Here is a 223,571-nt window from a genome sequence, read left to right on the forward strand (position 1 = left end):
GCGCCGGTCAGCGCGTACTTCAACCGCCAGTACAGGTTGAAGCCAAAGCTGGCCACCGCCAACACAATCGAGGCGTAGCCGATGTTGCGGGCGGCCCGCAGCCACCCGGCGAACCTGTCGTCGCCGGCGACCGCCGGTTGCGCGCTCAGCAGCGAGCCGGCGATCCCCAGCCACGCTCCCGGCCCCACCCCGCCCGGCACGGTCACGCTGCCGCCGAATCGGACGGTCTCGAACGCGTCGAAAACCACGCAGGCCGCCACCACCAGCAGGTAGGGGACGTTGAGCCACAGCCGAATCCGTTTGGCGGGCGCGGCCAGCGAGATCAGTGACAGCAGCGTCACCGCGAACAGCACGGCGAGCACGACGCCGTTGCTGCCCGCAATGGTCAGGCCGGAATACAGGTTCCACGGCAGCACCAGCGCGACGACGAGCAGGGTGGCGGCGGTCAGGTCGACGGCGACGTTGCGGTGCCGCGCCGGTCGCTGCGGCCGGCCGTTGATGGGGCCGGTAGGCGCCTCGTCGCTGCTCTGGCTCACGGTTCCCCCCGGTATCGAGGACGGTTGCTGGCGGTGCCGCTTCGGTTGGGTGGCTAGGGAACCACCGGGCCGGTCGCTTGCGTTGCTCTATTTGGAAACATAATCCATTCGGACAACGCGGCAGCGGCTGCGACGTGAACGTGCGAATCCGGGAAGTTGTTCCGCGCAGAGGGAACCCGGTTACGCTGCGCTCAGAGGCCGACGCTGTCGCCCGAATGACTATCGCTGCCGTCGGTATCGCAGTGTAATGCTGCGGGGACATGCTGGTTGCGGGGTGGCCAGCCGAAGGAGAGTCGGGATGGACGTCGTTTTGGGGGTCGCGGTCACCGGCCCCGTTGCCCGCTTGGCGCTCGTCGGGCCGGGCGCACAGGGTGCTGACGTGATCGACCAGTACGAAGTCGAGCTCGCCGACGACCCGATCGGGACGCTGACCGACACGGTGGCCGGCACGAACCGGCTGTTGGCCGGCGAAAACCACCGGCTGGCCGCGACCCGTGTTTGCTGGACGGACGATTCCCAGGCCGACCGGCTGCGCCAGGCGCTGGAACACTCCGGCGTGATGAACGTCGCGGTGCTGCCGGAGTCGCAGGCGGTCACCGCGCTGATGCGCGCGGCGGGGCGGCCCGGCGCCGCGCTGGTGTTCGGCGACCAGACGGCGACCCTGTCGGTCCCTTCGGTCGAGGGCGGCGCGGATGCGCCGCCGACGCTGCTGGCCAGCGCGCCGCTGCCGGGCGGCTCGGCCGATCAGGCCACCGCCACGTTCGACACGTTGATGGCCCGGCTGGGCGACCAGCCGAACGCCCCGGGCGACATCTACCTGATGGGCGCGTCCCCCGACCTGGACAGCGTCGCCGACCGGATCCGCGAGGCGTCGACCATGCGGGTGCAGGTTCCCGACGACCCCACATTCGCCGTCGCCCGCGGCGCGGCCCTGGCCGCCGTGCCCCCGGCGCTGTTGGCGGCCGGCGACGCGACCGCGATGGCCCCGGCGGTGGGGCTCACGGGCGATGCGACCGCGATGGCCCCCGCGGCCGGGCTCACCGGGGACGAGACCGCCTTCGCGCCCGCCGCAGAACCGCCCGCCGCGGACCAACAGCTGGCGTACTCGATGGCCGACGAGGGCGAGCCGTACGGCGCTGGCGAGTTCGGCGACGAGTACGAGGACTTCGCCGGCGACGAGGCCGAGACCGGGCACCTGCCGCTGAGCCGACGGTCGGTGCTGCTGGGCAACGCGGTCATCGCGTTCGCCGTGATCGGACTCTCGACGCTGGCGGTCGCGGTGGCCGTTGCCGTGCAGCCGACGGCCAGCCAACAGCCCGTGATCGGACACCAGAACGCCGCCCCCGGCAAGTTCATGCCGCTGCTGCCGACGCAGCAGCAGGCGCCGGTGCCGCCGCCCCCGCCCGACCAGCCCAACGCCGGATTCCAGGGCGGCGTCATCCCTGACTCCAACGGCTACATCCCGCCGCAGCTGATGGCACCGGCTGCACCGCCGGCCGCCCCCGCGCCGGTGGCCCCGGCTCCCGGTTACGTGCCGGTCCCGGTCCCGATCGTTCCGTACCCGGGCTGGCAGCCGCCGTACACGCCGCCGACGGCGCCGACGCTGCCGACGACGCCGACGCTGCCGACGACACCGACGCTGCCGACGACACCGACGCTGCCGACGACACCGACGCAGACCCCGTACACGCCGCCGACCACGACATACACCACGCCGACCACGACGTACAGCCCGCCGACGACCACGTACTCGCCGCCGACCACCACGCAGCAGGCGCCGACCACGACGCAGCAGGCGCCGACGACCACGCAGCAGGCGCCCACCACCACCTACTCGCCGCCGTCGACGCAGCAGACCCAGACGCAGCAGACCCAGACGCAGCAGACCCAGACGCAGCAGACCCAGACGCAGCAGACGCAGACCCAGCAGACGGTGGTTCCCACGCAGCCGCACACCCAGCAGCAGATTCCGCAGCAGACAGTTCCGCAGCAGCCGCACGGCGGCGTCCCCCGTCACGGGTTCTGAGCGCGCCCTAGGGTCGAATGCCATGCCCGACGACGCGGTCACGGTGGTGCTGCCCTGTCTCAACGAGGAGGAGTCGCTGCCGGGGGTGCTGGCGGCGATCCCCGCCGGTTACCGGGCGCTGGTGGTCGACAACAACAGCACCGACGCCACCGCCACGGTCGCGGGCCGGCACGGCGCCGACGTGGTCGCCGAGCCGCGGGCCGGCTACGGCTCGGCGGTGCACGCGGGCGTCGTCGCGGCGACGACACCGATCGTGGCGGTCATCGACGCCGACGGCTCGATGGACCCCGGGGAGCTGCCCCGGCTGGTCGCCGCGCTCGAGCGGGCCGACCTGGTGATCGGCCGGCGCCGCCCGGTGCCGGGGCTGCACTGGCCGTGGGTCGCCCGGCTGGGCACCGTGGTGATGAGCTGGCGGCTGCGCACCCGCCACGGGCTGCCGGTGCACGACATCGCGCCGATGCGGGTGGCCCGACGCGAGGCGCTACTGGAGCTGGGGGTCGCCGACCGGCGGTCCGGGTACCCGCTGGAACTGCTGGTGCGGGCCGCGACCGCCGGCTGGCGCGTGGTGGAGCTCGACGTCAGCTACGGCCCGCGAACCGGCGGCAAGTCGAAGGTCAGCGGCTCGCTGCGGGGCAGCATCACCGCGATCGTGGACTTCTGGAAGGTGATCTCGTGAGCGGCCTGCCGGTGACCCTGCTGGTGGTCGCCAAGGCGCCGGAGCCGGGCCGCGCCAAGACCCGGCTCGCCGCGACGGTCGGCGACCGGGTCGCCGCCGACATCGCCGCCGCCGCGCTGCTGGACACGCTGGACGCGGTGGCCGCCGCGCCGGTGGTGGCGCGGGTGGTGGCGCTCACCGGCGATGTGGGCGCCGCGGTCGGCGCCGTCGAGCTCCGCCGACGGCTCGGGGCGTTCACGGTGATCGAGCAGCGCGGCGACGGCTTCGCCGATCGGCTCGCCAACGCGCACGCCGACGCGGGCCTGGGCGGACACCCGGTGCTGCAGATCGGCATGGACACCCCGCAGGTGACCGCGGGCCTGCTGGGCGGTTGCGCGCGTCGGTTGCTCGGCACGCAGGCCGTGCTCGGGCCCGCGCGCGACGGCGGCTGGTGGGCGCTGGGCGTGCGCGCACCAGCGATGGCCGAATGCCTGCGAAATGTGCCGATGTCGCAACCCAACACCGGAGAGCTCACGCTGAAGGCGTTGCGCGACAACGGCATTGACGTGAGCCCGCTGGAACCCCTGGCCGACTTCGACGTCGTCGACGACGTCGCCGTGGTGCGCGATGCCTGCGGTCCGGCCAGTCGCTTCGCCCGCGTCACCCGCGCCGCCGGGCTCTGACCGCCGCGCGCCCGGCGATCCCGGCGGCGAAGACGGCCAGGCCGGCGACCACGGCCTGCCACGGCAACGTGGCGACCAGCAGCAGGCAGCCCGCAGCGCCGCAGACGTTCAGCACGCGGCGGCGCCGCGTCTCGGCGGCCGACAGCGTGAAGGCGGAGGCGTTGGCGATCGCGTAGTAGATCAGCACCCCGAACGACGAGAACCCGATCACGCCGCGCAGGTCGACGGTGGCCACCAGCACGCAGACGACCACCCCGAGCGCGATCTCGGCGTGGTGCGGCACCCGGTAGCGCGGGTGCACGGCCGCGAGCCAGCCGGGCAGATCCCCGTGCCGGGCCATCGCCAGCACGGTGCGCCCGAGCCCGGCGACCAGCGCCAGCAGCGTGCCCAGGCTCGCCAGCGCGGCCCCGACCGTGATCACCGGCACCAGCGCCGGCACCCCGGCGGCCCGCACCGCCTCCGCCAGCGGCGCGGCGGCGCACGCCAGCCGATCCGGGCCCGCGGCCAGCAGGGCCGCCACGCCGACAAGGAAGTAGATCGCGACGGCGATCGCCAGCGCCAGGGTTATCGCCCGGGGGATGACGCGGGCCGGATCGCGGACCTCCTCGCCCATCGTCGCGATCCGCGCGTAACCGGCGAAGGCGAAGAACAGCAACCCGGCCGACTGCAGAACGCCATAAACCGTGCCCATGGGCCAATGCATGAGCTGCGACGGCCCAGGCCTGGTGACCGCGATCCCGATGACGACCGCGGCAAGCGCAATCACCGTGCAGGCCAACAATATTCGGGCCAGCATCGCGGTCTTGGTGACCCCGCGGTAGTTCAGCGCGACCAGCAGGACCACGGCGGCCACGCCGATGACGCGTTGCGCCCAAAGGGATCCGGGAACCGCGTAGCTCGCGACGGTCAGCGCCATGGCCGCGCAGGACGCGGTCTTGCCGATCACAAATCCCCACCCCGCGACGAAGCCCCACCACGGACCCAGGCGTTCGCGCCCGTAGATGTACGTCCCGCCCGACGTCGGATAGACCGCGGCCAGCTGCGCCGACGCGGTGGCGTTGCAGTACGCGATCGCCGCGGCCACCCCCAGCCCGATCAGCAGGCCGGCGCCCGCCGCCCGCGCGGCCGGGCCGAACGCCGAGAACACGCCGGCCCCGACCATCGAGCCGAGCCCGATCACCACCGCGTCGGCCGTGCCGAGTCGACGGGCCAGCCCCGGCTGTTCCATCATGTCCACCTACCAGTTCGTGAAGATCACGGTGTTGATGGCCAGGGCGCCGACGACGTTGAGCGCCAGCCACATTCGATGCGATCGCACCGGCAGCAGCGCCGGCGCCGCGGTCAGCCACACGGTGAACGGCAACCAGATCCGCTCCACCTCGGCCTTGCTCAGCATGCTCAGGTCGGCGACGGCGATGGCGGCCAGCATCGCCAGCAGCAGCAGGTGAAAACCGGAGCGACGGCGCACCGCGGCCGCGTCGAACACCCGGGCGAGGCCGGCGACGCTGCCCAGCCCGATCGCGCACACCACGCACGCCAGGTTGGCCCAGCTCCAGTACGCGAACGGCCGGTCCTTCGCGATTCCCTGCCAATACCGTTGCTGCACAAGATCATAGCCTTCGAACCAGTAGAACCCGGCGACGGCGAAGGTCACCGCCACCGCCAGCGCGGCCAGGAAAGCCGGACCGAGCGCCCGCAGCACCGCCCGCCAATCCGACGCCGACACCAACACCGCCAAAGCCGGAATGCCCATCAGCGCAAGGCCGTAACTGACGAACACCCCCCAGCCCAGCAGCAGGCCCGCCGCGGCCGCGACGAACGCGGGGAACCGGACCGAGCGGTGCACCGCCACGGCCAGCAGCGCGATGCCCCAGGCCGCCACCCCGGCGAAGTACCCGTCGGCGGAGACCGCCACCCAGATCGCCGCCGGCGCCACCGCGACGAATGGCGCGGCCCGGCGCGCGGTCTGCTCGTCGGCCAGCGCGCGGACGCCGATCAGCACCGCCGCGGCGGCGCTGGAGCCGGCCAGCAGGCACAGCAGCCCGGCCCAGGCGCCGCCGTGCAGGCCGATCCGGTCCAGCCACACGAACGTCAGCAGCGCGCCCGGCGGATGTCCCGAGACGTGGGTGACCCACGAGTCCGGCTGGAAGTCGAGAATGCGGCTGGAGAAGGTGCGCAGCGTGGCCGCGATGTCGGTGATGCCCCCCACCGCGGACAGGTACTCGTCGCGGGTGGTCAGCCGTCCGGCGAAGCCGCGCCGCCAGCCGTCGATCATCGCCAGCGCAAACGCCCACCCGCACGCGGTGGCCCAGGCGCCCAGCGTCAGCCACCGCCACGAAAGGCGCTGTGCCACAGCCGGTCCCCACGCAACGGCGGCGACCGCGATGAGGATCGCCGGCCCGGTTCCCCAGCCGACGTGGACGTCCCAGTAGCCGAAGATCGGTGCGGCCCCCGCCCGCATGGCGAAATGCTCCAGCCCGGTGCTTTGCCGGGGTTTGACGCCCCAGTTCAGCCGGGGCAACACGAACGCCGCCGTCAGCAGGGCGACACCGAACGCGACGGCAAACCACTCCCGGCGAGCGACTCTCACGAGGAGCAGCCTAGGAACCGCCGCACCAGCGCCGCCCGGTCCACCTTGCCGATGCCGCGTCGCGGCAGCGCGTCGACGATGTGCAGCTCGCGCGGCGCCGCGGTGGCGTCCAGCGTGCGCGACACGTGGGCGCGCAGGTCATCCAGCGTCGGGGGCTCGCAACCGTCGCGCACCACGACCGCCGCGACCACCCGCTGGCCCAGCGTTCCGTCGGGCAGCCCGAAGACCGCGCAGTCGCCGACGGCGGGATGGCCGCACACCGCGGCTTCCACCGGCTGCGGCAGCACGGTCAGCCCGCCGGTGCTGATCGCGTCGTCGGCGCGGCCCAGCACCGTCAGCACGCCCGCGTCGTCGATCGCCCCGAGGTCGTCGGTGCGGAACCAGCCCGGCTCGGCGAACGGATCGGGGTCGATCGGGTTGCGGTAGCCCCGGGCCAGCGTCGCCCCGCCGATCGCGATGCGCCCGTCGTCCAGCCGCACCCGCACCCCGTTCAGCGGGATGCCGTCGTAGACGCAGCCGCCGGCGGTCTCGCTCATCCCGTAGGTGCGCACCACCGCGATGCCCGCCGCCGCGGCCGCCTCGAGCACGGGTCGCGGCGCCGGTCCGCCGCCGATCAGCACGGCGTCCAGGCCGGCCAGCGCGTTCGTCGCCGCCGGATCGGTCAGCGCCTTGGCCAGCTGCGCCGCCACCAGCGACGTGTACCGCCGGCCGGAGCCCAATCGGCTTACGGCACTGGGCAATTGGGTCGCGTCGAAGCCGGCGGACACGTCGAGCTCGACGGGCGCGGAACCGGCGAGCACGCTGCGCACCAGCACCTGCACCCCGGCGATGTGATACGGCGGCAACGCCAGCAGCCAGCTTCCCGGGCCACCGAGCCGGTCGTGGGTCGCCGACGCGCTAGCGGCCAGGGCGGACGCGGTCAGCAGGGCGCCCTTGGGCGCGCCGGTGGTTCCCGACGTCGTCGCGACCAGGGCGATGTCGTCGTCGATGGCCTCGCCGACGCGCAGGGCTCGCAGCTCGGATTCGCGACCCGCCGGGATCACGACCAGGGCGGGATCGCGGCCCTCCAGCACGCGGGCCAGGGCGGGCAACAGCGACGCGGCGGCGGAGCCCGGGGTGACGCGCAGCGCACGCAGGACGGCTATGCCGGGGCTCCATCGTCGTGCTCGCCGTCGAGCGGCCAGCCTTTGGCGGCCAGGCGGGTGCGCACTCGCTCGATGTCGTCGGCCGACGGCAGTTCGTCGGTGAGCTTGCTGATCGCCACCCCGATGTCGATCTTGTCGAACTCGCCGCGCGCCATCAGCTCGGAGGCGACGGCCTTGACTTCGTCGTTGGTGAGCCGCCGGGACAGCAGCGCGAGCACCGCGAACGTGTCGGTAGCCGGAACGCCTTCGGGATATCCCGCGCGCAACCACGAGACAACCGAACTGAGGAATCGGTTCACTTCGCTATCTCTCCGCGCGATGGGATAGGCAGTGCTGTGGACAACGATTCAATGCTACTTAGGCTTGGCCCCCAGAAAGGCCTGACCCGTCTGATGCGCGATGAAATCGCGCGAGATGTACAGCAGGGCCAGGGCGATCACCCCAATCACCACCGCGTAGATCGCCCACGCGAGCGCCAGCAGCAGCGGATTGCGGTGTGGTGCAGCGCCGTGGGGGCCGACCCGCCCGGCGCCGACGGCGTGGAACCGCAGGCCGAGCGCGAACAGCCCCGGCAGCGCGGCCCCGGCCAGCATCGCGAACAGCAGGATCTTCAGCGAGGCCTGGTAGTTGAACCAGTCGCCGACATGGCTCATGAGGCGTTCCCCGCGGCCACCGCGTCGCGGTTCGACTCCGGCTCGCCGGGCCCGGTGTCCGATGGCGGCGTGTGATCGCCCGAACCCTCGAGACCGGCGGTGAGGCTGCCCTCCCACTCGGCGTTGACGTTGTTGTGGTCGACCTTGACCTTGCGCGAGCGCGCGTAGATGGCGGCCGAGACCGCGACCAGCAGCCCGAACCCGATGATCGCACCGGGGAAGCCCCCGATCAGGTGCACGATCCAGTAGGTGACCGCGCCGACCGACCCGGCCAGCGGAAGCGTCACCAGCCACGCGACCGCCATCCGGCCGGCCACCCCCCAGCGCACCTCGCCGCCGGGCTTGCCCAGGCCGCTGCCCAGCACCGATCCGGTGCACACCTGCGTCGTCGACAGCGCGTAGCCGAAGTGCGCGGACAGCAAAATGACTGCGGCGGAAGAGGATTCGGCGGCCATGCCCTGCGGCGACTTGATCTCGACCAGGCCCTTGCCCAGGGTGCGGATGATCCGCCAGCCGCCCAAATAGGTGCCCGACGCCATGGCCACCGCGCACCCGACGATGACCCACAGCGGCGGCGCCGCGGCGGTCTTGCTGATCGACCCGTAGGACATCAGCGCCAGGAAGATGATGCCCATGGTCTTCTGCGCGTCGTTGGTGCCGTGCGCCAGCGAGACCAGCGAGGCCGAGCCCCACTGGCCGTAGCGGAAGCCGGCCTCGGTGCGACCGCTCGGAATCCCCCGGGTGATCCGGTAGACCAGCCAGGTGGCTATCGCCCCGACCGCGATCGCCAGGAACGCCGACACGACGGCCGGAATGATCGCCTTGGACACCACGCCCTTCCAGATCACGCCGTGCCCGCCGACCGCGGCGATGGTGGCCCCGACGATGCCGCCGATCAGCGCGTGCGAGGAGCTGGACGGGATGCCCAGCAGCCAGGTCAGCAGGTTCCAGACGATGCCGCCGACCAGGCCGGCGAACACCAGCTCCAGCGTCACGATGTGGGCGTCGATCAGGCCCTTAGCGATGGTCGCCGCGACCGCGGTGGACATGAACGCGCCGACCAGGTTGAGCACCGCGGACAGCGCGACGGCGGCCTTGGGCGCCAGCGCGCCGCTGGCGATGGAGGTCGCCATCGCGTTGCCGGTGTCGTGGAAGCCGTTGGTGAAATCGAAAGCGAGTGCCGTGATTACGACGATTATGAGGAGGAACAAATCAATGTTCACAGCGCCTGATTCTGGTAGTCGGGGGATTCAATTGTCGAACGCTGAGAAGGCGGAAACGCAGGTGTACCTCGACTCGTCGTTGAATGTTAGCGCTTAGTTAACCTCGCGTTCCCCACGCTCGCCGCGCGTGTCCCGGCGCAGCGGGTGATCGTCCGGGACCTCGACGAATATCAGCGTGATCCCGTCCGGATCGGTCACGTGCATTTCGCGCAGGCCCCACGGCTCGGGGCGCGCCTCGCGGGCGATCGCCACCCCGCGGCCCTCCAGCTCGGCCTGGGTGGCCGCGACGTCGCGGACCTGCAGCCACAGCGCGCCGGGGAAGGGACCCCGGGAGTGGTCGGGGCTGCCGTAACCGGCCAGCTCCAGCAGGGATTGGCCGGCGAAGAAAACCGTGCCGGCGCCGTAGTCGCGGGCTATCGCCAGGCCGATCTTGTCGCGGTAGAAGGTCAACGACTGCTGATAGTCCGCCGGCCGGAGCAGCATCCGGCTGGCCAGGATGTCCATGACCTCGTGTCTATCACGCCCCTAGGGCGCCGGGCGGCGATGGGTTATCGGGGTTCGTCGAGGTGCTCGGCGCGTCGCTGCATCAGCGCGTTGACCCAGCGGGGGCCGACGGTGTTCAGCGCGTTGAGGGCGACGGCGATCCGCGGCGCGATCCGCACGGGCCGGGTGCGGGCGGCGGTGAGCATCCATTCGGCGGCCTCTTCCGGGCTCAGCGCGGGCATCCCCTCGTACGCCTTCGTGGGCTTGATCATAGGAGTCGCGACCAGCGGGTAGTAGAGCGTCGTCGAGTGCACACCCCTGCGGCCCCACTCGGTCTCCACCACCCGGCTGATCGACCCCAGCGCGGCCTTCGACGCGTTGTACACCGAGAACATCGGCGACGCCTCCGACATCACGCCCCAGGTCGAGACGTTGATGATGTGGCCGTTGCGCCGCTCGAGCATGCCGGGCGCCAGCCCGCGGATCAGCCGCAGCGGGCCGTAGTAGTTGAGTTGCATGGTCCGCTCGACGTCGTGCCAGCGTTCCAGCGATTCGGCCAGCCCGCGCCGGATCGACCGGGCCGCGTTGTTGATCAGGATGTCGACCCCGCCGATGCGGTTTTCGACGTCGGACACCAGCGCGTCGATGGCGTCCATGTCCGACAGGTCGCAGGGCATGGCCAGCGCCGTGCCGCCCGCCGCCGTGATCCGGTTTGCCACCGCGTCGAGCAGTTCCTTACGGCGGGCCACGGCGACCACGGTCGCGCCGTGCCGGGCGAACAGCTCGGCCCCGGCCTCGCCGATGCCCGACGACGCCCCGGTGAGCAGGACGCGCTTGCCGTTCATGTCGACCGGCTTGATCGCGGGCCGGAGTATCTGCGGCGAGATCGGCGGCCGCATGGTCGTCAGCACCAGCTCGTCGGTGATGCGGCGGAGGGGGCTTCTGCTCACACGCGGGAGTCTAGGCGGGCCGCCCTTCGCCGAGATCGACGCCACCGTGCGGCCCACTCGAACTTTCTCGCGCTGGCGTCGATCTCGCCGACGACGGGGCGGGCCGCCCGACCGCCCTAGAAGTAGCGCGGGAACGGCGTCCAGTCCGGGGCGCGCTTTTCCAGGAACGCGTCCCGGCCCTCGACGGCCTCGTCGGTCATGTAGGCCAGCCGGGTGGCCTCGCCGGCGAACAGTTGCTGACCCACCAGCCCGTCGTCGAGCAGGTTGAACGCGAACTTCAACATGCGTTGCGCCTGCGGCGATTTGGCGTTGATCTCGGCCGCCCACTGCACCCCGGCCCGCTCCAGCTCGGCGTGCTCGACCACCGCGTTGACCGCGCCCATCTGGTGCATCTGCTCGGCGGTGTAGGTGCGGCCCAGGAAGAAGATCTCGCGGGCGAACTTCTGGCCCACCTGACGGGCCAGGTACGCGCTGCCGTAGCCGCCGTCGAAGCTGCCGACGTCGGCGTCGGTCTGCTTGAAGCGGGCGTGCTCGCGGCTGGCCAGGGTGAGGTCGCAGACCACGTGCAGGCTGTGGCCGCCGCCGGCCGCCCACCCGTTGACCAGGCAGATGACCACCTTCGGCATGAACCGGATCAGCCGCTGCACCTCGAGGATGTGCAGCCGGCCGGCGCGGGCGGCGTCGACGGTGTCGGCGGTCTCGCCGGAGGCGTACTGATAGCCCGAGCGGCCGCGGATGCGCTGATCGCCGCCGGAGCAGAACGCCCAGCCGCCGTCCTTGGGCGACGGCCCGTTGCCGGTCAGCAGCACCACGCCCACGTCGGGGGACATCCGGGCGTGGTCGAGCACCCGGTACAGCTCGTCGACGGTGTGCGGCCGAAACGCGTTGCGCACCTCGGGCCGGTCGAAGGCCACCCGCACCGTCGCGTCGGAGACGTGGCGGTGGTAGGTGATGTCGGTCAGGTCGGCGAACCCAGCCTCGATGTCCGAGACGGGCTTCCAGTCCTCGGCGTGAAAAGGGTTGTCGGTCATCGGATTACACCGGCTCCAGGCGGAACACCGCGCAGCGGCCGGCCAGGGCCTCGAACTCGTCGGGACGCCCCTCGGTGACCAGGCCGGCTCGCTTCATGAAGCCGACGCCGGTGGGCACCTCGGTCGGGAACGCACGCAGAATCGGCCGGGCGTCGTCGGGGGGCAGCTCCACCATCCGCACCCGCTGGACGCGGCGGCCGCGCGCGATCGTCGCCTGTCGTGCCGCGCGCACATTTTCGACCCAGTCCGCGCCGGGGAATCCGGCGACGACGTACTGTTCTCCGTCGACGGTCATCGGCGTCACCGGCGTCGAGCGTTCACGCCCCGACTTGCGGCCTTTCACCGTCAACACGACGGGGCTCTCCCCGCCGAAGCTCATGCCCAGCCGCGACATCCGGACGAAGACCTTGTTCGCCGGCTTCAGCCACCACGGCGGCCGGATTCGCTCAGGCATGACTGCAACCCTAGCCGGGCGACCTAGCCGACCGAGCGGGCGGCGCCCTCCCAGAACTGCGCCCGCACGGCCTTCTTGTCCGGCTTGCCCAGCCCGGTCAACGGCAGCGACTCGACGATCACCACCCGCTTGGGCGACTGCACCGAACCCTTGCGGTCCTTGACCGCGGCCTGGATCTCGGCGGTCATGGCCTCGATCGCGGCGTCGTCGCGGGGCGCGTCGGCGCGCAGCACGACGACGGCGGTGACCGCCTCGCCCCACTTGTCGTCCGGCGCGCCCACGACACAGACCTGCGCGACGGCCGGGTGCTCGGCGACCACGTCCTCGACCTCGCGCGGAAACACGTTGAAGCCGCCGGTGACGATCATGTCCTTGACGCGGTCGACGATGTAGTAGAACCCGTCCTCGTCCTCGCGGGCCATGTCGCCGGTGTGCAGCCAGCCGTCCTTGAACGTCTTGGCCGTCTCGTCGGGCAGATTCCAGTAGCCGCCGGCCAAAAGCGGTCCGCTGACGCAGATTTCGCCCGGCTCACCCTGCGGCACCGGCTTACCGTCCTCGCCCAGCAGCGCGACCCGCGCGAAAAGCGTTGGGCGCCCGCAGGACGTGAGCCGCTTCTCGTCGTGATCGCCCTTGGCCAGGTAGGTGATCACCATCGGCGCCTCGGATTGCCCGTAGTACTGGGCGAAGATCGGGCCGAACCGCCGGATCGCCTCGGCCAGCCGCACCGGGTTGATGGCCGAGGCGCCGTAGTACACGGTCTCCAGCGACGACAGGTCCCGGGTGTGCGAGTCGGGGTGGTCCATCAGCGCGTACAGCATCGACGGCACCAGCATCGTCGCCGTAATGCGTTGCTCCTCAATGACTTTCAACACCTCGGCCGGGTCGAACTTGCCCAGCACATACATCGAGCCGCCCTTGACCACGGTGGGCGTGAAAAACGCCGCGCCCGCGTGCGACAGCGGCGTGCACATCAGGAAGCGCGGGGCCTCCGGCCACTCCCACTCGGCGAGCTGGATCGTCGTCATCGTGGCGATGTTGCCGGTGGTGCCGATCACGCCCTTGGGCTTGCCGGTGGTGCCGCCGGTGTAGGTCAGTCCGCCGATGTGGTCGGGCCGCAGATCCGCTACCACCAGCGGCCGCGGCGGGTACTTGGCCGCCTCGGCGGACAGGTCCACCGCCACGCCGCTCAACGCCTCCGGCACCGGGCCGATGGTGAGGATCTGCTTCAGCGAGTCCACCCGCTCCAGCAGCCCCAGCGCGCGCTCGACGAACATCGGATTGGGGTCGATGATCAGCGCGCTGGCGCCGGCGTCGGAGAGCACGTAGGCGTGGTCGTCCAGCGAGCCCAGCGGATGCAGGGCCGTGCGCCGATACCCCTGGGTCTGGCTGGCGCCGAGGATCATCAGCACCTCGGGTCGGTTGAGCGAAAGCAGCCCCACCGTCACGCCGGTGCCGGCGCCCAGCGCGTCAAACGCCTGGACGTACTGGCTGATCCGCTCGGCCAGCTGACCGCCGGTCAGCGTGGTGTCGCCGAGGAACAGCACCGGCTTGTTCTTGTGGCGCTTGAGCGCGCCCACCAGCAGGTGGCCGTTGTGGGTCGGGTTGCGCAGCAGCTCGTCACCCATGGCGCCGCTCCTCCTCATCGCTTTGCTCTGCATCGCCGCCGGCGCGACTCATGCACGCCAGACTAGAACGTGTTGCAATTCGGGTCGGCCGGACCCTCCGACCACTAGCATCCGTGCTCATGGCTGGGGTTGATTCCAAGGCAGATCTCGTCATCACCGGAACCGTGCTCACCGTCGACGAAAAGCGGCCCACGGTCGAGGCGGTCGCCGTCGCCGACGGCCGGATCACCGCCGTCGGCGCCAGGTCCGACGTCGAGGCGCTAATCGGCCCGGGCACCCAGACCATCGACGTCCGTAATGGCTGCGTCATGCCGGGATTCGTTGAGGCGCACGGCCATCCGTTGATGGAGGCCGTCGCGCTGTCGGACCGCATCGTCGATATCCGCCCGGTCACCATTCGCGACGCGGACGACGTCGTGGCGGCGGTCCGCCGCGAGGCGGCCGCGCGGGGCGCCGACGGCGCCTACCTCAACGGGTGGGATCCGCTGCTGCAGCCCGGGCTGCCGCAGCCGACGCCGGCCTGGCTCGACGAGATCGCACCCGACGGGCCGCTGGTGATCATCCACAACTCCGGGCACAAGGCCTTCTTCAACTCGCAGGCCGCCCGCCTCAACGGCCTGAACCGCGACACCCCCGACCCCAAGGGCGCCAAATACGGCCGGGACGCCGACGGCGAACTCGACGGCACCGCCGAGGAGATCGGCGCGGTGTTCCCGCTGCTGGGCGGCGCCATCCGGGCCGGCGACTACCCGGCGATGCTGCGCGCCGAATGCGCCCGGCTCAACCGCGCCGGGCTGACCACCTGCTCCGAGATGGCGTTCGACCCCGCATTCCGGCCGCTGGTCGAGCAGCTGCACGACGAGCTCACCGTGCGGCTGCGCACCTACGAGATCTCCAACCCGCAGATGTCCACCACCGCCGTCCCCAACCAGGGCGACGACATGCTGCGCCAGGTCGGCATCAAGATCTGGGTGGACGGCTCGCCGTGGATCGGCAACATCGCGCTGTCCTTCCCCTACCTGGACACCGATGCGACCCGCACCATCGGCGTGACGCCCGGCTCCTGCGGATGCGCCAACTACACCGCCGACCAGCTGACCGAAATCGTCGGCGCCTACTTCCCGTTGGGCTGGCAGATGGCCTGCCACGTACACGGCGACGACGGCGTCGACACCATCCTCGACGTGTACGAGGAGGCGCTGCGCCGCCATCCGCGCGACGACCACCGGCTGCGCCTCGAACACGTCGGTGCGATCCGGCCCGATCAACTCGAAAGGGCCGCCGCGCTCGGGGTCACCTGCAGCATCTTCGTCGATCAGATCCACTACTGGGGCGACGTCATCGTCGACGGCCTGTTCGGGCCGGAGCGCGGATCCCGTTGGATGCCAGCGGGATCCGCGGTGGCCACCGGCATGCGCATATCGTTGCACAACGACCCGCCGGTCACGCCCGAGGAGCCGCTGCGCAACATCAGCGTGGCCGCGACCCGCACGGCGCCGAGCGGCCGGGTGCTGGCGCCCGAGGAGCGGCTGACCGTCGAACAGGCCATCCGCGCGCAGACCATCGACGCCGCCTGGCAGCTGTTCGCCGACGACGTCACCGGATCGCTACAGGTCGGCAAGTACGCGGACATGGTGGTGCTGTCGGCCGACCCCCGCGCCGTGCCGCCCGAGCGGATCGCCGACCTGGACGTACGCGCGACGTTTCTGGCGGGCCGCCAGGTCTACGAACGGTGACTCCGCCGCTGCAAGACCTGCTGGACCGCCTGCACGTGGTGGCGCTGCCGATGCGGGTGCGTTTCCGCGGCATCACCACCCGCGAGGTCGCGCTGATCGAGGGCCCCGTGGGCTGGGGCGAGTTCGGGGCGTTCGTCGAATACGGGGCCGCCGAGGCCGCCGCGTGGCTGGCGTCGGGCATCGAGTCCGCCTACCGCCCACCGCCGCCGCCGCGGCGCGACCGGATCCCGATCAACGCCACCGTGCCCGCGGTCGCGGCCGCCACGGTGCCAGAGGTGCTCGGCCGGTTTCCCGGCGCGGCCACCGCCAAGGTGAAGGTCGCCGAACCGGGGCAGACGCTGGCCGACGACGTCGCGCGGGTCAACGCGGTGCGGGAGCTGGTGGAAACCGTGCGGGTGGACGCCAACGGGGGCTGGAGCGTCGAGGAGGCCGTCGCGGCGGCGGCCGCGCTGACCGCCGACGGTCCGCTGGAGTACCTCGAGCAACCCTGCGCCACCGTCGGCGAGCTCGCCGAGCTGCGCCGGCGCATCGACGTGCCGATCGCCGCGGACGAAAGCATCCGCAAGGCCGACGACCCGCTGGCCGTGGTCCGCGCCCGCGCCGCCGACATCGCGGTGCTGAAAGTCGCTCCGCTGGGCGGGATTTCGGCGCTGCTCGACATCGCCGCGCGGATCGACATCCCGGTGGTGGTCTCCAGCGCGCTGGATTCGGCGGTCGGCATCGGCGCCGGGATGGCGGCCGCCGCGGCGCTGCCGCAGCTGCGCCACGCCTGCGGGCTGGGCACCGGCGGGCTGTTCGCCGAGGACGTCGCCGAGGCCGCGGTACCCGTCGACGGGAGCCTGGCCGTCGCGCCGGTGACCCCGGATCCCGCCCGGCTGCGGGCCCTCGAAGCGCCACCGCAGCGGCGGCAGTGGTGGATCGACCGGGTCAAGGCCTGCCACCGGTTGCTTGTAACGTCGTCCGAGTGACCAACCTGGCTTTCGACGACCGCGGTACGGGTGAACCCGTCGTCTTCATCGCAGGCCACGGCGGCGCCGGGCGCACCTGGCTACCGCATCAGGTACCGGCGTTCCTGGCGGCGGGATACCGCTGCATCACCTTCGACAATCGCGGGATCGGCGCCACCGAGAACGCCGAGGGATTCACCACCGAGACCATGGTCGCCGACACCGCGGCCCTGATCGAAAAGCTCGACGCCGCCCCCGCCCGCATAGTCGGGGTGTCGATGGGCTCGTACATCGCCCAGGAACTGATGGTGGCCCGGCCCGAGCTGGTCAGCGCCGCGGTGCTGATGGCCACCCGCGGCCGCCTGGACCGCGCCCGGGAGTTCTTTCAGCAGGCCGAGGCCGAGTTCTACAAGTCCGGCATCCAGCTGCCGGCCGCCTACGAGGCGAAACTGCGCCTGCTGGACAGCTTTTCGCGCAAGACCATCAACGACGACACCGCCGTCGAGGACTGGATCGCCATGTTCAGCACCTGGCCGACCAAGCAGACCCCGGGGACGCGCGCCCAGCTGAACGTGTCGCCGCAGACCAACCGCCTGCCCGCCTACCGGAGCATCACCGCGCCGGTGCTGGTCATCGGCTTCGGCGACGACCTGGTGACCCCGCCGCACCTGAGCCGGGAAGTCGCCGACGCGATGCCCAACGGCCGCTACGTGGAGATACCCGACACCGGTCACCTCGGGTTCTTCGAGCGGCCGGAGGCCGTCAACGACGCGATGCTGAAGTTCTTCGCCGACAACAAGGCCTGAGGCCCCGCCGACAACCCTGTGACACCCTGTAGGGGTGAACCCCTCGACGACACAGGCCCGCGTCGTGGTCGACGAGCTGATCCGCGGCGGCGTCCGCGACGTGGTGCTGTGCCCCGGGTCGCGCAATGCCCCGCTGGCGTTCGCGTTGCAGGACGCCGATCGCTCCGGCCGGCTCCGGCTGCACGTGCGCATCGACGAGCGCACCGCGGGATACCTGGCCATCGGGCTGGCGATCGCCGCCGGCGCGCCGGTGTGCGTCGCGATGACGTCGGGCACCGCGGTGGCCAACCTGGGCCCGGCGGTGGTGGAGGCCAACTACGCGCGGGTGCCGCTGATCGTGCTGTCGGCCAACCGGCCCTACGAATTGCTGGGCACCGGGGCCAACCAGACCATGGAGCAGCTGGGCTACTTCGGCACCCAGGTGCGCGCCACGATCAACCTGGGCCTGGCCGAGGACGCGCCCGAGCGCATGCCCGAGTTCAACGCCACCTGGCGCTCGGCCACCTGCCGAGTGTTGGTGGCCGCCACGGGTTCTCGCACCGCCAACGCCGGCCCGGTGCACTTCGACATCCCGCTGCGCGAACCCCTGGTGCCGGATCCCGAGCCGCAAGCGGCGACGCCGCCGGGCCGGCCCGGGGGCCGGCCGTGGACGTACACGCCGCCGGTCAGCTTCGACCAGCCGCTGGACATCGACCTGACCGCCGACACCGTCGTCATCGCCGGGCACGCCGCCGGCGAGCAACCCAACCTGGCCGAACTGCCCACCGTCGCCGAGCCGACGGCCCCGGCCCCGGCCAACCCGCTGCATCCGCTGGCCCTGCCGCTGCTGCGACCCAAGCAGGTGATCATGCTCGGCCGGCCCACACTGCACCGCCCGGTGTCGGCGCTGCTGGCCGACCCGCAGGTGCCGGTGTACGCCCTCACCACCGGCCCGCGCTGGCCCGACGTCTCGGGTAACTCGCAGGCCACCGGCACCCGGGCGGTCACCACCGGGACACCGGATCCGGCGTGGCTGCACCGCTGCGCGGAGATGAACCGGCACGCGGTCACCGCCGTCCGGGGCCAGCTCGCGGCGCACCCCCTGACGACCGGCCTGCACGTCGCCGCCGCCGTCGCGGACGTGCTGCGGCCGGGCGACCAGCTGGTGCTCGGGGCGTCGAACCCGGTCCGCGACGCGGCGCTGGTCGGCCTGAACACCCACGGCCTCGAGGTCCGGTCCAACCGCGGGGTCGCCGGCATCGACGGCACGGTGTCCACCGCGATCGGGGCGGCCCTGGCCCACGAGAGGGCCCACGACGGGCGCACCGTCGCGCTGATCGGTGACCTGACGTTCGTGCACGACAGCTCCGGGTTGCTGATTGGCCCCACCGAGCCGACGCCGCGGCAGCTGACCATCGTGGTGTCCAACGACAACGGCGGCGGCATCTTCGAACTGCTCGAGCAGGGCGACCCGCGGTTCTCCGACGTGTCGTCGCGGATCTTCGGCACCCCGCACGACGTCGACGTGGGTGCGCTGTGTCGCGCCTACCACGTGGAGAGCCGGCAGATCGAGGTCGAGGAGCTCAACGCCGCCCTCGACGAACCCGGAGCCGGCATGCGGGTGCTGGAAGTCAAGGCGGACCGTTCGTCGCTGCGACAGCTGCACGCCGCCATCAAGGCCGCCCTATGAGCACCCTGTGATATCGCCGAAAACGTTGTTGCACATCCTCATTCACGGCCGCAGCGACGAACCGCCGAGGACCCGAACGAGGATCGTGTTGCGGTGGGTGCGAATCGCGGTGCTGATCCTGACGGGTTTGATCACGCTGCAGTCGGTGCTGCTCGTCGCCGGCGCCTGGCGCAACGACCTTGCCATCCAACACAACATGGGCGTGGCGCAGGCGGAGGTGCTCAGCGCCGGGCCGCGGCGGTCCACCATCGAATTCGTCACACCAGAGCGCGTCACCTACCGGCCCGAGCTGGGCGTGCTGTATCCGTCGGAATTGTCCACCGGCATGCGGATTTACGTCGAATACAACAAGCGGGACCCCAACCTGGTCCGAGTGCAGCACCGCAACGCCGCGCTGGCGATCATCCCGGCGGGCTCCATCGCGGTGGTGGCCTGGCTCGCCGCGGGCGTGCTGCTGGGCGGCCTGGCGCTGCTGGACAGGCGGCTGGATCGGCGCACCGAGGCCGCCAAGGCCGCCAAGGTGTAACGAAGATCACCGCCCTAAGCCTTTGAGCAGCAGATTTCGCGCCCCGTATGCGCGTCGGCAACCTTGCCGACAGGCAGCGCTGCCATCCTGATGGCGTGCGCGTTGCAATCGTCGCCGAATCGTTCCTCCCCAACGTCAACGGTGTCAGCAACTCGGTGCTGCGCATCCTGGAGCATCTGCGCCGAACCGGCCACGAGGCCCTCGTCATCGCGCCGGACAACCCGCCGGGCCAGCCCAGGGCGGAGCGAGTTCACGACGGCGTCCGGGTGCATCGGGTGCCGTCGCGGATGTTCCCCAAGGTGACCACGCTGCCGCTCGGTGTGCCGACGCCCCGGATGCTCAGCGTGCTACGCGGATTCGATCCCGACGTCATGCACCTCGCGTCACCGGCGCTGCTCGGTTACGGCGGGGTGAAGGCGGCCCGCCGACTCGGGGTGCCGACGGTCGCCGTGTACCAGACCGACGTGCCCGGTTTTGCGGCCAGCTATGGCATCCCGATGACCGCGCGGGCGGCGTGGGCGTGGTTCCGCCACCTGCACGGCCTCGCCGACCGCACCCTGGCCCCGTCCAGCGTGACGATGGAAACGCTTGTCGCCCACCGGTTTCCGCGGGTGCACCGGTGGGCGCGCGGAGTCGACGTGCTGCGGTTCGCGCCGTCGGCGCGCAGCGAGGCGCTACGGCGGCGGTGGTCGCCGCACGGCAAGCCGATCGTCGGGTTCGTGGGCCGGCTCGCCCCGGAAAAGCACGCCGAGCGGCTGGCCGCGCTGGCGGCCGACGGGTCGGTGCAGCTTGTCATTGTCGGAGACGGCGTCGACCGGCGCAAGCTCCAATCGGCCATGCCCACAGCGGTTTTCACCGGCGCGCTGTACGGCGAGGAGCTCGCAGCGGCGTATGCCAGCATGGACGTCTTCGTGCACACCGGCGAGCACGAGACGTTTTGCCAGGTCGTGCAGGAAGCGCTGGCGTCGGGGCTGCCGGTGATCGCCCCCGACGCCGGCGGCCCACGCGACCTCGTGGCGCCGTGGCGCACCGGATTGCTGTTGGGAGTCAACGAGTTCGAGGCGCGGCTGCCGACCGCCGTCGCGCACCTGGTGCAGGAACGCCACCGCTATTCTCAGGCGGCCCGGCGCAGCGTCCTCGGCCGCAGCTGGCCGGTCATCTGTGACGAGCTGCTCGGCCATTACCGGGCGGTGCTGGGCACCCGCGGGGCCCGGGCCGCCTGACCAGGTAGCGTCGACGGCGTGAACCGCGCGGCGCTGGACAAGGACCCTCGTGACGTTGCGTCGATGTTCGACGGCGTCGCGCGCCGGTACGACCTGACCAACACCGTGCTGTCGCTGGGCCAGGACCGGTACTGGCGTCGGGCCACCCGGTCGGCGCTGAAGCTGACGCCCGGCCAGAAGGTGCTCGACCTGGCCGCCGGCACCGCGGTGTCCACCGTCGAGCTGGGCAAATCCGGGGCCTGGTGCGTGGCGGCCGATTTCTCGGTCGGGATGCTCGCGGCGGGGGCCACGCGCAAGGTGCCGAAGGTCGCCGGCGACGCCACCCGGCTGCCGTTCGGTGACGGCGTATTCGACGCGGTCACAATCAGTTTCGGGTTGCGCAACGTCGCCGACCCGCAGGCGGCACTGCGTGAGATGGCCCGCGTCACCCGGCCCGGGGGCCGGTTGGTGGTCTGCGAATTCTCCACGCCCACCAACCCGCTGTTCGCCACCGCCTACAAGGAATACCTGATGCAGGCGCTGCCCCGGGTGGCGCGAGCGGTCTCCAGCAACCCGGACGCCTACGTCTATTTGGCGGAGTCGATCCGGGCGTGGCCCGACCAGGCGAAGCTGGCGGGTCAGATTTCCCGCGCGGGCTGGTCAGCGGTGCGCTGGCGCAACCTGACCGGCGGCATCGTGGCGCTGCACGCCGGCTACAAGTCCCTGCGGTGACCGAGGCCTATTCGAAGGCCTAGTTCGCCATCACGCCGCGAGGGTGCGCAGTTGTACGCGATTTACGGCGTGTCGCCGTGCGAACACGCACACTCGCGGCGGTGGGTGGTCGCGCCTAGCGGCCGGCGCTTTGGATGAAGGGGGTCTGGTCGGGGCAGTAGTGGTCGATCGCGGCGCCCAGGAACTGGAACGCCTGGCCCTGGGTCGTGCCCCGCGGCAGGTTGTGCTGAACGAAATCGGCGGACTTGTACGGGTCGCGGTCCACGCCCCTGTTGATCCGTTCACAGCTGATCTTGGCCAGCCAGGCGAGCTGATCCTGCGGCTGGTAGATGCCGAAGCCGTTGACGGTGTTCTTGAACGAGGCGTCGTAGTCGGTGGGCGGCGACGGCGTCCGCGGCGTCGGGTACGGCGGGTTCGTCGGCGGCGGGTCGGCCTGGGCCGGCGCCTGCAGTGCGATGGCCCCCGCCGCCATGGCCGCCGTGGCCGCCATGGCGAGGCTGGTGAGCAGCTTGGTTCCCCTCATTAGCCGGACTATACACCTCGGCGATGTCGCGAGATCAGCGAATCGGAATCGGCGAAATCAGCCCAGATGGGCGGTCAACAGCCAGCCGCCGACCGACTTGAGGCCGTCGGGCTCGTCGCGGACTCCGACGAACGGCATGAGGGGCGAGCTCTCCGGCAGGTTGGCGTACAGGCGGGCCGGCCTGATCTCGTCGACGACCCAGTACCTGGATACCGCTTCGCGCAGCTCGTCGGCGGTGACCGCGTTGATCGGGCCCTCCGGCACGGCCGCCCTGTCGAACACCAGGGCGAAATAGGAGGCGCCGGGCGCGGCGGCGCGGCTGATCGACCGCTGGTAGCCCTCGCGCGCCTCCACCGGGATCGAGTGGAACAGGGTGGAATCGACGATCGTGCCGAACCGGCCGTCGTACCCGGTGAACGAGCTGATGTCGGCCACCTCGAAGGTGACGTTGGTCAGGCCCCGCCGCGCGGCCTCGCGCCGGGCCAGGTCGATCGCGGTGGGCGACAGGTCCAGCCCCACCGTGGTGTGCCCCCGCTCGGCCAGCGCCAGCGAGATGGCCGCCTCGCCGCATCCCACGTCGAGGACGTCGCCGTGGAACCTGCCCTGCTCGATCAGCGCGGCCAGCTCGGGTTGCGGGGCGCCGATGCTCCAGGGCGGGCGCGCACCCTCGCCCAGTTGGGCGGACTCACCGCGGTAGGCCGTTTCGAACTCGAAATCGATTGATTCAGTCATGCGTCCAGGTATATCAACCACCCTGATACATGTCAACCATCCTGATATCGGCGAGCAGACGCAAAGGCACCCATTTCCCGCCGGATTTGGGTGCTTTTGCGTCTGCTGGCGCGGGTTCAGCTGAACGGTGTTCGGCGATCGAGCAGCCGCGACAGCCGGCCGCCGCCGCGCCACGCCCGCGCGACCCAGTCGGCATCGTCGTCGGTGACCAGGTTGGCCATCACCCGCACGGCGATCGTCATCAGCGTCGTGGAGCGCATCGCGACCGGGCCGGTGGCGGGCAGGAACCGCTGGAAGGTGAGCAACAACGCCAGCCGCCGCGCCACCGAGAAGCCGCGGCCGTAGTGGTGGGCCAGCAGCGACGGCCATTCCCGCGACAGGTCGCGGGAGTCCAGGAGCTCGGCGGCCAGGCGCCCGGTCTCCAGGCCGTAGTCGATGCCTTCGCCGTTGAGCGGGTTGACGCAGGCCGCGGCGTCACCGATCAGCATCCAGTTGGGCCCGGCCACCCCCGAGACCGCGCCGCCCATCGGCAGCAGCGCCGACGCCACCGCCCGCGGCGGGCCGGTAAAGCCCCACTCGTCGCGGCGCAGGTCGGTGTAGTACGAGATCAGCGGCCGCAGCGCCAGGTCCGCCGGGCGTTTCGACGTCGACAGCGCCCCGACGCCGATGTTCACCTCGCCGTTGCCCAGCGGGAAGATCCAGCCGTAGCCGGGCAGCACGGCGCCGTCGGGGGAGCGCAGTTCCAGGTGCGACGTCAGCCACGGGTCGTCGCTGCGGGGGGTGGTCAGGTAGCCGCGGGCGGCGACGCCGTACACCGTCTCCTGATGCCAGCGCCGGCCCAGCTTGCGCCCCAGCGACGAGCGGGCGCCGTCGGCGACGATCAGCCGGTCACAGCCCACCTCGGTGCCGTCCGCCAGCACCAGCGACGTCACCCGCCGCGACGAATCATGGTGGGCGGCAACGACTTTCGTGCCGAGCAGCATCCGCGCCCCGGCGTCCTCGGCGACTTTGCGGATCCGGTCGTCCAGCTCGAAGCGGGCCACCGCGCTGCCGGTCGACGGGAACGACGGCCCGGGCCAATCCACTTCCACCTCGCCGCCGAACCCGCTCATCCGCAGCCCCCGGTGCCGGATCCGGGTGTCCAGCCACTCGCCCAGCCCCAGCCGTTCCAGCTCGGCGACCGCGCGCGGGGTCAGCCCGTCGCCGCAGGCCTTGTCGCGGGGGAAGGCGGCCGAGTCGATGACCAGCACGTCGCCGCCTGCGCGTGCGGCCCAGGCCGCAGCCGCCGAACCGGCGGGTCCGGCGCCCACGACCACCAGGTCGGCTTTGGTCTCCACGCTCACCAGTATGTTGGTCGGGTGAGTACTTCGGCGAACAGCGGGTGGGTCGGGTGAGGACTCCCGCAACTGTGGTGGCGGGCGTCGACTTCGGTGACGCCGATTTCGCCGAGAAGGTGCGCGACGGCGTCGCGAAGATCGAGCGGCTCATGGACACCGAGCTGCGCAGCGCCGACGCGATCATGACGGACTCGCTGACGCACCTGTTCAAGGCCGGCGGCAAGCGGTTCCGGCCGCTGTTCACGGTGCTGTCCGCCCAGATCGGGCCCAACCCGGACGCCACCGAGGTGACGATCGCCGGCGCGGTCATCGAACTGGTGCACCTGGCCACGCTGTACCACGACGACGTGATGGACGAGGCGGAGGTCCGCCGCGGAGCCCCGAGCGCCAACGTGCGCTGGGGCAACAACGTCGCCATCCTGGCCGGCGACTATCTGTTCGCCACGGCCTCGCGGCTGGTGTCGCGGCTGGGGCCGGAGGCGGTGCGGCTCATCGGGGAAACGTTCTCTCTGCTGGTGACCGGGCAGATGCGCGAGACCCGCGGGGTCGCCGAGGGGTCGGATTCGATCGAGCACTACCTGAAGGTGGTCTACGAGAAGACGGCCTGCCTGATCTCGGCCGCCGGCGAGTTCGGCGCCATCTACTCCGGCGCGGACGACGACCAGGTCCAGCGGCTGAGCCGGCTCGGCGGCCTGGTGGGCACCGCGTTTCAGATCTCCGACGACATCATCGACATCGACAGCGACCCCCGCGAGTCGGGGAAGCAGCCCGGCACCGATGTGCGCGAGGGCGTGCACACCCTGCCGATGCTCTACGCGCTGGCCGAACCCGGGCCCGAGGCGGCGCGGCTGCGTGAGCTGCTGGCCGGGCCCGTCGCGGACGACGGCGCGGTGGCCGAGGCCCTGACGCTGCTGCGGGCGTCGCCCGGCATGGCCAAGGCCAAGGATTTCCTAGCCCAACACGCCGCAAAAGCGCACCATGAGCTGGCCCTTTTGCCCGACGTGCCCGGTCGGCGGGCGCTGCAGGCGCTGGTCGACTACACCATCAGCCGGCACGGCTAGCGCGTCGCGGAACCCGCGGGGTCGTCTCGGGCGTTCAATTAGCTGTAATGAGCGGCAACGAGCGAGAAAAAGTGTTCCTAGGAGGACACGGATGACCTGGCATCCGCATGCCAACAGCCTGAAGACCTTCGTCCTGTTGGTCGGCATGTCCGCGTTGATCGTGGCCATCGGGGCAATGTTCGGCAGGACGGCGCTGATCTTCGCGGCGCTGTTCGCCGTCGGGATGAACGTCTACGTCTACTTCAACAGCGACAAGCTGGCGTTGCGGGCCATGCACGCGCAGCCCGTGTCGGAGCTGCAGGCGCCGGTGATGTATCGGATCGTGCGGGAGCTGGCCACCAGCGCGCACCAGCCGATGCCGCGGCTGTACATCAGCGACACCAACGCGCCCAACGCCTTCGCCACCGGCCGCAACCCGCGCAATGCCGCCGTGTGCTGCACCACCGGCATCCTGGACATCCTCAACGAGCGCGAGCTGCGCGCCGTGCTGGGACACGAGCTTTCGCACGTCTACAACCGCGACATCCTGATTTCGTGCATCGCCGGGGCGCTGGCGTCGGTGATCACCGCGCTGGCCAACATGGCCATGTTCGCCGGCATGTTCGGCGGTGACCGCGACGACGACAACCCGCTGGGAGCCGTTGGGCTGCTGCTGGTTTCGCTGCTGGGCCCGATCGCCGCGACGGTGGTGCGGCTGGCGGTGTCGCGTTCCCGGGAGTACCAGGCCGACGAGTCGGGCGCCGTGCTCACCGGCGACCCGCTGGCGTTGGCGTCGGCGCTGCGCAAGATCTCCGGCGGCGTGCAGGCCGCCCCGCTGCCGCCCGAGCCGCAGCTGGCCAGCCAGGCGCATTTGATGATCGCCAACCCGTTCCGCGCGGGCGAGCGAATCGGGTCGCTGTTCTCCACGCACCCGCCGATCGAGGACCGCATCCGCCGGCTGGAAGCGATGGCGCGGGGTTAGCCGAAACTGCGTACCATCGGAGTTGTTAATCCGTTGGCTACCTGGGAGCGGTGATTCCTATGCCGGACGTTAACTCGATGGATATTCACGAAGCCGGCCTGTCACTGGACCTGCCCGATTTGATATTCGAGACCCGCGCCGGCGCCGGAATGAACCAGGCCCAGCTGGCCGAGGCGCTCGGCGTCGGCCGGGAAGCCGTCGCCGCATGGGAGAGCGGGAAGGACGTGCCACGCGTCGACGTGCTGGCGCGCCTGGCCCAGGTGTGCGGCAAGCGGCTGCACATCAGGATCGACGTCGACTGACCCAGACGCCGCCAACTAGGCGACGGCTTCTCGGCGACGGCTTCTAGGCGACGGCTTCGGGCTCGGCGGCTTCGTCGGCCTCGATCAGGCTGCGCGGGGGCCGGCGGGTGAGGTGGCCCGTCTCGAACACGCCGTGGATCCGGACCGTGCCGCCGGTTGCCTCGTACTGGTGCTGCCAGTCGGTAATGGCCTGGTGCGCAGCGTGATCCATGTAGTTGACCGAGATGCCGACCGACACCGTGTGGCCGGCCGGGACGGAGGCCAGCACGCGCGTCAGCCGGGGCAGGGCAAGGAAGGTGCACGCGGCGCCCTCGATGCCCACGTGCCATCCGTCGCGCACGGGCCTCGCCTCGACCTTCACCCGGATCACCCGCCATCCGGTCAGCGCGACGGCCAGGGCGAGCCCGATCATCACACCGTGCAGCAGGTTGAGGAATATGACGCTGACCGCGGTCACCACGTAGACGGCGAGATCCCCGTGCTTCATTGCGGTTTCGATGTGCGCGGGCTTGAGCAACTGAATGCCGATGACGATGAGCAGGCCGGCAAGCGCGGCGGTCGGGATCAGCTCGACCAACTCCGCGAAGGGGACCGTGAACAGCAGGATCCACAGACCGTGCAGCATCGCCGAGGCGCGGGATTTCGCCCCGGCGTTGACATTGGTTGAGCTGCGCACGATTACGCCCGTGATCGGCAGCCCGCCGATGGTCCCCGACACGACGTTCGCAACGCCCTGCCCGACCAGCTCGCGGTCGAAGTCCGTGCGCGGCCCGTGGTGCATCCTGTCGACGGACACCGCCGACAGCAGGCTCTCCACGCTGGCGATGAGCGTGACGGTGATGACGCCGATGGCCACGGCGCCCCAGTTGCCGTGCGGAATTTCGGGCAGCTGCAGGGCATTCAGCGGCGACTCGTCGATCTCAATCCGCCGCACGTGGAACGGGAACGCAACCGAGATAACCGTCACGGCGACGATGGCGACCAGCGGGCCCGGAATGAAGCGTAAGCGGGCCGGGACCCAGCGCCAGGCGACCAGGATGGCGATCACCAGTACACCCAGTAGCACCCCCGGCCGGTGCGCGCCGATGATCTGGCCCGGCAGGCCGATCAGGTTGTGCCAGGCCGTGCTTTTGGACTTCCCGCCCAGCAACACGTGCGCCTGCTGCAGCGCGATCGTGATCCCGATGCCGGCCAGCATGGCGTGCACGACGACCGGTGAGATCGCCAGCGCCGCCCGCGCAACGCGGCTGAGCCCCAACAGAACTTGCAGCACACCCGCAGCCGCGGTGATCAAACACGTTACCCCCCAACCGAAGTCGGAGATGAGCTCGGCCACAACAACGGTCAGGCCCGCCGCGGGACCGCTGACCTGCAGCGGTGATCCGCCGATGGCTCCGGCGATGATGCCGCCGACGATCGCGGCGATCAGACCGGCCAGCACCGGCGCGTTCGACGCGATCGCGATCCCCAGCGACAGGGGAAGCGCGACCAGGAAAACCACGATCGACGACGGCAGATCATGCCGGAGGATCGATCGCATCTGCATCGGTGGCTCCCTCGTCAGTACCCTAGCGGGGGACGTTCCGATGTCCCGCCCTTGCGTTCAGTAACGTCGGCGTAACTGATTGGTGCACAGACGATTACACCTTGCGCACGCACGCTGGAACCGCCTGGCTACCTCGTTCGACGGTATTGGGGTCGTTCAGTGGGGGTCAAGCCGACGTGGCGGGCGCATATCGAATGCAAATGTTTGCGTTACGCCCCGTTAAAGAACGCTGCACGGCCGAGTCAGAACCCGGAGCCGTACACCTCGTGCCCCGGCGCCTCGGCGATCAGGCCGTGATAGGCCTGTTCGACGGTCGAGCCGTGGTTGATGACGGCGTCGACTTCGCGGGCGATCGGCATGTTCAGGCCGAATTCGTTGGCGAACTCCATGATCACGCTGGCGGCCTTGACCCCCTCGGCGACCTGGTTCATGGATGCGATGATCTCGTCGATCGCCTTGCCGGCGCCCAGCTGCTCGCCGACGTGCCGGTTGCGGCTGCGCTGGCTGGTGCAGGTGACGATGAGATCGCCGAGGCCGGCCAGCCCGGGGAAGGTGTCGGGCTGCCCGCCCATGGCCACGCCCAGCTTCGTCATCTCGCGCAACGCGCGGGCGATGACCAGGGCGCGGGTGTTTTCCCCGATGCCCAGCGAGTAACCCATGCCGACCGCGATGGCGAAGACGTTCTTCAGCGCCCCGGCCATCTCCGCGCCGACGACGTCGTCGGTGGTGTACACGCGAAAGCGCCGGGTGCGGAACAACGCGGCCAGCCGGGTCGCCAGATGCTGGTCGGGCATCGCCAGCACCGCCGCGGCGGCGTACCCCTCGGCCACCTCGCGGGCGATGTTCGGGCCGGCCAGGATGCCCGCCGGGTGCCCGGGCAACACCTCTTCGACGATCTGCGACATCCGCATGTTGGTGCCCTGCTCGAGGCCCTTGACCAGCGACACCACCGGCACCCACGGGCGCAGTTCCTTCGACAGCTCGGTCAGCACGCCGCGGAAACCGTGCGAGGGCACCCCCATGACGATGACGTCGGCGCAGTTGGCGGCCTCGGCGAAGTCGGTGGTGGCGCGCAGGGTGTCGCTCAGGATGACGTCGTTGCCGAGGTAGCGGTGGTTGCGGTGATCCTCGTTGATGTCCTTGGCGGTCGCCTCGGAGCGCACCCATTGCAGCGTCGGCCCGCGGCGCGCACAGATCGACGCCACCGTGGTTCCCCAGGAACCGCCACCGAGGACAACGACTTTGGGTTCGCGCATCGCAGCTGACATGGCGTTCAGCCTATTGCCGTAACCGCACATTTAGTAGCGGTTCAACTCGAAACCAACGACCCCGGCACATGGGACTTCGGTCCCTACCCCGCGCCGTGCGCCGTGCCGGATCGTCAAGGGCAGGTGCGACACGAGGAGGCATGATGCGCAGACGCGCTCGCTGGGGACGGGCGTTCGCGTCGTTGGCCGCGGCCGGCCTCACGGTGCTGGGCGGCGCGCCGGGCGTCGCGGCCGCCGACGGCGCCCGTCCGCAGGTCAACCCGGAGGAAAGGGCCGCCGCCATGATCCGGCCGGCGGTGATGTACCTGGCCGCCCAGGCTTACGGCCAGGTCCGGCTGCCCGGCGGGCAGACGCTGTCCCAGTTCGGCATGGGTTCGACGTTCCCGTTCGTCGCGACCTGGGGCTGCACCGGCTTCGTCGTCAATCCCGACGGCTGGGTGGCCACCGCAGGCCACTGCGTCGATCCCACGACCGCCAAGGACTTGATACTCAAGAACGCCGCGGGCGCCTACATGGACCAGTTTCCGGACGCGCCCACGGGCCGCGACCTGGTCGCCACGATCGAGTGGCTGCAGAAGAACGCGCGGGTCGAGGGCGACACCCCCGACCGCGGCCCCGAGACCAGCCTCACGGTGCTGTACGGCACCGGAACCAAGGTCGCCGGGAAGCTGACGGCCACCGTCGCGGAGTTCAGGCCGCTCGCCAAAGGCGATGTCGCCCTGCTCAAGGTGGAAAAGCACAACCTGCCGTCGGCCGAGCTGGCCACCGACGCCGATGTCACCATCGGCACACCGGTTCTCGCGGTGGGCTTCCCGCAGGCCACCCAGCGCATCACCGGGCCCTCGCTGGACCCGACGAACAAGAGCGGCACGGTCAGCAAGAAGTCGACCGTGGAATCGATGCCGGAATACGAGATGAACGCTCCGGTCACGGAGGGCATGAGCGGCGGGCCGACGATCAACCTCAACGGCAAGGTGATCGGGGTCAACAGCTTCGCCCCCGCCGACGAACCGCAGCCGTTCAACTTCATCGCACCCGCGGACCGTCTGGCAGTGATGCTGGCGGGCAAGGGTTTCAAGCCGATGCTCGGGCCCGCCGACGTGTACTACCGAAAGGGGCTCGACCATTACTACGCGGGCCGCTACAGCGACGCGATCAAGGATTTCGACCAGACCCTGGCGCTGTCACCCGACTATCCGGGGCTGGCCGACCTCCGGACCAACGCGGCCAATCTGCGTCAGCAGTACGGTGATACGTCGATATTCCACAACTCAAACCTGTTGTGGTACATCGTAAGTGGTGCTTTGGTGCTGCTCGCCGTCGGCGGGCGGGTGGCCTTCGTGGTGCTGAGGGCCCGTCGGCGGCGTCGCGCCGAAACCGGGCCGGCGGCCGAACCCGATGGCGGTGCCGTCAAACCGCTTCGCGCGATCCGCGCGCAACGACCGACGGCCACGGAGCCACACTTCTGCGCGAATTGCGGAACCGAGCACCACCCCGCGGAAAACTTCTGCCCGAACTGCGGCATGCAGATACATACCGGGGAATCCGCCTAGGCGTGCGCCCTGATAGGGGTGCTTCATCCCGCCAGGGGCGCCCGGTCGCCGGCGCGGCCGAACACCATCGCCTCCTCGATGCGGTCGAACTTGTAGTCGATCGCGTCGGCCAGGTAGTTCTGCCGCACGTTCCACGGCCGCTTGGTGCCCGACTTCGGCAGCGCGTGCAGTGCCCGCTTCACGTAGTTGGCCTGAATGTCCCAGGCCGGCTTCTCGGCCATCGGTTGGTCGCCCAGGTGCGGGGCGGCGTGCGTGTAGCCGTGGGAGGCCATGTGCGCCATCAGCTTTGCCGTGGCCCGCGCGGTGATGTCGGCTCGCAGCGTCCACGACGCGTTCGTGTAGCCCACGCACCAGAACAGGTTGGGCACATCTTCGAGCATGTGCGCCTTGTAGACGAAGCGGTCCCGCGGATTGATCTCTACGCCGTCCAGGCTGATCGACGCGCCGCCGAGCGCCTGCAGCTGCAGGCCGGTCGCGGTGACGATGATGTCGGCGTCGAGGTGGCCGCCGGACTTCAGCGTGATGCCGCCCGCGTCGAAATGGTCGATGTGGTCGGTGACCACCTCGGCGCGGCCCGCGGTGATCGCGGCGTACAGGTCGGCGTCGGGGATCAGGCACATCCGCTGGTCCCACGGGTTGTACCGCGGCTTGAAATGGGTGTCGATGTCGTACCCGTCGGGCAGGTTCTTGGTCGCCACGTGGCGCAGCAGCCGCTTGACCAGCCCGGGCGTCTTGCGGGAGAAAAACCAGAACACCGCCTCGGTCAGCGCGGAACAGGTACGGGTCACCAAGTGAGCGGCCCTGCGCGGCAACACTTTACGGGCGACCGCCGCGACCCTGCTGTACTTGGATGCGGCCATCATGTAGGTCGGCGAGCGCTGCAGCATGGTCACCTTCGCCGCGCGCTCGGCCAGCGCCGGGATGAGCGTGACCGCGGTGGCCCCGCTGCCGATCACCACGATCTTCTTGCCGGCGTAGTCCAGGTCTTCCGGCCAGTGCTGGGGATGCACGACGATGCCGCGGAACCGCTCGATGCCGGGGAAGTCGGGGGTGTAGCCCTCGTCGTAGTTGTAGTAGCCGCTGCCGAAGAACACGAACCGGGAGCGGTATTGCTTCTGGGCCCCGCCCTGTTCGACGGTGACCGTCCAGGTGTCGGTGGACGAGTCCCAGTCCGCCGCGCGGACGTAGCTGCCGAACCGGATATGGCGGTCGATGCCGTACTTGTGCGCGGTTGCCTCCAGGTACTCGCGGATGTGGACGCCGTCGGCCACGCCTTCCCTGCGGGTCCAGGGTTCGAACGGGAAACTCAGCGTGAAGATGCTGCTGTCGGAGCGCACGCCGGGGTAGCGGAACAGGTCCCAGGTGCCGCCGATCTGCTCGCGGCGCTCCAGGATGGTGTAGGTCAGCTGCGGGTTGCGCTCGGCGATCCGGTAGGCCGCGCCGATGCCGGAGATGCCGGCGCCGACGATCACGACGTCGAAGTAGGCCACCTCGGCCGCGCTGTCGCCGGGGGCCTGCTGGGGAGCCACGGTCATCGTGAACCTCGCTTGGTGTGTGGGACTCGTCACCAGATTAGGCACCCACCGGTTGGTTGGGCCAGCCCGGCGGATTGGGGAGCGCTACCGGTAGTTGACGAACTGCAGCGCCACGTCGAGGTCGGCCTTCTTCAGCATCGCGATGACAGCCTGCAGGTCGTCGCGCTTCTTGCTGGTGACCCGGATCTCGTCGCCCTGGATCTGGGTCTTGACGTTCTTGGGGCCCTCGTCGCGGATCAGCTTGGTGATCTTCTTGGCGTTCTCGCTGCTGATGCCCTGCTTGAGGGTGCCGGTGATCTTGTAGGTCTTGCCGGAGGCCTGCGGCTCGCCGGCCTCGAAAGCCTTCATCGAGATGTCGCGGCGGATCAGCTTTTCCTTGAAGACGTCGACGGCGGCCTTGACCCGCTCCTCGGTGGACGACGTCAGCTCGACGGCCTCGTCGCCCTTCCAGGCGATTTTGGTGTCGGTGCCGCGGAAGTCGAACCGGGTGGCCAGCTCCTTGGCCGCCTGGTTGAGCGCGTTGTCGACCTCCTGCCGGTCGATCTTGCTGACGATGTCGAACGATGAGTCCGCCATTCGATCCGTCCCTTCATCGGAGGTGATAGCCGTTTGTGCCCTGTCTACTCGTTCGTTGTAACCTGTCTGGCGGCAGGTTGCCCGAGCGGCCAATGGGAGCGGACTGTAAATCCGTCGGCTTACGCCTACACAGGTTCGAATCCTGTACCTGCCACCAGTATCGACGTAGGTGAGTCGGCGTGGCCTGAGCCGGTCGCGTTCCCGCCTGGTAGCGCTTCCGCGTTAGTCTTTGCCGATGATCGCGGGCGAGAAGGCGCCTGACTTCACTCTGCACGATCACACCGGTCGGCCTCGGACACTGTCAGCGCTCCTTTCCGATGGGCCGGTGGTGCTGTTCTTCTTCCCGCTAGCGTCCTCACCGATCTGTACAGCGCAGGCTTGTCATTTTCGGGACCTGAGCAACGAATTCGCCACGATCGGCGCCCAGCGGGTGGGGATCAGCACCGACACCGTCGACAAGCAGGCGCACTTCGCCCAACAGCGCTCGTTCGACTATCCGCTGCTGTCCGACGCGGACGGCGTGGTGTCCGAGCTGTTCGGGGTGCGCCGCGGCCGGCTCGCCAAGCTGCGTAGGTCCGTCGTGACCCGTGAGGCTACCCGGCGTGGCCGGCACGCTCGGCGCCGCGGCCTGCTGTCCCGGCTGCTGCCGGTCAGGCGGACCACTTTCGTCATCGACACCGACCGCACCGTGCTCAAGGTCGTCTCCAGCGAGCTGCGCGCGTCGGTGCATGCCGACCAGGCCCTGTGGTTCCTGGAGAACCACTACGTGCCGCATGGTTCCCCAGACGTCCCGGAGAAGCAGGCCGGCGACTGGACCACTGAACCGGAAACCGTGGACGAGCCGAACCCGGTCCGGCCGTACGCGCTGACGGCCGGCCGTACCGACTCCGATGTCGAGTTGGCACTCGAGGCTCAGGTCGAAGCGCTCAACGCGTCAGCGAAGCCGCCGCGCTGGCCGAGAAACGATGTGCGGGGCCAGATCCTGACGTTGTGCGCGCACAGCCCCTCGGTCGCGGAGATCGCCGTCCGTCTGTCCTTGCCGCTCGGTGCGACGCGGTTCCTGGTCGGCGACCTGGTGACACAGGGGTATTTGCGGGTGCACGCCCCCCTCGCCGACTCGATGACGATCGACGAACGATGCGAACTGATACGACGGACCCTGCGTGGCTTGCGGGCACTCTGAGGGGTGGGGTCTATTTCGAGAGCGGCCGCAAGGCTCAAAACCACGGGCCGGGGTAGTGGCCGTCCTGGTCTTGCACCATCACGATCTCCTTGCACTCGCCGGTGGAGTCGGCCGCGGTCTCGCCGCGGCACACCAGCGTCCAGCCGTTGATCCGCGTGAACGGGCGGACCGCCCAGTTCGAGGCGACCGGATCGGTGCCGGGCAGGGCGATCACCGAGAACGTGTTGCCGACGTTCGTGATGTAGAGGTGATCGCCGAAGAAGGTCAGTTTGGCAATCGGCAGCTTCATGGCCTCGTCGCGGCCTTTCAGCAAATCCCAGTGCTGGGTTCGCAGATTCCACACCCCGAACCCGAACTGCGACGTGTCCGAGACCCGGCCGTCGACGAACAATTTCCCGTCCGACAGCGTTGTCGACAGCCCGCCGCCGGAGATTCTGTCGGAATCGCCGATCTTGACGATTGATTTGGAGTTCAGGTCGAAGAACATGGTCGACACGGCGGTGGGCGAATCCTGATGCGTGATCTTCACGAGTTTGTCTGGGCCATCGGATAATTCGGCATCGACGGCGACCACATTGTTGTCCTGATAGATCGCCTCGCCGTTGGGCCGGCGCAGCTCGGCGTCCGACGGGTGGCCCTCGGTGGTGTTCCGCTGGAACGCGAGGACGTCCTGCCAGGCCCGGGCGGGCTGCGGGTCGCTCCACGCCACCGAAAGGTCTGAGCCGGAAAGGATTACGGTCCGCGGCGGTGACGTGGGGGCGTGGCCGTCGGTGAACGCGTTCACCCACGCCACACCGGATGCGGTTGCGGCGAGCCCCCATTCGCTCGGCGCGGCCAACTTCAGGTCCGGGGCGGGCGGCTGCAGCTCCTTGGCTGCCAGCGGCTGGCCCGACGTCAAATCGAAGGCATAGGCGGTCGTCTTGGTGACCTCGGGGGCCGGCGCCTGGGCCGGCTTGGCGGTCGTCACCAGGTAGACGACCCGCAAGCCATCCGCGGTGCCCGTCAGCGCACACATGCCGCCCGTAAGGTTCTCGCCCGCGGGAACCGTCGGGGCCGCCGGCCCCACGTACTGTCCCGTTTTTGGGTCGAAGACTTTGGGGCGAATGTCCGCGAGCGCCGTCTTGGTCAGTGAGAACCTTTCCGGACACCCGAAGTACGCCGTTCCGCCATAGCTCTTCCAATCCTTTTCCAGGGGGCCGGTTATCGGAGCCGGCGCGGGGGCGGCGGACGTCGCAGCGGAAGCCGTCGTCGAGGTTGTCGGGGTCGTTGTTGGTGTCACCGGCGGCGGCGCCACCGTCGCCGAACACGCGGCGATGACAAGACAGACGCCGGGCGCGACGAGGGCGACCGCGTGCCGGGGCATGACCAACGAGCGTAAAGCCGGCCCGCCGCAACCGCGACTCCGGCGGTCGTGATCACACGTGGTACACCATGAGCCATGGGTGGTCTTGCCGACGAGACGCGATGGATGGACGCCACGGCTCAGGCGGCGCTGGTGGCCAGGGGCGAGATCACACCGGGCGAGCTGTTGGAGGCGGCGATCGAGCGGATCGAGCGGTCCAACCCGTCGCTGAACGCCGTCGTCATCGAGTGGTTCGAGCACGCCCGATCCGTGGCCGCCGACCCCGCCCTGCCGCGCGGGCCGTTCCACGGGGTGCCGTTCCTGCTCAAGGACCTCTACACGAGCTTCGCCGGTCAGACCCTGTCGAACGGCAACATCGCGCTAAAACGAGCGGGCAAGATCGACACCGCCGATACGACGCTGGTGGCCCGCTTCAAGGCGGCCGGGCTGGTGATCGCGGGGCGGACGAACAGCCCCGAGATGGGCAGCCTGCCGACCACGCAGCCGCTGGCCTGGGGGCCGACCCGCAATCCGTGGGCGCTGGATCGCACGCCCGGCGGTTCGAGTGGCGGCGCCGCCGCAGCGGTGGCCGTCGGGATGGTGCCGTTCGCCAACGCCTCCGACGGCGGCGGGAGCATTCGCATCCCGGCTTCGTGCTGTGGGCTGGTCGGCCTCAAGCCGAGCCAGGGCCGGATCACCGTCGGGCCGGTGCGCTCCGAGTCGGGGCTGGGGGTCGAACTGTGCGTCAGCCGCACGGTGCGCGACACCGCGGGACTGCTCGACGCGGTGCGCGGTCCCGGGGTCGGCGACAGCGTGATCGCGCCGGCGCCGCTGCGGCCCTACCTCGAGGAGGTGGGGGCGAATCCCGGTCGCCTGCGCATCGGCCTGCTCGACGTCCATCCGCGCGGCGGCTTCCTGCACCCGGACTGCGTCGAGGCGGTCCGCTCGGCGGCGTCGATGCTGGAGGGCCTCGGCCACATCGTCGAGCCGACGTGGCCGGCCTGCCTGTCCGACAGCACCCTGCAGGCAAAATTCATGGGGCTGTGGGTGACACAGCTGGCGATGACGGCGCGCGGGTTCAGCGCGGCCCTCGGGCGCGAGGTCACCGCCGAGGACATCGAGCCGGTCAACTGGGTGCTGATCGAGCGGGCGCGGCAGCTGAGCGCCGTCGATTACGCCGCGGCGCTGGAAGCGGCATGGGCCTTCCGCCGCACGCTGCAGCAGTGGTGGGCGGACGGCTGGGACCTCCTGCTCACCCCGACGGTGGCCGAACCGCCGCCCCCACTAACGGAATTCGAGAACGATCCCGAGCATCCGACGGCACCGATGCGCCGCGGCGGTGAATTCGCCGCGTTCACACCGCCGTTCAACATGAGCGGGCAGCCGGCGATCAGCCTCCCGCTGCACCGCAACGCCGACGGCCTGCCGATTGGCGTGCAGCTGGCCGCCGCCTACGGGCGGGAAGACGTTCTCATTCGCGTTGCCGCCCAACTGGAATCGGCGCATCCCTGGTCGTCGGTTCACCCGCCGATCCCTGGCGCGGGCTGAGTGTCAAACGGGTTCGTCGTCGTCTTGGCCGCGCAGGAATCGTTCGGGGTGGTGGAAGCTGTTTGTTCTGGGTTGGCCGCGGTCGAGGTGTGGGGGTGGTATCCATTCGGTTTCGCCTCTTGTGTTGGTGCGGGTGGTCCAGCCCTTCTCGACGAGTCTGTTGTCCGGGCCGCAGGCCAGGCCGAGGTCGTCGATGTCGGTGCGCCGCGTGCTGGTCCATCCTGTTACGTGATGGACCTGGCTGTGATAGGCCGGGGCGTCACAACCCGGCCTGCTGCACCCGCGATCCTTGGCGTAGAGCATGATGCGTTGTGCGGGGGAGGCCAGCCGCCTGGTGTGATACAGCGCCAGCGGCTTGGCGCCATCGAACAGCGCCAGGTAATGGTGGGCGTGGCCGGCCCAGCGGATCACATCCGACATGGGCACCAGGGTGCCGCCGGCGGTCAGCGCCTTGCCCGCGGCGGCCTCCAACTCCCGCAGCGTGGCGATCGCGATGATCGACACCGGCAACCCGTTGTGTTGGCCCAACTTTCCGGAGGCGAATAAGCCACGCAGTGCGGCCAAAAACGCGTCGTGGTTGCGCTGGGCTGCGGTGCGGTGATCGCGGCGCACCGCCTCCTCATCGGGGGCCGCATCCACGATCGGGGTTTGGTCGTCGGGGTTGCAGGCGCCGGGGGCGGCCAGCTTGGCCAGCATGGCCTCGATCGCCGCGCGCAGCTCGGGGGTGATCATGCCGCTGATGCGCGACATGCCGTCGTATTCCTGGGCGCCCAAACTGATGCCGCGCTTGCGGGCCCTCTCTTGATCGCTGAAGTCGCCGTCGGGGTGCAGCCAGTCCATGATCCGCTGGGCGTAGCGGGCCAGCTCGTCGGGGCGGTAGTGGGCGGCGTGCTTGGCCAAATCGGCGTCGGCGGCCTCGCGGGTGCACAGGTCGATCTCGGCGGGCAGGTGGGCGAAAAAGCCGCGGATCACCTTGACGTGCCCGTCGCCGATGAGCCCAGCGCGTTGGGCGGTGGCGGTCGCGGCCAACCGCGGCGCCAACAACTCGCCGGTCAGCGCGCGTCGTTCACCGAGGTCGTCGGCGTCGTCGATGCGCCGGGCGGCCTCGGCCCGGGTGATGTGCAACCGGTCGGCCAGCGCGGTGCGCAGGCTGCCGCCCAGCTCTTCGGCGCAGGCGTGGGCGCCGATCTGGTTGATCAAGGTGTGCTGCGGGGCGCGTAGCCGCCGGGCCTCGTGTTCGAGGTGCTCCAGCAACGCCAGCCTCTCGGGAGTCGTCAGTGCGTCATAGGAATGCCCGAGAACGCGCGACACCGCCGCGCGCAGCGCGTCGTAGTCCTCCTGGACCTCCTCACGCGTGCTCGCACCCATGCCCCCACTCTATCGAACATCTGTTCGAATCACACTTCAATCGCGCAATCTGTGGATAAAGCCGCAACTGTGGACTAAATCGCTCAGTCCGATGCGCGCAGCCGCACCATCCGGGTCGTCGAACTCTCGTCCAACTCGACGACGTCGGAGCGCGAACGCAGGAAATCGCTGAAGGACTTGAACCCCAACGACTTCTCGCTGAACGACGGGTCCATCCGCTTCATCTGCGCCTTCACCGCCGAGTTGTGCAGCCAATCGACGTCGTCCTTCTCGAGGCCGATCTGCAGCGCGCGGGTCAGCAGCGCGGTGGCGGCGGCTTGCGGATCCGGTGGCTCCTCGGGCTCCTCGCGCTTGGCCGTCTTGCCTCCGGCGCGCTTCCTCGGCTTGGCCGCCTCACCGTCGGTGGGCGCGGGTTCGGGCTCGAACACCGGCACCCCGGGCAGCGCGTCGTAGATGACGAACTCGTCGCAGGCCGCCGCGAGCGCGCGGCTCGACGCGCCGGCCACCCCGATGCCCACGACATACCGGCCGAGCCTCTTGCAGCGCTGCGCCAGCGGGATGTAGTCGGAGTCGCCCGCGACGATCACCACGTGGGTCAGGTCGGGCAGCCGGAACATGTCCTCGACCGCGTCGACGGCGAGCCGGATGTCGGCGCCGTTCTTGCCGTAGGCCGCGGCCGGGAACAGTTGCACCAGATCGACCGCGCGGGCCACCAGCTGTCCGCGATACCCGGCGTTGACCTCCGCCGACCAGTCCGCGTAGGCGCGGGTGAGCACCAGCGTCCCGAACGACGACGCGAAGTCGATGATCGCGCCGACGTCGACCGTGGCCCGGGCCAGCCGCTCGTGGTACTGCTCGAGCCCACTGGCCTTGTCCCGCTGGAACGAGTTGCGCCCGATCACCTGGTCGTACCGCGAGATCACGATGTTGTCGAAGTCGAAGTAGACCGCCACGCGGGCCGCGCCGGGTTCGGTCATGCCCCTCAATCTATATGCCGTAGTCCGGTAGCTCGAAGTCGTCGCGCACGCCGCCCGCGAAAAGCGTTGCCAGCGGCCCGAAGCCCATGGCGCGCATTGCCACGTTGCGGAACCACACACCGAAGCGAGTCCTCGTCGCGAAGAACGGGATGTAGCGCACAGCACCGGATTGCTTGGCCACGATGAAGGGACGCAGACGCGCCTCGTAAGCCTCGAAGGCGCGACGGTGATCCAGGCCGGCCCGCGCCAGCTCGCCGGCCAGCACGTACGCCTCGGTGATCGCCAGGCCCGTGCCCTCGCCGCCCAGCAGCGAAATGCATCCGGCCGCGTCGCCGAGCAGCAGCACCGGGCCGCGCGACCACCGGTCCATCCGGATCTGGCTGACGACATCGAAGTACAGGTCCTCGACGTCGTCGAGCGCCGCCAGTATCTCCCGAGATTCCCATCCGATGTCACGAAACTCGTTGCGTAGCTGATCTTTTGGGGCCATGCCAGCCGAGTCGTGCGGCGCGCGGAAGGTGAACAAGAACATGGTGCGGTCGCCGCGCAGCGCGAAACGCGCCAGCTGCCGGCCGGGAACGGCGTAGGTGACGTACGCCAGCTCGTCGCGCGGCCGGTAGCCGTCGACCACGCAGGCGGCGACCTTGCAACCGAGGTAGTGCTCGAACCGCCGCTCGGGCCCGAAGACCACACCGCGGACGTTGGAGTGCAGGCCGTCGGCGCCGACGAGGAGGTCGAAATCCCGTGGCGCGCCGCGCGCAAACGTCAGCCGGACACCGTCGTCGCGCGCCTCCACGGTGGCGATGCTGTCACCGAAAGTCGTCTCGACCTTGCCTTCGATGGTGGCGTAGATCGCGGCGGCCAGGTCGCCCCGGGGCAGGCTGGTGAAGTCGTCGCCGATCATGCGGCGGAAGACGTCGACGTCGACGTCGGCCTTGACCTCACCGCGCGGGCCGACCGTGCGGAGGCGTTCGATCCGGTATCCGGCGTCCCGGATCGGGCCCTCGACCCCCATCCGTTTGGCCACCTGGTAGCCGACGCCCCAGAAGTCGATCATGTAGCCGCCGGTGCGGAACTTCGGCGCCTGCTCGATCAGCGTCGGAGTGTGCCCGGTGCGATGCAGCCAGTGGGCGAGCGCCGCCCCGGCCACACCGGCACCGCTGATGGCGATCCGCATGGCCTCAGCGCGGGCAGGTGCCGTAGTCGACCTGCCAGTGCTTGATGCCGTTGATGAACGACGATCGCAGCCGCTCGGGATCTCCCGCCGACGTCAAATCCGGCATGTGGTCGGCGATCGCGTTGAACATCAGGTCGATCGTCATCCGCGCCAGGTTGGCGCCGATGCAGTAATGCGCGCCGGTGCCGCCGAATCCGACGTGCGGGTTGGGGCTGCGCAGGATGTCGAACGTGTAGGGGTCGTCGAAGACGTCCCCGTCGAAGTTGGCCGAGCGATAGAACAGCACCACCCGCTGGCCCTTCTTGATCCGCACGCCACCGAGTTCGGTGTCGCTCAACGCCGTTCGCTGAAACGCCGTGATCGGGGTGGCCCAGCGGATGATCTCGTCGGCCGCGGTTTTGGGGCGCCGGGCCTTGAACAGTTCCCACTGGTCCGGGTAGTCGGTGAAGGCCATCATGCCCTGGGTGATCGAGTTGCGGGTCGTCTCGTTGCCCGCGATGCCCAGCGTGACCACGAACATGCCGAACTCGGCGTCCGAAAGGGATTGGCCGTCGGCGTCGGCCCGGACCAGCGTGGTGACGATGTCGTCGCCCGGTTCCTCGGCCTTGCGGGCCGCCAACTGCATTGCGTACCACATCAATTCGCCCGCCGAGGTCAGCGCATCGTACTCGGCGAACTCGGGGTCGTCGCTGCCGATCATCTTGTTGGACCAGTCGAACAGCTTGCCCCGATCCTCCGGTGGCACGCCGAGCAGGCCGGCGATGGCCTGCAGCGGCAACTCGCAGGCCACCTGGCGGACGAAGTCGCCTCGCCCCTCGGCGGCGGCCTGGTCGGCGATGCGCCGCGCGCGCTCACCGAGCTCGGCGCGCAGCCGCTCGACCGCGCGCGGTGTGAAGGCACGGGACACGATCTTGCGCAGCCGGCTGTGTTCTGGATCGTCCATCATGATCATCGACGTGCGTCCCGCCTCGATCTGACCAGCGGCCAGGTCTTCCCGATAGCGCGGCACAATGGATTTCGCGGCCGACGAGAAGACGTCGCTGCGCAACGAGACCTCGCGGACGTCGCGGTGCTTGGTCACCACCCAGTACCCGCCGTCGCCGAATCCACCCTGCCCGGGCGGCTGTTCGTTCCACCAGATCGGCGCCGTTCGCCGCAGCTCGGCCAGCTCCCGCACGGGGAGCCGGTGGGCGTAGATGTCGGGATCGGTGAAGTCGAACCCCGGCGGCAGGTGCGGGGTGGCGATGGGGCTGCTCCTTGCGAATCCAGGCGGCGCTGCGTGTAGCAGAGATGCTAATGCAAGCTAGTCTTCAACGTCGTGACAGCGCCGACGCGGGCGAAGCTGGCCGATGGCCGTGACCTGCTGTTCTTCTCGCTGCCCGGGCGCCGGCCGGCGCCGGTCGAGGACCGCAGGCCGCTGCCGGCGCGCGACCCCGACCAGTCGCAGCTGCGGCTGGACCGGTCCACCGGGCAGTGGGTGATCGTCGCGGCGCTGCGACAGGACCGCACCTACAAGCCGCCCGCGGACCAGTGCCCGCTGTGTCCGGGACCGACCGGGCTGACCAGCGAGGTGCCCGCCCCCGATTACGACGTCGTGGTCTTCGAGAACCGGTTCCCGAGCCTGTCGGGGGCCCCGGATCCGATGCCGGCGCCGAGCTCCGACGGCTTCGTGTCGGCGCCGGGGCACGGCCGCTGCGAGGTGATCTGCTTTTCGGCCGACCACACCGGGTCGTTCGCGGAGCTGGCGCCGGCGCATGCCCGGCTGGTCGTGGACGCCTGGCGGCACCGCACCGCCGATCTGCTCGCGATGCCGAGTGTCGAGCAGGTTTTCTGTTTCGAAAACCGCGGCGAGGAAATCGGCGTGACGCTGACTCATCCGCACGGCCAGATCTACGGCTACCCCTTCCTGACGCCGCGGACCGCCGCCATGCTGCGGCAGGCGCGCGAGCATCGAATGCGCCACGGCGGCAACCTCTTTGCCGACATGCTGGCGCGGGAGGTCGCCGACGGCGGCCGCGTCATCGCGCGCACCGAGCAGTTCACGGCGTTCGTGCCGTTCGCGGCGCGCTGGCCGGTCGAGGTGCACATCTACCCGAACAGGTTCGTGCGCAACCTAATCGATCTCGACGAGGGGGAGCTGGACGCGTTCGCGCGGGTCTACCTCGACGTGCTGGCGCGGTTCGACCGGATGTATTCGGCTCCGCTGCCCTACATTTCGGCGTTGCACCAGTACACCGACTCCGACGCCCAGGCCGACGGCTACTTTCACGTCGAGCTGATGTCGATCCGGCGCAGCGCCACCAAGCTCAAGTACCTGGCGGCCTCCGAATCGGCGATGGACGCGTTCATCAGCGACGTCACGCCCGAGGCCGTCGCCCAGCGGCTGCGGGACCTCGCATGACAATCCGCTACGCCGCCCCGGGGCGAATCAACCTGATCGGCGAACACACCGACTACAACCTGGGGTTCGCGCTGCCGATCGCGCTGCCGCAACGCACCACGGCCACGTTCGTTCCCGACGGCGGCGACGCGATCACCGTGGCCAGCGACCGGGTGGACGGCTCGGTGCGCATTCCGCTCGACACCTCGCCGGGCGGCGTCACCGGCTGGGCCGGCTACGTCGCCGGGGTGGTGTGGGCGCTGCGGCAGGCCGGCCACCCGGTGCCCGGCGGCGCGATGTCGATCACCAGCGACGTGGAGATGGGGTCGGGCCTGTCCTCCTCGGCGGCACTGGAATGCGCGGCCCTGGGCGCGATCGCGTCGGCCGCCGGCGTGCGCATCGACGCCAAGGACCAGGCGCGGCTGGCCCAGCGCGCCGAAAACGAATACGTCGGCGCCCCAACGGGTTTGCTCGACCAGCTGGCCGCGCTGTTCGGGCAACCGTCGACGGCGCTGCTGATCGACTTTCGCGACGTCACCGTCGCGCCGGTGCCGTTCGACCCGGACGGCGGCGGCGTCGCGCTGCTGCTGATCGACTCCCGGGCCCGCCATCGCCACGCCGGCGGCGACTACGCGGCCCGGCGCGCCTCGTGCGAGCGGGCGGCCGCCGAGCTGGGGGCGTCGTCACTGCGCGACCTGCAGGACCGCGGACCCTCGGTTGTGGCCGCGCTCAGCGACCCCGTCGACGCCAGGCGCGCCCGCCACGTGCTCACCGAGAATCGCCGGGTCCTCGATTTCGTTGCCGCGCTGCGCGATTCGGACTTCGCCGAGGCCGGCCGCATCTGCACCGCTTCGCATCAGTCCATGCGCGACGACTTCGAGATCACCACCGAGCACATCGACCTGATCGCCGACACCGCCGTCGGCGCGGGCGCTTTGGGCGCCCGGATGACCGGCGGCGGCTTCGGGGGCTGCGTGATCGCCCTGGTGCCGGCCGACCGGGTGGATTCGGTGACCGAGGCGGTGCGACGGGCGGTGTGCGACAAGGGTTTTCAGCGGCCGGTGATCACCCGAACCCACGCGGCGGCGGGCGCGGGGCCCGGGTAGGTGGGCGAGCCGGCGGGGGCCGGCTACGTCGAGGTGCGGGCGTACGCCGAGCTCAACGACTTCCTGGCGGCCGAGCTGCGCGGCGCCACCGTGCGCCGCCCGTTCCGGCCGCACCAGACCGTCAAGGACGTGCTGGAGGCGATGGGCATTCCGCACACCGAAATCGACCTCATCCTGGTCAACGGCGACCCCGCGGACTTCGACCACCGGCCCACGTCCGGCGACCGCATCGCCGCCTACCCGATGTTCGAGGCGCTCGACGTCGGTTCGACCGCCAGGCTGCGGCCGGTGCCGCTGCGCGATCCGCGGTTCGTCGTCGACGTGAACCTGGGACGGCTTGCGCGCCTGCTCCGGGTGCTCGGCTTCGACACGTGGTGGTCGAGCGACGCCGACGACGCGGCCCTGGCCCGCATCAGCCTGGACGAACAGCGCATCCTGCTGACCCGCGATCGCGGCCTGTTGAAGCGGCGCGCCATCACGCACGGCCTGTTCGTGCACTCCCAGGATCCGGAGGAACAGGCGCTCGAGGTGATCAGGCGGCTGGACCTGCGCCAGCGCCTGGCGCCCCTCACTCGCTGCCTGCACTGCAACGGCCGATTGGCCGCGGTCGCCAAGGACGACGTGATCGACCAGCTCGAGCCGTTGACCGCCCGCTACTACCAGGAATTCAGCCGCTGCGCCGAATGCGGGCGGATCTACTGGGCGGGGTCGCATCACGCGAAGCTGCTCGGACTCGTCGAAAGGCTCCGCGAGCAACTCTGAATAGCTGTAACGTCACGGCTATGAGTGCGGTGACCTGCGCAATCTGCGGCGGCGGCTTCTCCGCGCGGTCGGACGCGGTCTACTGCTCGTCGGCATGCCGGCAGAAGGCGCACCGCGCCCGAACGGCCCGCCGGATCGCCGACCTGCGCGCGGGCGTCGACGCCGGGCCGCGGACGGGGCCCAGCGCCACCGGGAAGGCGCTGCAGCGCTCTGCCGCCGGCACCATCCAGCGCGCCCGAGACCAAGTGCAGCGATCCCGCGAACTGTGTCGCGTCGCTGCCGAGCGGCTCCAGCAAGCGGCCGCGGTCCAACAACAATTCGGCCGGGGGACGGCGGACGCCCGGTCCCCGGCCGCGCGACCGGGGGATGTGTCATGGCGTGGGAACTTGACGGTCAAGCCGTAGCGGTCGAGCAGGCACTGGCCGGCGGCACACCGCAGCGCGTGGGCTGGTTTCGCTTCTATTTCGAGGACCAGCGCTGGGAATGGTCCGAGCAGGTGCAGCGCATGCACGGCTACGAACCCGGGACCGTGACGCCGACCACCGAGCTGGTGCTGGGTCACAAGCATCCCGACGATCGCCGCCAGGTGGCCGCGACCATCAACGACATGGTCGCCAAGCGTCAGGCGTTCAGCACCCGGCATCGCATCATCGACACCGGCGGCGCCACCCACCAGGTCGTCGTGGTGGGCGATCAGTTCTGCGACGACGGCGGTGAGGTCGTCGGTACGCACGGCTTCTACATCGACGTCACACCCCCGAAGGATTCCGACGCGAGGGATTCTGGGCCAAAGGATTCCGAGGCCGTCATCACCGCGCGGGTGGCCGAAATCGCTGAGCGCCGCGGCGCGATCGACCAGACCAAGGGCATGCTGATGCTGGTCTACGGCATCGACGAGGACGCCGCGTTCAACCTGCTCAAAACGCTGTCACAGGTACACAACATGAAGCTCGCGTTGCTCGCCGAACAGATCGCCGACGACTTCTCGACGTTGGGCCAACACCACATCGGCTCTCGGTCGAAATTCGATCAGGCCTTGCTGACGGCGCACCAGCGCGCGCCCGTGACTAGCCGCTAGGGCCCTCCCCGGAGGCGGGAGTCAACCGCACCGCCGCCAGGTGCATCCGGTCGACGGCTTCGGCGAACTCGTCGAGCGTCGGCATGCGCTGGTCGCGAAATTTCAACCCGATCATCCGCTGCGCGCGCTGCACGCCGTAGGACTGGGCGCAGCGCGAGTAGAGGTCGGCGACGACGGCGCGGTCCCGGATGAGCTCACCGCGCATGGCGGTGGTCTTGCCGTCGTAGAAGACCTCGGCGGGGGCGCCGCCGCGGAAATTCTGCTTCCAGGGGGCGCCGGTCAGCGCGTAGAGGTCGTTGTCAATCACGTGGGCGCTCAACGGAAGTGAGAATCGTCGCCCCGTCTTTCGTCCGGTGAAGCTCAACACCATCAGCTGCTTGCGCGCCGCCCCGGCCGGCGGGGTGCGCAGCAGGGAGCGCAGCATCGGGTTGACGATGCGAAGCAGGCCCGTCGGCGGATGCCCGACGTCTATCGCGTGCGACTGTTGTGCCATCCCAACACCGTAGGGCCAATCGGTGTCCGGGGGAACACGCCGGCGCGCCGCGGGAGCGCGTTGGTCCCGCGGCGCGATCCGGCTGCAGAACTCAGACGGAAATGCTGGTTTGGTCGTCGACGATGTTCATCGCGTCCGTCAACGGGCCCTGGTCGGCGGCGAGCGAATCGGCGTTGAGCTGAAGCACGAAAAGCGCGCCCTGGCCGGGGATCACCACCGTCTTCTGCCCGACGAACCGCGTCTTGCCACCCTTGACGTAGGTGCCACTGATCTGCCAGGCCTGAAAGCCGCTGAGCGTGGACGCCATTCCGTTACCGGAAACCTGGGCGCCGGGCAGGTTCTGCACCTCGCCCGGGGCGTACTGGATGATCTTCGCCGGGTCGGCATTGCCGTCGAGCTTCGCGACGAGCGCCGAGATCGTCGGCGGATCGGAAGGATCCGACGGCGTCGAGTAGGCGATGGTGCCGTACGACGCGCCGCTCTCGTTGGCTACCTGCCAGCCCGGGGGCATGGGCAGGCTGATCGTGGGGGAGCCCGGATCGCCACGATGAACGGGGGTCTGCGTGATGTGGTTCTCGTTGAAGTAGTCGAGGATGCTCTTGTGGGCCTGCCCAGACGGTGTCGCGCTGGTCGTCGTCGTCGAGGTTGACGTCGAGGTCGACGTGCTCGTGGACGTCGACGTCGACGGGGATTTCTTGTTGCTAGATCCGCAACCCACGAGCGCCAGAATCAGCGCCACGGTAATGGTTGCTGTGGTCAAATGTTTCATTTATCAGCACTCCCGGAAATCGGGCCGGTACCAGCGCCGGCCACGCTGATTGAGACTAGCCCAAGTCGGTCCGGAAAGTTGCTGGTTGATTTCGGGGCATTATTCGGCACCGCCGCCTGGGACCGAATCGCCCACGCGAACACCCGTGATGCAGTAAGAGACAGCTATGCGGTCGCGAAGGGCAGTCATCGCGCTCATCGGGGCGACCGCTGTCTTCCTGACGTTCATCGCGGCGGCCCCGCCCATCGCTTACGACGGGGAGCCCGGTCTGGTCACGAACCCGGCCTATCACGTCGACACGCTGATCGGCACCGGGACGGGCGGGGAGACGGTGGGGGAGATCAACAACTTCCCCGGCGCCTCCACGCCTTTCGGGATGGTGCAGTACTCGCCGGACACCCTCGACAACTACGCCGGCTACAACTACGACAACTCGCGCTCGACCGGGTTCAGCATGACCCACGCCTCGGTGGGCTGCGCCGCGTTCGGCGACATCTCGATGCTGCCGACCACCAACCCGACCGGCTCGCAGCCCTGGAACGCGTGGGAACGGATCGCCCACAACGACACTGAGCAGGGCGTGCCGGGCTACTACACGGTGAGATTCCCCGGCACCGGCGTCATCACGGAACTGACCGCCACCACCCGCACCGGCATCGGCCGGTTCAGTTATCCGCACGATGGCCGGCCGGCCCTGCTGCACGTGCGCTCGGGTGTGTCGCTGGCGGGCAACTCCCGCGCGACGATGCAGATCGGCGAGGACAACAGCACCATCACCGGATGGGCGACCAGCGGCGGATTCTGCGGCAAGAACAACACCTACACGGTGTATTTCGCGATGAAGTTCAGCCAGCCCTTCACCTCCTACGGCACGTGGGACGGCTATCGGGTATACCCCGGAATCCGCGGCGCCGCTTCGCCTTACACCGGGGGATACGTCGAGTTTCCCACCGGCTCGGTGCTGGAGGTGCGCACCGCGATCTCCTATCTCAGCATCGACGGCGCGCGGGCCAATCTGGAGGCCGAGGGCGGGGCGAGCTTCGAGGAGGCGCGTGCCGCCGCGTCGTCGCAATGGAACTCCACGCTGTCCCGCATCGCGGTGGCCAGCAGGCGCGCCGACGACCTGGACACCTTTTACACCTGTCTGTACCGATCGCTGCTGCACCCCAACACCTTCAACGACGCGGACGGTCGCTACCTCGGATTCGACGGCTTCGTGCACACCGTCGCCGCGGGGCACACCCACTACGCCAACTTCTCCGATTGGGACACCTACCGCGGCCTGGCGGCGCTACAGGGACTGCTCTTCCCGGAGCAGGCCAGTGACATGGCCCAGTCGCTCGTCGACGACGCCGTGCAGAGCGGATCGTATCCCCGTTGGGCGCTTGCGAATTCAGCGACGGGCGAGATGAGCGGGGACAACGTGGTGCCGCTGATCGCCAACCTCAGCGCCTTCGGCGCCAACGACTTCGACCGCAAGACGGCGCTGCGTTACATGGTGAACGCGGCGACCAAGGGGGGTGTGGGACTGGGCGGCTACGTGGAGCGGCCCGGCATCGACACCTACCTGCGCCTGGGCTACGCCCCGCAGACGGCGGCGTTCGGCGTCGGCGCGTCGATCACGCTGGAGTGGTCGGTCGACGACTTCGCCATCTCCCGATTCGCGGACTCGCTCGATGAGGCCGCGACCGCCGCCGAATTTCAGAAGCGGTCGCAGAACTGGCAGAACCTGTTCAATCCCAGCACCCGATACATCTCGCCGCGCGGGCCGAACGGATTCTTCGCCACCGGACCGGGTTTCGTGGAGTCGCAAACGGGCTTCGGGCAGGAGGGATTCGACGAGGGCAACGCCGAGCAATACGTCTGGTGGGTGCCGCACAACGTCGCCGGGCTGGTGACCGCCCTGGGCGGCCGGAAGGCGGTGGCCGACCGGCTGGACCGCTTCACGAAGAAGCTCAACGTCGGCCCCAACGAGCCCTATCTATGGGCCGGCAACGAACCGGGATTCGGGGTGCCGTGGCTGTACAACTACGTCGGTCAGCCGTGGAAGACCCAGCTCACGGTCGACCGGGTGCGTGGTCTGTTCGGTCCCACGCCCGACGGCGAGCCGGGCAACGACGACCTCGGCGCCCTGTCGAGCTGGTATGTCTGGGCGGCGCTCGGGCTCTACCCCAGCACCCCGGGCACACCCATCCTCACCGTGACCGCGCCGCTTTTCGATCGGGCCGTAATCGCGCTTCCGGGAGGGAAATCCATCCAGATCATCGCTCCGGGTGCGTCCGGGCCACACCACCTGAAGTACATTGACGGCCTGACCGTCGACGGCCGGGCCACCGACCGCACCTGGCTGCCGGAGTCGATCATCCGGACCGGCGGTGACCTGAAGTTCGCGCTCTCGCCCTACCCGAACAAGGTGTGGGGGACCGCGCAGTCGTCCGCGCCACCGTCGTTCGGCACGGGCAGTTCGGCGGTGACCGTCAACGTCTCCCGTCCCGTCGTCGCGATCCCGCCCGGAAAGACCGGGACGGTGGAGGTCGATGCCCAACGGATGATCGATGGCGTCGACGGCTACGTCACCAGTGTGACGTCGTTCGCCGACGGAATCACGGCGGCACCCGTGTCGGGACGGTTCGCGGCCGACGGTTCGGCCTCCATCGCCGTCGCGATCACCGTGGCCCGGTCGATGCCCGCGGGCTACTACTACTACCCCGTCTACTTCACCACCACGGTCGGGGACAGCGTGAGGAGGACGATGGTCTTCGTGGTCACCGCGACCGAGATCGACGAACCCTGACGCCCGTCAGACCATCTCGTTCGCGGTGAGCCACCGCATCACCGGCCAGCCGACGAACACCGGCAGCCAGCAGGTGAGCACCCGGTACAGCAGGACCGACGGCACACCGACGGCCGCGGGTATGCCGAAGGCGGCCAGACCACCGATCAACGCCGCTTCCACGGCGCCGACGCCGCCGGGCGTCGGCGCGGCCGAGGCGAGCGTTCCGCCGACCATCGTCACCACGGTGCAGGTGACGAACGTCGCGCCGCCGCCGAAAGCCTCCACGCTCGCCCACAGCGCCAGCGCCGCACCGAGAGTCGTTCCCGCGCAACCGAGTACGATCAGCGCCAGCCGCTTCGGCTCGCGGGCTAGCTCGACCAGGTCGTCGGTCACCTCCTTCAGCCGCGGGCGCATCGCCGTCGCCAGCCAGTGCCGCAGCTTGGGCACGAACAGAAACGTCCCCAGGATGCCCAGCGCCACACCCCCGATCAGGTACAGCACCGTGGCATCCGGGACGAAATGCTTGAGGTCCATCGAAGCGCCCGCGACGGTGCTGAACAGGATCAGCAACACCAGGTGGGCGATCACCTGCACCGACTGCTGCAGCGCCACCGCCGCGGTGGCCCGCATCGCCGACAGGCCGCCCTTCTGCAGGATCCGGGTGGACAGCGCCAGCCCGCCGACGCCGGCCGGGGTGGTGGTCGCGGCAAAGGTGTTGGCCACCTGCGCAATCGACAGCTTCCAGAAGCTCACCGAGCCGTCGGTGCAGGCCCACAGGGCGGCCGCCGCGCCCACGTAGGTCAGCGCCGAGACGGTCAGGCCCAGCAGCGCCCACCACCAGTTCGCGTTTCGCACCTCGGCGAAGAACGTCGGCACCGTGCTGATGAAGGGGTAGGCGACATAGACCAGCGCGCCCAGCAGCACGAGCTGGATGAACTGGCCGCGGCTGAACCGGGTGATGGTCGCGGCCTGGATTTGATCGGCACCGGTTTGGCGCATGACCTCGGCCCGGGCGGCGGAGATGACGGCGCCGGCGTCGGCAATCGACCGCCGAACACGTTTCGGCACAGCGGCTTTGGTGAGCCGGCGCGATGCCGTCAGGACGGTGTCCTTGCCGAATGCGTCGATCGCGGCGGCCACCGCGGACTTCGGGTCGTACAGCGCCGATGTCGTCACCAGCAGTTGCGCGACGTCGGACTGCATCTGGGCCTCGGTGGCGCCGTATTCGGCGCTGCCGAATCCGCCGAACAGCACCGCGCCGTCGTGCACGGTGATCTCGTCGCCGCGCAGGTCGCCATGCGAGATCTGTTGGTCCTGAAGGGCTTTCAGCGACTCCCACACCCGCGCGACCGGGGTGGCGCCCGCGCATTCGCGCAGGGGAACCCCCCGAACGGGCCGGTGCGCGTACAACATCCAGCCGCGGTCGAGTTCGGCGACCGCAATGGTCGACGTGTTGGCGACGCCGACATCACCGATCGCGATGGCCATCAACGCGCGGTGCTCGACGATGCGGCGCATCGAGGTCTGCAGCGGCGCGGTCTCGGAGCCGCGCAGCCTCAGCTTCCACCACAGTTGGCGCAGCGCGCCGCCGCTGCGCTGATGGGGGCCGTACAGCTCGATGACGGCGGCGTTGGCGGCCGCGTCGGGCGCCGAGTCGGCGTCCTCGCACGCGGCCGAGAGGACCAGCGGACCGGGCCCGGCCGGCCGCATCACATGCAGGGCGGACACCACGCATCCGTGCCTGGCCAGCGCGCGCACGGCGCCGTCCAGCGGCACCTCGAGGGCGGGGGTGCCGACGACCAGCACCACAAGCGCGCCGACGAACCACCCGACCGCCAGGCCCAGCAGGGAGCGGGCGGGGACTATCGCGCTGACGAACAGGTGGATCGGCACGAACGCCAGCAGCAGCGTCCACCACCAATGCCGCCAGCGCGCGGGAAGCCAGGGACCCGACACAGTCAGCACCGCCGCGAGCATGGCGATCCACCGCGGGTCGTCCAGGATCTGGGCCAACACCGTCTGCGGTCGGTCGGTCAGGTCGAAGTGCCACCGGGGCGCCGCGATGCCGTTGCCGCCGATGGACAGCGGAAGAACGGCCAGCAGCCCCGCAGCGGCGTAGGCGCCGAGCAGCTTCCACTGCCGGGCGGCGATCAACCCGGTCAGGATCGCGAACGGCAGCACCAGGATCGCGATGCCGTACGCCAGGTAAACGAGATCGGATTGGGTGGGCGTCAGCACCCCGACGACGTCGGAGATCGACTTTTCCAGCGCCACCCACTGCGGGCGGGTGATCAGCGAACCGGCGATGACGATCCCGAAGAACACGACGGTGGCGCCCAGCCGCAGGATGTCGTTGGTCCGCCGGGTCAGCGGTTGCAGCAAGTCGCCCGAAACGCTGATGTCGCGCCCGTCAACCCGCATGTCCACGATCCTTGTCGCTGGGGCCGCGCTGTAGGTGGCTCGCCGACAACTTAACCGGATACCTCGGGGTCGGTGCGGGGGAACCTGACGGACAGCTCGTTCTCACCTGGCGCGCGTAGGGTCAATACGTAGGCGTGCTAGCGAATTGGAGGGCATAAGCGTGGCGAGAACCGACAACGACACCTGGGAGATCACCGAGAGCGTGGGCGCGACGGCACTGGGCGTCGCGGCGGCCCGCGCGGCCGAAACCGAGAGCGAGAACCCGCTGATCAGCGACCCGTTTGCGCGGGTTTTCCTCGACGCCGCGGGGGACGGCATGTGGAACTGGTTCGCCGCACCCGACCTGCCCGCCGAGATCACCGAGGCCGAGCCCGACCTGAAGCCGCGCATGCTGGGGATGGTCGACTACATGGCCGTGCGGACGTCGTTCTTCGACCAGTTCTTCCTCGACGCGACCCGCTCCGGCGTGCGTCAGGTGGTGATCCTGGCGGCGGGCCTGGACTCGCGGGCGTGGCGGCTGCCGTGGCCGGACGGCGTCACGGTGTACGAGCTCGACCAGCCCAGGGTGCTGGAATTCAAGTCGTCGGCGCTGCGGGAGTGTGGGGCGCAGCCCAAGTGCGAGGCGGTGCACGTTCCGGTGGACCTGCGCCACGACTGGCCGGCGGCGTTGCGGCAGGCCGGTTTTGACGCCTCGGCGCCCAGCGCCTGGTCGGCCGAGGGGCTGTTGCCGTTCTTGCCGGCGGCGGCCCAGGAGCTGTTGTTCGAGCGCGTCCAGGCGCTCGGCGCCGTCGGCAGCCGGGTCGCCGTGGAGGCGCCCGGCCCCGATTTCCTCGACCCGGACGCCATCGCGAAGAGGCGCGAGACGATGCAACGGGTGCGCGGAGTGATGGCCAGGCTCGAGCCGCAACGCGAAATCCCCGAGGTGCAAGACCTGTGGTACCTGGAGCCGCGCGAGGACGTCGACGCCTGGTTGCGCCGCCACGGCTGGGCCGTGGCGGTGACACCGGCCGAGGAGCTGATGGCCCGCCACGACCGCAGGCCACCGCCGGACATCGAGGGCGCGGCCCCCAAGACCCTGTTCGTGACCGCGGAGCGGACGGAGGCGAACTGAGCGTGGCCAGAACCGACAACGACAGCTGGGAGATCACCGAGAGCGTGGGGGCGACGGCGCTGGGCGTCGCGTCGGCCCGCGCCGTGGAGACCGAGAGCGAAAACCCGATGATCCGCGACCCGTTCGCGCGGGTGTTCCTCGACGCCGCCGGGGATGGGCTGTGGAATTGGTACTCCGCGTCGCAGTTGCCCGACGAGATCCTGGAATCCGAACCGGGATTGCGGTTGCAGATGACCGCGATGGTCGGTTACATGGCTTGCCGCACAGCGTTTTTCGACGAGTTCTTCCTCGACGCGACGAATGCCGGCATCCGTCAGGCGGTCATCCTGGCGGCGGGCCTGGACTCCCGCGCGTGGCGGCTGCCCTGGCCGGACGGCGTCACCGTGTACGAGCTCGACCAGCCGCGTGTGCTGGAGTTCAAGTCGTCGACGCTGGACGAGCACGGGGCGCGGCCCACCTGCAACCGGCTCGCCGTCCCGGTGGACCTGCGCCATGACTGGCCAACCGCGTTGCGGCGGGCGGGTTTTGACGCCTCGGCGCCCAGCGCCTGGTCGGCCGAGGGCCTGATGCCGTATCTGCCGGCCGCGGCCCAGGACCTGCTGTTCGACCGCGTCCAGGAGCTCACGGTGGCGGGCAGCCGGGTCGCCGTGGAGGCGCTGGGCCCGAAGTTCATCGACCCAGAGTTCCGCGCGAGGCGTCGCGAACGGATGAGCAGGATCCGCGCCCTGGTGGCCAAGGTGGACCCGCAGCGCGAGATCCCCAACAACGAGGAGCTGTTCTACTTCGAGGAGCGCGAGGACGTCGGTGACTGGTTCCGGCGCCACGGCTGGGACGCGACGGTGACGCCCTCCGACGAGCTGATGGCCGGCTATGGCCGCAGCGCCCCGAAGGAGGTCGCGGACGAGGTCCCGCGGAATCTGTTCGTGGCCGCGCAGCGCGGGTAGCGCGCCTAGGTTTTCTAGGTTTTCAGAGGCAGCGCGAACGCCGAGCGCGCCGCCACCGACGCGACGTGGCGGGTCAGCACGGCCTCGGGGACCAGTGCGGTGGCGCGGCTCGCGGCGGCGCTCAGGAACGCCGGACGCAGGTTGACCACCCGGCCGATCAGCGCGGATTCGCGGACGATGCGCCGGACGCGGCGCCGGCGGAATGCGGCGAACCGGACGAAGGCGGTGGGCAGGTCGTCCGCCTGGTCGACACACGCGCCCAGCACCGCGGCGTCCTCGAGTCCCTGGCAACCGCCCTGTCCCAGGTGCGGGCGCATCGGGTGCGCCGCGTCGCCGACCACCACGACGGGTCCGCGCGTCCAGGTCCGGGCGGGGGTGCGGTCGTAGAGGTCGTTGCGCAACACGTCTTCGGGGGCCGTCGTCGCCAGCATGCTCGGAATCGGTTCGGGCCAGTGCGCGAATCTTGCTTGCAGATAGGGCAATTCGCCGTTGGGCGAGAGCTGTCCTTCAGGTGCGCGCTCCGTGGCGAACCAATACAGCCGATCCGCGCCCATCGGGACATGGCCGGTTTCGACGCCGGGTCCAAGCGTCTCGCCGGCCAACTCCGGGTCCATGGCGCAGCTGGCCACCCCGCGCCACGCGGTGTAGCCGACGTAACGATCGGCGAGCGGGCCGTTGAGGTGGCGGGCCACCACCGAGCGGGTGCCGTCGGCGCCGATCACCCCGTCGGCCACGCGGGCGTCGCCGTCCGACAGCTGGACCCGCACCTCGTCGCCCGCGGGCGCGAGTCCGACCGCGGACAGCCCATATTCGACGGTGCCGGGCGCCAGCGCGTCGGCGAGGATGTCGCGCAGCGCCGAGCGTTGCACCACCACCAACGGTTCGCCGAGCGCCTTGATCAACCGCTCGGGCGCCGGCCGGCGCAGCCACGAGCCGTCGCGCCAACGCAACGCGCCCGCCGTGATGCGGCCACCGGCGTCGCGGACGGCCTGGCCCAACCCGATGCGGTCCAGCGCGGCGAGCGCGTTGGGCCAGATGCTGATGCCGGCGCCCGAGGACGTGTCGGTGCGCTCCTCGACGACGGTGACGGCGTATCCGCGCCGCTGCATCGCCACCGCCGTCGCGAGGCCGGCAATGCCGGCCCCGACCACGACGATCCGCTGCCCCATGCGCTGAACCTAACGTCTCGCCGGGGAAAGATTCGCGACACGCCGGTGGTCTGACCACTTTACTTGCGTCACACCAGCCACACTGGCCGCATGCCGTTACAGCCGGTGCGCCGCTCGGTGCCCGAGAAGGTGTTCGAGCAGATCGCCGCCGACGTACTCAGCGGCGAGATGCGGCCCGGTGAGGCCCTGCCCAGCGAGCGCCGGTTGGCGGAGGCCTTCGGGGCGTCCCGGCCCGCCATCCGCGAGGGGCTCAAGCGACTTTCGGCGGCCAGCCTGGTCGAGGTGCGCCACGGCGGCGTCACCACCGTGCGCGATTTCCGGCGGCACGCCGGCCTGGACCTGCTGCCCCGGTTGCTGTTTCGCGACGGCGAGCTCGACCACGCCGTGTTCCGCAGCATCCTCGAAACCCGGCTGCGCATCGGGCCGAAGGTCGCGGAGCTGGCGGCCGAACGGCACGAACCCGAGCTCGCCGGCTCGCTCGAGGATTCGCTGCTTGCCTTGGACGCCGTAGAGGAGCCTCTCGCGTGGCACCGCGGCACGCTCGCGTTCTGGGATCAAGTGGTCGACGGCACCGGCTCGATCGTATTCCGGTTGATGTACAACGCATTTCGCGCCGCCTACGAGCCGGCGCTGGCCGCCCTGGCCCCCGCGCTGACCGGCGAGGTCAAGGGCCGGGACGCTTACCGGGAAATGGTCGGCGCGATCGGTGCCGGCGACCCCGCCGGGGCGAAGAAGGCCGCCCACGACGCGCTCGAACGCGCGAACACCACGATCATGGCCGCCCTCGACCGCCGGGAGATCCCGCAATGAGCAGCCCCGCCGTGATCACCACCTACCTCCGGGCGCAGATCCAGCCCGGGATCGACGCCGTCGGCGGGTTCTACCGAACCTGCGTGCTGACCGGCAAGGCGCTGTTTCGCCGGCCGTTCCAGTGGCGCGAGACCATCGAGCAGGGCTACTTCATCACCAGCGTCTCGTTATTGCCGACGCTCGCGGTCTCGATTCCGCTGACGGTGCTCATCATCTTCACCCTCAACATCCTGCTCGCCGAGTTCGGCGCCGCCGACATCTCCGGTGCGGGCGCGGCGCTGGGCGCGGTCACCCAGCTGGGCCCGCTGACCACCGTGCTGGTGATCGCCGGGGCCGGCGCCACGGCCATCTGCGCCGACCTGGGTGCGCGCACCATCCGCGAGGAGATCGACGCGATGGAGGTGCTCGGCATCGACCCCATCCACCGGCTGGTGGTGCCCCGCGTCGTCGCCGCGACCATCGTCGCCACGCTGCTCAACGGCGCGGTGATCACCATCGGGCTGGTCGGCGGTTTCGTCTTCGGCGTTTTCATCCAACACATTTCGGCCGGCGCCTACGTCGGCACCCTCACCCTCGTCACCGGCCTGCCCGAGGTGGTCATCTCGGTGATCAAGTCGGCCACGTTCGGAACCATCGCCGGGCTGGTCGGCTGCTATCGCGGGCTCACCACAAAGGGCGGTCCCAAGGGCGTCGGCACCGCCGTCAACGAGACGCTGGTGTTGTGCGTGATCGCGCTGTTCGCGGTCAACGTGGTGCTGACCACGATCGGCGTGCGATTCGGGACGGGGCGCTGACGTGTCGACCCTTACCGTGCTGCGCGCCCGCTATCCGCGGACCGTCGCCAGCCTCGACCGCTACGGCGGCGGCGCGGTCCGAAGGCTCGAGAAGATCGGGATTTTCGCGAGGTTCACCCGGATCAGCGTCATGCAGATCGGGTGGGCGCTGCACCGCTACCGCAGGGAGACGCTGCGGCTCACCGCCGAGATCGGCATGGGGACCGGCGCGATGGCCGTGATCGGCGGCACGGTCGCGATCATCGGGTTTGTGACGCTGTCCGGCAGCTCGCTGATCGCCATCCAGGGCTTCGCGTCGCTGGGCAACATCGGTGTCGAGGCGTTCACCGGATTCTTTGCGGCACTGGCCAATACGCGCGTGGCCGCCCCCATCGTCGCCGGCGTCGCGCTGGCCGCCACGGTGGGCGCCGGCGCCACCGCGCAGTTGGGTGCCATGCGGATCAGCGAGGAGATCGACGCGCTGGAAGTCATGGGCATCAAGTCGATCTCGTTTCTGGTGTCCACCCGGATCCTGGGCGGGCTCGTGGTGATCGTGCCGCTCTACGTGCTGGCCCTCGACATGGCCTTCACCTCCGGCCAGGTCGTCACGACGATCTTCTACGGGCAGTCGAACGGCACCTACGAGCACTACTTCCGCACCTTCCTGCGCCCCGAGGACGTGGGCTGGTCGGTCCTGGAGGTGGTGATCATCGCGGTGGTGGTGATGATCACCCATTGCTACTACGGCTATACCGCCAGCGGCGGCCCGGTCGGCGTCGGCCAGGCCGTCGGGCGGTCGATGCGTTTCTCGCTGGTCTCGGTGGTGGTCGTGGTCCTGCTGGCCGAGTTGGCGCTCTACGGCGTCGACCCGAACTTCAATCTCACGGTGTGACGCCATGACGACGATGCTGACGCCGACGAGACGACGGGTCGTGCTGTACCTGGAGGGCGTGGCGTTGCTGGTGGTCGGCGCGCTGGTTCTGACGTTGGTGTACATGCAGTTTCGCGGCGACTTCACGCCGAAGACCGAGCTGACCATGGTGGCGTCGCGCGCGGGCCTGGTGATGGAGCCGGGTGCGAAGGTCACCTTCAACGGGGTGGCGATCGGCCGGGTGGCCAGCATCTCGGAGACCGAGCGCGACCGCGCCCCGGCGGCGAAGCTGGTGCTGGAGGTCAATCCGAAGTACATCGACCTGATTCCGGCCAACGTGTCGGCCACCATCGAGGCTGCCACCCTGTTCGGCAACAAGTACGTGTCGCTCATATCGCCGGAAAACCCCAAACCCCAACGGATCTCACCGCACGACGTGATCGACGTGCGGTCGGTGACCACCGAGTTCAACACGCTGTTCGAGACGATCACCTCGATCGCCGAGAAGGTGGACCCGATCGAGCTCAACGCCACGCTGTCCGCGCTGGCGCAGGCGCTGGACGGGCTCGGCGGGCGCTTCGGGGAGTCGCTCGTCAACGGCAATCAGATTCTGCAGCAGTTGAACCCGCGGGTGAATCAAATCGGTTACGACGTGCGGCGGTTGGCCGACCTCGCCGAGACCTACACCCGCGCCTCGCCGGACTTGTGGGCCTTTCTGCAGAACGCGCTGACCACCGCCCGCACGCTGACCAGGCAGCAGGGCGACCTGGACGCCGCGCTGCTGGCGGCGGTGGGCGTGGGCAACACCGGCGAGGACATCTTCGCCAGGGGCGGACCGTATCTGGTGCGCGGCGCGGCCGATCTGGTGCCCACGGCCGAGCTGCTCGACACCTACAGCCCGGAGGTGTTCTGCACGATCCGCAATTTTCACGACGCCGCGCCGTTGGTCGCGAACGCGGCTGGGCGCAACGGCTATTCGCTGGCGGCGTTCGGAACGCTGCTGCCGGCGCCCAACCCCTATGTTTACCCGGACAACCTGCCCCGGGTGAACGCCCACGGTGGGCCCGGTGGGCGGCCGGGCTGCTGGCAGACGATCACCCGCGACCTGTGGCCGGCGCCGTACCTGGTGATGGACACCGGCGCCAGCCTCGCGCCGTACAACCACTTCGAACTCGGCCAGCCGCTGTTCGCCGAGTACGTCTGGGGACGCCAATACGGGGAGAACACGATCAACCCATGACGAGGATTCCATGAAAATCGGTGGCACGGCAGTCAAACTCGGCATCCTGTGGCTGGTCCTGTTGATGTTCACCGTGGTGATCGTCGTCGTGTTCGGCCAGGTGCGCTTCGACCGCACCACCGGGTACTCGGCGCTGTTCAGCAACGCCAGCGGGCTGCGGGCCGGGCAGTTCGTGCGGGCCGCGGGGGTGGAGGTCGGCAAGGTCTCCAAGGTGACGCTGATCGACGGAGACAAACGGGTGCTGGTGGACTTCAAAGTGGACAGCTCGCTGCCGCTGGACAAGGCGACCACCGCGTCGATCCGCTACCTCAACCTGATCGGCGACCGCTACCTGGAACTCAAGCGCGGCGACAGCGGTCACCCGCTGGCCCCGGGCGGCACGATCCCGCTCGAGCACACCCAGCCGGCCCTGGACCTCGATGCCCTGATCGGCGGGTTCCGCCCGCTTTTCAAGGCGCTGGACCCGGACAAGGTCAACAGGATCGCCCAGTCGATCATCACCGTGTTCCAGGGGCAGGGCGCCACCATCAACGACATCCTCGACCAAACCGCCTCGCTCACCACAACATTGGCCGACCGCGACCGGGCGATCGGCGAGATCATCAACAACCTGAACACCGTGCTGGCGACCGCCGTCAAGCATCAGAAGGAGTTCGACCGGACGGTCGACAAGCTGGAGGTGCTGATCACCGGCCTGAAGAACAGGGCCGACCCGCTGGCCGCGGCGGTGGCGCACATCAGCGACGCCGCGGGAACCCTGTCCGACCTGCTGGGTGAGGACCGGCCGCTGCTGCACAGCACCGTCGGCCACCTCGAGGACATCTCGCAGGCGCTCATCAACGACCTGCCGAAACTCGACGACGTGTTGGGCAAGCTGCCTGGCGCATACCGGATCATCGGCCGCGCCGGCGGCACCTACGGCGACTTCTTCAACTTCTACCTGTGCGACCTCTCCCTGAAGGTCAACGGGTTACAGCCCGGCGGTCCGGTCCGCACCATCAAGCTCTTCGGGCAGCCCACCGGGAGGTGCACGCCGCAATGAGGACGCTGACGGAATTCAACCGCGGCCGCGTCGGGCTGATGGGCGTGGTGGTCACGCTGCTCGTAGTCGCTGTGGGGCAAACCTTTTCCAGCGTTCCGATGCTGTTCGCCACGCCGACCTACTACGCGGAATTCACCGACACGGGCGGCATCAACACCGGCGACAAGGTGGAAATCGCCGGCGTGGACGTCGGCCTGGTGCGCTCGCTGGCGATCCGCGGCAACAGGGTCGCGATCGGCTTCACGCTGGACGGCCGGACGGTCGGGTCGCAAAGCCGGGTGGCGATCCGCACCGACACCATTCTCGGTCGCAAGAACATGCAGATCGAACCGCGCGGCTCAGAGCCGTTGCGGCCCAACGGTTTGCTGCCGTCGACGCAAACCACCACGCCGTACCAGGTCTACGACGCCTTCGTCGACGCCACGAAGGCGGCGACGGGCTGGGACATCGAGGCCACCAAACGCTCGCTGAAGGTGTTGTCGGAGACCTTCGATCAGACCGCCCCGCACCTGAGCGCCGCCCTCGACGGGGTCCGGGCGTTCTCCGACACCATCGGCCGGCGCGGCGATCAGCTCAAGCAACTGCTGGCGAACACCAGCAAGATCGCGCGCGTGCTCGGCGACCGCGGCGGCCAGTTCAACGGGCTGCTGGTCAACGCCAACACCCTGCTGATCGCGTTCAAGCAACGCAGCCAGGCGCTGAGCATCCTGCTGAGCAATGTGTCGGACGTGTCGAGCCAGGTGTCCGGCCTGATCAAGGAGAACCCCAACCTCAACCACCTGCTGGCGCAGCTGAGCACGGTCAGCGACGAACTGGTCAAGCGCAAGAAGGACCTGGCCGATGTGCTGACGCTGTTTAGCAGGTACACCGCGTCCCTGACCGAGGCCGTCGCCTCCGGGCCGTACTTCAAGGCCATCGTCGCGAATCTGCTTCCCTACCAGATCCTTCAGCCGTGGGTCGACGCGGCCTTCAAGAAGCGGGGCATCGACCCGGAGAACTTCTGGCGCAGCGCCGGGCTGCCCGAGTTCCGGTGGCCCGATCCCAACGGCGCCCGATTGCCCAACGGCGCGCCGCCGCCGGCCCCTCCGGTCCGGGAGGGCACACCGGAGCATCCGGGGCCGGCCGTCCCGCCCGGATCGCCGTGCTCCTACACGCCCGGGCCCGGCGCGTCCCCGCGGCCCGACAACCCGCTGCCCTGCGCCGGCGCCGCCATCGGCCCGTTCGGCGGCCCCGCCTTCCCGGCGCCGCTCGACGTCCAGACGTCACCGCCGCAGCCCGACGCCCCGCCGCCGGCGCCGGGCATCCCGATCGCGGGCCGGCCCGGTGAGCCGGCGCCGGACGTCCCCGGTGTGCCGACGCCGCTGCCCGAGCACGTGCCTCCCGGCGCACGCACCGAACCGCTCGCACCGGCCGGGCCCGCGCCGCCACCGTCGACGTTCGCGCCGGGCCTGCCGCCGGGCCCCGCAGCGCCACCGGGGCCGGGGCCGCAGTTGCCGGCGCCGTTCGTCACGCCCGACGGCACGGGAGGTAGCAGTCAGTGAGCACCATCTTCGACATCCGCAGCCTTCGACTGCCGAAACTGTCGGCCAAGGTGGTGCTGGCCGGGGTGATGGCAATTGTGTTGGCGCTCATCGCGATTGTCGTCGGGGTGCAGCTGTACCGGAAGCTGACCAACAACAGCGTCGTCGCGTACTTTTCCGAGACGCTCGCGCTGTACCCGGGCGACAAGGTGGAGATCATGGGGGTGCGGGTGGGTTCGATCGACGCGATCGAGCCCGCCGGTGACAAGATGCGGGTCACCTTCCACTACAGGAACAAGTACAAGGTGCCGGCCAACGCCACCGCCTCGGTGCTCAACCCCAGCCTGGTCGCCTCGCGCACCATCCAGCTGTCGCCGCCCTACACCGACGGGCCGGTGCTGAAGGACGGCGCGGTGATCCCGATCGAGCGGACCCAGGTGCCCGTCGAGTGGGACCAGCTGCGCGATTCGATCAACGGGATCCTGCGGCAGCTCGGGCCGACACCGCAGCAGCCCGAGGGACCGTTCGGTGAGCTCATCGAATCGGCCGCGGACAACCTGGCCGGCAAGGGCAAGCAGATCCACGACACGCTGTACAGCCTGTCGGAGGCGTTGACCGCGCTGAACGAGGGGCGGGGAGACTTCGTCACGATCACGCGAAGCCTGGCGCAATTCATCGGCGCGCTGTACCGCAACGACCAGCAGTTCGTCGCCCTCAATGGCAACCTGGCCCAGTTCACCGACTGGTTCACCAAGTCCGATCACGATGTGGCCGACACGGTCGCCCGCGTCGACGACGTACTCGCGGATGCCCGAAAGTTCGTGAGCGACAACAGGTCCCTGCTGACTCACGACGTCAACAACCTGGCCGAGGCGACCACGGAGCTGCTGCAACCGGAACCGCGCAACGGCCTGGAAACGGCGTTGCACGTGCTGCCCACCTTCGCGGGCAACTTCAACAACATCTACTATCCGGCGCACAGCTCGCTGGTGGGGACATTCGTGTTTCCCAACTTCGCGAACCCGATTCACTTCATCTGCAGTTCGATTCAGGCCGGCAGCCGGCTGGGCTATCAGGACTCGGCCGAGCTGTGTGCGCAGTATCTGGCGCCGGTCCTGGACTCCATCAAGTTCAACTACCTGCCGTTCGCCGCCAACTTCTTCAGCTCGGCGAACACCTTGCCCAAGGAGGTCGCCTACTCCGAGGACCGGCTCCGCCCGCCGGCGGGGTACAAGGACACCACCGTCCCGGGAATCTTCTCGCCGGACACACCCTTTTCGCACGGCAACCACGAACCGGGCTGGGTCGTCGCGCCCGGGATGCAGGGCACGCAGGTTCAGCCGTTCACCGCGAACATGCTGACCCCGGAATCGCTGGCCGAGCTGATGGGCGGTCCGGACATCGCGCCCCCGCCGCCGGCAACCAACCTGCCCGGACCGCCGAACGCCTACGACGAGTCCAATCCGCCTGCGCCACCGTGGTTTGCGCCGCCGCCGGGGGCGGGCCGGTGAAGCGCCTGATCGTCGGCGCCGGTCGCCGCGCGCTCGTGTTGTTACTGGCCGCCGTGGTGACGTCGTGCAGCTGGCGGGGCATCGCCAACGTGCCGCTGCCGTACGGTCGTGGCACGGGTTCGCATCACATGACGATCTACGTGCAGATGCCCGACACGCTGGCGCTGAACACCAACAGCCGGGTGCGGGTCGCCGACGTGTGGGTCGGCACGGTGCGTGACATCCGGCTGAAGAACTGGGTCGCGATCCTGACGCTGGACCTCGACCCGAGCGTGCAGCTGCCGGCGAACGCGACCGCCAAGATCGGCCAGACCAGCCTGCTGGGCACCCAGCACGTCGAGCTGGCGGCGCCGAAAAACCCGTCGCCGCAGCCGTTGAAGACCGGCGACACCATCGCCCTGGCGAACTCGTCGGCCTACCCCACCATCGAAAGGACGTTGGCCAGCATCGCGGTCATCCTCACCGGCGGCGGCATCGCGAACCTCGACGTGATTCAAACCGAAATACTCAAGGCCCTCGACGGCCACGTCGATCAGGTCCGCGAATTCCTCAGGCGGCTGGACACTTTCACCGCCGAACTGAACCGCCGACGCGACGACCTGACCCGCGCGATCGATTCGACCAACGAGCTGCTGAGCATCATCGCGAGCCACAACGACACGCTGGATCGGTTGCTCACCGACATTCCACCGCTGATCGAGCATTTCTCCGACACGCGCGAATTGTTCGCGAACGCCATCGAATCGCTGGGCCGGTTCAGCGACGTCGCCAACCGGGCGCTGTCGGACTCGCGGCCCGATCTCCACCACAACCTGCAGTCGCTGCAGCGACCGTTCATTCAACTCGGCCGCGCCGCGCCGCTCGTCGTCGACTCGTTGCGCCTGGGCCTCACAGCGCCGTTCAACATCGACGGCGTCCCGAAGGTGATCCGCGGCGACTTCGTCAACGTGTCGGCCGGGATCGACCTGACGCTGTCCGCCCTCGATAACGGGCTGCTGACCGGAACCGGACTGTCGGGCATGTTCCGGGCGCTCGAGCAGGCGTGGGGGCGGGATCCGGCCACCATGGTCCCCGATGTCCGCTACACGCCGAACCCGAACGACGCCCCGGGGGGCCCGCTGGTGGAAAGGGGCGAGTGAGAGATGCTGACCCGCCTCATCAAAACCCAACTGGTGTTGTTGGTGGTGCTGGCGATCGGCGCGGTGGTGGTCCTGGGCTGGTACTTCCTGCGGCTACCCAGCCTCGTCGGCGTCGGGCGCTACACGCTGTACGCCGAACTGCCGCAGTCAGGGGGCCTGTATCGCACCGCCAACGTCACGTATCGGGGCATCACCATCGGAACGGTCACCGCCGTCGAACCAACCCAGCGCGGCGCGCGGGCGACGATGAGCATCGACGACGGCTACCAGATTCCGAACGACGCGTGGGCCAATGTGCATTCGGTGTCTGCGGTGGGCGAGCAGTACATCGATCTGGTGTCGACCCGCACCGGCGGTCCGTACCTGCGGAGCAACCAGACGATCACCAAGAGCACGGTGCCCAGCCAGATCGGCCCGGCGCTGGATGCCGCCAACCGTGGGTTGGCGGTGCTGCCCAAGGACAAGGTGGCGTCGCTGCTGTACGAGGCGTCGCAGGCGCTGGGCGGGCTGGGGCCGTCCCTTCGGCGCCTGGTCGACGCGACCCAGGGCATCAGCCACGACTTCAGGGGCAGCCTCGACGACATCGACGACATCATCGAGCACTCGGCGCCCATCATCGACAGCCAGGTCAATTCCGGTGACGACATCGGGCGTTGGGCCGCCAACCTCAAGACGCTGAGTGCGCAGACGGCACAACAGGATCCGGCGATTCGTCGCATCCTGGCCAACGCGGCGCCGACGGCCGAGCAAGTCAACGCCACGTTCGGCGACGTGCGCGAGTCGCTGCCACAGACCCTTGCCAACCTCGAGGTCGTGCTCGACATGCTGAAGCGCTACCACAACGGCGTCGAGCAGGCGTTGGTGTTCTTGCCGCAGTCCGCCGCGATCGCCCAGTCGGTCACCTCGGAATTTCCCGGCCAGGCCTCGCTCGGCTTCGGCGCCCTGTCCCTCAACCAGCCGCCGCCGTGCCTGACCGGCTTCCTGCCGGCGTCGGAATGGCGGGCGCCGGCCGACACCAGCACCGCGCCGCTGCCCGCCGGCACCTACTGCAAGATCCCCATGGACGCGCAGAACGTGGTTCGCGGGGCACGCAACGACGTATGTGTGGACGTGCCCGGCAAGCGGGCGGCGACCCCGCGCGAGTGCCGCAGCAGCGCGCCGTACGTGCCGTTGGGTTCCAACCCGTGGTACGGCGACCCGAACCAGATCCTCACCTGCCCCGCGCCGGCCGCGCGTTGTGACCAGCCGGTGAAGCCCGGCCTGGTGATCCCGGCGCCGTCGGTCGACAACGGCCTCAACCCGCTGCCCGCCGATCAGCTGCCGGGCACGCCGCCGCCGGTCAGCGATCCGCTGCAGCGACCGGGATCGGGGACCGTCCAGTGCAACGGGCAGCAACCCAACCCCTGCCTCTACACCGCCGGAGCCGTTCCCTCGTCGATCTACGACGTGCAGAGCGGCAAAGTCGTGGGGCCCGATGGAATGGTCTATTCCGTCGCGAACTCGGCCAACATCGGGGATGAGGGGTGGAAGGAGATGCTGACACCGGCGCGCTGAAATCCACTTGCCGAGGGTCCTCAAAATGCCGGCGTCGACGGCGTGTCGGTGTACATATGAGCGCGCTCGCGGGTCTGGAAGACCGGCTACTCCCGCTTGCCATCTATAGGAGCATCAACCGCGGCGCGGCGGCCCTGCCACTCATTCGTTGCCGTCTTCAGTGCTGCCTTCATCGCCGCGGCGGTGGTGCGCGCGCCATTTTCGATATCCCCGCCGCGCGGCGAACGCGCCGACGATGGCGCTCACGCACCACACCGCGATCGCCGCGTATGCCAACGCGGGCGACCGATTCCCGATCGACGCGCCGAGAGCGGTGTAGGCGAATGCGCGCGGTATCGAACCGATCAAAGAGCCAATTGCCATCTGCCACAACGGAACACCGAATGCCCCGAATGTATAGGAGGCAAGCGCGTCCGAGATGCCGGGGACGAAGCGTTGGCCCACAACCGCCCACAGCCCCCGCCGATCGATCAGCGCATCGATGCGGTCGGCGCGTCGGGCGCCCAGGAGCGCCCGGGCGCTGTCGCGGCCGGCCCGGCGGCCGACGAGGCTCGCGACGATCGCGGTGCCCACCGTTGCGCCGAGCGTCACCGCGATGCCCAATCCGGGCCCGAACAGTAGTCCGCTGCCCGCAGCCAGGACCGAGCCCGGAACGAACACCGCGCCCAGAACTGCTGACACCGCGACATAGGTCAGCGGCGCCGCGGGGCCCGTCGCCAGCACGGTCCGCCGCACCGTCTCGACGTCGATCACTCGGGTGACGGCGACCAGAAGGTAGAGCGCGAGCAGGAAGCCGGCGAACACGGCGAGCCGCACGATGTGGCGTCGTCGGGATATCGGTGGGGAGGCGTCGTCGACCATGCTGACCGCGATTGTTCCGCACCGACACCGAAACTTGAGTTCCTAAGCGGAGTCAAGCATGTGCGGTGGCTTTATGCTCGGGTTGGCGGGCCGGAGAACTGGAGCGCTTGGCGACTCCTTTTGTTCCCGGCTCGTCCTGCCTTTGCGGCGTTGTGACTGTCGGGTGTTGGCGGCCTTGATGCGGATCTGCTTGTCGACGGTGTGGTGGGTGCGAACGATGCGGCGTCCTTCCTCGGGGGTGATGCGGCGCCCGTCGGTGTCGCGCAGTACGTAGTGCTTGCCGGTGCGCCAGCAGGTGGCGATCCGGGTGAGCAGGATGGTGGCGATGTGGCAGGTCGCTGAGTCGTGGTGTCGCTGGGTGCCCATGAGCCGCTTGTATTTCGCAGCCAGCTGCGGGTCGGTTTTGCGGGCTTGGTCAGCAGCGGTGAAGAGGGCTTCCCGCAGCAGCGGGTCGCCGGCTTTGGTGAGCCCGTGCTGGTGCTGGGCTTGTCCGGACTGGTTGACCTTGGGGACCAGGCCGGAATAGGCGCGGATGGCGGCCAGGGAGTGGAACCGGTGCGGATCGCCAATGCGGCCGGCGATGACGGCGCAGGTGACCGGCCCGACCCCAGGTGCTGAGGCGATGATTCCGGTGGGATCGGCCTCGGCATAGAGGTTGGCGCAGCGCTCGTCGAGGTCTTCGATCTGCTCGGTTAGCACTTGGGCCTGCTCAGCCTCCACGGCGATATCGGCGGCCAGCTCGGCGAAGTCGATCCTGGCCTCGGCGCCAGAGCCCCACAGCTGCAACGATTCCTGGGCTGCGGCCAACAGCATCGTGGCGTGGTGCTCGCGCCACGCGCCGCGGGAGTGGCGGATCAGGAAACGGGTTAAGCGGGCGTGGCCGAGACGGATGAGACTGTGGGGGTCGGCGTAGCGGGTCAGCAGCGCCAGTGCCGCTTTGCCGTAGTTCGACCCCAGGGCGTCATACCAGCCCGGGCCGAGGAGCTCGAGCTGGGCGTCGAGGCGCTGCAGGACCGCGGTGCGGCGCTTGACGATCGAGGCGTGGATCTTGACGATCCGCCGCAGCGGGTCGGCTGGCCCATCCCCGGTGTGCTCGCGCAGCCCTTCTGGATGCAGCAGTGGCAGCCTGGCCAGCACTTTCGAATCCAAGTGATCGTTTTTGGTGTGCTTGGAGTAGTAGGCGCGCAGGTCCGCAGACTGGGTGGTGGGCACCATCGAGATATGCGCGCCGCGATGGCGAAACCATGATGCGACCGGCGCCCACGCGTTGCGGGTCGGCTCCATCACGACCCGCACCGTGTCCTGCTCGCCAAGGCCGATATCTGCCCACAGTTTCTCGAGCTCAGCGGGTCGGGTGAAGAATTTGCGTCCACTCCACACGAACGTCCCGTCGGGGCGAGCCAGCGATGCTTGGTGAGCAGCCCGACAGGCCAAGTCGATACCCAAAGTCAGCTCCACGCACGTCCTTTCAACGCGATCGGCAGGTCGGTCCCCAGTCCGACGGGCATAGCCCAGACATTCCAAAAGCAGAAGTCCGCCATCAGGCAGCTTCAAGTTCCCAAACAGGGACACCAGCCGACACAGGGCCCATGCTCGCGGACGACCACTCAACACTCAGGAATCCCAAGGTTCCAGTCGGTAGGCGCGGTCGCCCGCGAGCACAGACCAAACCTAAATGTCGGTGGCCCGCGCTACCTTTGGCCCAATCACACGCGACGCCTCCAACCGGACGGCCCGCCAACCCTGCGCTCAGCGGGAGGTATCCATGGCGCATTTTTCGGGCGACTCGCCAACCGGGTCCCGGGTCATTCTGCTCGGGGACCACGACACGGTGCTGAGGCACCGTGAGCACTTGTCGGAGCACGCGACACAGCAGGGATGCCGCATCGCCGAGGTCTTCTCCTTCGAGCCGGGCGAGGCAGCGGCGGCCGGCGAGCTGACCGAGATCGACGCCGTCATGTCGGCGCTGGGCCGCGCGATCACCGACCGCATGGACATCTGGGTGCCGTTCGCGGGCCCGGACCTCGGGCGTGAGCAACACTGGCGGCGCCTGAGCCTGGTGCTGCAGCGGCACGGGCTGAACCTTCGGGTCGGGCGCGAACTCGACCCATGCCCGGTCACCGGCGGGTACAGCGAAATCGACTTCGCCCTCCGGCGCGAAGTCCAGGCCGTCGACGAGCTCGACAAGGCGGTACTCGCGGCACTGGGAGCCGAAAGCCTCAGCCGTGAAATCGAATTGGGCCTGGTTGCCGCCGGCGCCGGTGCGCCCGCCGGGGCGGCGGTGCGACGCGTTCCGACCGGAGTCGGCACCGATGCCGGTGCTTACGCGGAACGTGTTGTGCTGCCGGCCCTTCCGGCACCCGCCGCGCCGTGGGCGCAGCGCCAGCCGGTGCTGAAGCGCTACGTCCGTTGGCTCGTGCACGGCTGTGGCGTCACGCAAGTGGCCACCGCGCGGGTCCTCAACTCGGCCGGACAGCGCACCCAGAAGGGCCATCCGTGGCGACCGACAACCGTGTCCGCGCTGCTCAACGGTCACTACGACAACGGCAAAGGGGCAAGCGGATGAAACGGACCGCCGCATGCGATTTGCTACGGGTCGGCCGTGCTGAATCGGCGTGAGAGCTAAACTCTGGCATGCGCGTCACGATCGATCTTCCCGAGGATCTGCACAGACAGGCGCTGGCGATCGCGCGGGAGACCCACAGCACGCTAAGCGAAACTGTCGCCGCCCTGATGCGACGCGGCCTCAGGGGCGCCGGCAGCGCTGGGATCTCCATAGATCCGGAGACGGGGCTGCCCTTGGTGAGTGTAGGGACCGTCGTGACCTCCGAGGACGTGCGCGCATTGGAGGATTAGCCACCGCCGCGATCAACTAGCCGCGGACTCCCGCAGCCGAAGCGCCAGCCCGCTGGCGCGCATCGCCCGCCGCGCGATCGCGGCGCGCACGGAAGCCTCGGATCCGACCACGCGGACCTTGCCCTTCGCGCGGGTCACCGCGGTATAGAACAACTCCCGCGTCAGCAGCCGTGAGTCCTCGCCCGGCAGCAGCACCGTCACCTCGTCGGCCTGGCTGCCCTGGGACTTGTGGATCGTCATCGCGTGCATGGTCTCGACATCGCTGAGGCGGCTGGTCGCGAAGTCGACGGGCCCGGTCGCGCCGGCGATGACCGCACGCAACCCGTCGGGACCCGCAACCGCGACGCCGGTGTCACCGTTGAACACGCGCAGTGCGTAGTCGTTCGCGGTCACCAGCAGGGGGCGCCCGGCGTACCACTCCGACCACGGCGGCAGGCCCGTTTCCTCCGAAAGCCACTGCTCCACTTGACGATTCCAGCGTCGCACCCCGAACTGGCCCTGCCGGTGCGCGCACAGCAGCCGATGCTCGTCCAGCGTCGCCAGCGCCACATCGGCGGCGCCCAACGCCGCCGCCTCTCGCAGCCGAAGCGCGTGCGGCAGCAGGATCGGCCGCAACCGATCAACGACGTCGTCGTCCTCGATGAACTCGACGTGCTCGTCACCGGATCGCAGCAACGTCAGCGCACCATCCGCGTCGCCAGCCCGGATCGCGTCGGCGAGAAAGCCGATCGACTCGCCGAACCGGTGTGACGTCCGCAGCGCCGCCACCCGCATGTCGCCGCGGCCCGACAATCCGTCCACCAGGTCCGCCAGCACGGCGCCGGCCTCGACCGACGCGAGTTGGTCGGGATCGCCGACCAGAATCAGCCGGGCGTCCGGGCGCACCGCTTCCAGTAGCCGCGCCATCAGGGTCAGTGACACCATCGACGTCTCGTCGACCACGATCACGTCGTGCGGCAACCGGTTTCCGCGATCGTGGCGGAACCGCGAGGACGAGTCCGGCCGGCGGCCCAGCAGCCGATGTACCGTCATCGCCTGCAGCCCGCCCAGCCGCTCGCGGTCGGCCGCATCCAGCCTGGCCACTTCGCGCTGCACCGCTTCGGCCAGCCGGGCCGCGGCCTTGCCCGTCGGCGCCGCCAGCGCGACCCGCGGCGGGGCCGACCCGGCGAGCTCGGCCTGCTCGGCCACCACCGCCAGCAGCCGCGCGACGGTGGTCGTCTTGCCGGTGCCGGGGCCGCCGGTGAGCACTGTCACCCCTTGCGACAGCGCGATTTCCACCGCCTCGCGCTGTTCGGAGTATTCGGGCGGGAAAAGCCGCGAGGAGACGGGCAACTCGCGCGTCGATCCGGACGCCAGCAGCGCGAGCAGGTCGTCGCACACCTGCTTTTCCTCGCGCCAGTACCGGTCGAGGTAGAGCAGCCGGTCGTCATAGAGATGCAGCACCGGCGGGTCACCCACCAACGCGCTCGCCCGCACCGAGGCCAGCCACTCCACCGGCTCCGGCCACGGCACGTCGCCCGAACCCACCGCCGCCGCCACCGTCGGGAGCTCGACGCACACCGATCCGCCCCGCAGCGCGCGCACCGCCAGCGCCACCGCCAGGGCCACCCGTTCGTCGTCTTCCCGGGCCAGCGCGCAGAGTCGTTGCGCCACACGCACATCCGAGAGATCAAGCACACCGGCCGTGTTGAAAGCCCCCAGCAGGCCCTCGACGCCGACGGCGACCTCCACGTCCGCGGTCACGCCGCCCGCCTTCCCTCGTCCAGCAGATCCGACAGCGCCACCACCAACTCGGGCGGCGGCTGCCAGCCGAACACGCCGCACGGGTACCCGTCGACCACGGGCGTGTCGGCACCGCACATGCCCCGCACGAACAGATACAACACCCCGCCCAGGTGTCGCGCCGCGTCGTAGCCGGGCACCCGCCACCGCAGGAAGCGGTGCAGCACAACGGTGTACAGCAGCGCCTGCAGCGGGTAGTCCGAATGCAGCATGGCCTCGGTCAACCGGTCGCGGCCGTAGTCGGCCGCGGTGTCGCCGAGGTGGTTGGTCTTGTAGTCCACCACCAGGTAGCGCTGGCCGGGCAACCGCAGCACCGCGTCGATCGAGCCGGTCAGGTACCCGCGCAGTGATTGACCACCCAGCCCGCCCGACGTCAATCGCTCGGCGTAGGACCCCAGCGGGTCACCGGCGGGAAGGTGGAACCGCAGCAGCTCGCCCACGTCGGACAACGAGACGTCGGGCGCGGCAACGCGCACGTCGCCGCCGGCCAGCGGGATCTCGAAGTCCAACTCCCGCAGGCGGTCTCGCGGGCCGATCTGGCGCAGCGTCAGCCCGCCGGCCAGCGGCCCCAGCGACGTGTCGTGCATCGGCACCAGGGCGGCCGCCAGCGCGGCGGCGTCGACATCGACGGCCCACCACGCCAGGTGCCGCCGCACCTGCTCTTCGAGCCCGGGGGCGAGGTCGGGCACACCCGGGTCCGTGGTCTCGAGCACCGCGTGCACCAGCGACCCGAATGCCGCGCCGGCCGGCATCGCGCTCAGCGGCGACTCGACGTCATGGCCGGCGGCGGGCGCGGTGACCACGACGCCCTCGACCTCGTCGTCGCGCACGCCGACCTCCGGCTCGCTGTCCGTGCCGAGCGCGCGGGCGGTCTCGCCGCCGCGAACCAGCGCCGAATACGAGGTGCGTCGCCATCCGGTGTCGATCGCGCGGTGGAAATGCCGGACCTCGAAGTGGGGGACGGGCGGCGCGGCGGGCCGTGCCGCCAGCGGCGCGATCCGAGACTCCTCCACCGACGGCCCGCCCGCGTCCTGCCACCGCCCGAACAACGCCCACGCGTCGTCGTCGGTGATGGCCGGTTCGTACCTGTCCGGCACCCGCGCCTCGCCGATGCCGCGCCCGCGCAGCAGCCGCGACAGCCCGCCGTTGCGCTCGTCCCGCGTCGGCGCCCACCACGCCACCACCTGCGATTGGGCCCGGGTCAGCGCGACGTAGCTGACCCGGATGTTGTTGCGGGCCTCCTCGCCGCGGTGCAGCTCCTCCACCACGCGGCGGTCGGGGCTGTCCTTGCCGCCGACGTGCAGGCAGCGGGTGTCGTTCTCGTCGTGGTAGAGCAGGATGTCGTTCTTGCGGACGTTGCGGTTGAAGGCGAACGGCAGGTAGACGATCGGGAACTGCAGTCCCTTCGCCACGAACACCGTCATGATCTGCACCGCGGCGGCGTCGCTGTCCAGGCGGCGGTTGCGTTCGGACTCGCCGGTGCGGTCGGCGCACTGCCGGCGCAGCCAATCCCGCAGCGCCGGTAGGCCGTAGCGTTCCCGGTGCGCGGTCTCGTGCAGCAGTTGCGCGATGTGCGCCAGGTCGGTCATGTGCCGCTCGCCGCCCCATTGCGTAAGCACCCGACGGCCCATGCCGCCCAGCTGCGCGGCCTCGAACACGGCGGCGACCCCGCGCTGCCGGGCGTGGGACGCCCACTCCCGCAGCGTGGCCGCGACCCGGTCGGTCAGCGCATCGCCCTCGGCGGCAAGGGTTTCCGCGGTCTCGCCGAAGAACATCGTGCACGCCGCGGCGCGGACCAGCCCGCTGCGGTGCGGCGCGTCGAACGCCTCCAGCAGGCACAGCCAGTCCTTGGCGGCCTGCGACTCGAACACGTCGGTGTCGCCGGTGTAGATCGCGGGAATGCCGGCCGCGGCCAGCGCATCCCGGCACGCCCGCGCGTCCCGGTGCTGCTCGACGATGACCGCGACGTCACCGGCTTCGACGGGCCGGCCGGCATACGTGGCGCCGGAGGCCAGCAGCGCTCCGATGTCGGCGGCCAGGTCGGCGGGAATGTGCCGGCGCAGCACGTCGATCGGGATGTTCTGGGTCTCGTCGTAGCCGAGGGCGGGCCGTTTGACGACGCGCAACCGGAACGGCGCGTTGTGCGGCGCCCCGGCCAGCCGGTGCCCGGCGTGCTGGGCGTGGATCTCGTGCACGACGATATCGGGGTGGCCCAACGCCGCGCCGCGCAACACGGCCTGCAGGCTGTCGACCAGCGCGCGGTCGCTGCGCCAGTTGACGCCCAGCGTGTAGCGAGCCCCGGCCGTGTGGGCGGCCCTCAGATAGGTGTGGATGTCGCCGCCGCGGAAGCCGTAGATGGCCTGCTTCGGGTCGCCGATCAGGATCAGCGTGGAGTGCCCGGCGAACGCGCACTCGAGCACCCGCCATTGGATGGGGTCGGTGTCCTGGAACTCGTCGACCAGTACGATCCGCCAGCGCCCGCGCATCCGGTCGCGGGCCGGGGAGTCCTGCGCTGCAAGGACTTTCGCGAGCCCGGTGAGCAGGTCGTTGAAGCCGGCCACGCCGAGCCGGCGCTTGCGGTGTTCGAGCTCGGCGAGCACGTCGCGGGCGAAACGCAGCCGGGCCGCGGGCGTGCTGCCCGGCTCGGGATCGAGCGGCCGCAGTTCCGCGCACGGGTCGTCGACGACGTCGCGGGCCAGTTCCAGCGCTTCGTCATACGTCAGTGGTGGCTCGTTTTCGCCGGCCCCGAACCGGGCGAGGTAGAGGTCGTCGACGATCTCGGTGACCAGGCCGTCGAGGCTTTCGACCAGCCGAACGCCGGCGGCCGTATCACCGGCCACGCCAAGCGATCTCAGCACCGACCCGCAGAATTCGTGCGTGGTCGCGATGGTGGCGGCGTCGAAGTTCGCCAGCGCGTCGCGCAGCCGGGTCCGCCGCGCGGCGCGCGCGTCGTCGGTGCCGCGCAGCAGGTGCTCGACGAGGTCGCTGGCCGGCGCCGGGCGGCCCTCCAGCGCGGCCACCGCCGCAGAGATCTGATCGCGCACCCGTTCTCGCAGCTCGCGGCTGGCGGCGCGGTTGAACGTGATCAGCAGCATCTCGTCGAGCGTCGCGCCGGCCTCGGCGAGATAGCGGGTGACCAGTCCGGCCAGCGCGAAGGTCTTGCCGGTGCCGGCGCTGGCTTCCAGCACCGTGGTGGAGCCCGCCGTCGGCAGCGGACCCAACAGGTCGAACGGGTCCATCAGGCGGGCCTTCTTTCGGCGGCCAGCAGCGGCACCCACAGCCGGGCGGCCAGCGCACCAAGCCGGGTGTCCTCGCCCGGCATCGCCAGTTCCGGTTCGGGCGCCCCGAGCAACACGTCGAACGGGGCCTTGGGTCCCCACACCCGCACGTGCGCCGGCTCCCCGTCCTCGCCGTCGTGAAAGTTATTGGACTCCCACTTTTTTCGGGCCTCCCGCATCGGGTCCCGCCCGCGGTGGCGGCGTTCGGCCCACGCGTAGGACGTCTTGAGCGGCAGTGGCAGTGGCTCCCGGCGTCCCGCGTCGAAGATCGCGACCAGGTCCCGCAATACGGACACCGGATCGGGCGGCGCGCCCAGCGCGCAGACCTCGACGGCGTCCCTGCCGCCGCGCCCGACGCAGATCGCGGTCCAGTCGCCGCCCGGGTGGCCGGCGGCGAGCGCAACCAGCGAGACCCACGCCTGGAGTTTGTGTTTGGCGGCCAGTCGCGAGTAGCTGACGTCGACGATGCGGTTCTCGAACACCCGGTTGACGGTGCCGGTGACGCGGCGGCCGGGGGCGCCGGGCCCGCCCAGGTCGACGGCGATGTCACGGGCCTGCGCCGGCACCCGTTGGTGGCTTTGCGCGATGCCGGCCAGTTGGGCGGCCGTTTGGCTGATCGCGTCGGCCTTGCGCCAGCCCAGCCGCAGCGGCGGCAGCGTGCCGCGGCGCCATTCGGCGTTCATCGCCACGTTGCGGTCCATGCCCCGCAGGATGTCGTGCAGCATCCGGTCGCCGACGACCCACGCCTGAAGCGGGTCGATGTCGACCGGTATCTCGTCCTCGATCCCGTCGACGTCCCACGGCAGCGTGCAGTCGAGTGCCCGGAAGAACCCCTTGACGGGGTCCTTGAAGAAGTCGAGCAGGTCGGCCAGCGACACGTCGCCGGCCGGCGACACGGGCAGCGGTCCGGCGATGAAAGGCGGTGGCGCGCAACGGTCCCCGGTGGCGGCCCGCGCCGCGGCCAGCGCGGCCGGGTCGAAGGTGAATGCCGAATCGGGCACCAGCGCGCCGGGGGTGACGTTGCGGCGGTCGAACGGCTGCAGCGGGTGGTGGGTCAGAATGTGCCGGCGCACCGGGGTTTCCGTCGTCTGGTCCAGCGCATCCAGCACCTCGGCCAGCGGGACCGCGGGCGGGCGCGGGTGTCCCGTGTGCTCGTCGTTGCCGGTGTAGGTGATCACCAGCGTCTCGGTCGCCGCGCACACCGCGTCGAGAAGCAATTGCCGGTCCTCCGAACGGATGTCGCGCTCTCCGGTCATCGGGTCGCGCGCCAGCGCGTCGTCGCCGTCGGGAACGTCCAGTCGCGGGAAGACTCCGTCGTCGAGCCCGACCAGGCACACCACCCGGTGCGGCACCGAGCGCATCGGGACCATCGTGCACGCGGTCAGCGTCCCGGTGCGGAAGTTGGCCCGGGTCGGGCGTCCGGCCAACTGGGTGGACAGCAGCGCGCGCACGTCGGGCAGCCGCAGCGGCGTCGAGGCCCGGGCGCCGGCCCGCGCGACGACCTCGGCGAACTCCCGTTGCAGCTGCGCCTGTTCCCAGGCGTCGTCCGAGCGAGTGAGCAGGCCGACGCCCGTGGTCAGCGCGTTCACCCAGGCGGCCAATGACTTTGTGCCGCTGAGGGTTTCGACGATGCGTTGCAGGCGCTCCACGTATTCGGTGAGCCGCCCGGCCAGCTCCACCCGATTGCTGCCGACGTCGTCGAGGGGCAGCGCGGTGTCCAGCCAGGCCTGCGAATCGTCCGACATCGCCACCCCCGTCAGGATGCGGTCGAGCCCGAACCGCCACGTGTTGTGGACGACCTTGGCCAGGCCGTACGGCCGGCGATACTCCGGGTCGAAGCCCCAGCGGATGTTCGCCGAACGGACCCATTCGGTGATCGCGTCGAGGTCGTCGTCGGTGAACCCGAACCGGGCCCGCACCGGTTCGGCCTGGGCGAGGTTGAGCACCTGGCTGGCGGTGACCCGCGTTCCCGCGATGGCGAGCAGCTCGGCCGCCACCCCCAGCAGCGGATTGGTCTGCGTGGGGGAGCGGTCGGCGAGCCTGACCCGCAGTTGGTGCGCGGGATGGGTGTCGCCCGCGACATCGCCGAGCCCGAAGCCGGCGACGATCAGCGGCGCGTAGGTGTCGATGTCGGGGCACATCACCACGATGTCGCGGGGTTGCAGCGTCGGGTCGTCGGCCAACAGGCCGAGCAGCACCTCACGCAGCACGTCGACCTGCCGCATGGGGCCGTGGCAGCTGTGCACCTGCACCGAGCGGTCCGCGGCGGCCAGCACCCGGCCGTCGGGCCGGACCGCGTTGGCGGCGATGTCGGCCTGCAGCCAGCCCAGCAACGTGTCGGGTCTGGTTGTGCCGCTTGGCCATTGCAGGTATTCGTCGCCGGCCGGGCAGGCGGGCAGTGCGCGCTGCAACTCGCGCAGGTCGCGGCCCAGCGTCTCCAGCAGCGGATGCCTGGCGGCGGCCCGGCTGGTGTCATCGCGGCGCGGCACGGCGCCGTGCAGCCCCGCCAGCGCCCGCCAAAGCTCGTCGCTGGGGTGCGGCAGCCATAGGTGCAGCTCGTGGTGGGCCGCCACCGCGTCGAGCAGCTCCACCTCGGTGCGCGCCAGGCGGGTGTGCCCGAACAGCGACAGCCGCGGCGGCAGGTCGCCGGACCCCGAGCGCAGCCGCGCGACGGTCTGCTGGTGGCGGACGTGCGGGGGATCGGCTCCGATGCGCGTGACCAGCGCCCGCCACAGTTCGGGCTGCCAGAGCAGATCCTCGTCGAGGCCGCGCGGGTCGCCGTCCAGCCAATCGGCGAGCAGCCGCGGGCGCTGCCGGGCATAGGAGGCGAACAGCCCGGCCAGCCGGCGCGCCACCGCGTAGCGCCGCCCCTTGCGCAGCTCGGCCTCGACGGGGTCGGCGTCGAAGTGGCCCAAATGGGTTGCCAGCGTTCGGCACCACGGCTCGTCGAGGCTGCCGTCGATGGCCTCCAGCAGCGGCCACGTCATCGCCTCCGGCGACCATGGGTCGTCGTCGACCGTGCCGGTGATCTCCGCTATCAACGACGCCGGACTGCGGAACGCCACCCCCGCGCACACACCGTCGCCGGCGCCGGGCGTGCACCCCAGCACGTGCGACAGCCGCTGGCTGAGCCAGCGTTCCACGCCGCGCGCCGGCACCAGGACCAGCTCCTCGGCGAACGGGTCGGGCAACGGGCTGGCCAGCAGGGCGCCGAGAGCGTCGGCAAGCAGGTCGGTGCGCTCGCCGCGGTGGAGATGGAGGGCCATTGCGCTGCCACCATAGAACGCCTCGCCGACAACGGTGGCAGCATGGGCCGAGACGGGAGGAACAACATGGAAGCTTGGGACGCGATCTGCGCCCGGCGCAATGTGCGGGAGTACAAGCCGGACCCGGTGCCGGAAGCCGATCTGAACCGGATCGCCGAGGCGGGGTGGCGTGCGCCGTCGGCGAAAAACCGCCAGCCATGGGACTTCGTGATCGTCACCGACCCGGCTCAGCTGCAGCAGCTGTCGACGGTCTGGCGGGGCGCCGGACATATCGCCAAGGCCGCGGCCGCGATCGTCCTGGTGGTGCCGGTGCCGCCGGACGACCGCAGGCTGGTGACCGACAACTACGACGTCGGTCAGGCCACGATGGCGATGATGATCGCGGCCACCGACCTAGGGATCGGCACGGGGCATTCGTCGGTGGGGGACCAGGAGAGGGCGCGCGCCATCCTGGGGGTTCCCGACGATCACCTGGTGGCCTTCATGCTCGGCCTCGGCTACCCCGCCGACCGGCCGCTCGCCCCGATCCGCAAGCCGAATCGCCGGCCCTTCGACGAGGTGGTCCACCGTGGCCGCTGGTGACGCGGTGAGCACCGCACGCAAGGGCGAATACGGGTACGACGGGTCCTTCCACACCGTCTCGGCCGGAGCCCAGTTGGCCGGCGTCGCAACCACATCCGCGGTTCTGTTCGCGGGCGCCGGCTTCGCGCTGGCCCGGGGCAACCGATTGGCGGCCGGGCTTGCGGCGGCATCGGCCGTCCAGATCCTCGCGACGGCGGCGTCCTACATCTACTCGACGAGATCGGGCAAGTTCCGCGTGTGGGACGACATTCTCGACAACCTGCGACTGCGCGGCGACGAAACGCTGCTCGACCTCGGATGCGGGCGCGGCGCGGTGTTGCTGGCCGCGGCCAAGCGGTTACCGCGGGGCCGCGCGATAGGCGTCGACCTGTGGCGCGCCGACCAGACCGAAAACTCCCGGGACGCAACGCTGTTCAACGCGGCGCTGGAAAATGTCGCGGAGCGCGTCGAGGTGCGCACCGCCGACATGACCGCCCTGCCGTTGGACGCCGAGAGCGTCGACGTGGTCGTCAGCAGCCTTGCGATCCACAACATTCCGACACGTGCGGGCCGGCGCAAGGCTTTGGACGAAGCGGTTCGGGTGTTGCGCCCGGGCGGCCGTCTGGCCATCGCCGACCTGTGGGAGACCCGCCAGCACGCCGCTCGTTTGCGGGAACTGGGCTGGCTCAACGTGCGGCGCCGCAACCTCGGATTTCGCATGTGGTACGGCGGCCCCTGGTTCTCGTCGCGTCTGGTCACCGCCACCAAGCCGGGGTGAGCCCGCGCTGGCGCATGCGCTATCAAGTTTGGGAAGCGTCTAATGGTCCCGACCCGCTGATGCGAATCCACCACGGCGGGTAGCTGATGTCGAGGACTGCCGTCCGGTGATAGCCGGACCAGGTGGGCACCCCGGGTGGCTGGCCTCTATACACCCCGCGGGCGGCCGCGACGACTCGATCGCGCTGGGTCGGCCATTGCAGCTCGGCGGCGATGTCATCGAGTAGCTGCCGGTCGCGTGCGAGGACTTGGTTCACGATGTCGACAGCGGGCAGCTGGTTGCCCTTATCGCCGTTGCAGCGGCTGCACGCCAGGACAAGGTTTGCCAGTCCGTCGATGCCCACCATGGACCAGGGCAGGACGTGATCGATCGGGTTGTCGGTCGGCAAGTGCGCACCGCAGTAGAAGCAATGGGCGCCGAACGCATCCTTGAAGGGTTCGCGGACGGCGGCCAGGGCAACGCGTTCCCGGCCAAAGAGGTGTCCGGCCACGTCGGGGACCTCGGCGTCAAGGAACTTGTTCATCCGCCGCACGTCCTCGACCCACATGATTTCCAGCGCCGGCTTCAGCAGCCCCGCCAACCTCGCCAGCCCGTAGGCAATGCCGGGTTTGAGCTCGATGGCGTCGCCGTGGTCTCGCAGGCCCCTGCGCGAGATCTGATCGTGCAGGAACGAGTCGTCATAAAGAAAGGCCTCGCCCTTGGCAGTGCCGGGTAGCCGTTGAAGCCGTGGCAATGGCTGCTGGGCCAAACACAGGGTGATCTCGTTGATAGCTGCCCGGTACGCCGACGGGGCCCGTAGCATCGCGACGTCGACCGTGGCGCCGCCACCGGCTACGCGGCGAAATTCCCTGGCGGCATGAGGAATTCGTTCTCGACTCTGCGTCGACTGCTTGAGTTCTTGGCCATAGAAGGGCCGGACCTGGCGCCAGTAGATCTCGAGAACGCGGTGCGCCAAATCGGGGATCGGCACTCTCAGCATATCGGCGGGGTCCTCGGGCAGGTGCTCGATGCAGAAATCGAGCAATGCCATCAACGTTGCGAACTTGTACGTAGCCGTCCTGCGGCCGGTTTCCAGAATCGCCACCACACGCTGGCCCAACAGCAGTGGGTCAGCGGGCTCGGCCATAGAAGGGATTATGGCTACCGATGACACCGACGTGCATGCTGGGACCCATGACGAGAAACGAACTCACCGAACAGATCGTCGTCGCGCGGCTGGCGAAGGGGCTGACGTGGCAGGAGCTGGCCGACGCGATCGGCAAGCCGGTGCTGTGGACCACGTCGGCGCTGCTTGGCCAGCACCCCATTCCCGCCGAACTGGGCAAGGTCCTGGCCGAGATGCTGGGTCTCGACGAGTCGGTGGTGCCGGTGCTCGCCGCCCCGCCCATGCGTGGCGGACTGCCCACGGCCGTGCCGACCGACCCCACCATCTACCGCTTCTACGAAGCCCTGCAGGTCTACGGCGGCGCCATCAAGGAGCTGATCCACGAACAGTTCGGCGACGGCATCATGAGCGCGATCAACTTCAGCGTGGACCTGCAGAAGAAGACGCACCCGTCGGGCGACCGCGTTGTCGTGACATTCGACGGCAAATTCCTTCCCTACGACTGGGTTTCGGCGGAGAAGTAGATGGCGGCCAGGGCGGCGCAGCCGAAACCCGTCGATCTGGTGCTCTCCGGCGGCGGCGTCAAGTTCATCGGCCTGGTGGGCGCGGTCGTCGCGCTGATGGACGCCGGATACTCGATCAAGAGGGTCTCGGGCGTTTCGGCCGGCTCGGTGGTCGCGGCGATCTTGGCGGCCGGCACCAAGGACGACCAGCTGAGCGCCGCGGACATGAAGGAACTCGCCTTCTCGGTGCCGCTGAGCAAGTGGCGCGACGCGGGGCCCGTCCCCTATCTCGGTGCCGCGTGGGGACTGATGCGGGAAACGAGCATGTATCGCGGTGACGTCGCCTACGACTGGATTCGCGGTGAGCTGAAGAACCTGGGCGTCAGCACCTTCGGCGATCTCGTCCTCGACGACGAAGACCTGATCAAGGGGTGGCAGTACCGGCTGGTGGTCACCGTCGCCGACCTGACCGCAGCGCAGCTGGTGCGGCTGCCGTGGGACTACCGGCGGCTCTACGGGCTGGACCCCGACGAGCAGCCGATCGCCCAGGCGGTGCGCGCGTCGATGGCGATCCCGTTCTTCTACCGCCCGGTGAAGCTGAGGAGCGTCACCGGGGCGACGTCCACCCTCGTCGACGGCGGTGTGCTGTCGAACTTCCCGATCGACACCTTCGACCGGCCCGACGGCAAGCCGCCGCACTGGCCCACGTTCGGGGTCACCGTTCTGCCGAGGCTCACCGAGGGCCTCGGCACGGTGATGCCCGCGCTGAAGCCCCTGCGCCTCTTGGAACAGACAGCGCTGCTGGAAAGCCTGCTGACCACCATCCTCGCCGGGCATGACCAGACCCACCTGAACCAGCCGTGGGTGTCCTCCCGCGCGATCCCGGTCGAATCGACGGATGTGGGTGTGCTCGACTTCGATATCTCCAGGGGGCGCCTCGAAGAGCTCTACGACAGGGGGTATGCGGCGGCGCAGGAGTTCCTGTCGACGTGGGACTGGGCGGCCTATCTCAAGCGCTTCCGCTGGGCGGTTTGACGAAGGGTGAAGTGACGGCCCGGCGTCGGCGTGTCACACTTCCGAATGGAGGAGGCGACGTGAGGGGAGGCGGTTGCCCGGGCAACCGCATCGCCTTCTCCGCGACAACCGAATCATGGTGGAGCACACCATCTTTCGGCCTGGGCTACAGGCCGAACTCGGCTTCTATGCCGTCGATCCCGGCGCGGATGGCCGCCAGCGCGTCGGCGCGGGTGCGCAACTTGGTTGCGGCGTGGGCGTGCTGGTGCAGGCCGGCGAATTCCTGCGCGGCCTCCTCGGCACGGCGCAGCACCATCTCGGGCAGCACGATCTCGTCGACAAAGCCCGCGGCGAGGGCGGTTTCGCCGAAGAACGTCTTGGCCAGCCCGGTGGCCTGCTGATAGGCCGACCTCGTCAGGCGCAGCTTCATGATCTCCAGGGCGGCGTAGGGGATGATCATGCCGATCGCGACCTCGTTGGCCTGAATGTTGTACGCGTGGGCGGCCACCCGGTGGTCGCCGGACGACAACAGGAACGCCCCCATCGCGATGGCGTGGCCGGTGCAGGCCATCACCACCGGCTTCGGGTAGGACAGCAGCCGATGCGCCAGCTCGAAGCCACCCCTGAGCATGTCGACCGCGGGCTGCACCTCGCCGGAGGTCAAGATCTTCAGGTCGAAGCCGCCGCTGAACACGCGCTCGTTGCCGGCGATCACCAACGCCCCGACGTCGTCGCTGTCGGCCTGGTCGATGGCCTCGTTGAGGGCCTGCTGCATGCTCGGGCCCAGCGCGTTGACTTTGCCGTCGTCCATCCGGATGACCGCGATGGAATCGTGGTGGCTGTAGGTGACCGGGCCGCTCATGGCTCACTCCTTCGATACGGGCAGCCCGTCGATTGAATCAGATCGACGTCCGCTCGACCGGAGACGGCCCGCCGTCACACGTGCTGGCTGTGATGTTTGCCGAGATCGTTTTCCGCATTGCCCCAGCGCAGGCTGACGTCGGTGGGTTCGTCGAGCTGCCGGGTGCGCCACCTGTCCTGGGTCTCCTGGACGGCCGCGTTGATCCGCTCGATCTCGCTGCGGAACACGTCGGGACGCGTTTCCTTGCTGGCGTAGTGGAAGTAGGTGAGCAGCCCGCGCAGCAGTTCCAGCTTCTGCTTTTCCCGCTTCGCCAGGTCGTGCGTCGTCATCAGCTCGATGCGCTGAACCGGTGGCAGGGCGTCCCAGTCCAGCACCACGTTGGTCTCCAGCGGCCGCCGTGCGCGCTGCCAGAACCGCCACCCCCGCGGCCTGTCGGGGCGGTCGTAATAGATCACCTTCCCGGTGAAACGCGACTCGATCCCGCTGCCGATTTCGCCGCGGTCGAGCGCCGAATCCCACACCATCCGCCATTCCTGGCCGGGCGCGAGCACCGGCAACTCGCCGGGTAGCTGCAGTTCGACTACATCGGCGTAGCCGTCGGCCGCATTTTCGTATTCGGCCACCGTCGGGGGATTCGCAAACGAAAACGTGATGTCATAAGCCGCCGTCCGGCCGAAATTGCGGACCACGAGCTCGATCACGTGCCAGTCCGCGGCGTGCGGTTCCATGAGCATGGCGACGTGGGGACGCGTCTGCTCCGCCGCCAACCGGCGATTGCGGCTGAGCTGGCGATTCGTGAACAGCAGCGCGACGACGCCGAGCGCGATCGCCGCCCACGCCGCCCACGCCAACCAGGTGCTGGACCCAACGTTGGTGACCCCGTGCCAGCTGTCCTGGATCCACCCCATTGAATCCACCCTCCGCTTATATCACAGCGATCTTTCGCACGAAATTTCGCTGAACCGATAGTAGAGGCGCCGGGCGAATACCGCAGAACTCAAAATCACGCCGCACTCCGAATCGCCACTCCGAATCGCCACTCCGAATCACAATGAAACGGCGGCCGAGTCACTCAGCCGCCCATCAACATTCGCCACTGATCGAGGTTGGCGGCCCGATACACATAGTTGGAGCGCTTGACTTCCGACAGCGATGCGCTGGAGTCAACCGAATACCAGTGCCCGGGAAACACTATCGGATCACCGGGCAGCGCGGCGAGCTGCTGCAGACTGCGATACATCTCGTCGGAGTCGCCTCCCGGAAAGTCGGTGCGCCCGCAGCCATCCAGGAACAGCGTGTCACCCGCGACCAGCCGGCCGTCGAGCAGGAAACACTGGCTGCCGGGCGTGTGACCCGGTGTGTGCAGCAGCTCGATCTCGATGTCGCCGATGTTGATCTTGTCGCGGTGTTCATGGGTGGTGAGGTCGCCCAGCCCGATCCCGGTTACCCGCGAAACCCAAAGCGCCTCATGGGTATTCACGTGCACCGGCACACTGACCCGCTCCAGCAGCTCCGCCAGCCCCTTGAGCTCGAAGCCCATCATGTTCCCGCCCACGTGGTCGGGGTGGTGGTGGGTCACCAGCACCCCCGACAGGTGCATGCCGTCGGCCTCGAGCGCGTCGAGCAGATCACCCGCGGCATATGCCGGGTCGACCACCACGCAGTCCCCGGTCTGACGATCACCGATCAGGTAGGCGAAATTGCGCATTTGTGTCGCAAACATGTCCCCGGCGGCGAAATCGCGACCGGAAAGCAGTTGGCGGAAGTACAGCCGGTCCTCGGACGAATCTGACACGCCACCAGACTATGACCCGCGGCGACGACGCTGCATGTGGGCGCCGCCGGCCGCGCGACACACTTCGGCGGGCAAGCGACGGCAACCGGGGTTCAACCCGTCTGCGCTGGGTATCGTTAGCCCATGCGGAAGAAGGTCGAGATCGAGATCGACGACGACCTGGTCCAAGAGGCCATCCGTCGGTACCACCTCGCCGACGCGCGCGAGGCCGTCCACCTTGCGCTGCGGACCCTGCTCGGAGAGGCCGGTGACGCGTCCGGTGACCAGCACGACGGCGACTACGACGAGTTCAGCGACCTCAGCGCGTGGGAACCCCGTCGCAGCGACGCCCGGTAGACGCCTTTCACCCGCAACCTCGGGCCGCTGCTGTGGTTTGGTGCCGTTGCGCCCCAGGCTGTACCCTCTTTTAGGCCCGCGGGACGACTGGTCGCTTCGGGCTAAAGGCCCCCTTAGCTCAGTCGGTAGAGCGTTTCCATGGTAAGGAAAAGGTCAACGGTTCGATTCCGTTAGGGGGCTCGGCGGACGCCGAGCAGGCTGGCGGCCCCGACCCCAAAGGGGTGGACAGAGGCGATGTAGCTCAGTCGGTTAGAGCGAACGACTCATAATCGTTAGGTCGCCGGTTCGAGTCCGGCCATCGCTACAACACAACAACGCAGCGCGGCGAAACCGCGAGAAGGAACCGAGAGAGAACCGTCATGGCTTCCAGTACCGACGTGCGGCCGAAGATCACCTTGGCATGCGAGGTGTGCAAGCACCGGAACTACATCACCAAGAAGAACCGGCGCAACGATCCCGACCGGATGGAGTTGAAGAAGTTCTGCCCGAACTGCGGCAAGCATCAGGCGCACCGCGAGACACGCTAGGTTCAAACCAGTGGGGTTGCGCGGAAACATCGTCGGGATGCACTTTCGCTATCCCGACCATTACGAGGTGGAGCGGGAGAAGATCCGCGAGTACGCCGTGGCCGTGCAGAACGACGACACGGCGTTCTTCGACGAGGACGCGGCCGCCGAGCTGGGCTACAAGGGTTTGCTGGCCCCGTTGACGTTCATCTGCGTGTTCGGCTACAAGGCGCAGACGGCGTTTTTCGACTACGCGAACATCGCGGTCGAGGACGCGCAGATCGTCCAGGTCGACCAGGTGCTGAAATACCGGAAACCGATCGTCGACGGCGACAAGCTGTACTGCGACGTGTATGTCGACTCGGTCCGCCAGTCGCATGGCACCCAGATCATCGTGACCAAGAACATCGTCACCGACGACGCCGGTGACGTCGTGCAGGAGACCTACACGACCCTTGCGGGCCGTGCCAACGAGGATGGAGAAGAGGGATTTTCTGATGCCACTGCGTGAGTTCAGCTCGGTGAAGCTGGGTGACCGGCTTCCCGAAAGGACCTACCCGCTGACGCGCCAGGACCTGGTGAACTACGCGGGCGTCTCGGGCGACTTGAATCCGATCCACTGGGACGACGAGATCGCCAAGGTCGTCGGCCTGGACACCGCGATCGCGCACGGCATGCTCACCATGGGTATCGGCGGCGGCTATGTCACCTCGTGGATCGGTGACCCGGGCGCGGTCACCGAGTACAACGTGCGGTTCACCGCGCCGGTGCCGGTGCCCAACGACGGCAAGGGCGCCGAGCTGGTCTTCAACGGCCGGGTGAAGTCCGTCGACCCGGAAACCAAGTCCGTGACCATCGCGCTCACGGCCACCACCGGCGGCAAGAAGATCTTCGGCAGGGCCATCGCGTCCGCGACACTCGCGTAGGCCCATGGCGCTCAAGACCGATATCCGCGGAATGATCTGGCGGTACCCGGACTATTTCGTCGTGGGCCGCGAGCAGGTTCGCCAGTTTGCGCAGTCCATCAAGAACCGCGACCCGGCGCACTTCGACGAGGAGGCGGCAGCCGAACTCGGCTACGACGCGATCCTGGCACCGCCGACCTTCGCGACAATCTTCGCCAAGCTGGTCCAGCTCGATTTCTTCCGGCACGTCGACATCGGCATGGAGACCCTGGTGATCGTCCAAGTCGACCAGCGCTTCGTCTTCCGCCGACCGATCAAGGCCGGCGACAAGCTATGGGCCCGGATGGACATCCAGTCGGTGGACGAGCGGTTCGGCGCCGACATCGTCGTCACCAAGAACGTCTGCACCACCGACGACGGCGAGGTGGTTCTGGAGGCCTACACCACGCTGATGAGCCAGTACAGCGACGGGTCGGCGAACCTGCGATGGGACGCCGAGTCCGGCCAGGTCGTGCGGACGGCGTAATTCCGGATTTCCTGCGCTTATGGGGAATCTAGTACACTCGGGCGTCGGGGTTTTCCCATTACAGCGCGCTGTCCGTCGGTTCGGCGATCACCGAACGGAGAGCGCGCGTGTCATGTGGGCCCGGGTAGGTAAGCGCAGGTTGGCCTGCCAACCGCGAAGGGGCGTAGCTCAAATGGCAGAGCAGCGGTCTCCAAAACCGCAGGTTGCAGGTTCAAGTCCTGTCGCCCCTGCTGACGGCCGACGTCCGACGACGATGCAGGCCGGAACGGCCTGAGGAGGAGTCGGGCGATGGGAATCGTGCCATGCTGGACACTGAAGGCCGACGAACGAAGGAGCATGCGGTGAGCGACGAGGGCATCGAGGCCGCCAACGACGCCGCAAGCGACGGCGGCGAAACCGACGACGGCCGCGCCAGCGGTGGTCGGACGGCCGTGGTGACCAAGCCTGCGCGGCCGCAGCGTCCTACCGGCAAGCGGTCCCGGCAGCGGGTGGCCGACGCCGACGAAGACGTCGACATCGAGTCGCCGGACGAGGCCGAGGTCGCCGCGGAGGACAAGACCAAAAAGGCCCGGACATCCAAGAAGGCCGGCAAGCAGGCCAGAAAACCGAAGAAACCCGCCGACCGTTCGGCCAACCCGTTCGTGTTCGTCTACAACTACCTCAAGCAGGTGGTTGCGGAGATGCGGAAGGTGATCTGGCCCAACCGCAAGCAGATGCTCACCTACACCTCGGTGGTGCTGGCGTTTCTGGCCTTCATGGTGGCGCTGGTGGGTCTCGCCGACTTCGGCCTGACCAAGCTGGTCCTGTTGGTGTTCGGCTGAGTGAGTGACAGGAAGGACTGAGAACCGTGACTGCCTTCGACGGTGACGCGTCCGCGGGTGAAGCGGTCGACGTGGAAGAGCGCACCGAGGTCACCGAGACCCCCGAGGCCGAGGCCCCCGAGGCCGAGGCTCCGGAGGCCGACGCTCCGGAAGCCGAGGCCCGCGAGGTCGAGGCTCCCGAGGAGCCGGCCGAGGAGGTCGACCCGGCCGAAGCGCTCAAGGCGGAACTGCGCAGCAAACCCGGCGACTGGTACGTCGTGCACTCCTACGCGGGGTACGAGAACAAGGTCAAGGCCAACCTCGAAACCCGGGTGCAGAACCTGGACGTCGGTGACTACATCTTCCAGGTGGAAGTGCCCACCGAAGAGGTCACCGAGATCAAGAACGGCCAGCGCAAGCAGGTCAACCGCAAGGTGCTGCCGGGCTACATCCTGGTGCGCATGGATCTGACCGACGATTCCTGGGCCGCGGTGCGTAACACCCCCGGCGTCACCGGGTTCGTCGGAGCGACGTCGCGGCCGTCGGCCCTGTCGCTCGACGACGTGGTGAAGTTCCTGCTGCCGCCGGGGTCGTCGAAGAAGGCCGTTAAGGGCACGGCCGCCACCGCCGCCGCCACCGAGGCGGGCGGCCTGGAACGCCCCGTCGTCGAGGTCGACTACGAGGTGGGCGAGTCGGTGACGGTCATGGACGGGCCGTTCGCCACGTTGCCGGCCACCATCAGCGAGGTCAACGCCGAACAGCAGAAGCTCAAGGTGCTGGTGTCGATCTTCGGCCGTGAAACGCCGGTGGAACTGACCTTCGGCCAAGTCTCCAAGATCTAACCCCAGGCCCCAGAGCCCCAGAAAGGAACACCAACGTCTCATGGCCCCGAAGAAGAAAGTCATCGGGCTGATCAAGCTGCAGATCCAGGCCGGACAGGCCAACCCGGCCCCGCCGGTGGGGCCCGCGCTCGGCCAGCACGGCGTCAACATCATGGAGTTCTGCAAGGCGTACAACGCCGCGACGGAAAACCAGCGCGGCAACGTCATCCCGGTGGAGATCACGGTCTACGAGGACCGCAGCTTCACCTTCACGCTCAAGACGCCGCCCGCCGCCAAGCTGCTGCTCAAGGCGGCCGGCGTGGCCAAGGGCTCGGCGGAGCCGCACAAGGACAAGGTCGCCAAGGTCAGCTGGGATCAGGTGCGCGACATCGCCGAGACCAAGAAGGCCGACCTCAACGCCAACGACATCGACGCCGCCGCCAAGATCATCGCCGGCACCGCCCGGTCGATGGGGATCACCGTCGAGTAGGGTCCCGCATTCGTGGGAGGGCCAGCTTCGGCCCGCTTGATGACCACGACCCAACACCAGATTGGATATCTCAATGAGCAAGAACAGCAAGGCATACCGCGCCGCCGCCGAAAAGGTGGACCGCAACAACCTCTACACCCCGCTGCAGGCGGCCAAGCTCGCCAAGGAAACGTCGTCGGCCAAGCAGGACGCAACGGTCGAGGTGGCGATCCGGCTCGGCGTCGACCCGCGCAAGGCGGACCAGATGGTCCGCGGCACGGTCAACCTGCCGCACGGCACCGGTAAGACCGCCCGCGTCGCGGTGTTCGCGGTGGGCGAGAAGGCCGCCGAAGCCGAGGCCGCCGGCGCCGACATCGTCGGCAGCGACGACCTGATCGAGAAGATCCAGGGCGGCTTTCTGGACTTCGACGCCGCGATCGCCACCCCGGACCAGATGGCCAAGGTCGGGCGCATCGCCCGGATCCTGGGACCCCGTGGCCTGATGCCCAACCCCAAGACCGGCACCGTCACCCCCGACGTCGCCAAGGCCGTGGCCGACATCAAGGGCGGCAAGATCAATTTCCGCATCGACAAGCAGGCCAACCTGCACTTCGTCATCGGCAAGGCCTCGTTCGACGAGAAGAACCTCGCCGAGAACTACGGCGCCGCGATCGACGAGGTGCTGCGGCTCAAGCCGTCTTCGTCGAAGGGCCGGTACCTGAAGAAGATCACCGTGTCGACGACGACGGGCCCGGGCATTCCGGTCGACCCGTCGATCACCCGCAACTTCGCCGACGCCTGAGTCCTCTCGCGAGCAGACGCAAAAGCACCCGTTTCGTGCCGAAATGAGGTGCTTTTGCGTCTGCTCGGCGTGGAGAGGTTACCCGCCGCACTCGGCGATGCGCCGCCGCAGGAATTCGCGGCCCGGCTCAGAACCGTTGGACTCCAACGCCGTTCGGTACCAGGTGAGGGCCTCGGCGGGCCGTCCCGCCCGCCGCAGCAGATCGGCGCGCACGGTCGCGACGAGATTGGAGCGGGCCAGCCGGGGATCGTGCGCCACCTTGTCCAGCGCGGCCAGGCCGGCGGCGGGCCCGTCGCGCAGGCCGATCGCCAGCGCGCGGTTGGCGCCCACCACCGGGGAATCGGTCATCCGCCACAGCCGGTCGTAGGCGGCGCAGATCGCAACCCAGTCGGTCTGTTCCCAGGACGGAGCCGTCGCGTGCAGCGCCGCGATCACGGCCTGCGGCAGGTAGGCGCCCGTCGATCCGTGCGCGGCTCGCAAGCGCTCCAGCCCGCGGGAGATCCGGCCCCGGTCCCACCGGCGACGGTCCTGCTCTTCCAGCGGCACCAGCATGCCGGCGTCGTCCACCCGGGTCGCCCGTCGCGAATCGTGCAGCAGCATCAGGGCGGCCAACGCGTGCGCCTCCAGCTCGTCGGGCATCAGCGCGCACAGCTCCCCGGCCAGCCGGATCCCCTCGTCGCACAGCTCGTCGCGAATCGCCGAGGGCCCCGCCGTCGACCAATAGCCCTCGGTGAACACCGAGTAGATGCAGCCGAGCACGTGCGGGGTGCGCTCGGCCAGCAGCTCGGCCGGCGGCACCCGCAGCGGGATGTTGGCATGCCGAATCTTGTTCTTGGCACGCGTGATTCGCTGGCCGACGGCCGCTTCGGTCTGCAACAGCGCGCGGGCGATCTCGCCGACGGTCAGGCCCGACACCAGCCGCAGCGTCAGCGCCAGTTGTGACTGCCGGTCCAGCGCCGGATGCGCGCAGGTGAACATCATCCGCAACTCGTCGTCGCGAACCGGGTGCGGATCGGTGCGATCGGTGCGCGCCCGAATGTCGTCCAGCACGGCCGCCAATTCCTTTCCGGGGCGCACGGATTCGCGGCGCAACCGATCCCGGGCGCGGTTGCGGGCGACGGTGAGCAGCCACCCGCCCGGGTTGGCGGGCGCGCCGTCGCGGGGCCAGCTGCGCAGCGCCTCGGCGCAGGCCTCCTGGACGGCGTCCTCGGCGACGGTGAGGTCACCCGACCACCGGGCCAGCGCGGCCACGGCCGGGCCCCATTCCCGACGAAAGACGCCGTCCAGGTCGGCCATGCGCTACAGGCCGGAGACCCCCGCCAGCTGGCGCAGCTGCACGGTCGAAGCCGGGATCATCGATGCGATCTTGACGGCCTCGTCGCGATCGGCGGCGCTCAACAGGTAGATGCCGGTGGCGATCTCGGCGCCTTCCACGTACGGCCCGTCGGTGATGAGGACCTCGCCGTCGCGCACCCGCACGGTCGTCGCGGTGGACCGGTCGTGCAGGGCGGCGCCGCCGATCACGTGGTCGCCCGCGGCAGCGTGCAGATCCGCGTGCTTTGCCGCCACCGCGTCCCACTCCGGGGTGCCCGGTGTGTGCGCGGATTCGGGCGGCTCCTGCAGGAGCGCCAGCCAGTCGTTCCCGGTCGGCTTGCGGGAGGGCTCGATCGAATGGACCAGCGGCCACAGTTCCACCGCGCCGAATGCGGCGACCGGCACGTCGCGCGCCAGCGCCAGCGCCTCGTCGAGGTTTTCCGCTTCGAAGACGTAGTAGCCGCACGCCACCTCGGCTGACTCGGCGAAGGGACCGTCGGTGACGGTCGGCGCATCCGGGCCTCCCGTGATGACCGCCGCGGCCGCGGCGGGACGCAGCGCGTCACCGCCCTTGATCGCCGAACCGGCCTTGGCGTGGAAGCGCTCGAACGCCGCCATCGCGGCTGACGCATCGTCGGGCGTGCGGTCCTGCTCCTTGCTGATCAACAGCGCGAAATACTGCATGTTCGTCACCTCCGGTCGTGAGCGAAGCCCTGTGCTCCACTCTCTACCTACTCGACGAACGGCGCAGCCCCGATCCGACACCCGCCCAGAAATTAGGCGGCGGCTCCCGGCTTGAGGTAGGTCACCAGGCTGACGTCGAGCATCTCGTCGGTGAAGTAGTGCTCGCAGCCGCGCAGGTACTTCATATAGCGGTTGTAAACCTCTTCGGAGGTGACCTCGATGGCCTTCTCCCTGTTGGACTCCAGCGTGTCGCCCCAGATGTGCAGCGTCTTGATGTAGTGCGGCCGCAGCGAAAGTGGTTCGGGGACAACGAATCCCGCCTTCTCGCCGTGCTCGACCATCATGGCGGTGGACGGCAGCCGGCCCCCCGGGAAGATCTCGGTGATGATGAACTTGATGAACCGTGCCGTCTCGAAAGTCAGCTTCTTGCCGCGGGCCGCCATCTCGAACGGGTGGTAGCTGACGCTGCTCTGCACGGTCATCCTGCCGTCCTCGGGCATGATGTCGAAGCATCGCTTGAAGAAGTCGTCGTAATTCTCGTGCCCGAAGTGCTCAAAGGCCTCGATGGACACGATCCGGTCGACGGGCTCGTTGAAATCCTCCCAGCCCTGCAGCCGCACCTGGCGGGAACGGGTCGTGTCCAGCGCCCCCAGCACCTGCTCGCAGCGGGCGTGCTGATTCTTGGACAGCGTCAGGCCGATGACGTTGACGTCGAACCGCTCGACGGCGCGCTTCATGGTGGTGCCCCAACCGCAGCCGATGTCGAGCAGGGTCATGCCCGGCTTCAGGTCGAGCTTGTCCAGGTTGAGGTCGATCTTGGCGTACTGGGCCTCTTCGAGGGTGAGGTCCGGCGGCTCGAAGTACGCGCAGCTGTAGGTGCGGGTGGGGTCCTGGAACAGGGCGAAGAAGTCGTCGGAGACGTCGTAGTGCGCCTGAATGTCTTCGAAGCGCGTCCGCGTCTTCGTGGGGCTAGTCGGTTGATCAGCCATTTTCTTCTTGTTCTCCTGGATGATGTTCAGTGCCTGGCCTGTCGAAAGGCACGCATCGTCGGTTGGTGCGAAGTGCAACGATACCTCGCGGCCCCGCGCGTCAGCGGAAGCGGTAATCGGTCAACGGGAATCGTGATCCCTCACGTACCGCGTTGCGGGTCGACGTGGGCCGCAGCAGTGTCGCCTCGCCATCGGGGTTGAAGTAGTAAGAACGCGATGTGGCGCAATTGCCGAGGGCGAACAGGGACTTCCCGACCAGCTTGGTCATCCGATCCTTGAAGGCCGCAGTTGCTTCCTCGGTGACCTCGAATTCGGTCGCGCCCCTGCGCTGCAGCTCTCCGAAAAGCCGGTCCATGTGTCGCATCTGGTATTCGATGGTGTTGAAGAACGACAGGCCGGAAAACGCGTACGGACTGCCCAGGCCCAGGTAGTTGGGAAAGTAGGGGACGGACACGCCCTGGTACGCCTGAAACCTGTTCTCGCGCCACCACTTTCCCAGGTTGCGGCCCCTGCGCCCGATCACCTCGAAGGCGGGGAAGTTGGCCTCCCACAGGTCGAAACCGGTGGCCAGCACCAGCGTGTCGATAACCGTCTTGTGTCCGTCGGCGGTGACGATGCCGTCGGGCTCCATCCGCTCGATGCTGTTGGTCTCCAGATGCACGTGCGGCTTGGTCAGGGTGCGGTAGTAGCTGTTGGAGTAGGTGGGCCGCTTGCAGCCGAAGTCGTAGTCGGGAGTGAGCTTGCGCCGCAACTCCTTGTCGCGGATCCAGATGAACCGGTTGATCTTGGCGACATCCGACGCCCCGATGTCCAGCCGCCGAAGTCCCTTGTGGTGCAGGGCGGTGGCCAGAACCACTTCGAAAAACAAGTCGGTCACCAGGCGTAAGGCTCGTTGTGCCAGGGGCACTCGGGCGAACACCCGTTGCAGCCAGACCGGGATCTTGAAGTCGAGCTTGGGCACCACATGGGTTGGCGTGCGCTGGTACACGGTCAGCTCGCCCGCTTTGGCGGCCAGCTTGGGAATCAACTGCACGGCGGTCGCCCCGGTTCCAATGATTCCGACGCGCCGCCCGCCGAGGTCGTAGCCGTGGTCCCAGGCCGTGGTGTGGATGATCTTGCCCGCGAAGCTCTCGATACCGGGGATTTGCGGCGTGTTGGGCTGCGACAGGAACCCGGTCGCGGAGATCAGGAAGCGTGTGGTCAGGCTTCCGCCGTCCGCCAGCGTCACCTGCCACACACGCTCGTCCTCGTCCCAGCGTGCACACTCGACCGTCGTGTTGAATCGCATGTGGCGGCGCACATCGTACTTGTCGGCGACCTTCTCGGCGTACTGCTGCAGCTCGGCGCCCGGCGGGAACAACCGGGACCAGTACGGATTGGGCTCAAACCAGTACGAATACGTGGTGGCCGGGATGTCGACGGCCAGGCCCGGGTAGGTGTTGACGTGCCAGGTCCCGCCCAGGTCGGCGTCGCGATCGAGAATCGCGATCTTGTCGTATCCGAGCCGCTTGAGCTGGATGGCTGCGCCGATGCCGCCGAAACCCGCGCCTACCACGACGACGTCGAGATTGTCCATGTCCAACGAAGACCGTTCCTTTCGTGGAACCTGGGCAACTGGCACGTCGGCAGATGCCCCCACGGCGTACTTGATCACGTGAAATCTTAGTGGATTGCCAGACTTCTCGCCCACACGCCTTAGACACGGGTTGATTTGAGCCCTGTCACAACTCTGTAAAAGAGCGCTACTTCGCCAGGGTGAACTGGTTGACGTCGATATAGCCGATCCGGAAGGCCTGGGCGCAGCCGGTCAGGTACTTCATGTACCGCTGGTAGACCTCTTCGGACTGGATCGCGACGGCCTCGTCCCGGTGCGCCTCGAGGGCCTCGGCCCACAGGTCGAGCGTCCTCGCGTAATGCGGCTGCAGCGACTGACGGCGGGTCAACTTGAAGCCCGCCTTCGACGAGTGCTCCCCGACCTTCTCGATCGACGGCAGCCGGCCGCCGGGGAAGATCTCGGTCACGATGAACTTGATGAAGCGGGCCATCTCGAACGTCAGGGGTATGCCGCGTTCGATGCACTGTGGTCCCGTCAGCCCGGTGATCGTGTGGAGCAGCATCACGCCGTCGGCGGGCAGGACGGTGCGGGCCATGGTGAAGAAGTCGTCGTAGCGGTCGTGGCCGAAGTGCTCGAACGCGCCGATCGACACGATCCGGTCGACGGGCTCGTCGAACTGTTCCCAGCCGTTCAGCAACACCCGCTTGCTGCGTGGGCTGTCCATCTCGTCGAAGGACTTCTGCACATGGGCGGCCTGGTTCTTCGACAACGTCAGGCCGACGACGTTCACGTCGTACTTCTCGATGGCCCGACGCATGGTGGCCCCCCAGCCGCAGCCGACGTCGAGCAGCGTCATGCCCGGCTGCAGGCCCAGCTTGCCCAGCGCCAGGTCGATCTTGGCGAGCTGGGCCTCTTCCAGCGTCATGTCGTCGCGCTCGAAGTACGCACAGCTGTAGGTCTGGGTGGGGTCCAGGAAGAGGCGGAAGAACTCGTCGGACAGGTCGTAGTGCGCCTGCACGTTGGCGAAGTGCGGCGTCAGCTTGCCGGCCATGACGGTGTTGCCTCGCCCGCTACTTGGTGAGCGTGTACTGCGCCACGTTGGAGATGCCCTTGCGGAAAAGGTCCGCGCAGCCGGTCAGGTAGCGCATGAAGCGGTTGTAGACCTCTTCGGACTGGATGGCGATGGCGCGTTCGCGATTGGCCTCGAGGTTGGCCGCCCACATGTCCAGGGTCCGCGCGTAGTGCGGCTGCAGATATTGGATCTGCTCGATCGAGAAACCGCTGGCCTGTGAATTGTCGACGATGTCGCGTTCGCCGCACATCCCCCCGCCGGGGAAGATCTCCGTGCCGAGAAAGTGGAAGAAACGCAGATCCGACATCGTGATCGGGATGCCGCGCTCTTTCCATTGCGACTGCGGATAGGTGAATATGCTGTGCATCAGCATCCGGCTGTCATCGGGGAGGGCCTTGTACGCCCAATCCCAGAACGCGGGCCAGCGCTCCTTTTTGAACGCATCGAAGGCCTCGAAACTGATGATCCGATCGACGTGCTCGTCGAACTCTTCCCAGCCCTGCAGCCGGGCCTCGGCCCGGCGCGTCGTCGGGATCGCAGCCAGCCTCGCCTTGGTGCGCGCGTAGTGGTTGCGGCTGAGCGTGATGCCGATGACGTTCACGTCGTATTTCTCCAGCGCGCGCACGACGGCGGCGCCCCAGCCGCACCCGACGTCGAGCAGCGTCATTCCCGGCTCGAGGTTCAGTTTGTCCAGCCCCAGATCCAGCTTGGCGAGCTGCGCCTCTTCCAGCGTCATGTCGTCGTTCTTGAAGTAGGCGCAGGTGTACACCATGTTGGGGTCGAGGAACAGCGCGAAGAAGTCGTCTGAAATGTCGTAGGTTGCCTGCGACTCTTCGTAATACGGCTTCAGCTTCGCCATCGTCTAGAAAAACCTCCCAGCGCCAACCGTACAAGCCTGTGAGACTTGTGTGAAATTCAGACCGAAAGCCTAATGGCGGCGACCCCGGCTTCAGCGGGCTTCGGCGAAGTTGCTTGTCAGCACGCTGATCAGCCGATCCCAGAGTTGCTGAGGCAGGTCATGTCCCATGCCTTCGAACAAGACTAGCCGAGCGCCGTCGATGGCTCGCGCAACGGCGCGGCCACCGAAGGGCCGCATCAGCTTGTCGGACCGGCCGTGGATCACCACGGTCGGGGCGACGATGCGGCGGTCGTAGCGCGCCAGGCTGCCGCTGCCCAGGACCGCGGCGAAATGACGGGCGATGCCCTGCGGATAGTAGTTGCGGTCATATCCCTCGGCGGCGTCGGCGCGAAGCTGCTCCTCGGGCGCCCGGTAGCGAGGGCTGCCGATGACATTGCTGACCCGCACCGCGTTGTCGATGATCACCTCGCGCGGCGCATCGGGCCCCGGGCCCTTGAGCAGCGCCAGCAACGCGCGCGGAGCCGGCGGCGGCAGGAACGCTGAGTTGTTGCTGGAGAACAGGATTCCCAGCGTTTTCGTCCGCGCCGGGAAACGCGCCGCGAAAACCTGGGCGATCATGCCGCCCATCGACGCCCCCACGATGTGGGCGCGCTCGATGCCCAGGTGGTCCAGCAGGGCCGCGGCGTCGTCGGCCATGTCCTCCAGCGTGTACGCCGCCCTGCTGCGCAGCCCGAGCCAGGACCGGACCATCCGCGTCATCAGCGGCTGCCCCGAGCTGCGGTGCTCGGTCTTGCTGGACAGGCCGACATCCCGGTTGTCGTAACGGATCACCCGCAGGCCCTGACCAACGAGCTTCTCGCAGAAGGCGGTTCGCCACAGCAGCAGCTGAGCGCCCAGGCCCATGATCAGCAGCACGGGCGGGTCGGCGACGTCGCCCATGTCCTCGTAGTACAGCTTCAGGTCGCCCTCGGGACCCACGACCGTCGCGGCGCCGGCGCGGATCTCCATCACACTTCGACGTCGGTCTGGTGCTCGCGGCTGACCTCGACCATGAAGTTCGCGAAGTACCCCGTCAGTTGCGGGTCCGACATCATCTGCCACCGGGGGGCGAGCAGCTTCATGTACCGCTCGACGTAGAGGAACTGCTTGCCGATCAGCACCAGCTCGCGGGGCAGCTTGACGTCGTAGGCGTCGGCCAGCGCCGAGAGCTGCCGGCCGATGTCGGCGTAGGACATGTCGCCCAGCGTCTGCATGGTCAGCGGGGTGGCGAACTTTTCCAGATCCTTGGCGGCCTGGGCCTCCGGCTTCATGGTGCCCACGGCGCCCATCAGCACGACGATCTTGCCGGCCGCGGCGTGGTCCTTCTTCACCAGCAGGGCGTACACCAATTCCCGCAGCAGCCAGCGGGTGCGCGGATCGATGCGGCCCATGATCCCGAAGTCGAAGAACACGATGCGGCCCTCGTCGTCGACGTACAGGTTGCCCGCGTGCAGGTCGCCGTGGAACAGCCCGTGCCGCAGGCCGCCCTCGAACAGGCTGAACAGCAGCGCCTTGACCAGCTCGGTGCCGTCGAACCCGGCCTTGCGGATGGCCGCGGCGTCGTCGATGCGGATGCCGTGCACCCGCTCCATCGTCAGCACCCGGTCGGTGGTGAAGTTCCAGTGCACCTGCGGCACCCGGATGTTGCGGCCCAGCGGTGAGGCGTGCAGGTGCGACACCCAGGCCTCCATCGACTGCGCCTCGAGCCGGAAGTCCAGCTCCTCGGCCAGGTTGTCGGAGAAGTCGGCGACGACGTCCTGGGCGGACAGCCGGCGGCCCAGCTTGGCCAGCTCCACGGCCTGCGCGAAGCGCTTCAGGATCTGCAGGTCCGCGGCCACCCGCCGGCGGATGCCGGGCCGCTGGATCTTGACGACGACGTCCTCGCCGCTGTGCAGCGTCGCGTAGTGCACCTGGGCGATGGACGCCGACGCGAACGGCTCCTCCTCGAAGCTGGCGAACAGCTCCGACGGCTGGCCGCCGAGCTCCTCGGCGAGCAGGCTGTGCACCTCGTCGGTGTCCGCGGGCGGCACCCGGTCGAGCAGGCCGCGGAATTCGCGGGACAGCGACTCGCCGAACGCCCCGGGGCTGGACGCGATGATCTGCCCGAACTTCACGTAGGTGGGCCCCAGGTCGGCGAAGGTCTGCGGAAGCTGTTTGATCACCTTCTGCTGCCACGGGCCCCTGCCCGGCAGCTTGGTGACGACACGAGCCGCGGTGCGGGTGACCTGCCAACCGGTGGCTGCTACCCGGGCCGCTTCGACCGGCAAGGGCACCCGGTCGAGCCTGGCCACGTCGCGGTGTTTGGTGGAACTCATTCCAGCAGTGTCTCAAATCCGCCAGGTCGTACCGAATCGCGCAGGTTATGACCGTCCACCGAGCGTGCAGCTATTGCGAAAATTCGGGCGAAAATTCGCAACAGTTTCATTTTGGGCGACTCTGTCCGAGCGCGAAGTTCTCGGTGAGCGCCTCGACGATCGGCCGCCACACCGGCGCCGGAAGGTCGTGTCCCATCCCGTCGACCACGACGAAACGCGCGCCCGGGATGGCCGCGGCGACCGCCCGCCCGTTGCGCGGCCGGACCATCGGGTCGGCCGAACCGTGCAACACCACCGTCGGCGCTTTGACCGCCTTGCTGTAACCGAGCAGGCTGCCGGTGCCCAGCATGGCGTCGACCTGGCGCAGCCTGCCCGGTTCGTAGCTGCAGCGCTCCGCGAGCCGCCGGACCCGCTCGCGAAGCTCGGCCTCGGGCGGCAGGAAGTTGGGGCCGTTGAACACGGCGATGTTGCGCGCCTCGTAGGCCAGCTTCTCCTCGCCCGGCGCGTCCTTGGCGGGCGCGTCGAACCTCAGCCGGATGACGCGCCAGGCCGGCAGCGCAGACAGCGGCTTGCCGGTGGACGACATGATGATGCCCAGCGACGCGACCCGGTGCGGCTCGGTGGCGGCCAGGATCTGCGCGATCATGCCGCCCATGGAGGCGCCCACCACGTGGGCGCGGGCGATGCCCAGATGATCGAGCAACGCCGCCACGTCGCCGGTCATGTCGATCAGGGTGTACGGCACGCGACTCGGCCGGCCCAGCACGTAGCGAACGACCCGCCGGTACACGGAGCCGGAGGCCCGCAGCCCGTGCATCTTGGCCGAGAGCCCGATGTCGCGGTGGTCGAACCGGATGACGCGGTAACCGGCGTCGACGAGTTGCGCGCAGAACCCGTCGGGCCACATGGGCAGCTGGGCGCCCAGGCCCATGATCAGCAGCACGGGCGGGTCGGCCGGGTCGCCGAGGTCCTCGTAGTAGAGGTCGACGGTGCCGTGCGGCGTCTGGCGGCTGGCGCGGCCGCTGCGGGTCAGGACTTGCCCCAAGGCGTCACCCAGCCTTCGATCTCCCAGTTCTCCAGCCCGGCGATCAACTCGTACATCGTGGCGCCGTCGATGGATTCCCGGACGATGTCGGCGTGCCCGGCGTGCCGGGCCAGCTCGTTGATCACGTGCAGGATCACCCAGCGCACCGACCATGCGGGCTGGTTCTTGGGAAACCACGGGATGTCCCGCGGAACGGGCACCGCGGCGTCGAGGTCCGCGGTCTCCACCAGCCGCAGCGTGGTCGCGTTCTGCGCCTCGAAGGCCTTCAGCAGCCCGGCCAGGGTCTCGTCGGGGCGCATCACATGCTGGTCGCCGAATTCCTTGGCGATCTCGTCGAACGGGCGCGGGTCTTTCGGCGGCTCACCCGGCGCGGCGGCGACGCGGGCCATCCAGGTGCGTTGCATCGCGGTGACGTGCTTGATCAGCCCGCCGATCGAAAGGGCGCTGACCGACGGTGTCGACCGCGCCTGTTCGTCGGTGAGGCCGTAAGAGACGGCGAAATAAGCGCTTTGGTGGAACGCCATGAACTCGCGCAGGGCGCTGCGTTCGTCGGCGACGGGCGGGGCGAGGGCGGGCATGGCCAGATCCTAAATTCGCGCCGTAAAGTGCGGGCAATGCAGGTGGTTTCGGCGGAGTCGACGGAGCTTTTCGTCGGGCCGCCGGACGCGCCGTCGCAGCTGGCGCGTGTCGCCCTGGCCGGCGTGGCCGGGCCGACGCCGATCCGCATCGACGGCGACGGCCTGGCGGGGGAGGCGGTCGCCGACGCCGGCGCCGAGATCGTCGAGGTCCCCGTCACGGTTGAGCGTCCGGTCGTCGGCCAGCGCCGCGCCGCCCGGGTGCGCGCCGGGCGGGCGGGCACGCCGTTCGAGTTCGTCGTGGCCGAGCCCGGCTGGACGATGTACATGGTCAGCCATTTCCACTACGACCCGGTGTGGTGGAACACCCAGGGCGCCTACACCAGCGAGTGGGCCGCGGACCCGCCCGGCCGCCAGACCAACGGCTTCGAGCTGGTACACGCGCACCTGGAGATGGCTCGCCGCGAGCCCGAATACAAGTTCGTGCTGGCCGAGGTCGACTACCTCAAGCCGTATTGGGACACCCATTCCGAGGACCGCGCCGACCTGCGCCGGTTCCTGGCCGACGGCCGCGTCGAGGTCATGGGCGGCACGTACAACGAGCCCAACACCAACCTCACCGGCCCGGAGACCACGATCCGAAACCTGGTGCACGGCATCGGTTTTCAGCGCGACGTGCTCGGCGCCGACCCGGCCACGGCCTGGCAGCTCGACGTGTTCGGGCACGACCCACAGTTCCCCGGGATGGCCGCCGACGCCGGGCTGACGTCGAGTTCGTGGGCCCGGGGGCCACACCACCAATGGGGCCCGGGCGGCAATGTCGAGGCGATGCAGTTCTGCAGCGAGTTCGAGTGGATCGCGCCGTCGGGCCGCGGCCTGCTGACCCACTACATGCCCGCCCACTACGGGGCCGGGTGGGGGATGGACTCGTCGGCCTCGCTCGCCGACGCCGAGGCCGAGACCTACAGGTTGTTCGGCCAGCTGAAGAAGGTCGCGCTGACGCGCAACGTGCTGCTCCCGGTCGGCACCGACTACACCCCGCCGAACAAGTGGGTCACCGCGATCCACCGCGACTGGGCCCGGCGCTACACCTGGCCGCGGTTCGTGTGCGCGCTGCCGCGGGAGTTCTTCGCGGCGGTGCGCGCCGAACTCGCCGAGCGCGGCCAGGCGCCGTCGCCGCAAACCCGCGACATGAACCCGATCTACACCGGCAAGGACGTCTCCTACATCGACACCAAGCAGGCCAACCGGGCCGCCGAAAACGCCGTCCTGGACGCCGAGCGGTTCGCGGTGTTCGCCGCGCTGACGACCGGCGCCGAGTACCCGCAGGCCGCCCTGGCCAAGGCGTGGGTGCAGCTGGCCTACGGCGCGCACCACGACGCCATCACCGGCTCGGAATCCGACCAGGTGTACCTCGACCTGCTGACCGGCTGGCGCGACGCGTGGGAGCTGGGCCGCGCCGGCCGCGACAACGCGCTGGCGTTGCTGTCTGGTGCCGTGAATCTTCCAGGCGCCCAAGGGCATTCGGTGGTGGTGTGGAATCGGCTGACGCAGCGGCGCACCGATATCGTCACCGCCCGGCTCGACCCGCCGATCGGCGCGGGGGTGCGCGTGCTGGACCCCGACGGCGCCGAACTGCCCGCCCACGTCGAGCACGACGGCCGGTCGGTCACCTGGCTGGCCGGCGACGTGCCCTCGCTGGGGTGGCGGGCCTACCGGCTGGTCCCGGCGGGCGAAGCGGCGGGCTGGGAACCGGCGCCCGGGTTGGAAATCGGCAACGAGCACTACCGGCTGACGGTCGACCCGGCGCGCGGCGGGGCGGTGTCCTCCCTGATTCGGGACGGTCGTCAGCTGATCGCGACCGGCCGGGTCGGCAACGAGCTCGCCGTCTACGAGGAATACCCGGCGCACCCCACGCAGGGCGAGGGCCCGTGGCACCTGCTGCCCAAGGGGCCGGTGGTGTGCTCGTCGGAGGCGGCCGCCCGGGTGCAGGCCTACCGCGGCCCGCTGGGGCAGCGACTCGTGGTGCGCGGCGGCGTCGGCACCCTGCTGCGCTACACCCAGACCATCACCCTGTGGCGCGGCGTGGCGCGGGTGGACTGCCGCACCACCATCGACGAGTTCACCGGGGCGGACCGGTTGGTGCGGCTGCGCTGGCCGTGTCCGGTGCCGGGCGCCATGCCGGTCAGCGAGGTGGGCGACGCCGTCATCGGGCGGGGCTTCGCGCTGCTGCACGACGGGTCGCGATCGGTGGACACCGCGCGGCACCTGTGGACGCTGGACAACCCGGCCTACGGCTGGTTCGGGCTTTCGTCGGCGGCCCGGGTCCGGGTCTCGGACACCGCCGTGCGCGCGGTGTCGGTGGCCGAGGTGGTCTCGCCGGGCGAAACGACATCCGGGCCGCTGGCCCGCGAGCTGATGGTCGCGCTGGTCCGCGCCGGCGTCACGGCCACCTGCAGCGGCGCCGACCAGCCGCGCTACGGCCACCTCGACGTCGACTCCAACCTGCCCGACGCGCGGATCGCGCTGGGCGGGCCCGACCGCAACGCCTTCACCAAGGCCGTGCTGGCCGAGGCGGACCCGGAATACACCGCCGATCTCGAACGGCAGCTGGCCGCGACGGGCCGGGCGCGGGTCTGGGTGCCCGCCGCGGCGCCGTTGGCCGCGGCCTGGGTGCCCGGCGCGGACCTGCGTGGGCTGCGGGCGCTGCCGGTCCTGGTGATCGCGGGCTCCGACGACGACGGTCTGAGCGACGAGATCGCCTCGGTGGCAAGCGATCTCGGGGACGCCGAGATCGTCGTGAACCAGCGGGCCCCGGCGGCGATGGAGCCCTTCGAGCCCCGCACCGTCGCGCTGCTCAACCGCGGCGTGCCGAGCTTCGCCGTCGACACCGAAGGCACGCTGCACACCGCGCTGATGCGGTCCTGCACGGGCTGGCCGTCCGGCGTCTGGATCGACGAACCCCGCCGCACCGCGCCCGACGGCTCGAACTTCCAGCTGCAGCACTGGACCCACACCTTCGACTACGCGCTGGTCTGCGGCGACGGCGACTGGCGGCGCGCCGGGATCGCGGCCCGCAGCGCGCAGTTCTCCCACCCGCTGCTCGCCGTCGTTCCGGGCCGGCGCCGGGGCAAGCTGCCGGCGACCGGGTCCCTGCTGCACCTCGACCCCGCCGGCTCGGTGCACCTGGGTGCGCTCAAGGCGGCCGGCAACCCGCTGACCGCCGGCAGCGCCGCCCCGGTCGACCCCGGCGTGGTGGCCCTGCGGCTGGTCGAAACCGGCGGGGGGACCGCCCGCGTCGGCATCGGTTCGGCGCTGGGCGAGGTCGGCGCGCTCGAGCCTGCCGACCTGCTGGAAGCCCCGCGAGGGCGGCGACGAAAACGATCGATCGAGCTGCGGGGCTATCAGGTCGCCACCGTGCTGGCGCGGCTCGACATGCCGCGGGTGATTTCCGGCGGCCGGGCCGGCCCGCTGGCCCCGCATGCCGAGCCCGCCCAGCCGCTTTACGCGCGCTATTGGCTGCACAATCGCGGGCCCGCGCCGCTCGGCGGGTTGCCGGCGGTCGCGCACCTGCACCCGCGCCTGGTGACCGCGCGCCCGGGCGGCGGGGCGGTGTTTCGGCTCACCGCGTCCAGCGACTGCAGCGATGCCGCGCTGCGGGGCGCGGTGAAGGTGGTGTGCCCGCACGGCTGGTCGGCCACGCCCGCCGAGCAGCCGTTCGCGCTCTGCGCCGGCGAGTATCACGAGATCGACGCCGAGGTGGCGATTCCCGCGGGCGCGGAACCCGGGCTCTACCCGATCCGGGCCCAGCTGCGCCTCACCGGGGATTCGCTGCCGACCGCGTGGCGCCAGGTGGTCGAGGACGTGGGCGTGGTGGCCGTCGGTGAGGACGGGGCCGACCTCGGCGACCTGCTCTACCTGGTCGACGGGCCCGCCGACATCGCGCTGCGCGCCGGCGAGACGGCCCGGCTGGTCGTCACGGTCGGCACCCGCGCCCGCGCCGACCTGGCGCTGGAGGCGCACCTGATCAGCCCGTGGGGCACCTGGGAGTGGATCGGCCCGCCGGCGCTGGGCGCGGTGCTGCCCGCGCGCGGCACGGCCGAGCTCGGCTTCGCCGTCACCCCGCCCGCGTGGCTGGAGCCCGGCCAATGGTGGGCACTGGTCCGGGTCGGCTGCGCCGGCCGGCTGGTCTACTCACCGGCGGTGAGGGTGACCGTGACATGAACGCCCAAGTGGTCGCGACCGTCGCCGGCACCCCGGTCGGCAGCGACGAGGTCGACGCCCGGGAGGCGCGGCTGCGCAGCGGTGCGCGCGCGGCGGCGCTGCCGACCGGCGGCACCAGCGAGGGGCGGCAGCTGCGGCGCTGGCTCACCCAGCTGATCGTGACCGAACGCGTGGTCGCCGTCGAGGTGGCCGCGCGGGGGCTGAACGCGCGGGACGCCCCGACCGAGGCCGAGCTGCTGCCCGACGTCACCACCCGGCTGGAGATCGGCAGCGTGGCCGCGGCCGTGCTGGCCGATCCGGGCGCGCGGGCGCTGTTCGCCGACGTCACCGCGACGGTCCGGGTCACCGACGAAGACGTGGCCGACTACCACGCCCGCAACCCGCTGCGGTTCGCCGCACCGCGCCCGGGCCGTGACGGCTGGCGCGCCCCGTCGCCGGTCGCGCCGCCGCTGGCGGAGGCGCGCACCGCGATCGCCGAGCACCTGCGGGGCGCCGCGCGCCGGCGCGCCTTCCGGGTGTGGCTGGATGCGCGCACCGCGGAGCTGGTCCGGCTGACTCCCGGCTACGAGCATCCCGGCGACCCCCACCAGCCCGACAACACCCACAGGCACTGATGGCCGCGCTCACGCTCTGCCTGGACATCGGCGGCACCAAGATCGCCGCCGCCCTGGCCGACCCCGGCGGCGCGCTGGTGCACACCACCACCCGGCCCACCCCGCCGCGGGCTTCCGCCGAGGACGTCTGGGCCGCCGTCGCCGCGTCGATCGCCGACGCCGTGGGCGCCGCCCCGGGTCCGGTCGCCGCGGTGGGGATCGCCTCGGCCGGCCCCATCGACCTGCGCACCGGCTGCGTCAGCCCGATCAACATCGGGTCCTGGCGCGACTTCCCGCTGCGCGACCGCGTCGCGGCCGCGGTGCCCGGCGTGCCCGTGCGGCTCGGCGGCGACGGCGTGTGCATGGCCCTGGGCGAGCACTGGCGCGGCGCCGGGCGGGACGCCCGCTTCCTGCTGGGCATGGTGGTGTCCACCGGCGTGGGCGGCGGATTGGTGCTCGACGGCGTCCCCTACACCGGGCGCACCGGCAACGCCGGTCACGTCGGTCACGTCGTGGTCGAACGCGACGGCCTGCCGTGCTCGTGTGGCGGGCGCGGCTGCGTCGAGACCGTCGCGGCCGGCCCGTCGCTGGTGCGCTGGGCCCGGGCCAACGGCTGGTCGGCGCCGCCCGACGCCGGCGCCACGCAGCTGGCGGCCGCGGCGGCGCGCGGGGATGCATTGGCGCTGCGGGCGTTTCACCGCGGGGCCAACGCGCTCGCGGCGATGATCGCCTCCGTGGGCGCGGTCTGCGACCTCGACCTCGTCGTCATCGGGGGAGGCGTGGCGAAATCCGGTCCGCTGCTTTTCGACCCCCTGCGCGCCGCGCTGCCCGGCTACGCGGGGCTGGCCTTCCTCGCGGGCCTGCGGGTGGTGCCGGCCGAGCTCGGCGGCGAGGCCGGCCTGGTCGGCGCGGCCCGGCTCGCCGGACTCAGCCAGTTCCCGCCGTGACGCCGATGCCGTTGCACCACAGGTGCTTTCGTCTGTCCCAGCCTCACGGAAGGTCATTGTCATGAACGAGATCACCGATGCAGTCGCCGTTGTGATCGCCGGGCCGATGGTGGGCGTGGAGCTGGCGGTCGCGGTCTTCTTCAACCCGCTGTTCGACCGGCTGCCCGACGATGCCTTCCGCGCGGTCCGCGCCGGGGCCGCCCGGGTCCTGGGCGCGGTGATGCCGTTCTGGTATTCCGCCTCGCTGCTCCTCATCGCGGTGGCCGCCGTCCGCGCGGGCGGTGGCCACCGCACCTGGCTGTGTGGCATCGCAGGGGGCCTGCTGGCCGTCGTGGTGCTGCTGACGGTCACCATGCTGGTGCCGATCAACAACCGCATCGCGAAGTGGCCCGCCACCGGTGAGGTCTCGCGGGAGCTCGCCGCCCGGTGGGACCGCTTGCACCGGGTGCGGGTGGGGTTGCTGGTGGTGCTCTTCGCGGTGCTGGCCGTCGGCGTCACCTGAGGCCGTTTTGGCTGATCGCCGGTGGTCAGGCTATGGTGGTTGCCGATCCACCGAAGACCGTCGGTCACCGAGCAATCGGTTGAAGGTCCGGGCATGTCCCGGCGGCCCACGCAGGAGGACGAGGCATCAGCGCCGGCGCGCGCCGGCGTGTTTCACGCCCCGGCCGCTTCCTGCGCCGGGGCGTTCGTCGTTCCTGGGTGATCGCAGACAACAGACGCCCAATCGAGGAGGCATGCATGGCAAAGGCGGACAAGGCCACCGCCGTTGCAGACATCGCCGAGCAATTCACCGGCTCGACGGCCACCCTGATCACCGAATACCGCGGTTTGACGGTGGCCAACCTGGCCGAGCTGCGGCGGTCGCTGGCGGGATCGGCCACCTACGCGGTGGCCAAGAACACGCTGATCAAGCGCGCCGCCGCGCAAGCCGGGATCGAGGGCCTCGACGAACTGTTCGTCGGCCCGACGGCCATCGCGTTCGTCACCGGTGAGGCGGTCGACGCCGCCAAGGCCATCAAGACCTTCGCCAAGGACAACAAGGCGCTGGTCATCAAGGGCGGCTACATGGACGGCCACCCGTTGACGGTCGCCGAGGTCGAGCGCATCGCCGACCTGGAATCCCGAGAGGTGCTGCTGGCCAAGCTGGCCGGCGCGATGAAGGGCAACCTGGCCAAGGCGGCAGGCCTGTTCAGCGCCCCGGCTTCGCAGGTGGCCCGGCTTGCGGCCGCGCTGCAGGAGAAGAAGGCCGCCGAACCCGGCGCCGCTGCCGCCGAACCGGCCGCCGAAACGCCCGAACCGGCTGCCGAGCCCGTCGCCGAGACACCCGAACCCGCGGCTGAGACACCCACCGAGACACCGGCCGAAGCCGAGTAACCCAAACCCAAACCAGGAAGGACCCACACCATGGCAAAGATGTCCACCGACGACCTGCTCGACGCGTTCAAGGAGATGACCCTGCTGGAGCTCTCCGACTTCGTCAAGAAGTTCGAGGAGACCTTCGAGGTCACCGCGGCCGCCCCGGTCGCGGTCGCCGCGGCGGGCGGTCCCGCCGCCGGTGGCGCGCCGGCCGAGGCCGCCGAGGAGCAGTCCGAGTTCGACGTCATCCTCGAGGCCGCCGGCGACAAGAAGATCGGCGTCATCAAGGTTGTCCGCGAGATCGTCTCCGGTCTGGGCCTCAAGGAGGCCAAGGACCTGGTGGACGGCGCGCCCAAGCCGCTGCTGGAGAAGGTCGCCAAGGAGGCCGCCGACGAGGCCAAGACCAAGCTCGAGGCCGCCGGCGCCACCGTCACCGTCAAGTAATTCCGCCGAGCAGACGTAAAAGCCCCCGACACGCCGAGTGTTCGGGGGCTTTTACGTCTGCTCACCGAACGCCGCGCGGAACGACTGCCGTATCCGCACGGGCGAATCTCCCAGGGCGACAAACAGATTCGTGAACATCGAGCCGAGCACCGGCCCGACCGCCGCGCTCTCGTCGCCGTAGAAGCCGGCCAGTTCGAGCAACACGAAGCCGTGCATCAGCGCCCAGAACTGGGCCGCGATGGCTACCACCGTCTCGTCGTCGCCGGCGTCGATCCGGCCGGCCAGCATCGACCGGCGCACCGCCCGCACCACGTGCGCGAAGCTGGGGATGTCCTGCTCGATCTCGGCAACGGTCAGCTTGAGGATGTTGCCGGCCGGGGCGTTGATGCCGTGGGCGCTGGTGCTGCCGAACATCAGCCGATACATGTGCGGGCGCTCGATCGCGTAGCGCCGGTAGGCCAGTCCGATGGCCGCCAGGTCGGCCACCGGGTCGTCCGTCTGGGGCACCGACAACGCGGCGTCGAACTGCCGCAGGCTCTCCTCGGCGACCGCGGCGATCAGCCCTCGCATCCCACCGAAATGCGTGTAGACGGCCATCGTCGAGGTCCCCGCGGCGCCGGCCACCTTGCGGGTCTGCAGCGCGTCGGGCCCATGCTCGTCGAGCAGGTTCACCGCGGCGTGCAGCATCTCGTCGCGGACGCCGCGAACGCTGGTCTCGGTCTCCGAAGTCATCCTTGCCATCTTCTCATCGGGCGCGTACGGTTCTCATAACACTGAAATATCAATGTTATAGGAGCTTAGCAGTGACGTCTACGCAAACCGCCACAACCGCGAATCCGTATCTCGAGGGCTTCCTGGCGCCCGTAGCCGCCGAGGTGACCGCGACCGACCTCGAGGTCACCGGGCACATCCCCGAGCACCTGGACGGGCGCTATCTGCGCAACGGGCCGAACCCGGCCCAGGAGGTCGACCCGGCCGCCTATCACTGGTTCACCGGCGACGGCATGGTGCACGGGGTGGCGCTGCGCGACGGGAAGGCGTGTTGGTACCGCAACCGCTGGGTGCGCAGCGCGTCGGTGTGCGCCGCTCTCGGCGAGCCGGCGCCAGGCCGGCTCGACCCGCGGGCGGGCATGCAGTCGCTGGGCGCCAACACCAATGTGCTTTGCCACGCCGGAAAAACCCTGGCCCTCGTCGAGGGCGGGGTGGCCAACTACGAGCTGACCGACGAGCTCGACACCGTCGGGACGTGCGACTTCGACGGCACCCTGCCCGGTGGCTACACCGCCCATCCGCACCGCGATCCGCGCAGCGGCGAGCTGCACGCGGTGTCCTACTCGTTCGCCCGCGGGCGAACGGTGCAGTACTCGGTGATCGACACCGCGGGCCGCGCTCGCCGGACGGTCGACATCGAGGTGTCGGGGTCGCCGATGATGCACGACTTCTCGCTGACCGACAAATATGTGGTGATCTACGACCTGCCGGTGACGTTTGACCCGGTGCAGGTGCTGCCCGCGTCGATGCCGCGCTGGCTGTCGCTGCCGGCCCGGCTGGTGCTGCAGTCGCTGATCGGACGCGTCCGGGTGCCCAGCCCGATCGCGGTGATGATGAACCGCAACCCGAAGCATTCCGACGTCCTGCCGTACGCCTGGGACCCGCACTACCCGGCCCGCATCGGCGTCATGCCCCGCGAGGGCGGCAACAACGACGTGCGCTGGTTCGACATCGAACCTTGCTACGTCTACCACCCGCTCAACGCCTACTCCGAAATGCGGGACGGGGCCGAGGTTTTGGCGCTCGACGTGGTGCGCTACTCGCGGATGTTCGACCGCGACCGGCGCGGCCCCGGCGACAGCCAGCCCACACTGGATCGCTGGACCATCAACCTGACGACCGGCGCGGTCGGCACCGAATGCCGCGACGACCGCTCGCAGGAGTTCCCCCGCATCAACGAGACCCTGCTGGGCGGGCGGCACCGGTTCGGCTACGCCGTCGGCATCGAAGGTGGGTTCTTCGCCGCGGGCGGGGCCAAGCTCGAGACGCCGCTGTACAAGCACGACTACGCGACGGGATCCAGCACGGTGGCCGCGCTCGACCCGGCCCTTTTGATCGGTGAGATGTCTTTCGTGCCCAACCCCGAGGGCCAAGCCGAAGACGACGGCATCCTGATGGGATACGGCCATCACCGCGGCCGCGACGAAGGCCAGCTGATCCTGCTGGATGCCCAGACCCTCGAGTCGGTGGCGACCGTGCACCTGCCGCAGCGGGTGCCGATGGGCTTCCACGGCAACTGGGCGCCGGCCGGCTAGCCGCGACCTTAGACACGTGTTGACCAGCGCGGCAGCGCGGCGTCTCGAGTTGGGTAATTTTTTGCGCAGGTGCCGTGCAACCCTGATGCGGCGCCTCGGCGGTGCGCTACAGTGACTCAAGCCACAAGAACGGGCTGGTGGCGGGCACAGCGTCGACGGAAGGATTCCCCATGGGCGTCGCTATCGAGGTGAACGGCCTCACGAAGTCGTTCGGATCCTCGAGGATCTGGGAAGACGTGACGTTGGAAATCCCCGCCGGGGAGGTCAGCGTCCTGCTGGGACCGTCGGGTACCGGCAAATCGGTGTTCCTGAAGTCCCTCATCGGTCTGCTGCGCCCGGAGCGCGGCTCGATCATGATCGACGGCACCGACATCATCGAATGCTCGGCCAAGGAGCTGTACGAGATCCGCACGCTGTTCGGCGTGATGTTCCAGGACGGCGCGCTGTTCGGGTCGATGAACCTTTACGACAACACGGCGTTCCCGCTGCGCGAGCACACCAAGAAGAAGGAAAGCGAGATCCGTGACATCGTCATGGAGAAGCTGGAGATGGTCGGCCTCGGCGGCGACGAGAAGAAGTTCCCCGGCGAGATCTCCGGCGGTATGCGCAAGCGCGCCGGCCTGGCCCGGTCGTTGGTCCTCGACCCGCAGATCATCCTGTGCGACGAGCCCGACTCGGGTCTGGACCCGGTCCGCACCGCCTACCTGAGCCAGCTGATCCTGGACATCAACGCCCAGATCGACGCCACGATCCTGATCGTCACGCACAACATCAACATCGCCCGCACCGTGCCGGACAACATGGGCATGCTGTTCCGCAAGCACCTGGTGATGTTCGGGCCCCGCGAGGTGCTGCTGACCAGCGACGAGCCGGTGGTGCGCCAGTTCCTCAACGGCCGGCGCATCGGGCCGATCGGCATGTCGGAGGAAAAGGACGAGGCCACCATGGCCGAGGAGCAGGCCATGGTCGACGCGGGTCACCACGGCGGCGGCGTCGAGGAGATCGAGGGCGTGCCCCCGCAGATCACCGCGACCCCGGGCATGCCGGAGCGCAAGGCGGTCGCGCGGCGCCAGGCCCGGGTGCGCGAGATCCTGCACACGCTGCCCAAGAACGCCCAGGCGGCGATCCTCGACGATCTCGAGGGCACCCACAAGTACCGGGCGCACGAGTTCGGCGACTAGCCGCCGACCACCACATACGGAGCCGCCTCCGGCCGGCATGGTTGGAGGGCCGCGTCTCCGCGCGCGCTCGAGGGACCCGGACCCGAAATTTTTCCCGTTAACTTCACGCAACTTGCCGCCCTTGCTCTTGACGACGGGGCGCAAACGGGCCAGTCTGTTGGGCAGCATGTGCCCACGGGAACGCAAGATGCCAGCCAGCGCCGATGTTCCCTGGGTGGGTAGTTGATGTATGCGCGCGCCTGCGCTATCGTTGGACGTTGCGCTGGCTACTTCCTGCCCACCTCACCCGCCACTTGACACCGTGGTCTTAGCCTGAGCCCCCTCTGCGGCCCAGCTATTCAGTTGCGCGTGAGATCAGGGCAGATCGTTCGCCGGCCTAACCGACACAATTCGCGGCGAACAGGCCCGGTGGCCCCGGTTCTCGTGAGTCGCACGAGGTGCTGGAAGGATGCATCTTGGCAGATTCCCGCCGAAGCAAGACGGACTCTTCTCGCCCACAAAGCTCCGCCAACAGCTCCGTCCCCGGAGCACCCAACCGAATTTCCTTCGCCAAGCTCCGCGAGCCGCTCGAGGTTCCGGGGCTTCTCGACGTGCAGACCGACTCGTTCGAGTGGTTGATTGGTTCGCCGCGCTGGCGTGAGGCCGCATCCGCGCGCGGAGACGTGAAGCCGGTCGGCGGCCTCGAAGAGGTGCTCTACGAGCTGTCGCCGATCGAGGATTTCTCCGGCTCGATGTCGCTGTCGTTCTCCGACCCCCGGTTCGACGAGGTCAAAGCCCCCGTCGACGAGTGCAAAGACAAGGACATGACGTACGCGGCCCCGCTGTTCGTCACGGCCGAGTTCATCAACAACAACACCGGTGAGATCAAGAGCCAGACGGTGTTCATGGGCGACTTCCCGATGATGACCGAGAAGGGCACGTTCATCATCAACGGCACCGAGCGGGTGGTGGTCAGCCAGCTGGTGCGCTCGCCCGGCGTGTACTTCGACGAGACCATCGACAAGTCCACCGAGAAGACGCTGCACAGCGTCAAGGTGATCCCCAGCCGCGGCGCCTGGCTGGAGTTCGACGTCGACAAGCGCGACACCGTCGGCGTGCGCATCGACCGCAAGCGCCGTCAGCCGGTCACCGTGCTGCTCAAGGCGCTGGGCTGGACCAGCGAGCAGATCACCGAGCGGTTCGGCTTCTCCGAGATCATGATGTCGACGCTGGAGAAGGACAACACCGCCGGCACCGACGAGGCGCTGCTGGACATCTACCGCAAGCTGCGTCCGGGCGAGCCGCCGACCAAGGAGTCCGCGCAGACGCTGCTGGAGAACCTGTTCTTCAAGGAGAAGCGCTACGACCTGGCCCGGGTGGGCCGTTACAAGGTCAACAAGAAGCTCGGGCTGCACGCCGGTGAGCCGATCACGAGCTCGACGCTGACCGAGGAAGACGTCGTCGCCACCATCGAGTACCTGGTGCGCCTGCACGAGGGGCAGTCCACGATGACCGTTCCCGGCGGCGTCGAGGTTCCGGTGGAAACCGACGACATCGACCACTTCGGCAACCGCCGGCTGCGCACCGTCGGCGAGCTGATCCAGAACCAGATCCGGGTCGGCATGTCGCGCATGGAGCGCGTCGTCCGGGAGCGGATGACCACTCAGGACGTCGAGGCGATCACGCCGCAGACCCTGATCAACATCCGGCCCGTCGTCGCCGCGATCAAGGAGTTCTTCGGCACCAGCCAGCTGTCGCAATTCATGGACCAGAACAACCCGCTGTCGGGTCTGACCCACAAGCGCCGGCTGTCGGCGCTGGGGCCGGGCGGTCTGTCGCGCGAGCGCGCCGGGCTGGAGGTCCGCGACGTGCACCCGTCGCACTACGGCCGGATGTGCCCGATCGAGACCCCGGAGGGTCCGAACATCGGTCTGATCGGGTCGCTGTCGGTGTACGCGCGGGTCAATCCGTTCGGCTTCATCGAGACGCCGTACCGCAAGGTGATCGACGGTGTGGTCACCGACGAGATCGAGTACCTGACCGCCGACGAGGAGGACCGCCACGTGGTGGCGCAGGCCAACTCGCCGATCGACGACGACGGCAGGTTCACCGAGGCGCGCGTGCTGGTCCGCCGCAAGGCGGGCGAGGTGGAGTACGTGTCCTCGTCCGAGGTGGACTACATGGACGTCTCGCCGCGCCAGATGGTCTCGGTGGCCACGGCCATGATCCCGTTCCTCGAGCACGACGACGCCAACCGGGCCCTGATGGGCGCCAACATGCAGCGCCAGGCGGTTCCGCTGGTGCGCAGCGAACGGCCGCTGGTGGGCACCGGCATGGAGCTGCGCGCCGCGATCGACGCCGGCGACGTCGTTGTCGCCGAGAAGTCCGGCGTCATCGAGGAAGTCAGCGCCGACTACATCACCGTGATGGCCGACGACGGCAGCCGGCACACCTACCGGATGCGCAAGTTCGCCCGTTCCAACCACGGCACCTGCGCCAACCAGTCGCCGATCGTGGACGCGGGCGACCGCGTCGAGGCCGGCCAGGTGATCGCCGACGGCCCGTGCACCGACCAGGGTGAGATGGCGCTGGGCAAGAACCTGCTGGTGGCGATCATGCCGTGGGAGGGCCACAACTACGAGGACGCGATCATCCTGTCCAACCGCCTCGTCGAGGAGGACATCCTCACCTCGATCCACATCGAGGAGCACGAGATCGACGCCCGTGACACCAAGCTGGGCGCGGAGGAGATCACCCGGGACATCCCGAACGTCTCCGACGAGGTGCTGGCCGACCTCGACGAGCGCGGCATCGTGCGCATCGGCGCCGAGGTTCGCGACGGCGACATCCTGGTCGGCAAGGTCACCCCGAAGGGGGAGACCGAGCTTACGCCGGAGGAGCGGCTGCTGCGCGCGATCTTCGGCGAGAAGGCCCGCGAGGTTCGCGACACCTCGCTGAAGGTGCCGCACGGCGAGTCCGGCAAGGTGATCGGGATCCGGGTGTTCTCCCGCGAGGACGACGACGAGCTGCCGGCCGGCGTCAACGAGCTGGTCCGCGTCTACGTCGCCCAGAAGCGCAAGATCTCCGACGGCGACAAGCTCGCCGGCCGGCACGGCAACAAGGGCGTGATCGGCAAGATCCTGGCGCAGGAGGACATGCCGTTCCTGCCGGACGGCACGCCGGTGGACATCATCCTGAACACCCACGGTGTGCCGCGACGGATGAACATCGGCCAGATCCTGGAGACGCATCTCGGCTGGTGCGCGCACAGCGGGTGGAAGGTCGACGGGCATCCCGACTGGGCGTCCCGGCTGCCCAAGGAGCTGCTGGAGGCCGAGCCGAACGCCATCGTGTCGACGCCGGTGTTCGACGGCGCCCAGGAGGCCGAGCTGCAGGGGCTGTTGTCGGCCACGCTGCCCAACCGGGACGACGACGTGTTGGTGGATGCCGACGGCAAGGCGGTGCTGTTCGACGGCCGCAGCGGTGAGCCGTTCCCGTACCCGGTGACGGTTGGCTACATGTACATCATGAAGCTGCACCACCTGGTGGACGACAAGATCCACGCCCGTTCCACCGGCCCGTACTCGATGATCACCCAGCAGCCGCTCGGTGGTAAGGCACAGTTCGGTGGCCAGCGCTTCGGTGAGATGGAGTGCTGGGCCATGCAGGCCTACGGTGCCGCGTACACGCTGCAGGAGCTGCTGACGATCAAGTCCGACGACACCGTCGGCCGGGTCAAGGTCTACGAGGCGATCGTCAAGGGCGAGAACATCCCGGAGCCGGGTATTCCCGAGTCGTTCAAGGTGCTGCTCAAGGAGCTGCAGTCGCTTTGCCTCAACGTCGAGGTGCTGTCGTCCGACGGCGCGGCGATCGAGCTGCGCGAAGGTGAGGACGAGGACCTCGAGCGGGCCGCGGCGAATCTCGGAATCAACCTGTCCCGCAACGAATCCGCCTCTGTTGAGGATCTGGCTTAATCAGTTACTAAACCCGCAAGGGGAAAGGGAGTTACGTGCTCGACGTCAACTTCTTCGATGAACTCCGTATCGGTCTGGCCACCGCGGAGGACATCAGGCAATGGTCTTACGGCGAGGTCAAGAAGCCGGAGACGATCAACTACCGCACGCTGAAGCCCGAGAAGGACGGCCTGTTCTGCGAGAAGATCTTCGGACCGACTCGCGACTGGGAGTGCTACTGCGGCAAGTACAAGCGGGTGCGCTTCAAGGGCATCATCTGTGAGCGCTGCGGCGTCGAGGTGACCCGCGCCAAGGTGCGCCGCGAGCGGATGGGCCACATCGAGTTGGCCGCGCCGGTCACGCACATCTGGTACTTCAAGGGCGTGCCGTCGCGCCTGGGGTACCTGCTGGACCTGGCGCCGAAGGACCTCGAGAAGATCATCTACTTCGCCGCCTACGTCATCACCTCCGTCGACGAGGAGATGCGGCACAACGAGCTGTCGACGCTCGAGGCCGAAATGGTGGTGGAGCGCAAGGGAGTTGAGGACCAGCGCGACGCCGAGCTGGAGGCCCGTGCGCAGAAGCTGGAGGCCGACCTGGCCGAGCTGGAGGCCGAGGGCGCCAAGGCCGACGCGCGGCGCAAGGTCCGTGACGGCGGCGAGCGGGAGATGCGCCAGATCCGCGACCGGGCCCAGCGTGAGCTGGACCGGCTGGAGGACATCTGGAACACCTTCACCAAGCTGGCCCCCAAGCAGCTGATCGTCGACGAGAACCTCTACCGCGAGCTCGTCGACCGCTACGGCGAGTACTTCACCGGCGCCATGGGCGCGGAGTCGATCCAGAAGCTGATCGAGAACTTCGACATCGACGCCGAGGCCGACTCCCTCCGCGACGTCATCCGAAACGGCAAGGGACAGAAGAAGCTTCGCGCCTTGAAGCGTCTGAAGGTGGTGGCCGCGTTCCAGCAGTCGGGCAACTCGCCGATGGGCATGGTGCTCGACGCCGTCCCGGTGATCCCGCCGGAGCTGCGCCCGATGGTGCAGCTCGACGGTGGCCGGTTCGCCACGTCCGACCTCAACGACCTGTACCGCCGCGTGATCAACCGCAACAACCGGCTCAAGAGGCTGATCGACCTCGGTGCCCCCGAGATCATCGTCAACAACGAGAAGCGGATGCTGCAGGAGTCCGTGGACGCGCTGTTCGACAACGGCCGCCGCGGCCGCCCGGTCACCGGGCCGGGTAACCGTCCGCTGAAGTCTTTGAGCGATCTGCTCAAGGGCAAGCAGGGCCGGTTCCGCCAGAACCTGCTCGGTAAGCGTGTCGACTACTCGGGCCGTTCGGTCATCGTGGTCGGCCCGCAGCTCAAGCTGCACCAGTGCGGTCTGCCCAAGCTGATGGCGCTCGAGCTGTTCAAGCCGTTCGTGATGAAGCGTCTGGTCGACCTCAACCACGCGCAGAACATCAAGAGCGCCAAGCGGATGGTGGAGCGGCAGCGTCCCCAGGTGTGGGACGTCCTCGAAGAGGTCATCGCCGAGCACCCCGTGCTGCTGAACCGCGCGCCCACCCTGCACCGGCTGGGCATCCAGGCGTTCGAGCCAATGCTGGTGGAGGGCAAGGCCATTCAGCTGCACCCGTTGGTGTGTGAGGCGTTCAACGCCGACTTCGACGGCGACCAGATGGCCGTGCACCTGCCGCTCTCCGCCGAGGCGCAGGCCGAGGCCCGCATCCTGATGCTGTCGAGCAACAACATCCTGTCGCCCGCGTCGGGCCGCCCGCTGGCCATGCCGCGACTGGACATGGTGACCGGGCTGTACTACCTGACCACCGAGGTCGAGGGCGACACCGGCGAATACCAGCCGGCCGCAAAGGACAAGCCGGAGATCGGCGTGTACTCCTCACCGGCCGAGGCGATCATGGCGGCCGACCGCGGGGTGCTCTCGGTGCGGGCCAAGATCAAGGTCCGGCTGACCCAGCTGCGCCCGCCGGTCGAGCTCGAGGCCGAGCTGTTCGGCGCCAACGGCTGGCAGCCGGGGGACGCCTGGATGGCCGAGACCACGCTGGGCCGGGTGATGTTCAACGAGCTGCTGCCGCTGGGCTACCCGTTCGTGAACAAGCAGATGCACAAGAAGGTGCAGGCCGCCATCATCAACGACCTGGCCGAGCGCTACCCGATGATCGTGGTCGCGCAGACCGTCGACAAGCTCAAGGACGCCGGTTTCTACTGGGCGACCCGCAGCGGTGTCACGGTCTCGATGGCCGACGTGCTGGTTCCGCCGCGCAAGAAGGAGATCCTCGACCAGTACGAGGAGCGGGCCGACAAGGTCGAAAAGCAGTTCCAGCGTGGCGCTTTGAACCACGACGAGCGCAACGAGGCGCTGGTGGAGATCTGGAAGGAAGCCACCGACGAGGTCGGTCAGGCGCTGCGGGAGCACTACCCCGCCGACAACCCGATCATCACCATCGTCGACTCGGGTGCCACGGGTAACTTCACCCAGACCCGGACGCTGGCCGGCATGAAGGGTCTGGTGACCAACCCGAAGGGTGAGTTCATCCCGCGTCCGGTCAAGTCGTCGTTCCGCGAGGGCCTGACCGTGCTGGAGTACTTCATCAACACCCACGGCGCCCGAAAGGGCTTGGCGGACACCGCGTTGCGGACCGCCGACTCCGGGTACCTGACCCGTCGCCTGGTGGACGTGAGCCAGGACGTCATCGTCCGCGAGCACGACTGCCAGACCGAGCGCGGCATCGTCGTCGAGCTGGCCGAGCGCCAGCCCGACGGCACGCTGATCCGTGACCCGTACATCGAAACCTCGGCGTACGCACGGACTCTGGGCACCGACGCGGTCGACGAGAAGGGCAACGTCGTCGTCGCGCGCGGCGAGGACCTGGGCGACCCGGAGATCGACGCCCTGCTGGCGGCGGGCATCACGCAGGTCAAGGTGCGCTCGGTGCTGACGTGCACCACCGGCACCGGCGTCTGCGCGACCTGCTACGGGCGGTCCATGGCCACCGGCAAGCTGGTCGACATCGGCGAGGCCGTCGGCATCGTCGCCGCCCAGTCCATCGGTGAGCCCGGCACGCAGCTGACCATGCGCACCTTCCACCAGGGTGGTGTCGGTGAGGACATCACCGGCGGTCTGCCGCGCGTGCAGGAGCTGTTCGAGGCCCGCGTGCCGCGCGGCAAGGCGCCGATCGCGGACGTCACCGGCCGGGTCCGTCTCGAGGAGGGTGAGCGCTTCTACAAGATCACCATCGTCCCCGACGACGGCGGCGAGGAAGTCGTCTACGACAAGCTCTCCAAGCGGCAGCGGCTGCGCGTGTTCAAGCACGACGACGGTTCCGAGGGAGTGCTTTCCGACGGTGACCACGTCGAGGTGGGCCAGCAGTTGATGGAGGGCTCGGCCGACCCGCACGAGGTGCTGCGCGTGCAGGGCCCCCGGGAGGTGCAGATCCACCTGGTCCGCGAGGTCCAGGAGGTCTACCGCGCCCAGGGTGTGTCGATCCACGACAAGCACATCGAGGTGATCGTCCGCCAGATGCTGCGCCGCGTCACCATCATCGACTCGGGCTCGACGGAGTTCCTGCCCGGCTCGCTGATCGACCGTGCGGAGTTCGAGGCGGAGAACCGCCGGGTGGTGGCCGAGGGCGGCGAGCCCGCCGCCGGCCGTCCGGTGCTGATGGGTATCACGAAGGCGTCGCTGGCCACCGACTCGTGGCTCTCCGCGGCGTCGTTCCAGGAGACCACGCGAGTGCTGACCGATGCGGCGATCAACTGCCGCAGCGACAAGCTCAACGGCCTGAAGGAGAACGTGATCATCGGGAAGCTGATCCCGGCCGGTACCGGTATCAACCGGTACCGCAACATCCAGGTGCAGCCGACCGAGGAGGCCCGCGCCGCCGCGTACACGATCCCGTCCTACGAGGATCAGTACTACAGCCCGGACTTCGGCCAGGCCACCGGCGCCGCGGTTCCGCTGGACGACTACGGCTACAGCGACTACCGGTAGTCACTCAGGAAAAGCCCCCGCTCCGTGCGGGGGCTTTTTCGTGGGCTGATGCCATCACAACCGGTTTCCGTATCGCCGGGGCTCGTTGACAACAGGCCGATCTTGATCTGCCTTCTGCTTCACCGATGGCCTTCCTGGCGGTGGCGTGTACCGAAACGCGTCGGGAATTTCCGACGGGCGGGCGGGAAGCCCTTCACTCGGGTCGCCGAGCCACAGAATGGTGTCTGGTTCGCCTGGTTGACGGAAAGAGCCCCAAGGCTGGCTCTCATCGAGATCGAGGTAGTAGTACCAGCGCACCGCCTCGTCCACGTCCGGCCACGGAACCGGGTCGATGATCGACTCCCTGGTATCGCGGACAAGTCCCCACGTGATGTCGGACGGCGGGGTCGTGTACACCAGGTACATCATCGGTCCCGCGGTCCACGCATGTGAAACCAGAAAAGGCTTGCTTCCTCTGCTGTTCTCATCCTCGATGCGGCGCAACAGATTCCGCAGCACCTTTGCCGCGAATTCAGCGTGCGCGTCGGTGGATTCAGTTGATGGGCACATTGTTGTTCACCCACGGTGGAGTCCACGTCCAATTCGGTTTTATTGCAATCACGCCACTGCCCCCCTCGAGAGGAAACATCGTGATCACCCCCTTCTGTCTACCATCGGGCACGTCTACGCGCCCCTCGCTGGGATCGACCACGATCCTCATCGTCAGACTCTCGCCGGTGTCCTGACAGTCGACAATTCCGAATCGGCCTTTGGTGCAGTGGGTGCGGTTGATCGGAACGTCATAGCGGAGGGTACCGTCCGGCATGTGCACTGGCCGGCTGTGTGAGATCAGGTCTTTGAACACATTCGGATTGACCACGCCGTGCTTCCAGTACGCCTTGTCCCAACCCCACCCCTTATCGTTGCGAGCGTCGTAGTAACCGCGGCGGAGGATGACATGGTTGCCGTCTAGGTCCGTGGCCTCGGCGATCACGTCATTGACGGGGTACGGCGACGGCTGTGGTGATGGATCTTGCTTCCAGTGGTCGACGGCTTGGATCTGTGGTTTCCGCGGCGCGCCGGGGCTGGGGGCCTGCGGAAAAGTTTCGCGGATTCCGGCGACCGCCGCGGTGATTTTGCCGGCGACTTGTTGATCCAGACCGACGAGTTGCGCGGCACGTTGTCGAATGTCGCCGGCCAAGGTTTGCGCCTGCGCTTGCCGGGCGGCCCGCTGGACGGCCGATCCGCCGCCCGAGCGATCGGTGACCGAGAGGTCTTCGCTTACATTGAACCCCGCCGTGCGAGCGTCCTCGACCGCGTATTGCACCCGGGATCGAGCCGCAGTCAGATCCGAAGCGCCGCCACGGGCAACCTTGGCCGCCGCGTGCAGCTGGTCGGCTGCCGCGCTCGTTGTCACCATGTCGGCATGGGTCGCGGTGCGCAGCGAGTCCGCGGCGTCGCCCTGCCAATCGATCGACAGCGCATCCCGCCAGACCTGGTTGGTCACCCCGTAGCTTCGCGCACCGACGGTTTCCCAGTGGTCGGCCGCCTCGGTCAAATGGTCGGTGGGCCAAGCCAACAGCTGCGAAAGGCTGGGAATGCCGGCGACCGCGGACATCGCTACACGCAGGTCGCCGGAGGGGCCACAGTCGCCATCTCGTCGGCCGACTGGGCATCATTGGCGAGGTAGCCGGCATTGGCCTGACCGACGTGGACTGAGTGGGTTCCTACCCGTGCGGCGAGCGCCGCGGTGAAGGCCGTGACGTCGGCATGCGCCGCGGTCACGGCAACCGCGCTGGCCTGGCACGACAAGCCCAGCCCCGCCGGAGCCGCTGCTTGGTCTAGTTCGTCGGCCGAGGCGGCCCATCGGCCGGCCGTCGCTGGCTGGCCAGCGGTATCGACGCGCAGTTCCTGCATAGGCGGAAGCTTAGTCGGACTTGCCGGCCGCGAAAGTCAGCCACATCAGCCACATCAGCACCTCGCGGCAACCGCCGCCCATTGGTGCGGGCGAGGGCGCCACGTCGTCGCCACCCGTCACTAGACTGGCCACCGTGCTCATCGGTTCACACGTCCGCAACGACGATCCCCTCGCCGCCGCCGAGGCGGACGGCGCAGAGGCGGTGCAGTTCTTCCTCGGCAACCCGCAGAGCTGGAAGAAGCCGAAGCCGCGTGAGGACGCCGAGACGCTGAAGGCGTCGGGCATCCCGCTGTACGTGCACGCGCCGTATCTCATCAACGTGGCATCGGCCAACAACCGGATCCGCATCCCGTCGCGCAAGATCCTGCAGGACACCTGCGACGCCGCCGCAGCGATCAACGCGACGGCGGTGATCGTGCACGGCGGCCACGCCGACGACAACGACATGGAGGCCGGCTTCGAGCGCTGGGTCAAAGCGCTGGACTACCTCGAAACAGACGTGCAGGTGTACCTGGAGAACACCGCCGGCGGCGACCACGCGATGGCCCGCCACTTCGACACGATCGGCAGGCTCTGGGATCACATCGGGGACAAGGGAATTGGCTTCTGCCTGGACACCTGCCATGCCTGGGCCGCGGGGGAGGAGCTGATCGACGCGGTCGACCGGATAAGGGCCCTGACGGGTCGCATCGACCTGGTGCACTGCAACGATTCGCGCGACGCGGCGGGCTCGGGCGCCGACCGGCACGCCAACCTGGGCAGCGGCAAGATCGACACCGAGCTGCTCGTCGCGGCGGTCCAGGCCGCCGACGCGCCGGTGATCTGCGAAACCGCCGACGAGGGCCGCAAGGACGACATCGCGTTCTTGCGCGAAAAGACCAGCGGCTGAGGCACACTCGGGCCGTGATTCGTCGGGTAGTCATACTGCTCGGCCTGCTGGTGGTGATCGCGGGTTGTGCGCCGCCACTACCGTCGGGCTTCGTCAAGGGCGCCAGCGCCCACCACATCCGAGTCGGCGGACACGATCGCGGCTATCGGCTGTACCTGCCCGCCGCGCTGCCCGCCTCGGCCCCCCTGGTGGTCGTGATGCACGGCGTATCGGGGAGCGCGAAGCAAGCCGAAAGGGCCTTCGGCTGGGACGAAGTCGCCGACTCGGCCAAGTTCGCCGTCGCCTATCCGGACGGCCTCGACCGAAGCTGGAACGTCGACGGGGAGACCTGCTGCGGCCGTTCCGGACGCGAAGGCGTCGACGACGTCGGCTTCGTCGGCGCGGCCGTCGCCGACATCACCAAGAACGTCGGCATCGACCCCGCCAAGATCTATGCCACCGGCATGAGCAACGGCGGCATCATGTCCTACACCCTGGCGTGCACCACCGACATTTTCGCGGCGATCGGCCCGGTTGCCGGCACCCAGCTGAACGCGTGCGGTTCCCCGCACCCGGCGTCGGTCATGCAGATCCACGGCACCGCCGACGATCTCGTCCCCTATAACGGTGGGCCGGGCTTCAGTGTCATCAACGGCCCACCGGTACCAGAGACAAATGCATTCTGGCGCAACGTCGATCGGTGCGGCGCCGCGGCCGTCAGCACCGACGGCCCGGTCACCACCTCGACGGCCGAATGCCCCGAGGGCCGCAGCGTCGTGCTCATCACCATCGACGGCGGGGGCCACGACTGGCCCGCCTTTGCCGCCCGGCGGCTGTGGCAGTTCTTCGCCGCGCATCCCCGCTAGTCGTGTTACAGCTCTTGTGCGGTTGTTGAAAAAATGTAACATGGGTGGCATGCCAGATACGCATGTCGTCACCAACCAGGTTCCTCCGCTGGAGAACTACAACCCCGCGACGTCCGCCGTGCTCGTCGAGGCCCTGATCCGCGAGGGCGGGCAATGGGGCCTGGAAGAGGTGAACGAGGTGGGCGCGATCGCCGGTGGTCGCGAAGCCCAGCGCTGGGGTGAGCTCGCCGACCGCAACCGGCCCATCCTGCACACCCACGACAAGTACGGCCACCGCGTCGACGAGATCGAGTACGACCCGGCGTACCACGAGCTGATGCGCACCGCGATCGCCCACGGCCTGCACGGCGCACCGTGGGCCGACGAGCGCCCGGGCGCGCACGTGGTGCGGGCCGCCAAGATGTCGGTCTGGAACGTCGAGCCCGGTCACACCTGCCCGGTCTCGATGACCTACGCCGTCGTGCCGGCGCTGCGCTACAACCCCGAACTGGCAGCGGTTTACGAACCCCTGCTGACCAATCGCGAATACGACCCCGAACTCAAGTTGGCCACCACCAAGCGCGGCATCACCGCCGGCATGTCGATGACCGAGAAGCAGGGCGGATCCGACGTCCGCGCCGGCACCACCGAGGCGGTCCCGAACGGCGACGGCAGCTACAGCCTGACCGGTCACAAATGGTTCACCTCGGCGCCGATGTGCGACATCTTCCTGGTGCTCGCGCAGGCCCCGGGCGGCCTGTCCTGCTTCATGCTGCCGCGGATCCTGCCCGACGGCAGCCGCAACCGAATGTTGTTGCAGCGCCTCAAGGACAAGCTCGGCAACCATGCCAACGCGTCGAGCGAGGTCGAATACGACGGCGCCGTCGCGTGGCTGGTGGGCGAGGAGGGCCGCGGCGTGCCGACCATCATCGAGATGGTCAACCTCACCAGGCTGGACTGCACCCTGGGCAGCGCCAGCAGCATGCGCACCGGCCTGACCCGCGCCATCCACCACGCCCAGCACCGAAAGGCGTTCGGCGCCTACCTGATCGACCAGCCGCTGATGCGCAACGTGCTGGCCGACCTGGCGGTGGAGGCCGAGGCCGCCACCATCGTCGCGATGCGGATGGCCGGCGCCACCGACAAGGCGTTGCGCGGAGACGACAGGGAGGCGTTGCTGCGCCGCATCGGATTGGCGGCCAGCAAGTACTGGGTGTGCAAGCGCGCCACCGGCCACGCGGCCGAGGCGCTGGAATGCCTGGGGGGCAACGGCTACGTCGAGGACTCGGGCATGCCGCGCCTGTTCCGCGAGGCACCGCTGATGGGCATCTGGGAGGGCTCGGGCAATGTCAGCGCGCTGGACACGTTGCGCGCCATGGCAACTCGGCCCGAATGTGTCGAGGTGCTGTTCGCCGAACTGGACGAGAGCACCGGTCAGGATCCGCGCCTGGCCGCTCATGTCGAGCCGCTGCGGCAAGACCTGACCGAACTGGACACCATCCAGTACCGGGCCCGCAAGGTTGCCGAGGACATCGCGTTGGCGCTGCAGGGGGCGCTCCTGGTGCGCCACGGCCACCCCGCCGTCGCCGAGGCCTTCCTGGCCACCCGGCTAGGCAACCAGTGGGGCGGCGCGTACGGCACCATGCCGACGGGCCTGGATCTCGCGCCCATCCTCGAGCGAGCCCTCGTCAAGGGCTGAGCCACAACATGACTCACGCCATCAGGCCGGTCGACTTCGACAACTTGAAAACGATGACCTATGAGGTCACCGACCGGGTTGCACGCATCACCTTCAACCGGCCGGAGAAGGGCAACGCGATCGTCGCCGACACCCCGCTGGAGCTCTCGGCGCTGGTGGAGCGGGCCGACCTGGACCCCGGTGTGCACGTCATCCTGGTGTCGGGTCGCGGCGAGGGCTTCTGCGCGGGCTTCGACCTGTCCGCCTACGCAGACCAGACCGGCTCGGCCGGCGGAACGGGCGCATACAAGGGCACGGTGCTCGACGGCAAGACCCAGGCGGTCAACCACCTGCCGAATCAGCCGTGGGACCCCATGATCGACTACCAGATGATGAGCCGCTTCGTGCGCGGGTTCTCCAGCCTGATGCACGCGGACAAGCCGACGGTGGTCAAGATCCACGGCTACTGCGTGGCCGGCGGCACCGACATCGCGCTGCACGCCGACCAGGTGATCGCCGCGGCCGACGCCAAGATCGGTTACCCGCCCACCCGCGTCTGGGGTGTGCCGGCGGCGGGGCTGTGGGCGCACCGGCTCGGTGACCAGCGCGCCAAACGCCTTCTGCTGACCGGGGATTGCATCACCGGCGCGCAGGCCGCCGAATGGGGCCTGGCGGTCGAGGCCCCGGCCCCCGAGCACCTCGACGAGCGCACCGAGCGGCTGGTGGAGCGGATCGCGGCGGTGCCGGTCAACCAGCTGATCATGGTCAAGCTGGCGCTGAATTCCGTCCTGCTGCAACAGGGCGTGGCCACCAGCAGGATGGTCAGCACGGTGTTCGACGGGATCGCCCGGCACACGCCCGAGGGGCACGCCTTCGTCGCCGACGCGGTCGAACACGGCTTCCGGGATGCGGTGCGGCATCGCGACGAGCCCTTCGGCGACTACGGCCGGCAGGCATCCCAGGTCTAGGCAGGCGTAGATAACCATGCCCAACATGACGGCGCGGTCGGTGGTGCTCAGCGTGCTGCTCGGTGCCCACCCGGCATGGGCCACCGCCAGCGACCTGATCAGGCTGACAAACGATTTCGGCATCAAGGAGACCACGCTGCGGGTCGCGCTGACCCGCATGGTCGGCGCCGGCGACCTGATCCGCTCCGCCGACGGCTACCGGCTGTCGGATCGCCTGCTGGCCCGGCAGCGCCGGCAGGACGATGCCATCGACCCACGCGTCCGCCCCTGGCACGGCGACTGGGTCGTGCTCATCGTCACCAGCGTGGGCAACGACGCGCGTACCCGGGCGGCGCTGCGAACCACCCTGCACAACAAGCGCTTCGGCGAACTGCGCGAAGGTGTTTGGATGCGGCCGGACAACCTGGAGCTGGATCTGGATCGCGAGCTCGAAGGCCGGGTGCGAATCCTGACGGCACGCGACGATGCCCCCGCCGAGCTGGCCGGCCGGCTGTGGGACCTGCCCGGCTGGGCGCAACAGGGCCACAGGTTGCTCGCAGAGATGGCCGCGGCGCGCGACATTCCCGGCCGCTTCATGGTGGCCGCGGCGACGGTCCGGCACCTGCTCACCGACCCGGTGCTGCCCGACGAGCTGTTACCGACCGAGTGGCCGGGCGACCGGCTGCGCGCGGCGTACCACGACTTCGCCGCCGAGCTTCTCAACCGGCGCGAACCAACCCAACTCCTGGAGGCGACATGAGTGATCCGGTGCGCGTGGAGCGCAAGGGCCCGGTGACGACGGTGATCCTCGACCGGCCGGCGGCGCGCAACGCCGTCAACGGTCCGACGGCCACGGCCCTGTACGCGGCGTTCGAGCAATTCGAACGCGACGACTCGGCGTCGGTGGCCGTGCTGTGGGGCGACGGCGGAACCTTTTGCGCGGGAGCAGATTTGAAGGCGTTCGGCACGCCGGAGGCCAACGTCGTGCACCGGACCGGTCCCGGGCCGATGGGCCCGTCGCGCATGGTGCTGTCCAAGCCGGTGATCGCCGCGGTCAGTGGTTACGCCGTCGCCGGGGGTCTGGAGCTGGCGCTGTGGTGTGACCTGCGGGTGGCCGAGGAAGATGCCGTGTTCGGCGTGTTTTGTCGCCGCTGGGGCGTGCCGCTGATCGACGGCGGCACCGTGCGGCTGCCGCGGCTGATCGGCCACAGCCGGGCGATGGACATGATCCTCACCGGCCGCGGTGTCAAAGCCGACGAGGCGCTCGCCATCGGGTTGGCCAATCGCGTTGTGCCCAAAGGCAAATCCCGGCAGGCGGCCGAGGAGTTGGCGGCCGAGTTGGCCGCCCTGCCCCAGCAGTGCCTGCGCTCGGACCGGCTGTCGGCCCTGCACCAGTGGGGACTGCCGGAATCCGCGGCGCTCGACCTGGAGTTCGCCAGCATCTCCCGGGTCGCCGGGGAGGCGCTGGAGGGGGCGGGCCGATTCGCCGGCGGCGCCGGCCGCCACGGCGCGCCGGCCGGTTAGCCGCCCTTGTTGATGGTGTTGGTCGACCCGATGTTGTCGACCTTCGGGTCACCGTCCTTGTAGGTGATGGTGTTGTCCATCCCCAGCACCGTGAGTTTGGTGTTGATCTTGTCGATCGTGATCTTGTTGTTGGCGCCGCCGATGGTCACCTTCTCGCAGGTGCCGGTGACCGTCAGCGTGTTGTTCGAACCGGCGACGTTGAGCGACTTGCCGGTGGCGCAGTCGAGGGTGGCCGTGGTCCCCATCGATCCGTAGTTCAGCGTGTTGCCGATCTCCACCGATGCGGTGGTGCTTTCGCCGCTCGTGCCCGTCGTCGGCGCGGCGGTTCCGCTGCTCGCCGTCGTGGTCGCCGTCGTGGAGGTCGTCGGAGCGCCGCCGGGCGGGTTGGCGGTCGAACTGCACGCGGCCAGCACCAGCGCCGCGAGCGCCGGCGCCGCGGCGTAGGCCACGCGTCCGCGTGGGTGACCAGTGATGTGGGCTGCGCGCATTGTTCGTCGATCCCCCTTGGTGTCTCAGGCGGGCACTTGCTGAAGCCGGTTCGTCATGCCCAGTTCGCGGCCGCGGTCCCAGAGGATCGGCGCGCCGTTGTGATAGAACACGGTCTGGTTATAGCCGTAGACGGTGATGTCGTGGGTCACCGAGTCGGCGATGACGGTGTTGCCCGAGCCCATCACCGTCACGGCCCAACAGTTGCCCAACGCGTTGACGGTGTTACTCGTGCCGTTGACGATCAGGGTGGCGTCGTTGCAATCCAGCGTCTGCTCGAGCCCCTGCCCGATGACGTGGGTGTCGCCGTTCTTGGCCTGCGCCGCGGGCTGCGGGCCGGCGAGTGCTGCGCTCGTCGCGATGACACAGGTTGCAAGCGATCCCGCGATGGTTGTCCATTTCACTGCGGGCCCCCTTCGCTTCGGCGGGTATCTGCTGGACTGAGCGTACGTGTATTTGCCTGCGCGATGGCAGACTTTTTTCTCCCCCATCGACGGGGCGCCACCCCGGATCCGTCGGAGCTTTTTCCCGCCGACGTCAACTAGAGTCATTAGTCATGACAGCTCAGCCCGAACCGCCGTCAGCCGGCGCGCGACAACGCGCCGGGCGGTCGGCGGCGCGCCCGGCCAAGCTGAGCCGGGAGGGCATCGTCGACGGCGCGCTGACCTTCCTGGACCGGGAGGGCTGGGACTCGCTGACCATCAACGCGCTGGCCACGCAGCTGGGGACCAAGGGGCCGTCGCTGTACAACCACGTGGACAGCCTGGAGGACCTGCGGCGGGCGGTGCGCATCCGGGTCATCGACGACATCATCACGATGCTGAACCGGGTCGGCGAGGGCCGGGCTCGCGACGACGCGGTGCTGGTCATGGCCGGTGCCTACCGCAGCTACGCCCACCACCACCCGGGGCGCTACTCGGCGTTCACCCGGATGCCGCTGGGCGGCGACGACCCCGAGTACACCGCCGCCACCCGCAACGCGGCCGCGCCCGTCATCGCGGTGCTGTCCTCCTACGGCCTGGACGGTGACGAGGCGTTCTACGCGGCGCTCGAGTTCTGGTCCGCGCTGCACGGCTTCGTGCTGCTGGAGATGACCGGCGTGATGGACGACATCGACACGGATGCGCTGTTCTCCGACATGGTGCTGCGGCTCGCGGCGGGCCTGGAACGGCGGACCGCGCACAACAGCGCGAACCCGGCCTAGGTGGGCCTAGGGCCGCTTTGACCTGCCAGACCAGCGGCGGGTATTGTGGTTGCTCGTGCCTGGCGGCTTACGGCGCCTGACGTAAGGAAGTGGATGCCGGGCGAATTCGCATGTCCACGAAGCAACGGATGAATCCGACGCTGAGCGCGTGCGACACACCCGGCCGCGGGGTACGGAGACTACTCCAAGGCGGGGCAAAACCGCAGTACAAAGACTTGAACACCGTTAGCGAGACGCCGAACACAGAAAGCCGGTAGATGCCAACCATTCAGCAGCTGGTCCGCAAGGGTCGTCGGGACAAGATCGGCAAGGTCAAGACCGCGGCCCTGAAGGGCAGCCCCCAGCGCCGTGGCGTATGCACCCGCGTGTACACCACCACCCCGAAGAAGCCGAACTCGGCGCTTCGCAAGGTCGCGCGCGTGAAGCTGACGAGCCAGGTCGAGGTCACCGCCTACATCCCCGGCGAGGGCCACAACCTGCAGGAGCATTCGATGGTGCTGGTGCGCGGCGGCCGAGTCAAGGACCTGCCCGGCGTGCGGTACAAGATCATCCGCGGTTCGCTCGACACCCAGGGCGTCAAGAACCGCAAGCAGGCCCGCAGCCGTTACGGCGCCAAGAAGGAGAAGAGCTGATGCCGCGCAAGGGGCCCGCGCCCAAGCGTCCGCTGGTCAACGACCCCGTTTATGGGTCGCAGCTGGTCACCCAGCTGGTGAACAAGGTTTTGCTGAAGGGGAAGAAATCGCTGGCCGAGCGCATTGTTTATGGGGCGCTCGAGCATGCCCGCGACAAGACCGGCACCGATCCCGTCATCACCCTCAAGCGGGCCCTGGACAACGTCAAGCCGGCCCTGGAGGTGCGCAGCCGCCGCGTCGGTGGTGCGACCTACCAGGTGCCCGTCGAGGTGCGGCCGGACCGGTCGACCACGCTGGCACTGCGCTGGCTCGTCAGCTTCTCGCGGCAACGCCGGGAGAAGACCATGATCGAGCGGCTGGCAAACGAGATCCTGGATGCCAGCAACGGCCTCGGGGCCTCCGTCAAGCGGCGTGAGGACACCCACAAGATGGCCGAGGCAAACCGCGCCTTCGCGCACTATCGCTGGTGATAGCCGCCGGCAGAGTGGCCGGCCGGGCGCAAAACCGACAGCGAAGTAACTGAGCAACGTAGAAAGAGTGGGAAGACTTCTGTGGCACAGAAGGACGTGCTGACCGACCTGAGCAAGGTCCGCAACTTCGGCATCATGGCGCACATCGATGCCGGCAAAACGACGACCACCGAGCGGATCCTGTACTACACCGGCATCAACTACAAGATCGGTGAGGTCCATGACGGCGCCGCCACCATGGACTGGATGGAGCAGGAGCAGGAACGCGGGATCACCATCACCTCCGCGGCCACGACGACGTTCTGGAAAGACAACCAGCTCAACATCATCGACACCCCGGGACACGTCGACTTCACCGTCGAGGTGGAGCGCAACCTGCGCGTGCTCGACGGCGCCGTCGCCGTGTTCGACGGCAAGGAGGGTGTCGAACCGCAGTCCGAGCAGGTCTGGCGGCAGGCCGACAAGTACGACGTCCCCCGCATCTGCTTCGTCAACAAGATGGACAAGATCGGCGCGGACTTCTACTTCTCGGTGCGCACGATGGAGGAGCGGCTCGGCGCCAACGCGGTGCCGATCCAGCTGCCCATCGGCTCGGAGAGCGAGTTCGAGGGCGTCGTCGACCTGGTCGAGATGAATGCCAAGGTGTGGCGCGGTGAGACGAAGCTCGGCGAGACCTACGACACCGTCGAGATCCCGGCCGAGCTGGCGGAAAAGGCCGAGGAGTACCGGACCAAGCTGCTCGAGGTCGTCGCCGAGACCGACGAGGACCTGCTGGAGAAGTACGTCGGCGGCGAGGAGATCACCGTCGACGAGATCAAGGCGGCGATTCGCAAGCTGACCATCGCCTCGGAGATCTACCCGGTGCTGTGCGGCAGCGCGTTCAAGAACAAGGGCGTGCAGCCCATGCTCGACGCCGTCGTCGACTACCTGCCCTCGCCGCTGGACGTGCCGCCGGCCGTCGGGCACCCGCCGGGCAAGGAGGACGAGGAGGTCGTGCGCCACGCGTCCACCGACGAGCCCTTCGCGGCGTTGGCGTTCAAGATTGCGACGCACCCGTTCTTCGGCAAGTTGACCTACATCCGGGTGTACTCGGGCACCGTCGAGTCGGGCAGCCAGGTCATCAACGCCACCAAGGGCAAGAAGGAGCGGCTGGGCAAGCTGTTCCAGATGCACTCCAACAAGGAGAACCCCGTCGAGCGCGCCTCAGCGGGCCACATCTACGCGGTGATCGGGCTCAAGGACACCACCACCGGTGACACCCTGAGCGACCCGACCCACCAGGTCGTGCTGGAGTCGATGACCTTCCCCGCCCCGGTCATCGAGGTCGCCATCGAGCCCAAGACCAAGAGCGACCAGGAGAAGCTTTCCCTGTCGATCCAGAAGCTCGCCGAGGAGGACCCGACCTTCAAGGTGCATCTGGATTCCGAGACCGGCCAGACCGTGATCGGCGGCATGGGCGAGCTGCACCTGGACATCCTGGTGGACCGCATGCGCCGCGAGTTCAAGGTCGAGGCCAACGTGGGCAAGCCCCAGGTGGCCTACAAGGAGACCATCAAGCGGGTCGTGCAGAACGTCGAGTACACCCACAAGAAGCAGACGGGTGGCTCGGGCCAGTTCGCGAAGGTCATCATCAACCTCGAGCCGTTCACCGGCGAGGACGGTGCGACCTACGAGTTCGAGAACAAGGTCACCGGTGGCCGCATCCCGCGGGAGTACATCCCGTCGGTCGATGCCGGCGCGCAGGACGCCATGCAGTATGGCGTGCTGGCCGGTTACCCGCTGGTGAACCTGAAGGTCACCCTGCTCGACGGCGCCTACCACGAGGTCGACTCCTCGGAGATGGCGTTCAAGATCGCGGGTTCCCAGGTGCTGAAAAAGGCTGCGGCGCAAGCGCAGCCGGTGATCCTCGAGCCGATCATGGCGGTCGAAGTGACCACACCCGAGGACTACATGGGTGACGTGATCGGCGATTTGAACTCCCGCCGTGGCCAGATCCAGGCCATGGAGGAGCGGGCCGGTGCGCGCGTCGTTCGGGCGCACGTGCCGCTGTCCGAGATGTTCGGCTACGTCGGCGACCTGAGGTCCAAGACTCAAGGCCGGGCGAACTACTCCATGGTGTTCGACAGCTACGCCGAGGTTCCGGCGCAGGTGTCGAAGGAGATCATTGCGAAGGCGACGGGCGAGTAGTCGGAACGTTACGAGTAAGCTGACGCGGTCACCGCGGCACAACTGGAAAACATCAACACTGCTTAACAAGCACCAAACAAGTCGGAGGACACAAAAGTGGCGAAGGCGAAGTTCCAGCGGACCAAGCCCCACGTCAACATCGGGACCATCGGTCACGTTGACCACGGCAAGACCACACTGACCGCGGCTATCACCAAGGTCCTGCATGACAAGTTTCCGGACCTGAACGAGTCGAAGGCGTTCGATCAGATCGACAACGCTCCCGAGGAGCGTCAGCGCGGCATCACGATCAACATCGCGCACGTCGAGTACCAGACCGACAAGCGGCACTACGCCCACGTCGACGCCCCCGGGCACGCCGACTACATCAAGAACATGATCACCGGAGCGGCCCAGATGGACGGCGCGATCCTGGTGGTGGCCGCGACCGACGGCCCCATGCCGCAGACGCGTGAGCACGTGCTGCTGGCCCGCCAGGTCGGGGTGCCCTACATCCTGGTGGCCCTGAACAAGGCGGACGCCGTCGACGACGAGGAGCTGCTCGAGCTCGTCGAGATGGAGGTTCGCGAGCTGCTGGCCGCCCAGGAGTTCGACGAGGAGGCCCCGGTGATCCGGGTCTCGGCGCTGAAGGCGCTCGAGGGCGACGAGAAGTGGGTCGCCTCGGTCGAGGAGCTGATGGCCGCGGTCGACGAGTCGATCCCGGACCCCGTCCGCGAGACCGACAAGCCGTTCCTGATGCCCGTCGAGGACGTCTTCACCATCACCGGCCGCGGCACCGTGGTCACCGGTCGGGTGGAGCGCGGCGTCATCAACGTGAACGAGGAGGTCGAGATCGTCGGCATCCGGCCGTCAACCACCAAGACGACCGTCACCGGCGTTGAGATGTTCCGCAAGCTGCTCGACCAGGGCCAGGCCGGCGACAATGTCGGGCTGCTGCTGCGCGGTGTCAAGCGCGAGGACGTCGAGCGCGGCCAGGTCGTGACGAAGCCCGGCACCACCACGCCGCACACCGAGTTCGAGGGCCAGGTCTACATCCTGTCCAAGGACGAGGGTGGCCGGCACACGCCGTTCTTCAACAACTACCGTCCGCAGTTCTACTTCCGCACCACCGACGTGACCGGTGTGGTGACGCTGCCGGAGGGCACGGAGATGGTGATGCCCGGCGACAACACCAACATCTCGGTGAAGCTGATCCAGCCCGTCGCCATGGACGAGGGCCTGCGATTCGCGATCCGCGAGGGTGGCCGCACCGTCGGCGCCGGCCGGGTCACCAAGATCATCAAGTAGTCCGGTTCCGCAAAGCCCGGGTTGTCGTTTGTCGGCGGTCCGGGCTTTGCGCGTCCCGGCGCGGAACGAAGCTTGCGAAAAAGTCGCAAAAAGCCCGGTCAAGTCCTACGATTTGGATTGTCCAGTCTGCGATTGGCGGCCGGGCGATCATTTGACCGCCATGGCCTGGTCGGAGGGTGCAGATGTCGTACGTGAACGCGACGCCCGCCTACGTGGCGGCCGCGGCATCTGACCTGGCCGGCATCGGCTCCTCGATCAGCTCAGCAAACTCGGCCGCGCTGGGCCCGACGTCGAGCGTGCTGCCCCCGGGCGCCGACGAGGTCTCGCTGGGCATCGCGGCCTTGTTCGGCACGCACTCCCAGATGTATCAGCAGCTCAGCGCGCAGGCGGCGCTGTTTCATCAGCAGTTTGTGCAGCTCATGAACGGCGGTGCGGCCGAGTACGCCGCGACCGAGGCCGTGAACACCGCGCCCCTGCAGGCCGTCAGCCAAGGCGCGGTGGGGTCGGCGGCCCCGGCGGGTTCGATGGCGGCCGCGGTGCCGGCGGCGGCGACGGCCGGCCTGACGGGCGGGTCGGCGACCGTGGCGCCGGCCGCGCCGCTGGCCGCCGCGGCGGCGACTCCCGCGCCGGCGGCGGCGAGCCCGGCGGCCGGTGCGCCGCTGGCGGCGATGGGAGCGGCGGGCCCGGCCGCAACGGGGCCGCTGGCACCCGCCGCGACGCCGGTGGCGGCGGTGCAGCCCGAAGCTCACGCCACTACGCAGGCGACGCTCGTGCACAGCACCCAGCCCGCCGCCGCACCGGAAGCCGAAACGCAGGGCATGTCTCCCGCGTCCGCGATGCCGACACCGCTGGCGGCGTCGGCGGCGGCCACCGCGGCCGTCCCGGCGAAACGCGTCATCTCCCCGGCGGCGGGGGCAGCGGGGTCCTTCACGGGGCAGCCGGCGCACAATGCGCCGGCGTGACACACCCGGACACCGGTTTGCACGTATGACGCTCGCGGGGGGACCGCGGGCGCTAATCTGACACGGGTTCCCAGCAAGGCGAGGAGAGACGGGTGTTTGCGCGCTACCTGAAGGCCCAGTTGTTGGTTTTGCTGTGTGGCGGCCTGGTTGGGCCGATCTTCTTGATCGTCTACTTCACGCTGGGGTTCAAAGACCTACTGAGCTGGATGTTTTACGTCGGTCTGCTCATCACCGTCGCCGACGTGCTGGTGGCGCTGGCGTTGGCCAACTACGGCGCCAAATCGTCGGCCAAGAACGCCGAGCTCGAGCAGAACGGGGTGTTGGCGCTCGCCCAGATCACCGGGGTCACCGAGACGGGAATGTGGGTCAACAATCAGCAGGTCGTCAAGCTGCAGCTGCACATCTCGGGGCCCGGGTTCCTGCCGTTCGACAGCGAAGACCGGGTGACCGCCAACGTCACCCGGCTCGGCAACCTGAACGCCCGCAAAGTCGTGGTGTTGGTCAACCCGACCACCCAGGAATACCGAATCGACTGGGAGCGAAGCGCTTTGGTCAACGGGCTGGTGCCCGCGCAATTCACCCTGGCCGAAGACAACAGGACCTACGACCTGAGCGGGCAGGCCGGTCCGCTGATGGAGATCCTGCAGATCCTCAAGGCCAACAACGTGCCGCTCAACCGGATGGTCGACATCCGGTCGAACCCGGTGTTGCGCCAGCAGATCCAGGCCGTGGTGCGCCGGGCGGCCGAACAGCAGCCACAGCCCGCGGGGGCGGGCGCGCCGGCTCCTCCGCCACCGCCGCACGCTTCGATCGCCGACCGGCTCTCCGAGCTCGACAAGCTGCGGGCCACCGGCGCGCTGAACGACCAGGAGTACAACACCCGGCGGGCCCAGATCATCTCCGAAATCTGAACCCCCGGCGAGTTAGAACACGTTCCAGTTTCACTGCTAGCCTGTCCTGGTGACTGAACGGGTTGGATCACTGCAAGGCCGGGTGGCGTTCGTCACCGGCGCCGCCCGCGCCCAGGGGCGGTCGCATGCGGTGCGGCTCGCCCGCGAGGGCGCCGACATCATCGCGCTCGACATCTGCGCGCCGGCGTCGGACACCCTGACCTACACGCCGGCCACCCCCGAGGACCTGACCGAGACGGTCCGCCTGGTGGAAGCCGAGGGGCGCAAGGTGCTGGCCCGCGAGGCGGACATCCGCGACGACGCCGCGCTGCGGCAGTTGGTGGCCGACGGGGTCGAACAATTCGGCCGCCTCGACATTCTGGTCGCCAACGCCGGCGTGCTGGGCTGGGGCAGGGTCTGGGAACTCACCGATGAGCAGTGGGACACGGTCATCGGGATCAACCTGACCGGGACCTGGCGCACCCTGCGCGCCGCGATCCCGGCGATGATCGAGGCCGGCAACGGCGGTTCCATCATCGTCGTCAGCAGCTCGGCGGGCATCAAGGCGACGCCCGGCAACGGCCATTACGCGGCCAGCAAGCACGGGCTGACCGCGCTGACCAACACCCTGGCGATCGAGCTCGGCGAATACCACATCCGGGTCAACTCCATCCACCCCTACTCGGTCGACACCCCGATGATCGAGCCGGAGGCGATGACCGAAATATTCGCCAAGCATCCCCGCTTCGTGCACAGCTTCCCGCCAATGCCGTTGCAGTACAAGGGTTTCATGACGTCCGACGAGGTATCCGACGTCGTGGTGTGGCTCGCCGGCGACGGCTCGGGCACCCTGTCGGGCACCCAGATCCCCGTCGACAAGGGCGCCTTGAAGTACTGACCGCCGACCGTGGTAAGAACACCACGTGACTGAAAAGGGCTCTGAAAAGGGCATCGTGATCGTCGGCGGCGGTCTCGCCGCCGCCCGGACGGCGGAGCAACTGCGTCGATCCGAGTACTCCGGTCGCATCACCATCGTCAGCGACGAGGTGCATCTGCCCTACGATCGCCCGCCGTTGTCCAAGGAAGTGCTGCGCAAGGAGGTCGACGACGTCGCACTCAAACCGCGTGACTGGTACGACGAGAACGACATCACGCTGCGACTGGGCTCGGCCGCCACCCGTCTCGACACCGCCGCGCAGACCCTGACCCTCGACGACGGGACGAAACTCGGCTACGACGAGCTCGTCATCGCCACGGGCCTGGTGCCGCGGCGCATCCCGGCCTTCCCGGATCTCGAGGGCATCCGGGTGCTGCGGTCTTTCGACGAGAGCATGGCGCTGCGCCAGCACGCGTCGCAGGCGCGGCGGGCCGTGGTGGTCGGTGCCGGCTTCATCGGCTGCGAGGTCGCGGCCAGCCTGCGCACCCTGGGCGTCGAGGTCGTGTTGGTGGAGCCGCAGCCGACGCCGCTGGCGTCCGTGCTCGGCGAGCAGATCGGCGAGCTGGTGGCGCGGCTGCACCGCGGCGAGGGCGTCGACGTCCGTCTCGGTGTCAGCGTGGCCGAGGTCCGCGGCGACGGCCACGTCGACACCGTGGTGCTCACCGACGGCACCGAACTGCCCGCCGACCTGGTGGTGGTCGGCATCGGGTCGCGACCGGCCACCGACTGGCTCGAGGGCAGCGGCGTCGAGGTCGACAACGGGGTCATCTGCGACGAGGCCGGACGCACCAGCGCGCCCAGGGTGTGGGCGCTGGGTGACGTCGCGTCGTGGCGCGATACGACGGGACACCAAGCGCGCGTGGAACATTGGAGCAACGTCGCCGACCAGGCCCGGGTGGTGGTGCCGGCGATGCTGGGCCAGGACGTGCCGTCGGCCGTGGTCGTGCCGTACTTTTGGAGCGACCAATACGACATCAAGATCCAGTGTCTGGGCGAACCCGAGGCCACCGACATCGTGCACCTGGTCGAGGACGACGGCCGCAAGTTCCTGGCCTACTACGAGCGCGCCGGGGTGATGGTCGGCGTGGTGGGCGGCGGGATGCCCGGCAAGGTGATGAAGGTCCGCCGCAAGATCGCCGACGCCACACCCATCTCGGAGATGCTGAACCCCGCCTAAAGCTGGCCCAGGTAAAAGCGCGCGCCCTGATCGTCCGCGCATTCGGCGGAGACGCCATACGGCTGGCGCGCCGGTTCGGCCAGCACGGTGCCGCCCGCCTCGGCGACCCGGGCGACGGCCGCGTCGATGTCCGCGACGGTCCACATCGGCACCGTGGCCGGGTGCCGGCTGCCCCCGGCGGCCCCGGCCATCGGGTGTGGCCCCACCACCTGCCAGCCGTCGCCGACGCGGCCGGGTTCGAACGTCCATCCCAGCACCCGGCCGTAGAAATCGCGGAAGCTCGCGGAGTCGGGCACCTGGTAGGTGACATACGACAGCTCGCCGGGCCCGGATCCGTTGAGCGCCGGGCGCTTTTGCCGGGCCGCCGGCTCGTACACCGCGAACGCCATTCCCTGCGGGTCGGTGGCGTCCAGCACGGTGCCGTAATCGGTGTGCCGGATTTCACCCGGGACTCCGCCGGCCCCGGCTATCGCCGCACGAGCAGCCCGCACGTCGTCGACGGCATAGCAGCAGAACAGGGTGGGCGGTTCGGTGCTGGCCGAAATCCCGGTCGGCAGTTCGGCATTCGTGACCCGGTGGGTCGCCGGATCGTATGCCCAACCCAGCACGTGACCGTAGAAGGCGGCCGCGCGGTCGGCGTCGGGGACCCACACCGAGACGTAGCCGATGTCGCCGTGCCGGATGACGTCGGCCGGTGCGCCCGTCGGGCCGGACAGCATCCAGCGGTGGCCGAACGGGTCGATGACGGTGGCGTTGCGCGATCCATGGCTCTCGTAGACCTCGCGCTGCACGGTGGCGCCGTGTCCGCGCGCCTTGCGCAGCGCCGCGTCGGTGTCGTCGACGTGCAGCATCAGGCTGACCGAAACCGAGCCGGGCGCAGGCGCTTTGAGCCCGAGCTCGGGATACTCGTCGGCCAGGTACAGCACGCCGTTCGCGATCGCCAGCTCGGCGTGACCGATTCGCCCGTCGTCCATCACGATCGGTTCACCGACCACCGCCGCGCCGAAAGCGTCGGTGTACCAGGCGATCGCGGCCCGCGCATTCGCCACACTCAGGTAGGGCAGCGCGGCCGGGCGTGGATCCCGCTGGGCTGCAGGCGGTTCGGTCAACTCGGAGATGGCACTGGCGGTGCCGCTCATGACGACTCCTTCCGGTAGGGACAGCGCGGATTGCAGCCGGCGGCGCAGCCGGACCGCGAACACCGGATCGGGTTGCACCGGAAGGTCATCGGCGCGCAGCACGCTCAGTGGGTCCGATCGGTCATGCCGACTCACGAGGTGCCTCCTTCCGGATAGTGCTGTTTGAAGGCGCGCCGGGCCCGGACCAGGAGCGCTTCGGTGGCGTGGACGGTGCGGCCGATCAGCTCGGCGCACTCGGGAACCGAGCAGTCGTCCATGTACCGCAGCACGAGCACCGTGCGGTGGGGCTCGGCCAACCGGGCCAGCACGGCCTCGGCGATCATGCGATCCAGCTCGGCGTCCCAGTCGTCGGCGCCGGCGGCGTCGGGTTCCGGCGGCTCGGCGACGGGCACGGTCGCCCGGCGCGCACCGCGCCGGTAGTGGTCCGCCAGCTTGTGCCGTGCCACGCCGAGCAGCCACGGGACCGAGATCGTCGGCGTATCGCCCCTGCGGGCGGCGTCCATGGCCGCCAGGAAGGTCTCCGACGTCAGGTCCTCCGCCGCGCCGGTGTCGGCGCAGCGCCGGACGAAGTACCCGTACACCACCGGCAACGCCTCGTCGTACAGCGCCAGCAGCGGATGATCGGATCGGTCGTCCGCTGCGGCGCTCACACCCCTATCGTCGTCGCGGCGGGGCGAACTCCGACGGGGGTTGGCGATAAAAATCGACAATCTTTAGACCATCGGTCTAAACTTTAGACCACTGGTCTAAAAAGGAGCCGCCCCATGAGCACACCCGTCATCGATCGCTCGCAGCGCACCCGTTCGTTCGCGCGCGTGCTCGGACCGTTCATCGCCGTCGTTCCCGCGATCGTCGCGGTCAGGGCCGGCAGCGTCGGGAATCAGCTGTCCAGCTTCTCGAAAGATCCGATGTGGCCGTGGGTGCTGGGCGCCCTGCTGTTCTTCTGCGGCCTGTTCGTCGTCGCGTTCCACCAGTATTGGCGCAGCGCCGCCGCCGTGATCATCTCGCTGTTCGGCTGGTTCCTGCTGCTGCGCGGTTTCGCGTTGCTCGCCGCGCCGCAACTGGTCACCGATGCGGCCCAATCCGCCACCCAGACATCGGGCTCCAGCGTCGGCGTCGTGCGGGCCGGATTCGGGTTGCTCGCGCTGTGCGGTCTGTATCTGACGTACGTGGGGTGGGTGAAGAAGGCGAACTGACCCGCCATCGCGATGGCACGCGTCGTCAAACGCAAGGACGTCCGGCAGGCTGAGGTGCTCGACCTGGCGCTGTCGCTGTTCCTCGAACGCGGTTACGAGAACGTCAGCCTCAACGACCTGCTCGCCGCATCGGGCACCTCGAAAGGCGCTTTCTACCACTACTTTCCGTCCAAGGAGGCACTCGTCACCGCGCTTGCCCAACGCAGCGCCGCGCAGGCATTCGAGGCGTTGCGCCCGGTCTTCGCCGCGCCCGGCAAGAACGCGCTGGAACGCCTCAACGCCGGGCTTGCGGCGAGCTACCGGGTCAAGATGGCCATGGGTGCCCCCGAACAGATCGCGGCGATGACGGCACTGCTGAAGCCCGAAAACCAGGCCCTGTTCAGAAGAATCACCACGATCTGGGAGGACCTGTTCCGGCCGGTCCTCACCGAGGTCATCACCCAGGGGGTGAACGACGGGGTGTTCGACACCTTCGATCCCGAGGGTGTCGGCGCCATGATTCAGGGTTTCGCCGCGACCATGCAGACGAAGCTCGTCAAGGTGCTCGACGCGCCCGACGCGAAATCGCGACGCAAGGCGATCGACGACGCGGTGACGCGCCTCAAGCTGCACGGCATCGCGACGGACCGGATCCTCGGTCTCCCGGACGGGTCCATCGTCGTGCTCGACCGCAAGCAGGTCGAGGCGATGGTCGCGCATCTGCGGCCGCCGCCGGATGCGCGACGATCTACTGCCAGTTCACCGGCGGGCCGTGCGGATGGCACTCGGCCAGAACCTCCAGGTCGCCGCCGGGCCAGCGGCGGGCCCGCACGAGGAACTTGACGGGCGCGCCGGGTCCCTCGCGCGCGGGTTCCAGGGTGAGGTGGGCGAACGGTGCGGAGGCCTCGGCCCGCGCGCCGAGGGCGTCGACGCCGTCGCGAACCGCGGCGCGTTCCTCGGCGGAAAGGTACTGCCAGGTGATCGAATGCCACAGCACCGTCAGCGCGCCGTCGGCCAGCGTCAGGCCGCCGACCGCGTCGCCGGCCCGCCGGCGGTGCAGCCGCGCGGGCACCCGGCGGGCGACCTCGATGGCGCCGCGCAGCCGATCCAGCCGGGCGGCCTGGTCGGGCCAGACGTAGCTCAACACGGTCAACTCCCCGTCGGTCCCAGTGACGTCGATCGGCGCGATGTCGTATCCGTGCCGCTCCGCGATCCGCACCGCGCCCTGCGGCGGCAGCCGGCCGCGCCAGGCATCGCCGATCGTCACCGGCGAATCGTCCGGCCCCCAGCCGCCGCCGGCGTGGTGGTAGCGGTAGTGGTCGGCGCGCAGGTTCAGCCCGGCGCTGCACCCGACCTCGAAAAGCATTACCGGCAAACCGAATCCGCGATCCAGCCGCAGCAGGCCGCCGATCAGCGCGGCCGACCGGCCCACCTCGTTGGTTTGCGGTGGCCGGCCCAGCGCCTCGCGCAGCGCGTCCGCGTGCTCGGCCGCGGCCCGCACGATCTCGGGCCACGCCGAGTCGGCGTCCCAGGCGCCGCCGGCGCTGGGATACCAGCGGCGCAACCCCGGCGCCCGCCCGTCGAGCACCAGCCGGTGCAGGCCGCCCAGCAGCCGAAGCGGCACGGCCTCGCGCGACGGGGCGTCTTCGCGGCCGGACAGGATGCTCGCGAAGACCCCGCGGGCTTCGACGTCGGCGGCCACCAGCCCGCACAGCTCGTCGTACATCGGCGAGCCCGACGCTCCGCAGAATGCGCCCTGCGCCCGCAGGGTGTGCACCAGGTGCGCGGCGCCACTCACCGCCGCAGTCTCTCCAGGCCTTTGCCGACGACGTCGAAGGCGTTGCCCAGCGCGGTGGGCAAGGGCAGGGACTCGTCGCCCAGCCAGTGCTCGTAGGCCGACAGCGCGACGCCCAGCATGGTCCACGCCACGGTCTGGGGCAGCAGGTCGCTCGTCTTGGCGCCCGAGCGCCGGGCCACGAATTCGGCGATCACCTCGCGCCAGCCGGCGTACATCGTCATCGAATAGGCTTGCAGCTCGGGGGTTTGCAGGATGACCCGCATGCGCTTGCGGTGCCGCGCGGTCTCGGACTCGTCAAAAGTGTTGAACGCCAACAGCGCCGAGCGCAGCGCCGCGCCCAGTGGTACCCGCGGGTCGACGTTGTCGAGCAGCTCCCGTAGGTGCGCGAGGTGGGCGTCGAACTCGCCCCACGGGATGGCGTTCTTGGACGCGTAATAGCGAAAGAGCGTGCGGCGGGAGATGCCGGCGGCATGGGCGACGTCGTCGACGCTCACCTCGGCGAAGCCGCGCGCGGCGAACAACTCGATGGCGACGTCGGTGATGTGGTGCGGTGTCGTCGAGCGGCGCCGGCCCACCCGCGACTGCGGCAGCATCAGACCCGCCCTTCCATTTCGGCACTCGATGCCATATTCTGACGACGATTGTGACAAGATCGACCATCGTTGTCGAGACCCGACGGGAGGCAATCCATATGGACCGCGAGACCGACCGCGAAACCGAAACTGACACCGAGCTCGTTACCGAGACCCTGGTCGAAGAGGTGTCCATCGACGGAATGTGCGGGGTCTACTGACGCCCGTGCTCGACCCCGACCGTGGCTGGCGGTTGCACCCACAGGTGGCGGTTCGGCCCGAACCGTTCGGCGCGCTGCTGTATCACTTCGGCACCCGCAAGCTGTCCTTCCTGAAGAACCGCACCATCCTCGAGGTGGTGCGGTCACTGGGCGACCACCCGGACGTCGCCTCGGCGTTCCGCGCTGCCGGCGTGGACGCCGCGGGGCAGCAGCCGTATCTGCACGCGCTGGGTGTGCTCGCCGAATCCAACATGCTGGTGCCTCAGGAGGCGCAATGACAGTGCCCGTTCCGGCCAAGGTTCCGCGCCTTGTCGAGCAGTTCGAGCGCGGGCTGGACGCGCCCATCTGCCTGACCTGGGAGCTGACGTACGCATGCAACCTCGCCTGTGTGCACTGCCTGTCCTCGTCGGGCAAACGGGACCCGCGCGAGCTGTCGACCCGCCAATGCATGGACATCATCGACGAGCTGGAACGCATGCAGGTGTTCTACGTCAACATCGGCGGCGGGGAACCCACTGTGCGCCCGGACTTTTGGGAACTCGTCGATTACGCCACCGCCCACCACGTCGGCGTAAAGTTCTCGACCAACGGCGTCCGGATCACGCCCGAGGTCGCCGTGCGGTTGGCGGCCAGCGACTACGTCGATGTCCAGATTTCGCTCGACGGCGCCACCGCCGAGGTCAACGACGCGGTTCGCGGTCCGGGGTCCTTCGCCATGGCGGTGCGGGCGCTGGAGAACCTGGCCGCGGCGGGCTTCTCGCAAAACGGCGGGCCGAAGATCTCCGTCGTGGCCACCCGGCACAACGTCGGTCAGCTCGACGAATTCGCCGCATTGGCGAGCCGTTACGGTGCCACCCTGCGGATCACCCGGCTGCGCCCGTCGGGGCGGGGCGCGGACGTCTGGGACGAGCTGCATCCCACCGCCGCGCAGCAGGTTGAGCTCTACGACTGGCTGGTGGCCAAGGGGGAGCGGGTGCTCACCGGTGACTCCTTCTTCCACCTGGCGCCGCTCGGCTCCTCCGGCGCGCTGGCCGGCCTCAACATGTGCGGCGCCGGCCGGGTGGTCTGCCTGATCGACCCGGTGGGCGACGTGTACGCCTGCCCGTTCGCCATTCACGACCGTTTCCTGGCGGGAAACGTGTTGTCCGACTCAGGTTTTGGGACTGGCTTCGCCAACGTCTGGAAGAACGCCCCGCTGTTTCGCGAGCTGCGCGAGCCGCAGTCGGCCGGCGCGTGCGGCAGCTGCGGGCACTACGACAGTTGCCGTGGCGGGTGCATGGCGGCCAAATTCTTCACCGGCCTGCCGCTGGACGGCCCGGATCCCGAGTGCGTCCAGGGGCACAGCGCCTCCGCGCTGGCCAACCAACGCGAGACGCCGCGGCCCCGGGCCGACCACTCGCGCGGGCAGCGGGTCCGCCGACCGGTGCCGCTGACACTGTCCGTACGCCCGCCGCAGCAACCGCCGGCGCGCCTTTGCAATGAAAGTCCGCTGTAGACAATGGCCGATGAATGGTTTGAAACGGTCGCGATCGCGCAGCAACGCGCCAAGCGGCGATTACCAAAATCCGTTTATTCCTCGCTGATTTCAGCGAGCGAAAAAGGAATTACGGTCTCCGACAATGTTGAAGCCTTCAGCGAGCTGGGCTTTGCCCCGCACGTCATCGGTGCGCAGGAGAAGCGCGATCAGTCGACCACCGTTATGGGACAAGAGATCTCGCTGCCGGTGATCATCTCGCCGACCGGCGTGCAGGCCGTCGACCCGGACGGTGAGGTCGCCGTCGCGCGGGCGGCGGCGGCGCGGGGGACCGCGATGGGGCTGTCCTCGTTCGCCAGCAAACCGATCGAGGACGTCATCGCCGCAAATCCCAAAGTCTTCTTCCAGGTGTACTGGCTGGGTGGGCGAGACGCGATCGCCGAGCGGGTGGAACGGGCGCGTCGGGCCGGCGCGGTCGGGCTGATCGTCACCACCGACTGGACGTTCTCGCACGGCCGGGACTGGGGCAGTCCGAAGATTCCCGAGGAGATGAACCTGCGGACCTTCCTGCGGCTGTCCCCGGAGGCGATCGTGCGGCCGCGCTGGCTGTGGAAGTTCGGCAAGACGCTGCGGCCTCCGGAGCTGCGGGTGCCGAACCAGGGCCGCTGCGGCGAGCCCGGCCCACCGTTCTTCGCCGCCTACGGGGAGTGGATGTCGACCCCGCCGCCGACCTGGGACGACATCGCCTGGCTGCGGGAACTGTGGGGCGGACCGTTCATGCTCAAGGGTGTGATGCGCGTCGACGACGCGAAAAGGGCTGTGGATGCCGGTGTTTCGGCGATCTCGGTGTCCAATCACGGCGGCAACAACCTCGACGGCACGCCCGCGTCGATCCGTGCCCTGCCCGCGGTGGCGGCGGCGGTCGGGGACCAGGTCGAGGTGTTGCTGGACGGGGGCGTGCGGCGCGGCGGCGACGTCGTCAAGGCGGTGGCACTGGGGGCGCGCGCGGTGATGATCGGCCGCGCGTATCTGTGGGGCCTTGCGGCGGCCGGCCAAGCCGGCGTCGAAAACGTCCTCGACATTCTGCGCGGCGGCATCGACTCGGCGCTGGCGGGTCTGGGGCGCTCCTCGGTGCACGAGCTGAGCCCGGACGACATTCTGGTGCCGGCCGGTTTCGCCCGGGCGATCGGCGTGCCCCCCGGTCCCGCCGCGGGCGAGGCCTAGCCCCATTCCGGGTCAAGTCGGGCGGCTTTCCCCGATAACGGGTCGAGCAAAAATCAACGGCCACGACAATTGGTACCGACGTGGCTTCCGTGACGGACGGGTCGGAATTTGACTATTTGATGAACGGCCGCGAAAAAATTTCCGTTGAAGGTTCAACAATTGGTGCACGCCAGGTGAATTCGTCCTACCATCAGCCAGTGCCCGTACTCGGCGAATTAGGAACTGCGACGTCGAGCCAGCTATTGAGCACCCCGCCGTCGATAATGATCCCGCTGGGATCGACCGAGCAACACGGGCCGCACCTGCCGTTGGACACCGACACGAGGATCGCGACCGCGGTCGCCCGGGGGGCCGCCACCCGTCTCGAGCAGGAATGGTTGGTGGCGCCGGCCATCGCCTACGGCGCCAGCGGCGAGCACCAGAGTTTCGCCGGAACGATCTCCATCGGCACCGAGGCCCTGACGCTGCTGCTGCTGGAGTACGGCAGGTCAGCCGCGTGCTGGGCCCGCCGATTGGTCTTCGTCAACGGCCACGGCGGCAACGTCGGCGCGGTGCGCAGCGCGGTGGCCAGGCTGCGCGCCGAGGGCCGCGACGCCGCATGGTGCCCGTGCGCCGCCGCGGGCGGTGACGCCCATGCCGGTCACACCGAAACGTCGCTGTTGCTCCACATCTCGCCGACCGTCGTGCTGACCGACCGGTGGCTGCCCGGCAATCGGGCGCCGTTGCCTGAGTTGCTCGGGCCGATGCGCCGCGGGGGAGTGGCCGCGGTCAGCCGGGTGGGCGTCCTGGGGGACCCGACGACCGCGACGGCGGCCGAGGGCAAGCGCATTCTGGCCGAGATGGTCGACGGGTGTGTGCGCGGAGTGGTCCGCTGGTCGCCCGGATCCGACGGGATGCTGACGTGACCGCCCCCCGACTGCCGGACGGGTTCGCCGTTCAGGTCGATCGCCGCGTGCGGGTGCTCGGCGACGGCTCGGCCCTGCTCGGTGGCTCACCGACCCGCCTGCTGAAGCTGGCCCCCGCCGCGCAGGACATGCTCGCCGATGGCCGGCTCAAGGTTCGCGACGACGTCAGCGCCCAACTGGCGCGCACCCTGCTGGACGCCACGGTGGCCCACCCGCGACCCGCGGGCGGGCCGTCGCATCGTGACGTGACCGTGGTAATCCCGGTGCGGGACAACCTTTCCGGCGTGCGTCGCCTGGTGAGCTCCCTGCGCGGACTGCGCGTCATCGTCGTCGACGACGGCTCGTCACCGGCCATCGAGCCGGAAGACTTCGTCGGCGCGCACTGCGACGTCGAGGTGCTGCGCCACCCGTACAGCAAGGGTCCGGCGGCGGCCCGCAACACCGGGCTGGCGGCCTGCAACACCGACTTCGTCGCGTTCCTGGACTCCGACGTCTCGCCCCGCCGGGGTTGGCTGGAGGCCCTGCTCGGTCATTTCTGCGACCCCACCGTCGCCCTGGTCGCGCCGCGCATCGTCGGCCTGTCGCACAGCGAGAACCCGGTGGCCCGCTACGAGGCGGTGCACTCGTCGTTGGACCTCGGGGAGCGCGAGGCGCCGGTGTTGCCCCACAGCACGGTGTCCTATGTGCCCAGTGCGGCGATCATCTGTCGCCGCTCGGCGATCCGCGATGTCGGCGGGTTCGACGAGACCATGCAGTCCGGCGAGGACGTCGACCTGTGCTGGCGGCTCATCGAGGCGGGCGCCCGGCTGCGCTACGAGCCGATCGCCCTGGTCGCCCACGACCATCGCACCGAACTGCGGGATTGGCTGGCGCGCAAGGCTTTTTACGGTGGCTCGGCGGCCCCGCTGTCGGTGCGCCACCCGGACAAGACGGCGCCGGTGGTGATATCCGGCTGGGCGCTGACGGCGTGGATACTCATGGCCCTGGGGACCAGCCTTTCCCGGCTGGCGTCGATCGCCGTCGCGGTCCTGACGGGCCGGCGGATCGCCCGGGCCATGCGCACCGCCGAGACCTCGCTCGACGACGTGCTGGTGATCGCCGCCCGCGGCCTGTGGGCGGCCGCCCTGCAACTGGCGTCGGCCCTGTGCCGGCACTACTGGCCCGTGGCGTTGCTGGCCGCCATCGTGTCGCGGCACTGCAGGCGGGTCGTGCTGGTCGCGGCCGTCATGGACGGCGTGGTGGACTGGCTCGGCCGCCGGGATGCCACCGGCGACGACGCCGAGCCGATCGGCCTGCTGACCTACATGCTGCTCAAGCGCGTCGACGACCTGGCCTACGGCCTGGGGCTGTGGTGGGGTGTGGTGCGCGAACGCAACCTGCGCCCGCTCAAGCCGCAGATCAGGAGTTAGCCGCCGCCTTGACGCCGCCGTGAGTAAAGCCGTCTCGCACAGCGACGTGCTGATAGTTGGCGCTGGGAGTGCTGGATCGGTTGTCGCCGAACGTCTTTCCGCCGACCCCGGCTGCGCCGTGACCGTCCTGGAGGCGGGACCCGCGCTCACCGACCCGGAGTTGCTGGCGCAGACCACCAACGGGTTGCAGCTGCCGATCGGGGTCGGCAGCCCGCTGGCGCGCCGGTACCTGACCCGGCTCACCGATCGCCACGGTCTGCAGCTGCCGGTCGTGCGCGGATCGACGGTCGGTGGTTCGGGTGCGATCAACGGCGGCTACTTCTGCCGCGCGGTGCCCCGCGATTTCGAGCGCGCCGCGCTGCCCGGCTGGTCGTGGTCGGAGGTGCTGGGGCATTTCCGCGCCATCGAGACGGACCTGGATTTCGACGGTCCCGCCCACGGCGACAGCGGTCCCATCCTGGTGCGCCGCACGCACGAAATGACCGGCACCACTGAACGTTTCATCGCCGCGGCCGAGCGTGCGGGGTTCTCCTGGATCGCCGACCTCAATGACTGTGGGCCGGAGCTCGTCTCGGGTGTGGGCGCGGTGCCGCTGAACATCGTCGACGGAATCCGGATCGGGTCGGGGGCGGGATATCTGATGCCCGCGCTGGGGCGGCCGAACCTGACATTGCTTGCGGGCACGCGGGCCGCGCGGCTTCGTTTCTCCGGCGCCCGCGTGGTGGGCATGGAGGCGATCGGACCGGACGGCCCCGTCACCCTCGAGGCCGATCGAATCGTGTTGTGTGCCGGCGCGATTCAGTCCGCGCACCTGCTGATGCTGTCCGGCGTCGGCGACGAGTCGATGTTGCGCACCGCCGGCGTGCCGGTGGTGGCGCCGCTGCCGGTGGGGATGTTCTGCAGCGACCACCCGGAATGGGTGTTGCCGACCAACTGGGCCGTGGCCGCCGGCCGGCCCGTGGTCGAGGCCGTGCTGACGACCGCCGACGGCCTCGAGATCAGGCCGTACACGGGCGGTTTCGTCGCTATGACAGGAGATGGCACCGCGGGCCACCCGGATTGGCCGCATATCGGGGTCGCCCTCATGCGGCCGCTGGCCCGCGGGCGAATCACCCTCGTGTCGCCCGACCCCGACCGCCCGCCGCGGATCGAGCATCGCTACGACAGCGAGCCCGACGACGTCGCAGCGCTGCGCCGGGGCAGCGAGCTGGCCCGCGAATTGGCGGGCGCGGCAACGCATGTCGGCTCGCCGGTGTGGTCGACCTGTCAGCACCTGTGCGCCAGCGCCCCGATGGGCGTCGAGGGCGACCCACGGGCCGTGGTCGACCATCGGTGCCGGGTCCGCGGCATCGAGAACCTGTGGGTGATCGACGGTTCCGTCCTGCCCACGGTCACCAGCCGTGGACCGCACGCAACGATCGTGATGCTCGGGCACCGGGCGGCCGGGTTCGTGTTGAGCTGATTGGGAGGGCCGTTCGTGCGGTCCACGTAGACGGCCACGACAAGTGGCGATGCGCGCGCAACAATGCGTCAGCGCGAACTATGCGTCGCAATATTCGTGGACGGCACGACGGCCTCCTTCGGTGTTGTCGTATCGATTGCCCTCTGCGACCACCTCCTCCGGTGAATACCGTTGGTTGCGTTCACTTCCGTATCGGAGGTGAACGCTCCCGGGCCCACACCGCGCCGGGCGGCCAGCGCGACCGCAGCCGATCGCGGGCGATTGACGGGAACCGGCGCGCCGGCTTGGCGGTGACCGCCGTGCGGACCCGGCGCCGATCCCGTCGGCCTGCGGGAAGCTCACAGGTGGGGTGGTGAACCGGCGCGCTCGAGCGCATCAGGCGGATCCACTCGGCCTCCACGATCGCCGCCGCCTCGATCACCGCCGGGCACACCGGTTCGACGTCTATCAACATCACATCCACCTCATCCTGCGAGATGATCTGCACGTGTCGATATACATTTCTGATACCAGAACAAGCAGATCGTTTCAAGTGTCTGCGGGACAGTTGTTGTTCTGTCGCACCGGCTTTGGGGTCTGCGGCCGGGAACGGCCCGGCGGCTAGCCGCGGCGGGAGAGGAGCCGGCGCACCGGGCGCAGCTGCCGGCCGTCGCGTCCGGGAGCCCACAGCCCGATCAACACCGCGGCGACGGCGACGATCGCCGCCATCGCGATCGTGGAGGCGTGCATGGCGGCGAGGAACGCGGCCTTGCTGACCTCGGCCAGCTGGGTCCCCCGCGGCCCGAGCCGGCCGGCCACCTCGACCGCCTTGGCCAGCGAATCGGTCGCCGGGCCGCGGACGGGCGCGGGGAAGTCCGCGAGCTTCGGCGCGAGCTCATGGGAATAGCGTCCGGCCAGGATGGAGCCGGCAACCGCGATTCCCAGCGCCCCGCCCATCTCCCGCGAGGTGTCGTTCACCGCGGAGGCGACGCCCTGCTTCTCGTCGGGAACCGCCCCCATGATCGCCGAAGTCGTCGGCGCGGTGCAGATTCCGATCCCCGTGGCCAGTATCAGTGTCGGCCAGGCGAATTCGGAAAAGGTCGAATGCAGGTCCAGCCAGTACATGCACGCGAAGCCGGCGGCCATCAACAGCGTGCCGACGAACAGCACCAGCCGCAGGCCCAACTTCGGCACGTACCAGAAGGACAGCGCCGAGCAGATGCCCAGCGGCACCATGAACGGACCGAACGCGAGCGACGTCATCAGCGCCGAGTAGCCCATGATCTGCTGCACGTACTGCATGCCGACGAAGAAGAAGCCGAACGTCGCGCCGAACAGGATGACGATCGCCGCGACCCCGGTGGCGAAATTGGGGTCGGCGAACAGTCGAACGTCCAGAAGCGGGTGTCGCCGGTGCAGTTCGAAAACGCCGAACACCACCGCGAGGACGGCGCCGGTGACGAGTCCGCCCCACACCAGCGGATCGCTCCAGCCCCGGTTGGGCGCGTCCAGGATGGCGAACACCGCGACCGCCACCGCCGCACCGATGAGGACCGCGCCCGGCCAATCGACTCGGGGAGCGTCGGTTTCGCGTGACGACGACACCGTGCAGCCGAGGGCGAAGATCACCAGCCCCGCGACGCCCAGCGACCAGAAGATGGCGTGCCAGTCCCAAAAGCGAAGCAGCAGGCCCGAACCGAGCATGCCGAGCACCCCGCCGGAACCGGCCGTGCCGGCCCACCAGCCGACGGCCTTCATCCGATCCTCTTTCGGGTAGCCCACGGTCAGCAGCGACAGCGTCGCGGGCATCACCAGCGCGGCGCCGACCCCGGCCACCGCCCGCCCCGCGATGATCTGCAGCGGGTCGTGCAGAATCGCCGGCGCGGCCGAGCCGACCGCAAACACCAGCAGGCCGGCGAGCAGCGCGCCCCGCCTGCCGTAGCGGTCGCCGATGGCCCCGGCCGGCAGCAGCAGGCAGGCCAGCGCCAGGGTGTATCCGTCCACTACCCAGGTCAGCTGCGTCTGCGTGGCCGAGGTGGCAACCGCGAGGTCTCCCAGCGCCGTGTTCAACGCCGTCATCGACGCGACGACCAGTGCCACACCCATGCACGCCACGGCCAGCGTCCAGGCTCGGGCCCGGGGGCTACCGCCGATGCTTCTCGGATCAGTACGCTGGTCGGGCCGGACAAGGGTTTCGACCATGGGATGCGCCTCCTTGTGGCGGCGTAGCGGAATTTTGAGACTAACCGTCTCGTAGATAGACCAATAGTCTCGTTCTCAAACAGGCTCGAACAGGGAGGTGGCTCACAATTACCGAGGGGAGTACCGATCCCCGGCCAGCGCGGTCCCGGGCCCGTTTGCTCGAAGCCGCGGCGGCGCTGCTGCGCTCCGGGGGTCCCAGCGCGGTGACCGTCGATGCGGTCACGCGCAGCGCCAACGTGGCCAGGGCCACCCTGTATCGCCACTTCCCGAGCGGTAACGATTTGCTGGCGGCGGCGTTCAACAGCCTCATACCGCCGTCGCCGACGCCGCCGGCCGAGGGCTCGCTGCGGGATCGGCTGATCGCGATCGTGCTGGCCCAGGCCGAGGCGGTGGCCCAGGCGCCGGCGGTCATGACCGCCATGTCGTGGTTGGCCCTCGGTCGCGACCTCGAGGAGATGCCGGAACCGCGCCGCAACCGGACCACCGACAGCGCCTCGATCACCACGTTGCGCGAACGTATCGCCGCGCAGTACGCGGCCCCGTTCGACGCCGTGTTCGACAGCCCGGAGGCCGCCGCCGAGCTGGGGGAGGTCGACCGATCGCGCGCCATCGCGTTGCTGATCGGCCCGCTGGTGCTGGGGCGCCTGTCCACCCTGCCGGATTTCGACTACCGCGAGTGTGCGCGCGCCGCCGTCGACGGCTTCCTGCACGTTCAGCGTGCGCAGAACAGGGCCGCCGCGGCGACCACCGAAACGGCCGGCGCCTGACCCCGCTGAGGTTTGCCGGAGATTTGGCCCCAAATTTTGAACGGGCCGCGGTCGTCAGGCATACTGTTCAGGTTGTCTTGCGCCGGGTTTAGGCCTGGCCGGGCATACGACCAGCGCCCAACCGGGCGCGTCCGGTCCCATCCTTGGAACGCGACCAATTTCGGGCCCTGAAATGGGCGCGCCAAGGCTGCGTGAGGGTGACACACCCGACCGCGGGGGCCGGTGGACCACGACAGGTAAACAGCGGCGCAGTATCCGGCGCGACGCTCGATCGGCCCCGACGGGGCGGGTCGATCCGCGCGCCGGGGGCACCAGGTCCGGACACGGACCTCGAGTGGAGTGAGGGTAGGAGAAGCGTGGCGGGACAGAAGATCCGCATCAGGCTCAAGGCCTACGACCATGAGGCTATCGACGCATCCGCGCGAAAGATCGTCGAGACCGTCGTCCGCACGGGTGCCAGCGTCGTAGGTCCGGTGCCGCTGCCGACCGAGAAGAACGTGTATTGCGTCATCCGGTCCCCGCATAAGTACAAGGACTCGCGAGAGCACTTCGAAATGCGGACCCACAAGCGGTTGATCGACATCCTCGACCCCACGCCGAAGACCGTCGACGCGCTGATGCGCATCGACCTTCCGGCCAGCGTCGACGTCAACATCCAGTAGGAGATCCAGAACTGATGGCAAGAAAAGGCATCCTGGGTACCAAGCTGGGCATGACGCAGGTGTTCGACGAGAACAACAGGGTTGTGCCGGTGACGGTGGTCAAGGCCGGCCCCAACGTGGTGACCCGCATCCGCACGCCGGAGCGCGACGGCTACAGCGCCGTGCAGCTGGCCTACGGGGAGATCAGTCCCCGCAAGGTCAACAAGCCGGTGACGGGCCAGTACACCGCGGCGGGCGTCAACCCGCGCCGGTATTTGGCCGAGCTGCGCCTGGAAAACCCGGACGCGGCCGCCGAATACGAGGTCGGCCAGGAGCTGACGGCCGAGATCTTCGCCGACGGCACCTATGTCGACGTGACCGGCACGTCGAAGGGTAAGGGCTTCGCCGGCACCATGAAGCGGCACGGTTTTCGCGGTCAGGGCGCCAGCCACGGTGCCCAGGCGGTGCACCGCCGTCCGGGTTCCATCGGCGGGTGCGCGACTCCCTCGCGGGTATTCAAGGGCACCCGGATGGCCGGCCGCATGGGCAACGACCGGGTGACCGTGCAGAACCTGTTGGTGCACAAGGTCGATACCGAGAACGGCGTGCTGCTGATCAAGGGTGCGATCCCCGGCCGTACCGGTGGACTCGTGATGGTCCGCAGCGCGATCAAACGAGGTGAGAAGTGATGGCCGCCAAGAGCCTGAAGATCGATGTCAAGACGCCGGACGGCAAGGTCGAGGGTTCCGTCGAGCTGCCCGCCGAATTGTTCGATGCGCCGGCCAATATCGCGCTGATGCACCAGGTGGTCACCGCGCAGCGGGCGGCGGCGCGCCAGGGCACGCACTCGACCAAGACGCGCGGCGACGTCCGCGGCGGGGGCCGCAAGCCCTACCGGCAGAAGGGAACCGGGCGAGCCCGGCAGGGCTCGACGCGGGCCCCGCAGTTCACCGGTGGTGGCGTCGTGCACGGCCCCAAGCCGCGCGACTACAGCCAGCGCACGCCCAAGAAGATGATCGCCGCGGCGCTGCGCGGCGCGCTGTCCGACCGGGCGCGCAACGGGCGCATCCACGCGGTCACCGAGCTGGTGTCGGGTCAGGCCCCGTCGACCAAGAAGGCCAAGGCGTTTCTGGGCACCCTGACCGAGCGCAAGCAGGTGCTCGTCGTCATCGGCCGCAGCGACGAGGCCGGCGCCAAGAGCGTGCGCAACCTGCCCGGTGTGCACGTCCTGGCGCCCGACCAGCTCAACACCTATGACGTGCTGCGCTCCGACGACGTGGTGTTCAGCGTCGAGGCGCTCAATGCCTACATCGCCGCGAACACCAGTTCTGCCGAGGAGGTTTCGGCCTGATGGCGACCGTCACCGATCCCCGCGACATCATCCTGGCCCCGGTCATCTCCGAGAAGTCCTACGGGCTGCTCGACGACAACGTGTACACCTTTGTGGTGCACCCCGATTCGAACAAGACGCAGATCAAGATCGCCGTGGAGAAGATCTTCTCGGTCAAGGTCGCATCGGTGAACACCGCCAACAGGCAGGGCAAGCGCAAGCGCACCCGGACCGGTTACGGGAAGCGCAAGAACACCAAGCGCGCCATCGTCACGCTGGCGCCGGGCAGCAAGCCGATCGACCTGTTCGGTGCACCGAGCTAGGCGCGCGAGAGAAAGACCTGATTAGACATGGCAATTCGCAAGTACAAGCCGACGACCCCGGGCCGTCGCGGCGCCAGCGTGTCCGACTTCGCCGAGATCACCCGGTCGGAGCCGGAGAAGTCGTTGGTGCGCCCGCTGCACGGCCACGGCGGGCGTAACGCGCACGGCCGGATCACCACCCGTCACCGCGGCGGTGGGCACAAGCGCGCCTACCGGGTGATCGACTTCCGCCGCAACGACAAGGACGGCGTCAACGCCAAGGTCGCCCACATCGAGTACGACCCGAACCGCACCGCCAACATTGCGCTGCTTCACTACCTGGACGGCGAGAAGCGCTACATCATTGCCCCGCTGGGACTCTCGCAGGGTGACGTGGTGGAGTCGGGCGCCAACGCCGACATCAAGCCGGGCAACAACCTGCCGTTGCGCAACATCCCGGCCGGTACCCTGGTGCACGCCGTGGAGCTGCGCCCGGGCGGTGGCGCGAAGCTCGCGCGGTCGGCCGGGTCGAGCATTCAGCTGCTCGGCAAGGAGGGCAGCTACGCGTCGCTGCGCATGCCCAGCGGCGAGATCCGCCGGGTCGACGTGCGTTGCCGTGCGACGGTCGGCGAGGTGGGCAACGCCGAGCAGGCAAACATCAACTGGGGCAAGGCCGGTCGCATGCGGTGGAAGGGCAAGCGTCCCTCCGTGCGCGGCGTGGTCATGAACCCGGTGGACCACCCGCACGGCGGCGGCGAGGGCAAGACCTCCGGGGGCCGTCACCCGGTCAGCCCGTGGGGTCAGCCCGAGGGCCGCACCCGTCATCCGAACAAACAGAGCAACAAGCTCATCGTCCGCCGCCGGCGCACCGGCAAGAAGCACTCGCGGTAAGAGGAGTAGCCAGCCATGCCACGCAGCCTGAAGAAGGGCCCGTTCGTCGACGGCCACCTGCTCAAGAAGGTGGACGCGCAGAACGAGAAGAACACCAAGCAGGTCATCAAGACCTGGTCCCGGCGTTCCACAATCATCCCGGACTTCATCGGCCACACGTTCGCCGTGCACGACGGGCGCAAGCACGTCCCGGTGTTCGTCACCGAGGCGATGGTCGGCCACAAGCTGGGTGAGTTCGCGCCGACGCGAACCTTCAAGGGGCACATCAAGGACGACCGAAAGGCCAAGCGCCGATGAGCACCACCACGGAATTTCCTTCGGCGGTCGCCAAGGCACGGTTTGTGCGGGTGTCGCCGAGAAAGGCGCGCCGGGTCATCGACCTGGTGCGCGGCCGGTCGGTGGCCGATGCGCTGGACATCTTGCGCTGGGCGCCGCAGGCGGCCAGCGAGCCGGTCGCCAAGGTGATCGCCAGCGCCGCGGCCAACGCGCAAAACAACAACGGGCTGGACCCGGCGACCCTGGTGGTCGCCACCGTCTACGCCGACGAGGGCCCGACCGCCAAGCGCATCCGTCCGCGCGCGCAGGGCCGCGCGTTCCGCATCCGCCGGCGCACCAGCCACATCACCGTCGTGGTGGAAAGCCGGCCGGCAAAGGACCAGCGGTCGGCCAAGTCGAGCAGGGCGCGTCGCGCCGAGGCCAGCAAGGCCGCCGCCAAGGCCCCGGCCAAGAAGGCGCCGGCCAAGAAGGCGCCGGCCAGCAAGGCGGCCGCGAAGAAGGCGCCCGCCAAATCGGCCGCCAAGAAGGCACCGGCAAAGAAAGCACCCGCGAAGGCGTCTGAGGCTTCTGAAGCGAAGGGAGGCTCAGACTAGTGGGCCAGAAGATCAATCCGCACGGCTTCCGGCTGGGCATCACCACCGACTGGAAGTCGCGCTGGTACGCCGACAAGCAGTACGCCGAGTACGTCAAGGAGGACGTCGCGATCCGTCGGCTGCTTTCCACCGGCCTGGAGCGCGCCGGCATCGCCGACGTGGAGATCGAGCGCACCCGCGACCGGGTCCGGGTGGACATCCACACCGCCCGCCCGGGCATCGTGATCGGCCGCCGCGGCACCGAGGCCGACCGGATCCGCGCCGACCTGGAGAAGCTGACCGGCAAGCAGGTGCAGCTCAACATCCTCGAGGTGAAAAGCCCTGAGTCCCAAGCGCAGTTGGTGGCCCAGGGCGTCGCCGAGCAGCTGAGCAACCGGGTGGCGTTCCGCCGCGCGATGCGCAAGGCCATTCAGTCGGCGATGCGCCAGCCGAACGTCAAGGGCATCCGGGTGCAGTGCTCGGGCCGCCTCGGCGGCGCGGAGATGAGCCGTTCGGAGTTCTACCGCGAGGGCCGCGTGCCCCTGCACACCCTGCGCGCCGACATCGACTACGGCCTTTACGAAGCCAAGACCACCTTCGGCCGGATCGGCGTGAAGGTGTGGATCTACAAGGGCGACGTCGTCGGCGGCAAGCGCGAATTGCCCGCCGCCGCACCGGCGGGCGCCGAGCGTCCGCGCCGCGAGCGGCCGTCGGGGACCCGTCCGCGGCGCAGTGGCGCGTCGGGCACCACGGCGACCAGCACCGAGGCCGGCCGCGCGGCGGGCGGCGAGGAGCAGGCCGCCGCGCCGGAGGCCGCGGCGCCCGTTGAAGCGCAGAGCACGGAGAGCTGAATCATGTTGATTCCCCGCAAGGTCAAGCACCGCAAGCAGCACCATCCCCGCCAGCGCGGCATCGCCAGCGGCGGCACGCAGGTGAACTTCGGCGACTACGGCATCCAGGCCCTCGAGCACGCCTACGTCACCAACCGGCAGATCGAGTCCGCCCGTATCGCCATCAACCGGCACATCAAGCGTGGCGGAAAGGTGTGGATCAACATCTTCCCGGACCGCCCGCTGACCAAGAAGCCCGCGGAAACCCGAATGGGTTCGGGTAAGGGCTCGCCGGAGTGGTGGGTGGTCAACGTCAAGCCCGGTCGGGTGCTGTTCGAGCTCAGCTACCCCAACGAATCGGTCGCCCGGGCGGCGCTCACCCGCGCAATCCACAAGCTGCCGATCAAGGCACGCATCGTTACCCGAGAGGATCAGTTCTGATGGCAGTGGGCATTTCGCCTGGCGAACTGCGTGAGCTCACCGACGAGGAGCTGACCGAGCGCCTGCGCGAATCCAAGGAGGAGCTGTTCAACCTGCGCTTCCAGATGGCGACGGGACAGCTCAACAACAACCGCCGGCTGCGCACGGTGCGCCAGGAAATCGCGCGCGTCTACACCGTGCTGCGGGAACGAGAACTGGGCCTGGCTTCCGGGCCCGACGGTAAGGATTCGTGATGGCAGAAGCTAAGAAGGCCGCCGCCAAGGCCGCGAAGGCGGCCAAGGCGCCCGAGAAGGCCGCCCCGAAGAAGGCCGCCGCGAAGGAAACCGCGGCGAAAGACAAGGGCCCCCAGCACACCCCGCGCGCCCCGAGGACGCGTGGCCGGCGCAAGACCCGCATCGGCTACGTGGTGAGCGACAAGATGCAGAAGACCATCGTGGTCGAGCTCGAAGACCGGATGCGACACCCGCTGTACGGCAAGATCATCCGGACCACCAAGAAGGTCAAGGCGCACGACGAGAACAGCACCGCCGGCATCGGGGACCGGGTGGCGCTGATGGAGACGCGTCCGCTGTCGGCGACCAAACGCTGGCGGCTCGTCGAGATCCTCGAGAAGGCCAAATAGCGCCGGACTCACCCTCGGCGAGCAGTCGCAAACGCCCCCATTTTTGACCGAAAATGGGGGCTTTTGCGTCTTCTCACGAATACTCAGCTGATTGCTACCCGGCGCGTGTAATGTCCACGGACGTTCGGTAAGGCCACCCTGGGAGTGAGGCTGTCCAATGACGTCGACCGGATTCAACGGCAAGATCGCGCTGGACATCCGTGACTCGGAGCCGGACTGGGGACCGTACGCGGCGCCGACCGCGCCGCCGAACTCGCCGAATGTCCTCTATCTGATCTGGGACGACACCGGCATCGCGACCTGGGACTGCTTCGGCGGCTTGGTCGAGATGCCCGCGATGACGCGGATCGCCGAGCGCGGGGTGCGGCTGTCGCAATTCCACACCACCGCGCTGTGCTCGCCGACGAGGGCGTCATTGCTGACCGGTCGCAACGCCACCACCGTCGGGATGGCCACCATCGAGGAATTCACCGACGGCTTCCCGAACTGCAACGGCCGCATTCCGGCCGACACCGCGCTGCTCTCCGAAGTGCTAGCCGAACGTGGCTACAACACCTACTGCACCGGCAAGTGGCATCTGACGCCGCTGGAGGAGTCCAGCATGGCGTCGACCAAGCGGCACTGGCCGACCTCGCGCGGTTTCGAACGGTTTTACGGGTTCCTGGGCGGCGAGACCGACCAGTGGTATCCCGACCTGGTCTACGACAACCACCCGGTGAATCCGCCGGGCACGCCGGAGGACGGCTATCACCTGTCCAAGGACATCGCCGACAAGACCATCGAATTCATCCGCGACGCCAAGGTGATTGCGCCCGACAAGCCTTGGTTCAGCTACGTGTGCCCCGGGGCGGGCCACGCGCCGCACCACGTCTTCAAGGAATGGGCCGACAAGTATGCCGGCCGGTTCGACATGGGCTATGAGCGCTACCGCGAGATCGTGCTGGAAAAGCAGAAGTCGATGGGGATCGTGCCGCCGGGCACCGAACTGTCGCCCGTCAACCCGTATTTGGATGTGACGGGACCGCAAGGCCAGCCGTGGCCCATGCAGGACACGGTGCGGCCGTGGGACTCGCTGGGCGACGAAGAGAAGAAGCTGTTCAACCGGATGGCCGAGGTCTTCGCCGGCTTCCTGAGCTACACCGATGCCCAAATCGGCCGAATACTGGACTATCTCGAGGAATCCGGCCAACTGGACAACACCATCATCGTGGTGATCTCCGACAACGGCGCCAGCGGCGAGGGCGGCCCGAACGGATCGGTCAACGAAGGCAAGTTCTTCAACGGCTACATCGACACCGTCGAAGAGAGCATGAAGCTGTTCGACCACCTCGGTGGACCGGAGACCTACAACCACTACCCGATCGGGTGGGCGATGGCCTTCAACACGCCCTACAAGCTCTACAAGCGCTACGCCTCGCACGAGGGCGGCATCGCCGACACCGCGATCATCTCCTGGCCCAAGGGGATTGCCGCGCACGGCGAGGTGCGCGACAACTACGTCAACGTGTGCGACATCACGCCGACGGTCTACGACCTGCTGGGCATGACACCGCCGGATACCGTCAAGGGCATCCCGCAGAAGCCGCTCGACGGGGTGAGTTTCAAAGCGGCCCTTGCCGATCCGAACGCTGACACCGGAAAGGAAACCCAGTTCTACACCATGCTGGGCACCCGGGGGATCTGGCACCAGGGCTGGTTCGCCAACACCATTCATGCGGCGACGCCCGCGGGGTGGTCGCATTTCGACGACGACCGCTGGGAGCTATTCCACATCGAGGCCGATCGCAGCCAATGTCATGACCTGGCCGCCGAGCAACCCGAGAAGCTGGAAGAGCTCAAGGCGCTGTGGTTTTCCGAGGCCGCCAAGTACAACGGTCTGCCACTGTCGGACTTGGACCTGATGGAGACGCTGACACGTTTCCGCCCCTACCTGGTCGACGAACGGGCCAGCTACACCTACTACCCCCACTGCGCGGACGTCGGCATCGGGGCCGCCGCCGAGATCCGCGGCCGGTCGTTTGCGGTGCTGGCCGACGTGACCGTGGACACCACCGGCGCCGAAGGCGTGCTCTTCAAGCAGGGCGGCGCGCACGGCGGGCACGTGCTGTTCATCCAGGACGGGCGGTTGCACTACGCCTACAACTTCCTCGGCGAGCGGCAGCAGGTGGTTTCGTCGTCGGATCCGGTGCCGTTGGGCAGGCACGTGTTCGGCGTCAGCTATTCGCGGACCGGAACCGTGCCCAACAGCCACACTCCGCTCGGTGACCTCACGCTGTTCGTCGACGACAAGGAGGTCGGCAGGCTCGCCGACGTGAGCACCCATCCGGGGACGTTCGGGCTGGCCGGTGCGGGCATCACGGTCGGGCGCAACGGCGGTTCGGGGGTGTGCAGTCGCTACAAGGCGCCGTTCGAGTTCACCGGCGGCACCATCGCCCAGGTCAACATCGACCTGTCGGGCCGGCCGTACGTGGACGTGGAAGCCGAAGTTGCGCTTGCGTTTTCGCGCGACTGAGGTCTTGGCGCTGTGCTTGCTGGCAGTCCCGGCGGCGGGGTGCGAAAAGACCACCGCGGGCAGGGCCATCGGTGGGACCGGCTCGTCGTCGACAACCACAACGATCTCGCGACCGTCCGATCCGGCGGAGCCGGTGCCGGGCGTGGAAGTCACACTGCCCGACCACATCCCGCCCAATGCCATCGTGTGCATGCCGCCACCCCCGGCCAGCGGCAGCATGGCAAGGGCTTTCGTGGCGGACCCACGGGCGCCCCTCATCGTCCTCCCGCTGCCGGACGGCTGGAATCCGGTTCCCGGCACCGGCGACGTGGCGCTCACGTCGACCGGGCCCGACGGCATGTCGGTGAAGGTGACCATCACCCCGACGGACCTCGATCCCGGCGGCGCGTTCCTGCGCTACGCCACCGATCTGCGCACCGCCAAGCCGGGCGTCAAGGTCAACGTCGCACCGGCCCAGTTCTGCGGCTACAGCAGCCAGCTGCTGAGCGGCACCGTCCCCGGCGCCGTCGACTTCGCCGACCGCATCACCCACATCTGGACCAACACCAAGGCGTACCTGGTGGTCATCCATCTGCAGGGCCCCGCCGGAACGCCGGGCTTCGAGGCGGCGAAATCTACGGTGATGCAACAATTCGCGGTCGTAATCCCCTGAAAACCGTGTGCCGGACGCCTCCGCTGGCTAGCATCTGAGCCCATCTTCGACGGCTTCCAACTGCTCAGGGAGGACACCAATGACCGCTGGACCGATGCCGCCGCCCGCGCCGCCCGGAGGGCGCGCACGCCGAATCGCGATCGCATTCGCGATTCTGGTGGCCGTCATCGTCGTCTACGTCCTGTCCCTGATCGCCGTGCACCTGTTGGCCAAATCGGCGCCTCCGCTGCCAGCGGTGGACCTGAGCAAGGTCGAGGCCGAGGACAGCGTTGTGCAGGTGCGCCTGGAGAAGCTGGACACCGTGGCGAATCGCTTGACGGTGAATGTCCTTGTCTATCCGAAGGATTCGCTGTACGACAAGAACTTCGGCGTGCTCACCACCGACGCGGCGGTGCGGCTGTATCCGGAGAACGACCTGGGCGACCTGCAGTACCCGGTCGGAAAGGCGCCGGCGCAAGTCAGCACCACGATCGCGGCGCAGGGCGACCCGGGCAACTGGCCGTTCGACTCGTACAGGACGGAGGTGATCGCGGCCGACGTGTTCACCGGTTCCGGCCCGAACCGCGAAAAGGCCCCGGCCCGTGTCGAAGTCATCGGGCATCTGGACGGCTGGGACGCCACCGTCACCCGTGTGCACGACCCCGACGATCCCAACCCCGACGTGCAGGACAACGTGACGATCACGCTGCAGAGGGCCAAGGGCCCGCTGATCTTCGATGTCGGCATCTGCCTGGTCCTCATCGCCCTGCCCGTGTTGGCCTTGTGGGTGGCCATACCCGTCGCGCTGGGCCGGACGTCGTTCCTGCCGCCGATGACAACATGGTACGGCGCGATGCTGTTCGCCATCGTCCCGCTGCGCAACATCCTGCCGGGCAGCCCCCCGTACGGATCGTGGATCGACCAAGCCATCGTGCTGTGGGTGCTGATCGGGTTGGTCGCCGCGATGGCACTGTTCCTGCTCGGCTGGTGGCGCCAGCGGGATCGAAAGCAGTCGACCAAGACCTGATCGCCGCGGATCCGGCGCGCGCCCCGGATTTCGCTGGCCGGTGAACAACGGCTGCGTAAGCCGACGCAAATCACCTATTGAGGGGGGAAATTTCGATGTCTCGCGGGGACGGCGCCGGTTCGCTACGATCTAATCCTTGTGCGCTCGCCCCGCCGAGCGCCACAACCCCTCGGAGGTGTTGACGATGACCCAGGCTCCCCCCGCACCACCGCCCTCGACACCTCCCACGCCGGAACAGCCGCCGGCGGCGCCGTCAGAGGCGGCCCCCACCCGGCGCAAGCGCCGCAAGGCAGTCGCTTTCGGCCTCCTCGCGGCCTTCGTCGTCTACGGCCTGTCGCTGTTCGGCGTCCACCTGCTTTTCAACGCGGCGGGACCGATCAAGCCACCGGACCTCAATGCGACCGACGACACCGTCGTGCTGGTGCGCATGGAGAAGCTGGATACGGTTGCGAATCGCCTGTCGGTGAAAGTGCTTGTCATTCCCCAGGACAAGATGTTCGACAAGCGCCTCGATGTGCTGACCACCGACACCGCCGTGCGCATGGATCCGCCAAACGATCTGGGAGACCTGGTCTACCCGGCGGGTAAGTCGCCGGCACAGGTCGCCACCACGATCGAGGCACATGGCAATCCCAACAACTGGCCGTTCGACTCCTACAGCACCGACACCCTTTCCGCCGAAGTGCTCGTCGGCCAGGGTGACGCCCGCCAATACGTACCGGCCCGGGTGGAAGTCACCGGGCAGCTGGAAGGCTGGGAGGTCAGCGTCCGCCGGGTGGGCGAAGCGAGCCAGGAATCGGACCGCGGCGACAACGTGATCATCACGTTGCACAGGTCCAAGGGCACGCTGATCTTCGACGCGGGAATCTGCCTGGTGCTCTTCACCCTGCCCGCCTTGGCGGTGACGATCGCCACCCTGATGCTGATGGGGAAGCGGAAATTCGCGCCGCCGTTCGGGTCGTGGTTCGCCGCGGTACTGTTCGCCGTCATCCCCATCCGCAACTTCCTGCCGGGCTCCCCGCCCGCGGGCGCCTGGGTCGACCAGGCCCTGGTGCTCTGGGTGCTGATAGCGCTGGTGGTGGCGATGATCCTGTTCTTTGTCACCTGGTATCGACGAACCGATTAGCGCGGTTGGTGGGCGCCCTACCCTGAAGGGATGCTCACCGAACTGGTCGAATTACCCGGCGGATCGTTCCGCATGGGCTCGACGAGCTTTTATCCCGAGGAAGCGCCGATCCACACCGTGACCGTCGCCCCGTTCGCGGTGGAGCGGCACCCGGTGACCAACGCGCAATTCGCCGAATTCGTCAGTGCCACAGGCTATCTGACGGTCGCCGAGCAACCGATCGACCCGGCGCTGTATCCGGGCGCGAATCCCGACGACCTGTGTCCGGGCGCGATGGTTTTCCGCCCGACGCCCGGCCCGGTCGACCTGCGTGACTGGCGGCAGTGGTGGGACTGGGCGCCCGGTGCGAACTGGCGTCATCCGTTCGGCCCGGACGGCCCGGACAGCGCCGCGCCGGACCGAGCCGATCACCCCGTTGTCCAGGTGGCCTATCCGGACGCCGCGGCCTACGCGCGCTGGGCCGGGCGGCGGCTGCCGACCGAGGCCGAGTGGGAGTACGCCGCCCGCGCCGGCACCACCACGACCTATTCGTGGGGGGACGAGGAGCGGCCCGGCGGCCGGCTGATGGCCAACACTTGGCAGGGCAGGTTCCCGTACCGCAACGACGGCGCGCTCGGCTGGGTGGGCACCTCGCCGGTGGGGACGTTTCCGTGCAACGGGTTCGGCCTGATCGACATGATCGGCAATGTCTGGGAGTGGACCGCGACCGAGTTCTCCGCGCACCACCGGCTCGGTCAGCCGCCGAAGGCATGTTGCGCGCCATCGGGGCCCGCCGATCCGGCCGTCAGCCAGACGCTGAAGGGCGGTTCGCACCTGTGCGCTCCGGAGTACTGCCATCGCTACCGCCCGGCGGCGCGGTCACCGCAATCGCAGGACACCGCGACGACCCACATCGGGTTCCGCTGCGTGTCGTAGGGCTGCACCGCCCGGTCCCTGGTGGACGAGCTAATCGCCGAGCGGCGCGCCGAGGCGCAGGACAATTGACCGTTCTCGACGCGTCGGCGCTGCTGGCACTGATCCACGAGGAGCCCGGCGCCGACCTGGTCGCCGGGGCCATGACCGGTTCGGTCATCGGCACCCCGAATCTTGCCGAGGTCGTCGGCAAACTCGTCGACGCGGAGCTCGCCGGCGCCCTGCGCGCCATCACCGGCGGAAAACGGCTCTCGCTCGGCGACCGATGCTGCCTTGCCCTGGCCATCCGCAGTTCGCCCCCGATCGTCATGACCGCCGACCGTGCCTGGGCCGGCCTCGACCTGCCGATCGAGGTTCGGGTCATCCGCTAGGCAATTATTGGCGAAATTTGGCCCTGAGCTGGTCGTCCCCTAGACTCTAGGGGTTGCCTTGGGCAGACCTCGGCCGGTGCGAATCGGCCCCGCGTGCCCTTCGGCCACACAGACCGCGCACGTCAGGTTTTGGGTTTCCCCTGCCGTGCACACGCAACCAGGTCAGGAGATCGAGTGATTCAGCAGGAATCGCGGCTGAAGGTCGCCGACAACACCGGCGCCAAGGAGATCTTGTGCATACGGGTGCTCGGCGGTTCGTCGCGACGCTACGCCGGCATCGGTGATGTCATCGTTGCCACCGTGAAGGACGCCATTCCGGGCGGCAACGTCAAGCGTGGCGAGGTCGTCAAGGCCGTCGTGGTGCGCACCGTCAAGGAGCGCAGGCGCCCCGACGGCAGTTACATCAAGTTCGACGAGAACGCCGCGGTGATCATCAAGCCCGACAACGACCCGCGCGGTACGCGCATCTTCGGTCCGGTCGGTCGCGAACTGCGTGAGAAGCGATTCATGAAGATCATCTCGCTGGCCCCGGAGGTGTTGTAGATGAAGGTCCACAAGGGCGACACCGTGCTGGTTATCGCGGGTAAGGACAAGGGCGCCAAAGGCAAGGTCCTGCAGGCCTACCCGGACCGCAACCGGGTTCTGGTCGAGGGCGTCAACCGGATCAAGAAGCACACCCCGATCTCGACGACGCAGCGCGGAGCCCGGTCGGGCGGAATCGTCACCCAGGAGGCGCCGATCCACGTGTCCAACGTGATGGTGGTCGACTCGGACGGCAAGCCCACCCGCGTCGGCTACCGCGTCGACGAGGAGACCGGCAAGCGGGTCCGTATTTCCAAGCGCAACGGCAAGGACATCTGATGAGTACCGCGGAAAAGGTTCAGCCGCGCCTGAAGCAGCGCTACCGCAACGAGATTCGGGATGCGTTGCACAAGCAGTTCGGCTACGGCAACGTCATGCAGATCCCGACGGTGACGAAGGTCGTCGTCAACATGGGGGTCGGCGAAGCGGCCCGGGACGCCAAGCTGATCAACGGCGCCGTCAACGATTTGGCGCTGATCACCGGGCAACGGCCGGAGATCCGCAAGGCGCGCAAGTCGATCGCGCAGTTCAAGCTGCGCGAGGGCATGCCGATCGGGGTGCGGGTCACCCTGCGCGGAGACCGGATGTGGGAGTTCCTGGACCGCCTCACATCGATTGCGCTGCCACGCATTCGTGACTTCCGCGGGCTCTCGCCCAAGCAGTTCGACGGTGTCGGCAACTACACCTTCGGGCTGGCCGAGCAGTCGGTGTTCCACGAGATCGATGTGGACAAGATCGACCGGGTCCGCGGCATGGACATCAACGTCGTCACCTCGGCGACGACCGACGACGAAGGACGAGCGCTGTTGCGGGCCCTCGGCTTTCCGTTCAAGGAGAACTGACTAGATGGCTAAGAAGGCACTGGTTAACAAGGCCGCGCGCAAGCCGAAGTTCGCGGTGCGCGGCTACACCCGCTGCAGCAAGTGCGGCCGCCCGCGCGCGGTGTTCCGCAAGTTCGGGCTGTGCAGGATCTGCCTGCGCGAGATGGCGCACGCGGGTGAGCTGCCCGGCGTGCAGAAGAGCAGCTGGTGACAGGGGACTAACGATATGACGATGACGGACCCCATCGCAGACTTCCTGACGCGTCTGCGCAACGCCAACTCGGCGTATCACGACGAGGTGAGCTTGCCGCACTCCAAGCTCAAGGCCAACATCGCCCAGATCCTCAAGAACGAGGGATACATCAGCGACTACCGGACCGAAGACGCCCGGGTGGGCAAGTCGCTGGTCATCCAGCTCAAGTACGGGCCGAGCCGCGAACGCAGCATCGCCGGTCTGCGCCGGGTGTCCAAGCCGGGCTTGCGGGTGTACGCGAAATCGACCAATCTGCCGCGGGTGCTCGGCGGCCTGGGCGTGGCGATCATCTCGACGTCCTCGGGCCTGCTGACCGATCGCCAGGCGGCCAGACAGGGCGTGGGCGGCGAAGTCCTCGCATACGTGTGGTGAGGGGTTGAGGTAAAAGCCATGTCGCGCATTGGTAAGCAGCCGATTCCGGTCCCCTCCGGGGTCGACGTCACAATCGACGGCCAGAAGGTCTCGGTGAAGGGGCCCAAGGGCACGCTGGATCTGAAGGTGGCCGAGCCGATCAGGGTGTCGCGCAACGACGACGGTGCCATCGTGGTCACCCGTCCCGACGACGAGCGGCGCAACCGCTCGCTGCACGGGCTGTCTCGCACCCTGGTGTCCAATCTGGTCACCGGTGTGACGCAGGGTTACACCACCAAGATGGAGATCTTCGGTGTCGGTTACCGGGTGCAGCTGAAGGGGTCCAATCTCGAGTTCGCGCTGGGATACAGCCATCCCGTGGTGGTCGAGGCCCCCGAGGGCATCACGTTCGCGGTCCAGTCACCCACGAAGTTCACGATTTCCGGGATCGACAAGCAGAAGGTCGGCCAGATCTCGGCGAACATCCGCCGCCTGCGCCGTCCCGACCCGTACAAGGGCAAGGGCGTGCGCTACGAGGGCGAGCAGATCCGCCGCAAGGTCGGAAAGACAGGTAAGTAGTCATGGCGAAAACACAAGCTGCCGCCGCCGTGCGAAAGCCGGTGGGGCAGAGCGTATCCGAAACTCGGCGGGTCTCCCGGGTGCGCCGGCACGCACGGCTGCGCAAGAAGATCGCGGGCACCGCGGCGCGCCCGCGGCTGGTGGTGCACCGATCGGCGCGGCACATTCACGTGCAACTGGTCAACGACGAGAACGGCACCACGGTGGCCGCCGCGTCGTCGATCGAGGCCGACGTGCGCGGCGTGGACGGCGACAAGAAGGCCCGCAGCGTGCGGGTCGGTCAGCTGATCGCCGAGCGCGCCAAGGCCGCCGGCATCGAGAGCGTGGTGTTCGACCGTGGCGGATACACCTACGGGGGACGGATCGCGGCGCTGGCCGATGCCGCGCGCGAGAACGGATTGAGTTTCTGATGACAACTGGAAGGACCGCATGATGGCGGAGCAGCCGACCGGCGCGCAAGGCGCCCCAGAGGGCCGCGACGCACGCGGCGACGGCCGCGATTCCCGCGGCAGGCGCGACAGCGGCCGCGGTGGTCGTGATCGGGACCGTGACGGCGACAAGAGCAACTACCTGGAGCGGGTCGTTGCCATCAACCGAGTCTCCAAGGTGGTCAAGGGTGGCCGGCGATTCAGCTTCACCGCCCTGGTCATCGTGGGTGACGGCAACGGCATGGTCGGTGTCGGCTACGGCAAGGCCAAGGAGGTCCCGGCCGCGATCGCCAAGGGCGTCGAAGAGGCGCGCAAGGGCTTCTTCCGGGTTCCGCTGATCGGCGGCACCATCACGCACCCGGTGCAGGGCGAGGCGGCCGCGGGCGTGGTGCTGTTGCGTCCGGCCAGCCCGGGTACCGGTGTGATCGCCGGCGGCGCCGCGCGCGCGGTGCTGGAATGCGCTGGGGTGCGCGACATCCTGGCCAAGTCGTTGGGCAGCGACAACGCGATCAACGTGGTGCACGCCACCGTCGCCGCGCTCAAGCTGCTGCAGCGTCCCGAGGAGGTGGCCGCCCGCCGCGGACTGCCGATCGAGGATGTCGCACCGGCCGGGATGCTCAAGGCGCGACGCGAAAGTGAAGCGCTGGCCAGCGCGACGGCGGCGCGGGAGGCACAGCCATGAGTCAGCTGAAGATCACCCAGGTGCGCAGCACGATCGGGACGCGCTGGAAGCAGCGCGAGAGCCTGCGCACGCTGGGGCTGCGCCGGATTCGCCATTCGGTGGTCCGGGAGGACAACGCACAGACGCGCGGCCTGATCGCGGTGGTGAGCCACCTCGTCGAGGTGGAGCCGGCCGAGACGGGCGCCGGAGGTAAGAACAAATGACACTCAAGCTGCACGACCTGAAGCCCGCGCCCGGGTCGAAAACCGCTCGTACCCGCGTCGGTCGCGGCGACGGCTCCAAGGGCAAGACCGCGGGACGGGGCACCAAGGGCACCAAGGCCCGCAAGCAGGTGCCGACGACCTTCGAGGGCGGGCAGATGCCGATCCACATGCGGCTGCCCAAGCTCAAGGGATTCCGCAACCGGTTCCGCACCGAATACGAGATCGTCAATGTCGGTGACATCAACCGGCTGTTCCCCAAGGGCGGCACCGTCGGCGTCGACGACCTGGTCGCCAAGGGCGCCGTCCGCAAGAACTCGTTGGTCAAGGTGCTCGGCGACGGCAAGCTGACCGTCAAGGTCGACCTGTCGGCGCACAAGTTCAGCGGCAGCGCACGCGAGAAGATCACCGCCGCGGGCGGCTCAGTCACCGAGCTGTAGCTCCCCTGCGCGAGCAGACGCAAAAGCCCCCGACACGCCGTGCGTGCGGGGGCTTTTGCGTCTGCTCGCGGGACTAGCGCAGCTGCGGAATCACTTCCGCGGCAAGGCGTTCCATCTGCTCGCCGTTCTCGGCGACGTCGGCCCCGACGGGGTTGAGCAGCAGCATCTGCGCCCCGGCGTCGATAACCTCGCGTAGTCCGCGCGCGACGTCGTCAGCGGTGCCCGACACGGGAACCGAATCGATGCCGGACATCTGCCCGTAGATGCGGCGCAGCCCGGCGAGCACCCGCTCGCGCGCCCGCGCGGCATCGTCGTCGATCATCAGATAGACCCGTTTGCCGATGGTGAAGCGCGTCGGGTCCTTGTGCTGTTCGTCGAGTTCGCGGCGCACGATGCCGACGGCTTCGGCGAACGCCTCGGTGGTGGACGAGCCCGCGCCCAGAAACGAGTCACCGTGGCGCACCGCCCTGGCCAGCGCCCTGGGGGCATTCCCGCCGAACCAGATCGGCGGGTGTGGCCGCTGCACCGGCTTCGGCTGGATGGGAAGGTCGTCGACGTCACGGAACCGGCCGTGGAACGTCACCCTGGGTTCGTCGGACCAGGCTGCCTTCATCAGTTCCAGGCCCTCGGTGAAATAGCTGATGTAGGTTGCCTTTTCGACGCCGAATGCGGCGAACCTGCGAAATCCGCCGCCGGGTGCGACGCCGACGTCCAGCCGCCCGTGGGACAACCGGTCCACGGCGGTCACGGACGATGCCAGCTGCAGCGGATCATGCAACGAGGACACCAGCACGGCGACCCCGAGGCGCAGCCGCTCGGTGCAGGCCGCGCAGTAGGCCAGCAGCTCCAGCGGTGCCAGCAGCGGCGCCTCGCCGATGATCTGCTCGAGCACCCAGCCCCCCTCGAACCCGAGTTCCTCGGCCCGCGCGAGATACAAGCGCAGCCCGGCGGCGTCGAGGCCATCGAAGTCGAATTGGGGGATGGCGATCGAGAACCTCACCCCACCACCGTACGGCCGCCGATCGGTAGGCTGCGATCATGTTCGCCTTCCTGCCTTCGCTTCCCGGCATCGCGAAATGGGGGGACGAGGTGCGCGCCCTGGCCGGTCGCGTCGACACCGCCTGGCACCACGGCGTTCCCAACGGCTGCGTGCTCGAACTCAGCCTGCGCTCGGTGCCGCCGGAGACCTCCGGCTTCGACCCGCTGGCGATCATCACCGGGGCCGGACGGCCGCTGACGCTGCGCGACGCCGTCGCCGCGATCCACCGCGCCGCCGAGGACGACCGTGTTGCCGGGCTGATTGCCCGCGTGCAGCTCTCCGCGGCGCCGCCGGCGGCGGTTCAGGAGCTGCGCGAGGCCGTCGCGGCCTTCACCGCCGTCAAGCCGTCGCTGGCGTGGGCCGAGACCTATCCGGGCACGCTGTCGTACTACCTGGCTTCGGCATTCGGCGAGGTGTGGATGCAGCCCTCGGGCGTCGTCGGCCTGGTCGGCTTCGCCAGCAACGCCACCTTCCTGCGGGATGCGCTCGAGAAGGCGGGAATCGAACCCGAGTTCGTCACGCGCGGCGAATACAAGTCGGCGGTCGACCGGTTCACCGAGGACGGCTTCACCGAAGCCCACCGCGAGGCCGTGACCAGGCTGCTGGAAAGCCTGCAGGAACAGGTATGGCGGGCGGTCGCCGAATCACGCAGCATCGATCCGGGCGGGATCGATGCGCTGGCCGACCGGGCCCCGCTGTTGCGCGACGACGCCGTCGCCTCCGGCCTGGTCGACCGGATCGGCTTCCGCGACGAAGCTTATGTGCGGATCGCGGAACTGGTTGGCGTGGAAGGCATCTCACCGGAGTTCATCGACTCCGACGACAACGCCCCACCGCGGCTCTATCTGTCGCGATACGCCGGCGCGGCCCAGTCCCGGCTGGCCCCGCCGCTGCCGCCGATCCCCGGCCGCCGGCCCAAACCCACGCTGGCCCTGGTGACGGTTGCGGGCCACATCGTCGACGGCCGCGGCGGGTCCCGGTTCCTGCCGTTCGGCCCCACGGCCGTCGGCGGCGACACGATCGCGGCGGCGCTGCGGGAGGCGGCCGCCGACGACGCGGTGTCCGCGATCGTGCTGCGGGTGGACAGCCCGGGCGGCTCGCTCTGTGCGTCGGAGACCGTCTGGCGCGAGGTGACACGGGCCCGGCGGCGCGGCAAACCGGTGGTGGCGTCGCTGGGCTCGGTGGCCGCCTCGGGCGGGTATTACATCTCGATGGGCGCCGACGCGATCGTGGCCAATCCGGGCACGATCACCGGCTCGATCGGTGTGTTCACCGGAAAGTTCGTCATTCGCGATCTGAAGGAACGGCTCGGGGTGGGCTCGGATGCGGTGCGCACCAACGCCAATGCCGATGCCTGGTCGATCGACGCGCCGTTCACGCCGCAGCAGCGGGCCCACCAGGAGGCCGAGGCGGACCTGGTCTACGCCGACTTCGTGGAGCGGGTGGCGCAGGGCCGCAATTTGAGCGTCGAAGCGGTGGATGCCGTTGCCCGGGGGCGGGTTTGGACCGGCGGCGACGCCGCCGAGCGCGGCCTGGTGGACGAACTCGGCGGGCTCTGGACCGCCGTGCGCCGGGCCAAGGTCCTGGCCGGCCTGGACGAGGACACCGAGGTGCGCATCGTCAGCTATCCGGGCGCCTCGCTGCTGGACTTCGTGCGGCCCCGGGCGTCGTCGCAACCGGCCGCGGCGTCGCTGCCGGACGCGCTTGGCGCGCTGCTGGGCCGCTCGGCCGCCGGGATCCTGGAGAATGTCGGGCAGGCGCTGAGCGGGACGCGCGTGCTGTGGCTGGGGGAGTCGCGCTTCTAGCCTTCAGCCGGTGAGCCCGCCGCTGATGAAGATGATCTCGCCGAGCGGGTCGTCCTGTTCCGGGGCGGGCACCTCGATGTCGTTGCGCTTGAACATTTCCGTGCGCGTCACGCCCTCGACGTCCCACCCCTTGGCGCGCAGATAGTCGACGACGTGGTTGCGCTCGCCGGCGTAGACCAGCGACGCCATGTCGATGTCCACGCCGTGGTCCCGGAAGGAGCCGGACATCTCGCGCACCCGGTCGGCATCGAAATCCACTATGCCGGGGACGAATTCGGTGGCGATCGTGCTCCCGGGCACGCTGAGCGCGGTGATGTTGTCGAACAACCGGTCCTGCGCCTCCGGCGGCAGGTAGATCAGCAGGCCCTCGGCCAGCCACGCGGTCGGTGCGGCGGTGTCCAGCCCGGCCGCTCGTAGCGCCGCCGGCCAGTCGGCGCGCAGGTCGATCGGGACGGTGCGGCGTTCGGCGGTCGGCTGCGCGCCGAGGCCCTCCAGCGTGCTGGTCTTGAACCCGATCACGCGTGGCTGGTCGATCTCGTAGACCACGGTGCCGGCCGGCCACGGCAGCCGGAAGGCGCGCGAGTCCAATCCCGACGCGAGGATCACCACCTGGCGGACGCCGGTGCGGGTCGCGTCGATGAAGTAGTCGTCGAAGTACTTGGTGCGCACCGCCATTCCGTCGATCATGGCCTGGATGCGCGTCGGCGACGCGTTCTCGATCGCGTCCAGGTCGAGCTCGCCGTCCATCATCCTGGTGAAGAAATCCACCCCCACCGCGCGCACCAGCGGGTCGGCGAACGGGTCGTTGATCAGGCCGCGCGGATCCTTGGTCGCCATCGCGCGGCCGGCCGCGACCATCGTCGCGGTCGCGCCCACGCTGGACGCGAGATCCCAGTTGTCGTCGTGAGCGCGTGGCATACGCCGTACCCTACTTGAGGGTGGCGGCGACGTAGCTCATCTCCCCGAAGGTGGCCGCCATCTCGTCCTCGGGGAACTCAAACCGGTTGCGCGCATACAACTCCCGGGCGGGGTAGGCCGTCACCTCCCAGCCGTGGGCGGTCAGGTAATCGAGGACCACGTTGCGCTCGCCCCGGTAGAACAGGTCGGCCGCGTTGAGATCGAAACCGAAGCGCTGCCACCGCTCGGAGATCCGCTGCAGGCGCTCGTCGGAAAAGGCGTTCGGGTCGGGCACGTGTTCGGTGGCCAGCCGGCTGCCCGGCGCGCTGAGCGCGGTGATGTTGTCGAACAATCGATCCTGCGCCTCCGGCGGCAGGTAGGGCAGCAGACCCTCCGCGCTCCACGCCGTTGGCCGGGTGACGTCAAATCCGCCCTCGCGCAATGCGGCGGACCAGTCGTCGCGCAGGTCGACGGCGATCGCGCGGCGTTCGGCGGTCGGGGCGGCGCCGAGGTCGGCCAGCGTGTCGGTCTTGAACGCGATCACCTGCGGCTGGTCGATCTCGTAGACCACCGTGCCGTCCGGCCACCGCAACCGGTAGGCCCTGGTGTCGAGGCCGGAGGCCAGGATCACCGCCTGCCGCACACCGTCGTCGGCCGCGCCGGTGAAGAACTCGTCGAAAAACCTGGTCCGCACCGCGATCTGCTCCCTGCGGGCCTTGCGGTTGAACAGCGGATCGTCCTCGAAATCCAGCTCGCCGTCGATGATGCGGACGAAGGGGTCCAGTCCGACCGCGCGGACCAGCGGCTCGGCCAGCGGATCGTCGAGCAGCGGATCGGGCCCCTGCGACGCCACGGCGCGGGACGCGGCGACCATGGTCGCCGTCGCTCCCACGCTCGACGCCGGTCCCCAGCTGTCGCCTTCGGTGCGTCCCGAGGTCATTTCAGGTAACCCTTCACGTAGCGCATGTCGCCCATGCGCGTGTCGTCGTCCTCGAGGGGTGGAAGTCCGTTGTCCGCGAACAGGTCCCGGATGCTGATTCCGTTCACGTCCCAGCCGTGGTCGGCCAGGTAGGGAGCCGCCTCGTTGCGCTCGCCGAAGTACACCAGCCCCGCCATGTCGAGGTCGAAGCCGTGCGCGCGCCACCGTTCGGAGATGCGTTGCATGCGTTCCTTCATCTTCTCCTCGTCGCCGGGCTGCGGGTTGGGCGCGCTTTCGGTGGCGAACCGGCTGCCCGGCGCGCTGAGCTCGGTGATGGTGTCCAGCAGGCGGTCCTGTGCGTCCGGCGGCAGGTAGCCGAGCAGGCCCTCGGCGCTCCACGCGGTCGGCCGGGCCGGGTCGAATCCGGCGGCGCGCAGCGCGGCGGGCCAGTCGTCGCGCAAATCGACCGCGACCACGCGCCGCTCGGCGGTCGGCGCGGCGCCCAGCTCGGCCAGCGTGCGGGTCTTGAATTCGACGACCCGCGGCTGGTCCACCTCATAGACGACGGTCCCGGCAGGCCACGGCAGTCGGTACGCGCGGGAGTCGAGCCCCGAGGCCAGGATCACGACCTGCGTGATGCCCGCGCTCGTCGCCCCCAGGAAGAACTCGTCGAAGAACTTGGTGCGCACCGCCATGTTGTCGGCCATCCGCGACATGGCCCCGGCGGACCCCGCGGAGGCGCCGTCGTGCACGTCGTTCAACTCGTCGGGGTTCACCTCGCCGGTCGCCAGCCGGGTGAGCAGGTCCACCCCGACGGCCCTGACCAGCGGCTCCGCGTAAGGATCGTCGATCAGCGGACGGTCGTCCCGGCTCGCCACCGCCCGGGCCGCCGCGACCATCGTCGCGGTCACGCCGACGCTGGAAGCCAGGTCCCAGGTGTCTCCGTCGTACCTGGTGGAAGTCATGCTTTGCCCCTATCGCATGTAATTAGTCCGTCTCGGTGAATAATTAGACAGTATAACAAGCTTCCAACCACTGTATTCCCGCGCCGATTCGCGGCAACCTTGACGGATGGCGTATGCGGCAGCGGGTAAGCGGGTGCTGATCACCGGCGCTTCGTCGGGGTTGGGGGCCGCGCTGGCCCGCCAGCTGGCCGCCCGGGAAGCGGTGGTGGGACTGGTCGCCCGCCGGCGAGACCGGCTGGCCGAGGTGCTGGCCGACTGCCGGCAGACCTCGCCGCAATCGGCGATGTGGGTGGCCGACCTGGCCGACACCGCCGCGCTGCGGGATCTGGCGCTGGGCGCGTGGGATGCTCTCGGCGGCATCGACGTGCTGATCAACAACGCCGCGATCCCGAAGCGACGGCCCGTCACCGACCTGGATCCCGACGAGGCGGAGAACGTCATGCGGGTCAACTTCTTCGCCCCGATGCGGCTGACGCTGGCGCTGCTGCCGCGGATGCTGGCCCGCGGATCGGGCCTGATCGTCAATGTGTCCAGCGTCGGCGGGCGGCTTCCGATCATCCACGAAACCGCCTATTGCGCAAGCAAGTTCGCGCTGTGCGGCTGGAGCGAGGCGATGGCCGTCGACCTGCACGGCACCGGGGTCTCGGTCAAGCTGATCGAGCCCGGCCCGGTCGACACCGAGATCTGGGACCACCCGGGCAGCGAGGAGCCCCTCTACCAGGGGCCCAAGGTGCCGCCCGACGAAGTTGCGGCCGGCATCATCGACGCCCTGGACGGCGACACGTTCGAGCACTATGTCCCGGACATGAAGGCGGTCGTGGACGCCAAGAACGCCGACCTCGACGCCTTCATCGCCGGGGTGGCCGGGATGGCGCCGCGATGAAGGCGCTCGTCTACGGCGTGCCGCCGGAGCCGCCGCCGGGGCCCGACGACGCCCTGACCCGCAGCCCGGTCGCACTGAAGCAAGTCGCGGATCCCCAACTGCTGCACGACGATTGGGTGATCACCCGGCCCAGGCTGACCGGCATCTGCGGCTCGGACTCCAAGCAGATCCTGATGGACTTCGGCGAGGACGACGTCGACAACGCCCTGGCCGCGTTCTGTTCCTTCCCGCAAGTCATGGGCCACGAGGTGGTCGCCGACGTCGTCGCGGTGGGGCCCAAGGCCCGCGGGCTTGAGGTCGGGCAGCGGGTGGTGCTCAACCCGTGGCTGTCGTGCGGGCCGCGCGGCATCGAACCGCGCTGCCCCGCCTGCCGAAGCGGCGACTACAGCCTGTGCTGGAGCTTCACCGACGGCGACATCAAGCCCGGCATCCACACCGGGGTGTCCGCCGACGTCACCGGCGGCTACGCCGAACTGATGCCCGCCCACGACAGCATGCTGTTCGGGGTTCCCGATTCGATTCCCGACGAGCTCGCCGTGTTCGCCGACCCATTCTCGGTGTCGCTGCACGCCATCACCCGCCACCCCCCGCCCCGCTCGGGCCGGGTGCTGGTGTATGGGGCCGGCTCGCTGGGGTTGTGCGCGGTCGCGATTTTGCGGGCGCTCTATCCCGACGTGGCGGTCGCGGTGGTGGCGCGGTTCGACGCCCAGGCGGCGCTGGCCCGGCGGTTCGGGGCCGCGTTGGTGGTGGGCCACGAGCCGCGCCTGGCCGTCATCGAAGAGATCGTCGCCTGGGGCGGCGGCCGGTTGCGCCAGCCGCTGCAGGGCTTGCCCATGGCCTACCCGGGTGCCGTCGACGTCGTCTACGACACCGTCGGCAAACCGGAGACGTTCGAGGTCGGGGTGCGGGTCCTGCGCTCCCGGGGGACGCTGGTGAAGGCCGGCGTCCACGCGCCCGGCCGGTGGGAGTGGAGTCCGTTGTATTTCAAGGAGATCAGCTGGGTCGGGTCCAATGCCTTCGGGGTCGAGGAGGTCGACGGGCGGCGCAAGCACGCCATCGCCCACTACCTCGACCTGGTTGTCGACGGCCGGGTGGACCTGGGGCCCATGCTGACCCACACCTTCCGGCTGGAGCAGTGGCGCGAGGCGTTCCTCGCGATCGCCGACCAGGGCGAGAGCGGGGCGGTGAAGGTCGCGTTCGATCAGCGTTGAGTTAAGCATGCTAGCATGCATGCATGCGAACCACGGTGGAGATTACCGACGACCAGCATCGCGCGCTGAGTGCGATCGCTCAGCGTCGCGGCGTACGGGGCTTTTCCGCGCTCGTCCAGGAAGCCCTGGACGCGTATCTCGCGAACTTGAAGGTCGACGAAGTCGACGTCCTGTTAGGACTCGAAGGCGTGGTCACCGACTCGGCTGCGCAAGAGATGCGTTCTCGCATCAACGACGTGAGAACCACGTGGCGGGCCTCGTAGTTGTCGACACCGATCTGTTGATCGATTTTTTGCGCGGCAAAGGTCCCGGAGCGGCCTTGGTCCGCGAGTTGATCGTCAGCCATCGGCTGCGCGTCACCGCGATAACCGCGTTCGAACTGCGCGTCGGTGCGGACTTCTTGGAGCGTCGCGACGACATCCTGCGGTTGGTGCGCTCACGCACCTTTCCGCTCGATCCTGGGAGTGCGCTTCGCGCAGGCGAATTGGCAGCAACACTGCGAGGAGCCGGACAAGACATCGGGCTGGCCGACTGCTTGCAGGCCGGCATCTGCTTGAATTTCGGTGTGCCATTCGCGACGCGCAACCGCAAACACTTCGACCGGGTAGCGGGCTTGGATCTGGTCGATGTCGGGAATTAGGCGGCTGCGGCGGCGTCAGGCCGGGCGGGTGGCGCGATAGTAGGTGAGGCGCCCTACTACGCGCTGCCGATGCGTGGCTACTTGAGTGCAGTCGAACCCCGCGGCCCCCAGCAGGCGCGGAATCGCGTCGCCGAGGTTACCGGCCGCGTGGTGGCTGCGCATCATGAGCCGGGCCGACAGGCCGTCGCGAGCGGTCATGTTGCCGCCGATGTCGACCACGTGCAGGCGGCCGCCGGGGCGCAGGACCCGGAAGACCTCCGCCGCCGCGGCGGTCTTCGCGTCCCCATCCAGGTGATGCAGCATCATCGACGACAGCACCCGGTCGAACTCGCCGTCGGCGTAGGGCAGCCGTTGGGCATAGCCGCGCTCGAAACGGATTCCGGTCAGGCCGCGCGCCTTCCGCTGCGCGCGGCTCAGGGCCCGCGGATCCGGATCCGATCCGATCAGTTCCACGTCAGGGTGGGCGCGCTTGGCGCGGGTGGTGAGATTGCCTGTGCCACAGCCGATCTCGAGGACACGACGGCAGTCGGCGAGTTCGGCCTGCTCGATCAGCGCGTCGTAGACCTTTGGCATTCCCAACAGCCGGCCGAACAGGTCGTAGCAGGGCAACAGCGCGTCGTGGCCGGCGGCGGGGAGATAGTCATGTGGAGGATGTTTGAGCATAGAATCCATACTGCGTCGTTGTGCTGTCCCATAATTGGGTGATACTTGCCGAAAGTAGGATGATCTTTTGCGAGGTGACGTGCCGCAAGCCACTCGACTTGTCAGCCACCGCGATGGCGTGCCCGTCTACCAATACCGGACCGCCCCGGACATACCCCCGGTGTCGGTGCAGCGGCTCGACTCCGACGGCACGGACGGCCTCGACGAACGTGGTCGTCACATTCACGATTTCCCGGCGCTGTTCTACGTTCCCCCGGCCGGCCTGCTGTACGTGGCGGCGGCGGGCGAGGTGCTCGACCCGGCACGGCTGGACAACCTCGGCGCCGGGATCGCGGTGTTCTTCGATCCGGGTGCGCTCGGTGAGGACGGACGATCGCCGTGGCCGGCCTGGCGCGCGCACCCGTTGCTCTTCCCGTTCCTGCACGGGTATTCGGGCGGGATGTTGTGCCTCGAGGTGCCCGCGGACCGGCGACCGCTGTGGGACAACGCGATCCGATCGATCGAAAGAGAGCTGACCGCGGGGCAGGAGGGCTACCGGCAAGCGGCGCTGGCGCACCTGACGCTGCTGCTGATCGAGCTTGCCCGGTTGGCCCGCGACGCGGTGGCCGACCTGCGGCGCAGCGGTGAACCGCTGCTCGCCGAGGTGTTCGAGGTGATCGACCGGCGTCACGCCGAGCCGGTGTCGCTGCGCGATGTGGCGGGTGAAGTCGGCATGACACCCGGACACCTGACCACCGTTGTGCGTCGCCGCACCGGACGCACCGTGCAGGAGTGGATCATCGAACGCCGGATGGCCGAGGCCCGGACATTGCTGGCCGAAACGGACCTACCGATCGGGGAAGTGGCACGGCGCGTCGGGGTGACCGACCCCGGCTATTTCACCCGGCTGTTCACCCGCGCGCACGGCACCTCGCCCCGCGCCTGGCGCAACTCAAACCGTTAGCGCGCCCCGGGATCCGGTGATAGGCAGGTCAATTGGGGTGATGACGCCCGGTGGCGCGTCGCACAGGAACGGTATGGCGTTGACGGCCGCGACGGCGGTGCTGTCCATCAGCACGGTCATCACGTCCTGTCCCGGATGGCCGAACCGGATTGTCGCGTCGACGTACGGTTCGCCGTCGATCACCATGCTGAAACCCTTGGGGTCGGTCCATTTCGGGTCGAGGGCGTCGTCGCTCATGGTCCAGCAGATGGCCAGCTCGACCACCGGGCGGCCGCGGCGATAGCCCCGATAGGTGCGGCGCTGGCCGCCGGCGGTGCCGGCGGCGTAGTCCACCCAGCCCAGATTCAGATCCCGGGTCAGCACCGCGGGCTCGACGAATGCCTCCTTGGCGTCGAGCTCGACACCGAGCATGGTGGCGATCATGTCGAGCGTCTCGAAGTAGCCGAGGCCGTAGCGTTGCTTGGCCGGGTCGAGGTGGGTCACCCGCTCGCGGGGTGGTTTGCCGAATCCGAGCACCTTCCACACGTCCGGTACGGGATAGGTGGTGCAGTCCAATGTCTCGACGAGCTTGACGCTGCGGACCGTTCGGCAGGCGCCGGTGAGGAAGCCGGCGACCACATTGATGAAGCCCGGCTCGAATCCGGTTCCCAGGAACGTCGCGCCGCCGCGTTGCGCCGCCGCCGCGAGCATCGGGAGTTCGACCGGGTGATGGGTGCCGGTCAGGAAGTCGCCCGTGGTGACGACGTTGATGCCGGAGCGCAGCATCCTTTCCAGCAGGTCGTAGTCGATGGCGCGCGGCATGTAGTTGATGCAGTCCGGCGCCAGGTCGAGCAACGCGTCGACATTGTTCGTGGCGGTGACGCCGGCCGGCGGGCGGCCGACGAGTGCCCCGGCGTCGCGCCCCACCTTGTCCGCGCCCAGGGCGTGGACGCCCACCACCTCGAAGTCGTCGCGGTCGAGCAGGATGCCGAGCGCCCGCTTGCCGATGTTGCCGGTCGACCACTGAACCACCCGGTACGCCATGCCCAACCGTAACCATTGGCCGTCCAAAGTCTCTAGACCCGCGAGCGCGCTCATCGGTACGCCGACACGCCGTCCAGGCCGGCATTTTGAGGACGCTCAGCAAGTGAAGCCGTTGTCGCTCAGAGGGATTCGATGTCCAGCCAGTAGTCGACGTCGAAGCGATCCTCGACGGCGCGGATCGTCGCGCCACCGCGGCCGGGATAGTGCGCGGGTATCACGGCGGCATTCGCGCGGGCGGCCTCGGTGAATATCCGGCGCCGCGTGGCCGCGGCGGCGGTGGCGTCGATGTCGAAGGCGCAGGCGTCGTCCGGTCGGCGCAGCTGCAGCGGGCTGTGCGTGAGGTCGCCGACGAAAACCGCGGTCCGACCGGCATCCAGCCAGAGCACCGACGAACCCGGCGTGTGGCCGGGCGCGGGCCGCAGCCGCAGCGACTCGCTGATCCGATAGTCGTCCGACCATTGCACGATCTGCGCATCGACGGGCAAGACGCTGTCGGCGAAGACGAGTTGATTGCCGGGCTCCTGGCCCGCGGGTCCGTCCGGCGAGAAGTGGTGGTAGTCGGCGGCCGGTATCAGGTATCGGGCGTTGGGAAACGTCGGCACCCAGGTGTCGTTCTCGCGCATGGTGTTCCAGCCGACGTGGTCGGAATGGACATGGGTGTTGACCACCACGTCCACCGCGCTGCGGTCGATGCCCGCCGACCGCAGCGCGGCCAGGAAGCCGGTGTTCAGATGATCCAGGGCCGGCAGATGCGGTCGGGCGCGGTCATTGCCGACGCCGGTGTCCACCATGACGGTCAGCCCGTCGACCTCGATCACCCAGCTCTGGATGGCGACGTGCCAGCTCGCGGTGTCGGGGTCGAAGAAGTCCGGCACCAGCAGGTCGGCGTTGTCGCGCCAGCCCTCGGGCGGGGTGTGGGCAAAGGCCTGGGTCGGCACGTCGAAGCGCGTTTCCAGCACCCGCGTCACGCGGGCGCGACCGAGTTGTGTCTTCAATTCGCGCGCAGATAGCTGTAGACCATCCCGAAGTTGCGGTTGACTTCCTCGGGAATGTCCACCGGCCCTCCGAGAGCCTTTGCGCCCCAGACGATTTGGGCGGTGCGCTCGACCAGGGCGGTGATGTGCATGACCTTGTCCGGCCGCGGCCCGACGGCCACCAGGCCGTGGTTGGCGATCAGCGCCGCGCCCCGGCCTTCGAGCGCCTTGACCGCGTTGAGGCCGACCTCCGGCGTGCCGGACGCCGCGTATTCGCTGCATCGAACGTCGCCGCCGCAATAGACCGCGAACTCGTCGATGCAGGCCGGGATCGGCTCGTGGGCGATGGCGAACATGGTCGCCCAGATCGGGTGGCTGTGAATGACGCTGCCGATGTCGTCGAATGCCTTGTAGCACGCCAGGTGCAGTTTGGATTCCGACGACGGCGAGCGGCCCTCCGCGGCCTTCAGCACGGTGCCCTCGGGATCGATCAGGACCAGGTCGTCGAGCTGCATGTCGCGATAGTCGACCGACGACGGCGTGATGACGATGTTGCCGTCGGAGCGCCGCGCCGAGATGTTGCCGGCGGTTCCCTCGACCAGGCCCCGGCGCAGCATGTCCTTGGCGGCGTCCAGCACCGCGGTTTCCGGATTGTCGACAAACTTCATGACCCGAGCACCTCCGGGTTGACGATATGGGCGGGCGTCCTGCCGGACAACAGCGCCTCCAGGTCGTCGGCGACCATCTGCGCCTGCCGAGCCTCAGTGTTCCACGTGGCGCCTCCGATGTGCGGGGTCAGCACGACGTTGGGCATGCCCGCCAGCGGGTGATCGGTCGGCAGCCATTCGCCGACGAAGTGATCCAGCCCGGCGGCGGCCACCTTGCCGGACCGCAGGGCGTCGACAAGCGCGTCGGTGTCGTGCAGCTGAGCGCGGGCGGTGTTGAGGAAGACCACGCCGTCGCGCATCGCCGCGAACTGCTCGGCGCCGATCATCCCGATGGTGTCGTCGGTGACCGGCGCGTGCAACGAGATGACGTCGGCCTCGCCGAGTAGCTCGTCGAGGGAATGCCGGGCTTCGTCGTTGTACGGGTCGTAGGCGATGACCCGCATGCCCAGCCCGGTCAGCCGCCAGCGCAGCGCGCGGCCGACGGCGCCGAGGCCCACCAACCCGGCGGTGAGCCCGGCGATCTCCCAGCCGCGGAACCGCTGATACGGGATGATGCCGTCGCGAAACATGTTGCCGCTGCGGACATCCGCGTCGGCGGTCAGCACGTGGCGGGTGGCGGCGAGCAGCAGCGCCACCGCCATCTCCGCGACCGCGTCGGCGTTGCGGGCGGGCGTGTTCAGCACCGGGATGCCCGCCGCGGTGGCGCCGGCGATGTCGACGTTGTTGGGGTCGCCGCGGGTGGACGCTATGGCAATCAGGGCGCGCCGCCCCTGGCCGAACACCGGTCCGCGGACCGAGTCGCTTTCCACCACAACCACATCGGCGCCCTCGGCGGTGATGCGTTCGGCCAGCTGTTCCGGACTGTAGATGCGCAGCGGGTTCTGATCGATCCACGGGTCGTACACCACGTCGGCCAGCTGCTGTAGCTTGGCGAACCCCGGTCCGCGCAGCGGGGCGGTCACCAAGGCACGCGGTCTTGACGTCACGAACCCTAATGCTGGCGTACGGTGACGCCCGTGTCACGTGAAGGCGTCACGATCGGCATCGACGTGGGCAGCACGGCCGTCAAGGCGGTGGCCGCCGACGCCGACGGCCGGGTGACGGCGCGGGCGCGGATCCCGCACGGGTTGCGGGTACCGACGCCCAATCGGCTGGAGCACGACGCCGACGAGGCGTGGCGGCGGGGCCCGCTCGCGGCACTCGGCGAGCTGCGTCCCGGGCCCGAGGTCCGGGCGGTCGCGGTCGCGGCGATGGTGCCCTCGTTGACCGCCGTCGACGCCGGGGGCACGCCGCTGACGCCGGGGCTGCTGTACGGCGACGAGCGCGGCCGGGTGCCGGGAGAACAGGCTCCGCCGCTGCCCGCGCTGGGGGAGGCCGCCGAGTTCCTGCGCTGGACGGCCGTCGAGGCGCCCGGCGCGGCCGGTTACTGGCCGGCGCCGGCGGTGGCCAACCACGCCCTCGCGGGTGAGGCGCTCATCGACGTCGCCACGGCGGCCACGGCGTTCCCCCTGTTCGACGGGACGGGCTGGAACCCGACCGCATGCGCCGAGCGTGGCGCGACCGTCGAGCAGATGCCGCGGGTGGAGACGATCGGGACGGCGGCCGGGCAGGTGCGCGGGACCGGCGCTGTGTTGGGGGTCGGGGCCATCGACGCGCTGTGCGAGCAGATCGTGGCCGGCGCCGATCGCGACGGCGACGTGCTGGTGATGTGCGGCACCACGCTGATCGTGTGGGCGATCCTGCCCGAGGCGCGGCAGGTGCCGGGCCTGTGGACCATTCCGCACACCACCGCCGGGAAGAGCCTGATCGGCGGCGCCAGCAACGCCGGCGGCCTGTTCCTCGGTTGGGTGGATCGCCTTGTCGCACCGGACGACCCGGCGTCGGCGGGCCCGCATCGGGTGCCGGTGTGGTCGCCCTACATCCGCGGGGAGCGCACGCCGTTCCACGACCCGGACCGCCGCGCCGTGCTCGACGCCCTGGACCTCACCCACGACGCCGCCTCACTGCGCCGGGCCGCCTACGAGGCGTCGGGCTTCGTCGTTCGTCAGCTCATCGAGCTGAGCGGGGCGCCGGCGGCGCGCATCGTCGCGACCGGCGGCGGCACCCGGCTGCAGCCCTGGATGCAGGCCATCGCCGACGCCACCGGCCGGCCGGTGGAGGTGTCCGCGGTGGCCGAGGGCGCGGCGCTGGGAGCGGCGTTCCTCGCGCGCATCGCGGCCGGGCTGGAGACGACGATCGCCGACGCCGCCCGCTGGGCGTCCACCGACCGCGTTGTCGAGCCCGATCGGGGTTGGGCCGCGGCGATCGAGGAGCGCTACCAGCGTTTCCTGGAGCTGGGAAATCGACCATCCGGGGCGATACCTCCGGCCGCGATCTAGTCTGGTGCAATGATCGCCGACCACGACCGCAAAGCCGTCCGCCGAGAGATCGCCGACGCCCTGTTGAACGCCCTGGAACGCCGGCACGAAATCGCCGACGTCGTCGTCGAGTCCGAGAACAACGCGGCCGCGGTCGAGGCGATCGTCAACTTGCTCGACACGTCGCACGCCGCCGCCGAAGCGGTGATGGGCATGTCGTTTGCTCAGCTGACCCGCGACTCGCGCCGCAAGATCCTTGCCGAGCTCGAGGACCTGAACAAACAGCTGAGCTTCACGCTGGGCGAGCGGCCGGCCAGCTCCGGCGAGACGTTGGAGCTGCGGCCCTTTTCCGCCGAGCACGACCGCGACATCTTCGCCGCGCGCACCGAGGACGTCGGCGCCGCCGGCGACGGCTCCGGCGGCCCCGCGGGCAACCTCGACGACGAGATCCGCGCGGCGCTGCGACGCGTCGACGACGAGGAGGCGGCCTGGTTCGTGGCCGTCGACTCCGGGCAGAAGGTCGGGATGGTGTTCGGCGAGCTGGTCGGCGGCGAGGTGAACGTGCGGATCTGGATTCACCCCGAGCACCGCAAGAGGGGTTACGGCACCGCCGCGCTGCGCAAGTCACGGTCGGAGATGGCGTATTGCTTCCCCGCCGTGCCGTTGGTGGTCCGGGCGCCGGCGGCCAAACCCGGCTGACAAATTGGCTAAGCCAGCACCGCCGAGACGTATCGAATGTCGCCGAACGCGACCATCGACGGTTCGCTGGGGAAGTCAAAACCGTTGGCGGCGTACAGTTCTGGAGTGCCGTGCACCGTCGGCCGCCAGCCGCGCTCGCGTAGGTAGGCCACCGCGTCGTTGCGCTCGCCGGGGTAGACCAGGTCGGCCCAGTTGAGGTTCAACCCCAGCCGGCGCCAGCGCTCGCTGATCTCGCGGCCCCGCTTCTCGATGCGGTCGCGGATGTTCGGCACGTAGCCGGTGCCCAGCCTGCTGCCGGCGGCGGAGAGCGCGGTGATGTTGTCGAACAGGCGGTCCTGCGCGTCCGGCGGCAGGTAGCCCAGCAGCCCCTCGGCAATCCAGGCCGCGGGCCGCGTGGTGTCGAATCCGCTGTCGCGCAAGGCCTCCGGCCAGTCGTCGCGCAGGTCGATGCCCACCGCCCGGCGGTCGGCGGTCGGGACCGCGCCGAGGCCGGCCAGGGTGCGGGTCTTGAACTCGATCACCTTCGGCTGGTCGATCTCGTAGACGACGGTGCCGGCCGGCCATGCCAGCCGGTAGGCGCGGGTGTCGAGGCCGGAGGCCAGGATGACCGCCTGCCGGATGCCGGCCTCGGCCGCGTCGGTGAAGAACGAGTCGAAGAACCGGGTCCGGACCGCCATCCCCTCGCTGAGCCGCTGCGGGGTGAACGCCGGATCGTCCTCGGCGCCTTCGAGTTCGCCGTTCATCATCCGGATGAAGGCGTCCACGCCCACCGCGTTCACCAGGGGCTCCGCGAACGGGTCGTCGATGAGCGGGTTCGGCCCCTTCGAGGCCATCGCCCGCCGGGCGGCCACCGCGGTGGCGGTGGCGCCCACACTGGACGCCAAATCCCAACTGTCACCTGCAAAACGGCGGGTATCGCTGTCGGGATCGGCCACGGCGGGCTCCTAACCCAGCGTTGCGGTGACGGCGACGATGTTGCGTAGCTGGGACGTCTCGTCGTCCGGGAAGACCAGACCGTAGTCGGCGAAGTACTCGCGCCGCTCCCGCGTGCTGACCTGCCACCCCAGCCCGGTCAGGTATTCCACGACGTTGCTGCGCTCGCCGTCGAAGAAAAGGCCCGACAGGTCGATGTCGCACCCCAAATTGGCCCACCGCTGGTTGAATTGCTGCGCGCGTTCGGTCATCGTCCGGCCGGAGTCGCCGTGGTATTCGGTGGCCAGCTTGCTTCCCGGCGCGGACAGCGAGGTGATGCTGTCGAAGAGCCGGTCCTGAGCCTCGGGCGGCAGGTACATCAACAGGCCCTCGGCGCTCCACGCGGTCGGTTGGGTCACGTCGAACCCGCTGCTGCGCAACGCCGCCGGCCAGTCATCGCGCAGATCGACGCTGACCGTTCGCCGGTCGGTGGACGGCGCGGCGCCCAGGGCCGCCAGCGTGGCGTTCTTGAAGTCGACGACCCTGGGCTGGTCGACCTCGTAGACCACGCTGCCGGGCGGCCAGGACAGCCGGTAGGCGCGCGCGTCGAGGCCGGCGGCCAGGATCACCGACTGACGAACCCCGTCGCGGGCCGCGTTGAGGAAGAAGTCGTCGAAGAAGCGGGTGCGCACCGCGATCGAATCGGTCTCCAGCGCCAAATCCCGTGCGCCGCCGTCGGGCGTTTCGGTGGCTGCGATCTCACCGATCTCGCCGTCGACGAGGCGGCGGAAGAAATCGAGCCCGACCGCGCGCACCAGCGGCGCGGCGAACGGGTCGTTGATGATCGGTTCGGTTCCCGCACTGGCCAGCGCGCGGGCCGCCGCGACCATCGTGGCGGTGGCCCCGACGCTGGAGGCCAGGTCCCAGCTGTCTTGATCGGTCCGTGTCATCGCGCTCCTGTAGATACTTAGCAAATGCAATGAGACATCAGCACTCTACGCCTGGCCGCTGAGCGCCGGCTGTGTCCTGAACGGCCCTTGACAGGTCCTACTCACATCAGCTGTTAGTCTCGTACACGATTTGACGCGTGACGCCGTACGTCCTGGCCTGCGGGTGTTGAGCGCGCGTAACGCAGGATGACCCCCCGGCTGCGCAGGAGGAAGAGTGCTTTCGGCTTTCATCTCATCGCTGCGGACAGTCGACCTGAGACGGAAGATCCTCTTCACGCTTGGCATCGTCGTCCTGTACCGGGTGGGCGCCGCGCTGCCGTCGCCCGGCGTCAACTTCCCGAACGTGCAGCAGTGCATCAAGGAGGCCAGCGGCGGCGAGGCCGGGCAGATCTACTCGCTGATCAACCTGTTCTCCGGCGGCGCGCTGCTGAAGCTGACGGTGTTCGCGGTGGGGGTGATGCCCTACATCACCGCCAGCATCATCGTGCAGCTGCTCACCGTCGTCATCCCGCGGTTCGAGGAACTGCGCAAGGAAGGCCAGTCCGGCCAGGCCAAGATGACGCAGTACACCCGCTACCTGGCCATCGCGCTGGCCATCCTGCAGGCCACCAGCATCGTGGCGCTGGCGGCCAACGGCGGGCTGCTGCAGGGCTGCTCGCTGGACATCATCGCCGATCAGAGCATTTTCACGCTGGTGGTGATCGTGCTGGTGATGACGGGCGGCGCGGCGCTGGTGATGTGGATGGGCGAGCTGATCACCGAACGCGGCATCGGCAACGGCATGTCTTTGCTGATCTTCGTCGGCATCGCCGCCCGCATCCCCGCCGAGGGCAAGCAGATCCTGGACAGCCGCGGTGGGGTCATCTTCGCCGCCGTCTGCGTGGCCGCGCTGATCATCATCGTCGGCGTGGTCTTCGTCGAGCAGGGCCAGCGCCGCATCCCGGTGCAGTACGCCAAGCGCATGGTGGGCCGGCGCATGTACGGCGGGACGTCTACCTACCTGCCGCTCAAGGTCAACCAGGCCGGCGTTATCCCGGTGATCTTCGCGTCGTCGCTCATCTACATCCCGCACCTGATCACGCAGCTGGTCCGCAGCGGCAGCGGCGGCATGGGCAACAGCTGGTGGGACAAGTTCGTCGGCAGCTACCTGTCCGACCCCAGCGACCCGGTCTACATCGGCATCTATTTCGGGCTGATCATCTTCTTCACGTACTTCTACGTGTCGGTCACCTTCAATCCCGACGAGCGTGCCGACGAGATGAAGAAATTCGGCGGCTTCATTCCGGGCATCCGGCCGGGAAAGCCGACCGCTGACTATCTGCGTTACGTGCTGAGCCGGATCACGCTGCCCGGCTCGATCTACCTGGGCGCGATCTCCGTGCTGCCGAACCTGTTCCTCCAGATCGGCAATGGCGGAGCGGTCCAGAACTTGCCCTTCGGCGGTACCGCGGTTCTGATCATGATCGGCGTCGGTTTGGATACGGTCAAACAAATCGAGAGCCAACTCATGCAGCGCAACTACGAAGGGTTCCTCAAGTGAGAGTCGTTTTGCTGGGGCCGCCAGGGGCGGGCAAGGGCACGCAGGCGGAACGGCTCGCGGAGAAGCTCGGGATCCCGCAAATCTCCACCGGCGAGCTGTTCCGCAGCAACATCAACAACGGCACCAAACTCGGGTGCGAGGCCAAGCGTTACCTGGACGCCGGCGACCTGGTGCCCTCCGAGCTGACCAACCAGCTCGTCGACGACCGGCTCAGCGCCGCGGATGCGGCCAAGGGTTTCATCCTCGACGGCTACCCGCGCTCGCTGGAGCAGGCCAAGGCGCTGCACGAGATGCTCGAACGCCGGGGCACCGACATCGACGCGGTGTTGGAGTTCCGGGTGTCGCAGGAGGAGCTGTTCGCCCGGCTCAAGGGACGCGGCCGCGCCGACGACACCGACGAGGTCATCCTCAACCGGATGAAGGTCTACCGCGACGAGACCGCCCCGCTGCTGGAGTACTACAGCGACCAGCTGAAGACGGTCGACGCCGTGGGCACGGTGGACGAGGTGTTCGCCCGGGCGCTGCGAGCGCTGGGCAAGTAACGATGAGCCCGCTGGCGCGGCTGCGCAGTCGCAGGGTCGTGCCGCAGCGCAGCGCGGCGGAGCTCGATGCGATGGCCGCGGCGGGCGCCGTGGTCGCCGCCGCGCTGGACGCCGTGCGCGCGGCCGCGGTCGCCGGGGCGTCGACGTTGAGCCTGGACCAGATCGCGGAGTCGGTGATCCGCGAGGCCGGGGCGATCCCGTCGTTCCTCGGCTATCACGGCTACCCGGCGTCGATCTGCGCGTCGGTCAACGACAGGGTGGTGCACGGCATCCCGTCCGCCGCGGAAACGCTGGCGCCCGGCGACCTGGTATCCATCGACTGCGGCGCCGTGCTGGACGGCTGGCACGGGGATGCCGCGATCACCTTCGGGGTCGGCCCGCTGGACGCGGCCGACGAGGCGCTGTCCGCGGCGACCCGGGAGTCGCTCGAGGCCGGTATCGCGGCGATGGTGGCCGGCAACCGGCTGACCGACGTCTCGTTTGCCATCGAGACGGGCACCCATGCCGCCGAGGCCCGCTACGGGCGCGCCTTCGGGATCGTGGAGGGGTACGGGGGCCACGGCATCGGCCGTCACATGCACATGGATCCGTTCCTGCCCAACGAGGGCTCCCCGGGCCGCGGCCCGGTGCTGGCGCCCGGATCGGTGCTGGCCATCGAGCCGATGCTGACGCTCGGCACCGGCAAGACTGTCGTCCTCGACGACCAATGGACGGTGACCACCACCGACGGGTCGCGCGCGGCGCATTGGGAGCACACCGTCGCGGTGACCGAGGCGGGGCCGCGCATCCTCACGCTCGCTTAGCCTTGAACTGAACACCCGCTTGACTCGTGTCAGTAGGCGGAGGTGATCGAGTGGCTCGGGTTGCCGGCACTTGGGGGTCGTCCAGGGCTGCCGAAGCCGCTCTGATGAAGGCGCTCTACGACGAGCACGCCGCGGTTCTGTGGCGCTACGCGCTCCGGTTGACCGGGGACGCCAGCCAGGCCGAGGACGTCGTCCAGGAGACGCTGTTGCGGGCCTGGCAACACCCCGAAGTCGTCGGCGACACCGAGAGATCGGCGCGGGCGTGGTTGTTCACCGTGGCCCGGAACATGATCATCGACGATCGCCGCAGCGCGCGGCACCGCAACGTGGTCGGGTCGCTCGACGAGGAGGGCGCGCCCGAGCAGTCCACGCCCGACCAGGTCAACGCGGCGCTGGACAGGCTGCTGATCGCCGACGCGCTGGCGCAGCTGTCCGCGGAGCACAAGGCCGTGATCGAGCGGTCCTACTACCGCGGATGGACCACCGCGCAGATCGCCACCGACCTCGACATCGCCGAAGGAACCGTGAAGTCGCGACTACACTATGCCGTGCGGGCATTGCGGCTCACTCTGCAGGAACTCGGAGTCACCCGATGACTACACAACCGCCCATCCGGCTGGTCATCGGCTCCGAATACTTGAGGGTGACAGGAGATGGATGAGATGAGGATGCCGCTACGGGGCCTCGGCCCGCCCGGGGACGACGAGGTATTTGGTGTGACCGTTCAGGACGACCACCGTTACGCGATGTGGGACGCCGCATACGTGCTGGGGTCCTTGTCGGCCGTCGACCGCCGCGAATTCGAGGCGCACATGGCCACCTGCCCGGCGTGCCGCGAGGCCGTCGCCGAGCTCAGCGGCGTCCCCGCCCTGCTCTCTCATCTCGACCGTGACGAGGTCGCCGCGATCGGCGAGGCCGGCCAGTCGTCGCCGACGCCCGAGATGTCGCCCGACCTGCTGCCGTCGTTGCTGGCAACGGTGCGCTGGCGCCGCCGCCGCGCCCGGGTGACGACGTGGGTGGCCTCGGCCGCCGCGGCCGTTGTGTTGGGGATCGGCGTGTTCGTCGGCGTCCAGGGTCACCCCTCGACGTCCGCGCCGCAGATGGCCGCGTCCGCGCAGCCGATGGCGCAGGTCGGCACCACCCTGCTCACCTCCACGGTGTCGCTGTCCAGCCAGCACTGGGGGACGTTCATCAACCTGAAGTGTGTCTGCCTGGCTCCGCAGTTTGCGCACCACGACACGCTCGCGATGGTCGTGGTGGGCCGCGACGGCAGCCAGACCCGGCTGGCGACCTGGGTGGCCGAACCCGGCCACACCGCGACGCCGGCCGCCAGCATCTCCACGCCGGTCGACCAGATCGCCGCCGTGCAGGTGGTGGCCGCGGACACCGGCCAGGTTCTGCTGCAGCGCTCGCTGTAAATTCCCGCCCGCGGTGAACTCGATTCGCTCGCGGGCCGTGTACATGACATGCCTCGGAAATGCCGGGTGGTCGACCACGTCGTCGAATGTCTCGCAGCAATCGGAGTCGACCACATCTTCGGCGTCGACGGCGCCAACATCGAGGATCTCTACGACGCCGCGCATTTCAGGTCCGACATCACCGCGGTTCTGGCCAAGCACGAGTTTTCGGCCGCCACGATGGCCGATGGCTACAGCCGCAGCGGGGCCGGACTGGGTGTGGTCGCGGCGACCTCGGGCGGCGGCGCGCTGAATCTCGTCGCGGCCCTGGGGGAGTCGTTGACGAGCCGGGTTCCGGTGCTGGCCCTGGTCGGCCAGGCGCCCACAACCATGGACGGGCGCGGCAGCTTTCAGGACACCAGCGGGCGCAACGGATCGCTGAACGCCGAGGCGGTGTTTTCCGCGGTGTCGTTGTCGTGCCGGCGGGTGCTCGAGCCGGCCGACATCGTTGCGGCGCTGTCGGAGGCCATCGCCGTGGCGTGCACGGGTGGCCCGGCAGTGTTGTTGCTGCCCAAGGACATTCAGCAGGGATACGTCGACATCGAGGCGCCGACCGGCGGTCGCGTCCACGACCTGCGGCCCATCGGCAACCCGGCCCCGATCGCCGGCATGCTGCGCGACGCGGACGGCCCGGTCACCATCATCGCGGGCGAGCAGGTGGCCCGCGACGACGCCCGCGCCGAGCTCGAAGCGCTGCGCGCGGCGCTGCGCGCGCGGGTGGCCACGGTGCCCGACGCCAAGGACGTCGCGGGCACACCGGGATTCGGGTCGTCGTCGTCGCTCGGGGTGACCGGCGTTATGGGCCACCCGGGGGTGGCGGAGGCGGTGGCCGCAAGCGCCGTGTGCCTGGTCGTCGGCGCCCGGCTGTCGGTCACCGCGCGCACCGGCCTCGACGACGCGCTGTCCACCGTCCGGACGGTCTCGATCGGGTCGGCGCCGCCGTACGTCGAGTGCACGCACGTGCACACCGACGACCTGCGCGGCTCGCTGCGCATGCTGACCCAGGCGCTGTCCGGGTCCGGCCGGCCCCTGCGTGTGCGGGTGCCCGACGCGGTGCGGCGCACCGAACTGGCGCCGCCGCGGTGCGAGGGCGACGGGGTGCGCTACCGCGACGCGATGGCGGTGCTCGACGACGCCCTGCCCGAAGGGGCGGACATCGTGGTCGACGCCGGCAACACCGGCGCGGCGGCGATCCACTACCTGGGGGCGCGTCGCGGCGGCAGGTTCGCGGTCGCGCTCGGCATGGGCGGCATGGGGTACAGCTTCGGCGCCGGGATCGGGATGGCCTTCGGGCGCCCCAACAGCGGACGGCCCCGCGGCCGCACCGTGGTGATCGCGGGGGACGGGGCGTTCTTCATGCACGGCATGGAGGTGCACACCGCCGTGCACTACCGGCTTCCGGTGACGTTCGTGTTGTTCAACAACAACGCCCACGCCATGTGTGTGACCCGCGAGCAGCTGTTCTACGACGACCTGTACAGCTACAACCGGTTCCGGCCCAGCCGGCTCGGGGCCGGCCTGGCCGCCATGTTCCCGGGTCTGACCTCCGTCGACGTCACCGACCTCCGCGGCCTCGCCGCCGCGATGCGCGCGGCGCTGGACGTCGACGGGCCCGCGGTGGTCAGCGTCGAGTGTGCGGCCGACGAGATCCCGCCGTTCGCACCGTTTCTCAGCCGGGCGCCGGTCAAAGCTTCTGTCCCAGACGAGATTTCAATCGAGAAGGAGAACCGATCCGATGTCGCTGCCAGCGCTTGAGGACATCCCAACACCCATCGAGGGGGTCGTCCGCATCGAAACCAGCCCCCGGGAGAAGGCGACGCCGATCATCATGGACATGATGCGTTCGGTGTACCCGCACGATCAGGTATTCGGTGAGTACTGCACCGTCAACGACTACATCGACTGTCCGCCCGACGAATTGTTCGAGTACATGTCGGACACGCGCAGCCTCGAGGAGTGGACGTACAGCCTGCGCGGTTTCACCACCACCGACGAACCGGGCCTGTGGCTGGCCTACGACCGGCTCGGCTCGGAAACCAAGATCTACACCCGCACCGTCGTCAACGAGCAGGCGCGCACCGTCGACTACCACTGCGCCTGGGATCAGGGCAAGCACCTGTGGATGATCTACCTGATGCGCGTCGTCGACGCCCAGCTGGTACTCGACAGGCCGGGTTCGGTTGTGCTGTGGACCAATTGCCACCACCCGTTCTACGACCGCAACCCGTATCCGGAGACGGCGCCGCCGCAGCGTCCGGTCTGGGTCGGCGATTTCTGGGACATGTTCGGCGCCGGCCACCTGCTGGAGATGAAGAACCTCAAGGCGATCGCCGAATACCGCCACCGCAACGGCCTTCCGGTAACCCCGAAATGGATGATCTGAGGACACCATGAGCCAGCCCACCGTCAGTTTGGTCGACATTTCCACCTACCTGCCCGGTGAACCGATCGGCGCCGAGTACTACGCGCAATTCGCCGAGTCCGATGACCTGCGCGACAATCTCATGTTCCGCGCGCCGAAGTTTCGCCACCACGTGGCGCCGGACGAGACGGCGGTCGACATGGTCGAGCGCGCGGCGCAGGGCCTGATCGAACGCCACGGCCACGACGTGATCGAGGGTGTGGACGTGTTGATCACCCACACCCAGGTGCCCGACATGGCGTTCTACGGCGAAGGCGGCGGCATCGCTCACCGGCTGGGCCTGCGCCCCTCCTGGGTGCTGGACCTCAACAACGGCGGGTGCGCCGCATTTGTGTTGGCGCTCAACGTGGCCCGCAAGCTGCTGTCGACCGGCGAAGGACACAGCGCGCTGATCGCCATCGCGCAGAACGCGGCCGGCCAGTTTTTCGACCAGCCCACGATCCGCCGCAAGGCGCAGTCGGCGGTGCCGGGGGACGGGGCCGCGGTCGGGCTGGTCACGGTCGGCGACCACTCACCCATCCTCGACGTCGAGTGCCGCACCTACGGCGAATACGCCGGCGAGATGACGCTGTCCTACGACCCGCCCCGCAAGTGGTGGGCGGCCGGGCCCGGCGAGGGCAGCATCGGGTTCACCGAAAACAAGATCACCAAGGTCTTGGCGCGGGGCAACCGGCAGGTTCCCGAGGTGGCGCTGGCGGTCTGTGACCGAATCGGCCTGCCCGCCAAGGACATCGACCTGCTGGTCACCAACCAGCCCAACCGGGCGTTCCTGCGGAACTGGCGCGAGGCGCTCGAGTTGCCGACGGAACGTCACCGGGACACGTTCGAAGACTGCGGCAACCTGTTCGGCGCCGGGATCCCGGTGAACCTCGACCGTGCGATATCCGACGGCCAGCTCGAGGCGGGCGACGTCGTGATGATGGCGGCGTTCGCCCATGCCGGCGACTTCGCCGGCGCGGCTGCGGTGCGCTGGGGCGGGCGGGGATGACCGTCGTGGGCCCGCTGGCGGCCGAGCTGGACGACGCGTTTCCCGACGCGGTCGACCCGCACGCGTTGTCGCTCAACGAGAATCCGTTTCCGCCGCTGCCTGCGGTGCGTTCGGTGTTGATCCGCTCCATCGATGCGGCGAACCGCTATCCGGAGTTTCTGCCGGAGCGGTTGCGTCGCCTGATCGCCGACCGCATCGGCGTGCCCGCCGAGCAGGTGGTGCTGGGCGCCGGGGCCACAGGGGTAGTGCTGCAGGCGCTGCAGGGGCTGACCGTTCCGGGTGACGCGATAGCGATGTCGGCGCCGACCTTCGACGGCTACCCGATCGTCGCCGAGATGACGCGGCTGAAATCGGTGACCGTCGCGCTAGACGAGCGCGGCCACAACGACCTCGACGGGCTGGCCGACGCCGCCGCGGATGCCCGGGTCGTGGTGGTGTGCCGGCCACACAACCCGACGGGCACGCTGGAGCCGGCGGCCCAGCTGCTGCAATTCCTGCGCCGCGTGCCGCGCGACACCATCGCGGTGCTCGACGAGGCGTACATCGAGTTCGCCGCGCCCGAGCACCGGATCGACGTGGTGGCGCTGCTCGCCCGATTCCCGAACGTCGTGGTGGTGCGGACCTTCTCCAAGGCCTACGGGCTGGCCGGGCTGCGGATCGGTTACGGGGTGGCGTCTCGCGAGCTGGCCCGGATGCTGTGGTCGCAGCAACTGCCGTTCGGCATCGCGATGACCAGCTTGCCCGCGGTCGCCGCGTCCTACAACGCCGAAGACGAACTGCAGCAAAGGATCCGGGTGATCACCGCAGAGCGCCGCTACCTCCGGATGCACCTGAGCGCGCTGGGGATATACACCACCGACGCGCATGCCAACTTCGTGTATCTGCCCGCGAGGGGGCGGGGCCGGCTGTGGCGCGAGGTGTTCGCGGACAGCGGGCTGCACGTTCGCTGCTACGCCGACGGCGGGGCACGGATCACCGTGGGCAATCGGGCGTCGACGAAGGCGGTGCTGTCCGCGGTGGGAAAGTTCACGCCGGGGCTGCAAGTGCGGTAAGAAAGGGCGTGGCCGCCGACAAACGGGATCCGATCGCGGCGGCGCGGGCCAACTGGGAGCGTGCCGGGTGGGGCGATGTTTCGCAGGGCATGGTCGCGGTGACGTCGGTGATGCGTGCCCATCAGATCCTGCTGGCTCGCGTCGAGACCGCGTTGCGGCCCTACGACTTGAGCTTCTCCCGTTTCGAGCTGCTGCGGCTGCTCGCCTTCAGCCGCACCGGCGCGCTGCCGATCACCAAGGCGTCCGACCGGCTGCAGGTTCACGTCACGAGCGTGACCCACGCGATCCGCCGGCTGGAGGCCGACGGGCTGGTTCAGCGCCTGCCGCACCCCACCGACGGCCGGACGACGCTGGTGCAGATCACCGAGCTGGGCCGCTCCACCGTCGAGGACGCCACGGTCACCCTCAACGAGCAGGTGTTCGCCGACATCGGCATGGGGGACGACGAAGCGCGGGCGCTGGTGTCGGCTATTGAAACCCTGCGGCGCAACGCGGGAGACTTTTGAGATTGGAGGCAGACACATGGACCCACTAGTTGCTCACCAGCGCGCCCAGGACGCGTTCGCGGGCGTCCTTGCCAACGTCGGCGCCGACCAGCTGGACGCACCGACGCCCTGCTCGGAATGGACGATTCGGGACCTGATCGAACACGTCATCGGTGGCAATGCGAACGTCGGGAAATTGGCGGGCGAGGAGCTGCCGGCGCGGCCCGACGACCCGGTCGCGGCCCACCGGGCCTTCGCCGCCGCGGCTCAGCAGGTCTTCGCCGGGCCGGACGGGATGTCAAGGATGTTCACGCTGCCGTTCGGGGAGATTCCCGGACAGATGTTCATCGGGTTGCGCACCAGCGATGTGCTGACCCACGCGTGGGATCTCGCGGCGGCCACCGGTCAGCCCACCGATCTCGACCCCGAGTTGGCGACCGAACAGCTCGCCGCGGCGCGGGCGTTCGTCGGGCCGCAATTCCGCGGGCCCGGCAAGCCCTTCGCCGAGGAGCAGCCGTGCCCGTCCGAGCGCCCGCCCGCCGACCAGCTGGCCGCCTTCCTTGGCCGAAAGGTGCAGTGACACAGGGTTCTTGGCTCAGCCGCCGCGCAGCACCTCGATCACCGCGCTGAAGTCCTTGTCGGCGTGGTCGGCGGCGAACTTCGCGTAGATCTCGGCGGCGTGACTGCCCAGCGGCGCCGAGGAGCCGGTCGATTTCACGGCATCCATCGCCAGGCCCAGGTCCTTGTTCATCAGCGCGGTCGCGAAGCCCGGCTTGAAGTCGTTGTTGGCCGGTGACGTCGGCACCGGGCCCGGCACCGGGCAATTGGTGTGGACGGCCCAGCAATTGCCCGTCGCGCCGGTGATCACGTCGAACAACGCCTGCGCGGACAGCCCGAGCTTCTCGGCCAGCACGAACGCCTCGCCGATCGCGATCTGCTGCACGGCCAGCACCATGTTGTTGCACACCTTGGCGGCCTGTCCGGCCCCGGCCGCACCGCAGTGAATGATCTTGCCCGCCATCGGCTCCAGCACCGGCCGCGCCCGCTGCAGCGCGGACTCGTCGCCACCGACCATGAACGCCAGCGTCCCGGCGACCGCGCCCTTGACCCCGCCGGACACGGGCGCGTCCAGCTGCGGCATGCCGTGCGATTCCGCCAGCGAATGCACCTCGCGGGCGTCGTTGACCGAGATCGTGGAGCTGTCGATGAACAGCGCACCGGCCCGCGCGGCGGGCAACACGTCGGCGTAGCAGCGCTTGACCAGCTCGCCGTTGGGCAGCATGGTGATCACCACGTCGGCTTCGGCGACCGCGTCGGCGGCGCTGTCGAATGTGGTTGCGCCGCCCGCGGCTCCGGCGGCCGCCGCCGCCGGCACCGGATCGAAGCCGCGCACCGCATGCTTGGCGGCAACGAGATTCGCCGCCATGGGCGCGCCCATATTGCCCAGACCCAGAAAGGCCACCACCACGTGCTCCGTCATCTCGGACCTTCCTACGCGCTGGCGCGGAACCGCGCGGCCTCGGCCCTGCCGATGACCACCCGCATGATTTCGTTGGTGCCTTCCAGGATCCGATGCACCCGCAGGTCGCGGACGATCTTTTCCAGACCATACTCGCGCAGGTAGCCATAGCCGCCGTGCAGCTGCAGGGCCTTGTCCGCGACCTCGAAGCAGGCGTCGGTGACGTAGCGTTTGGCCATCGCGCACAGCTCGACCTTGTCGGCGTCGTCGGCGTCCAACGCGCTTGCTGCCCGCCACAACAGCATTCGCGAGGTCTCCAGTCCGGTGGCCATGTCGGCCAGCGTGAACCGGATGGTGGGCTCGTCGAGCAGGGCGGAACCGAACGCCTGCCGGTCGCGCACGTAGGCTCCCGCCTTGTCGAAGGCGGCCTGCGCGCCGCCCAGCGAGCAGGCCGCGATGTTGAGCCGGCCGCCGTTGAGGCCGTTCATCGCGATGCCGAAGCCGGCGCCCTCGCCGTCGGCGCCGCCCAGCATCGCGTCGGCGGGCACCCGCACACCCTCCAGGATCACCTGCGCGGTGGGCTGGGCATGCCAGCCCATCTTCTCCTCGAGCGAGCCGAAACTCAGGCCCGGCGTGTCCTTTTCGATGATGAACGCGGAGATGCCACGCGGGCCGGGATTTTCCGGGCCCCCGGTTCTGGCCATCACCACATAGACATCGGAGGCTCCGGCGCCGGAGATGAACTGCTTGACGCCGTCGAGCACGTAATCCGAGCCCTGCTTGACGGCGCGGGTGCTCAACGCGCTGGCGTCGGACCCGGCGCCGGGCTCGGTGAGGCAGTAGCTGGCGATCACGTCCATCGACGCCAGCCGGGGCACCCAAGCCTTGCGTTGTTCCGGGGTGCCGAAGGAGTCGATCATCCACGCGCACATGTTGTGGATGGACAGGAACGCGGCCGTGACCGGGTCGGCGATGGCCAGCTGTTCGAAGATGCGCACACCGTCGAGCCGGCGCAGCCCACTGCCGCCGACGTCTTCCCGGCAGTAGATCGCCGCCATGCCCAGGTCGGCGGCCTCGCGCAGCACGTCCGTCGGGAAGTGGTCGGTGGCATCCCATTCCAGCGCGAACGGGGCCATCCGCTTCTCGGCGAAGGCGGCCGCGGTCTCGGTGATGACACGCTCGTCGTCGTTGAGGGTGAACATGTTGCTAATTCATTGTGGGGATGACGAATTCGGCGCCATCCTTGATGCCGGACGGCCACCGCGACGTGACGGTCTTGACCTTGGTGTAGAACTGGATCGACGCCGGCCCGTGCTGGTTGAGGTCGCCGAAGCCGGAACGCTTCCAACCGCCGAAGGTGTGATAGGCCACCGGAACCGGGATCGGCACGTTGACCCCGACCATGCCCACCTGCACGCGGGAGACGAAGTCGCGGGCGGTGTCGCCGTCGCGGGTGAACACCGCCACGCCGTTGCCGTACTCGTGCTCCGAGGGCAGCCGCAGCGCCTCTTCGTAGTCGTGGGCGCGCACCATGCACAGCACCGGCCCGAAGATCTCGTCGGTGTAGATCGACATGTCGGGGGTGACGCGGTCGAAAAGGGTTGGGCCGATGAAGAATCCGCCCTCGAGATTGGCGTCACCGAACGAGAGGTCATCGCTGGCCCGCTCCCGGCCGTCGATCACCAGCTCGGCGCCGGCGTCGGCGCCTTGGCCGATGTAGTCGCGCACCCGCGCCAGCGCGGCCTCGGTCACCAGCGGGCCGTAGTCGGCCTTGGGGTCCAGGCTGTGGCCCACCCGCAGGTTGTTGATCCGCTCAATGAGCCTGGCGCGCAACCGCTCCGCGGTCTGCTCCCCGACCGGCACCGCGACGGAAATCGCCATGCACCGCTCACCGGCGCTGCCGTACCCGGCGCCGATCAGCGCGTCGACCGCCTGATCCAGATCCGCGTCGGGCATCACGATCATGTGGTTCTTGGCGCCGCCGAAGCATTGCGACCGCTTGCCGGTCGCCGCGGCGGTCGAGTAGATGTACTGGGCGATATCCGAGCTGCCGACGAAACCGACCGCCTTGATGTCGGGGTGGTGCAGGATGGCGTCGACGGCCTCCTTGTCGCCGTGGACGACCTGGAACACGCCGGGCGGCAGCCCGGCCTCGGTGAACAGCTCGGCCAGCCGCACCGGGACCGACGGGTCGCGTTCACTGGGCTTGAGCACGAACGCGTTCCCGCAGGCAAGCGCCGGCCCGGCCTTCCAGAGCGGGATCATCGCCGGGAAGTTGAACGGGGTGATCCCGGCGACCACGCCCAGCGGCTGCCGCAGCGAGTAGACGTCGATGCCCGGGCCGGCGCCCTCGCTGTACTCGCCCTTGAGCAGGTGCGGGATGCCGAGGCAGAACTCGATCACCTCGATGCCGCGCTGGATGTCGCCCCGCGCGTCGGGCACCGTCTTGCCGTGCTCGAGGGACAGCAGCTCGGCAAGCTCGTCCATGTGGGCGTTGACGAGCTCGATGAACCGCATCAACACGCGGGCGCGGCGCTGCGGATTCCATGCGGCCCAGCCCTTTTGGGCTTCGACGGCCGACGCCACCGCCGCGTCGACGTCGGCCTTGCCGGCCATCGGCACCTTCGCCTGCACCTGTCCGGTGCTGGGGTTGAAAACGTGGGCGGTCCGGCTGGCCTGGCCGGCGGTGCGCTTTCCATCGATGAAGTGCGGGATCTGTGTGGTCATGGGTGTCCTTGTTTGTCCTACGCGGTGAATACTTGCATATCCTAGTAACCCGGCTGGGGCATGGCAAGGTTGGGTGACTTGTCGCCCCCGTTTGGCCTGAATACCGTTTCGGCGTGTCCGAAGAAACCGGTGCCGGCCCCGATGCCGCGCGGGCCCGGGAGACCGCGCTGGCCCGGGGCGTCCGGGCGCCCGTGGAAGCCGACCGGGTCGTCGTCCCCACGCTGCGGGCCGCCTATCGGACCGCGCTGCGGGGAAGGCAGCAACTCGATGCCATCGGAGCCGAGATCGAGGGCGCCGTCGCGAATCAGCGCGCTCTGGCGTTGGGCACACCGGCCGGTGCCGCCACCTTCTCGAGATTTCTTGCCGCCAAGACACAAGACATCAATCGGGTGGTCACCGAAGTCGCCACCGAATCCCGAGCCGGCGCGGCAACTCTCGGGTCCCTGGGCCCGTCTTACAGAGCCGTCGGGTATGGCCCCAAACCACAGGAGCCACCTCCCGCCCCCGTGCCCTTTCCTCCCTACCAACCCAAGGTGTGGGGCGCGTGCCGGGCACGCGGCCAGGATCCGGGCAAGGTCGTCAGGACCTTCTATCACGCGCCGATCAGTGCGGGGTTCCGGTCGCTACCCGCGGGTGACTCGGGCCTGTATTGCGGCAACGACAAATACGGGCTCCTGCACATCGAAATGGAACACGAGGCGGATTGGCAGTACTTCTCGGATGGAGAGTGGCCGTGGGCAGGGAACTGGCGCTATCTTGCCGATTACGCGTTGAGCCAGACACTGGCCTATCCGGAGCGGGTCGAATATAGGCAAGACAACGATACGTTCGCACTATATAGGAAGATCTACACTGCAGACGGCGCTTACGCCTTCACCGCCCGCGTGGTTATTTCGGCCAGTGACGGGAAAATCATAACGGCGGTGCCGCAGAGAAAATGATGAGCCGGTTAGGGGTGAAAGGAGGTGACTTCGTGAGCGAGCCGCCGCAAAGCTACACCGGGCGCCGGGCTCTGATCGCCGAAAAGCTGGAGCCGTACATCCATGTCAGTGCCATGCTGCCGAAGAACTCAAGGCCTACCTCGGAAGCTGCCGAGAAATTCTGGGAAAATTCCCTGTGGTGTATGTGGGGTGACCGAGAAACGGGACACACCCGCACCGTTGCGGTTTCGATCTACCAAGCAGTCGACGGCGAACGGGAAGCCGACGGCGTTCGCGAGATGATGCGGGAAGAGTGTTCACCAGGCTTGAATTTGCGGGTTCCGAACGCGGAGGCCTATGAGATCACCGGACAGCGGCATGCCGAACATGCGTTCGTGCTCGAATACCTAGGGCGTGTGACCGCGGTGGTGGGAAACTGTCTCGTCCACATCTACGAGTCTGGCAACGGGATCGATCTCAGGAAATTGGCCGATGTGGCACTGGACATCGGCCGCACCGTCGGCTGCTCCGCGTACCAGAACGACTTCACGCTGCCGGACGTTCCGGAAGAATGGCGCAACCAGCCGGTCGGTTGGTACGCGGAAGGCCTTCCTCCGTACATACCGGGCCTGTCGGACCCGAAGGAATAGCCTTACCCGGTATGCACAGCATCGAGGCCGATTATCTCGTCATCGGGGCGGGCGCCATGGGCATGGCGTTCATCGACACGCTGCTCACCGAGACCTCGGCGACGGAGGCCCGCGTGGTGCTGGTCGATCGCTACCACCAGCCGGGCGGGCATTGGACCACGGCCTACCCGTTCGTGCGGTTGCATCAGCCCTCGGCGTTCTACGGCGTGAACTCGCTGCGCCTCGGCACCGACAGCATCGACCACGTGGGCTGGAACGAGGGGCTCTACGAACTGGCGACCGCCGGGGAAGTCTGCGCCTACTACGACCATGTGATGCGGCAACGGTTCCTGCCGACGGGCCGGGTCAGCTACTTCCCGATGAGCGAATACCTCGGCGAGAACCGCTTCACGACGCTGGCCGGGACCGATTACACCGTCAACGTGGCGCGCCGCGTCGTCGACGCCACCTACATGCGCGTCATGGTTCCCTCGATGCGCCCGCCCCCGTATCGGGTCGCGCCGGGCGTCGAATGCGTCCCGCCCAACGACCTGCCGCGGCGCGGCGCCCGTGGGCGCTACGTCATCGTCGGGGCGGGCAAGACCGGCATCGACACGTGCCTGTGGCTGCTGGCCCAGGGCGTCGCGCCGGACCGGCTGACCTGGGTCATGCCGCGGGATTCCTGGCTGCTCGACCGGGCCACGATCCAGCCCGGATCGTTGTTCGCCGACCGGATCAAGGCCACCTTCACCGCGCAACTGCGGGCCGTCAACGACGCGGTGTCCGTCGACGATCTGTTCTCGCGTCTCGAGGACGTCGGCGCCCTGTTGCGGATCGACCCGGCGATCCGGCCCACCATGTATCGCTGCGCGACCGTCACCCGGCTCGAACTCGAGCAGCTGCGGCGCATCACCGACATCGTGCGGATGGGCCACCTGCTGCGGGTCGACGCCGACAAGATGGTCCTCGACGAGGGCACAGTCGCGATGGACGGCGGGGCACTATACATCGACTGCACCGCCGATGGCGCCGAAAAGCGGCCCGCCACACCCATTTTCGACACGGGTCGCATCACGTTGCAAAGCGTGCGCGGGTGCCAGCAGATATTCAGCGCCGCGCTGGTCGCCCACGTCGAGATGGCGTACCCCGACGACACCGTGAAAAACCAGCTGTGCGCGCCGTTGCCGCATCCGGACACCGACGTCGACTGGTTGCGCCTCGCGATGGCCGACTACAGAAATCAGCAGCGCTGGCTAGACGACCCGGACCTGGCCGCCTGGCTCGGTTCGGCGCGCCTGGATCTTTTCGGCCACCTGATGAGCCACCTGCTGGCGCCGGCGTCGGCGAAGCCCCAAGTGCGCGACCGGATACTGGGCATCGCCAAGACGGCGCTGTCGGCCACCGCCACCAAACTCGAGCAGCTGATGGTCGGGGAAGCCTCGCTCACCGCGCCCCCGGTGTAACCCGAGCCGATATTGGTCGGTGAAGGAGGCACGTGGCGGCGCAAAACGAACCCGTCGGACCGCGACCGTTGCGCGCGGTACCCGACGGTGACGAGGGCTACACCGACTGGGAAGCGGTGTACCAGGACAACGCGACCTGGGTGTACCGGACGCTGTTCGCCCGGGTCGGCAACCGGGCCGACGCCGAGGACCTCACCGCCGAGGTCTTCCTCGCCGCGCTGCGTCCGCTGCGGCTGACCGCGAGCGTCGGCGAGGTGCGCGCCTACCTGCGGGCCACGGCCCGCACCGTGCTGGCCGCGCATTGGCGCGAGACGATGGGGCGCGAGATCACCTCCATCGACGACATCGAAGCGCCACCCGACAGCGAGGAAGCGATCAGCACCGCACCGCAGCGCGTCGCCCGGGTCCTCGACAGCCTGCCGGACCGCTATCGACGGATCCTGGAATTGCGTTTCCTGCAGGGCAATTCGATCAAGGAGTCCGCCACCGAACTCGGGATCAGCGTGGCCAACGCCAAAGTGCTCCAGCACCGCGCGCTGCGACTGGCGGCGCAAGTCAACGATGGGGGCCAGCCATGAACGCGCGAGGACTACGCCGTTACGTCGACGATCTGCTGCGGGGCCGCCGGCCGAAGCCGTTCGCGCCCGACGACTTCGAGGCGGCGCAGATCCGCACCGCGATCGAGTTGCGCGCCGCCCGGCAGGACTCGGGCGTCGTCGACGCCCCGCGCCAGGAATTCCTGTCCGACCTGCACCGCCGCCTCGCGGAGCAGATGAACGGAGCGCCGACGCCGGCGGCGGCGAAGCAAAGCACGACGCGCCGGCAGGTCATCGTGGGCACGTCGGCCGCCGCGGCCGCCGCGGCCGCCGCGGTGTCCATCGATCGGGCGGTGATGGGGAGCCCCGTGCGGGGCCCCGCTGTCGCGGCCGGTGAGCTGACACCGAACGACGGAAGCTGGCAGCGTGTCGCATCCAGCTCGGACGTCACCGACGGCGTCATGCATCCGTTCGACCTCGGTTCGGTCACGGGGTTCGTCCACCGCGTCGACGGCAAACCGGAGGCCATCTCCGGCGTCTGCACCCATCAGGGCTGCCGGCTGTGGTTCGACGCGCCCGACGACAGGTTGCGCTGCCCCTGCCACTCGACCTCGTTCTCGCCCACCGGACAGGTACTCACCCATCAACTGCCGATCGCACCAAAGCCGTTGCCCGCGCTGATGGTTCGCGAGGTCAACGGCGTCATCGAGGTCTTCGCGCCGCCGCGCCGCGACGCGTAACCCGCCGTCATATCTCTTGGCGTGAACATCGCCAAGCTTCGAAAAAGTCTGATCGCGGCGTCGGCCGTCGGCGCGCTGCTGGCTGGCTGCACGTCGTCACCGCCGGCCGCGCAGCCGTCGGTCACCTTCGGATCGAATACCAGCGGCACGCCCGGGATGCCGGGCATGAGCGGCATGCCGTCGATGCCGGGTCCGTCGGCGAGCGCGCCGGGGACCGGGTCACCGGCGGCGGTCGCGGGCGACCAGGTCAGCATCGACAACTTCGCCTTCGCGCCGGCCACGCTGACCGTCAGGGCGGGCAGCACCGTCACCTGGACCAACCGTGACGAAGAACCGCACACGGTGGCCGCGAGCGACGGGTCGTTCCACTCGCCCGGAATGGGGACGGGCGCCACCTTCTCGCACACCTTCCCTACGGCGGGCACATTCGACTACGTCTGCTCCATCCACCCGATGATGCGCGGCACCGTGGTGGTGACGGGATGAGTAGCAGTCCAGACCCGAAGACGATGACACGTCGCCAGCTGATTCGGCACTCGGCGTGGTTCGGCGCGGCGGTCGGTTTTGCCGTCGTCGGTGGCGAGGTCATCTCGCACGTCGCCGGCTCGGCTTCTGCCTCGCACGCCGGCGCCCGGCCCACGCTGCGGTTCGCGCAGGTGAGCGACAGCCACATCGGCTTCACCGGTCCGCCCAATCCGGACGTCACCGGCACCTTCGGCCACGCGATCGATCAGCTCAACAGCCTCGGCTACACACCGGATTTCGTCATCCACACCGGCGACCTCACGCACCTGTCGACAACCGACCAGTTCGATCAGGTCAGGCAGATGCTCTCCAAGCTGCACACGCCGCACGTGTTCACAGTGCCGGGCGAACACGATTCGGTCGACGACGCGGGGCAGAAGTACCGCAGCGTGTTCGGCGGGGGGACCCGCGGCGACGGCTGGTACAGCTTCGACATCGCCGGTGTCCACGTGATCGCACTGGTGAACACCCTGAACCTGAAGAAGCTCGGGCACTTGGGCGTCGACCAGCTGGAGTTCGTCGAAAAAGACGTCGCGGGATTGTCGAGTGACACCCCCATCGTCGTGTTCAGTCACATCCCGTTGTTCGCGATGTACCCGGACTGGGGCTGGGGCACCGACGACGCCACCCAGGCGCTCAGCTACCTGCGCCGGTTCTCGTCGGTCACGTGCATCAACGGGCATGTCCACCAACTGTTTTCCAAAACGGAGGGCAACGTGACGTTCTACACCGGCACGACGACCGCCTATCCGTTGCCGCGCCCGGGTGACGGGCCCGCGCCCAAGCCGGTCACGCTGCCGGCCGGCAAGCTGCGCGACGCCCTGGGCATTCGCGAGGTCAGCTACACCAAGGGGCAGGCCGCGCTGGCACTGAAAGAGGCCACGCTGCAATGACATTCCTGCTTCGGCTCGGTCTGGCCCTGTCCCTGGCGGTCAGCGCCACCAGCCACGCGTACCTGTATATTCATGGCTACCAACACATTGCGACGATCGGCACCGCCTTCCTCGTCCAGGCCAGCGTCTCGTTCGCCTTGGCGCTGCTGATCATCCTGGGCGGGCCGGGTTGGCTGCAGTGGGTCGCCGCCGCGGTGGCCGGCGGGTCCCTGCTCGCGTTCGCCCTGTCGAGGACGGTCGGACTGTTCGGCTTCGCCGAGCGCGGCTGGGACCCATCACCCCATGCCGTAATCAGCGTGGTTGCCGAGGCGCTGACGGTGCTGTTGTGGGCGGGAGCTCTGGTCGGGTGGGGCCGGAGTTACTTCAGGCCGCCCGCGTGAGTTGCTCGTTATTGGTGAACGTGTAGCCCACCGAATCGCCGCACGCCGGCATGAGCACGGTGCTTTGCGACGTGCCCGCGAGGGAATTCGGGTCCCACGTCATGTGGACCATGAGCGCGCCCTCAACCTTCGTACCGTCCGCGCAGTCATCACGGTCGATGAAGTCCATGATCCATTGACCATTGATCAAGTGAGCCTGACTGGTTGGGCCGGACGGCGTGTCCTTGGCTACGTTCGCGCAGCCGTCACCGCACGGAGTGAAGTAGAAATCTGCGGTCGTGGAAAAGCCTTTGGAGTCCGTGGAGGTGTCGATGAAGTGGCCGCTCATCTCCTCGGCGGATGCGGGCGCCGCCGCCCCGATCGCGACGGCGCCGACGGTGGCCACGACTGCAAAGCTCCGTGTGACGTTCATCTTTGCACTCTAATTCGATAAGTCGCGCTATCCAAGGCGCTGCCGCAGGCCGGCGATGAACCGCTGCGTCTCCTCCCACGTGGGTAGGAGCCCGGATTCGCGGACATCCTCGAAGCTGGGAGCCGCCGCGTCGCGGTCCGACAAGCTCGGGGCGGCGCCGTCGACCAATGGCCAGTCGATGGCCAGCGCCGGGTCCGTCGCACAGATGGTGTGCTCACGCTTCGGGTTGTATTCCGCCGAGCACAGGTACATCACCGTCGAATTGTCTTGCAGTGCAAGGAATCCATGCGCGAGGCCCTCGGAGATGTAGGTCGACCTGCGCTCGGAGTCGTCGAGCACCACCGAATCCCAGCGGCCGAATGTCGGTGAGCCCAAACGGATGTCGACGACGACGTCGAACACCGCCCCGGACACGCAGGTCACATACTTGGCCTGGCTCGGCGGCAGCTGGGCGAAGTGCAGGCCGCGCAGCACGCCGGCCGCCGAGACCGAGCAGTTGGCCTGCCGGACGTCCAGCGAGTGACCGGCAAAGCCGGTGAACCCGCGATCGGTGAGCCACTCGAAGAACAGGCCGCGGGAGTCGCCGTGGATATCGGGAGTGATCTCCCAGGCGCCCGGGACGGCGAGCTCGCGAACCTTCATGTCACTGACCGCGCTCTTCGTAGCGCGCCTCGGCGGCATCCTTCAGCGGACGCCACCAGGATTCGTTGGCCCGATACCAGTCGATGGTGGCGCGCAGACCCTCGTCGAAGTCGGTGTGCTTTGGCGCCCAACACAATTCGTCGCACAACGCCGACGGGTCGATCGCGTACCGCAGGTCGTGACCGACGCGGTCGGTGACCTGGTCGAAGTCGTCGGGATCGCGTCCCATCATCTGCAGCAGGGTGCGCAGCACCGTGCGGTTGTCGCGCTCGCCCTCGGCGCTGATCAGGTATGTCCGGCCGATCTCGCCCTTTTCCAGGATCCGCCAGACCGCGCTGTTGTGGTCGTCGACGTGGATCCAGTCCCGAACGTTCGCGCCGCGGCCGTACAACTTGGGCCGCCGGCCGGTGAGCACGTTGGTGATCTGGCGCGGAATGAACTTCTCGACGTGCTGATACGGCCCGTAGTTGTTGGAGCAATTGGAGATTGTCGCGCGCACCCCATACGAGCGCACCCAGGCCCGGACCAGCATGTCGGCCGCCGCCTTGGTCGCCGAGTACGGGCTCGACGGGTTGTAGGGCGTCGACTCGGTGAACCGCTGCGGGTCGTCGAGCTCCAGGTCGCCGTAGACCTCGTCGGTCGAGATGTGGTGCAGCCGCACGCCGTAGCGTCGCACCGCCTCCAGGATGGTGTAGGTCCCGATCACGTTGGTGTGCAGAAACGGCTCCGGGTCGTCCAGCGCATTGTCCACGTGGCTTTCGGCGGCGAAATGCACCACCGCGTCGGACTCGGCGACCAGCGTGGAAACCAGCGCGGCGTCGGTGATGTCACCCACCACCAGCCTGATGGCGTCGTCGACGTCGGCCAGCGACTCGCGCCGGCCCGCGTAGGTCATGGCGTCGAGCACCGTCACCGCGACGTCCGGACGCTCGCGGACGGTGCTGTGAACGAAATTGGTGCCGATGAACCCGGCGCCACCGGTGACCAGCAGGCGCATGAATCAAACCCTAACCGAGTGCGGTGGTCAGTTTCCGCGGGTTAGCCCCAGCGGCCCGGCCAGTTCGCCCAGTGCGGGCAGCAGCGTCTCTTCGTCCGAGCCGCCCAGCACCTGGATCGCCACGTGGTCGGCGCCGGCCTCGCAATGCTCGTTGAGGCGAGCCACGATGGCCTCCGGACTGCCGTAGGCCACCATCGCGTCGATCAGCCTGTTGCTGCCCGGCTTTCGCACGTCGTCATGGGTGAATCCGGACCGCAGCCAGTTGTTCACGTAGTTGCTCAGCCCCAGGTAGTGGTCCAGGAATCGACGGCCGACCGCGCGGGCTTCGTCACGGTCGGTGGTGAGCACCACCTTGTGTTCGGGCGCCAGGAACACCGACTTGCCCATCAGGTCGCGCGCCTTGGCCGTGTGTTCGGGTGTGGTGAGGTACGGGTGCGCGCCCGCGCTGCGTTCCGCGGCCAGCCGCAGCACCCGCGGCCCGAGCGCCGCCAGCACCCGACGGCTGGTCGGCACCATCGCCGCGTCGAGGTCGTCGAGGTAACCGACCAGGGCGTCGTACGGCTTCACGTACTCCTCGGTGTGTTCGCGATGGCCCACCCCGATGCCGAGCAAAAACCTTCCCGGATAGGCGTCTTCGATGCGCCCGAAGGACTGGGCGACGGCCTGAGCCGGCGCGGACCAGATGTTGACGATCCCGGCGACCAGTTGCAGCGACGTGGTCCGCGCCAGGGAGGGCTCGACCCAGGCCAGGTCGGCGTCGGGTGACCCGCCGACCCAGGCGGCGCCGTAGCCCAGCGACTCGAGGCCCGCGGCCAACTCCGGGGTGAGGGAGCGGGTGGGCAGCCAGGCGCCGAAGCGGCCCAGGTCGGGTTTCAGCGAAACTGCGTCGGTCATCTGCGTCCCCCCTACGCGGTTACCTCACGTGCCATTCAGTCCGAGCGGCCCGGCCAGCTCGGCCAGCGCCGGAACCAGGTTTTCATCTTTGGTCAGGATCTGCACCGGGACGTGGTCGGCCCCGGCGTCGAGGTGCTCCTTCAGCCGCGCCGCGATCTGGTCCACGGTGCCATAGGCCACCACCGCGTCCACCAGGCGGTCGCTGCCGGGCCGGGTGACCTCGTCGTCGGAAAAGCCCAGCCGCTTCCAGCTGTTGCGGTAGTTGGCCAGGTTGAAATAGATGTCGAGCGCCTTGCGGCCCACCGCGCGCGCCTTTTCCGCGTCGGTGGTCAGCACCGCCTTGTGCTCGGGCGCCAGGAACGCCGACGGGCCGATCAGCTCCCGGGCGTGCGCGGTGTGCTCGGGGGTGGTCAGGTAGGGATGCGCGCCCGCGCTGCGCTCCGCCGAAAGCTTCACGACCCGCGGGCCCAACGCCGCCACCACGCGACGGTGGGCGGGCACACCGTAGTCGTCGAGCTGGTTCAGGTACTGCACCAGCGCGTCGTAGGGCTTGCGGTATTCGGTGATCGCCTCGCGATGGCCCACGCCGATGCCGAGCAGGAAGCGGCCGGGATAGGCCTTGTCGATCCGGTGGAACGAGTCGGCCACCGCCTTGGCGGGCGCCGTCCAGATGTTGACGATGCCGGTGGCGACCTGCAGCGTGGTGGTGGCTTCGAGGATCGGTTCGACCCAGGCCAGCTCGGCGGGTGGTGACCCGCCCACCCAGACGGCCCCGTATCCCAGGGACTCGATCTCCTTGGCTTGCTGGGGCGTGACGCCGCGTCCGAACGATCCGAACCGGCCGAGGTTGGGCTTGCGAGCAGCAGAATCGGTCATGGTCGCTGCAACCGGCGGTGCGCGGGCGCTATTCCGGTTCGCATGGAAAATCAAAGAATCCGTAATGCGCGGAATCGGTGAATATAATCCGTCGGAAATAAATGGGCGCAGTTAATTTGCGATTTTGCGGAAGTCGCCGTGCTTGTGGAGGGGCTCGTTGCAGGGAACGTGGTTCGGAAACTATCGGCTGATCGAGTTGCTCGGCCGGGGCGGCATGGGTGAGGTGTGGCGCGCCCACGACACCGTCATCGACCGGATCGTCGCGATCAAGATTCTGCCCGCCGCGATTTCCCGCGACGAGGTGTTCCAGCAGCGGTTCCGTCGCGAAGCCCATGCCGCCGCGCGGTTGAACAGCCCGCACATCGTGCCGATTCACACCTATGGGGAGATCGGCGGGCGGCTGTTCGTGGACATGCGGCTGATCGAGGGCACGGACTTACAGTCGCTCCTGAACGCCGGGCCCCTACCGCCGGCACGGGCGGTGAACATCGTCGAGCAGGTGGCCAAGGCGTTGCAGGCGGCGCACAAGGCGGGACTGCTGCACCGCGATGTCAAGCCATCCAACATTTTGCTCGACGACGACTATGCCTATCTGATCGATTTCGGAATCGCCCTGGCGATAGGCGAGCGGGGTTTGACAAGCGTCGGCGACGTGATCGGGACGTTCCATTACATGGCACCGGAGCGGTTCAGAACCCAGGAGGTCGGCGCCCCTCCGATCGACGCCCGCTCCGACATCTATTCGCTGGCCTGTGTGCTGTACGAATGCTTGACCGCGGAGCACGCGTTCCCCGGCGACAGCCTGGAGCAACAGGTGGGCAACCACCTCGTCACCCCGCCGCCGCGGCCGTCGGAGACCAGGCCCGGGCTGCCGCGGGCGTTCGACGCGGTCATCGCCAAGGGCATGGCCAAGGACCCGCGCGAGCGCTACGCCACCGCGCTGGAGCTGGCGCGAGCCGCCCGCGACGCCCTCACCGCGCCGATGCCCGCCGCCGCGGCCGGACCGTCGCGCACCCCGCCTCGGCCGTCCCCGCCGTGGTGGCGCCGCAAACCCGTCGTCGTCTCGGTCGCGGCCCTGCTTGCGGTGGCCGTCGCCGTCGTCGTGGCCCTGGCCGTCCTCGGCGACCATGGCCCACCGCCCGGGAACCCCCGGCAGACGACGCTGCCCTTCACCGGCCTGCGAGAACCGCAAGGGCTGTCGGTCGACATCGGCGGCACGGTGTACGTCGCCGACACCATGCACAACCGGGTGCTGGCGCTGTCCGCGGGCTCGACCGAACCGGCCGTCCTGCCGTTCGAGGGCCTCAGCTATCCGAGCGGTGTGACGGCGGATAACACCGGCACCGTCTACGTCAACGACTCCGGCAACAAGCGGGTGCTGGTCCTCCCGCCCGGCTCGCGCAAGCAGATTCAGCTGCCCTTCACCGACCTCGTCCATCCGACCGGCCTGACGGTGGACAATGCCCGCACCGTCTACGTCACCGACACCGCCAGGAATCGGGTGGTTGCGCTCGCCACGGGCTCGACCAGGCAGTACGAGCTGCCCTTCACCGGTCTAAACGCCCCAACCGGCCTGGTGGTGGGGGCCACCGGCACCGTCTACGTCGCCGATGGGGGCAACAATCGGGTGCTGTCGTTGGCCCCCGACTCGAGGGCCCAAACCACGCTGCCCTTCGTCGGCCTCTCCGACCCCGGGGGCGTGACGGTGGACAACAAGGGCGCCGTGTACGTGACCGACAGCGCGGGTAATCGTGCGCTGAAGCTTCCGGTGGGCTCGAGCCAGCAGGTCGTGCTGCCCTTCACCGGCCTCGATTACCCGTGGGGCTTGGCGGTCGACAACAATGGCACCGTCTACGTCGGGGGCCGCAACAACAAGATTGTCGCGCTGCGGCCGAAATAGGGACAGTTGACGCCGGGTTCGCCGCGGGGTCGAGCGGCGAGGGGCTCCGGCCTTGGCTCGGCGCGCGGCGGTATTTTGCGCCGACTGTGGCCCTGCGGGTAAAGTGGCCAGACGGTGCGGTGTCTCGTGCCGACTTTTTGCGTGCCCAGTCCCTAGGAAATTTTCCGGTCACCGGCTCACGTTTCAAGTCGGTGTGAATGCTGCGCCGATACGGGCGCAGACGCAACGAAACCAAACGACGAGGATTTGACGAGAGGTTATGGCCAAGAAGGACGGCGCCATAGAGGTCGAGGGCCGCGTGGTCGAGCCCCTGCCCAATGCGATGTTTCGCATCGAGCTGGAGAACGGCCACAAGGTGCTTGCCCACATCAGCGGCAAGATGCGGCAGCACTACATCCGCATCCTGCCCGAGGACCGGGTGGTGGTGGAGCTCTCGCCCTACGACCTGTCCCGGGGCCGCATCGTGTACCGGTACAAGTAATCAACCAACAGACGAGAACAGGATCGAAAAGCCGTGAAGGTCAACCCGAGCGTGAAGCCAATCTGCGACAAGTGCAGGGTGATCCGTCGGCATGGGCGGGTCATGGTGATCTGCTCCGATCCGCGCCACAAGCAGCGACAGGGCTAGCGCGCCCATACAACTGAATGCAGACCTCCCAGCACCAGTGAGCGGCTGGCATCTATACGAGATGGGCCAGCTCATCCACGCCCGGACGGAGGCCGGGCCCCACCCTTTGGGTCAGGGAACGGACTGGGACCAGACCTCCGCTAGAGACAAGAGGAAACGCCACACATGGCTCGACTAGTAGGCGTCGATCTGCCGCGCGACAAGCGGATGGAGATCGCCCTGACCTACATCTTCGGCATCGGCCGCACCCGCTCCAACGAGATCTTGGCGGCCACCGGCATCGACAAGGATCTGCGGACCAAGGACCTCACCGACGACCAGCTGACCCACCTGCGTGACTACATCGAGGCCAACCTGAAGGTGGAGGGCGATCTGCGCCGCGAGGTGCAGGGCGACATCCGCCGCAAGATCGAGATCGGCTGCTACCAGGGCCTGCGGCATCGCCGCGGCCTGCCGGTGCGCGGCCAGCGGACAAAGACCAACGCGCGGACCCGCAAGGGGCCCAAGCGCACCATCGCAGGCAAGAAGAAGGCCAGGTAACCGATGCCACCGAAGAAGGCAAGTGGTGCTGCGGCGCCCAAGAAGGGACAGAAGACCCGCAGGCGGGAAAAGAAGAACGTCCCGCACGGCGCGGCGCACATCAAGAGCACGTTCAACAACACGATCGTGACGATCACCGACCCGCAGGGCAACGTCATCGCCTGGGCGTCGTCGGGCCACGTCGGCTTCAAGGGCTCGCGGAAATCGACCCCGTTCGCCGCGCAGCTGGCCGCCGAGAACGCCGCCCGCAAGGCCCAGGAGCACGGGGTGCGCAAGGTCGACGTGTTCGTGAAGGGCCCGGGCTCGGGCCGGGAGACCGCGATCCGTTCGCTGCAGGCCGCCGGTCTGGAGGTCGGCGCGATCTCCGACGTCACCCCGCAGCCGCACAACGGCGTGCGCCCGCCGAAGCGACGCAGGGTCTAGGAGGAGAAACAACCGATGGCTCGTTACACCGGACCCGTTACTCGCAAATCGCGCCGGTTCCGCACCGACCTCGTCGGCGGCGACCAGGCCTTCGAGAAGCGTCCCTACCCGCCCGGCCAGCACGGTCGCGCCCGGATCAAGGAAAGCGAGTACCTGCTGCAGCTGCAGGAGAAGCAGAAGGCCCGCTTCACCTACGGCGTGATGGAAAAGCAGTTCCGCCGCTACTACGAGGAGGCGGCAGGCCGTCCCGGCAAGACCGGCGACGAGCTGCTGCAGATCCTGGAGAGTCGGCTGGACAACGTGATCTACCGCGCCGGGCTGGCCCGGACCCGACGGATGGCCCGTCAGCTCGTCACCCACGGCCACTTCACGGTCAACGGCGTGCGCGTCGACGTCCCCAGCTACCGGGTGTCGCAGTACGACATCATCGACGTGCGGGACAAGTCGGTGAACTCGGTGCCGTTCCAGATCGCGCGGGAGACCGCGGGTGAGCGCCCGATCCCGAGCTGGTTGCAGGTCGTGGGGGAGCGCCAGCGCATCCTGATCCACCAATTGCCCGAGCGCGCGCAGATCGAGGTGCCGCTCACCGAGCAGCTGATCGTCGAGTACTACTCGAAGTAATGCTTCCGCACCAGCCGGTGCGGACTTAGCGGCATCAAATAGCGGGTGCCGAGAAGGAGAAGAAGAAACACCATGCTGATCTCACAGCGACCCACACTGTCGGAGGAGATCCTCACCGACACCCGGTCCCAGTTCGTCATCGAACCGCTGGAGCCGGGATTCGGTTACACCCTGGGCAATTCGCTGCGGCGGACACTGCTGTCGTCGATCCCAGGGGCGGCGGTCACCAGCATCCGCATCGACGGCGTGCTGCACGAGTTCACCACCGTTCCCGGCGTCAAAGAGGACGTCACCGCCATCATCCTGAACCTCAAGGGCCTGGTCGTGTCCTCCGAGGAGGACGAGCCGGTCACCATGTACCTGCGCAAGCAGGGCCCCGGCGAGGTCACCGCGGGTGACATCGTGCCGCCCGCCGGTGTCACCGTGCACAACCCGGGCATGCACATCGCGACGCTGAACGACAAGGGCAAGCTCGAGGTCGAACTGGTCGTCGAGCGGGGCCGCGGCTACGTCCCGGCGGTGCAGAACCGGGCTTCCGGCGCCGAAATCGGCCGTATTCCAGTCGATTCCATCTACTCGCCGGTGCTCAAGGTCACCTACAAGGTGGACGCCACCCGTGTCGAGCAGCGCACCGACTTCGACAAGCTGATCCTGGACGTGGAGACCAAGAGCTCGATCACCCCGCGCGACGCGCTGGCATCGGCGGGTAAGACCCTGGTCGAATTGTTCGGCCTGGCACGCGAACTCAACGTCGAGGCCGAGGGCATCGAGATCGGGCCGTCGCCGGCGGAGGCCGACCACATCGCATCGTTCGCGCTGCCGATCGACGACCTGGATCTGACCGTGCGGTCCTACAACTGCCTCAAGCGCGAGGGCGTGCACACCGTGGGCGAGCTGGTCAGCCGCACCGAGTCGGACCTGCTCGACATCCGCAACTTCGGCCAGAAGTCCATCGACGAGGTGAAGGTCAAGCTGCACCAGCTGGGTCTGTCGCTCAAGGACAGCCCGCCGAGCTTCGACCCGTCCGACGTTGCCGGCTACGACGTCGCCACCGGGACCTGGTCCAGCGAGGGTGCCTACGACGACCAGGACTACGCCGAAACCGAACAGCTCTAACGCTTTTCAGCGGCCTTGAGAATCTAGACAGGAGCGTCAGCAATGCCCAAGCCCACCAAGGGCCCTCGCCTCGGCGGGTCGTCTTCGCACCAGAAGGCCCTTCTGGCCAACCTGGCCACGTCGCTGTTCGAGCACGGTCGGATCAAGACGACCGAGCCGAAGGCCCGTGCGCTGCGGCCGTACGCGGAGAAGCTGATCACGCACGCGAAGAAGGGCACGCTGCACAACCGTCGAGAGGTGCTGAAGAAGATCCGCGACAAGGACATCGTGCATGCCTTGTTCGAGGAGATCGGGCCGTTCTTCGCCGACCGCAACGGCGGCTACACCCGGATCATCAAGGTCGAGGCGCGCAAGGGCGACAACGCCCCGATGGCGGTCATCGAGCTGGTGCGGGAGAAGACGGTGACCTCGGAGGCCGATCGGGCGCGCCGGGTGAAAGCCTCGAAGAAGGCTGACGCTCCCGTCGCGGCCGCGGCAGCACCGCAGGCGGCGGTCGAGCCGGAGGCGGCGGAGGGCCCGACGGCCGAGGACGTCGCGGCGGAGGACGTCGCGGCCGAAGACGCCAAGGCTGAGGCCGCCGATGAGGGCGACGGAGCCACCGACAGTTAGCGAGGAAGTCCGTCTGCGGCTCGACATCGCCTACGACGGAACGGATTTCGCGGGCTGGGCAACCCAGGCCGGGCAGCGCACCGTCGCCGGCGTCCTCGATGAGGCGCTGACGACCGTCTTCCGCACCCCGGTGCGGCTGCGCGCCGCCGGGCGCACCGACACGGGCGTGCACGCCACCGGCCAGGTGGCACACGTCGACGTGCCGGCCGACGCGCTGCCGAACGCGTATCCGCGCTCACCGCGCGCCGGCGAACCGGAGTTTCTGCCGCTGCTGCGGCGTCTGGGCCGGTTCCTGCCCACCGATGTCCGGGTGCTCCGCATTGCCCGCGCCCCAACCGGTTTCGATGCCCGCTTCTCGGCGCTGCGTCGCCATTACCTCTATCGGTTGTCCACGGCGCCCTATGGGGCCGAGCCGCAGCAGGCGCGCTACGTCACCGCGTGGCCGCGGGCACTGGACCTGGATGCGATGAACGCGGCTTCGCGAGACCTGTTGGGGCTGCACGACTTCGCGGCGTTCTGCCGCCAGCGCGACGGGGCCACCACCATTCGCGACCTGCAGCGGCTGGAGTGGTCGCGCGACGGCGAGCGGATCACCGCGCACGTGACGGCCGACGCGTTCTGCTGGTCGATGGTGCGGTCGCTGGTCGGGGCGCTGCTCGCCGTCGGCGAGCACAGGCGCGCGGTCGGCTGGTGTCGCGACCTGCTCACCGCGACGGACCGGTCCAGCGATTTCGCGGCCGCGCCCGCGCACGGCTTGACGTTGATCGGCGTGGACTATCCACCCGACAACGAGCTCGCGTCGCGGACCCTGATCACCCGGGACCTGCGCACGCCTGATTAGACGCGGGCCGCGACGAAACTGGCGGCCTGGGTGGTCGATCCGGGCACGTAGCTCAGGTGCGCTTTCCACTGGTTGCCGTTCGAGCAGATCGGGTCGCCGGTGTTGCACAGATCGATGGTCTTGCCGTCGAAATTCGGGGTCAGGGCGCTCATCAGTCTGCTGGCGCGGGCAGACGGATTGCCGAACAGGGCCACCGCGGCGACGTGGGTGGCGGCGTCGGCGGGCAACGGCTGGCGGAAGCCAAGGCCGGGAACTGGTGCGGCGGTGACGATGTCGATGACGGCAGCTCCTTGCGAATACCCGCCGAGCACCAGCTTGGTGTTGGGGCAGTTGTTCGCCATCCGCTGGACGTGGTTGCTGGTGTCGTTCGCGCCGTCGGCGGCGGCCAGGAAGTCCTTGTTGGCGGGATAGTTAACCGCATATGCGCCAACGCTTTTGCTGGTGTGCTGGCGAAGCGAGCTGATGAACGCCTGGCCCACCCGCCCGACGCCCGGAGGCTCGTCGGTCCCCCGGGCGAACACCACCTCGGCGTCGGGGCACGACGCCCAGGCGAGCGGCAACAGCTTCGGCGCGACAAAAAACGCGACCGCCGCGAGAAATACGACGGTCAGCCCGAAGCGGATAAGTCGCACACAACGATGCTAGGGGCCTATGGTCAAGCGCCGGTAACGATTTGGCTGACTACAGTCTTGCGGCGGCGAAGCCGGCGGCCTGATCCACCAGGCCGGAATCGATGTACGCGGGCTGCAGGTGTGACGCCCAGCGCATGCCTTTGCCACAGATCGGGTCGCCTTGTGCGCACTGGTCGATCGTCTTACCGGCGAAGGCGGGGGCTACCTGTCGGGTGCCGTTGCCGAACAGCGCGACCGCCGCGACGTGCTGATCCACGCCCGGCGGTATCCGGCCCCAGGTCGCTAGGTCGGCCACCTCCGCGCCCAGGGAATAGCCGCCGAGCACCTCGCGGGTGTTCGGGCAACTTGCGGCCATGGATCGAACGTGCGCGCCCATGTCGTTGGCGCCGCTGTCGACGCTGATGTTCGCGGGGTAGTTGACGCCATACGCCCCAACCGGCATGCGCGTCTTGCCGCGCAGTGAGTTGAGGAACGCGTCGCCGACGGCGCCGAGTCCCGGCGGTTCCTCCCGGCCCCGGGCGAAAACCACCTCGGCACCAGGGCACCCCGCCGAGGCAATGGGCGCCGTGGCGATCACCGACGTCGCGGCGAGCAACGCCGCGGCCGCGAAACCGGGCAACCTCATGGCCCGATATTAGTAGGCCATCAGCAGGATGGCCCCTGCCGTCAGTGAATCGCCGAGACCAAATCGGGTGCCGGCGTGGGCGCCGCGGGCGCTCCAGGCGCAGGGCCCGTGGGTCCGGGGGCCGACGGTGCGGGGGTCATAGGAGCGGGCGCCCCGGGCGCGGGGTCGTGGATGGACGGTGCGGATCCCGGGGCCTGCGGCCCATACCCCGGCGTCTGCGGCCCATACCCCGGCGTCTGCGGGCCGTAGCCCGGCGCCTGCGGGCCGTACCCGGGCGTCGCCGGGCCGAATCCGGGCACCTGCTGCCCGGTCCCGGCCAACAGCTTGGACGCGACGAACGCCGCGGCCTGAGTGGTGTACACCGGCACATACCCCTCGGTGTGCCCGCTCCACTCGTTGCCCTGCCCCGCGTGACAGATCGGGTCGTTGGGGTTGCACAGGTCGATCGCCTTGGAGCCGAACATCGCGCTCTGGGCCGGCAGCGACCCGCCGGCGCGGTCGGCCACGTCACCGAACGTGGCAACCGCCGCGACGTGGCTCGCGAGCTCCGGCGGCAGCTGACTGCCCCAGCTGATGCCCCCGATCGGCACGCCTGCCACGATGTCGATCACCGACGCGCCCTGCGAGTAGCCACCCAACACGATCTTGGTATTCGGGCAATCCGACGCCGTCTTCTTGACGTGATTGATCACGTCGTTGGCGCCGTCGCCGCCGTGCAGCTGCAGCTTGCTGGCGGCGTAGTTCACCCCGTATGTGGCGATGTTCATGCCGCCGGTCTGCTGGCGCAGCGAGTCGACGAAGGCGTCACCGACCCGCCCCATGCCGGGAGGCTCGTTGGTGCCTCGCGCGAAAACGACCTCGGCGTCCGGACAATTGTCCGCGGAGGCGGTCGGCGCCGTGGTAGGGAGGGCGAGCAGGCCGGTGGCGGAGAGCAGTGCGGAAGCGCCCAGGCCGAGCCAGCGACCCCCCGACCGCCCGCTGAGGGCCGTAGGGCACGGACGGCCGAGTATGCGGTGAATAAACACGCCGAAATTTTACCCGCATCCGGCAAAACCGAAACTCGGCCGCCCTGTGGATAAACTCCTGCAGCCTACTCAACCTGCGGTTTAACGTGGACCAGAAATTCTGATTCGACAAACTTCGCGGGGAGATTTTGGACGCCGCAGTGTCTCGGCAATCGCAAACCCGTCTGCAAATCAGCGCTTACCGATTTCTGCTGCGCCGCATCGAGTGCGCCTTGCTGAGCCGCGGCACCGGCGTGGCCGGCCCGCAGCCGCGGGCGCGGACCGTAGCACTGACGGCGGGGTGCGTGCTGGCCGCCCTCGTCGTGGCCGGATCCGGATGTCTTGCTTTGCTACGGCCGCCGGCGGGGCTTGATCGCGCACGGATCGTGATGGGTCGAGAATCCGGGGCGCTGTACGTGCGGGTGGGCGACGCCTGGCATCCGGTGCTGAACCTGGCCTCGGCGCGGTTGATCGCCGCGACCGACGCCAACCCGCGGCCGGTGCGCGAATCCGAGTTGGCGCGCACCAAACGTGGCCCGCTGCTGGGCATTCCGGGTGCACCGCAGCTTCTCGCCCCGCCGCTGGCGGGCGACGAATCGGTGTGGACGATCTGCGATACGGACGGCAATGCGTCGACGACGGTCGTCATCGGGCCCCCTGCGGGATCGGCGGTCCGCCGCCTGAGCCCCGGGCAGGCCGTGCTGGTGACTGCCGGCCCGGGTTCGCCGGCCTACCTGCTTTACGACGGGCAGCGGGCGGTGGTGGACCTCGCCGACGCCGCGGTCGTGCGAGCGCTGCGACTGGAGGGCCGCGCGCCGCGAATCGTCTCGCAATCGTTGCTGAAGGCCGTCCCGGAGGCGCCGCCGATCACGGCCCCGCGGATTCGCGACGCGGGCACAAAGGCCGCCGCCCTGACCGGATTTCCGGTGGGCGCCGTGTTGCGCATCACGCGCGCAGGAGGTGACGAGTATTACGTCGTATTGGCCCGGGGCGTGCAGCGAATCGGTCAGGTGACCGCCGATCTGCTGCGCTTCGGCAATTCGCAGGGCAGCGCGAACATCATCGCGGTGGCGCCGGATGCCATCCGTGGCGCGCCGATCGTCACCGCGCTGCCGGTGGCAACCTTTCCGGACCGCGCACCCGGCGACGGCGACCTGACGGGCGCCGATACCACCGTGTGCGCGACCTGGGCGCCCGCCGCGCCCGGGCGCTCCGCCGTCGCCGTCGTCGCGGGAAGCGGGCTGCCGCTGCCGGACGGCCGGGTGCCGGTGGCCCTGTCGCAAGCCGACGGACCCGGTCCCGCGCTGGACGCGGTGTACCTGCCGCCGGGCCGAAGCGCCTATGTGCGGGCCGATGGCCAGGCCGGCGCGCGGTACCTCATCACCGACACCGGGGTGCGGTTCGCGATCCGCGACGACGACGCGGCGCACGACCTGGGGCTACCGCCGGCCGCCGCGCCGGCGCCCTGGCCGATGCTGGCGGCGTTGCCGTCGGGACCCGAGCTGAGCAGGCAAAGCGCGTCAGTCGCTCGGGACACCGTGTCGGGACCCCCTTAGCCGGCCCCGGACCGCGCCGGCGACCAGGGCCGCCACCAGCGCAACCAAGCAGATCGCCGCGCCGCCGAGTGCGGTGTTGCGGCCGTGATGGTCAGCCGGCGCAGGGGTGCGAGAGGGTGGAATCGGCACCGGCGCCGGGTCTGGCTTCGGGTTGCCGATGGGCGGCGCCGGGTCGGAGCTGACCGCGGCGAGGGCGTCGATCGTGCCGTTGCCGGTGACCGGGTCCCAACCCGCGGGCGGATGATGCGCGGTCGACTCGATGCGCTGCATCACCTGCCGCGCGGTCATCGTCGGGAACCGGGCCCGGATGAGCGCGGCCAACCCGCTGGCGACGGGCGCCGCGTAACTGGTACCCGAAAGCGGTGACGCGCCAGGCGAATTCACCCCTTCGCCGACGGCGGCGACGTCCACCCAGGGTCCGGCAAGGGTAAAGGCCGACGGGATCCCGTCGGGATTGACCGAACCGACGGTGAGCACGTAGTCGTCGTACCAGGCGGGACTGACCGCGACGGTGGCGGTGTCCCAGGTCGCGTCTGGGCGCTGCGGCGGGCACTGCCCTGCGCCGCCGGTGTTGCCCGCCGCCGCCACCACTACCGCGTTCTTGACGTCGACCGCGTACGCGAGCGCGGCGCCCAGCGCCCGGTCGTCGAGCGGCGCCGCGATCGGAACGCAGGCGACCGACGAAATGTTGATCACCGACGCGCCGAGGTCGGCGGCCGTCCGGACGGCCTTTGCCATGGTGTCGACGTCGCCCACCCCCGCGCTGGAGCGGTCGTCGGCCGCGGTGAACTTGGCGCTGGACTGGCGGATGCTGATCAGCGTGGCGTCGGGCGCGACGCCGCCGAAGCCGTCGCCGTCGGGATCCGTCGCCGCGGCGATGATCCCGGCCACCAGGGTGCCGTGTGCGTCGCAGTCCTGGGTGCCGTCGCCGGTGGACACGTAGTCACCCCCGGGAACCAGGTTGGGCAGCCGGCGGTTCCGCGCGACGCCGGTGTCGATGACCGCGACCCGCTGGCCGGCGCCGCGGGTGAGTTGCCAGACCCGGGGCAAGTCGAGGTTGGCGAGCTGGTTGCCGCCCGGCCCCGAGTCCGCCGACATCGCCGTACAAACCTCGCGTTGCACGGTCGGCCGCGGCGGCGCGGGCAGGGCCGGTTTCGGCAGCCGCCGGTCGTCGATCTTCGGCGGTGAAACCGCGTGCGCCGCCGGCGTGCCGAACTGGGCCAGCGCCATCAGCGCCGAGACCGCCAGCAGCCGCACGGCGCACGACGCGGTCAACTCCATGGCGGATTCAAGCCACGAACGACGCCATAAAGGCCGCATATCCAGCCCGTCAGGGGCACCATCGCGATCAGGGCCAGACACTCCAGCAGCTCGACGCCCCGCCGCAGCACCGGCGACGGCGATATCGCGGGTGCCGCGAAGCCGAGGTACATCGCCGCGGCGGCCAGCATCGACGTTGCCCCCGCGATCCACGGTCCGCGATCCGGACTGCCGACCGCGACGACACCGAATGTGGTTCCGATGGTGGCGATTCCGGTGACGACGAAGATCAACCGCCTTTTGATATCGACGCCGCGCGCATACAACAGCAGGAGCGAACCCGTGACGGCGGCGAAAGCGATGCAGCCGGGGCTCGGCGCGCCGGTGAGCGCTGTGACGACGGCGCCGAGAGCCGCCGACCCGGCAAACGCGGCCAGCAGGCCGGTCAGCCAGTTGTCGGCGCGGATCGCCTTGGCGGCCAAGCGATCCGCGGCGTCGACGTCCGGCTGCAGCCGCGGGGACAATCCGGCCAGCACGATCGACACCCGCGCCGCCATGCCGAGCAGCCCGAAGGACACCAGCGCGGACACCGACGCGATGCTGCGCGGCGGGGCCGCGGTGAACACACCCGCCAGCGCGGCGACGGCGACGACCAGCGCCGCGCACGACACCGCGGTCAAGGTGACAAACCCACAACCCGACAGGCGCATCGCCAGCACCGACATCACCGCCACGCCCATCGCGGCCAGCAGCACGCCACCCGCACCCGGCGGCCCGGGCACCGCCAGAAAGCCGGCGACCGCCGCGAATACGGTGGCGATCGCGCCCAGCGTGAGCCCGGCGATCGAGTCGCCGAGCACCCGGTGCGCAACGACCGCGAACAGCAGGGCGGTGCAGCCGGCCACCGCCGCAACGGCGGCGGTGGCGCCCGGGTGACGGGCGACGCTGACGCCGCACGCGTTTCGAATGAGGGCGACCGCTCCGACGCCGGCCAGCAGGCTCGCCGCCGCCGCGCCCGTGAGCCGGGTTGCTCGCTCGTCCTGGTCGAGGCCGGAACCGCGGGCGGTTGTGCGCAGCGTCGCCGACACCGCCTCCGCCACGTCGTCGTGCCGCTGGGCGGCGGGAGGGGTCCGCGCCTGGCTCAGCACCATGACCGAACCGTCGCGAATACCGTGCTGCGCCAACGTCGTCGACGCGTCCAGGGCGGGTGCGCCGGGCAGGGACAGGTGGTAGCACCTTCCCGCGAGACCACCCGCGGAGTCGCTGTCGCGGCCCTCAAGCATGTCGACGATCGGCGGGATCAGCGTGGCGACGGGGACCCCGGCGGGCAGCGACAAATCGACGACCGCGGTGCCGGCGTGAACCGACACGCGGCGCAGTCCAGGATCGGATGCGGACACGGGTCACCCCCCTTCAGGCTCGAATCATCGCCACGTTAAGCCGTTTTCGATCGCCTCGTCTGCGGCTATCCACAGGTGAGTTGCAGCGGGTTCGGGTGCTTCCTAGCGTCGTCGAACGGTGGGAGGTGCTGGGATGACCGAGGCGTTCGTGCCCGCGGCGCGCCGGCCGCCACCCGCGGTGGCGACCGCGGACGTCAGCATCGCCGCGCCGCCCGCGCTGCCGCCCTCCTCGTCGTCGGGCCTGGCGACCCGCCTGGTACCGGTTCTGCTTTCGGTCGGCAGCCTCGGCGTCATGGCGGCGGTCTTCTTTTCGGGGTCCGCGTCGTCGGGGTCCGCGGCAACCCGCAGTCCCACCTTCCTGGCGTTCCCAGTGATGATGCTGGTGTCGATGACGGCGACGGCGGTGGCCGGGCGGGGGCGTCGGCGGGACGGAGACATCGACGCGGATCGCGTCGAGTACCTCGAATACCTCGGCCGCCTGCGCGGGGCGGTCGCCGAAACCGCTGCGGCGCAACGCTCGTCGCTTTGCTGGAGTCATCCCGACCCCGACACGTTGTGGACGTTGGTGGGCGGCCCGCGTATGTGGGAGCGGCGGGCGACGGACCCCGACTTCTGCGTCGTCCGCGTCGGCACCGGAATCCGTCCGCTTGCCACGCGCTTGGTGGCCCCCGACCTCCCGCCCGCGGAGCGTTCGGACCCGGTCACCGCGACGGCCCTGCGCCGCTTCGTCGAGGCGCACTCGACGATCGAGGTGCCGATCACGATCGGCCTGCGGCCGAATTCGACGGTGACGATCGACGGCGATGCGTGCGAAGCGCGCGGCGTCCTGCGCGCGATGGTCTGCCAACTGGCCGTGCTGCATCCGCCGGGCCAGCTGCTGATCGTCGCGGTGATCGGCGAACGGAACAGGTGCTACTGGGATTGGCTGAAATGGTTGCCGCACAACCAACATCCC

The 223,571-nt window shown here is 68.9% G+C and carries 230 protein-coding genes, 4 tRNA genes and 4 pseudogenes (2 of these 238 cut by a window edge); 154 read left to right on the plus strand and 84 right to left on the minus strand.

Features of this window, described 5'->3' with window-relative positions:
* Positions 1–500, minus strand: the 5' end (the start) of a protein-coding gene (locus tag AC5Y6X_RS19400; RefSeq protein WP_499988876.1) for a DUF7937 domain-containing protein. 955 nt of this gene lie to the left of the window's left edge; only the first 500 of its 1,455 coding nucleotides appear in the window; its start codon is at positions 498–500; its stop codon lies off the left edge, out of view.
* 334 nt (positions 501–834) lie between these two features.
* Between AC5Y6X_RS19400 and AC5Y6X_RS19405 the strand changes: the two genes are divergently transcribed.
* From AC5Y6X_RS19405 to AC5Y6X_RS19415, 3 genes are read left to right on the plus strand one after another with little or no spacing between them, the layout of a single operon-like run.
* The gene (locus AC5Y6X_RS19405) at positions 835–2,562 is read left to right on the plus strand and encodes a DUF7159 family protein (protein WP_324681091.1); all 1,728 of its coding nucleotides are present in this window, start codon (positions 835–837) and stop codon (positions 2,560–2,562) included.
* A 22-nt stretch (positions 2,563–2,584) separates the two neighbouring features.
* Complete coding sequence (locus tag AC5Y6X_RS19410) at positions 2,585–3,238, plus strand: glycosyltransferase family 2 protein (RefSeq protein ID WP_324681090.1); 654 nt, start codon at positions 2,585–2,587, stop codon at positions 3,236–3,238.
* Positions 3,235–3,900: a TIGR04282 family arsenosugar biosynthesis glycosyltransferase gene (locus AC5Y6X_RS19415; protein ID WP_324681089.1), complete on the plus strand. Its 666-nt coding sequence runs from the start codon at positions 3,235–3,237 to the stop codon at positions 3,898–3,900. Before AC5Y6X_RS19410 ends, AC5Y6X_RS19415 begins: the two co-directional genes overlap by 4 nt.
* Here AC5Y6X_RS19415 and AC5Y6X_RS19420 read toward each other — a convergent pair.
* From AC5Y6X_RS19420 to fadD8, 11 genes are all read right to left on the minus strand, one after another.
* Positions 3,878–5,131, minus strand: a complete 1,254-nt coding sequence (locus tag AC5Y6X_RS19420; RefSeq protein WP_420715963.1) for an APC family permease — start codon at positions 5,129–5,131, stop codon at positions 3,878–3,880. The two genes, AC5Y6X_RS19415 and AC5Y6X_RS19420, sit on opposite strands and share 23 nt — an antisense overlap.
* A gap of 6 nt (positions 5,132–5,137) precedes the next feature.
* On the minus strand, positions 5,138–6,490 hold the full coding sequence (locus AC5Y6X_RS19425; RefSeq protein ID WP_499988512.1) for a hypothetical protein: 1,353 nt from the start codon (positions 6,488–6,490) through the stop codon (positions 5,138–5,140).
* Positions 6,487–7,563 (minus strand): o-succinylbenzoate--CoA ligase, encoded by a 1,077-nt coding sequence (gene menE, locus AC5Y6X_RS19430; protein ID WP_324681145.1) that lies wholly within the window; start codon positions 7,561–7,563, stop codon positions 6,487–6,489. The genes AC5Y6X_RS19425 and menE overlap by 4 nt, the downstream gene beginning before the upstream one ends.
* A 68-nt stretch (positions 7,564–7,631) precedes the next feature.
* On the minus strand, positions 7,632–7,934 hold the full coding sequence (locus tag AC5Y6X_RS19435; RefSeq protein ID WP_324681086.1) for a DUF3349 domain-containing protein: 303 nt from the start codon (positions 7,932–7,934) through the stop codon (positions 7,632–7,634).
* Positions 7,935–7,988: 54 nt separating this feature from the next.
* A complete protein-coding gene (locus AC5Y6X_RS19440; RefSeq protein ID WP_324681085.1) occupies positions 7,989–8,288 on the minus strand; it encodes a hypothetical protein in 300 nt (99 codons plus the stop codon).
* A complete protein-coding gene (locus AC5Y6X_RS19445) occupies positions 8,285–9,511 on the minus strand; it encodes an inorganic phosphate transporter (protein ID WP_324681084.1) in 1,227 nt (408 codons plus the stop codon). Before AC5Y6X_RS19445 ends, AC5Y6X_RS19440 begins: the two co-directional genes overlap by 4 nt.
* 93 nt (positions 9,512–9,604) lie before the next feature.
* Positions 9,605–10,015 (minus strand): VOC family protein, encoded by a 411-nt coding sequence (locus tag AC5Y6X_RS19450; protein WP_324681083.1) that lies wholly within the window; start codon positions 10,013–10,015, stop codon positions 9,605–9,607.
* Between the two features lie 44 nt (positions 10,016–10,059).
* The gene (locus AC5Y6X_RS19455; RefSeq protein WP_324681082.1) at positions 10,060–10,944 is read right to left on the minus strand and encodes an SDR family oxidoreductase; all 885 of its coding nucleotides are present in this window, start codon (positions 10,942–10,944) and stop codon (positions 10,060–10,062) included.
* A 116-nt stretch (positions 10,945–11,060) separates the two neighbouring features.
* Positions 11,061–11,975 (minus strand): 1,4-dihydroxy-2-naphthoyl-CoA synthase, encoded by a 915-nt coding sequence (locus AC5Y6X_RS19460; protein ID WP_324681081.1) that lies wholly within the window; start codon positions 11,973–11,975, stop codon positions 11,061–11,063.
* 4 nt (positions 11,976–11,979) lie between these two features.
* Positions 11,980–12,429, minus strand: a complete 450-nt coding sequence (locus AC5Y6X_RS19465; protein ID WP_324681080.1) for a nitroreductase family deazaflavin-dependent oxidoreductase — start codon at positions 12,427–12,429, stop codon at positions 11,980–11,982.
* A gap of 23 nt (positions 12,430–12,452) precedes the next feature.
* Entirely contained in the window at positions 12,453–14,087 is a 1,635-nt protein-coding gene (gene fadD8, locus AC5Y6X_RS19470; protein WP_420715962.1) for a fatty-acid--CoA ligase FadD8, read from the minus strand.
* Positions 14,088–14,173: 86 nt separating this feature from the next.
* Between fadD8 and AC5Y6X_RS19475 the strand changes: the two genes are divergently transcribed.
* From AC5Y6X_RS19475 to AC5Y6X_RS19505, 7 genes are all read left to right on the plus strand, one after another.
* Entirely contained in the window at positions 14,174–15,790 is a 1,617-nt protein-coding gene (locus AC5Y6X_RS19475) for an amidohydrolase (protein WP_499988515.1), read from the plus strand.
* Positions 15,787–16,758, plus strand: coding sequence for an o-succinylbenzoate synthase (locus AC5Y6X_RS19480; protein ID WP_499988517.1), 972 nt, complete (start codon positions 15,787–15,789; stop codon positions 16,756–16,758). Before AC5Y6X_RS19475 ends, AC5Y6X_RS19480 begins: the two co-directional genes overlap by 4 nt.
* Positions 16,755–17,543: an alpha/beta fold hydrolase gene (locus tag AC5Y6X_RS19485; RefSeq protein ID WP_324681076.1), complete on the plus strand. Its 789-nt coding sequence runs from the start codon at positions 16,755–16,757 to the stop codon at positions 17,541–17,543. The genes AC5Y6X_RS19480 and AC5Y6X_RS19485 overlap by 4 nt, the downstream gene beginning before the upstream one ends.
* A gap of 34 nt (positions 17,544–17,577) precedes the next feature.
* Positions 17,578–19,212: a 2-succinyl-5-enolpyruvyl-6-hydroxy-3-cyclohexene-1-carboxylic-acid synthase gene (menD, locus tag AC5Y6X_RS19490; protein WP_499988519.1), complete on the plus strand. Its 1,635-nt coding sequence runs from the start codon at positions 17,578–17,580 to the stop codon at positions 19,210–19,212.
* 7 nt (positions 19,213–19,219) lie between these two features.
* Complete coding sequence (locus tag AC5Y6X_RS19495) at positions 19,220–19,738, plus strand: DUF3592 domain-containing protein (protein ID WP_499988521.1); 519 nt, start codon at positions 19,220–19,222, stop codon at positions 19,736–19,738.
* A gap of 95 nt (positions 19,739–19,833) precedes the next feature.
* On the plus strand, positions 19,834–20,961 hold the full coding sequence (locus AC5Y6X_RS19500; protein ID WP_499988522.1) for a glycosyltransferase family 4 protein: 1,128 nt from the start codon (positions 19,834–19,836) through the stop codon (positions 20,959–20,961).
* 18 nt (positions 20,962–20,979) lie between these two features.
* Positions 20,980–21,672, plus strand: coding sequence for a demethylmenaquinone methyltransferase (locus AC5Y6X_RS19505; RefSeq protein ID WP_499988523.1), 693 nt, complete (start codon positions 20,980–20,982; stop codon positions 21,670–21,672).
* A gap of 115 nt (positions 21,673–21,787) precedes the next feature.
* Here AC5Y6X_RS19505 and AC5Y6X_RS19510 read toward each other — a convergent pair whose 3' ends face one another.
* The 3 genes from AC5Y6X_RS19510 to menJ all read right to left on the minus strand — a co-directional run bounded on the left by AC5Y6X_RS19510 (position 21,788) and on the right by menJ (position 24,270).
* Positions 21,788–22,195: a DUF732 domain-containing protein gene (locus tag AC5Y6X_RS19510; protein ID WP_324681071.1), complete on the minus strand. Its 408-nt coding sequence runs from the start codon at positions 22,193–22,195 to the stop codon at positions 21,788–21,790.
* Between the two features lie 57 nt (positions 22,196–22,252).
* Positions 22,253–22,927, minus strand: a complete 675-nt coding sequence (locus AC5Y6X_RS19515; RefSeq protein ID WP_499988525.1) for a class I SAM-dependent methyltransferase — start codon at positions 22,925–22,927, stop codon at positions 22,253–22,255.
* A 116-nt stretch (positions 22,928–23,043) separates the two neighbouring features.
* Positions 23,044–24,270: a menaquinone reductase MenJ gene (gene menJ / locus AC5Y6X_RS19520; RefSeq protein WP_499988527.1), complete on the minus strand. Its 1,227-nt coding sequence runs from the start codon at positions 24,268–24,270 to the stop codon at positions 23,044–23,046.
* Between the two features lie 47 nt (positions 24,271–24,317).
* On the opposite strand from menJ, the gene grcC1 reads away from it, so the two are divergent.
* The 3 genes from grcC1 (at position 24,318) to AC5Y6X_RS19535 (ending at position 26,588) form a co-directional block, all read left to right on the plus strand.
* Complete coding sequence (grcC1, locus tag AC5Y6X_RS19525) at positions 24,318–25,325, plus strand: nonaprenyl/(2E,6E)-farnesyl/geranylgeranyl diphosphat synthase (protein WP_499988529.1); 1,008 nt, start codon at positions 24,318–24,320, stop codon at positions 25,323–25,325.
* A 91-nt stretch (positions 25,326–25,416) separates the two neighbouring features.
* Positions 25,417–26,286, plus strand: a complete 870-nt coding sequence (gene htpX, locus AC5Y6X_RS19530; RefSeq protein WP_499988531.1) for a zinc metalloprotease HtpX — start codon at positions 25,417–25,419, stop codon at positions 26,284–26,286.
* A gap of 41 nt (positions 26,287–26,327) precedes the next feature.
* Positions 26,328–26,588, plus strand: coding sequence for a helix-turn-helix transcriptional regulator (locus AC5Y6X_RS19535; RefSeq protein WP_499988878.1), 261 nt, complete (start codon positions 26,328–26,330; stop codon positions 26,586–26,588).
* 43 nt (positions 26,589–26,631) lie between these two features.
* Here the strand turns inward: AC5Y6X_RS19535 and AC5Y6X_RS19540 are convergent, their stop codons facing one another.
* Positions 26,632–28,134, minus strand: coding sequence for a SulP family inorganic anion transporter (locus tag AC5Y6X_RS19540; protein ID WP_499988533.1), 1,503 nt, complete (start codon positions 28,132–28,134; stop codon positions 26,632–26,634).
* 242 nt (positions 28,135–28,376) lie between these two features.
* Positions 28,377–29,402: an NAD(P)H-dependent glycerol-3-phosphate dehydrogenase gene (locus AC5Y6X_RS19545; RefSeq protein ID WP_499988534.1), complete on the minus strand. Its 1,026-nt coding sequence runs from the start codon at positions 29,400–29,402 to the stop codon at positions 28,377–28,379.
* Between the two features lie 143 nt (positions 29,403–29,545).
* Between AC5Y6X_RS19545 and AC5Y6X_RS19550 the strand changes: the two genes are divergently transcribed.
* Positions 29,546–30,955 (plus strand): trypsin-like peptidase domain-containing protein, encoded by a 1,410-nt coding sequence (locus tag AC5Y6X_RS19550; RefSeq protein ID WP_499988537.1) that lies wholly within the window; start codon positions 29,546–29,548, stop codon positions 30,953–30,955.
* Between the two features lie 23 nt (positions 30,956–30,978).
* On the opposite strand, the gene AC5Y6X_RS19555 is transcribed toward AC5Y6X_RS19550, so the two are convergent.
* Positions 30,979–32,490 carry a flavin-containing monooxygenase gene (locus tag AC5Y6X_RS19555; protein WP_499988539.1) on the minus strand — a complete coding sequence of 504 codons (1,512 nt, stop codon included), beginning with the start codon at positions 32,488–32,490 and terminating at the stop codon, positions 30,979–30,981.
* 84 nt (positions 32,491–32,574) lie between these two features.
* Positions 32,575–33,066 (minus strand): YajQ family cyclic di-GMP-binding protein, encoded by a 492-nt coding sequence (locus AC5Y6X_RS19560; protein ID WP_324681062.1) that lies wholly within the window; start codon positions 33,064–33,066, stop codon positions 32,575–32,577.
* Between the two features lie 71 nt (positions 33,067–33,137).
* On the opposite strand from AC5Y6X_RS19560, the gene AC5Y6X_RS19565 reads away from it, so the two are divergent.
* The 3 genes and pseudogenes from AC5Y6X_RS19565 to AC5Y6X_RS19575 form a co-directional block, all read left to right on the plus strand.
* Positions 33,138–33,223: transfer RNA gene (locus AC5Y6X_RS19565), tRNA-Tyr, on the plus strand.
* Between the two features lie 78 nt (positions 33,224–33,301).
* Positions 33,302–33,820: pseudogene (locus AC5Y6X_RS19570) on the plus strand (peroxiredoxin); the annotation flags it as partial.
* A 96-nt stretch (positions 33,821–33,916) separates the two neighbouring features.
* Positions 33,917–34,249, plus strand: a pseudogene (locus AC5Y6X_RS19575) (DUF742 domain-containing protein); the annotation flags it as partial.
* 34 nt (positions 34,250–34,283) lie between these two features.
* Here the strand turns inward: AC5Y6X_RS19575 and AC5Y6X_RS19580 are convergent.
* Positions 34,284–35,612, minus strand: coding sequence for a hypothetical protein (locus tag AC5Y6X_RS19580; RefSeq protein WP_499988541.1), 1,329 nt, complete (start codon positions 35,610–35,612; stop codon positions 34,284–34,286).
* A gap of 75 nt (positions 35,613–35,687) precedes the next feature.
* Here AC5Y6X_RS19580 and AC5Y6X_RS19585 point away from each other — a divergent pair, with 75 nt between their 5' ends.
* Entirely contained in the window at positions 35,688–37,139 is a 1,452-nt protein-coding gene (locus AC5Y6X_RS19585) for an amidase (protein ID WP_499988543.1), read from the plus strand.
* A gap of 3 nt (positions 37,140–37,142) precedes the next feature.
* Here AC5Y6X_RS19585 and AC5Y6X_RS19590 read toward each other — a convergent pair whose 3' ends face one another.
* The 4 genes from AC5Y6X_RS19590 to AC5Y6X_RS19605 form a co-directional block, all read right to left on the minus strand.
* On the minus strand, positions 37,143–38,507 hold the full coding sequence (locus AC5Y6X_RS19590; RefSeq protein ID WP_499988544.1) for an HNH endonuclease signature motif containing protein: 1,365 nt from the start codon (positions 38,505–38,507) through the stop codon (positions 37,143–37,145).
* A gap of 83 nt (positions 38,508–38,590) precedes the next feature.
* Positions 38,591–39,484 (minus strand): NYN domain-containing protein, encoded by an 894-nt coding sequence (locus AC5Y6X_RS19595; protein WP_499988545.1) that lies wholly within the window; start codon positions 39,482–39,484, stop codon positions 38,591–38,593.
* Positions 39,485–39,494: 10 nt separating this feature from the next.
* The gene (locus AC5Y6X_RS19600; protein WP_499988546.1) at positions 39,495–40,661 is read right to left on the minus strand and encodes an FAD-binding domain; all 1,167 of its coding nucleotides are present in this window, start codon (positions 40,659–40,661) and stop codon (positions 39,495–39,497) included.
* A gap of 4 nt (positions 40,662–40,665) precedes the next feature.
* A complete protein-coding gene (locus AC5Y6X_RS19605; RefSeq protein ID WP_499988879.1) occupies positions 40,666–41,907 on the minus strand; it encodes a cytochrome P450 in 1,242 nt (413 codons plus the stop codon).
* A gap of 72 nt (positions 41,908–41,979) precedes the next feature.
* On the opposite strand from AC5Y6X_RS19605, the pseudogene AC5Y6X_RS19610 reads away from it, so the two are divergent.
* From AC5Y6X_RS19610 to AC5Y6X_RS19635, 6 genes and pseudogenes are all read left to right on the plus strand, one after another.
* Positions 41,980–42,051, plus strand: a pseudogene (locus AC5Y6X_RS19610) (galactose-1-phosphate uridylyltransferase); the annotation flags it as partial.
* Positions 42,025–43,062, plus strand: a complete 1,038-nt coding sequence (gene galT, locus AC5Y6X_RS19615; protein ID WP_499988880.1) for a galactose-1-phosphate uridylyltransferase — start codon at positions 42,025–42,027, stop codon at positions 43,060–43,062. The pseudogene AC5Y6X_RS19610 and the gene galT, both read left to right, overlap by 27 nt.
* Positions 43,059–44,147 (plus strand): galactokinase, encoded by a 1,089-nt coding sequence (locus AC5Y6X_RS19620; protein ID WP_499988548.1) that lies wholly within the window; start codon positions 43,059–43,061, stop codon positions 44,145–44,147. The genes galT and AC5Y6X_RS19620 overlap by 4 nt, the downstream gene beginning before the upstream one ends.
* Positions 44,148–44,909, plus strand: coding sequence for a Mut7-C RNAse domain-containing protein (locus AC5Y6X_RS19625; RefSeq protein ID WP_499988550.1), 762 nt, complete (start codon positions 44,148–44,150; stop codon positions 44,907–44,909).
* A 20-nt stretch (positions 44,910–44,929) separates the two neighbouring features.
* Entirely contained in the window at positions 44,930–45,313 is a 384-nt protein-coding gene (locus AC5Y6X_RS19630) for a hypothetical protein (protein ID WP_499988552.1), read from the plus strand.
* Positions 45,283–45,987 (plus strand): PAS and ANTAR domain-containing protein, encoded by a 705-nt coding sequence (locus AC5Y6X_RS19635; RefSeq protein ID WP_499988553.1) that lies wholly within the window; start codon positions 45,283–45,285, stop codon positions 45,985–45,987. The genes AC5Y6X_RS19630 and AC5Y6X_RS19635 overlap by 31 nt, the downstream gene beginning before the upstream one ends.
* Here the strand turns inward: AC5Y6X_RS19635 and AC5Y6X_RS19640 are convergent.
* Together AC5Y6X_RS19640 and lpqN are read right to left on the minus strand one after the other, a co-directional pair.
* Complete coding sequence (locus AC5Y6X_RS19640; protein WP_499988554.1) at positions 45,977–46,480, minus strand: hypothetical protein; 504 nt, start codon at positions 46,478–46,480, stop codon at positions 45,977–45,979. The genes AC5Y6X_RS19635 and AC5Y6X_RS19640 overlap by 11 nt on opposite strands.
* Before the next feature lie 91 nt (positions 46,481–46,571).
* Positions 46,572–47,249 carry an envelope biogenesis lipoprotein LpqN gene (gene lpqN, locus AC5Y6X_RS19645; RefSeq protein WP_499988555.1) on the minus strand — a complete coding sequence of 226 codons (678 nt, stop codon included), beginning with the start codon at positions 47,247–47,249 and terminating at the stop codon, positions 46,572–46,574.
* A gap of 166 nt (positions 47,250–47,415) precedes the next feature.
* Between lpqN and AC5Y6X_RS19650 the strand changes: the two genes are divergently transcribed.
* Positions 47,416–50,043: a GH92 family glycosyl hydrolase gene (locus AC5Y6X_RS19650; RefSeq protein WP_499988557.1), complete on the plus strand. Its 2,628-nt coding sequence runs from the start codon at positions 47,416–47,418 to the stop codon at positions 50,041–50,043.
* Between the two features lie 6 nt (positions 50,044–50,049).
* Here the strand turns inward: AC5Y6X_RS19650 and AC5Y6X_RS19655 are convergent, their stop codons facing one another.
* Entirely contained in the window at positions 50,050–52,446 is a 2,397-nt protein-coding gene (locus AC5Y6X_RS19655) for a lysylphosphatidylglycerol synthase domain-containing protein (RefSeq protein ID WP_324681047.1), read from the minus strand.
* Between the two features lie 160 nt (positions 52,447–52,606).
* On the opposite strand from AC5Y6X_RS19655, the gene AC5Y6X_RS19660 reads away from it, so the two are divergent.
* Together AC5Y6X_RS19660 and AC5Y6X_RS19665 are read left to right on the plus strand one after the other, a co-directional pair.
* Positions 52,607–53,557, plus strand: coding sequence for a class I SAM-dependent methyltransferase (locus AC5Y6X_RS19660; RefSeq protein WP_499988558.1), 951 nt, complete (start codon positions 52,607–52,609; stop codon positions 53,555–53,557).
* Between the two features lie 2 nt (positions 53,558–53,559).
* Complete coding sequence (locus AC5Y6X_RS19665; protein WP_499988560.1) at positions 53,560–54,501, plus strand: class I SAM-dependent methyltransferase; 942 nt, start codon at positions 53,560–53,562, stop codon at positions 54,499–54,501.
* Positions 54,502–54,515: 14 nt separating this feature from the next.
* Here AC5Y6X_RS19665 and AC5Y6X_RS19670 read toward each other — a convergent pair whose 3' ends face one another.
* Complete coding sequence (locus AC5Y6X_RS19670; RefSeq protein WP_499988562.1) at positions 54,516–55,670, minus strand: FAD-dependent oxidoreductase; 1,155 nt, start codon at positions 55,668–55,670, stop codon at positions 54,516–54,518.
* 90 nt (positions 55,671–55,760) lie between these two features.
* On the opposite strand from AC5Y6X_RS19670, the gene AC5Y6X_RS19675 reads away from it, so the two are divergent.
* The 9 genes from AC5Y6X_RS19675 to AC5Y6X_RS19715 are packed head-to-tail and all read left to right on the plus strand — an operon-like array spanning position 55,761 to position 66,130.
* Positions 55,761–56,480 (plus strand): FadR/GntR family transcriptional regulator, encoded by a 720-nt coding sequence (locus tag AC5Y6X_RS19675; protein WP_499988564.1) that lies wholly within the window; start codon positions 55,761–55,763, stop codon positions 56,478–56,480.
* Positions 56,477–57,274, plus strand: a complete 798-nt coding sequence (locus tag AC5Y6X_RS19680) for an MlaE family ABC transporter permease (protein ID WP_324681042.1) — start codon at positions 56,477–56,479, stop codon at positions 57,272–57,274. Before AC5Y6X_RS19675 ends, AC5Y6X_RS19680 begins: the two co-directional genes overlap by 4 nt.
* A gap of 1 nt (position 57,275) precedes the next feature.
* Positions 57,276–58,145, plus strand: coding sequence for an ABC transporter permease (locus AC5Y6X_RS19685; protein WP_499988565.1), 870 nt, complete (start codon positions 57,276–57,278; stop codon positions 58,143–58,145).
* Positions 58,146–58,149: 4 nt separating this feature from the next.
* The gene (locus AC5Y6X_RS19690; protein WP_499988567.1) at positions 58,150–59,364 is read left to right on the plus strand and encodes an MCE family protein; all 1,215 of its coding nucleotides are present in this window, start codon (positions 58,150–58,152) and stop codon (positions 59,362–59,364) included.
* A gap of 10 nt (positions 59,365–59,374) precedes the next feature.
* Positions 59,375–60,406, plus strand: a complete 1,032-nt coding sequence (locus AC5Y6X_RS19695; protein ID WP_499988569.1) for an MCE family protein — start codon at positions 59,375–59,377, stop codon at positions 60,404–60,406.
* Positions 60,403–61,947 (plus strand): virulence factor Mce family protein, encoded by a 1,545-nt coding sequence (locus AC5Y6X_RS19700; protein WP_499988571.1) that lies wholly within the window; start codon positions 60,403–60,405, stop codon positions 61,945–61,947. Before AC5Y6X_RS19695 ends, AC5Y6X_RS19700 begins: the two co-directional genes overlap by 4 nt.
* On the plus strand, positions 61,944–63,437 hold the full coding sequence (locus tag AC5Y6X_RS19705; protein WP_499988573.1) for a virulence factor Mce family protein: 1,494 nt from the start codon (positions 61,944–61,946) through the stop codon (positions 63,435–63,437). The genes AC5Y6X_RS19700 and AC5Y6X_RS19705 overlap by 4 nt, the downstream gene beginning before the upstream one ends.
* A 5-nt stretch (positions 63,438–63,442) precedes the next feature.
* On the plus strand, positions 63,443–64,576 hold the full coding sequence (locus AC5Y6X_RS19710) for a virulence factor Mce family protein (RefSeq protein WP_499988881.1): 1,134 nt from the start codon (positions 63,443–63,445) through the stop codon (positions 64,574–64,576).
* 3 nt (positions 64,577–64,579) lie between these two features.
* The gene (locus AC5Y6X_RS19715; RefSeq protein ID WP_499988574.1) at positions 64,580–66,130 is read left to right on the plus strand and encodes an MCE family protein; all 1,551 of its coding nucleotides are present in this window, start codon (positions 64,580–64,582) and stop codon (positions 66,128–66,130) included.
* Between the two features lie 141 nt (positions 66,131–66,271).
* On the opposite strand, the gene AC5Y6X_RS19720 is transcribed toward AC5Y6X_RS19715, so the two are convergent.
* Together AC5Y6X_RS19720 and AC5Y6X_RS19725 are read right to left on the minus strand one after the other, a co-directional pair.
* Entirely contained in the window at positions 66,272–66,991 is a 720-nt protein-coding gene (locus AC5Y6X_RS19720) for a TVP38/TMEM64 family protein (RefSeq protein WP_499988576.1), read from the minus strand.
* A 42-nt stretch (positions 66,992–67,033) separates the two neighbouring features.
* On the minus strand, positions 67,034–68,449 hold the full coding sequence (locus AC5Y6X_RS19725) for an IS110 family RNA-guided transposase (RefSeq protein WP_499988577.1): 1,416 nt from the start codon (positions 68,447–68,449) through the stop codon (positions 67,034–67,036).
* A 307-nt stretch (positions 68,450–68,756) separates the two neighbouring features.
* Between AC5Y6X_RS19725 and AC5Y6X_RS19730 the strand changes: the two genes are divergently transcribed.
* Both AC5Y6X_RS19730 and AC5Y6X_RS19735 read left to right on the plus strand, forming a co-directional pair.
* Complete coding sequence (locus AC5Y6X_RS19730) at positions 68,757–69,557, plus strand: hypothetical protein (protein WP_499988579.1); 801 nt, start codon at positions 68,757–68,759, stop codon at positions 69,555–69,557.
* A 68-nt stretch (positions 69,558–69,625) separates the two neighbouring features.
* Positions 69,626–69,847 (plus strand): antitoxin, encoded by a 222-nt coding sequence (locus tag AC5Y6X_RS19735; protein WP_499988580.1) that lies wholly within the window; start codon positions 69,626–69,628, stop codon positions 69,845–69,847.
* A 12-nt stretch (positions 69,848–69,859) separates the two neighbouring features.
* Here the strand turns inward: AC5Y6X_RS19735 and recD are convergent, their stop codons facing one another.
* Genes recD through recC form a run of 3 tightly spaced genes read right to left on the minus strand, consistent with a single transcriptional unit; the run spans position 69,860 to position 78,173 of the window.
* Positions 69,860–71,590, minus strand: coding sequence for an exodeoxyribonuclease V subunit alpha (recD, locus tag AC5Y6X_RS19740; RefSeq protein WP_499988582.1), 1,731 nt, complete (start codon positions 71,588–71,590; stop codon positions 69,860–69,862).
* Complete coding sequence (recB, locus tag AC5Y6X_RS19745) at positions 71,587–74,868, minus strand: exodeoxyribonuclease V subunit beta (protein ID WP_499988584.1); 3,282 nt, start codon at positions 74,866–74,868, stop codon at positions 71,587–71,589. The genes recD and recB overlap by 4 nt, the downstream gene beginning before the upstream one ends.
* Entirely contained in the window at positions 74,868–78,173 is a 3,306-nt protein-coding gene (gene recC, locus AC5Y6X_RS19750; protein ID WP_499988585.1) for an exodeoxyribonuclease V subunit gamma, read from the minus strand. Before recC ends, recB begins: the two co-directional genes overlap by 1 nt.
* Positions 78,174–78,239: 66 nt before the next feature.
* Between recC and AC5Y6X_RS19755 the strand changes: the two genes are divergently transcribed.
* The gene (locus AC5Y6X_RS19755; protein WP_499988587.1) at positions 78,240–78,755 is read left to right on the plus strand and encodes a nitroreductase family protein; all 516 of its coding nucleotides are present in this window, start codon (positions 78,240–78,242) and stop codon (positions 78,753–78,755) included.
* Complete coding sequence (locus tag AC5Y6X_RS19760; protein WP_499988589.1) at positions 78,742–79,512, plus strand: class I SAM-dependent methyltransferase; 771 nt, start codon at positions 78,742–78,744, stop codon at positions 79,510–79,512. The genes AC5Y6X_RS19755 and AC5Y6X_RS19760 overlap by 14 nt, the downstream gene beginning before the upstream one ends.
* A 22-nt stretch (positions 79,513–79,534) precedes the next feature.
* On the opposite strand, the gene AC5Y6X_RS19765 is transcribed toward AC5Y6X_RS19760, so the two are convergent.
* Entirely contained in the window at positions 79,535–80,638 is a 1,104-nt protein-coding gene (locus tag AC5Y6X_RS19765; protein ID WP_499988591.1) for a DUF8808 domain-containing protein, read from the minus strand.
* Between the two features lie 47 nt (positions 80,639–80,685).
* Between AC5Y6X_RS19765 and cynS the strand changes: the two genes are divergently transcribed.
* The gene (gene cynS, locus AC5Y6X_RS19770; RefSeq protein WP_499988593.1) at positions 80,686–81,141 is read left to right on the plus strand and encodes a cyanase; all 456 of its coding nucleotides are present in this window, start codon (positions 80,686–80,688) and stop codon (positions 81,139–81,141) included.
* On the plus strand, positions 81,142–82,155 hold the full coding sequence (locus tag AC5Y6X_RS19775) for a patatin-like phospholipase family protein (protein WP_499988595.1): 1,014 nt from the start codon (positions 81,142–81,144) through the stop codon (positions 82,153–82,155).
* Between the two features lie 145 nt (positions 82,156–82,300).
* Here AC5Y6X_RS19775 and AC5Y6X_RS19780 read toward each other — a convergent pair whose 3' ends face one another.
* From AC5Y6X_RS19780 to AC5Y6X_RS19790, 3 genes are all read right to left on the minus strand, one after another.
* The gene (locus AC5Y6X_RS19780) at positions 82,301–82,996 is read right to left on the minus strand and encodes a crotonase/enoyl-CoA hydratase family protein (protein WP_499988596.1); all 696 of its coding nucleotides are present in this window, start codon (positions 82,994–82,996) and stop codon (positions 82,301–82,303) included.
* A gap of 74 nt (positions 82,997–83,070) precedes the next feature.
* Positions 83,071–83,904, minus strand: a complete 834-nt coding sequence (locus AC5Y6X_RS19785; RefSeq protein ID WP_499988597.1) for a DUF8453 domain-containing protein — start codon at positions 83,902–83,904, stop codon at positions 83,071–83,073.
* A 164-nt stretch (positions 83,905–84,068) separates the two neighbouring features.
* Positions 84,069–84,791, minus strand: a complete 723-nt coding sequence (locus AC5Y6X_RS19790; RefSeq protein ID WP_499988599.1) for an MBL fold metallo-hydrolase — start codon at positions 84,789–84,791, stop codon at positions 84,069–84,071.
* Between the two features lie 123 nt (positions 84,792–84,914).
* Between AC5Y6X_RS19790 and AC5Y6X_RS19795 the strand changes: the two genes are divergently transcribed.
* From AC5Y6X_RS19795 to rplA, 12 genes are all read left to right on the plus strand, one after another.
* A complete protein-coding gene (locus AC5Y6X_RS19795) occupies positions 84,915–85,127 on the plus strand; it encodes a type II toxin-antitoxin system VapB family antitoxin (RefSeq protein WP_324681021.1) in 213 nt (70 codons plus the stop codon).
* 107 nt (positions 85,128–85,234) lie between these two features.
* Positions 85,235–85,307, plus strand: a tRNA-Thr gene (locus tag AC5Y6X_RS19800).
* A gap of 50 nt (positions 85,308–85,357) precedes the next feature.
* Positions 85,358–85,431 (plus strand) — tRNA-Met (locus AC5Y6X_RS19805).
* Between the two features lie 55 nt (positions 85,432–85,486).
* A complete protein-coding gene (gene rpmG, locus AC5Y6X_RS19810; protein ID WP_007167776.1) occupies positions 85,487–85,654 on the plus strand; it encodes a 50S ribosomal protein L33 in 168 nt (55 codons plus the stop codon).
* A 37-nt stretch (positions 85,655–85,691) separates the two neighbouring features.
* Entirely contained in the window at positions 85,692–86,144 is a 453-nt protein-coding gene (gene hadA, locus AC5Y6X_RS19815; protein WP_499988883.1) for a (3R)-hydroxyacyl-ACP dehydratase subunit HadA, read from the plus strand.
* Positions 86,131–86,559 (plus strand): (3R)-hydroxyacyl-ACP dehydratase subunit HadB, encoded by a 429-nt coding sequence (gene hadB, locus AC5Y6X_RS19820; protein WP_499988602.1) that lies wholly within the window; start codon positions 86,131–86,133, stop codon positions 86,557–86,559. Before hadA ends, hadB begins: the two co-directional genes overlap by 14 nt.
* Positions 86,560–86,563: 4 nt before the next feature.
* A complete protein-coding gene (gene hadC, locus AC5Y6X_RS19825) occupies positions 86,564–87,064 on the plus strand; it encodes a (3R)-hydroxyacyl-ACP dehydratase subunit HadC (RefSeq protein WP_499988603.1) in 501 nt (166 codons plus the stop codon).
* A 157-nt stretch (positions 87,065–87,221) separates the two neighbouring features.
* Positions 87,222–87,294: transfer RNA gene (locus AC5Y6X_RS19830), tRNA-Trp, on the plus strand.
* Between the two features lie 111 nt (positions 87,295–87,405).
* Complete coding sequence (gene secE, locus AC5Y6X_RS19835) at positions 87,406–87,885, plus strand: preprotein translocase subunit SecE (RefSeq protein ID WP_499988605.1); 480 nt, start codon at positions 87,406–87,408, stop codon at positions 87,883–87,885.
* Between the two features lie 26 nt (positions 87,886–87,911).
* On the plus strand, positions 87,912–88,706 hold the full coding sequence (gene nusG, locus AC5Y6X_RS19840; RefSeq protein WP_499988606.1) for a transcription termination/antitermination protein NusG: 795 nt from the start codon (positions 87,912–87,914) through the stop codon (positions 88,704–88,706).
* A gap of 40 nt (positions 88,707–88,746) precedes the next feature.
* The gene (gene rplK / locus AC5Y6X_RS19845) at positions 88,747–89,175 is read left to right on the plus strand and encodes a 50S ribosomal protein L11 (protein ID WP_324681015.1); all 429 of its coding nucleotides are present in this window, start codon (positions 88,747–88,749) and stop codon (positions 89,173–89,175) included.
* A 73-nt stretch (positions 89,176–89,248) separates the two neighbouring features.
* Positions 89,249–89,956: a 50S ribosomal protein L1 gene (gene rplA / locus AC5Y6X_RS19850; protein WP_499988608.1), complete on the plus strand. Its 708-nt coding sequence runs from the start codon at positions 89,249–89,251 to the stop codon at positions 89,954–89,956.
* Between the two features lie 78 nt (positions 89,957–90,034).
* On the opposite strand, the gene AC5Y6X_RS19855 is transcribed toward rplA, so the two are convergent.
* The 10 genes from AC5Y6X_RS19855 to AC5Y6X_RS19900 form a co-directional block, all read right to left on the minus strand.
* On the minus strand, positions 90,035–91,252 hold the full coding sequence (locus AC5Y6X_RS19855; RefSeq protein WP_499988609.1) for an RNA polymerase sigma factor: 1,218 nt from the start codon (positions 91,250–91,252) through the stop codon (positions 90,035–90,037).
* Between the two features lie 3 nt (positions 91,253–91,255).
* The gene (locus AC5Y6X_RS19860; RefSeq protein ID WP_499988610.1) at positions 91,256–91,954 is read right to left on the minus strand and encodes a YciI family protein; all 699 of its coding nucleotides are present in this window, start codon (positions 91,952–91,954) and stop codon (positions 91,256–91,258) included.
* Positions 91,955–92,046: 92 nt separating this feature from the next.
* Positions 92,047–92,943, minus strand: coding sequence for a hydroxymycolate synthase MmaA4 (gene mmaA4, locus AC5Y6X_RS19865; protein WP_499988611.1), 897 nt, complete (start codon positions 92,941–92,943; stop codon positions 92,047–92,049).
* A gap of 100 nt (positions 92,944–93,043) precedes the next feature.
* The gene (locus AC5Y6X_RS19870) at positions 93,044–94,519 is read right to left on the minus strand and encodes a flavin-containing monooxygenase (protein WP_499988884.1); all 1,476 of its coding nucleotides are present in this window, start codon (positions 94,517–94,519) and stop codon (positions 93,044–93,046) included.
* A gap of 166 nt (positions 94,520–94,685) precedes the next feature.
* Positions 94,686–95,549 (minus strand): cyclopropane mycolic acid synthase MmaA2, encoded by an 864-nt coding sequence (gene mmaA2, locus AC5Y6X_RS19875; RefSeq protein WP_499988613.1) that lies wholly within the window; start codon positions 95,547–95,549, stop codon positions 94,686–94,688.
* A 19-nt stretch (positions 95,550–95,568) separates the two neighbouring features.
* Complete coding sequence (locus AC5Y6X_RS19880) at positions 95,569–96,429, minus strand: cyclopropane mycolic acid synthase family methyltransferase (RefSeq protein ID WP_499988615.1); 861 nt, start codon at positions 96,427–96,429, stop codon at positions 95,569–95,571.
* Between the two features lie 90 nt (positions 96,430–96,519).
* Positions 96,520–97,437 carry an alpha/beta fold hydrolase gene (locus AC5Y6X_RS19885; protein WP_499988616.1) on the minus strand — a complete coding sequence of 306 codons (918 nt, stop codon included), beginning with the start codon at positions 97,435–97,437 and terminating at the stop codon, positions 96,520–96,522.
* Positions 97,437–98,783: an ABC1 kinase family protein gene (locus tag AC5Y6X_RS19890; RefSeq protein WP_499988618.1), complete on the minus strand. Its 1,347-nt coding sequence runs from the start codon at positions 98,781–98,783 to the stop codon at positions 97,437–97,439. The genes AC5Y6X_RS19885 and AC5Y6X_RS19890 overlap by 1 nt, the downstream gene beginning before the upstream one ends.
* Positions 98,784–98,889: 106 nt before the next feature.
* Positions 98,890–99,828, minus strand: a complete 939-nt coding sequence (locus AC5Y6X_RS19895; RefSeq protein WP_499988620.1) for an alpha/beta fold hydrolase — start codon at positions 99,826–99,828, stop codon at positions 98,890–98,892.
* Positions 99,813–100,406, minus strand: a complete 594-nt coding sequence (locus tag AC5Y6X_RS19900) for a DinB family protein (RefSeq protein WP_499988622.1) — start codon at positions 100,404–100,406, stop codon at positions 99,813–99,815. The genes AC5Y6X_RS19895 and AC5Y6X_RS19900 overlap by 16 nt, the downstream gene beginning before the upstream one ends.
* Before the next feature lie 36 nt (positions 100,407–100,442).
* On the opposite strand from AC5Y6X_RS19900, the gene AC5Y6X_RS19905 reads away from it, so the two are divergent.
* The 6 genes from AC5Y6X_RS19905 to rplL all read left to right on the plus strand — a co-directional run bounded on the left by AC5Y6X_RS19905 (position 100,443) and on the right by rplL (position 107,967).
* A complete protein-coding gene (locus tag AC5Y6X_RS19905) occupies positions 100,443–104,627 on the plus strand; it encodes a glycoside hydrolase family 38 N-terminal domain-containing protein (protein ID WP_499988625.1) in 4,185 nt (1,394 codons plus the stop codon).
* Positions 104,624–105,241 carry a DUF7158 domain-containing protein gene (locus AC5Y6X_RS19910; protein WP_499988626.1) on the plus strand — a complete coding sequence of 206 codons (618 nt, stop codon included), beginning with the start codon at positions 104,624–104,626 and terminating at the stop codon, positions 105,239–105,241. The genes AC5Y6X_RS19905 and AC5Y6X_RS19910 overlap by 4 nt, the downstream gene beginning before the upstream one ends.
* The gene (locus AC5Y6X_RS19915) at positions 105,241–106,167 is read left to right on the plus strand and encodes an ROK family protein (RefSeq protein ID WP_499988627.1); all 927 of its coding nucleotides are present in this window, start codon (positions 105,241–105,243) and stop codon (positions 106,165–106,167) included. Before AC5Y6X_RS19910 ends, AC5Y6X_RS19915 begins: the two co-directional genes overlap by 1 nt.
* Before the next feature lie 61 nt (positions 106,168–106,228).
* Positions 106,229–106,669 carry an anthrone oxygenase family protein gene (locus AC5Y6X_RS19920; RefSeq protein WP_499988628.1) on the plus strand — a complete coding sequence of 147 codons (441 nt, stop codon included), beginning with the start codon at positions 106,229–106,231 and terminating at the stop codon, positions 106,667–106,669.
* A gap of 236 nt (positions 106,670–106,905) precedes the next feature.
* Positions 106,906–107,541: a 50S ribosomal protein L10 gene (rplJ, locus tag AC5Y6X_RS19925; RefSeq protein ID WP_499988629.1), complete on the plus strand. Its 636-nt coding sequence runs from the start codon at positions 106,906–106,908 to the stop codon at positions 107,539–107,541.
* 30 nt (positions 107,542–107,571) lie between these two features.
* Positions 107,572–107,967: a 50S ribosomal protein L7/L12 gene (rplL, locus tag AC5Y6X_RS19930; protein ID WP_067324242.1), complete on the plus strand. Its 396-nt coding sequence runs from the start codon at positions 107,572–107,574 to the stop codon at positions 107,965–107,967.
* A gap of 51 nt (positions 107,968–108,018) precedes the next feature.
* Here rplL and AC5Y6X_RS19935 read toward each other — a convergent pair whose 3' ends face one another.
* Positions 108,019–108,708 carry a TetR/AcrR family transcriptional regulator gene (locus AC5Y6X_RS19935; protein WP_499988630.1) on the minus strand — a complete coding sequence of 230 codons (690 nt, stop codon included), beginning with the start codon at positions 108,706–108,708 and terminating at the stop codon, positions 108,019–108,021.
* A 62-nt stretch (positions 108,709–108,770) separates the two neighbouring features.
* Between AC5Y6X_RS19935 and AC5Y6X_RS19940 the strand changes: the two genes are divergently transcribed.
* The 4 genes from AC5Y6X_RS19940 to AC5Y6X_RS19955 all read left to right on the plus strand — a co-directional run bounded on the left by AC5Y6X_RS19940 (position 108,771) and on the right by AC5Y6X_RS19955 (position 119,393).
* Positions 108,771–110,273, plus strand: a complete 1,503-nt coding sequence (locus tag AC5Y6X_RS19940) for a carotenoid oxygenase family protein (RefSeq protein ID WP_499988632.1) — start codon at positions 108,771–108,773, stop codon at positions 110,271–110,273.
* A gap of 170 nt (positions 110,274–110,443) precedes the next feature.
* Positions 110,444–111,454, plus strand: coding sequence for an ABC transporter ATP-binding protein (locus AC5Y6X_RS19945; protein WP_324680995.1), 1,011 nt, complete (start codon positions 110,444–110,446; stop codon positions 111,452–111,454).
* Positions 111,455–111,909: 455 nt separating this feature from the next.
* Positions 111,910–115,407 (plus strand): DNA-directed RNA polymerase subunit beta, encoded by a 3,498-nt coding sequence (rpoB, locus tag AC5Y6X_RS19950; protein WP_499988633.1) that lies wholly within the window; start codon positions 111,910–111,912, stop codon positions 115,405–115,407.
* Positions 115,408–115,442: 35 nt separating this feature from the next.
* The gene (locus AC5Y6X_RS19955; RefSeq protein ID WP_499988635.1) at positions 115,443–119,393 is read left to right on the plus strand and encodes a DNA-directed RNA polymerase subunit beta'; all 3,951 of its coding nucleotides are present in this window, start codon (positions 115,443–115,445) and stop codon (positions 119,391–119,393) included.
* Between the two features lie 54 nt (positions 119,394–119,447).
* On the opposite strand, the gene AC5Y6X_RS19960 is transcribed toward AC5Y6X_RS19955, so the two are convergent.
* Genes AC5Y6X_RS19960 through AC5Y6X_RS19975 form a run of 4 tightly spaced genes read right to left on the minus strand, consistent with a single transcriptional unit; the run spans position 119,448 to position 121,422 of the window.
* A complete protein-coding gene (locus AC5Y6X_RS19960) occupies positions 119,448–119,942 on the minus strand; it encodes a hypothetical protein (RefSeq protein ID WP_499988637.1) in 495 nt (164 codons plus the stop codon).
* Positions 119,926–120,990: a hypothetical protein gene (locus AC5Y6X_RS19965; RefSeq protein WP_499988639.1), complete on the minus strand. Its 1,065-nt coding sequence runs from the start codon at positions 120,988–120,990 to the stop codon at positions 119,926–119,928. Before AC5Y6X_RS19965 ends, AC5Y6X_RS19960 begins: the two co-directional genes overlap by 17 nt.
* A gap of 2 nt (positions 120,991–120,992) precedes the next feature.
* Positions 120,993–121,289 (minus strand): hypothetical protein, encoded by a 297-nt coding sequence (locus tag AC5Y6X_RS19970; RefSeq protein WP_499988641.1) that lies wholly within the window; start codon positions 121,287–121,289, stop codon positions 120,993–120,995.
* Between the two features lie 10 nt (positions 121,290–121,299).
* Positions 121,300–121,422, minus strand: a complete 123-nt coding sequence (locus AC5Y6X_RS19975; protein ID WP_499988642.1) for a hypothetical protein — start codon at positions 121,420–121,422, stop codon at positions 121,300–121,302.
* A gap of 1 nt (position 121,423) precedes the next feature.
* Between AC5Y6X_RS19975 and AC5Y6X_RS19980 the strand changes: the two genes are divergently transcribed.
* From AC5Y6X_RS19980 to AC5Y6X_RS20005, 6 genes are read left to right on the plus strand one after another with little or no spacing between them, the layout of a single operon-like run.
* Positions 121,424–122,179, plus strand: a complete 756-nt coding sequence (locus AC5Y6X_RS19980) for a deoxyribonuclease IV (RefSeq protein ID WP_499988643.1) — start codon at positions 121,424–121,426, stop codon at positions 122,177–122,179.
* A gap of 14 nt (positions 122,180–122,193) precedes the next feature.
* Positions 122,194–123,024, plus strand: a complete 831-nt coding sequence (locus tag AC5Y6X_RS19985; RefSeq protein WP_499988644.1) for a CE1 family esterase — start codon at positions 122,194–122,196, stop codon at positions 123,022–123,024.
* Between the two features lie 49 nt (positions 123,025–123,073).
* Positions 123,074–124,702 carry an acyl-CoA dehydrogenase family protein gene (locus AC5Y6X_RS19990; protein WP_499988646.1) on the plus strand — a complete coding sequence of 543 codons (1,629 nt, stop codon included), beginning with the start codon at positions 123,074–123,076 and terminating at the stop codon, positions 124,700–124,702.
* A gap of 8 nt (positions 124,703–124,710) precedes the next feature.
* Positions 124,711–125,649 (plus strand): crotonase/enoyl-CoA hydratase family protein, encoded by a 939-nt coding sequence (locus AC5Y6X_RS19995; RefSeq protein ID WP_499988647.1) that lies wholly within the window; start codon positions 124,711–124,713, stop codon positions 125,647–125,649.
* Between the two features lie 16 nt (positions 125,650–125,665).
* A complete protein-coding gene (locus AC5Y6X_RS20000; protein ID WP_324680985.1) occupies positions 125,666–126,388 on the plus strand; it encodes a PaaX family transcriptional regulator C-terminal domain-containing protein in 723 nt (240 codons plus the stop codon).
* Positions 126,385–127,152 carry a crotonase/enoyl-CoA hydratase family protein gene (locus AC5Y6X_RS20005; protein WP_324680984.1) on the plus strand — a complete coding sequence of 256 codons (768 nt, stop codon included), beginning with the start codon at positions 126,385–126,387 and terminating at the stop codon, positions 127,150–127,152. The genes AC5Y6X_RS20000 and AC5Y6X_RS20005 overlap by 4 nt, the downstream gene beginning before the upstream one ends.
* Here the strand turns inward: AC5Y6X_RS20005 and AC5Y6X_RS20010 are convergent.
* Complete coding sequence (locus AC5Y6X_RS20010; RefSeq protein WP_499988650.1) at positions 127,149–127,640, minus strand: DUF3060 domain-containing protein; 492 nt, start codon at positions 127,638–127,640, stop codon at positions 127,149–127,151. The two genes, AC5Y6X_RS20005 and AC5Y6X_RS20010, sit on opposite strands and share 4 nt — an antisense overlap.
* 24 nt (positions 127,641–127,664) lie before the next feature.
* Positions 127,665–128,042 (minus strand): DUF3060 domain-containing protein, encoded by a 378-nt coding sequence (locus tag AC5Y6X_RS20015; RefSeq protein ID WP_324680982.1) that lies wholly within the window; start codon positions 128,040–128,042, stop codon positions 127,665–127,667.
* A gap of 152 nt (positions 128,043–128,194) precedes the next feature.
* Between AC5Y6X_RS20015 and AC5Y6X_RS20020 the strand changes: the two genes are divergently transcribed.
* From AC5Y6X_RS20020 to AC5Y6X_RS20060, 9 genes are all read left to right on the plus strand, one after another.
* Positions 128,195–128,842, plus strand: a complete 648-nt coding sequence (locus AC5Y6X_RS20020) for a TetR/AcrR family transcriptional regulator (RefSeq protein ID WP_324680981.1) — start codon at positions 128,195–128,197, stop codon at positions 128,840–128,842.
* A 257-nt stretch (positions 128,843–129,099) separates the two neighbouring features.
* Positions 129,100–129,474 carry a 30S ribosomal protein S12 gene (gene rpsL, locus AC5Y6X_RS20025; protein ID WP_003879423.1) on the plus strand — a complete coding sequence of 125 codons (375 nt, stop codon included), beginning with the start codon at positions 129,100–129,102 and terminating at the stop codon, positions 129,472–129,474.
* On the plus strand, positions 129,474–129,944 hold the full coding sequence (gene rpsG, locus AC5Y6X_RS20030; RefSeq protein WP_076061467.1) for a 30S ribosomal protein S7: 471 nt from the start codon (positions 129,474–129,476) through the stop codon (positions 129,942–129,944). Before rpsL ends, rpsG begins: the two co-directional genes overlap by 1 nt.
* Positions 129,945–130,025: 81 nt before the next feature.
* Positions 130,026–132,131, plus strand: a complete 2,106-nt coding sequence (fusA, locus tag AC5Y6X_RS20035) for an elongation factor G (protein WP_499988651.1) — start codon at positions 130,026–130,028, stop codon at positions 132,129–132,131.
* Between the two features lie 96 nt (positions 132,132–132,227).
* Positions 132,228–133,418 (plus strand): elongation factor Tu, encoded by a 1,191-nt coding sequence (gene tuf, locus AC5Y6X_RS20040; RefSeq protein ID WP_324680979.1) that lies wholly within the window; start codon positions 132,228–132,230, stop codon positions 133,416–133,418.
* 182 nt (positions 133,419–133,600) lie between these two features.
* Positions 133,601–134,380 (plus strand): PE family protein, encoded by a 780-nt coding sequence (locus tag AC5Y6X_RS20045; protein ID WP_499988653.1) that lies wholly within the window; start codon positions 133,601–133,603, stop codon positions 134,378–134,380.
* A gap of 92 nt (positions 134,381–134,472) precedes the next feature.
* Positions 134,473–135,291, plus strand: coding sequence for an SHOCT domain-containing protein (locus AC5Y6X_RS20050; protein WP_324679806.1), 819 nt, complete (start codon positions 134,473–134,475; stop codon positions 135,289–135,291).
* 49 nt (positions 135,292–135,340) lie between these two features.
* Complete coding sequence (locus AC5Y6X_RS20055; RefSeq protein ID WP_324679808.1) at positions 135,341–136,168, plus strand: mycofactocin-coupled SDR family oxidoreductase; 828 nt, start codon at positions 135,341–135,343, stop codon at positions 136,166–136,168.
* A gap of 25 nt (positions 136,169–136,193) precedes the next feature.
* Positions 136,194–137,384 carry an FAD-dependent oxidoreductase gene (locus tag AC5Y6X_RS20060; RefSeq protein WP_324679810.1) on the plus strand — a complete coding sequence of 397 codons (1,191 nt, stop codon included), beginning with the start codon at positions 136,194–136,196 and terminating at the stop codon, positions 137,382–137,384.
* Here the strand turns inward: AC5Y6X_RS20060 and AC5Y6X_RS20065 are convergent.
* Both AC5Y6X_RS20065 and AC5Y6X_RS20070 read right to left on the minus strand, forming a co-directional pair.
* The gene (locus AC5Y6X_RS20065; protein WP_499988655.1) at positions 137,381–138,658 is read right to left on the minus strand and encodes a VOC family protein; all 1,278 of its coding nucleotides are present in this window, start codon (positions 138,656–138,658) and stop codon (positions 137,381–137,383) included. The genes AC5Y6X_RS20060 and AC5Y6X_RS20065 overlap by 4 nt on opposite strands.
* Entirely contained in the window at positions 138,655–139,173 is a 519-nt protein-coding gene (locus tag AC5Y6X_RS20070; RefSeq protein ID WP_324679814.1) for an RNA polymerase sigma factor, read from the minus strand. Before AC5Y6X_RS20070 ends, AC5Y6X_RS20065 begins: the two co-directional genes overlap by 4 nt.
* A gap of 114 nt (positions 139,174–139,287) precedes the next feature.
* Here AC5Y6X_RS20070 and AC5Y6X_RS20075 point away from each other — a divergent pair, with 114 nt between their 5' ends.
* Positions 139,288–139,719, plus strand: a complete 432-nt coding sequence (locus AC5Y6X_RS20075; protein WP_324679816.1) for a hypothetical protein — start codon at positions 139,288–139,290, stop codon at positions 139,717–139,719.
* A gap of 12 nt (positions 139,720–139,731) precedes the next feature.
* Positions 139,732–140,421 (plus strand): annotated as a pseudogene (locus AC5Y6X_RS20080) (TetR/AcrR family transcriptional regulator); the annotation flags it as partial.
* Positions 140,422–140,446: 25 nt separating this feature from the next.
* Here the strand turns inward: AC5Y6X_RS20080 and AC5Y6X_RS20085 are convergent.
* Together AC5Y6X_RS20085 and mftR are read right to left on the minus strand one after the other, a co-directional pair.
* A complete protein-coding gene (locus tag AC5Y6X_RS20085; RefSeq protein WP_324679819.1) occupies positions 140,447–141,496 on the minus strand; it encodes a DUF2332 domain-containing protein in 1,050 nt (349 codons plus the stop codon).
* Entirely contained in the window at positions 141,493–142,089 is a 597-nt protein-coding gene (gene mftR / locus AC5Y6X_RS20090) for a mycofactocin system transcriptional regulator MftR (protein WP_324679820.1), read from the minus strand. The genes AC5Y6X_RS20085 and mftR overlap by 4 nt, the downstream gene beginning before the upstream one ends.
* 98 nt (positions 142,090–142,187) lie before the next feature.
* On the opposite strand from mftR, the gene mftA reads away from it, so the two are divergent.
* The 7 genes from mftA (at position 142,188) to mftG (ending at position 148,763) form a co-directional block, all read left to right on the plus strand.
* Positions 142,188–142,289: a mycofactocin precursor MftA gene (gene mftA / locus AC5Y6X_RS20095; protein WP_324679822.1), complete on the plus strand. Its 102-nt coding sequence runs from the start codon at positions 142,188–142,190 to the stop codon at positions 142,287–142,289.
* 5 nt (positions 142,290–142,294) lie between these two features.
* Positions 142,295–142,567, plus strand: a complete 273-nt coding sequence (gene mftB / locus AC5Y6X_RS20100; protein WP_324679824.1) for a mycofactocin biosynthesis chaperone MftB — start codon at positions 142,295–142,297, stop codon at positions 142,565–142,567.
* The gene (gene mftC / locus AC5Y6X_RS20105) at positions 142,564–143,784 is read left to right on the plus strand and encodes a mycofactocin radical SAM maturase (RefSeq protein WP_324679826.1); all 1,221 of its coding nucleotides are present in this window, start codon (positions 142,564–142,566) and stop codon (positions 143,782–143,784) included. The genes mftB and mftC overlap by 4 nt, the downstream gene beginning before the upstream one ends.
* A gap of 3 nt (positions 143,785–143,787) precedes the next feature.
* Complete coding sequence (gene mftD / locus AC5Y6X_RS20110; protein WP_499988658.1) at positions 143,788–144,987, plus strand: pre-mycofactocin synthase MftD; 1,200 nt, start codon at positions 143,788–143,790, stop codon at positions 144,985–144,987.
* A gap of 173 nt (positions 144,988–145,160) precedes the next feature.
* Positions 145,161–145,892 (plus strand): mycofactocin biosynthesis peptidyl-dipeptidase MftE, encoded by a 732-nt coding sequence (gene mftE, locus AC5Y6X_RS20115; RefSeq protein WP_499988659.1) that lies wholly within the window; start codon positions 145,161–145,163, stop codon positions 145,890–145,892.
* Positions 145,889–147,301: a mycofactocin biosynthesis glycosyltransferase MftF gene (mftF, locus tag AC5Y6X_RS20120; protein ID WP_499988660.1), complete on the plus strand. Its 1,413-nt coding sequence runs from the start codon at positions 145,889–145,891 to the stop codon at positions 147,299–147,301. Before mftE ends, mftF begins: the two co-directional genes overlap by 4 nt.
* A 19-nt stretch (positions 147,302–147,320) precedes the next feature.
* The gene (gene mftG, locus AC5Y6X_RS20125; RefSeq protein WP_499988662.1) at positions 147,321–148,763 is read left to right on the plus strand and encodes a mycofactocin dehydrogenase MftG; all 1,443 of its coding nucleotides are present in this window, start codon (positions 147,321–147,323) and stop codon (positions 148,761–148,763) included.
* A gap of 181 nt (positions 148,764–148,944) precedes the next feature.
* Here mftG and AC5Y6X_RS20130 read toward each other — a convergent pair whose 3' ends face one another.
* Both AC5Y6X_RS20130 and AC5Y6X_RS20135 read right to left on the minus strand, forming a co-directional pair.
* A complete protein-coding gene (locus AC5Y6X_RS20130; protein WP_499988664.1) occupies positions 148,945–149,217 on the minus strand; it encodes a hypothetical protein in 273 nt (90 codons plus the stop codon).
* A gap of 146 nt (positions 149,218–149,363) precedes the next feature.
* Positions 149,364–150,944 carry an MFS transporter gene (locus AC5Y6X_RS20135; RefSeq protein ID WP_499988666.1) on the minus strand — a complete coding sequence of 527 codons (1,581 nt, stop codon included), beginning with the start codon at positions 150,942–150,944 and terminating at the stop codon, positions 149,364–149,366.
* 155 nt (positions 150,945–151,099) lie between these two features.
* Between AC5Y6X_RS20135 and AC5Y6X_RS20140 the strand changes: the two genes are divergently transcribed.
* The 28 genes from AC5Y6X_RS20140 to rplO all read left to right on the plus strand — a co-directional run bounded on the left by AC5Y6X_RS20140 (position 151,100) and on the right by rplO (position 168,531).
* Entirely contained in the window at positions 151,100–151,711 is a 612-nt protein-coding gene (locus AC5Y6X_RS20140; RefSeq protein WP_499988668.1) for a TetR/AcrR family transcriptional regulator, read from the plus strand.
* 356 nt (positions 151,712–152,067) lie between these two features.
* Positions 152,068–152,373 carry a 30S ribosomal protein S10 gene (gene rpsJ / locus AC5Y6X_RS20145; protein ID WP_003873519.1) on the plus strand — a complete coding sequence of 102 codons (306 nt, stop codon included), beginning with the start codon at positions 152,068–152,070 and terminating at the stop codon, positions 152,371–152,373.
* A gap of 14 nt (positions 152,374–152,387) precedes the next feature.
* Positions 152,388–153,041: a 50S ribosomal protein L3 gene (gene rplC / locus AC5Y6X_RS20150; RefSeq protein WP_499988669.1), complete on the plus strand. Its 654-nt coding sequence runs from the start codon at positions 152,388–152,390 to the stop codon at positions 153,039–153,041.
* Positions 153,041–153,703: a 50S ribosomal protein L4 gene (gene rplD / locus AC5Y6X_RS20155; protein WP_499988670.1), complete on the plus strand. Its 663-nt coding sequence runs from the start codon at positions 153,041–153,043 to the stop codon at positions 153,701–153,703. Before rplC ends, rplD begins: the two co-directional genes overlap by 1 nt.
* Positions 153,703–154,005, plus strand: a complete 303-nt coding sequence (gene rplW, locus AC5Y6X_RS20160; protein WP_324679852.1) for a 50S ribosomal protein L23 — start codon at positions 153,703–153,705, stop codon at positions 154,003–154,005. The genes rplD and rplW overlap by 1 nt, the downstream gene beginning before the upstream one ends.
* A gap of 27 nt (positions 154,006–154,032) precedes the next feature.
* Positions 154,033–154,875 (plus strand): 50S ribosomal protein L2, encoded by an 843-nt coding sequence (gene rplB, locus AC5Y6X_RS20165; RefSeq protein ID WP_324679853.1) that lies wholly within the window; start codon positions 154,033–154,035, stop codon positions 154,873–154,875.
* A gap of 15 nt (positions 154,876–154,890) precedes the next feature.
* Positions 154,891–155,172, plus strand: coding sequence for a 30S ribosomal protein S19 (gene rpsS / locus AC5Y6X_RS20170; RefSeq protein ID WP_003873514.1), 282 nt, complete (start codon positions 154,891–154,893; stop codon positions 155,170–155,172).
* Positions 155,169–155,744, plus strand: a complete 576-nt coding sequence (gene rplV, locus AC5Y6X_RS20175; RefSeq protein WP_324679857.1) for a 50S ribosomal protein L22 — start codon at positions 155,169–155,171, stop codon at positions 155,742–155,744. The genes rpsS and rplV overlap by 4 nt, the downstream gene beginning before the upstream one ends.
* Entirely contained in the window at positions 155,744–156,574 is an 831-nt protein-coding gene (gene rpsC / locus AC5Y6X_RS20180; protein WP_324679859.1) for a 30S ribosomal protein S3, read from the plus strand. Before rplV ends, rpsC begins: the two co-directional genes overlap by 1 nt.
* A 3-nt stretch (positions 156,575–156,577) precedes the next feature.
* Positions 156,578–156,994, plus strand: coding sequence for a 50S ribosomal protein L16 (gene rplP, locus AC5Y6X_RS20185; RefSeq protein WP_324679862.1), 417 nt, complete (start codon positions 156,578–156,580; stop codon positions 156,992–156,994).
* On the plus strand, positions 156,994–157,227 hold the full coding sequence (gene rpmC / locus AC5Y6X_RS20190; RefSeq protein WP_324679864.1) for a 50S ribosomal protein L29: 234 nt from the start codon (positions 156,994–156,996) through the stop codon (positions 157,225–157,227). Before rplP ends, rpmC begins: the two co-directional genes overlap by 1 nt.
* Positions 157,224–157,616 (plus strand): 30S ribosomal protein S17, encoded by a 393-nt coding sequence (rpsQ, locus tag AC5Y6X_RS20195; RefSeq protein WP_324679866.1) that lies wholly within the window; start codon positions 157,224–157,226, stop codon positions 157,614–157,616. The genes rpmC and rpsQ overlap by 4 nt, the downstream gene beginning before the upstream one ends.
* Positions 157,617–157,773: 157 nt before the next feature.
* Positions 157,774–160,128 (plus strand): arylsulfatase, encoded by a 2,355-nt coding sequence (locus AC5Y6X_RS20200; RefSeq protein WP_499988673.1) that lies wholly within the window; start codon positions 157,774–157,776, stop codon positions 160,126–160,128.
* A 142-nt stretch (positions 160,129–160,270) separates the two neighbouring features.
* On the plus strand, positions 160,271–160,780 hold the full coding sequence (locus AC5Y6X_RS20205) for a hypothetical protein (RefSeq protein WP_499988674.1): 510 nt from the start codon (positions 160,271–160,273) through the stop codon (positions 160,778–160,780).
* A 79-nt stretch (positions 160,781–160,859) separates the two neighbouring features.
* Positions 160,860–161,786: a DUF4436 domain-containing protein gene (locus AC5Y6X_RS20210; protein ID WP_324679871.1), complete on the plus strand. Its 927-nt coding sequence runs from the start codon at positions 160,860–160,862 to the stop codon at positions 161,784–161,786.
* A 184-nt stretch (positions 161,787–161,970) separates the two neighbouring features.
* Positions 161,971–162,912, plus strand: a complete 942-nt coding sequence (locus AC5Y6X_RS20215) for a DUF4436 domain-containing protein (protein ID WP_324679873.1) — start codon at positions 161,971–161,973, stop codon at positions 162,910–162,912.
* Positions 162,913–162,942: 30 nt separating this feature from the next.
* Positions 162,943–163,827: a formylglycine-generating enzyme family protein gene (locus AC5Y6X_RS20220; RefSeq protein ID WP_499988675.1), complete on the plus strand. Its 885-nt coding sequence runs from the start codon at positions 162,943–162,945 to the stop codon at positions 163,825–163,827.
* Between the two features lie 65 nt (positions 163,828–163,892).
* A complete protein-coding gene (locus AC5Y6X_RS20225) occupies positions 163,893–164,195 on the plus strand; it encodes a PIN domain-containing protein (protein ID WP_499988676.1) in 303 nt (100 codons plus the stop codon).
* Positions 164,196–164,369: 174 nt separating this feature from the next.
* The gene (rplN, locus tag AC5Y6X_RS20230) at positions 164,370–164,738 is read left to right on the plus strand and encodes a 50S ribosomal protein L14 (RefSeq protein ID WP_076061527.1); all 369 of its coding nucleotides are present in this window, start codon (positions 164,370–164,372) and stop codon (positions 164,736–164,738) included.
* Positions 164,739–165,056 (plus strand): 50S ribosomal protein L24, encoded by a 318-nt coding sequence (rplX, locus tag AC5Y6X_RS20235; protein WP_324679881.1) that lies wholly within the window; start codon positions 164,739–164,741, stop codon positions 165,054–165,056.
* A complete protein-coding gene (gene rplE, locus AC5Y6X_RS20240) occupies positions 165,056–165,619 on the plus strand; it encodes a 50S ribosomal protein L5 (RefSeq protein WP_324679883.1) in 564 nt (187 codons plus the stop codon). Before rplX ends, rplE begins: the two co-directional genes overlap by 1 nt.
* A 4-nt stretch (positions 165,620–165,623) precedes the next feature.
* Positions 165,624–165,809 (plus strand): type Z 30S ribosomal protein S14, encoded by a 186-nt coding sequence (locus AC5Y6X_RS20245; RefSeq protein ID WP_011739072.1) that lies wholly within the window; start codon positions 165,624–165,626, stop codon positions 165,807–165,809.
* A 15-nt stretch (positions 165,810–165,824) separates the two neighbouring features.
* Positions 165,825–166,223, plus strand: a complete 399-nt coding sequence (rpsH, locus tag AC5Y6X_RS20250) for a 30S ribosomal protein S8 (protein ID WP_499988677.1) — start codon at positions 165,825–165,827, stop codon at positions 166,221–166,223.
* An 18-nt stretch (positions 166,224–166,241) separates the two neighbouring features.
* The gene (gene rplF, locus AC5Y6X_RS20255) at positions 166,242–166,781 is read left to right on the plus strand and encodes a 50S ribosomal protein L6 (protein ID WP_499988678.1); all 540 of its coding nucleotides are present in this window, start codon (positions 166,242–166,244) and stop codon (positions 166,779–166,781) included.
* A gap of 41 nt (positions 166,782–166,822) precedes the next feature.
* The gene (gene rplR / locus AC5Y6X_RS20260) at positions 166,823–167,191 is read left to right on the plus strand and encodes a 50S ribosomal protein L18 (protein WP_499988886.1); all 369 of its coding nucleotides are present in this window, start codon (positions 166,823–166,825) and stop codon (positions 167,189–167,191) included.
* A gap of 22 nt (positions 167,192–167,213) precedes the next feature.
* A complete protein-coding gene (rpsE, locus tag AC5Y6X_RS20265) occupies positions 167,214–167,891 on the plus strand; it encodes a 30S ribosomal protein S5 (RefSeq protein ID WP_499988679.1) in 678 nt (225 codons plus the stop codon).
* The gene (gene rpmD / locus AC5Y6X_RS20270; RefSeq protein ID WP_324679900.1) at positions 167,888–168,094 is read left to right on the plus strand and encodes a 50S ribosomal protein L30; all 207 of its coding nucleotides are present in this window, start codon (positions 167,888–167,890) and stop codon (positions 168,092–168,094) included. The genes rpsE and rpmD overlap by 4 nt, the downstream gene beginning before the upstream one ends.
* Complete coding sequence (rplO, locus tag AC5Y6X_RS20275; protein ID WP_499988680.1) at positions 168,091–168,531, plus strand: 50S ribosomal protein L15; 441 nt, start codon at positions 168,091–168,093, stop codon at positions 168,529–168,531. Before rpmD ends, rplO begins: the two co-directional genes overlap by 4 nt.
* 73 nt (positions 168,532–168,604) lie before the next feature.
* Here rplO and AC5Y6X_RS20280 read toward each other — a convergent pair whose 3' ends face one another.
* Positions 168,605–169,531: an LLM class flavin-dependent oxidoreductase gene (locus AC5Y6X_RS20280; protein ID WP_499988681.1), complete on the minus strand. Its 927-nt coding sequence runs from the start codon at positions 169,529–169,531 to the stop codon at positions 168,605–168,607.
* Positions 169,532–169,569: 38 nt separating this feature from the next.
* Between AC5Y6X_RS20280 and sppA the strand changes: the two genes are divergently transcribed.
* Positions 169,570–171,375: a signal peptide peptidase SppA gene (sppA, locus tag AC5Y6X_RS20285; protein WP_499988682.1), complete on the plus strand. Its 1,806-nt coding sequence runs from the start codon at positions 169,570–169,572 to the stop codon at positions 171,373–171,375.
* Between the two features lie 3 nt (positions 171,376–171,378).
* On the opposite strand, the gene AC5Y6X_RS20290 is transcribed toward sppA, so the two are convergent.
* Genes AC5Y6X_RS20290 through AC5Y6X_RS20300 form a run of 3 tightly spaced genes read right to left on the minus strand, consistent with a single transcriptional unit; the run spans position 171,379 to position 174,156 of the window.
* Positions 171,379–172,293 carry a class I SAM-dependent methyltransferase gene (locus AC5Y6X_RS20290; protein WP_499988683.1) on the minus strand — a complete coding sequence of 305 codons (915 nt, stop codon included), beginning with the start codon at positions 172,291–172,293 and terminating at the stop codon, positions 171,379–171,381.
* Between the two features lie 10 nt (positions 172,294–172,303).
* The gene (locus tag AC5Y6X_RS20295) at positions 172,304–173,212 is read right to left on the minus strand and encodes a class I SAM-dependent methyltransferase (RefSeq protein ID WP_499988684.1); all 909 of its coding nucleotides are present in this window, start codon (positions 173,210–173,212) and stop codon (positions 172,304–172,306) included.
* Positions 173,209–174,156, minus strand: a complete 948-nt coding sequence (locus AC5Y6X_RS20300) for a class I SAM-dependent methyltransferase (RefSeq protein WP_499988685.1) — start codon at positions 174,154–174,156, stop codon at positions 173,209–173,211. The genes AC5Y6X_RS20295 and AC5Y6X_RS20300 overlap by 4 nt, the downstream gene beginning before the upstream one ends.
* A gap of 106 nt (positions 174,157–174,262) precedes the next feature.
* Here AC5Y6X_RS20300 and AC5Y6X_RS20305 point away from each other — a divergent pair, with 106 nt between their 5' ends.
* From AC5Y6X_RS20305 to AC5Y6X_RS20320, 4 genes are read left to right on the plus strand one after another with little or no spacing between them, the layout of a single operon-like run.
* Entirely contained in the window at positions 174,263–175,039 is a 777-nt protein-coding gene (locus AC5Y6X_RS20305; RefSeq protein WP_499988686.1) for an SDR family NAD(P)-dependent oxidoreductase, read from the plus strand.
* Positions 175,036–176,250: a zinc-dependent alcohol dehydrogenase gene (locus AC5Y6X_RS20310; RefSeq protein ID WP_499988687.1), complete on the plus strand. Its 1,215-nt coding sequence runs from the start codon at positions 175,036–175,038 to the stop codon at positions 176,248–176,250. Before AC5Y6X_RS20305 ends, AC5Y6X_RS20310 begins: the two co-directional genes overlap by 4 nt.
* A gap of 23 nt (positions 176,251–176,273) precedes the next feature.
* Complete coding sequence (locus tag AC5Y6X_RS20315; protein ID WP_499988688.1) at positions 176,274–176,513, plus strand: hypothetical protein; 240 nt, start codon at positions 176,274–176,276, stop codon at positions 176,511–176,513.
* Positions 176,498–176,890, plus strand: a complete 393-nt coding sequence (locus AC5Y6X_RS20320; RefSeq protein ID WP_499988689.1) for a type II toxin-antitoxin system VapC family toxin — start codon at positions 176,498–176,500, stop codon at positions 176,888–176,890. Before AC5Y6X_RS20315 ends, AC5Y6X_RS20320 begins: the two co-directional genes overlap by 16 nt.
* Before the next feature lie 15 nt (positions 176,891–176,905).
* Here the strand turns inward: AC5Y6X_RS20320 and AC5Y6X_RS20325 are convergent, their stop codons facing one another.
* Positions 176,906–177,553, minus strand: a complete 648-nt coding sequence (locus AC5Y6X_RS20325) for a class I SAM-dependent methyltransferase (RefSeq protein ID WP_499988690.1) — start codon at positions 177,551–177,553, stop codon at positions 176,906–176,908.
* A 79-nt stretch (positions 177,554–177,632) separates the two neighbouring features.
* Between AC5Y6X_RS20325 and AC5Y6X_RS20330 the strand changes: the two genes are divergently transcribed.
* Entirely contained in the window at positions 177,633–178,496 is an 864-nt protein-coding gene (locus AC5Y6X_RS20330) for a helix-turn-helix transcriptional regulator (RefSeq protein ID WP_499988691.1), read from the plus strand.
* Here the strand turns inward: AC5Y6X_RS20330 and AC5Y6X_RS20335 are convergent.
* The 4 genes from AC5Y6X_RS20335 to AC5Y6X_RS20350 all read right to left on the minus strand — a co-directional run bounded on the left by AC5Y6X_RS20335 (position 178,485) and on the right by AC5Y6X_RS20350 (position 182,147).
* Positions 178,485–179,519, minus strand: a complete 1,035-nt coding sequence (locus AC5Y6X_RS20335) for an NAD(P)H-dependent amine dehydrogenase family protein (protein ID WP_499988692.1) — start codon at positions 179,517–179,519, stop codon at positions 178,485–178,487. The genes AC5Y6X_RS20330 and AC5Y6X_RS20335 overlap by 12 nt on opposite strands.
* 119 nt (positions 179,520–179,638) lie before the next feature.
* Positions 179,639–180,514: an MBL fold metallo-hydrolase gene (locus AC5Y6X_RS20340; protein ID WP_499988693.1), complete on the minus strand. Its 876-nt coding sequence runs from the start codon at positions 180,512–180,514 to the stop codon at positions 179,639–179,641.
* Positions 180,511–181,161: an L-fuculose-phosphate aldolase gene (locus tag AC5Y6X_RS20345; protein ID WP_499988694.1), complete on the minus strand. Its 651-nt coding sequence runs from the start codon at positions 181,159–181,161 to the stop codon at positions 180,511–180,513. Before AC5Y6X_RS20345 ends, AC5Y6X_RS20340 begins: the two co-directional genes overlap by 4 nt.
* Positions 181,158–182,147, minus strand: a complete 990-nt coding sequence (locus AC5Y6X_RS20350) for an NAD(P)-dependent oxidoreductase (RefSeq protein WP_499988695.1) — start codon at positions 182,145–182,147, stop codon at positions 181,158–181,160. The genes AC5Y6X_RS20345 and AC5Y6X_RS20350 overlap by 4 nt, the downstream gene beginning before the upstream one ends.
* A 30-nt stretch (positions 182,148–182,177) precedes the next feature.
* On the opposite strand from AC5Y6X_RS20350, the gene AC5Y6X_RS20355 reads away from it, so the two are divergent.
* Positions 182,178–183,539 carry a xylulokinase gene (locus AC5Y6X_RS20355; protein WP_499988696.1) on the plus strand — a complete coding sequence of 454 codons (1,362 nt, stop codon included), beginning with the start codon at positions 182,178–182,180 and terminating at the stop codon, positions 183,537–183,539.
* A 12-nt stretch (positions 183,540–183,551) separates the two neighbouring features.
* A complete protein-coding gene (locus AC5Y6X_RS20360) occupies positions 183,552–184,217 on the plus strand; it encodes a GNAT family N-acetyltransferase (RefSeq protein WP_499988888.1) in 666 nt (221 codons plus the stop codon).
* Between the two features lie 8 nt (positions 184,218–184,225).
* Here AC5Y6X_RS20360 and AC5Y6X_RS20365 read toward each other — a convergent pair whose 3' ends face one another.
* Positions 184,226–185,152 carry a class I SAM-dependent methyltransferase gene (locus AC5Y6X_RS20365; RefSeq protein ID WP_499988697.1) on the minus strand — a complete coding sequence of 309 codons (927 nt, stop codon included), beginning with the start codon at positions 185,150–185,152 and terminating at the stop codon, positions 184,226–184,228.
* A gap of 9 nt (positions 185,153–185,161) precedes the next feature.
* On the minus strand, positions 185,162–186,079 hold the full coding sequence (locus AC5Y6X_RS20370) for a class I SAM-dependent methyltransferase (protein ID WP_499988698.1): 918 nt from the start codon (positions 186,077–186,079) through the stop codon (positions 185,162–185,164).
* Positions 186,080–186,293: 214 nt separating this feature from the next.
* Between AC5Y6X_RS20370 and secY the strand changes: the two genes are divergently transcribed.
* The 11 genes from secY (at position 186,294) to AC5Y6X_RS20425 (ending at position 195,948) form a co-directional block, all read left to right on the plus strand.
* Positions 186,294–187,619 carry a preprotein translocase subunit SecY gene (gene secY, locus AC5Y6X_RS20375; protein WP_324679936.1) on the plus strand — a complete coding sequence of 442 codons (1,326 nt, stop codon included), beginning with the start codon at positions 186,294–186,296 and terminating at the stop codon, positions 187,617–187,619.
* Positions 187,616–188,161: an adenylate kinase gene (locus AC5Y6X_RS20380; protein WP_324679938.1), complete on the plus strand. Its 546-nt coding sequence runs from the start codon at positions 187,616–187,618 to the stop codon at positions 188,159–188,161. The genes secY and AC5Y6X_RS20380 overlap by 4 nt, the downstream gene beginning before the upstream one ends.
* Positions 188,162–188,163: 2 nt before the next feature.
* A complete protein-coding gene (gene map, locus AC5Y6X_RS20385) occupies positions 188,164–188,964 on the plus strand; it encodes a type I methionyl aminopeptidase (protein ID WP_324679940.1) in 801 nt (266 codons plus the stop codon).
* A 50-nt stretch (positions 188,965–189,014) separates the two neighbouring features.
* Positions 189,015–189,560 carry a sigma-70 family RNA polymerase sigma factor gene (locus AC5Y6X_RS20390; protein ID WP_324679941.1) on the plus strand — a complete coding sequence of 182 codons (546 nt, stop codon included), beginning with the start codon at positions 189,015–189,017 and terminating at the stop codon, positions 189,558–189,560.
* A gap of 66 nt (positions 189,561–189,626) precedes the next feature.
* Complete coding sequence (locus AC5Y6X_RS20395) at positions 189,627–190,382, plus strand: anti-sigma factor family protein (RefSeq protein ID WP_499988890.1); 756 nt, start codon at positions 189,627–189,629, stop codon at positions 190,380–190,382.
* Positions 190,383–190,430: 48 nt separating this feature from the next.
* Complete coding sequence (locus AC5Y6X_RS20400) at positions 190,431–192,176, plus strand: thiamine pyrophosphate-binding protein (protein ID WP_499988699.1); 1,746 nt, start codon at positions 190,431–190,433, stop codon at positions 192,174–192,176.
* Positions 192,157–192,804 carry a DUF8713 domain-containing protein gene (locus AC5Y6X_RS20405; protein ID WP_499988700.1) on the plus strand — a complete coding sequence of 216 codons (648 nt, stop codon included), beginning with the start codon at positions 192,157–192,159 and terminating at the stop codon, positions 192,802–192,804. Before AC5Y6X_RS20400 ends, AC5Y6X_RS20405 begins: the two co-directional genes overlap by 20 nt.
* 7 nt (positions 192,805–192,811) lie before the next feature.
* Positions 192,812–193,831: a 3-oxoacyl-ACP synthase III family protein gene (locus AC5Y6X_RS20410; protein ID WP_499988701.1), complete on the plus strand. Its 1,020-nt coding sequence runs from the start codon at positions 192,812–192,814 to the stop codon at positions 193,829–193,831.
* The gene (locus tag AC5Y6X_RS20415) at positions 193,828–194,883 is read left to right on the plus strand and encodes a pyridoxal phosphate-dependent aminotransferase (protein WP_499988702.1); all 1,056 of its coding nucleotides are present in this window, start codon (positions 193,828–193,830) and stop codon (positions 194,881–194,883) included. The genes AC5Y6X_RS20410 and AC5Y6X_RS20415 overlap by 4 nt, the downstream gene beginning before the upstream one ends.
* An 8-nt stretch (positions 194,884–194,891) precedes the next feature.
* Positions 194,892–195,389, plus strand: a complete 498-nt coding sequence (locus tag AC5Y6X_RS20420; RefSeq protein WP_499988703.1) for a MarR family transcriptional regulator — start codon at positions 194,892–194,894, stop codon at positions 195,387–195,389.
* A 16-nt stretch (positions 195,390–195,405) separates the two neighbouring features.
* Complete coding sequence (locus tag AC5Y6X_RS20425) at positions 195,406–195,948, plus strand: TIGR03086 family metal-binding protein (protein WP_499988704.1); 543 nt, start codon at positions 195,406–195,408, stop codon at positions 195,946–195,948.
* A 15-nt stretch (positions 195,949–195,963) separates the two neighbouring features.
* Here AC5Y6X_RS20425 and mmsB read toward each other — a convergent pair whose 3' ends face one another.
* From mmsB to AC5Y6X_RS20440, 3 genes are read right to left on the minus strand one after another with little or no spacing between them, the layout of a single operon-like run.
* Complete coding sequence (gene mmsB, locus AC5Y6X_RS20430; RefSeq protein ID WP_499988705.1) at positions 195,964–196,848, minus strand: 3-hydroxyisobutyrate dehydrogenase; 885 nt, start codon at positions 196,846–196,848, stop codon at positions 195,964–195,966.
* Between the two features lie 11 nt (positions 196,849–196,859).
* Entirely contained in the window at positions 196,860–198,029 is a 1,170-nt protein-coding gene (locus AC5Y6X_RS20435; protein WP_499988706.1) for an acyl-CoA dehydrogenase family protein, read from the minus strand.
* 4 nt (positions 198,030–198,033) lie between these two features.
* A complete protein-coding gene (locus AC5Y6X_RS20440; RefSeq protein ID WP_499988707.1) occupies positions 198,034–199,554 on the minus strand; it encodes a CoA-acylating methylmalonate-semialdehyde dehydrogenase in 1,521 nt (506 codons plus the stop codon).
* 113 nt (positions 199,555–199,667) lie between these two features.
* On the opposite strand from AC5Y6X_RS20440, the gene AC5Y6X_RS20445 reads away from it, so the two are divergent.
* The 8 genes from AC5Y6X_RS20445 to AC5Y6X_RS20480 are packed head-to-tail and all read left to right on the plus strand — an operon-like array spanning position 199,668 to position 205,640.
* Complete coding sequence (locus AC5Y6X_RS20445) at positions 199,668–200,495, plus strand: DUF4226 domain-containing protein (protein WP_499988708.1); 828 nt, start codon at positions 199,668–199,670, stop codon at positions 200,493–200,495.
* Between the two features lie 32 nt (positions 200,496–200,527).
* Positions 200,528–201,124 carry a DUF7956 family protein gene (locus tag AC5Y6X_RS20450; RefSeq protein ID WP_499988709.1) on the plus strand — a complete coding sequence of 199 codons (597 nt, stop codon included), beginning with the start codon at positions 200,528–200,530 and terminating at the stop codon, positions 201,122–201,124.
* Positions 201,125–201,135: 11 nt separating this feature from the next.
* Positions 201,136–202,566, plus strand: coding sequence for an NAD(P)/FAD-dependent oxidoreductase (locus AC5Y6X_RS20455; RefSeq protein WP_499988710.1), 1,431 nt, complete (start codon positions 201,136–201,138; stop codon positions 202,564–202,566).
* A gap of 32 nt (positions 202,567–202,598) precedes the next feature.
* Positions 202,599–203,144 (plus strand): RNA polymerase sigma factor, encoded by a 546-nt coding sequence (locus tag AC5Y6X_RS20460; RefSeq protein WP_499988711.1) that lies wholly within the window; start codon positions 202,599–202,601, stop codon positions 203,142–203,144.
* Positions 203,141–203,842 (plus strand): Rieske (2Fe-2S) protein, encoded by a 702-nt coding sequence (locus AC5Y6X_RS20465; RefSeq protein ID WP_499988712.1) that lies wholly within the window; start codon positions 203,141–203,143, stop codon positions 203,840–203,842. The genes AC5Y6X_RS20460 and AC5Y6X_RS20465 overlap by 4 nt, the downstream gene beginning before the upstream one ends.
* Before the next feature lie 21 nt (positions 203,843–203,863).
* On the plus strand, positions 203,864–204,328 hold the full coding sequence (locus AC5Y6X_RS20470; protein ID WP_499988713.1) for a cupredoxin domain-containing protein: 465 nt from the start codon (positions 203,864–203,866) through the stop codon (positions 204,326–204,328).
* Positions 204,325–205,260 carry a metallophosphoesterase family protein gene (locus tag AC5Y6X_RS20475; protein ID WP_499988715.1) on the plus strand — a complete coding sequence of 312 codons (936 nt, stop codon included), beginning with the start codon at positions 204,325–204,327 and terminating at the stop codon, positions 205,258–205,260. Before AC5Y6X_RS20470 ends, AC5Y6X_RS20475 begins: the two co-directional genes overlap by 4 nt.
* Entirely contained in the window at positions 205,257–205,640 is a 384-nt protein-coding gene (locus tag AC5Y6X_RS20480) for a hypothetical protein (RefSeq protein WP_499988717.1), read from the plus strand. Before AC5Y6X_RS20475 ends, AC5Y6X_RS20480 begins: the two co-directional genes overlap by 4 nt.
* Here AC5Y6X_RS20480 and AC5Y6X_RS20485 read toward each other — a convergent pair.
* The 5 genes from AC5Y6X_RS20485 to AC5Y6X_RS20505 are packed head-to-tail and all read right to left on the minus strand — an operon-like array spanning position 205,624 to position 209,461.
* Positions 205,624–206,052 carry a hypothetical protein gene (locus AC5Y6X_RS20485; protein ID WP_499988719.1) on the minus strand — a complete coding sequence of 143 codons (429 nt, stop codon included), beginning with the start codon at positions 206,050–206,052 and terminating at the stop codon, positions 205,624–205,626. The two genes, AC5Y6X_RS20480 and AC5Y6X_RS20485, sit on opposite strands and share 17 nt — an antisense overlap.
* A 27-nt stretch (positions 206,053–206,079) precedes the next feature.
* Positions 206,080–206,694: a dTDP-4-dehydrorhamnose 3,5-epimerase gene (rfbC, locus tag AC5Y6X_RS20490; RefSeq protein WP_499988721.1), complete on the minus strand. Its 615-nt coding sequence runs from the start codon at positions 206,692–206,694 to the stop codon at positions 206,080–206,082.
* A 1-nt stretch (position 206,695) separates the two neighbouring features.
* Positions 206,696–207,691: a dTDP-glucose 4,6-dehydratase gene (gene rfbB / locus AC5Y6X_RS20495; protein ID WP_499988722.1), complete on the minus strand. Its 996-nt coding sequence runs from the start codon at positions 207,689–207,691 to the stop codon at positions 206,696–206,698.
* Positions 207,692–207,718: 27 nt separating this feature from the next.
* Positions 207,719–208,585, minus strand: a complete 867-nt coding sequence (locus AC5Y6X_RS20500; protein WP_499988724.1) for an LLM class F420-dependent oxidoreductase — start codon at positions 208,583–208,585, stop codon at positions 207,719–207,721.
* Between the two features lie 24 nt (positions 208,586–208,609).
* Positions 208,610–209,461, minus strand: coding sequence for an LLM class F420-dependent oxidoreductase (locus tag AC5Y6X_RS20505; RefSeq protein WP_499988726.1), 852 nt, complete (start codon positions 209,459–209,461; stop codon positions 208,610–208,612).
* Between the two features lie 157 nt (positions 209,462–209,618).
* On the opposite strand from AC5Y6X_RS20505, the gene AC5Y6X_RS20510 reads away from it, so the two are divergent.
* From AC5Y6X_RS20510 to truA, 9 genes are all read left to right on the plus strand, one after another.
* Complete coding sequence (locus AC5Y6X_RS20510) at positions 209,619–211,361, plus strand: serine/threonine-protein kinase PknD (protein ID WP_499988727.1); 1,743 nt, start codon at positions 209,619–209,621, stop codon at positions 211,359–211,361.
* Positions 211,362–211,620: 259 nt separating this feature from the next.
* Positions 211,621–211,842, plus strand: a complete 222-nt coding sequence (gene infA / locus AC5Y6X_RS20515; protein ID WP_003418601.1) for a translation initiation factor IF-1 — start codon at positions 211,621–211,623, stop codon at positions 211,840–211,842.
* Between the two features lie 33 nt (positions 211,843–211,875).
* Entirely contained in the window at positions 211,876–211,989 is a 114-nt protein-coding gene (rpmJ, locus tag AC5Y6X_RS20520; RefSeq protein WP_003879483.1) for a 50S ribosomal protein L36, read from the plus strand.
* A gap of 165 nt (positions 211,990–212,154) precedes the next feature.
* Positions 212,155–212,529 (plus strand): 30S ribosomal protein S13, encoded by a 375-nt coding sequence (gene rpsM / locus AC5Y6X_RS20525; protein WP_324679988.1) that lies wholly within the window; start codon positions 212,155–212,157, stop codon positions 212,527–212,529.
* Positions 212,530–212,532: 3 nt separating this feature from the next.
* Complete coding sequence (gene rpsK, locus AC5Y6X_RS20530) at positions 212,533–212,952, plus strand: 30S ribosomal protein S11 (RefSeq protein WP_076061621.1); 420 nt, start codon at positions 212,533–212,535, stop codon at positions 212,950–212,952.
* Positions 212,953–212,967: 15 nt separating this feature from the next.
* Positions 212,968–213,573: a 30S ribosomal protein S4 gene (rpsD, locus tag AC5Y6X_RS20535; protein ID WP_324679990.1), complete on the plus strand. Its 606-nt coding sequence runs from the start codon at positions 212,968–212,970 to the stop codon at positions 213,571–213,573.
* A gap of 72 nt (positions 213,574–213,645) precedes the next feature.
* A complete protein-coding gene (locus AC5Y6X_RS20540; RefSeq protein ID WP_324679992.1) occupies positions 213,646–214,689 on the plus strand; it encodes a DNA-directed RNA polymerase subunit alpha in 1,044 nt (347 codons plus the stop codon).
* Between the two features lie 42 nt (positions 214,690–214,731).
* Positions 214,732–215,298 carry a 50S ribosomal protein L17 gene (rplQ, locus tag AC5Y6X_RS20545; RefSeq protein WP_499988730.1) on the plus strand — a complete coding sequence of 189 codons (567 nt, stop codon included), beginning with the start codon at positions 214,732–214,734 and terminating at the stop codon, positions 215,296–215,298.
* Positions 215,270–216,139, plus strand: coding sequence for a tRNA pseudouridine(38-40) synthase TruA (truA, locus tag AC5Y6X_RS20550; protein WP_499988732.1), 870 nt, complete (start codon positions 215,270–215,272; stop codon positions 216,137–216,139). Before rplQ ends, truA begins: the two co-directional genes overlap by 29 nt.
* Here truA and AC5Y6X_RS20555 read toward each other — a convergent pair.
* The 3 genes from AC5Y6X_RS20555 to AC5Y6X_RS20565 are packed head-to-tail and all read right to left on the minus strand — an operon-like array spanning position 216,136 to position 218,346.
* Positions 216,136–216,762 carry a cutinase family protein gene (locus AC5Y6X_RS20555; protein WP_499988892.1) on the minus strand — a complete coding sequence of 209 codons (627 nt, stop codon included), beginning with the start codon at positions 216,760–216,762 and terminating at the stop codon, positions 216,136–216,138. The genes truA and AC5Y6X_RS20555 overlap by 4 nt on opposite strands.
* 58 nt (positions 216,763–216,820) lie before the next feature.
* Positions 216,821–217,396 (minus strand): cutinase family protein, encoded by a 576-nt coding sequence (locus AC5Y6X_RS20560; protein ID WP_324679998.1) that lies wholly within the window; start codon positions 217,394–217,396, stop codon positions 216,821–216,823.
* A 41-nt stretch (positions 217,397–217,437) separates the two neighbouring features.
* Positions 217,438–218,346 carry a cutinase family protein gene (locus AC5Y6X_RS20565; RefSeq protein WP_499988893.1) on the minus strand — a complete coding sequence of 303 codons (909 nt, stop codon included), beginning with the start codon at positions 218,344–218,346 and terminating at the stop codon, positions 217,438–217,440.
* 215 nt (positions 218,347–218,561) lie between these two features.
* On the opposite strand from AC5Y6X_RS20565, the gene eccB reads away from it, so the two are divergent.
* Entirely contained in the window at positions 218,562–219,956 is a 1,395-nt protein-coding gene (eccB, locus tag AC5Y6X_RS20570; RefSeq protein WP_499988734.1) for a type VII secretion protein EccB, read from the plus strand.
* On the opposite strand, the gene mycP is transcribed toward eccB, so the two are convergent.
* Positions 219,921–221,237 carry a type VII secretion-associated serine protease mycosin gene (gene mycP, locus AC5Y6X_RS20575; protein ID WP_499988735.1) on the minus strand — a complete coding sequence of 439 codons (1,317 nt, stop codon included), beginning with the start codon at positions 221,235–221,237 and terminating at the stop codon, positions 219,921–219,923. The two genes, eccB and mycP, sit on opposite strands and share 36 nt — an antisense overlap.
* Positions 221,228–222,586, minus strand: coding sequence for a type VII secretion integral membrane protein EccD (gene eccD / locus AC5Y6X_RS20580; protein ID WP_499988737.1), 1,359 nt, complete (start codon positions 222,584–222,586; stop codon positions 221,228–221,230). Before eccD ends, mycP begins: the two co-directional genes overlap by 10 nt.
* Positions 222,587–222,749: 163 nt before the next feature.
* On the opposite strand from eccD, the gene eccCa reads away from it, so the two are divergent.
* Positions 222,750–223,571, plus strand: partial view of a type VII secretion protein EccCa gene (gene eccCa, locus AC5Y6X_RS20585; protein WP_499988738.1) — the 5' end (the start) only. 2,865 nt of this gene lie beyond the right edge of the window; the window shows 822 of its 3,687 coding nt (coding positions 1–822); it begins with the start codon at positions 222,750–222,752; its stop codon lies beyond the right edge, outside the window.

It is taken from the genome of Mycobacterium sp. NGS26 (genome assembly GCF_059813025.1).

Excerpts from the sequence above, each read along its gene's own strand:
- AC5Y6X_RS19900 (WP_499988622.1), bottom strand. The coding sequence starts at position 100,406 with ATGCCCGCCCTCGCCCCGCCCGTCGCCGACGAACGCAGCGCCCTGCGC.
- htpX (WP_499988531.1), top strand. The coding sequence starts at position 25,417 with ATGACCTGGCATCCGCATGCCAACAGCCTGAAGACCTTCGTCCTGTTG.
- hadA (WP_499988883.1), top strand. The coding sequence starts at position 85,692 with ATGCACTTTCGCTATCCCGACCATTACGAGGTGGAGCGGGAGAAGATC.
- AC5Y6X_RS19630 (WP_499988552.1), top strand. The coding sequence starts at position 44,930 with ATGAGTGCGGTGACCTGCGCAATCTGCGGCGGCGGCTTCTCCGCGCGG.
- AC5Y6X_RS19555 (WP_499988539.1), bottom strand. The coding sequence starts at position 32,490 with ATGACCGTGGCTCCCCAGCAGGCCCCCGGCGACAGCGCGGCCGAGGTG.
- recB (WP_499988584.1), bottom strand. The coding sequence starts at position 74,868 with ATGGACCCGTTCGACCTGTTGGGTCCGCTGCCGACGGCGGGCTCCACC.
- AC5Y6X_RS20480 (WP_499988717.1), top strand. The coding sequence starts at position 205,257 with ATGACATTCCTGCTTCGGCTCGGTCTGGCCCTGTCCCTGGCGGTCAGC.
- mmaA4 (WP_499988611.1), bottom strand. The coding sequence starts at position 92,943 with ATGGCTGATCAACCGACTAGCCCCACGAAGACGCGGACGCGCTTCGAA.
- rplV (WP_324679857.1), top strand. The coding sequence starts at position 155,169 with ATGAGCACCACCACGGAATTTCCTTCGGCGGTCGCCAAGGCACGGTTT.
- AC5Y6X_RS20215 (WP_324679873.1), top strand. The coding sequence starts at position 161,971 with ATGACCCAGGCTCCCCCCGCACCACCGCCCTCGACACCTCCCACGCCG.
- infA (WP_003418601.1), top strand. The coding sequence starts at position 211,621 with ATGGCCAAGAAGGACGGCGCCATAGAGGTCGAGGGCCGCGTGGTCGAG.
- AC5Y6X_RS19420 (WP_420715963.1), bottom strand. The coding sequence starts at position 5,131 with ATGATGGAACAGCCGGGGCTGGCCCGTCGACTCGGCACGGCCGACGCG.
- AC5Y6X_RS20395 (WP_499988890.1), top strand. The coding sequence starts at position 189,627 with ATGAGGATGCCGCTACGGGGCCTCGGCCCGCCCGGGGACGACGAGGTA.
- AC5Y6X_RS19670 (WP_499988562.1), bottom strand. The coding sequence starts at position 55,670 with ATGGGGCAGCGGATCGTCGTGGTCGGGGCCGGCATTGCCGGCCTCGCG.
- rplW (WP_324679852.1), top strand. The coding sequence starts at position 153,703 with ATGGCGACCGTCACCGATCCCCGCGACATCATCCTGGCCCCGGTCATC.
- AC5Y6X_RS19680 (WP_324681042.1), top strand. The coding sequence starts at position 56,477 with ATGAGCAGCCCCGCCGTGATCACCACCTACCTCCGGGCGCAGATCCAG.
- AC5Y6X_RS19885 (WP_499988616.1), bottom strand. The coding sequence starts at position 97,437 with ATGGAGATCCGCGCCGGCGCCGCGACGGTCGTGGGTCCCGAGGGCGAC.
- AC5Y6X_RS19655 (WP_324681047.1), bottom strand. The coding sequence starts at position 52,446 with ATGCGGGTTGACGGGCGCGACATCAGCGTTTCGGGCGACTTGCTGCAA.
- AC5Y6X_RS20370 (WP_499988698.1), bottom strand. The coding sequence starts at position 186,079 with ATGACACGGACCGATCAAGACAGCTGGGACCTGGCCTCCAGCGTCGGG.
- AC5Y6X_RS19795 (WP_324681021.1), top strand. The coding sequence starts at position 84,915 with ATGCGGAAGAAGGTCGAGATCGAGATCGACGACGACCTGGTCCAAGAG.
- AC5Y6X_RS20005 (WP_324680984.1), top strand. The coding sequence starts at position 126,385 with ATGAGTGATCCGGTGCGCGTGGAGCGCAAGGGCCCGGTGACGACGGTG.
- AC5Y6X_RS19590 (WP_499988544.1), bottom strand. The coding sequence starts at position 38,507 with ATGGGTGCGAGCACGCGTGAGGAGGTCCAGGAGGACTACGACGCGCTG.
- mftC (WP_324679826.1), top strand. The coding sequence starts at position 142,564 with ATGACAGTGCCCGTTCCGGCCAAGGTTCCGCGCCTTGTCGAGCAGTTC.
- AC5Y6X_RS19755 (WP_499988587.1), top strand. The coding sequence starts at position 78,240 with ATGGAAGCTTGGGACGCGATCTGCGCCCGGCGCAATGTGCGGGAGTAC.
- rplP (WP_324679862.1), top strand. The coding sequence starts at position 156,578 with ATGTTGATTCCCCGCAAGGTCAAGCACCGCAAGCAGCACCATCCCCGC.
- AC5Y6X_RS19920 (WP_499988628.1), top strand. The coding sequence starts at position 106,229 with ATGAACGAGATCACCGATGCAGTCGCCGTTGTGATCGCCGGGCCGATG.
- AC5Y6X_RS20410 (WP_499988701.1), top strand. The coding sequence starts at position 192,812 with ATGAGCCAGCCCACCGTCAGTTTGGTCGACATTTCCACCTACCTGCCC.
- rplA (WP_499988608.1), top strand. The coding sequence starts at position 89,249 with ATGAGCAAGAACAGCAAGGCATACCGCGCCGCCGCCGAAAAGGTGGAC.
- rplX (WP_324679881.1), top strand. The coding sequence starts at position 164,739 with ATGAAGGTCCACAAGGGCGACACCGTGCTGGTTATCGCGGGTAAGGAC.
- rplL (WP_067324242.1), top strand. The coding sequence starts at position 107,572 with ATGGCAAAGATGTCCACCGACGACCTGCTCGACGCGTTCAAGGAGATG.
- AC5Y6X_RS19965 (WP_499988639.1), bottom strand. The coding sequence starts at position 120,990 with ATGTCCGCGGTCGCCGGCATTCCCAGCCTTTCGCAGCTGTTGGCTTGG.
- AC5Y6X_RS20540 (WP_324679992.1), top strand. The coding sequence starts at position 213,646 with ATGCTGATCTCACAGCGACCCACACTGTCGGAGGAGATCCTCACCGAC.
- AC5Y6X_RS19690 (WP_499988567.1), top strand. The coding sequence starts at position 58,150 with ATGACGACGATGCTGACGCCGACGAGACGACGGGTCGTGCTGTACCTG.
- AC5Y6X_RS20400 (WP_499988699.1), top strand. The coding sequence starts at position 190,431 with ATGCCTCGGAAATGCCGGGTGGTCGACCACGTCGTCGAATGTCTCGCA.
- AC5Y6X_RS20325 (WP_499988690.1), bottom strand. The coding sequence starts at position 177,553 with ATGCTCAAACATCCTCCACATGACTATCTCCCCGCCGCCGGCCACGAC.
- rpsL (WP_003879423.1), top strand. The coding sequence starts at position 129,100 with ATGCCAACCATTCAGCAGCTGGTCCGCAAGGGTCGTCGGGACAAGATC.
- rpmD (WP_324679900.1), top strand. The coding sequence starts at position 167,888 with ATGAGTCAGCTGAAGATCACCCAGGTGCGCAGCACGATCGGGACGCGC.
- AC5Y6X_RS20485 (WP_499988719.1), bottom strand. The coding sequence starts at position 206,052 with ATGAACGTCACACGGAGCTTTGCAGTCGTGGCCACCGTCGGCGCCGTC.
- AC5Y6X_RS20505 (WP_499988726.1), bottom strand. The coding sequence starts at position 209,461 with ATGACCGATTCTGCTGCTCGCAAGCCCAACCTCGGCCGGTTCGGATCG.
- AC5Y6X_RS19700 (WP_499988571.1), top strand. The coding sequence starts at position 60,403 with ATGAGGACGCTGACGGAATTCAACCGCGGCCGCGTCGGGCTGATGGGC.
- AC5Y6X_RS19880 (WP_499988615.1), bottom strand. The coding sequence starts at position 96,429 with ATGGCGAAGCTGAAGCCGTATTACGAAGAGTCGCAGGCAACCTACGAC.
- AC5Y6X_RS20245 (WP_011739072.1), top strand. The coding sequence starts at position 165,624 with ATGGCTAAGAAGGCACTGGTTAACAAGGCCGCGCGCAAGCCGAAGTTC.
- AC5Y6X_RS19960 (WP_499988637.1), bottom strand. The coding sequence starts at position 119,942 with ATGTGCCCATCAACTGAATCCACCGACGCGCACGCTGAATTCGCGGCA.
- AC5Y6X_RS19785 (WP_499988597.1), bottom strand. The coding sequence starts at position 83,904 with ATGGGGTGGATCCAGGACAGCTGGCACGGGGTCACCAACGTTGGGTCC.
- AC5Y6X_RS19515 (WP_499988525.1), bottom strand. The coding sequence starts at position 22,927 with ATGACTGAATCAATCGATTTCGAGTTCGAAACGGCCTACCGCGGTGAG.
- AC5Y6X_RS19720 (WP_499988576.1), bottom strand. The coding sequence starts at position 66,991 with ATGGTCGACGACGCCTCCCCACCGATATCCCGACGACGCCACATCGTG.
- rpsS (WP_003873514.1), top strand. The coding sequence starts at position 154,891 with ATGCCACGCAGCCTGAAGAAGGGCCCGTTCGTCGACGGCCACCTGCTC.
- AC5Y6X_RS19765 (WP_499988591.1), bottom strand. The coding sequence starts at position 80,638 with ATGGCCGAGCCCGCTGACCCACTGCTGTTGGGCCAGCGTGTGGTGGCG.
- AC5Y6X_RS20335 (WP_499988692.1), bottom strand. The coding sequence starts at position 179,519 with ATGGCGTACCGGGTGGTTCAGTGGTCGACCGGCAACATCGGCAAGCGG.
- AC5Y6X_RS19600 (WP_499988546.1), bottom strand. The coding sequence starts at position 40,661 with ATGCGGATCGCCATCAGCGGTGCCGGTGTGGCCGGGGCGGCGCTCGCC.
- AC5Y6X_RS20310 (WP_499988687.1), top strand. The coding sequence starts at position 175,036 with ATGAAGGCGCTCGTCTACGGCGTGCCGCCGGAGCCGCCGCCGGGGCCC.
- map (WP_324679940.1), top strand. The coding sequence starts at position 188,164 with ATGAGCCCGCTGGCGCGGCTGCGCAGTCGCAGGGTCGTGCCGCAGCGC.
- recC (WP_499988585.1), bottom strand. The coding sequence starts at position 78,173 with ATGGCCCTCCATCTCCACCGCGGCGAGCGCACCGACCTGCTTGCCGAC.
- AC5Y6X_RS20295 (WP_499988684.1), bottom strand. The coding sequence starts at position 173,212 with ATGACCTCGGGACGCACCGAAGGCGACAGCTGGGGACCGGCGTCGAGC.
- mmsB (WP_499988705.1), bottom strand. The coding sequence starts at position 196,848 with ATGACGGAGCACGTGGTGGTGGCCTTTCTGGGTCTGGGCAATATGGGC.
- lpqN (WP_499988555.1), bottom strand. The coding sequence starts at position 47,249 with ATGAAACATTTGACCACAGCAACCATTACCGTGGCGCTGATTCTGGCG.
- AC5Y6X_RS19780 (WP_499988596.1), bottom strand. The coding sequence starts at position 82,996 with ATGAGCGGCCCGGTCACCTACAGCCACCACGATTCCATCGCGGTCATC.
- AC5Y6X_RS20305 (WP_499988686.1), top strand. The coding sequence starts at position 174,263 with ATGGCGTATGCGGCAGCGGGTAAGCGGGTGCTGATCACCGGCGCTTCG.
- AC5Y6X_RS19715 (WP_499988574.1), top strand. The coding sequence starts at position 64,580 with ATGCTGACCCGCCTCATCAAAACCCAACTGGTGTTGTTGGTGGTGCTG.
- rpsK (WP_076061621.1), top strand. The coding sequence starts at position 212,533 with ATGCCACCGAAGAAGGCAAGTGGTGCTGCGGCGCCCAAGAAGGGACAG.
- AC5Y6X_RS19915 (WP_499988627.1), top strand. The coding sequence starts at position 105,241 with ATGGCCGCGCTCACGCTCTGCCTGGACATCGGCGGCACCAAGATCGCC.
- AC5Y6X_RS20560 (WP_324679998.1), bottom strand. The coding sequence starts at position 217,396 with ATGAGGTTGCCCGGTTTCGCGGCCGCGGCGTTGCTCGCCGCGACGTCG.
- AC5Y6X_RS19945 (WP_324680995.1), top strand. The coding sequence starts at position 110,444 with ATGGGCGTCGCTATCGAGGTGAACGGCCTCACGAAGTCGTTCGGATCC.
- rplE (WP_324679883.1), top strand. The coding sequence starts at position 165,056 with ATGAGTACCGCGGAAAAGGTTCAGCCGCGCCTGAAGCAGCGCTACCGC.
- rpsG (WP_076061467.1), top strand. The coding sequence starts at position 129,474 with ATGCCGCGCAAGGGGCCCGCGCCCAAGCGTCCGCTGGTCAACGACCCC.
- AC5Y6X_RS19510 (WP_324681071.1), bottom strand. The coding sequence starts at position 22,195 with ATGAGGGGAACCAAGCTGCTCACCAGCCTCGCCATGGCGGCCACGGCG.
- AC5Y6X_RS19910 (WP_499988626.1), top strand. The coding sequence starts at position 104,624 with ATGAACGCCCAAGTGGTCGCGACCGTCGCCGGCACCCCGGTCGGCAGC.
- AC5Y6X_RS20500 (WP_499988724.1), bottom strand. The coding sequence starts at position 208,585 with ATGACCGACGCAGTTTCGCTGAAACCCGACCTGGGCCGCTTCGGCGCC.
- AC5Y6X_RS19695 (WP_499988569.1), top strand. The coding sequence starts at position 59,375 with ATGAAAATCGGTGGCACGGCAGTCAAACTCGGCATCCTGTGGCTGGTC.
- AC5Y6X_RS19560 (WP_324681062.1), bottom strand. The coding sequence starts at position 33,066 with ATGGCGGACTCATCGTTCGACATCGTCAGCAAGATCGACCGGCAGGAG.
- AC5Y6X_RS20210 (WP_324679871.1), top strand. The coding sequence starts at position 160,860 with ATGACCGCTGGACCGATGCCGCCGCCCGCGCCGCCCGGAGGGCGCGCA.
- AC5Y6X_RS20220 (WP_499988675.1), top strand. The coding sequence starts at position 162,943 with ATGCTCACCGAACTGGTCGAATTACCCGGCGGATCGTTCCGCATGGGC.
- AC5Y6X_RS19640 (WP_499988554.1), bottom strand. The coding sequence starts at position 46,480 with ATGGCACAACAGTCGCACGCGATAGACGTCGGGCATCCGCCGACGGGC.
- AC5Y6X_RS20000 (WP_324680985.1), top strand. The coding sequence starts at position 125,666 with ATGCCCAACATGACGGCGCGGTCGGTGGTGCTCAGCGTGCTGCTCGGT.
- rplC (WP_499988669.1), top strand. The coding sequence starts at position 152,388 with ATGGCAAGAAAAGGCATCCTGGGTACCAAGCTGGGCATGACGCAGGTG.
- AC5Y6X_RS20435 (WP_499988706.1), bottom strand. The coding sequence starts at position 198,029 with ATGTTCACCCTCAACGACGACGAGCGTGTCATCACCGAGACCGCGGCC.
- mftA (WP_324679822.1), top strand. The coding sequence starts at position 142,188 with ATGGACCGCGAGACCGACCGCGAAACCGAAACTGACACCGAGCTCGTT.
- rplD (WP_499988670.1), top strand. The coding sequence starts at position 153,041 with ATGGCCGCCAAGAGCCTGAAGATCGATGTCAAGACGCCGGACGGCAAG.
- AC5Y6X_RS19995 (WP_499988647.1), top strand. The coding sequence starts at position 124,711 with ATGACTCACGCCATCAGGCCGGTCGACTTCGACAACTTGAAAACGATG.
- AC5Y6X_RS20425 (WP_499988704.1), top strand. The coding sequence starts at position 195,406 with ATGGACCCACTAGTTGCTCACCAGCGCGCCCAGGACGCGTTCGCGGGC.
- AC5Y6X_RS20455 (WP_499988710.1), top strand. The coding sequence starts at position 201,136 with ATGCACAGCATCGAGGCCGATTATCTCGTCATCGGGGCGGGCGCCATG.
- rfbC (WP_499988721.1), bottom strand. The coding sequence starts at position 206,694 with ATGAAGGTTCGCGAGCTCGCCGTCCCGGGCGCCTGGGAGATCACTCCC.
- AC5Y6X_RS19460 (WP_324681081.1), bottom strand. The coding sequence starts at position 11,975 with ATGACCGACAACCCTTTTCACGCCGAGGACTGGAAGCCCGTCTCGGAC.
- rpsD (WP_324679990.1), top strand. The coding sequence starts at position 212,968 with ATGGCTCGTTACACCGGACCCGTTACTCGCAAATCGCGCCGGTTCCGC.
- AC5Y6X_RS20075 (WP_324679816.1), top strand. The coding sequence starts at position 139,288 with ATGAGCACACCCGTCATCGATCGCTCGCAGCGCACCCGTTCGTTCGCG.
- AC5Y6X_RS19890 (WP_499988618.1), bottom strand. The coding sequence starts at position 98,783 with ATGAGTTCCACCAAACACCGCGACGTGGCCAGGCTCGACCGGGTGCCC.
- rplJ (WP_499988629.1), top strand. The coding sequence starts at position 106,906 with ATGGCAAAGGCGGACAAGGCCACCGCCGTTGCAGACATCGCCGAGCAA.
- AC5Y6X_RS19870 (WP_499988884.1), bottom strand. The coding sequence starts at position 94,519 with ATGGACAATCTCGACGTCGTCGTGGTAGGCGCGGGTTTCGGCGGCATC.
- rpsE (WP_499988679.1), top strand. The coding sequence starts at position 167,214 with ATGGCGGAGCAGCCGACCGGCGCGCAAGGCGCCCCAGAGGGCCGCGAC.
- AC5Y6X_RS19545 (WP_499988534.1), bottom strand. The coding sequence starts at position 29,402 with ATGTCAGCTGCGATGCGCGAACCCAAAGTCGTTGTCCTCGGTGGCGGT.
- AC5Y6X_RS19475 (WP_499988515.1), top strand. The coding sequence starts at position 14,174 with ATGGCTGGGGTTGATTCCAAGGCAGATCTCGTCATCACCGGAACCGTG.
- AC5Y6X_RS20300 (WP_499988685.1), bottom strand. The coding sequence starts at position 174,156 with ATGACTTCCACCAGGTACGACGGAGACACCTGGGACCTGGCTTCCAGC.
- AC5Y6X_RS20200 (WP_499988673.1), top strand. The coding sequence starts at position 157,774 with ATGACGTCGACCGGATTCAACGGCAAGATCGCGCTGGACATCCGTGAC.
- AC5Y6X_RS19585 (WP_499988543.1), top strand. The coding sequence starts at position 35,688 with ATGGGTGGTCTTGCCGACGAGACGCGATGGATGGACGCCACGGCTCAG.
- fadD8 (WP_420715962.1), bottom strand. The coding sequence starts at position 14,087 with ATGCAGAGCAAAGCGATGAGGAGGAGCGGCGCCATGGGTGACGAGCTG.
- AC5Y6X_RS20475 (WP_499988715.1), top strand. The coding sequence starts at position 204,325 with ATGAGTAGCAGTCCAGACCCGAAGACGATGACACGTCGCCAGCTGATT.
- sppA (WP_499988682.1), top strand. The coding sequence starts at position 169,570 with ATGTTCGCCTTCCTGCCTTCGCTTCCCGGCATCGCGAAATGGGGGGAC.
- rplB (WP_324679853.1), top strand. The coding sequence starts at position 154,033 with ATGGCAATTCGCAAGTACAAGCCGACGACCCCGGGCCGTCGCGGCGCC.
- AC5Y6X_RS20315 (WP_499988688.1), top strand. The coding sequence starts at position 176,274 with ATGCGAACCACGGTGGAGATTACCGACGACCAGCATCGCGCGCTGAGT.
- AC5Y6X_RS19635 (WP_499988553.1), top strand. The coding sequence starts at position 45,283 with ATGGCGTGGGAACTTGACGGTCAAGCCGTAGCGGTCGAGCAGGCACTG.
- AC5Y6X_RS19410 (WP_324681090.1), top strand. The coding sequence starts at position 2,585 with ATGCCCGACGACGCGGTCACGGTGGTGCTGCCCTGTCTCAACGAGGAG.
- AC5Y6X_RS20020 (WP_324680981.1), top strand. The coding sequence starts at position 128,195 with ATGACAGCTCAGCCCGAACCGCCGTCAGCCGGCGCGCGACAACGCGCC.
- AC5Y6X_RS20045 (WP_499988653.1), top strand. The coding sequence starts at position 133,601 with ATGTCGTACGTGAACGCGACGCCCGCCTACGTGGCGGCCGCGGCATCT.
- AC5Y6X_RS19620 (WP_499988548.1), top strand. The coding sequence starts at position 43,059 with ATGACAATCCGCTACGCCGCCCCGGGGCGAATCAACCTGATCGGCGAA.
- AC5Y6X_RS19465 (WP_324681080.1), bottom strand. The coding sequence starts at position 12,429 with ATGCCTGAGCGAATCCGGCCGCCGTGGTGGCTGAAGCCGGCGAACAAG.
- truA (WP_499988732.1), top strand. The coding sequence starts at position 215,270 with ATGAGGGCGACGGAGCCACCGACAGTTAGCGAGGAAGTCCGTCTGCGG.
- AC5Y6X_RS19405 (WP_324681091.1), top strand. The coding sequence starts at position 835 with ATGGACGTCGTTTTGGGGGTCGCGGTCACCGGCCCCGTTGCCCGCTTG.
- AC5Y6X_RS20135 (WP_499988666.1), bottom strand. The coding sequence starts at position 150,944 with ATGGTCGAAACCCTTGTCCGGCCCGACCAGCGTACTGATCCGAGAAGC.
- mycP (WP_499988735.1), bottom strand. The coding sequence starts at position 221,237 with ATGGAGTTGACCGCGTCGTGCGCCGTGCGGCTGCTGGCGGTCTCGGCG.
- AC5Y6X_RS20405 (WP_499988700.1), top strand. The coding sequence starts at position 192,157 with ATGTCGCTGCCAGCGCTTGAGGACATCCCAACACCCATCGAGGGGGTC.
- AC5Y6X_RS19855 (WP_499988609.1), bottom strand. The coding sequence starts at position 91,252 with ATGGCCGACCTGGACGGCGTCTTTCGTCGGGAATGGGGCCCGGCCGTG.
- AC5Y6X_RS20440 (WP_499988707.1), bottom strand. The coding sequence starts at position 199,554 with ATGACCACACAGATCCCGCACTTCATCGATGGAAAGCGCACCGCCGGC.
- AC5Y6X_RS19990 (WP_499988646.1), top strand. The coding sequence starts at position 123,074 with ATGCCAGATACGCATGTCGTCACCAACCAGGTTCCTCCGCTGGAGAAC.
- AC5Y6X_RS20345 (WP_499988694.1), bottom strand. The coding sequence starts at position 181,161 with ATGAAGTTTGTCGACAATCCGGAAACCGCGGTGCTGGACGCCGCCAAG.
- AC5Y6X_RS19550 (WP_499988537.1), top strand. The coding sequence starts at position 29,546 with ATGCGCAGACGCGCTCGCTGGGGACGGGCGTTCGCGTCGTTGGCCGCG.
- hadB (WP_499988602.1), top strand. The coding sequence starts at position 86,131 with ATGCCACTGCGTGAGTTCAGCTCGGTGAAGCTGGGTGACCGGCTTCCC.
- rpmC (WP_324679864.1), top strand. The coding sequence starts at position 156,994 with ATGGCAGTGGGCATTTCGCCTGGCGAACTGCGTGAGCTCACCGACGAG.
- AC5Y6X_RS19675 (WP_499988564.1), top strand. The coding sequence starts at position 55,761 with ATGCCGTTACAGCCGGTGCGCCGCTCGGTGCCCGAGAAGGTGTTCGAG.
- mftD (WP_499988658.1), top strand. The coding sequence starts at position 143,788 with ATGGCCGATGAATGGTTTGAAACGGTCGCGATCGCGCAGCAACGCGCC.
- AC5Y6X_RS19540 (WP_499988533.1), bottom strand. The coding sequence starts at position 28,134 with ATGCAGATGCGATCGATCCTCCGGCATGATCTGCCGTCGTCGATCGTG.
- rpsM (WP_324679988.1), top strand. The coding sequence starts at position 212,155 with ATGGCTCGACTAGTAGGCGTCGATCTGCCGCGCGACAAGCGGATGGAG.
- AC5Y6X_RS19970 (WP_499988641.1), bottom strand. The coding sequence starts at position 121,289 with ATGCAGGAACTGCGCGTCGATACCGCTGGCCAGCCAGCGACGGCCGGC.
- AC5Y6X_RS20010 (WP_499988650.1), bottom strand. The coding sequence starts at position 127,640 with ATGCGCGCAGCCCACATCACTGGTCACCCACGCGGACGCGTGGCCTAC.
- AC5Y6X_RS19730 (WP_499988579.1), top strand. The coding sequence starts at position 68,757 with ATGGCGCATTTTTCGGGCGACTCGCCAACCGGGTCCCGGGTCATTCTG.
- cynS (WP_499988593.1), top strand. The coding sequence starts at position 80,686 with ATGACGAGAAACGAACTCACCGAACAGATCGTCGTCGCGCGGCTGGCG.
- AC5Y6X_RS20465 (WP_499988712.1), top strand. The coding sequence starts at position 203,141 with ATGAACGCGCGAGGACTACGCCGTTACGTCGACGATCTGCTGCGGGGC.
- rpmG (WP_007167776.1), top strand. The coding sequence starts at position 85,487 with ATGGCTTCCAGTACCGACGTGCGGCCGAAGATCACCTTGGCATGCGAG.
- rplQ (WP_499988730.1), top strand. The coding sequence starts at position 214,732 with ATGCCCAAGCCCACCAAGGGCCCTCGCCTCGGCGGGTCGTCTTCGCAC.
- AC5Y6X_RS19580 (WP_499988541.1), bottom strand. The coding sequence starts at position 35,612 with ATGCCCCGGCACGCGGTCGCCCTCGTCGCGCCCGGCGTCTGTCTTGTC.
- rplO (WP_499988680.1), top strand. The coding sequence starts at position 168,091 with ATGACACTCAAGCTGCACGACCTGAAGCCCGCGCCCGGGTCGAAAACC.
- rplK (WP_324681015.1), top strand. The coding sequence starts at position 88,747 with ATGGCCCCGAAGAAGAAAGTCATCGGGCTGATCAAGCTGCAGATCCAG.
- AC5Y6X_RS19440 (WP_324681085.1), bottom strand. The coding sequence starts at position 8,288 with ATGAGCCATGTCGGCGACTGGTTCAACTACCAGGCCTCGCTGAAGATC.
- AC5Y6X_RS19905 (WP_499988625.1), top strand. The coding sequence starts at position 100,443 with ATGCAGGTGGTTTCGGCGGAGTCGACGGAGCTTTTCGTCGGGCCGCCG.
- rpsH (WP_499988677.1), top strand. The coding sequence starts at position 165,825 with ATGACGATGACGGACCCCATCGCAGACTTCCTGACGCGTCTGCGCAAC.
- AC5Y6X_RS19650 (WP_499988557.1), top strand. The coding sequence starts at position 47,416 with ATGCGGTCGCGAAGGGCAGTCATCGCGCTCATCGGGGCGACCGCTGTC.
- AC5Y6X_RS19935 (WP_499988630.1), bottom strand. The coding sequence starts at position 108,708 with ATGGCAAGGATGACTTCGGAGACCGAGACCAGCGTTCGCGGCGTCCGC.
- mftR (WP_324679820.1), bottom strand. The coding sequence starts at position 142,089 with ATGCTGCCGCAGTCGCGGGTGGGCCGGCGCCGCTCGACGACACCGCAC.
- rplF (WP_499988678.1), top strand. The coding sequence starts at position 166,242 with ATGTCGCGCATTGGTAAGCAGCCGATTCCGGTCCCCTCCGGGGTCGAC.
- hadC (WP_499988603.1), top strand. The coding sequence starts at position 86,564 with ATGGCGCTCAAGACCGATATCCGCGGAATGATCTGGCGGTACCCGGAC.
- AC5Y6X_RS19860 (WP_499988610.1), bottom strand. The coding sequence starts at position 91,954 with ATGCAGTATTTCGCGCTGTTGATCAGCAAGGAGCAGGACCGCACGCCC.
- AC5Y6X_RS20290 (WP_499988683.1), bottom strand. The coding sequence starts at position 172,293 with ATGCCACGCGCTCACGACGACAACTGGGATCTCGCGTCCAGCGTGGGC.
- rfbB (WP_499988722.1), bottom strand. The coding sequence starts at position 207,691 with ATGCGCCTGCTGGTCACCGGTGGCGCCGGGTTCATCGGCACCAATTTC.
- AC5Y6X_RS20415 (WP_499988702.1), top strand. The coding sequence starts at position 193,828 with ATGACCGTCGTGGGCCCGCTGGCGGCCGAGCTGGACGACGCGTTTCCC.
- AC5Y6X_RS19595 (WP_499988545.1), bottom strand. The coding sequence starts at position 39,484 with ATGACCGAACCCGGCGCGGCCCGCGTGGCGGTCTACTTCGACTTCGAC.
- AC5Y6X_RS19735 (WP_499988580.1), top strand. The coding sequence starts at position 69,626 with ATGCGCGTCACGATCGATCTTCCCGAGGATCTGCACAGACAGGCGCTG.
- mmaA2 (WP_499988613.1), bottom strand. The coding sequence starts at position 95,549 with ATGGCCGGCAAGCTGACGCCGCACTTCGCCAACGTGCAGGCGCACTAC.
- AC5Y6X_RS19775 (WP_499988595.1), top strand. The coding sequence starts at position 81,142 with ATGGCGGCCAGGGCGGCGCAGCCGAAACCCGTCGATCTGGTGCTCTCC.
- AC5Y6X_RS20130 (WP_499988664.1), bottom strand. The coding sequence starts at position 149,217 with ATGTTGATAGACGTCGAACCGGTGTGCCCGGCGGTGATCGAGGCGGCG.
- AC5Y6X_RS19450 (WP_324681083.1), bottom strand. The coding sequence starts at position 10,015 with ATGGACATCCTGGCCAGCCGGATGCTGCTCCGGCCGGCGGACTATCAG.